We start from the raw sequence: 173,044 nt of genomic DNA, 5'->3' as shown, positions 1-173,044 counted from the left end.
ATTCGAACCCTCGATAGAGCTACAAACTCTATACTCCCTTAGCAGGGGAGCTCCTTCGGCCACTCGGACACCTCTCCGTCTTGTGGGGCGTATAATAAAGATTTCAGAAAATATGTCAAACACTTTTCTATCAAAAGTGTCTATATGGTTACAGAACACACATATGTTATGTTTTTATATTAAAGAAGCCTAATTTTTAAGCTAATTAACTCTCTTCGTTAGGCGTATGTGTGTCGTCGGTTGGTACGCATTTATCTTTTAAACTAGCTAGGTACTGCTCTTGATAACCTAGTTGTTGAAACTCTGCAATGCATGCTCGGTAAAAAGCTTCTCGCTCTCGCTCTGTTTGACTGAGTTCTTCCGACTCTTCGATAGTTTTATCTGTCATTTTATTATTTTGTAAATCCGTTTTTATTATTTACAGCACCTAAAGAAATTAGGCCGTTTAAAATTTGGCCATAGTGTAGCTAATAAAGTTACAAAAATACAACATAATGTTTAAAAGTTACCCATTAATTTGTTATATACACATAAAATTTTTCATATAGATAATGACTAACTATCAACAGCTTAAAATGTGCACCTTCGCCTCATTAATTCGCCAGAATACGGGTTAAAATACTTACGGTAATAACAAATAAAATCTACATGGCATAAACTTCCCTATCGCGGGAAAATCAGATCTGTTAACACTAATGTTAGCTGCTTAATATAAATTAATTACCTCAAGTTAAGAGCGAGCCAGCATACTAATTTTTTAAAACAAAAACGCCGCAATTAAGCGGCGTTTCAAGGTGTTATTTTCGTTAAGCTTAGTCAGCTTGCGGACGCATATGCGGGAATAAAATAACATCTTTAATTGTAGATGAGTCAGTAAATAACATTACTAATCGGTCAATACCAATACCCTCACCAGCAGTAGGCGGTAAACCGTACTCTAGTGCGCGTATGTAATCTTCATCGTAATGCATTGCTTCATCATCGCCTGCGTCTTTTTCTTCAACTTGGCGAGTAAAGCGTTCTGCTTGGTCTTGTGCATCGTTAAGCTCCGAGAAACCATTTGCAAGCTCACGTCCGCCAACAAAAAATTCAAAGCGGTCGGTAACAAATGCATTGTCGTCGTTACGACGTGCAAGTGGCGACACTTCCCATGGGTAACCTGTAATAAATGTAGGTTGGATAAGCATGTGCTCAGCCGTTTCTTCAAATATTTCACATAAAAACTTGCCTGGGCCCCACACACAATTTTCAGGAATTTTAACGTGCACTTGTTTAGCGTACGCTTTTAACTCTTCAAAGTGGTTTTCTGGATCATTAAATACCGCAGCATCAAACTCAGGGTTATATTTTAAGATAGCATCCGCCATGCTTAGGCGCTCAAACGGCTTACCAAAGTCGTACTCTACTGAGTCGATTACTTCGCCGTTTTCATCTTTTGTTGTATTAACAACAATTGGGCTGCCTAAAACGTTTGTTGCAACGGTACGTAGCATGTCTTCGGTGATGTTCATCAGATCGATGTAATCGGCGTATGCTTGGTAGAACTCAATCATAGTGAATTCTGGGTTGTGACGCGTTGATAACCCTTCGTTACGGAAGTTACGGTTAATTTCAAATACGCGGTCAAAACCACCTACCACTAAACGCTTTAAGTAAAGCTCTGGCGCAATACGTAAATACATGTCGATATCAAGCGCGTTATGATGAGTCACAAATGGACGCGCAGACGCACCGCCAGGAATAACCTGCAGCATTGGCGTTTCTACTTCCATAAAGTCACGATCTGCTAAAAAGCGACGAATACCTTCAACTACTTGTGAACGAATACGGAACGTTTCGCGCGTTGCTTCGTTAGTAATTAAATCAACATAACGTTGGCGGTATTTTGTTTCTTGGTCTGAAAGGCCATGAAATTTTTCTGGTAATGGGCGTAGTGACTTAGTAAGTAATTCGTACTCGGCCATATCTACGTATAAATCGCCTTTGCCTGATTTATTAAGTGGACCTTTAACACCAATAATATCGCCAATATCAAGCTGACCATATTTTGCTTTTAAGTCTTTTTGTACGTCTTTTGATGCGTAAACTTGTACACGGCCTTTCATGTCTTGAATAGACATAAATGGACCACGCTTAGCAAGAATACGACCAGCAATTGATACTACGTGCTGTAGCTCAATTAATTCTTCTTTTGTTTTATCACCAAACTCAGCTTGCAAATCAGCCGTGTAATGTTCACGACGGAATTGGTTTGGATGACCGTTGGCTGGGCAATTTTCGCGAATAGCATCTAACTTGCCGCGACGCTCAGCGATTAACTTGTTTTCGTCTTGGATTTTATCAGTCATTTTTTAGCTCTTTATTAGCTTGGTGGTTATAGGCCAGATTTAAGGCTGGCTTCAATAAATTTGTCTAGGTTACCGTCAAGTACCGATTGGGTATTGCGGTTTTCAACGCCGGTGCGTAAATCTTTAATACGCGAGTCATCAAGAACGTATGAACGAATTTGACTGCCCCAACCAATATCTGATTTTGCATCTTCTTGCGTTTGTTTTTCAGCATTTTGCTGCTGTAGCTCAAGCTCAAATAATTTAGCTTTTAATTGCTTCATTGCTTGGGCTTTATTTTTATGCTGCGAACGCTCGTTTTGACATTGCACTACCGTGTTTGTAGGCACGTGAGTAATACGTACTGCCGATTCGGTGGTGTTAACGTGCTGACCACCTGCGCCCGATGCACGGTACACGTCTATACGTAAGTCAGACGGATTAATATCAATTTCAATGTTGTCGTCTATCTCTGGGTATACAAACGCAGAGGCAAACGATGTATGACGACGGCCACTTGAGTCAAATGGGCTTTTACGAACTAAACGGTGTACGCCTGTTTCTGTACGTAACCAACCGTAAGCGTATTCACCAACAAAGCGAACTGTTGCGCCTTTTATTCCGGCCACATCGCCATCGGTTGCTTCTACTAGCTCAACTTTAAAGCCTTTTGCTTCGCCCCAGCGTAGGTACATGCGAAGTAACATGTTACACCAGTCTTGAGCTTCAGTGCCGCCTGAACCTGATTGTAAATCAAGGTATGCATCATTTGCGTCGTGCGTGCCCGAAAACATTCGACGAAACTCTAAACCTTCTAATTGCTCGTTTAGGCCTTCAAGCTCTGCATTTGCTTCGTCAAAGGTGTCTTCGTCTTCCGCTTCTATTGCAAGCTCAAGCAAGCCTTCAACGTCATCAGCGCCAGCAACTAAGTTGTCGATTGTTTCAACAACCGCCTCTAATGCTGACTTTTCACGGCCAAGTGCCTGTGCGCGTTCAGGTTCATTCCATACAGCTGAATCTTCAAGTTCGGCGTTAACTTCTTCTAGGCGCTCTTGTTTAAGAGCGTAGTCAAAGGTACCCCCGAAGCAGTTCAGTACGATCGCGAATTTCCTTGATTTGATTAATCACAGGATTCACTTCAAACATGTACATTACTCCAAAATGGCTAGATTATTACGGCCCGACTTGAGGAATATCCGCAATAAATTATCGTCAAATGATAAAAACGCCCGATTTTAACAAAAAATCGCGCGCTTTATTAGCCTTTTATGCATGTATTGTGCATATTTTTTAGTGCACTTTTTCAAGCTCTCGTACAATTAGCTGCAAGCTAAATTTACCTCTAAACTCGTTTATATCAAGTTGATAAGCCACTTTAACAAAGCGTGCTTCGGTATCTGGCCACTCTTTTACGTCTATACCAAAAGCAATAGCGTCAACTAATCGCCCTGATTGATGTTTAAGCACCAGTTTTAAATGCTTTTCACCAACAATACGTTGCTGAATTAATTCAAAGGTATGTTCAAACACAGGCTCTGGAAATTGCTGCCCCCATGGGCCTGATTGCTTTAATAATTGGGCAAACTCCATGGTAAAGCAGTCGTTTGGCAGCTCGCCGTCGGTAAATACAATACAACGCTTACTTTCTTCGCTTAATTGCGCACTGACTGCGGCATCAAACGCTTTTTTAAAGTCGTTAAAATTTTGCTCGTCTATGCTTAAACCCGCAGCCATTGCGTGGCCACCAAACTTATTTATTAAATGGGGCGTGGCGGTATTTAACCCTTCGAGTAGGTCACGCATATGCAGCCCTTCAATAGAGCGGCACGAGCCTTTAATTTCGCCATTTTCACCACCCGCAAAAATAACGGTTGGGCGGTGGTACTTTTCTTTTAAACGGCCAGCCAAAATACCAATTACGCCTTGGTGCCAGTCATCTTGAAACAAACAAATAGCATCAGGAATGTTATCGTCGGTAAAGGCGAGCCTATCAAGCACGGCTTGTGCTTCAGCTTGCATACCTTGCTCTATTTCACGCCTTGCATGGTTTAAGCTGTCGAGTTCGCTTGCGATACGCCTTGCTTGGTTTATATCGTTACTCAGTAAACACGCTATGCCCAAACTCATGTCGTCTAGTCGCCCTGCTGCGTTTAAACGTGGCGCAAGTGAAAAACCAAAATCGCTGGCGCTTAAACGCGCTGCATTTCTGTTGGCCACTTCAATAAGTGCTGTAATACCTGGGCGTGTTTTACCACTGCGAATACGCGCTAAGCCTTGGTGTACTAATGTTCGGTTATTTGCATCAAGTGCAACTACATCAGCGACTGTGCCCAGTGCAACTATGTCTAATAAGTTTGCTAAGTTAGGCGGTGTTTGTTGCGTAAAGTAACCTTGTTCGCGCATTAGGCTTCTTAGTGCAATTAATAAGTAAAACGCAACGCCTACACCAGCAATAGACTTTGACGGAAAGTTACATTCGTGTCTGTTTGGATTTACAATGGCATCGGCATTGGGAAGCTGCTCACCTTGTAAATGGTGATCTGTAACCAACACTTTTATACCTACCGATTTTAAAATATCAATACCGGCAATACAGGATATACCGTTATCTACGGTGATCACTAAATCGGGCTTTATTTGTACTATTTGTTCGGCCAGTGCGGGGCTTAAGCCATAACCTAAGCTAAAGCGGTCTGGAATGAGGTAATCTAAATTTTGAAAACCAAACATTTGCAACCCCTGCATTAAAGTTGCAGTACTGGTTGCGCCATCGGCATCAAAGTCGCCCACAATTAAAATGTGGCTTTGCGCCTTAAGCGCATCGACTAGTAACGCACTTGCTTTGTCGATGTCTTTAAACAATTTATAATCGTGAAGCGTAGCAACACCGTTATCGAGCTCTTGGGCATCAACCACACGACGAGTCGCGTAAATTTGTTTTATAACCGGATGCAAATGACTCGGTAAGTGCGAGTCGTTAACGTTTTCGCGCGCAATGATCAGTTTTTTCATGCAGTTTTTTTAACTTATTAAATCGTATTAAAAAGACAAAAAAAGGCCATTAAGGCCTTTTTGTAAACGTAAACACGTTATTAAGATGCTTTATTAGCATCTAACGCTGCTTTTAATGCAGCAGCAGGTTGGTAACCTGGGATCATTGTGCCATCGTCTAAAATAATGGCTGGCGTGCCACTAATACCAAAGCTTTGGCCTAGCTGGTAGTGTTCAGCAATGGGTGCACTACAACCTGCAACTGCCGTGGTACTCTCACCAGCTTTAGCTTCTGTTAACGCCTCTTGTTGATCTTTTGCACACCATACATTCATTAAATCTGCATAGCCTGAACCTTGTAGGCCACCACGCGGAAACGCTAAGTACTTAACGGTAATACCCGCATCAAGTAAATCGTTTAGCTCACGGTGTAATTTACGACAATAACCACAGCTAATATCGGTAAATACAGTGATGCTGTGTTTTTCGTTTGGTGCTTTGTACACAATCATCGACTCTTCGTATTCTGTAATACCTTCAGCACGTACGCTATTTAAAGCTTGTTCTGTTAGGTTATTACGGTTGTCTAAATCGATTAACGTGCCTTGCATTAAAAACTGGCCGTCTGGGCTTGCGTATAACACGCCTTTATTTGTAATTAGCTCTTTTAAACCAGCTACTGGGCTTGGATTTATTTGCTTAACCGTAACGCCAAGTGCCGCAAACTTAGTAACAATAGGATCATTAGCATTTGGCGTTACTGCAACGTCATTTGCCAATGCACTCATACTTGTGCACAACATGGCACCTGCTAACATTAATTTTTTCATAACTTCTCTCTATCCTAAAAATACTTAATATATTGACCGGCTTAATACTATTTAATTTCAAATTAAGCGCGCGGATGATGCTGCGCGTGTACCGATTTTAACCGTTCATTAGCAACATGAGTATAAATTTGCGTTGTTGATAGGTCGCTGTGTCCCAGCATCATTTGCACAACACGTAAATCGGCCCCATGATTCAATAAATGCGTAGCAAATGCATGGCGCAATGTGTGGGGTGATAATGGCGATTCAACCGATGCCAAAATAGCATAGTGTTTGATTCTATGCCAAAAGGTTTGTCGAGTCATGCCCACACCACGCTTTGACGGAAATACAAAGTCGGTGGCGTGTTTGATCATTTGTGCGCGGCCCACTTTTAAAAAAAGCTCAAGCCAATGCATGGCTTCTTCGCCCAGCGGCACTAAACGTTCTTTGTTGCCTTTACCTTTTACAAACACAACCGCTTGGCGTAAGTTAATTTGCTCCATGCGTAGCCCAACCAACTCACTGACACGCAGGCCTGTGGCATAAAGCAATTCAAGCATGGCTTTGTCTCGTAACCCCATGGGTTCTTCAGTATTGGGGGCGTTAAGAAGCGCTTCTACTTCGGTTTCAGAAAGTGTTTTAGGTAAAGATTGCCCCGCTTTGGGTTGGGCAATATTTAGCATTGGTGTGTCGGTAATCATTTTTTCACGCACAAAGTACTGATAAAACCGTTTTAGCGCACTGATACTTCTCGCTGTACTGCGCGGCTTTAGGCCTAAATCAACCCGATGCGCTAAGTAGCTTTCAATGTCATGCCCTGTTACCGTCATTAAGTTTTCGCCTTTTAAAAACTGGCAAAACTTATCTAAATCGCTACGGTAAGCACTTAATGTGTTTTCGCTTACACCTTGCTCCAAATAAAGGCTATCTAAAAAGGTTTCTAGGTAGTCGCTATTGGTGCTCATACTGCTTTTATTTTCTGAAAAATCGTCAGATAGCGTTGTCACATTATGCTCTCATGCTTTGCTAAGGTATCAATTAAAAATACCTTACGGTAAACTTGAGCCTATCATATCAGGCAATTACACAGTGATAAATACGATGCAAATTGGTTTATTTTTTGGCTCTACTACGTGCTACACCGAAATGGCAGCAGAAAAAATACGTGACCTTATTGGTGACGATATAGTTAGCCTTCACAATATTAAAGACGAACCACTAAAAAATGCAGAGCAGTACGACTTTATCATCTTTGGTATTTCAACATGGGACTTTGGCGAAATACAAGAAGACTGGGAGTCTAAATGGGACGACATAAAAGACGTAAACCTAAATGGTAAAACCATTGCTTTATTTGGCATGGGCGACCAACAAGGTTACGGACAGTGGTTTCAAGACGCTCTAGGTATGCTGCACGACGAAATAAACACACAAACATTTACACAACTTGGCTTTTGGCCGAACGACAGCAGCTACGAGTTTGAAGCCTCAAAGGCACTCACCCCAGATGGCAAACAGTTTGTAGGACTCGCCCTTGATGAAGACAGCCAGTACGAGCTGAGCGATGAGCGCATTGCGACTTGGGTTGAGCAAGTAATGACCGAGTACGGTGAAACGCTTTAACTGCTTGAGCGTAATGCTTGCCGCGCTATAAAACAGCGATTTAACACATTACCAATATTGTTTATGGTAAAAAGCCAAACACGCTTAGGTGTTTGGCTTTAGTAATAATGCACATCGCTAAATTTAACGAATAGGTTTAAAAGTTACGAATATCTACATTTGAGCTGTTAAATTCAAACATATTTATTTTTCCGCATTGTGCCACATGGTTAGTGCTGGCAAAGGGTGTATTGGCTTGGTTTATATCGTTTTCCCAGCCTTGGCCATTTTTAACAAATGCTTTTACCTCAAACCACCCATTTACTGCTTTGCTGCAATCCATGTCTACATCTAGCATCCAATAGTGTTCGCCCCAAATATTCAGCGGCGTAACGCCAAAGCCGTCATTAGTCACTGTTTTTTGGGCACCATATGTACTTGGCCACACGTTTGTAGTCCAGTCGGCTGCGGTACCTTCTGCCTGGGCGCTTTGCCCGCTTTCAATACCGTACCAATCTAGATAGTTATCGTTTAGTTTCCATGGGCTTGTAGTGGCATTTTTTAAATTGTTATGACGAATAGGCATCGCACATTCAACATTGGTTGTTTGACAGTTTCTACCTAAATTTGTATTTGCATAGGTATGATCTATTCCGCCGCGTACAAACATGTCTTGCCCACTTTGAGTTTGTGCGTTAATAAAAATGACGGTACGCTGCCAATCACCACTCGGATTTGAAGTCGAACCTTGTGATAACTTTGCGTTTTTATGAATTGCCATCGCATCCCAAGGTGCCACATTTAGATCAATAGTGCCGTTACTATTAACTGTAATAACCTCACCGCTACAACTTTTAGCATCGCCCGATAATTCACCTTTTAATACATTACAATATTGGCCAGGCGCCATGTCTGTTTGCACAGTGGCATTGAGCGCTGCGTCTTCTTTGTTAATGGCCATATGACCTGAGCTACCGCGGCCAAATGAAATCTGATTATTAGTGTTATCCCACCAATTTGTCACAGCCCAGTTGTCGGCGGTGTTATTTCTAAAATCGACGCCACCCGCTATGTATGACCAACGATGCTCACATTTCCAATTGCTTGCAAAACATTCTAAATTACCGCTGTTATGAACGGGAACACTCGGCCCGCCCGCATCGGTATCACCATGGAAATCATAACTCGACATTACTTTTGGATAGCCATACGGATACGCCAACATAAATACGTTAGCTAGGTCGTATAAGCGACCATCTTCAAAAGTAATTACGTTACCCGCACCACCATGCCCCCGCTGATTATCATGATTATCTACAAATACGACCGCTGACGAGCTTGGCATAAAGCCCCACCCTTCACCAAAATTACTTAACCATGCAAGCGAGCCGTTTCTAAATGTATTACCGAGTTGTGTACTGTATTTAAACTCGGTAACGAGCCCTGTACTTAAATACTCAGAGGCATCAACGGCTTCTGTTCCCTGATCAATCACTTCATGAAACACTAACGGCGAGCCATTTATTTTAGCCATAAGGCTTTGAATATCGCTAGCTGCTACGTGTTTAGCCGCATCAAATCTAAAACCTTTTACTCCAATAGCCTGAAGGTCGTTAATATAAGCAGCGAGAGTATTTTGCACGTAATTTGAAGACGTATTCAAATCAGCAAGCCCTACTAACTCGCAGTTTTGAACGCGGTAACGATTATTACCGTAATCTTCTGGATTTATACTACAGCTTTCATGAAAGTCTTGTGGGCTATAAATTGGGTATTGTTTATTACCAAACGTGCTACCCGCAACGCCATTACCACTGCCAGCCGCCATGTGATTAATTAAGGTATCTACATAAATATCGACCCCTGCACTTTTACAACGGTTAACCATATCTACAAACTGCGTTCGGTTACCGCCTCGGCTTTGCAGTTGGTAGCTCACAGGTTGATAGCGAGTCCACCATTGGTTGCCTGTAATATGCTCGTTAGGCGGAGACACTTGTACAGCAGCATACCCTTTTGGCCCTAAAAACTGCTCGCATTCTTGTGCAACATCGGGCCAACTCCATTCAAATAAATGAACAAACGTAGTGGGTGCAGCAGCTGCAAGATTAGGCAAAAGCAAACCTAGGCTTAAACCGGCGGTGGTGACCATTTTATTCAGCTTCATAGTGTGTGTTTCCAAATGTTGGCGGGCTAAACAACATGCCCTAGCTTATTTACAAGTGGTTAACACTAGTCTTGAGATTGATTAAATAACAACTGAATACGTATGCATTATGGGTAAACTATCCTTTATTATTAGATAATACCCCTCGCAATTACGTCATCTTTAAATAAAATGCCTTACACAAAGTAATGTAATCAGTAGTGTAATTATTGTTTAACTCTCTAATGCATAGCGTTGAATTGTCGGTTTGTGATTCTAGATAACTAAACGTCATTAAACTGCGGCTTATGGGTTTGCTAGGTGTCGCTTTTACTTGGCAATGTGCATTTAAATAAAGCCCTTTTTGAGTAGCAAGCTCAATAAATACTAAAGCCTCAGTGTTTGGCAGTATTAAACTAAACCGTGACTGTGAATGGCTAAGCCGCTTAAACGCGTTAATTAGCTCCTCAAAGCTCAAACCATCGGTGTGACGCGCAGTGTTTCGGGCGGCATTATTGCCTTTTAAACTGTGATTAAAGTAAGGCGGATTAGAAATGATGACATCAAAGGGAGCGTCACTATTAAAGCTTTGAATAGTTTGATGCTTAATAGCTATATTGGGCCACGGACTATTTGCTACGTTTTGTAATGCTTGATTGTATGCGTTTTCATCTATTTCAACCGCAGTAATACTCAATGCTGGCCTGCGCTGTTTACACATTAACGCCAATAACCCCGTGCCTGTACCAATGTCTAGTAACGAGTTTGCACCAGCTAAGTTTGCCCACGCACCAAGCAAAATGCCGTCGGTTGAAACCTTCATTGCGCAGAGGTCGTGTTCAACCTTAAATTGTTTAAATGCAAAACCAGACATTTTTTCACCTTTTCATTCACCAAGCGCAGCATAGCGCGTATAATCAAGGTAATTGTCCACTATTTTAGACACTCTATGCAATTTTCTGAATTTGATCTTGATACCAAATTACTCGATGCCATTGATAAAATGGGCTACGAGAAGCCAACCAGTATTCAACAACAAGCTATTCCTGAAGCTCTTCAGGGACGTGATATTTTAGCGTCTGCGCCAACTGGCACAGGTAAAACAGCGGCATTTTTAATTCCTGCGATTCAATACTTATTGGATTTTCCGCGCCGTGAACCTGGTTTTGCCCGCGTATTAATAATGACGCCAACACGTGAGCTGGCTTATCAAATTCATGAACAGTGTGAACTACTTGCTAAACGCACGCACCTAAAAATTGGCGTAGTAACGGGCGGTATTAACTACGGTACTCACAAAGAGATTTTTGAAAAAAATAATGATGTATTAATTGCCACTCCAGGGCGATTAATGGAATACCTAGAAACTGAAAACTTTCATGCTGAACATGTAGAAATGCTTATTATTGATGAAGCAGATCGCATGTTAGACATGGGTTTCAAAAAAGAAATGAGCCGTATTTGTGACGAAGCTAAAAACCGTCGTCAGTGCTTTTTATTCTCGGCAACCCTTGAGGGCGACAGCGTAGAACGATTTGCAGAAACCACATTAAACGATCCAGCTTTGTTAGAAGCTGAGTCGTCTCGTAAAGAAAAAGCAAAAATTCACCAGTGGGTTCACCTTGCGGATGATTACCACCATAAACTAGAGCTTTTAGTAAACACCCTAAATGGCCCAGACGTAACTAAAGCTATTGTGTTTGTTAAAACGCGTGAACGTTTAGAAACTCTCATTGGTGAATTAACTAATAACGGTGTTAAAGCCGCTTGGCTGCGAGGTGAAATGCCACAAGACAAGCGCATGAAAGCAATGGAAAACTTTCATAGTGGCCGCACTAAAATATTAATTGCAACAGATGTAGCTGCCCGCGGTATTGACGTATCTGACATTAGCCACGTTATTAACTTTGATATGCCACGTACCGCCGACGTATATGTTCACCGTATTGGCCGTACTGGTCGCGCAGGTAAAAAAGGCATCGCTATTTCATTAGTTGAAGCGCATGATATTGGTATTTTGTACAAAGTAGAACGCTACATTGAACAAAAGCTTAAACGCCGTGTAATTAAAGGAATAGAGCCTCAGCATAAAGAGGCTAAGCCACCGGTTAAAAAGCGCAAAGATCCGGTAAAAATGAAAGCAAAGAAAAAAGCGAAAGTTAAAAAGAAAAAGTAACTTAGCACATTTACCAAAGCCGGCGTATGCCGGCTTTTTAATGCGTGTAACATATGTAACCGGTGCATGTAACACCTACCCATTTAAATGTAATTATTGCCCACCTGAATTCCCACTTAATAAAATAACCTTATATTTCAATAAATTAAAATTGGCACTGAACTTGTAATATTAAACACAGAATAGCCAGAATATTTAATGGTTTGGCTAAATTTTTAATTGATATAAAAGGATTGAGTTATGAACCGCTTAAAGTTAACTATCGCGTTAGTTTCGTTTTGTTGTTTATTTTTGTTAGCCTGTGCTACCAAAGTGAGTGCAGCAACACACCTAGCCGTAGTCAGCAGCGTAGCAACTCAACCTAACCTTCAGCAAACCATTACAAGTACGCTTCGTACTAACCCCAACTTTGCATTAAGCAATATTCGCGTACAGGTTAAAGATGGCGAGGTAGTATTACATGGTCAAGCGCAAACCGGTTTTGAACGTGCGCTTGCTCAAAAGTTTTTAGAAAATATGGATGGTGTTAAAATCATCCGTAACAAAATTAGTGTTATTTAAATCGCACTTTTATTAACTCAATTGATCCTAGGCGCAGCATGTTACTCCAACACATGCTGCGCCTTTTTTGTGCCAGTATATACTTGCAACTCACATTAACTACAATAAAAAACTCGCTTTAATTACCTCTTACTTACCGCCTAATACCAATTGTAAATTGCATACATTACAACCTAATATTTGCCAAAATAATCCGCTCTTTAAATAATAAATTTATATTAAGCCTAGGCCTGTTTAACTGACATTATTAAAGCGTGTTCTATCAAGGAGCAACATAATTACGGTGCGCGATTTGTGACCCAGTAAGCTAAGTACCTACTCCTGCATTATTTTAATGACTTCGCCTATGTAGGTATAACTTAAAGTCGTATACAGCTTATACGCCCTACTTGCTCCTTATTACCTATTATTTAGGCAACAAGGAGAAGCAACCTATGAGAGGAACACAAAAGTTACTGCATGTTTTATATTTATGTTGCGTTATCGTCGGTTTCGGGAAGTAACTACACAATAGGCTTAGCCTTATCGATATATCACATAGCCCGCTTTCAATTTCACCCCAAAAGGTAAATAGGCCTTAATCAATAATCAATTAACGTTGCTCTCACCTTCTCAAACACTTAAATAGCCATAAAAAAATGCAGCTTTATAAAGCTGCATTTAGTCGTTGTGACTCATAAGTCATTTTTATTTAAGCCCACAACGGGTATTTAAATGTAAAATTGCGTTGCGAGTGAGTAAATAATTCCCACTGGTATTAATGGCTCATTTATTCGTTTTGGCCTGAATCAGCTCCACCAGCGTTGCCTTTATTTGATGATTGCTGGTTAATTTTATCGCTGATCATGGCATCGAGTTTTTCACCGCCTTTAATACCAAAATCGAGCGTGCGAATAGGGAATGGAATACTAATATCAGCTTCATCCAACGCTTGTTTAACAGCAACTACGCCTTTATGACGCACTGTCATAAAGTCTGGTTCACCTGGATATTTAATCCAAAACCACACCAATAAATTAATGCTACTGTCGCCAAAGCCTTCAGCATAAACATCGGTTTCGTTTTTACGAATGACAAAGTCCAAATCGTTAATCTTATCTACAATAACTTCTTTCGCTTTTTCAATGTCGTCACCATACGAAATGCCTACCGGTACTTCTATGCGTCTAACTCCAAGTGTGGTGTAATTTTTTAACACATTCCTAAATAATACCTTGTTTGGTACTAAAATTAACTGCCCGTAAAAGCTCTCTATTAGCGTGTTACGCAGGTTTATTGAGTGCACTGAACCAAACACGTCGTCGGTTTCTATTACGTCTCCTGTTTTAAAGGGCTTGCGTATACCCATTGCTATGCCCGCAATCAAGTTTTCGGTCATATCTTGAAACGCAAAACCTATGGCTAAACCAACAATACCCGCACCGGCTAATAAAGAGGTAACCGTACCTTTTAAACCCACAAAATCCAGCGCTATAAATACCCCAACACACAGCACAATAACCTTAAATATTGACGCCATTAAATCGGCTATTTGTTGAGAGTCGAGTGAACGGCGCAATATGTTTTTCATAAGGTTGCCAGCAAAGCGCGCTAGCATTGAAAATATAATGGCAATAATAACCGCCACTATAAAATTAGGAATGTGACTTATAACAACATCAAACCAACCGCCGAGTTTTTCTTCGATAAGTTTTTCGGCTTCTGTTATCGAGGGTATGCTGATCATTTTTTGCACCTATGAGTAAATAATAATGTGAATACTTAACTCATGTTTGCAAGTTTAGCGCCAGCATATAAAAAGCCATGCAATGCATGGCTTTTTGGGTATGTGTTTAGCTTTAATTAAACGCGTTAGTTTTGCTCTTCGCGCAAAAATACCGGCTCTAACTCTTTCGTTGTTGCCTCAGCGCTAAAGTAATACCCCGCAACGGTAAATTCTTTTAACTGACTTAACTGCGTTACTTGGTTTTCTATAATGTAACGCGCCATCATGCCGCGCGCTTTTTTAGCATAAAAGCTAATTACCTTGTATTGACCATTTTTGCAGTCTTTAAAGTGCGGCGTAATAATTTGCGCGTTGAGCGCTTTTTTATCTACCGCTTTGAAGTATTCGTTTGAAGCTAGGTTAACGAGGTATTGTGCATCTTGTGATTTTGTTACTTCATTTAGTTTATCAGCAATGATACTGCCCCAAAACTCATACAGGTTTTTACCACGAGAGTTTTCAAGCTTAGTGCCCATTTCTAGTCGGTACGCTTGCATTAAATCAAGCGGTTTTAATAGGCCATATAATCCAGATAATATACGCAAATGACTTTGCGCGTAATCAAGGTCGCTTGCAGTTAAAGTACTCGCCTCTAACCCACCATATACATCACCATTAAAAGCAAGCGCGGCTTGTTTGGCATTATTAATGGTAAAGGGTTGCGACCATTCGCTAAAGCGAGCAGCGTTAAGGCCAGAAAGCTTATCGCTAATTTTCATTAAACTGCCAATTTGCGCAGGTGTTAGTTCACGGCATACTTTCATAAGTTCCTCGCTGTGCTCGAGTAATTCAGGCTGAGTGAACTTATCGGTTGCCGGTGGCGTGTCGTAATCAAGATTTTTTGCAGGTGAAATAACAGTGATCATAGTTAGCTATTGACTTGTAAATTATTTAATGTCAATTTCAACATTAAATGAAACGAAAAGCACGTTTTGTTTATATAAATCCTCCCTTAAAAATTCATACATTGCCGTTTTTTAATTGATAAGGACATAAGACCTATCAAGCATTGTCACACTGTTGCAGTATGGATGGTATATATTAAGGGTCGATTTTTCTTTTAACTTGCTTGGAATGAGGAAAGCAAATGACTTCAGCTCTACAAAGGCTAAAACAACATTCATCTATCGTAGCCGACACTGGCGATATTGAAGCGATCAAAAAGCATCAACCAGAAGATGCAACCACAAACCCGTCGCTTTTATTAAAAGCGAGCGAGATTGAAGCTTATAAGCCTTACCTAGATAAAGCTTGGAGCTATGCAAAAGAAACCGAGCAAGATCCAGCTAAACAACTAGAACTTGCATGTGACTACTTTGCTGTTTTACTTGGTAAAGAAATTAGTGAGATTGTACCGGGTTATATTTCTACCGAAGTAGATGCACGTTTATCGTTTGATACTCAAGCAACTATTGATAAAGCACACACATTACTTAGCCTTTACGAAAAAGAAGGCGTAAGCAAAGACAAAATTTTAATTAAAGTTGCGTCTACGTGGGAAGGTATTAAAGCCGCTGAGCAGTTAGAAAAAGAAGGGACTAAATGTAACCTTACTTTATTATTTAGCGACGCCCAAGCCCGTGCATGTGCTGATGCAAATGTATTTCTAATCTCGCCATTTGTGGGCCGTATTTTAGATTGGCACGTTGCTAACGGCATGGAAAAACCAACGGATCCACTACAAGATCCAGGTGTTCAATCAGTACGCAGCATTTTTGAATTTTACAAACGTCATGACTACAAAACAGTAGTGATGGGCGCAAGTTTCCGTAATACAGGCGAAATTATTGCACTAACAGGTTGTGACAAGCTAACTATTAGCCCTAATCTTTTAGAAGACTTAGGTAACCTTGAAGGCGCACAAGAATATTTACTAGAAAGTGATATTCCTAAAGAGCCGAAACCTGAGCCGCTTACAGAAGCTCAGTTCCGTTGGTTACATAACCAAGATGCAATGGCAACTGAAAAGCTAGCTGAAGGTATTCGCTCTTTTGCTGATGCACAAGAACAGCTAGAAGCACGTTTTAAAGCAATGTAATTGATTTGAACGTACTTTAAAAAACGTCGCAATTGCGGCGTTTTTTTATGCCTGTAAAGTGCCGACTAATAACCCGACCTCCCTCATACATTTTAGCTGTAAACAAAATAACTCTCATCGACTTAAATTTCTTTGTAAATTTTATACAACGTGTTTTTGTATTTAAAAGCAATACTTTACTTGTATAAACCTTCATTTAAACACCACAACTTTGTAACATCTCTGTCACTTTTTTATTCTATTTTAGCTGGGCCTGTGGTATAGGTACTCTTGAGGTCAATAAAATCAATAGGAGAAGTTCATGGATAGCCTAAACGATATATTAGAGATACTAGAAGGTCCTGATGAAAAAAGAAAAACCTCTCAGAAGAACAAAAAAAGAAAATGGCGCGAAATAGAAGCAATAAAAGATAAACAACGTCTACGTAAAGAATTAGAGGAATTTGATTACTTTGCAGACACAATTGCAATTGATGAGCTAGATTTTTAATTTCTATACCCACCAATTACACAAAAGCCCTCATCTATGAGGGCTTTTTTAATGCTTAAACTTATTAAGCTAAACCTGCCAATTTATAGGTTTTTTACCTTGTGCTAACAGCAGTTCGTTAGTTTTCGAAAAGTGCTTACAACCAAAAAAGCCTCGGTGAGCCGACAGCGGCGACGGATGCGGCCCTTTTAAAATATGATTACGTGCACTGTTTATACTTTTACCTTTTTTTTGCGCATGTGCGCCCCATAAAATAAATACTACATCTTCGCAGTGCTCATTAATATGCGCAATTACGTTATCGGTAAATTGCTCCCAACCTAAATGTTTATGGGAATGGGCCTGCCCTTGCTCTACCGTTAAAACAGTATTTAGTAAAAACACGCCTTGTTCTGCCCAGCTTTGTAAGTAACCATGCTCAGGAATAACAAAGCCCTCAATATCTGTAGCTAGCTCTTTGTACATATTTTTAAGCGAGGGTGGGAGTTTTTTTACCTCAGGCATAACAGAAAAACACAGCCCATGAGCTTGCCCTTCGCCGTGGTAAGGGTCTTGCCCTAAAATTACCACCCTAATATTGTTTAGCGGCGTGGCATTAAATGCATTAAATACGTACGGCTCGGGAGGGTAAACAGCAATACCTTCCGCTCGGCGGTTTTCAACTGCATTTAAAGTTTGCTGCATATAAGGGTGCTGTAGCTCGTTTTGTAAAAATGTATCCCAGTCGCTCATTACATACTCTTTATTATTTTTCGTGACGTGTCTATTTTATCACACATATCAGCAAGCCCATCTAACATACGCGGTGTAAAACGGTGAAGTAAATCGGCATTAACGCGAATAAACTGGTTATTTGTAACCGCAGGCACTTCTGGCCATGCCTGCCAATTAACATTAGGCTGCGGGGTATTAGATTTTTCGTCAGGAATAATAATAATTTGAGGCTTAGTTACAATGACATTTTCAATGCTGATTTGTGGATACGGGGTCGTGCTATTAGCAAACACATTATTTACGTGACAGGTATTTACTAGTTGGCCAATCCATGTACTTTCACTGATTGTCATCATAGGCTCAGCCCATAACTGATAAAAACCAGATATAGGCTGCTTCCCTTGCTGGTTTTTAATAATAGCGGCTAACTTTTGCTTAAAAGCTTTAGCAACCTGTTGGCTTTGCTTTTCGTACCCTGTTAGTTTACCAAGTGTTAGTAGCTCAGTTTGCACGGCTTCTATGGTTGTAGGGTTACTTGAATGAACTTTAATACCCAAGCGCTCTATTTGTGCGATATCTTCCTGCTGATTTCCGCTTTTCCAAGCAATCACTAAATCAGGTTTTAAGGCTAATAATTTCTCAAGCGAAATACCATAGTAGCCGCCAATGCGAGCTATATTTTTTGCTTCATATGGGTAGTCGGCATAGTCAACGGTGCCCACAATATTGTCACCTGCACCAATGGCAAATAGGTTTTCAACTATGTGTGGGGCAAGCGCAACTATACGTAGTTTTTTAATCTCAGGCGCTGAGTTCGCCACAGCATTGCCGTGTAAACTAAGCAGCATGAAACCTATAAAAAGCAATTTAAACACTAGTAGTCAAACCCTTCTAACGCTTTTACACCTGAGTCGAATGCGTGTTTTACATTACGTACCTCGCTCACAGTATCGGCAAGGTCAGTCAATGCTCTGTGCGCTGCGCGTCCTGTGATAATAACCGACTGCATAGCCGGGCGATTATTAAGTGCACTTAGTACTTCGTCTAAGTCGATATAACCATAAGTCACCATGTAGGTTAGCTCATCAAGTAACACTAAGTTAATACTGCTGTCGGCAAGCATGCGCTTTGCCTCTTGCCATGTTGCTTGTGCTGCTAAGGTATCGGCCTCTTTATTTTGTGTATCCCATGTAAAGCCAGTATTCATTACAGCAAATTCAACCCCTGCGCCTAGTAATAAATTACGCTCACCACACTCCCATGTCCCTTTTATGAATTGACACACAGCGGCTTTTTGACCGTGGCCAACACAGCGTGCTACCACGCCAAAACCAGAAGTCGATTTACCTTTACCATTGCCAGTAATAACCTGAAAAATACCTTTAACCTCTTGCGCGGCTTCAACACGGGCATCTACGTGTTCTTTTACTTTTTGCTGGCGCTGTTTGTGTTTGTCGTTTGTTTGTTCAGTCATTATTATGCCCTTTATAAATCGAGGTAATTTGCGCTATATCTAAATGTGTTTCGCACATGGTTGCTAAACGCGCTAACTGCTGTTCGCGGTGTGTATCAATACTTATTGGATCAATATTTAAATCTGGCTTTACCCATTTTAAAATTTCCATCGTGGCGTTGGGCTCATCAAATAAACCGTGTAAATAAGTGCCCGCAATTGCATTATCGTCACTTATAAAACCATCTGTTTTAAACCCATTTGGATGCTGACTAAAGGTAATTAAAGGGGTCTTTAATGCATTGCCTTTACTTACTCCCGCATGAATTTCATAACCACTACATAAAGTTTGTCGATTATTTAGCTTTAAAGTGGCCGTCACTTTACTTAATACTTTTTGCGATGTGAGTGTGGTTTCAAACTCACATAATGCCAACCCACTCACACTTTTTAATGACGACTCAACACCCTCGGGGTCGTAAATTATATTACCCAGCATTTGCATTCCCCCACAAATTCCAAGTACTTTTCCACCATAGCGTAAGTGGCGTTTTATCTGATTATCCCACCCTTCGTTTATCAAAAAATTTAAATCGCCAAGTACGTTTTTACTACCAGGCAATATAATAAGATCAACATCAGGAATGACCTGCGTATGGCGTATATAGTTAACATTAATATTTGGGTGTAAACGCAGTGCGTCAAAATCAGTATGATTACTAATATGCGGCACTAATAATATTGCAATATTGATAGTTGCATGGGTAACGTTATTGTTTATTGCAACAGCATCTTCCGCGTCGAGAGTTAAATCGTGAAGGTATGGCAGTACTCCTAAAACAGGTTTACCCGTGTATTGCTCTAACCAGTCAAGCCCTCCTTGAAGCAAACTTATATCACCTCTAAAACGGTTAATTACAAAACCCTTTACACGTGCTTGCTCAGATCCGCTAAGTAATGCCAATGTCCCCACTAAATGAGCAAATACACCGCCTTTATCTATATCAGCAATAATAATCACTGGGCAGTCTACTTTTTCAGCGTAGCCCATGTTAGCTATGTCGTTTTCACGCAGGTTTATTTCAGCAGGGCTTCCCGCACCTTCAACCAATAAAAGCTCAAACCGTTCTGCTAAACGCTCGTGTGATGTAATGACAGCGTCCATGGCGACTTTTTTATAATCGTGGTACTTACCGGCTTCCATGTTGCTAATCGCTTTACCATGAATAATAACTTGAGCGCCTGTATCGCTATTGGGTTTAAGTAATATCGGGTTAAAGTCGGTTTCGGGCTCTACCTTAGCAGCAATAGCTTGCAAAGCTTGCGCACGGCCAATTTCGCCACCGTCGTTTGTCACTGCGCTATTAAGTGCCATATTTTGTGGCTTAAACGGTGCGACTTTTATGCCTTGATTTGCAAATACTCGGCAAAGTGCAGCCACTAAGGTGCTTTTTCCCGCATCCGAGGTAGTACCCTGTATCATGAGTGTTTTCATGGCTACACCTTAGACTTTCGAAAAAAGAGTAAACTTAAGAAAAACGCACTCCCCATAGCGGCCGTGATCACCCCTACTGGCAACTCTTGATTTTGAAGTAAAGAACGAGACAGTACATCGACCCACACCATAAATGTGCCTCCTGCTAAGCTTGTTATTAATAGCCCTGCTACGGTGCCTTGTGAAATAAAAAAGCGCACAATATGTGGCACCATTAATCCAACAAAACCAATACCGCCACACATTGCCACCAGCACAGCGGTTATTAGTGAGCTTAAAATTAGCATCAGCACCCTAAATCGATGCACTTTAACACCAAGGGTTATGGCACTTTCGTCACCTAATAACATGGCATTAAGCTGGCGCCTAAAACTAATCATTACGCAGGTGCACAGTGTAATCACTAAAAAGGGTATCCAAAGCGTTGCCCACTGCGCACGTGCAAAACTTCCTAAGGTCCAAAATAAAATTGCAGCAACGGCTTGCGGCTCGCTCCAATAAAGCAACAAACTCGTAAATGCACTAAATAAAAACGAGAGTGCAACACCAGCAAGTAACATAGACTCAACTTGCCCGCCCTGCTGCCTTGTGGCAATTAATATAAGTAAGCTCATTGCTAATAAGCTACCAAGCAAGGCTGCGGCCGAAAGCATAAAACCCGCGCTAATTCCCACAAATGCCATAAGTACAACTACACCAAACGAAGCACCTGACGATATACCGAATAAGTAAGGATCGGCTAATGGGTTACGTGTCACGGTTTGTAAAATTAGCCCAGCGATAGCTAACCCGGCACCTGCTAAAAACGCCAATAATGTACGGGGCATTCTTAATTCAAAAATAATACGGCTGGTGAATGAAGCATCATTTAAATAAATAAAACTGTTAAATACATCCTGTATTGAGGTATCTGCAGCACCAAAGCTCAATGCTAAAAATAAACTTACTAAGGCAATAGTAATGCAAATAATCAGTGCAACTGAATGGCGTACATGCATTGCTAACATATTATTTGTAACCATAAAAGTAGGTAATATGAGGCGTAACTTTGCCCAATTGAGATTCTTGAGGATGGTTACTAACCTGAGCGCATACACCAAATACATCGTCAAGCATGTGCTCAGTCAGTACCTCTGCAGGAGAGCCGGTATGCGTTATTTCTCCATTTTTAATGACGACAAGCTCATCACACATAGCACTAGCCAAATTAAGATCATGAAACGAAGCAAATACTGTAACACCAAGAGACTTTGCCAGCTCCATAACCTGTATTTGATATTTAACATCAAGGTGGCTAGTGGGCTCATCCATAATTAACAGCTGAGGTTGCTGAACAATAGCACGTGCAATGAGTGCGCGCTGCTTTTCGCCTCCAGAGAGCGATTCAAAATTTTGATTTGTGTGCAGCTCAAGCCCTACCGTTTTTATAGCTAGAGTGATTTGTTGTTTTTCGCTTTGCGATGTTGAACTAAATAACGATTTATGAGGTGTTAGGCCAAGAGCCACAACATCAAATAACGACAAATTAAAATGCGATGGCGCCTCTTGTAAAACAACAGCAACGCACTTTGCATATTCGTCACTTTTAAGCTGCCAAATATCATGGTTATTAAATTCTACAACCCCTTCATTAGGCTTATTAAAACGATATAAACAACGCAGTAAACTCGATTTACCTGCACCATTAGGGCCAATTAAGCCCACAAATTTACCTTCGGGTATTTGCACATTAATGTGTTTGAGAATAGGTTTATTTGCTATTCCCCACGAGAGATTTTGAACGTTTAATAATGGTGCTTTAGTTTGCAATACTCTGTCCTAGACACGAGTACCCACTTGTAATGCAACCACCAAAAAGGAGTACATTAAAATTAGCATGAGTAGGCCCGCTCATTAAAAATTGATTTGTATCTGACTTAAAGCATAGCGCTAATTACAGTTGCGGGAACAGTTGAGGAATTGCACCTCATTCCAAATGAAGCTCTATTATGGGCGGGTAAGTAAATAATTTAAAGCAAAAAAAACCGCGCTAATTACAGCGCGGTTAAAAAGGGAGTGTTTTAACTCGTCGTTAAAACTTATATTCCATACCTAAACCTAAGTAATCTTGGTCTACGTTGTTGTCCATATCAAAGCTTGAGTAAAAGCCAAATACTTTAATGTTTTTGTTAAGCTTGTGATCAACACCCACTGAAATAGCTGTTTTATCATCACTATCGTCAAAGTCCATTGCTTGGTACTGAACTTTAAACGTGTTTTTACCCATGTTGTATGCTGCATTTAATAAGTAACCGTCACCTTCAGCTGAACCGTCTACTTTTTCTTGAGTTTGGTACATAGCACCGAGTTTAAAGTCTTCAACTTTACCTTGGATTGACGCACGTACTACATCGTAACCATTTACTTCGCTGTCAGCTGCAATTGAGGCATATACCGCACTCTTTTTAAGTGCTGAATCACCGTAAGTTACTGCCATTGAGTAACCGTTATCAGCATCTACATCATCCTCAGCAATAAAAGTAGCAAGTACTTTAAAACCTTCGTATGAGTTAGAAGTATATGTAATTGAATCACCTAAACGGTTTTCACCCTTGAATACGTTTTTAATATCGCCTTCAAGGTCATTAAATAAATCGAGTTTACCTTGCGCTTGTTTAAACGCCGTGTCGTTACGACCCACTACTACCTGACCAAACGAGCCTTTAACACCAACATATTGGTTACGCGCAGAAATATTATCGTCGTCGCCTTTTGAGTCTGCATCTGTTACATCAACTTGAAACTCAAACTTATAAACTGCTTCTAAGCCATCGGTAATTTTTTCTGAACCTTTAAGGCCAAAACGAGATGCATTACTTTTAATTTCAGTGAACGACCCTTCGCCGTCATCTGTAGACTGAACAGTCACATTTGCTTTACCGTAAACATCAACGTCAGCAAGTACATTAAAAGATAAACCACTTAGCAAAGCGACACATAAGCTCGATTTTACAAATTTCATGTTATTTCCTCGATAATCACAAAAGACTAATTTTTAAAACGACTGCAGTTTGTCACCACTAAATGACAGAAATATTACAAATGAAATATTTTTGACTTTTAAAGTTAATAAAACTGCATTATTTATGAAATCAAAAGGACATGAACATCAATCATACAAATATGTACCCACTTAAAATCCAATTACTAAGCATGTGCCTTAATAGTAGGTAGTAAATTTATGAGTGTTTCTATCAGTTCCTTTTGTTCGTTATCTCTATGGTAGGCTACAAATATATCTCTTGACGTATTTTCTACGTTTTTTACATGAAATAATTCACCATTTTCTAAATGTTGCTCAACCAAAACATGTGGAATAAATGCGCTACCACCACATTGTAGTATTAAATCTAACGCAATTCGTCCGGTACTTGTTCTAAAGTAAGGAGGCGTTTTACCGGTAAACTGGCGTGCATGCCAAAGTGAAAATGTCGTTCCCCAGTCAACATACACGTACTGATTATCAAAAAAGTTTTCGTTTGTTGCAGTGTCATACCCACTTACAGGAATAATAGGCAGTTCACAAATACGCTCAACAACTAACTCATCTACTTTTGGTGGATCAAATAAAATGGCTAAATCAAGCGTGCGCTCAAGCAATAATCGCGTGCTTTCTTGCTGGGCTTTAACTTCAGCAACCAAAGAGACTCCCGGCATAGCCGACACAATATTAGTAATACCAAACTGCAAAAAGGCATCCCAAATATTAGGCGTCCCTGCCAAGCTAATTTGTTTATGCATATTATCAGCAAGGGCTACATCTACTTTGGCGCGCTGCATACCAGTTATGATCATTTGCGCATGAGGCAACAACCGCTCACCAGGCGCTGTTAATTGAATATTATTACGCTGGCGAATAAATAAATTAACACCAAGCCCTTGCTCTAATTGACGAATACGAAAACTGACCGCCGACTGCGTTATATAGAGGTTCTCTGCGGCTTTACCGAAATGACGCGTGCGCACTACTTCAACAAATGTTTTTAATAAATCGATATCCACTTTTTTATCCTCACGATAAAAATAACTTGTTTAAAAAATTGCCAAACTTGCATCATACTCCAACTAATTAATAGGGTATGAGGATATAGCTATGAGCATTAACATTTCACTACTACGCCAAGCATTTGTTAGCCAACGTCAATTTTATGATGATCAAAATTTTCCACGTGGTTTTAGCCGCAGCGGAAATTTCACCTTATTAGAAGCCAGTATACTAGAACAACATGGCATTGTTTTAAAAGGTTTATATAGTAAGACGATTGAACCACAAAATGAGCACCAAGAAAATTTTGTAGCCGTAGTAACTGGCTCACAAGAACCAACTAATCCGATTGAGCGAGCATGGCTAAAATACCTAAAGCTTACGACATGTAAAACGAAGTTTCATACCTTATTTGGCCGCTCAAAAATATCGAGCCCTGCGCCAATAAATAATGAAAGTTTTTCAGAATCAGATAGCCTATAACACACTCAGCTATTTGCTTTTTGGCGCTTTTACGGTTACAAAGTGTATTAAGCAATTTTTTTGCATAATATAAACTGGGTGTTCCGTGAAGCGAAAAATATTAATAGTTGAAGATACACCTGCTATAGCGCTTGTGCAGAAACATATAGCGCTAAAAGTAGGCTACGAAGTAGATGTAGCAGAAACGTTAGCACAAACAAAAATACTAATTAGTCAAAATAATTACTTTTGCGCTGTTGTAGATTTTATTTTGCCTGATGCGCCTAATGGTGAGGCAGTACCGTGCACAATTAACGCAGAAATCCCCACCATTGTCATGACGGGTAGCATTGATAAAAAAACACGTGATACTGTTGAAAAATTTCCAATAATTGATTACATAATAAAAGAAAATAAACAAGCTTATCAATATCTTGAAAAACAGCTTAAGCGTTTGCCTCGCAACGAAAGTGTAAAAGTATTAGTTGTTGATGATTCTATATCTACCCGCCACTATATTGTGAGCTTATTGTTACGTCATAAATATCAAGTATCTGAAGCTGAGGATGGCAAGCAAGCACTTGAAATGTTGGCAAAGTCACCCGACATTTCAGTGATCATCACTGATAACGAGATGCCCAACATGAATGGCGATGAGTTATGCAGTGAAATTCGCAGATTATACAATAACGACGAAAAAGCAATTATTGGTATTTCAGGCGCTGACTCGTCGGAGCTATCTACTTTATTTTTAAAAAATGGCGCAAATGACTACCTCCATAAACCCTTTAATAACGAAGAGTTTTATTGCAGGCTAAGCCAAAACGTCGACATGCTTCAACAAATAGCCACAATTAAGCGCCAAGCGAATACGGATTACCTTACTGACCTACCTAATCGTCGTTACTTTTTTGAGCAAGCAAATACGTCTTTAAAAGCGCTCAGCCTCAAAAAGGCAAACGGCTCACTGGCTATGATTGATATAGACCACTTTAAATCTATTAACGACACATATGGCCATGATACAGGCGATCAGGTTTTAAAAGGACTGGCTATTTGCTTTAAAAAATACTTTAAAAAATATTTAGTCGCGCGTTTAGGTGGCGAAGAATTTGCCGTTTACTTTGCTGATGAAAACACCCCAGAAGCACTGAAGAGACTGGAAGGGTTTAGGTATTTTGTAGAAAATAACAGCCAAGAGTTTAGTAAAGAAAAAATAAAACTGACCATTTCAATAGGCTTTTCTGGCGGGCCCGTTTATCAAATGGATACATTATTAAAACAGGCCGACCAAAAACTTTATGAGGCTAAAGAAGCTGGTCGCAACCAAGTAACTAGCTAAATAAATAGTTAAGCAACTTCGGCGGCTGTAATGGCCGCTTTTTTACGCTTACGTGATTGATGATAAGAATCCCAACTAAAGATAGCCAGAGCACTCCAAATACATGCAAAGGTAATAAGCCTTTCTGTATCAAATACCTCATCGTAAAACACCACAGCAAGTATAAACATTAAACTAGGCCCTATATATTGAAAAAAGCCTAGGGTTGTATATTGCAAGCGCTTAGCGGCACCTGTAAAGCAAAGCAGCGGCAATGTGGTAACAATACCAGCACTAATAAGAAGTAAATTAGTAAGCCAATCGTTATTTGGCAGGCTTGAAGTAGCAGAAGGTGCCATCATCCACCAATAAACCAACGCCACTGGTAGTAATATTAACGCCTCGAGCAAAATGCCCGGCAACGCCTCAACGGGAAGCTTTTTTCGTAATAGGCCATAAAGTGCAAACGATATAGCGAGTGAAAAAGCAACAACAGGGAACGAGCCAAAACTCACCAACTGTAATATCACACCCGAGAACGCAAGCCCAACAGCCACACCTTGAAATTTTCGGAGGCGTTCACCTAAAAAAAGCATGCCTAATAAAACATTTAACAGCGGATTTATGTAATAGCCTAAACTTGCATCGAGCATATGGTTATTGTTAATCGCCCATATAAATAATCCCCAGTTAAAACCAAGTAGCCCCGAGGTGACAACCAGCATTAACATCAGTTTGGGCTGTATTATAATGTGCTTAATTTTACGCCAGTACTTTAGAACACTCACCACTAAAATTAAAAATACGACTGACCACACAACACGATGCATTAATATTTCAAATGCAGTCACATGTTGTATTAACTTGAAGTAAATGGGAGCAAGACCCCACATAACAAAAGCAAGACAGGCAAATATTGCGCCTTTACGCTGCTCGGTAACAATTGGCATAGTAAACACTTAGTGATTTAAAAGGTCGCCAGTTTACTCGCCAAACAGGTTTTATCCAACTAAATACGTGCCCGTGCCAAAAGCGATTTGTACAGATTGCTCATTATGTAATTCCATTCGGCACACGCACACTTTATTACCTGAACGAATAAGCGTGGCACTGGCGGTAAACACATCCCCTTTTCCTGGGCGCAAATAATCGGTGCGTAAATCAATAGTGCCCAGTGTTGCTAATTTTTTTTGTACACTGTTCATATCTAAATCGGTCAGCTTATCTATCACACTCGCCGCTGCGAGCATACCACCGACGTTATCGAGCACCGCTGAAATAATCCCACCATGAAGAATTTTTTGGGCTGGGTTACCTATAAAAACATCCTGCCACGGGAATGTAATTTTAGCTTGTTCTGGGCTAAGTGATTCTACCGATATATTTAAAAATTGATTAAACGGCATACCATTTACGAATAGCGCCCCCACTTGTTCAATTAACATTTCTTTATTCATTATTATTCTCTGATATTAATAGGTACATCGAGTAAAACATACCTTGTTTAAAACTACGAGCGTAAAGCTAAAGACATCTTATAAAAAAAACACTAAAATACCCGCCAATGAATACATCTACACTATCTTCAAGCACCTTAGTGCGAAAACCCGAGACTGTCCTCAAACAAGTGTTTGGTTACAGCGAGTTTCGAGATGGCCAAAAAGCCGTTATTGATGCCGCTTTAAATGCTCAGGACACACTTGTTTTGCTACCCACTGGTGGCGGAAAATCTGTGTGTTATCAAATTCCGGCGTTAGTTCTTGAAGGGGTGACCATTGTTATCTCGCCACTTATTTCGCTTATGCAAGATCAAGTCGCGCAGCTTCAAGCTTTGGGTGTAAAAGCGGCATATGTTAATAACAGCCTAGCTCGCGAAGAACAGCAACGTGTTTATCAGCAACTTCACCAAGGGCTTATTAAACTATTGTATGTAGCCCCCGAAAAAGTATTACAACGTGATTTTTTAGAGCGATTATCGCATTTAAAAATAAGCTTATTTGCGATCGATGAAGCGCATTGTGTGTCGCATTGGGGTCATGATTTTAGACCGCATTATTTTCGCTTAAACGAACTTAAGCAACGCTTTGCCCATGTGCCCATGATGGCCCTTACAGCGACGGCCGATAAAGCCACACGCTTTGATATTGTTGAACAGTTAAAACTTCAGCAGCCTTACATTCATACTGGCAGCTTTGATAGACCTAACATTCGTTACACCATAGAAGAGAAATTTAAACCTATGGTGCAACTATTACGCTACTTAAAAGAACAAAAAAACCAAAGTGGCATTATTTATTGTACTAGCCGAAAGCGTGTTGACGACATAGCAGAAAAACTTGCCGACGCAGGCCTTAATGCAGCCGCTTACCATGCAGGTATGAGCAACGAACAACGCCAGTTTGTGCAAACAGGGTTTGCCCGTGACGATATTCAAATAGTGGTGGCAACCGTGGCTTTTGGTATGGGGATTAATAAGCCCAATGTACGTTTTGTTTTGCACTACGACATTCCCAAAAGTATAGAAGCGTACTATCAAGAAACAGGAAGAGCAGGACGCGATGGCTTAGCCGCCGAAGCAATTATGTACTTTGACCCTGCCGATATAGGCCGTGTAAGGCGCTTTTTTGAAGATATTGACGACGAGCAACGTCGCCGTGTAGAAGAGCAGCGCTTTAATGCCATGGCAAGCTTTGCTGAGGCACAAACGTGCCGCCGTCAGATACTACTTAACTACTTTAGTGAATACCAACGCGAGCAATGTGGTAACTGTGATATTTGCTTAAACCCACCAAAAAGCTTTGACGGTACGCTTGTTGCCCAACAAGCGCTTTCGTGTATATACAGAGCTGAACAGCGATTTGGTTTAGGATACATTGTAGAGCTATTACGTGGCGCCAATACGAGTCGTATTCGCGATAACAACCACCATCAGTTGAGCACTTACGGCATAGGTAAAGACAGAAGCAGTGAGTTTTGGCTGAGTATTTTACGCCAATTAATCCACCAAGGATTACTAAGCCAAGATATAACACAAGGCGCCTCTTTGCGCTTAACCGAAGCCGCCCGCGCTATATTAAAAAGCGAATACGCGCTGCAATTAGCTGAACCTCGCTTACAAGCAAAACACGTATATCAAGATAAGCTAGCGCAATTTAATTACGATAAAAAACTATTTGCTCGCTTGCGTTTATTACGTAAAGAACTTGCAGATGCCGACGATGTGCCACCGTATGTGGTATTTAATGATAAAACGTTAGCCGAAATGGCGCAGCTAATGCCCACGAACGACAGTGAGTTTTTAAAAGTATCTGGCGTTGGTTTTACCAAGTTAAACAAATACGGCGGAGCTTTTTTAACAGCAATTCGCAACTACTTAGCCACACAATAAGCCAATTATGAGCAAAATAGATTACGACCACACGCACCAATGCATCATCATTACCCCAACAGAGCCGCCACACGATGAAGACTTTGAGCTGTGGAGTACCTTATTTTTACATTCAGACGATATCGCTATTAGCGAGTATTCGGCGGGAGCGGATAGGCATCAGGTACGTTTTTCTTATAGCCAACAAGCGTTTAACCTAAATTACGAACACTACAGCCAAAGTATTTGGATTAACGGCGAAGGCCCAGAAGCTGAGCACTTATTAGCAGCGCTGGCCTATTACTTAAGCTAAATTAATTATTTTGTTAACACCCATGCTTTTTACTTACAATTAAATAACAATGATGTAAGCTGATATCACGGTAGTCGTTTGCTACGCAGTAGATAAGAGGCTTAATGGTTAGTAATACGTGGTTTTCGCCCTATTGTGGTGGGTTAATTTGTCTTTTTTTATTAATGCCTTGCGCCTTTGCTGAGCAATTTCCTTCAAACATTGGTAGCTGTCCTCTTGAGTCATCAATAAATTTGAGCGAAGAAAAACTACGCCGCCAACTTAACGATGAAACAGTGCTTGTTGCCGCAAAGCCTGATGCAAAAATTGCCACCATTACGCTTGAGCAACTCAACGTATTTAATACCCACCTTGAAGAAGAAAATAACGCATTGTTTAGGTTTGCTAACCGGGCACACATTCAAACTGAGCCTGAGGTAATTAAAAATTTACTACTTTTTAGCTCTGGCGACCTTTACGATGCCAAAAAACTTTCTGAATCGGAGCGCCTGCTGCGAAAAGAAAACTACCTATACGACGCACAAATTAGCGCAACAGAAAACTGTGATGGCGACATAGATGTAAAAGTAATTACCCGTGATTTATGGACACTCTTGCCAGAAATAAACTTTAGCCGCAGCGGAGGCGAAAATAAATCGAGCATTGGTTTTAGAGAATCAAACTTGCTTGGGTGGGGTAAAAGGTTGTCTTTTTCTCGTACAACCGATAGCGATCGTAGTGGCTATTTATTTGTATATGACGATCCTAATATTTTTTCTAGCCGTTACCGTGGTCGCGTAGAGTATGCCGATAACAGCGATGGTAAGCGTCATTTACTTGAGCTTACTTATCCATTTTATGCCATAGACACACCTTACAGCTACGGTATTTTAAGCTACTCAGAGCAGCGAGAAGAATCCTTATACCGGCGTGGTAAAGAAATTAGTGAATTTGATCAAACAACCGATCTCAATCGCATTTTTATTGGTCATTCTAAAGCATTAAGTAATAGCTGGACCCAGCGAATTAGCTTAGGTTATGTAGATGAGCAGCATACATTTACTGCTATTCAAACCACGTTTGAGCCTTTAGCTAAAGATAGAAGCTACAGTTATCCCTATATTAGCGGCCATTGGTTTGAGGATAATTTTATTAAGGTACGAAATTTTGACAGTATTTATCGCACTGAAGATTTAAACCTAGGCTGGAATGCACAAGCATTACTCGGTTACTCAGATGAGTCATTAAGTGATGACGATAGCCGCTTGGTGTATTCGCTTAATGTTAAAACAGCGCATTTTTCTGGCGATAATACGCTTTGGCGTTTTAGCACAAACCTAGAGGGGTTTTGGAACAAAGAACAAAAACAACTCGAAAATTTTAAAGCGACCTCGCAAGTACAATATTATCTAAATACGAGTGTTGATCAGTCTTGGTATGTCAAAGGTCGCGTACAATATGCAAAAAATCTAACTGCCGACCAACAGCTTACCTTAGGTGGCGAGACAGGCCTGCGTGGTTACCCTATGGATTATCAACATGGCGACCGTAGCTTTTTAGTGAGCCTAGAAAAACGCTATTACTGGGAGTACGATTTGCTACAACTATTTAAAGTAGGTGGCGCAGGCTTTATAGATATTGGTAGGGCATGGTTTAATGACCAAACAAATGGTGAAAGTAATCATGTACTCAAAAATGTAGGCGTTGGTTTGCGCCTAGCACCAAGTAGAGCAAATGCAGGAACTATGATCCACCTTGATATAGCCGCCCCCATAGATAGCGCCGACGATGTCGACTCTGTGCAGTGGCTTGTCAGTGTAAAAAAATCTTTTTAAATAGCTACTTAGCACCAAAATAACACGCTAAACTAAGGCCTTTAAGCTAGTTAAGACTCATCTAACACGTTGCTTTATTTACTACTTTTAATTGTCACATAACTGCAAAAGGCGCTCTTTTGGAATTTTTAGATGTTTTAGAATTACTCACCAATCAATATAAACTTATAGTTACCATTATTGCCTTGTTACTATTTCCAGTGCTTTTAAAGCTAACTAAAAAGCTACTTGAAAAAGCCATTAAAGGTAAAGTTGATTTGCACCGTAAATACCGCGCAGAGTTACTTCTTAAAATTATTCTTGCCTTTGTCATGTTATGTCTAGTGCTGGTATTTTGGGGTATTGAACTAAGAGGATTATTGGTTCTAGGCTCGTCACTATTTGCAATGTTAGGTGTAGCGCTATTTGCAGCATGGTCATTATTAAGTAACCTGACCGCGTTTTTATTAATGTTTATTCAAAACGACTGCCGTGTTGGCTTTTGGGTACGCATTATCGATGGCGCAAACCATATTGAAGGGCGAATTGTCGAAATGGGTTTAATGAATGTCGTACTTGAGCATATTGATGGGCACCGCGTCATTTACCCTAATAACTTATTTGTTACCCGCCCTGTTTTGGTTTTAAACGCAGAACCTAAACCATCAAAAGCACCTGCTGTTAAACGTATTATAGGCCCTAAAAAATCATAATTTTTATATAAAAAAAGCCGCTTTAATGATTAAAGCGGCTTTTTACTAATTGCTTAAGTATTAGTTATTTAGCTCTGCAGTTTTTAGCTCATCTTCTAAATCATTTATTCCATCAATAAATGTTTCTAGCTGCTGCTCAACCACGCTATTGTCGTTTGCAAAGTAAGCAATGTGGAATACAGCATCGCCTTCATTTACTAATGGCATAGTTTGCTGACCTATAATAATCCCACTTCGTGGCGCACGCAGTTCTAGCTCAGAATCACCAAGTGGACTACTTATAAACGCCAGTACTTGCCCTTTTGTCACACGCTCTCCTAACGAAACTTGAGCGCGCACAATACCATCTACTTCAGCACGCACCCAACTTGTTGAACGCGCAATGATAGGCTCAGGTATTCTTTTAGGGCGTTTACCACGCATCATTTTTAAATGACGCATTACATAATCAACACCTTGTACACCTGCGGCTATTGCAATCGGGTCAAAACGCAGCGCTTCACCCGCTTCGTAAGTAATAACCGGTATGCCTAAATTCGCCGCTTCACTTCTTAATGAACCATTACGCAATGACGCATCTATTACTGCTGGTGTGCCAAAGGCTTTGGCCATCTGCGCCGTAGCTTCATCCGCCAAATTTGCACGTATTTGTGGCAAGTTTGTTCGGTGTATAGCACCCGTATGTAAGTCAATAATATGTGTGCAATGCACTGCAACTTGATTGAAAAACATATACGCCATACGACCCGCTAGCGACCCTCTTTCAGAACCTGGAAAACTGCGGTTCATGTCACGACGGTCGGGTAAATAGCGCGACTTATGAATAAAACCAAACACGTTAACAATGGGTACCGCGATAAGCGTGCCACGTAGCTGGCTTGGATCTATTTTAGCCAGTAATTGACGTACAACTTCTACCCCATTTAATTCATCACCATGAATAGCGGCACATACCATTAGTACAGGGCCTTCCATTACGCCATTAACAACCTCTATAGGTATATTAAGGGGTGAGTGGGTATAAAGCTTTGCAGCTTCTAAAGCTAACGTTTTGCGTTCACCAACACCAATGCTTTCACCTAATAAAGTGAAAGGACGGTTAATTTTAACCTTTGCCACGAGTTGCGGTTCCTTTGATTGAGGCATTTTTTTCGATGAAATCAATCACCATGCCCGCAATGTCTTTACCAGTTGCTATTTCTATACCTTCAAGACCTGGTGATGAGTTAACCTCCATCACTAAAGGCCCACGAGATGAGCGAAGTAAATCTACACCCGCTACATTTAAGCCCATTGCTTTTGCTGCAGCAACGGCGGTTTTACGCTCTTCAGGCGTAATGCGAACTAGTGTAGCGCTACCGCCACGGTGAAGGTTTGAACGGAACTCACCTTCTTGCGCTTGGCGCTTCATTGCCGCAATGACTTTATCGCCTAACACAAAACAGCGAATATCCGCACCACCCGCTTCTTTAATGTATTCCTGAACCATAATATTGGCTTTTAAGCCCATGAAAGCTTCGATTACACTTTCAGCAGCTTTGCGCGTTTCAGCAAGTACAACACCAATACCTTGTGTGCCCTCTAGTAATTTAATCACAACCGGTGCACCACCAACCATTTCGAGTAAATCTTTCACGTCATCAGGTTTGCTCGCAAAACCCGTTACAGGCATGCCTACACCCTTGCGTGATAATAACTGTAACGAACGTAATTTATCGCGTGAACGAGAAATAGCCACAGATTCGTTTACTGGGTATACCCCCATCATTTCAAACTGGCGTAAAACGGCACAGCCATAAAATGTTACCGATGCGCCAATACGCGGCACAATGGCATCGAAATCTTTTAAGTTTTCACCGCGATAGTGAATTTCTGGCTGTTCAGAGTTTATATTCATGTACGAGCGAAGTGCGTCTATCACTTTCACTTCATGCCCACGAGCCTCTGCAGCCTCGATTAAACGACGTGTTGAATATAGCTTTCTGTTACGAGATAAAATACCGATTTTCATAGTTAAAACCTTAACTAAATTTTATAGCATTAGTGCTTAATAGCTGCTTTTTATGCAACTTAAGCCCAATACTTTTATAATAAATGAGATAATGCCGTGTCAACAATGACACGATTCTCCATGGCTGTTCGACCTAGCAACATTCTAAACTTCATGGTTGCACGGCTTGTGAGGGTGACTTCAATAGGCCAGCTATGTTCACCCGCATGTAATGTTGTTTCTATAAAATAACGCAGCTGTTTTTCACCACTGGAACTGGTTACGTATTTCATTTTTTTCACTTTAGCATTACAAGTAATTTGAGTTTCTTCGTCATCTTGTAACGGTTGAGCTGTAAATTTAACCCACTTTTCGCCATCAACTTCGTATTCTTCAATGTTAATTGCATGAATACATGAAGTGCGTGCACCAGTGTCAACTTTAGCCTTGATCCGCTCAATACCAAGCTCAGGTAAACTTAACCACTCACGCCAACCTATTGTTATTTTTGTCGTCATAAATGTGCCCTTAGTAAAAAAGAGGTTTATACGCTACGGGTGAAAAAACACCAACAAAATAAATTTATCTAATCGATGAGTAAATTAAATTGATCTTTTAAGGTAACTCATCACACAATGCGCGCCTTGCTGAGCATAAAATTAAATCAGCACTATGACTCTACTTAAATTGAATATGTTTTAACTTATTAAAAGTAAATATGTTTTGGGTATGTAGATACACTATAGTTTACTGTATTAAAAATACACTCTTTTGAGATCTTATTATGATTAATGGTTTGCTTCATGCCCTAGTGCTTGATGAAAAAGGCGGTACACGTGCTGTTAAAAGCAGCGAAGACCTTCACAACTGGCAACCTGAGCAAGGTAAATTATGGGTCCATATGGATTACAGCCAAACCGACGTAGTCAACTGGCTCAAACACTGTGAGCTTTTAACCGATTATGAGCTAGAGTCATTTACGGCGGATGAAACACGCCCACGTATCACGCAGTCTGCAAATGGACACATGCTGTTTTTGCGCGGTGTAAACTTAAACCCAGCGCAAAGCCCCGAGGACATGGTGTCGGTACGTTTATTTATTAACGAAAATATAGTCATCACTTCTCGTAAGCGTCGCCTTTTATCTATTGACGATGTACTTAACTCGTTAAAAGACAATAAAGGCCCGTGCTCTATATCAGAGCTTGTGTGTGCTATTACACAAAAGCTGACTTCACGTATGCAAAGTGTTATTAACTCTTTAGATGAAACACTTGATGGCTTTGAAGAAGAAATAGACGAGCCAAGTAAGCGTTTTGACAACCAAGCGCTATCGCAGTTACGCCGCCAAACTATTGCGCTTAAGCGTTATTTAAAGCCTCAAAAAGAGGCGCTCACTACAATGGTAAACGGTCATTATGAGTGGCTTTTAGATGACGATAAGGCAAAGCTAAACGAAACCACTAACTTACTTATTCGCTACCTTGAAGAATTAGACAGCTCAATAGAGCGTGCACAAATTATTCAACAAACAGTTACTAACCATGTTTCTGAGCAGTTAAACCAACGTATGTATGTGATGTCGGTAGTGGCTGCCTTGTTTTTACCGCTAGGCTTTTTAACAGGCTTGCTTGGGGTAAACGTTGGGGGAATTCCAGGCACAGACAACCCTTACGCATTTACGCTATTTATTGTGTTTTTAGTGATACTTACTGGTGGTATTGGTGTGTATTTTAAAAATAAAAAGTGGCTCTAATAGTATTAAGTGATCTATCTGGAGGCTGAAAAATCATGTCGATGACAGGGCAAATATTTTGTTATTCTAAATACCTAAGTTTAAACCAGTGCCTCCCTGGTTTAGCCCTTCAAGTTTATTAAGTATTGATATAAACCTGATATAGCCATCAATTAAAAACTAAAAAGGCGCGCATTGTTAAATGCTCGCCTTTTTTAATTTTTATACTTGAATCGCTAATTACTCTTGAAAGTAAGTGCCCCAACCGTCGTACTCAACGTCGCATTCAACAGCAAGTGCTGCTAGTTTATCAACGTCTTCCATAATGACGTCTACGTCTAGCTCAGCTTCTACTACTATGTCGAAGCTCCAAATTTTGCTGCCGTCTTCAAGCTCAAGCTCTGCTGGCTCTTCAACATCGTAGCCTAATTTAAAAGCAGCCAATGCGGCTTGCTCTAGTTTAGGGAAGTCTTCACACACAAAGTGGTGCTCTACTTCATAAAGTATTTCAGGATCTGATCCATCTTCAAGTAATGAACTTACGATGTCTTCACTTATTTCGCGCCAGTTTTCCATTATTTCTCTCTCACTTGAGCATCTAATTCGTTTATTTTAGCAGCCATAACAGTATGTACGTTTTGAGCGTGCTCTCGCGCACTTATACTTTTATCAAGTGATATAGGCGCTAACATTTCGATGTAAATTGTACCATTATCCCAACGATTTAGCTTAATGGTTTTATGCGTTGTATTCATACACACGGGAACCACTGGCACGTCCGCACTCATCGCGGTATGAAAAGCACCTGTTTTAAAAGGTAATAAACCGCGCCCATAGCTTCGTGTACCTTCTGCAAATACCCATATAGATAGCCCATTTTTCTTAATTTTTTCAGCTGCTTTTGAAATAGTACCAGCCGCTTTTGAACGATTCGCTCTATCTATTAAAATATTACCTGACAGCCAATAAAGTTGACCAAAAAACGGGATCCACTTTAGGCTCTTTTTACCAAGACTTACACAGTTTTTTGGTACCATTGCTGGTACTGTAAATAAATCATAACTATTTTGATGATTTGCAACGTACACTGCAGGGCCAATATTTTCAGCATCTTGATGGCGTGTCAGCACTAATTTAACACCGATCATTTTGGCCATAGAACCAAACCAACCTGCAATTATGTGAACATTATTTGGGTGAAAAGGCCTGACTAATGAAAGTAATAAACCAAAAATACAACTCAATAATATAAATATAAACATAATAAAAACACGTATTACAGCTAACAAACTCGTTCTCCAAATCAATTGTGTGCGGTGCGCATGTCATTACGCACTATGACACTATTATAGCGTTTTTTTGTGACACAGACGAGACAATAGCGAACAACTGTACGCTCAAATAGAGTCAATGCTAAAATTAATTGCTTAACACATAACAATAAAATGGTAAAAATTGGGCTCTAAAAACAAAAACGGCCTGCAATTGCAGGCCGTAATACGTGAGCTCAGAGCTTATGATTCATCGGCTGTACTTTCAACAGGCTCTTCATCTTGAGGCGTTAGCTCAATAACGGCTTCATCAACACGCTGCAAGCCTCGCGGTAACTTGTTACCTCGACGACCTCGTTCACCATGATAATGCTCTAAATCTGTTGGTTTAAGGGTTAGCTTGCGTTTACCTGCATGCAATGTAACGCTACTTCCTAGAGGGACAACAGCCAGTACTTTTACAAACTCTTCACGAGCCTGTACCTTTGCACCAGGGATAGAAATAATTTTATTACCCTTACCTTTACCTAGTTTAGGTAAATCGCGTAGTGGGAATAAAAGCATGCGTCCTTCGTTAGAAATAGCCATACAGTAATCGCTAGCTACATCGCTCACTCTAATTGGTTTGAGTAAAATACCGCCTTTAGGCACACTCACTAACGCTTTACCGTTTTTGTTTTTACTCACAAGATCTTTAAAATCAGTGATAAAACCGTAACCCGCGTCCGATGCCATAAGTAATACTTGGCTATCTTCAGCCATAACAACGTGCTCAAAATTTGCACCTGTTGTTAAGTTAAAACGCCCAGTCATTGGCTCGCCTTGGCTACGTGCCGACGGTAAACTATGTGCATCAGTTGCAAATGCACGCCCTGCTGAATCTAAAAATACGGCGGGCTGATTACTCTTACCGCGAGCTGAAGCTCTGTAGGCATCGCCTGAGCGGTAACTTAAACCTTGCGCATCCAAGTCATGACCTTTACCAACGCGTGCCCAACCTTTGTCTGAAAGAACAACAGTCACTGATTCTGATGGAATTAAATCTTTTTCGTTTAAAGCTTTCGCCTCCGAGCGCTCGATAACAGGAGAACGACGATCATCACCATACATTTCTGCCGCTTCTTGAATTTCTTTTTTAAGCAACGTTGACATACGGCGGTCTGAGCCAAGCGTGAGTTCTAATTTATCACGCTCTTTAGCAAGCTCGTCTTGCTCACCACGAATTTTAAACTCTTCAAGTTTAGCTAAATGGCGAAGTTTTAACTCTAAAATAGCTTCTGCTTGTATATCGGTTAAATCAAAGCGCTGCATTAAAATAGGCTTTGGCTTATCTTCACTGCGAATAATTTCAATCACTTCATCAATATTTAAGAATGCTGCTAATAAGCCTTCTAAAATATGTAAGCGCGCCAGTACTTTATCTAAACGATACTGCAAACGACGACGAACAGTCTCGCGCCTAAATATGAGCCACTCACTTAAAATACTACGCAAATCTTTAACCTGCGGACGACCATCTAACCCCAGCATATTTAAGTTTACGCGGTAGTTTTTTTCTAAATCGGTGGTCGCAAACAGGTGAGCCATTAATGGCTCAGCTTTAATACGATTAGAGCGCGGTATAATCACTATACGTGTTGGGTTTTCGTGATCTGACTCGTCACGTAAATCAGCAATCATAGGCAGTTTTTTTGCGTTCATTTGCGCTGCAATTTGCTCAAGTACCTTACCACCTGAACATTGATGCGGAAGCGCGGTGATCACAATATCGCCTTGCTCTTCACTATACACCGCACGCATTTTAATTGAGCCTCGGCCGGTTTTATATATTTTATGAATATCGGCTTTTGGGGTAATTATTTCGGCATCGGTTGGGTAGTCAGGTGCGTGTACTAGCTCTAATAATTCATCAAGCTCTGTCTTTGGTTTGTCGAGTAATAAACAACATGCACTGGCTACTTCTCTCACGTTATGAGGCGGAATATCAGTTGCCATACCAACAGCAATACCGGTAATGCCATTAAGTAAAATATGCGGTAAGCGTGAGGGCAATACAACCGGTTCATCTAGTGTACCATCAAAGTTTGGTGTCCAATCTACCGTGCCTTGGCCAAGCTCTTTAAGCAGTACTTCAGAAAACTTAGATAAACGCGCTTCAGTATAACGCATTGCAGCAAATGATTTAGGATCATCAGCAGCACCCCAGTTTCCTTGGCCGTCGACAAGTGGATAGCGATACGAAAACGGTTGCGCCATAAGTACCATCGCTTCATAACAAGCACTATCGCCATGAGGGTGATATTTACCGAGTACGTCACCCACGGTACGAGCTGACTTTTTATATTTAGCTGCGGCCGATAAACCTAATTCGCTCATCGCGTAAATAATACGACGCTGCACTGGTTTTAAGCCATCACCAACATGTGGCAAAGCACGATCCATGATCACGTACATGGAATAGTTTAAATAGGCGTCTTCAGTAAAGCGCCCCATTGTTTGTTGCTCTATTCCTTGCATTAGCAAGGTATCTGTATCACTCATTAAAGCTTACCTAGTTTTTCTTATAGCTTACGCGGTAGATTACATTGGCGTAATCGTCACTTACTAACAGACTGCCGTCACCTAACTCTGCAAATGCAACTGGGCGTCCAAATGTTGTTTCGTCTTTCATAAAGCCGGTAATAAACGGCGTGTATTTAGTCACACGGCCTTGCTCTATTGTGGCTATAGCTACTTTGTAGCCTGCTTTTTTACTACGATTCCATGAGCCATGTTCAGCAACAAATAACTGCTCTTTGTAGCTTGCTGGGAATTGTTTTGCGTTGTAAAAATGAATACCTAATGGTGCCACATGGGCAGGCAATGCGAGCGCAGGAGACGTGTAATCAGCAATATTTTTTCCTTTACCAAATTCAGGATCACTAATCGCACCGGCATGAATATAAGGGAACCCAAAGTGCTCCCCTTCTTTACTTACGCGGTTTATTTCATCTGGTGGAATATCATCGCCCATCATGTCGCGACCATTATCACTAAACCACAAAGCCTGAGTGCTTGGGTGAAAATCAAAACCAACGGTATTTCGAACGCCCTGCGCTATTGTTTTAATTTGCTTGGTTTCTACGTTTAGTGAAAAAATACGACCAAAGCGCTCGTCTTCGGCGCAAATATTACACGGTACACCTACAGGAATAAGCAATTCGCCTGTGGGTGTGAAGCGTAAAAACTTCCAGCCATGATGGCGCTCTGATGGCAATGCGTTGTAGATCACATCAAACTTCGGATCTTTTAATTGGGTGTCTATATTTTTAAAGCGAATAATACGATGCACTTCACCTACGTATAAATCACCCTCTTTAATAGCCAGCCCTGAGGGCATATTTAAACCCTCTGCAATCACAATTTTTTTATCGGCTACGCCATCGCTATTATGATCGATAAGCGCATACACATTACCTGCTTTGCGCGAGCCTGCGTAAACAATGCCTTTTTTTGATACTGCAATTTGGCGCGCATTTTCAACGTTGTCTGCAAATAAACTAAGTTCAAAACCAGGTGCAACACTAAGCTTGTCTAGTATGTTTTTAGCCATTGCAGGCGCACTTATTAAACTCAGTAACAATACACTTGCTAGTAGTTTATTCATATCTATCTCCTAGTGGCCAACACGCATCATTATACTTGTGCCTTGTTACCATGATCTTCTAACCATTGGCGCCTGTCTGGCGAGCGCTTTTTAGCAAGTAACATATCCATCATTTCCATGGTTTGAACTTCTTCATCAAGTGTTAGCTGAACTAAACGTCTTGTATTTGGATCCATGGTGGTTTCGCGAAGTTGCAGTGGGTTCATTTCACCCAATCCTTTAAATCGCTGTACGTTTACTTTACCGCGTTTTTTTTCTGCTTCAATACGGGCCAAAATACTGGTTTTTTCATCTTCATCTAGGGCGTAAAATACCTCTTTACCAATATCTATTCTAAATAGTGGTGGCATTGCTACGTATACATGACCTGTTTTTACTAACTGCGGAAAGTGTCGAACAAACAAAGCACATAAAAGTGTGGCAATGTGAAGACCATCAGAGTCAGCATCGGCCAATATACAAATTTTATTGTAGCGTAGCCCGCTCATGTCGGCTGAATCAGGATCGATCCCTAAAGCCACCGAAATATCATGTACCTCTTGCGATGCTAATATTTGCCCTGACTCAACTTCCCACGTATTTAAAATTTTACCACGCAGCGGCATTATTGCTTGAAACTCACGATCTCGCGCTTGCTTAGCCGAGCCACCAGCAGAGTCACCCTCTACTAAAAATAGTTCAGTACGGTCGTTATCTGCTGCACTACAGTCGGTAAGTTTGCCCGGTAATGCGGGGCCCGCTGTAACGCGTTTACGCACTACTTTTTTAGCGGCTTTTAAACGACTTTGTGCGTTTGATATACACAGCTCAGCTAACAACTCTGCTATATCTGTATGTTCATTTAACCAAAGGCTAAATGCATCTTTTACAACACCCGAAACAAGTGCCGCACACGTGCGTGAAGACAGTTTTTCTTTTGTTTGGCCGGCAAACTGAGGGTCTTGCATTTTAACCGAAAGCACATAACTACAGCGCTCCCATATATCGTCTGGGGTAAGTTTTACACCACGAGGTAATAAGTTTCTAAATTCACAAAACTCGCGCATGGCTTCAAGTAAGCCTTGGCGTAAACCATTAACATGTGTACCGCCTTGCGCAGTGGGGATTAGGTTTACATAGCTTTCAGCTATCGATTCACCGCCCTCTGGCAGCCATACCACAGCCCAATCAACACCTTCAATAGCGCTTTTAAACTCACCTACAAATGGGTCTTGTGGCAGCGTTTCGAAACCTTTAACCGCTTCAATTAAATAATCTTTTAACCCGGTTTCGTAAAACCATTCTTGCGTTTCTTTTGTTTGTTTATTAACAAATTTAATACGCAAACCAGGGCAAAGTACCGCTTTGGCTTTTAATAAATGATTAAGCTTGGTAATAGAGTAATTAGCAGAGTCAAAATAGCTGGCATCGGCCCAAAAGCGCACGGTAGTCCCGGTGTTACGTTTACCAACAGTGCCTATAACGTTTAAATCTTCAACTTTATCGCCGTTTTCAAAGGCCATTCTGTATTGCTGCGCATCACGGCGAACTGTTACTTCTACACGTGTAGATAATGCATTTACAACTGAAATACCTACCCCGTGTAAACCACCTGAAAACTGATAGTTTTTGTTTGAGAATTTACCACCGGCATGCAGCTTAGTAAAAATAAGCTCTATACCTGGAATACCTTCCTCTGGGTGAATATCTATGGGCATACCACGACCGTCATCACTGACTTCAAGCGAGTTATCTTCGTGTAGAATTACGTCAATCTTAGTTGCATGGCCCGCCATAGCTTCATCGACACTGTTATCGATTACTTCTTGGCCTAAATGATTTGGGCGCACAGTATCGGTGTACATCCCGGGGCGTCTTTTTACCGGATCTAATCCATTAAGTACTTCAATGGCTTCGGCGTTATAATTTTGATCACTCATAGTTTTTATCTTTATATGCGCTAAGGCTATGCTTAACTAGTTTTACGTGATTTTAAGAAAATCTACAATACTTGCAAAGGTTTGTTCAAAGCCAAGATAGCTATGATCGCCACCAAACTCGATCCTTTGCTTACATTGCGAATAATAGTTTACTGCGTGTTGAAAATTTAACACTTCATCGCCTGTTTGCTGTAATAAATACAGTAATTCAGGGTGCTTTAGGTCATCAACAGCCAACGCTTTTAAAGCCGCTATGTGGCTGCTATTCAATTCATAATGATAATCTTGATACGGATTATAATTTAAACCAAGCAACGGCTTTAATAAAGTGTATGGCGCAACCGCGGGATTTATAACCACAGCAGGAATTTGATAACGCTGCGATAAATACGTGGCAAAAAATCCGCCTAATGAGCTTCCTAATAAAACAGTATTAGGTGTAAGTAATTGCTCAAGCGCTATGATGGCTTGTATGGGCTCATGGTTTAGGCACGGTACACAATAGTCAACGTCATAGTGTGCCATAAGCTCGCCAAAGCGCACAGCTTTATATGATTTATCTGAGCTATTAAAACCATGAATATAGATTACCCGTTTAGCCATACTACTTCCATATCTGTGCTTATATTCTCTTTATTCGTGCTTACACATATTAGCCTGTATGCTGGCCCATGGTCTTGCTGTATCCATTGGGGGCTGTGTTTTTTAAACTGCACTGAACTGGCTGGGGTCGCGTAAATGGGAAGCGCTCTAAACGTTTGCATGTATTCGTTATGCACATGACCATGAAACAAGCCTAAAACGTTTTCGCTATTAACTAAAATATTAAGTAATTGCGGCCCGTTTTCGAGCATGTGTTTGTCTAGGTAGCCATCAATGGGGAGTGGGTTATGGTGACAAAACATAATTTTGGAACTCGCCGAAGCAAACAGCTGTTCGGTAATTTCATTCAAATGCGTGCCTGTTACCCACCCTGCAGGCGTTGGCCCTTTAGAATTAATAAGAAGTAACTCAACGCCATTTGCCACTATATGTTTAGCGCGATTTATTTGCCCGCCACTCATTCGATTAAGCTGAGCAATGTCATCATGGTTACCTGGAACCCAAAAAACAGGGCATGTTAAATCACTTTGGTTAATCAGCTCACTAAATAAAAAATAGGACTCTGGGCTATGATCTTGCGTAAGGTCGCCGCCAAATATTACAAAATCAAGGGATTGCTTAGCCATATGAGCCAGCGCCTGTTCAAAGTAATACGCCGTATTTACGCCAAAGTACTCACCTGCTTTATTTGAGAATAAATGACAATCGGTAATATGTGCTATGCGTAACGACGACTTATCAATGAGGTAAGGTTCATCAAACCAAGCCATTATTTACATCCCAATTCAGCGTTGCTTGTCCGTGTTCTACACAGGCTACAAGCCAGTCGTATAAAAATGCATTAAGTTGATATTTTTCATCTTTTTGATGCATTTTTGGATTAGGGTAACCATAAGAAGGCTTAATACGCTGATGATAATCGTGATGGATAATTTCAGCCACTTTAGCATCGTGATACAACCTCACAGTTAAATAAAGCGGTGCAATCCCCTTTACCATGCCGCTTAGCTGCTTAATAGAAATATCCATAGTGTATTTTGCACTGCCATCAATCTTAGTCGCAAACTCACTGTTCCCCAACTTCACTTCTCGGCTGCAGCCAATCGCTCGTTCAGCCGGTAACAATTTTAAAAGTCGTAAGTAATTGTGCTCACAAAGCGTTAAATACTTTGGGAGGCTTTGGATATATCTATTTGTTGCTAATTGTACTGTCAAAATACCACCATTATACTGTGAGCCAATTTGTAGCTATGAAGAAGAGTCTGTCCACTTGTGTTTCATTTTTTCATGGTTAAGTGCAAGCCACTGCATGCAAATAACAGTTGCAGCATTATCCATTTCACCATTGTTGAGGCGAGTTAGCGCATCATCAACGCTGAGTACATGAGTTTTTATATCTTCACCTTCGGTTTCAAGGCCATACACACTAGACTCAACGTCACTTAAATCGGCCCGTGCAAGATATAAATGTAACCGCTCTGTTGTACCACCAGGGCTTGAAAGGTACGAAAGCATAAATTCAAGCTCTGTTAAATTAAGCCCAGCTTCTTCGTACGCTTCTTTCTTTGCGACCGATTCATAATCGTCACTGCCGTCAGTCATTCCAGCAATACATTCTAGTAGCCAAGGTGAATGTTTGCTTTTAATAGCCCCTATACGTATTTGTTCTATTAAAAGCACAGTGTCTGATATGGGGTCGTAAGGCAACACAGCAATGGCGTCTCCACGCTCTAAAATCTCGCGACTAATAAGTTCTGATTTACCGCCCGCAAACAAGGCATGTTCAAACTGATACAAATCAACCTGAAAAAAGCCTTTATACAAATTTTTGACCGGCTTTACGCTGACATCTTTATGCGTAAACTGAACAAGTTTTTTATCTGGCACGTAAGCATCCTCTACTTATTAAAAACTTTGAAGTACGTTAATATATTCTGTTACATTTCGACGCACTGTTTTACTCTTTTTATTTTTAGTTATTACGTAAAACAGGTTACCATGGTTTTAGTATAAAAATTGTCTAAGGACCGAACAACACATGAAAAAGAACATTCTTGCGGCGCTAGTTAGTTTATCATGCGCATTAGGCACAACAGCAGCAAACGCTGAAGATTTACTACAAGTTTTTGAAATTGCAACGGCCAACGATCCTACCGTTTTAAAAGCAAAAGCCCAAGCAGACGCACAATCTTACCAAGCAGATACTGCAATGGCTGCATTATTGCCGCAAATTGGTTTAACAATGGGTTATACAAAAAGTGACTCAACCTCTTTTCAAAGTGTGACGGATTTATCAAACCAAGTTAAAGTCGAAAGCGACTCTGATCAGTTCACCCGTGGCCTTAGCTTAAGCCAAACTTTATTTGATTTGGGCGCATGGAACTCGTTAGACATTGCAGACAAACAAGCTTTGCAAGCAAATGCTCAATACGACTCGGCTAAACAAAACTTAATTGTTCGTGTTGCTGAAGGCTACTTTAACGTTTTAAGTGCGATTGATAACCTTGAATTTATTAAAACGGAAAAACGCGCCATCGAACGCCAGCTTGAACAAACTAAACAACGTTATGCTGTTGGTTTAACGGCAATTACCGATGTACACGAAGCACAAGCACAGTTCGACAACTCTGTTGCACAAGAAATTATTGCCAATAACTCAGTAGAAACAGCGCGTGAGCAACTACGAGAAATTACGGGTAAATACCACGCTAAGTTAGACTTTTTAAATACAGAGACATTTTCTACAACTAAGCCAGCTCGAGACTCTAGCGACTTTTTAAGTATTGCTAAAGATAAAAATATTAGCTTGCAAGTTGCTAAAGTAACCGTAGATATAGCGCAAGATCAAATTAAACTGGCAAGAGCGGGTCACTATCCAAAGCTAACCCTAAGCGCAAGTTATGGCGACTCTTTAACAGATACAGATATAAATGGTACAAGCCTAACTAGACAACCTCGTGCAGACTCAACCTCAGTAGGCCTTAACTTTAGCCTTCCTTTATACTCTGGGGGGGCAACAGTAGCAGCTACCGATCAAGCACGTGCATTTTACGTGGCAGCTAGCCAAGATTACGAAGCCAATTACCGCGCAATTACCCGCACGGTTATCACGTCTTACAATCAAGTAGTGTCTGACATTGCAACCTATAAAGCGCTAGAGCAAGCAGTTGTATCTGCCCAAAGTGCTTTAAAAGCAACAGAGGCAGGCTTTGAGGTCGGTACGCGTACAATTGTTGATGTACTTGTAAGCACACAAAACCTATACAATGCTAAACGTAACCTTGCTGATGTACGTTATCGTTATGTCCTGTCTACTCTGCGCTTAAAGCAAGCGGCGGGTACACTAACAAGCAAAGACCTGGAAGCTATAAACCAGGGTTTAAAAGCAGTCTAAGCAGTCAAAAAACACATACAAAGCCAGCTACATGCTGGCTTTTTGTATTTTACAGCGCTTAGCGTTAAACTAGCGTTTTTAATTTTAGAGCAATTTTTGTGGTCACCTCATCTCCTTTTAAAGCATCTTTTTTAGGCCCTCGATACTGGCTAACGTGGATTGGCGTTTTTTTCTTATACCTAATTTCTTGGCTTCCGCAAAAACTTCAATTAGCCCTGGGCAAACTACTTGGCCGTTTAGTTCATAAATACATGAAACGCCGCCGACACATTGCCGAAGTAAATATTAAACGCTGCTTTCCTGATATGAGCGACGAAGATCAAAAAGCATTGGTGCTAAAAAATATGGAAAACACTGGCATTGCGATGGTTGAAACCGGAATGGCATGGTGGTGGCCGCAGTGGCGAGCGAAAAAAGCTTTAGGGTCTTTAAAAGGGCTTGAACACTTTGAACGAGTGCAACAATCTGGAAAAGGCGTACTGTTACTAGTACCTCATGTTTTACACCTTGAAATGGCAGGCCGATTAATGGGATTGGGTTGTATGGGTATTGGTTTTTACCGCCCGCACAACAACCCATTAATGGAGTACTTTACAACTAATGGTCGCCTTCGCTCTAATGAATACTTGGTTGGTAAAAAGGACGTAAAAGGCTTACTAAAAGCCTTAAAAAATAAAAAAGTGTGCTACTACCTACCCGATCAAGACTATGGCCGTAACCGCTGCGAATTCGTCCCTTTTTATGCAGTGCAAGATACCGCAACTACAACAGGTACACTGATGTTCGCTGGCAGTAAAAATTGCGAAACTATGAGTTTGATTACCCGCCGAGATGAAAGTGGAAAGTACCATTTAGAAATTATTCCAGAGCTTGAAAACTTCCCAAGCGGTGATGACAAAGCCGATGTCACGCGTGTTAATCAACGCATGGAATTATCAATTAATGCCGCACCAGAACAATACATGTGGCTACATCGCCGTTTTAAAACGCGACCAGATAAAAATACTCCTTCATTTTACAATTAGTAATGGTATAACAATAACAGGAACAAATAAGGGTGGTTGTTGTAATGTGGTTTTGGATTAGGTACTTGTCATTTGCAGTCATATTAATAGCGCTTGCTGCGTACTTTTTAATGGGAAATGTTCCAACATTAGATTTAAAAGAATCTAAAAATGCCGCTGCCGAAGGATTATCTCGCTTTTATGCCTCGATTCGAAATCAAGTTAAAAGCAACAAAGAGCGCGACCAATACGTATTGAGTTTAAAAAAGCCAGATCAAACTGTCGATAGAGTTTTAGAACAGCGTACGCGCACTGTTACCCCCATGCCTGCAAGTTGGACAGGAAGTGTGGAGCCTAGGCGCTTCGAAAACGGTTCAACATTGAAAGATGTTTTAGTTGAGTATGCTAAAAGCGAAGGCATTGAGCTCTATTGGTACTTAAGTAAAGACTATGTCGTTAAAGATCATTTTAGGGTCGACAGTAATTTCACCTCAGCCCTGTACCAAGTAGGCAGAGCTATAAATGATGACTTTGAACACGAGGTTTACACCTACTTTTGTAATAAGCAAAGAGCGGCAGTAATTACTGAATTGCCCTCTGAGTTTGTGCGTGCTAACTGCTTAAAACTCAACATTTGAGTTAGATAAAAAATCACGCTTTTGCGTGATTTTTATATAAGTACATCACTTAGAGCGTGTTTGCTTATAAAGCAAACAAATATGATTGAACAAATCCTACAGCTCAAAAACCGCTTTCCAAATGGCAGTCACATTAGTGATGTCTTGTAAAAACTGCTCGCGTTCAACTAACTTTCCTTGCTGATCTAAGCTGAGTACGTGGTAACACGAACGGTAGTCAATATACGCTTTAATTAACTGCTGCTTTTGCTCTTTTGTAATACAGCCTATTTTAGCAGCATCAGTAAGTATTCTTACATTATCTGAAAATACACTTAGTTGCTCGCTATCGTGTGCATTTTTAAGAACAAGGTATTGCGTAATAAATTCAATGTCGGCCATGCCTCCAGCATCTTGTTTTAGGTCAAATAACTGCGTGTTACCTTTTGCAAGGTGGCCGCGCATTTTCTCTCGCATTTTAATGACATCATCTTTTAACACAGGCGTTTCACGCGCTTGGCAAAGTATATTTTTACGTATTTGCGAAAAGCGTTTTTCTAACTCATTTTGACCTAAAATAATACGAGCACGAACCAGCGCTTGATGCTCCCATGTCCACGCTTGTGTTTGTTGATAGTGATTAAAGCTCTCTAAATTGATAGCAAGTAAACCCGAAGCACCCTCTGGGCGAAGACGTGTATCTAACTCGTATAAAATACCCGACGCCGTTCGCGTATTAAATAAGTGCATTAAACGTTGGGCAAGTTTTAAATAAAACTGGCGAGAATCAATCGCTTTATCGCCATTGGTTTGACTCGAGCCATCGTGATTGTGAACAAACACAAGATCTAAATCTGAGTCGTAGCCCACTTCAAAACCACCCGTTTTACCATAGGCAATAACGGCAAAACCCTTGTGTTCATTGTCAGTGTTTGGCGGCATGCCAAAACGCTTTACCGTGTTATGCCATGCAATGTTTACGGCCTGCTCGACTATGGCTTCTGCCAATGCGGTTAAGTGATCGCTTACTTTCATAACATCCAGAACGCCAGTGGCGTCTGCGGCAGCTATCCGTAATTGATGAGTTTGTTTAAACTGCCTTAACGACTCCATTTGTAGCTCTAAATCGTCGTGCTCTATGCGTAAAAAATATTGACGTATTTCGTCTTTATAAGCGCTAAGTGGTGTTGGTTTATAAAGCACGGCAGGGTCAATTAATTCATCAAGTAAAATTGGGTAACGAGAAATATGCTCGCCAATCCACTTACTATGACAACACAAAGAAACTAACTGCTTTAACGTGCCTGGGTTTTCATATAGCAGTTCTAAGTAGGCAGTACGCGAAATAATTTTATTAAGAATTTGGCACACAGTACCAAATACTATGGCACTAGCATTAAAGTCGCTTAGCTGTTTAAGCATGGCTGGCATGAGTTTATCAAGAATCTCACGCCCTCGATTTCCAACTTTTACTTTAGACAAACGTAATTTAAAGTCTTGCAGTGGTTCTTGCCATTCGTCTTTAGGTTCATTTAAAAAACTGACATCACAATGATCCCACGCACTTATAAATGCACCTTCACACGTGTCTAGTGGCTCTGTTTCTTCCCCTATTACCTGAATAAACTCATTGTGTACCTGCGCCATTACATGCTCAATTTCATTTACTGACGCTGCAAAATCTGATTGTGCTAATAGATAATTTAATCGTTGTTGGTTTATTTCATCATCAGGCAAAGTTTGCGTTTGCTGGTCGTCGAATATTTGCAGGTATTGCTCTACTTTTCGTAAATAAAGATAATTACTTTTCAGCTCTTTTGCTTCGTCGTTATCAATAACTTGGTTTAGTGCTAACTGGTTTAACGCATTAAGTAATGATTGCGTCTGTAAATTAGCCTCTCGCCCGCCACGTACCATTTGCAGTGCTTGAACAATAAATTCAACTTCTCGTATTCCGCCAGCCCCCAGTTTTATATTATTGGTTAAACGTTTACGGCGAACTTCTTGCGCAATCATGAGTTTCATTTTACGAAGCGATTCAATAACTGAAAAATCAATATAGCGTCTGTATACGAAAGGTTTAAGCAATTGATTAAATTCATCCCAATAGTGATTGGGCTTACCAATTAAACGACTTTTAAGCATGGCGTAACGCTCCCAATCACGCCCTTGCTCTTGGTAATAATCTTCAATAGCGTTAAAACTCATGACCAATGGGCCACTTTCACCAAATGGCCTAAGGCGCATATCAACCCTAAATACCTGCCCATCCCCTGTTGTTTGGTTAAGTGCTGCTATTAGCTTTTGAGCCACTTTTGTGTAAAACACCTGCGCCTCAATACTTTTTCGCCCGCCTTGAGTTTTAACACTACGAGGGTATGCAAATATAAGGTCGATATCTGAAGAATAGTTAAGTTCTTTACCACCTAACTTGCCCATACCAAGTACCATTAAAGGCAAAGATTGCCCTTGCTCATCTATAGGCTCACCATTAAGTGTGGCCACTTGCGCATGGGCCCACTCGTTAGCGCTTTGAATTAACTTATCAGCAAGCTGGCTAATATACTCAATGCTATCTGCAATTGGGTTTTCACAACATAAATCTAAAAAAGCGACTTTAAGCCAGTATTTTTCACGATATTTGCGAAGTATTTGATGACACTGTGCTTCGTTTATATCTGCCAGTGTTAAGTTTTCGAAGGGGGAAGGTATGTCTCTACTTTTAATTTCGTCTTCACATAGTAACCCGCTTTTTAAATCAGGCTGAGACTGAATACAGCGCCAAGCAAAGTCGCTTAACGCTAATAACCTTACAACTTCGTTTTCTATAGGATGCTGCGGGTACAGCTGGTCATAGCGCTTTAACCCAAGTTTTTGTAATTGAATAGGAAGTTGTATTGCGTTACTCATCAATCCTCTCTTTTATATCATCAGTAACCGTACTAGAATGATTAAAACCTTAAAGGTTAACTCTAATTAGGACAACCATGTCATATTTATCTTTATCTAACACTAGTTTTGTTGCGATTACTATTAGTTTTGCTGTTATTTGCTTAACTATTTTTTCATTAAGAATAATAACTCAAATTAAATTAAAACAAGCGCTTAAAGATGAATTAGCCCAGCATGATAACTTTGCAATGGGGATCAATTTTGCTTCAGAGATTTCGGTTGTTATTGCAACCATTGCCTTTTTATTTGATGAAATAAGTGTAAGTACCGCACAATCTAATCCACTTAAAGTAGCAATATTAGTGTTGCTGTTGTTTTCATTTATAAAAGTGGGACATTTGATTCACCGAAAGTGGATTTTGCATCGTTTTAACGAAGAAGCTGCTATTTTAAAACAAAATGTATGCGCCGCCTTAGTAGACTCTGGCATGCTAATAGCTAATTTCATTATGACTTTAGGCCTTTACACATGGACCCACACTCAAGGCTTCAGTAACTTATTAATCGCGTTAGTCAGCTTTTTTTTACTGCAAGGTATGTTTGCACTTGATAGTAAAATACGCGAACATCGTTTTGCAAAAGCCAATCAAGGCGCTTCGCTACAAAGTAATTTTAATTTAGAAAATACCTCTATTGGTATTCGCTATGCTGGTAAATCAATTGGTTTAGCGCTTGCCTCGTATGCAGGCTTGTCGAGTGCTACGTTTCAAAACGGTAAAATGGTTGAAAACCTGTTTACACTGGTAATGCATTGCGGTGTAATGTGGATACTGTTATATGCGTTAACATTTATTGTAAAAAAAATATCACTACCCAATATTGATGCTGCACTTGAAGTTGATCATCAAGACAACATAGGTATTGCTTGTATTGAATTTGCTGTTTTTTGTGCAATAGGCTATTTACTAATTAGCATGTTTTCTATTTAACATTAAACATTTTTCGCTTGGGCTTACACAAAACTTGCTTACATAACACTTTGCTTAATTGCACTGGGACATTATGCCATTTGAAGTTACTAACTATCTATTAATCGATATAGATAACGAATTTAGCAGAGCGTTTGCTGGTCACTATTTTAATAGTGCAAAGCGAGATGCCCCAAGTACCTTAGTCATTGCAGGTGCCAATACTCGCCAGTTAGTTAAAATGATGTTTGATGAACTCATTAAAGATTATTGTTATTGCGATTTTGAAAACGAAATTAGCGTTTCTGAGCTTGCCAGTTATTTACATGAACATCACGACATTAAAGGTGTATTGTTTAATCAAACCGATTATTTACTGGCTGATGAAAAACAACGTTTTATTTATAACTCACTGCATGAAAAACGTTTTTTAGTCACTCAAGATGAAAGCGGTTTTGCTTTTAGCCCTGTAAAAGACGAAGGCTTTTCAAACCACCTATCTTGTCATACCGACATAGCCGATACATCAGTCGATATTATTGAGTTAACAGAGTTACTTAATAAACAATAAATAATTGCACCTAGCTCGCAGCTTACTTAACATAGCGGTATATAACTTTATCGCAAACTTATAAGTGAAATCACATGCGAGTTCCTCATATTTACCAAGCGTCTCCTATTACACTAAACACTCCCGTGTCACTCGATGACGATGCAGCTGGCCACATAGGCAGAGTACTTCGCATGAAAGTAGGCGAACATGTGTCTATTTTTAATGGCGAAGGTGGTGAATACCTAAGTGAAATTATAGAAGTGAGTAAAAAAAATGTAGTGGTTATGCCACAGCAGTTTAATCCTCACGACGTAGAATCACCATTAAAAATTCACTTAGGCCAATGCGTATCGCGTGGTGATAAAATGGATTTTACAATTCAAAAGTCCGTTGAGTTAGGTATTACCGAAATCACCCCTATTTTTAGTCAGCGCTGTGGCGTAAAGCTCATTGGCGACCGCCTTGATAAAAAGCATCAACAATGGCAAAAAATAGCGATTGCGGCAGCCGAGCAGTCAGGGCGTAATTATGTACCGGTTGTTCACCCCCCTATAGACATAAAACAGTGGCTTGAGCAATCAACTAACGCGATAAAGCTCACGCTTCATCCTCGCGCAGAACACAGCATTAAAACCATTACTGTACCTAAAGATGGCGTTCGGTTTTTAGTCGGCCCAGAAGGCGGCTTTACTGACGAAGAAATGGCACAAACTAAACAACAAGAATTTGTTGATATTCGTTTAGGGCCACGTGTTTTACGAACTGAAACCGCCGCTTTAACGGTCTTAAGTGCATTACAGCTACAATTTGGTGATTTAGCTAATTGAAATAGCTAAAAACACCCTCATATCAAAGCTATTAGTAAACTCTAGTAGTAATTACACATAGATTAAGGCACAGCGCATGGCAATTAAATTAGGTATTATTTCAGATCCTATTAGTGGGTTTAACATCAAAAAAGACACCGGCTTTGCAATGATGATGCAGGCGCAAGAGCGTGGCTACGAAATTTACTATATGGAGATGGATGATTTATCACTTCGTAAAGGTAAGTCTTATGCCACCGCTGCCAAAGCGCGTGTATTTAACAACGAAGAAAAATGGTACGAACTAGAAGAAAAAACCACCATTGCCCTTGCCGATCTTGATGTAATTTTAATGCGCAAAGATCCGCCGTTTGACACTGAATACATTTACGCAACGTATCTTTTAGAGCGCGCTGAAGATGAAGGCACGTTAATTATTAATAAACCACAAAGCTTGCGTGATGCTAACGAAAAGCTGTTTACTGCATGGTTTAGCGAACACACTCCAGATACCTTAGTTACGCGCAGCCAAAAACAAATTCGTGAATTTTTAGCTGAGCATAAAGACATTATTTTAAAGCCACTTGACGGTATGGGCGGCGCGTCTATTTTTCGTGTAAAAGAAGATGATGCAAACATAGGTGTTATTTGCGAAACTCTGACCGAACATGGCAGCCGTTATGCCATGGTACAAAATTATGTTCCTGCTATCACACAAGGCGATAAACGCGTTCTTGTGGTTGACGGCGAAGTCATTCCCTACTGCTTAGCACGTATTCCACAAAACGGAGAAACTCGCGGAAATCTTGCAGCAGGCGGTCGTGGTGAAGCTCGCCCATTGAGCGAGTCAGATATGAGAATTGCACAGGCCGTTGCGCCCACGCTTAAAGAAAAAGGCCTTGTATTTGTTGGCCTTGATATTATTGGCGACAAGCTAACCGAAATTAATGTAACAGCACCTACGTGTGTGCGTGAAATTGAAGCCGCGTATGATATATCAATCACAGGTATTCTTTTTGATGCTATTGAGAGAAAATTAGCTAAATAGTCTAGCCTCAGGTTAAATAAGTTAAAGTGACTGAACACAATGCGTTTAACGTTTAAATATTAATGCAGCACTTGCTGTATTAATATTTTAATAAAATCAGTTAACTTATTTAGTTATAAAATACAGGGTTGTGCCATACTCAAAATTCATTAACTGAAAGGGTGAAATCTATGCAGTCATTAGAAAATCATTTTTTAATCGCCATGCCGTCAATGCAAGACCCTTTTTTTAAACGTGCTGTTACGTATATTTGCGAGCACAATGAAGATGGGGCTATGGGATTGGTGATAAACCAACCCATCAACGTAACCGTTGGTGAGCTACTTGATAAAATAGAAATCGATAACGACAAAACCCAGCAAGCAGCTAAAGTAGCTGTGTTTGCAGGTGGTCCAGTTAAAACAGATAGAGGTTTTGTGCTTCACTCCCCTAAGCTCGGGTATACCTCAAGCCAAAAGCTCAGTAGTGATATTATGATCACCACCTCTAAAGACGTGCTAGCAAGTTTAACGACAGCACATGCCCCTGAGCAATTTATTATCACCTTAGGGTATGCAGGTTGGGAACAAGGCCAACTAGAACAAGAACTGCTTGATAACAGCTGGCTAATTATAGAAGCGGATCCGGCCATTATTTTTAACACGCCCGCTGAAAAACGATGGGAAAAAGCCGTTTCAATGCTTGGCTTTGATATAGGCCAACTCAGCCCTGAAGCCGGGCATGCTTAAATATCCCCTTTCTAAATTAAGTTCATAATATAAATTCACTTGGAAATAGATACGCTATTACAAGTGAATTTTTTTATGTAAACCTTTAACATAACGGCTTGAAAAGCAGCCTAAGTAAAACATTATCAATGACAAAAAGAACATTTAAGCCACAAGGCGAGCGCACCGTAATGGGATTTGATTTTGGCACTAAAAGTATTGGTATTGCCGTGGGGCAAGAACTCACTGGCAGCGCATCAAGCCTTAAAGCCGTAAAAGCGCAAGATGGTATTCCAAACTGGGATCATATCGCAGTGCAAGTAAACGAATGGCAGCCAGATTTAATGGTGGTCGGTTTACCGCTTAATATGGATGGCACTTCACAAGAGGTGACATTCAAAGCTAAAAAGTTTGCTAACAGATTACATAATCACTATGGCATTCCTGTGCAAACACAAGATGAGCGCCTAACAACTGCTGACGCAAAAGCCCGTTTATTTGAGCAAGGCGGTTATAAAAATTTAGGTAAAGGAAATGTAGATAATATGTCTGCGGTAATTATTTTAGAAAGTTTTTTTGAATCATTTTACGGTGAGTAACGCTGTAATTAGGTGTGTTAAATACTAAAAAAGCGCGGCTGGAAAGTCGCGCTTTTTTAATAACAATAACTAATTAGTTATCGTCATCCCCCATTCCATCAATAGTGACACCTTGTAAAAAGCCCGCACCTTGTTGTTCGTTATTGCGCAGTTTAATCATCAAGCGTAAGTCATTTGGTGAGTCAGCATGATGCAGTGCATCTGCATAATTAATACGTTGCTGCCTGTATAACTCAAAAAGGGCTTGGTCAAAGGTTTGCATGCCCATATCGTTAGATTTAGCCATGGCCTCTTTAATGCCGCCAATATCGCCGTTTTTAATCAGCTCTGCCACCATAGGTGAATTAAGTAATATTTCTATGGCGGCAACGCGGCCGTCACCATCTGAGGTAGGTATTAATTGTTGAGCTACAATGGCGCGTAAGTTAAGGGCTAGATCGTATTTTAGCTTGTCATGCTTTTCTTTTGGTACCAAATGCATAATACGGTCAATGGCTTGGTTGGCATTGTTGGCATGCAGTGTAGCCACACATAAATGCCCTGTTTCAGCAAAGCTTAATGCGTATTCCATGGTTTCTTGCGATCGTATTTCACCAATTAAAATAACATCAGGAGCTTGACGTAATGAGCTTTTAAGCGCCGACTCAAAACTATCTGTATCGAGCCCTACTTCGCGTTGGGTAATAATACTTTTGCGGTGCTCATGAACAAACTCAATAGGATCTTCAATTGTTAAAATATGACCCCGTTGATTTCGATTTCTGTAGCCAATTAAGGCTGCTAATGAGGTCGACTTACCGGTTCCTGTTCCACCAACAAACAAAACTAAACCGCGCTTAGCCATAATGACGTCGGTGAGTGTCGAGGGTAGGCCCAAATCACTGACATCGGGGATCTGTGTCACAATTCGGCGAATAACCATACCTGCTCTATCGCGCTGCCAAAACGCAGAAATACGAAAACGCCCTTCGTCGGTTGCAATAGCAAAGTTACATTCTTTAGTAGCATGAAACTCCGCTTTTTGCTTTTCGCTCATCGCAGACTCAACCAACTGCAGAGACTCTTCGTCAGTGAGTTTGTCATCGCCCAATTGAATTAGTTCACCGTTTATTTTTGCACTAACAGGTAAACGGCTAGATACAAATAAATCAGAGCCTTTTTTCTCAATCATAGTGATTAAGTAACGGTTTAAAGATAAAGTCATTCTAATTCCTTAACCACCAAATTGTGTTTTGTCTTGCGCTTTAGCTTGCGCTGCGGTGTTGGTCACAATGCCTCGGTTAACTAAGTTTGTTAAACATTGATCCATTGTTTGCATACCAATTGAGGCGCCAGTTTGAATAGACGAGTACATTTGTGCAATTTTGTCTTCACGAATTAAGTTACGTATGGCGGGTACACCAATCATAATTTCATGAGCTGCCACTCGCCCACCACCAATTTTTTTAAGGAGCGTTTGTGAAATAACCGCACGCAATGACTCAGACAACATAGAGCGTACCATTGCTTTTTCTTCACCAGGGAATACATCAATAATACGGTCAATGGTTTTGGGCGCTGAGGTTGTATGCAACGTACCAAACACTAAATGACCGGTTTCAGCAGCGGTCATCGCTAGGCGAATAGTTTCTAAATCACGCAGCTCACCCACTAATATAACATCGGGGTCTTCACGCAGCGCACTACGTAGTGCGTTTGAAAAACTGTGTGTATCACGATGTACTTCACGTTGGTTAACTAAGCTTAACTTGTTATCGTGAACAAATTCGATTGGATCTTCAATCGTTAAAATATGGTGATGCTTATTTTGATTTATGTAATCAACCATGGCCGCAAGTGTTGTTGATTTACCCGAACCTGTTGGCCCGGTAACAAGCACTAACCCACGCGGGTTATCTGATATTGTTTTAAAAATATCTGGCGCGCCTAAATCATCAAGTGTTAATACTTCACTCGGTATAGTACGAAATACTGCCGCGGGACCGCGGTTTGAATTAAAGGCATTAACACGAAAGCGAGCAAGATTAGGAACCTCAAACGAAAAATCCACCTCAAGGTTTTGTTCGTAATCTTTGCGCTGAGTATCGTTCATAATATCGTAAACTAAACTGTTTACGTCTTTATCTGCAAGGGCTGGTATATTAATGCGGCGAACATCACCATCTACGCGTATCATAGGTGAAACACCCGACGATAAATGTAAATCGGATGCATTGTGTTGCACACTAAACGCTAATAATTCGGTAATATCCATTTATGACTCCACAACTGGCTGATAATTATATGGTTACAATAGCAGAACGACTCACTTGCGCCTACGCAAGAATTTCAAACGCGGCAAAAAACACGCACAGAAGCAAAAATGAAATAACCTTACTGGCGGTGTCTAAAACCAAACCTAGCGACGATATCGTTGCTGCCTACAATTATGGCCAACGCCAGTTTGGTGAGTCTTATGTTCAAGAAGCTGTAGATAAAATAGCTCAACTGCACACATATAGCGATATCATTTGGCATTTCATTGGCCCTATCCAGTCAAATAAAAGTGCTTTAGTGGCAGAAAATTTTGATTGGGTACAAAGCGTTGATCGAATCAAAATAGCCAAGCGCCTCAGCGCTCAGCGCCCAACCAGTAAACCACCACTTAATGTACTTATTCAGGTAAATATTAGCGCCGAGGAGGCTAAATCAGGTTGTCATCCCAATGACATCGCAAATCTTGCTGAATTTATTAGCCAATGTGATCAGTTAAGATTACGTGGTTTGATGGCTATTCCTGCAAAAAGTGACGATCCAACGACACAAACTCAATATTTTGAGCAATTACAAACTTGCTTTGATAAACTAAAGGCCCAATATCCACAGTTAGACACTCTATCTATGGGTATGAGTAATGACGTTGAAGCCGCAATTAGTGCAGGCTCAACTATGGTGAGGATCGGAACAGACATTTTTGGAACACGAACTTAAAAGGTAAAAACAGATTTATGTCAGATAAAAAAATCGCATTTATAGGCACAGGTAACATGAGCTACGCTATTATTGGTGGCATGGTAAAAAACGGCTTTGACGCAAACAACATCATTGCGACTAACCGCAACCAAGAAAAGCTTGCAAAGGTAGCAGCCGATTTCAAGGTGCAAACCACCAGTGACAATAACGAAGCCCTACGCGATGCTGATGTAATTGTTTTGTCTGTAAAGCCACAAATGATGGGCGATTTATGTAAATCGTTTCAAGAGTCTGGCATCGATTTCAGTAATAAACTATTTATCTCAGTAGCTGCTGGTTTAACAGTAAGCCGCTTGCGCGAAATGCTAGGGCAAGATGTAAAAATTGTACGTTGCATGCCTAATACGCCGTCTTTATTAGGGCGTGGCGTCTCTGGCTTATTTGGCGCTGGCGAAACGCAGCAAGAACATGAATTTGTTCAACAAGTATTTGAGTGCACAGGTATTGTGGTGTGGGTCGAACAAGAAGCGCAAATTAACGATATCATTGCAGTAACAGGTTCATCACCAGCTTACTTTTTCTTATTTATGGAAGCCATTGAAGAAAAAGCAAAAGCGCTTGGCTTTAATGATGAAGATGCTCGTCGTTTAGTACAACAAACAGCACTAGGCGCAGCAGAAATGGCGTTAAGCCAACCAGAAATTAGCATTTCTCAGCTACGCGCAAACGTAACATCTAAAGGCGGTACTACACATGCCGCAGTTGAGTATTTAAAAGACGAAGGCTTAACTAAAACCGTTGGCGATGCGATGGATGCGTGTATTGCTCGAGCGATGCAAATGGAAAAAGAACTTTAAAACTACTTTATTATTAAAGGTTACACTATGAATGCCATGCAATTTTTGATCAGTACTCTGTTTGATTTGTTTTTAATGGTGGTACTACTGCGTTTTTGGCTACAGTGGGCAAAAGCCGATTTTTACAACCCAATGAGCCAATTTGTGGTTAAAGCAACGTCGTTTGCAGTCAACCCTTTACGTAAAATTATACCCGGGTTAGGTGGGCTTGATCTAGCCTCACTATTGCTGGCATTTATTGTAGCTATTGCCAAAATTAGTACTTTAATGTTGGTAATTTACGGCGCATGGGCTGCGCAACCCGTGTTTATTCAAGCTCTAATTACCGTAATAAAAGAAGGCTTAAACTTAGTATTTTGGGTATTAATTATCCGTGCTATTTTAAGCTGGGTAAGCCAAGGCTACAACCCTATTGAAGCTGTTTTCCACCAGCTTACTGAGCCAATGCTCAAGCCACTTCGTAAAATTATTCCACCAATGGGTGGGTTAGATTTATCAGTACTTGTATTAATTATTGGTATTCAGTTTTTGCAAATGCTGTTAATGGACTTTTTAGCTTAAGCTTTTGTTTTAAGTAAAAGAGGCCTTATGGCCTCTTTTTTATATTTTTGGAGTGAACAATGAATCGGTTAATTAAATTTTGTTTTATTGCTTGTTTAACATTCGCATTTAACGCACACAGCGAACAAACATTGGGCGGGCAATATAAAGAACTTGGCCCGTGGCAAGTACATTACATAGCTTTTCCATCAACCTTTATTCAGCCACAAATTGCCAAGGCTTATGGGCTTGAGCGCAGTGGCTATAAAGGGATTGTTAATATTTCTGTGTTAAAAAACAATACAGGCAACGCAGCTCAAAAGGCCAAGTTATCTGGCACAGCCAGAAACCTACTTGGCAACAAACAAACGCTTAACTTTAAAGAAGTAATTGAAGGCGAGTCGATTTATTACCTTGCCCAAGTCGATTTTACAAACGAAGAAATACTGCGCTTTGAAATTGAAATACAGCAAAGCAATCAATTTCAAACACTGCAATTTCAGCAAAAATTTTACGTAGATAAATAATATTATGAACAAAACTTTAGTCCTTGCCACGGGTAACCCTGGCAAAGTAAGTGAGCTGGCCAACATGTTAAGCCCACTTAATATTAATGTAGTTCCACAAAGTGATTTTAACGTTGGCGAAGTAGCCGAAACAGGTACTACCTTTGTTGAAAATGCTATTATTAAAGCCCGTCATGCAGCTAAAATTACGGGTATGCCAGCCATAGCTGATGATTCCGGCTTAGAGGTTGATGGTTTAAATGGTGCACCGGGGGTTTACTCTGCTCGCTTTGCTGGTGAGAGCGCAAGCGATCAAGACAACATAGATAAACTACTTAATGATTTAGGTAATAACCCAAATCGTAAAGCGCGTTTTTGGTGTGTATTAGTATTAATGCGCCACGCCGATGACCCTACCCCGCTTATTTGCAGCGCAAGCTGGGAAGGCGAAATTACACAAACCCAACATGGCGAAGGCGGGTTTGGTTACGACCCGGTATTTTTTGTTGAAGAGCAAAACTGTACCAGCGCCGAGTTAACCAAAGAGCATAAAAATGCTGTGAGCCACCGCGGTCAAGCACTACAGGCTTTGCTAAATGAGCTACAACTAAAAGGCGGCCTGTGACTCTTCCTCCTCTAAGTTTATATGTGCACGTACCTTGGTGTGTGCAAAAGTGCCCCTATTGCGATTTTAATAGCCATGGACAAAAAGGTGACATACCAGAAGCCGAATATGTTCAGCATTTAATAGACGATTTAAAAGCCGACTTACACTTAGTGCAAGGGCGCAAAATTCACAGTATATTTATTGGTGGCGGTACGCCAAGTTTATTAACTGGTGATGCTTACAAACGCCTACTAAGCGAAGTAGATAGCCTTATAGGCCTCACTGATAACTGTGAAATAACCCTCGAAGCAAACCCAGGTACAGTAGAAACAGGCCGCTTTAAAGAGTACGTAAAAGCGGGTATAAACCGCATTTCAATTGGCATACAAAGCCTGCAAAGCGACAAGTTAAAAGCGCTTGGCCGCATTCATGGTGCTAACGAAGCGACCTATGCAGCAGAGCAAGCCAAGGAGGCTGGTTTAAATAGCTTTAATCTTGATTTAATGCACGGCTTACCAGGGCAAACCCTAGACGATGCATTAAGTGATTTAAGGCAAATTATTGCCCTCGATCCGCCACATATTTCGTGGTACCAACTTACCATAGAGCCCAATACTCAGTTTGCATCTAAACCGCCAACACTTCCTCAAGATGAAACTCTGTGGGATATTCAAGAACAAGGCCAAACACTACTTGCAGAAGCAGGTTATATACAATACGAAATTTCAGGGTATGCAAAACCGGGCTATCAATGCCAACATAACTTAAATTATTGGCGGTTTGGCGATTATCTGGGGATTGGCTGTGGTGCCCATGGTAAGGTTACCAATGCAAAAACCGGCATAATTACCCGAACTGAAAAGGTCAAACATCCCCGTGGCTACATGGATATGGTAAAGACTTATTTGTATAAAAGCTGGCACGTTGAGCAAGACGATTTGGCCTTTGAGTTTTTTATGAATCGCTTTCGCCTTGTCGAACCATGCCCGATTGAAGACTACAGTGCGCTAACTAATCAGCCATTGCAAAGCCAACAAGCAGCTTTAAATAAAGCCATAAACACCGGTTTATTAATAGAAAAAGACGGTCACTGGCAAGTGAGCCTTAAAGGGCATCGCTTTTTAAATGACCTGCTAGAATTGTTCGTATAATGCATTGGGCGTTATACATCATGTAAAGCGAATACATGAAAAATTAAAATACCCTAATGGGTTTCTAACAACAAAAGGGAAAACAATGCGTAAACTTACCTTTATTGCGGCAGCTGTGAGTGTTGCACTCCTTGCTGGTTGCCAACAAGCACCACAACAATCTGTAACAACCCCAATTGTACAAGCGCAACCTGTACAAAGCGAAATTGACAAAGCCAATGCGTTTTTTGAAGATACCTTTAACCGTGATGTGATGAGCAGCCCGGTTTACCAAACTTACATGGGTATTAAAAAAGATTACGATAAGTGGGATGACGGCAGCGAAGAGCAAAAACTCAAAGACCTCGCTGAAACTAAAGCCGACTTAGTTGCCCTAAACGCGATTAACCGCGACCTGCTAGACGATGCAACTAAAGTAAGCTACGACTTAAAAAAACAAGACTTAGAAAGCTCAATTGCTGACTTTAAATGGCGTTACCACAACTACCCTGTAAACCAAATGTTTGGTACACACTCTATGGTGCCTGCATTTTTAATAAATCAGCATTCAATTAGTAATGTTAAAGAAGCAAAAGACTACATTTCGCGTTTAAATGGGGTGCCTACGGTATTTGACCAATTGGTAACTGATTTAGAAACACGAGCAGACAAAGGCATTATTGCGCCTAAGTTTGTGTTTCCACATGTTATTGATTCAAGCAAAAACATTATTCAAGGTGCACCATTTGAAAAAGGTGACGATTCAACACTTTTAGCAGACTTCAAACGCAAAGTAACGGCACTTGAAATCAGCCAAGACGAAAAAGATGCACTTATCAGTGAGGCAACTGACGCGTTAAAATCAGCAGTTAAACCAGCTTACTCAAAGCTTATTAACTACCTAGCACAACTTGAAAAACGTGCTGACGACCGTGATGGTGCTTGGAAATTACCTGAAGGTAATACCTTTTACAATAATGCACTTAAACGCACAACTACCACTGATTTAACTGCAAAAGAAATTCATGCTATTGGGCTATCAGAAGTAAGCCGTATACATGACGAAATGCGTGAGATTAAAGATAAAGTAGGCTTTAAGGGCGATTTAAAAGCGTTTATGCAGTTTATGAAAACTGATAAGCAATTTTACTACCCAAATACAGCAGAGGGTAAACAACGCTACCTTGACGAAGCAACAGCCATGATCGACACAATGAAAGTGCGTCTTGATGAGCTATTTATTGTGAAGCCAAAAGCCGACCTTAAAGTAAAAGCAGTTGAAGCTTTCCGTGAAAAAGCGGCGGGTAAAGCATTTTACCAACAGCCTGCGCCAGATGGTTCACGCCCAGGTATTTACTACGCAAATCTTTATGACATGGAAGCGATGCCAACGTACCAAATGGAAGCACTGGCTTACCATGAGGGTATTCCGGGTCACCACATGCAAATAGCTATTTCGCAAGAACTAGAAGGTGTGCCTAAGTTCCGTAAGTTTGGCGGCTACACAGCCTACATTGAAGGTTGGGGTTTATACTCTGAGCTTGTACCTAAAGAAATGGGTATGTACTCAGACCCATACTCAGACTTTGGTCGTCTTTCTATGGAATTATGGCGCGCGTGCCGTTTAGTGGTTGATACAGGTATTCACGCAATGAAGTGGACTCGCCAAGAAGGGATTGATTACTACGTGAATAACACCCCTAATGCCACTTCTGACGGCGTTAAAATGGTTGAACGTCACATTGTAATGCCTTCGCAAGCAACGGCTTACAAAGTAGGTATGTTGAAAATTTTAGAACTACGTGAAGACGCTAAAAAGCAACTTGGCGACAAGTTTGATATTCGTCAGTTCCACGATGTAGTGCTAAAAAATGGCCCTGTGCCACTAAACGTACTAGAAAACTTTGTAAATGAATGGGTAGCAAGCAAAAAAGCTTAATCCCAATTTATAAAGCTAACTAAAAGGTCGCTTATGCGGCCTTTTTTGTATTTTGTACCAATTGGCAATAATAGGTTAAGCTAAACAAAAGGTATTTAAGAGGCGCAAAAATTATGGAGTTATGCATACAGTTACTTAACGCACGTATTTCAAAGCATCAATTAAATGAACTTGATAATGACTTTAAGCAGTTAAACCAAGCACAACAAACATTACAGCTTAATCATCTATACGAAAGCGCTTTGCGTATGAGTATTAAGTACGATTTTATGCAAAATGTAGCAACACGTATTTTAACAAGCAATACCCCACCTGCACCTTTTATTAATCAGTTAACAACCACAGATGCCTTGACGTTTTTTACTCCGGCGCTTAGAGAAAGTAAGGGCTTCTTGGCACAAGATACCCAAGGCAATAATGTGTTACACACTGTATTTAAACACGCTAATGCCCAAAAGCTGGCATTTAACTATATACGCTCATTAATGTTATTTGAATCTAATGACGACTTAGTAAAAGCGCTTGCCCAACCCAATGCTCGTGGCTTAACACCTGTTGCTTGTTATATTGCGTATGCAAATAAACCAAGCACGCCGGTTAAGCATGAATTTTCAGCACTGTTAGCCCTGATGGAAATAGAACAAAAACAAAACCCAACAGCTAAACAGCACTTGGCAAATATATTAAAAGGAACAGATCTTAACGAAACCAGTATTTTACTTAGTGCTGCTTACCTGCAACGTTCAACCGCGCAAGTTGCACATTTAGTTAAAGCGGTTTAGGTCGTGAGAACCTTGATAGATTAAGCGTTGGCTAATCGAGTAACTATTTTACCAAGGTACGAGATATGTAACCTAATGAACTACATAAATACCATACACACCGATGTAAATTTAATCTCGAATAATAAATAGATCTTAGTCGTTTAAGTAGTATTCAATAGTGGTTACGACTCTTACGTTTTTTATTTGTGGTGTATTTGAATCGCGATTAGTAATACTAAACTGCCCTTGGCGAGCTGTTTTTATTTTGCCTAATTTTGAATTGGAATCCCTAGCAAACTTGTTAGCCACTTCGCGGGCTTTTTCAGTTGCTTGTTGCACCATGGCCGGTTTCACATCGTTTAGCCCTGTAAAAATATACTCAACACGTGTTTCGTAACTATCTTGTATTATGGCAATATTTTGTTTAGCTAATTGGCTTACTTTGCTCAGCGCATTTTGCACCTTGTCTACAGCGCTAGAATAAACGGTCATATTTGAACGAACAATGTACCTAAATTGCTGATTTTCATTGCCGTACTCGCGCGCTTGTTTATCAACAATAGATTGGCTACCAAGTGATATTTCGGCGTCATCAAAACCATGCAGTTTTAAAAATGCGATCACGGCAGCGTTTTTTTTCTCAACCCTATTTACCAACTTTTCAAGGTCGTTATCTGCATCGCTAAATTGCAAAGGCCATATAACAGTATCGGCAATCACCTCTTGCTCTGCTAATCCTTTAACTTGTACTGTACGCTCCATTTCTTTTACATTTAGTGCTGCACTTTTTAAAATAAACCCTAAGCTAATTAAGCCTAGGCTTAAAAAAATAGCCGCCAGCACAGTGTGAAAACCAGGTGTTTTAACCACAGTACACTCCTTGATTGATATCAATAATACGTATCTATAAACTCGAAATAACCTGCTAAACAGGGTACATTGAGACAATGTATAACGCAAAATTTTAAAGCTAAGGAAACGCAATGAGCCTAAAGCGAATTAGTCAGTTTTTTAATCCAAGCTCAGTGGCCGTGATAGGCGCGTCAAATAATGCCTCTCGTGCCGGTTTTGTCGTTATGCGTAATTTATTACAAGGCGGTTTTAAAGGACCAATCATGCCTGTAACGCCAAGCTATAGCGCTGTTCATGGCGTACTTGCATACCCGTGTATTAATGATCTGCCTAAGGTGCCTGATCTTGCCGTTATTTGTACCAATAAAAATACCCTGTTCGACATTATTAGCCAACTAGGCGAGCTGGGCTGTAAAAGCGCTATTATTATTGCCGATGGCTTAACGAACGATCAAAAAAGTGATCTAAAAGCATGCGCCCATAAACACAACGTTACTTTATTAGGCCCTAATAGCTTAGGGCTATTAATTCCTCACATTGGTTTAAATGCCAGCTTTTCTCATACAGTGGCAAGCCCAGGTAAAATTGCCTTTGTGTCGCAATCTGCAGCAGTTTGTTCCACTATTTTAGATTGGGCTAAAAATAAAGATATTGGCTTTTCATACTTTGTTTCTGTGGGGGGGTGTTTAGATATTGATTTTGATGAGCTGCTCGACTTTTTAGGGCGTGATTCAAAAACTAAAGCTATTTTACTTTATATTGATAATATTGAAGACATCCGTGGCTTTATTTCGGCCGCAAGAGCGGCTGCATTTAGTAAACCTGTTATTGCCATAAAAACTGGAAAGACAAATGCTGGCGCTCTTGCTGCAGAGATCCATTCCGGTGGAAAACAAAGCTCTGATGCCGTATACGATGCATTATTTCAACGTGCGGGTATGCTGCGCGTTAACGACCTACGAGAGCTATTTGCTGCAACACAAACGCTCGCCATGCACCCAAAATTATTGCAAGTTGAACAGCTCACTATTTTAACAAATGGTGGAGGCCCGGGTGTTATGGCGGTCGATGAGCTAATTCAACGATCTGGGAAATTAGCGGCGCTTAGTAGTGAAACACGCAGTGCGCTTAATCACGTTATTCCCCGCTCGGAAGCAACCTCCAACCCGATTGATATTTTTGGTGACTCGGCACCAGCGCGTTACAAACAAGCATTAGAAATATTATTGCATGCAAAAGAAGTAAAAAACTTATTGATAATACATACCCCATCGGCACTGGCTCCAAGTGAAGACTATGCCAGTGTTATTGTTCAAGCGCTGCAAACGTTGCCCAAAATGGCTCGCCCTTATGTGTTTACCAACTTTATGGGTGAAGATGCTTCATTTGCAGCCAGAAAAATATGCGCTAATAATGCAATTCCTACTTATCGAACACCTGAAGGCGCTGTCGGTGCGTTTATGCACTTGGTATCGTATCGTCGAAACCAAAAACATTTAACGCAAACGCCAGAGTCGAACACCGACGATGCAAAAATAAACAAAGCTGCTGCCACAACGTTAATAACTGAATATTTAGATGAAGAACAAACCTATCTACCCACTCACAATGCAAGCCAAGTACTAAGCCACTATGGTGTTGAATGTATTGAAACTAAAGTGGCGTACACACCCACTGAGGCAAAAGAGCAAGCAATAGAGCTTGGTTTTCCCGTTGCCCTCAAGCTTATAAGCCCAAGTATTGCTTCTAAGTCTGAAGTCGGCGGCGTGGTTTTAAATCTCAACGATGCCAATGAAGTTGAGCAAACCGCATTTGCGATGCTTATTCGTATTAAAAACACTTATCCGGATGCCACTATTGATGGGTTTTCACTCCAAAAAATGGCACCGCGTGCAGGTGCAAACGAGCTGCGGATTGCAATTAAAACAGAGCCTAATTTTGGCCCCGTTATTTTACTTGGTGAGGCAGGTACAGGGCTTGAGTACGCTCAAGCGGCAGTGGCTCTCCCTCCCCTTAATATGAACTTGGCTAAATATTTAATTGCTGCCGCACATGATAAAGGCGTATTAAAAGATCGCATTTTACCTGAAAAGGTAGACAAATATCGTTTATGTGCGTTGCTCACGCGTATTTCACAGCTCGTTGTGGATCAACCCGATATTAGCGCAATGGAACTTAACCCAATACTTGCAAGTAACGGGCAATTTTTAGTACTTGATGCCACCATAACGCTAAATCGATACCAGTCAAAAAGTAACCGTAAACGGTTATGTATTCGCCCCTACCCTATAGATCTTGTAGAAATAGTAACGCTAAAAAATAATACTCAAGCAACGCTTAGGCCAATAAAACCTGAAGATGAGCAAGCCCATAAGGCATTTGATCAATCACTCAATAAAGAGGATCGTTACAAACGCTTTTTTGGCGAGTTACCTCAATTTAACCACGATCAACTCGCTAAAATGACTCAAATTGATTACGACCGAGAAATGGCGTTTATTGTTTGCCAACGCTTAGAAGGAAAAACACGCACCTTAGGGGTGTCGCGTGTGATTATGGATCCCGACAACGTGCATGCCGAGTTTGCTATTGTGGTTAGTTCTGACTGCCAGGGCTTAGGGCTAGGTCGAATTTTAATGAATGCTGCAATTAACCATTGTAAACGCCAAGGCGTTGAATGGATTGAAGGTATAACACTACCAGAAAACACAGGTATGATTGAACTTGCCCGCAAGCTGGGCTTTAAAGTAAGCCGCGATTTTGAAGAAGGCAGTATTAACATGGTGCTCAACACAAAATAAACTCAGCAATATAACTTACGTTATGTTCAGAGCGCCTAAAATCAGTAAGGCGCTCTAATATTACTTTAACAACTTAACGTTCACTGTGCCCAAAAGGGCTAATAACACTATTTTTGATATTTATGGCCGCTTATCTATGATCTTCGTGTAGATTACTACCAAAAATATCTTGCCAGTCACGTATTATAAGCGCTGGCACATCTTCACTTGGAACCGGCTTACTAAACAAATAGCCCTGAAAATGCTTGCACCCTAACGTGGTTAAAAACAGAAGCTGCTGCTGGCTTTCAACGCCCTCAGCCACACACTCTTTGCCTAAACTATGTGCCAATGTGAGTGTTGATTCAATAATTGCCTCATCATCAGAGTCAATGCCGATGTCTTGAACAAAACTTCGATCAATCTTAAGCACATCTATAGGAAAACGCTTTAAGTAAGTCAGCGATGCATAGCCGGTACCAAAGTCGTCCATATAGAGTTTACAGCCTAACTCTTTTAGCTTTTTCATACTTTGCAGTGCAAGGTTTGAGTCACGCATTAAAATAGATTCTGTTATTTCAAATACAATAGCCTCTGATGGCACGTTAGCATTAATAAGCGCTTTTTTAATCTCTGGCACAAGCTCTATAAATTCAAAATCTAATGCCGATAAGTTAATCGATAAATACAAATCAGGAGATGCTTTTCGCCATTCGTTAAGCTCATTCAATGCTCTGCCAAAGGTTTGTAGCATTATTTTAGTTATTAAACCAACACCTTCAGCCGCTAACGAAAACTCCTGTGTTTGGATTCGTTTATTTTCAGGCCAGCGAAGTAATACTTCAAAGCCTTCAGTTTGATGTGTGTGAGCATTTATAATAGGTTGGTAGTAATTACAAAACTCATGCTCTTGATAAGCTTTTGTTAACTGTGATTCTAAATGAAGGGCTTTTTGAACATGCTGATTCATTTCTTGTTTGTAAAATTGATAATTACTTTCAAGCGCACCTTTGGCATGATAGAGCGCAATGTTTGCCGCCTTCAGTAAGGCACCACTTTGTGTTGCATCATCAGGAGAAATAGCAACACCAATGCTTAAATTAATATTCACTACTTGGTCGTTAATACTTATATTTTGATTCACGCAATCCATAAGTTTGGTACAAATAAGTAATACCTCTTCTATTTGGTGAATATCTTCAACCAGGACCACGAATTCATCACCACCAAATCGTGCAATACTGTCTGATGAACGTAGTGAGCATTTTAATCGCTCTGCAACTTTTTTAATAAGTTCATCGGCGACTTCGTGGCCTAATGAATCATTAAAATATTTAAAGCGCTTAATATTAATATGTAAAAGCGCAGCTTTGCATAAGTGCTTTTGGGCTTGCTCAAGGGCATGCTCAACCCTATCATTAAACAACGTACGATTTGGTAAGCCGGTTAACACATCAAAGTTAGCGAGTTGGTGCAGTTCACTTTCTGCCAGTTTTTGTGCATGTATATCCGTTAAAATAATCACGTAGCTGCTTAAGCGTTGTTCTGTATCAGCAACCGCACTTATTTTAACTAGCACATGGCGCGACTCTCCATTGTGAAGGCGTACCATATCTTCACAAGAAAAATGCTCCCCTTCTGAGAGCTTTTTCATAATACGTAAGTAATCAACACGGCTTTTAGGCGACATACCTAAGTTTAACGCCCTGCTTGAAATGGGCTCTGCAGCAAAGTTAAAAGCGGTTTGAAGTGATTTATTAGATGCACGAACATTAAAGTTTTTATCGAGAATAAAAACCCAATCACGAGTTTGTTCAAATGCAGCAGTAAATAAGCGTGCGTGCTCTTCAAATACCATTTCACGGGTCATGTTAGTGTATGTACCCGCTACTTTTTGAGGCGTTTTTTCATCCCACTCAACCACTTTGCCAAAGTCTTTATACCAACGCCAATAGCCTTTGGCATGGCGTACACGGTATGTGCAGTTAAAGTAGCCTTTATCAGTCGACAAAAACTCTAACCACTCTAAACGAAATAGTTGTTTCTCTTGCGGATGTATTTTAGCCAAGTATTCATCAAGGCTTACAGTATCGTGTTTATAACCCAGCTCATTACTTAAACGAGGCTGATAAATACTTGGATTACTTGACTGCCAATCCCATACGCCAGACTCACTGCCTTCAAGGGCAAGCTTTAAACGGGACTCACTGTCTTTACTTTCTTTATGCGCAGCCAATAAGATACGTTGAATTTTATTACGTCGCCTGACCCACATGGCAATAAAAAATAAAAATAAAGCGCCGTATAACACCATAAAGTAAGGCGCACGCCAAAGTGGGTATTTAACCTTTATTTTTAATGTAGCTGGCTTGGTAAAAATTCCCGTTAAGGGGTCTTTAGCCCAAACTTTTAATGTATAACTACCAGGGTTTAACTTAGGAAATAGTACTCGGTTGTTATTTCTTGCGTAGGTTTTTTGCCCGTTATCAAGCTGGTACTCATAGATAATACGTTCTTGATTACTAAAAGCCATTGCAGAAAAAGCCACTTCAAGACCAATGTCATCGTGGTTTAAAACGACTTCATTTAGAGGTTGCCTTAAATCGCGAGATAACTCTCGGGACATTAAATTTACCCGCGTTATATTTACATGCTCTATAAGCGGCTTATAACTTTGGTTTTCCATTGGATGAAAATACGTTATTCCTTTTAACCCTCCATATACAATGCGGCCATCGTTAAGCTGCGCCATTGCTGAGCTATTAAATTCAGCTGATAAAAGCCCCTCGGCTGTACTAAACTGCTGAAAGTGGAGCGTTTCTGGATTTAAACGCCATATTCCTTTATGGCTACTCATCCAAATCATACCGTCGTCGTCAAGCACCATACTGTAAAGTAATGTACCTAGTTTATTCTTATCCAGATCAATAGTATGAAGGTGTTCATACGTTGATGAATCAATACCAATTAAGCCAAAGTTAGAAAGAGAGATCCACAACACGTTGTTATTATCAATTACGTATGAAAGCACACTAATTGCAACGTTTTCATGTTGTTTGGGTACTTTATAAATCATTTCTAACGCTAAGTTGTTAGGGTTTAATTGATATAAAATACCGGCATTAAAAAAGAGTGGCCAGTCAGGTTTATTTGGTAAAGCGGGTAAAAAACCATGCGCTAAAAAAGGGTTAAATTGTGCCAATTCACCGCCCAATCGTGTCACAATTTTAGTGTCTATGTTATAAACAAACGCGCCATGGTCACGATGCATAAAATATAAATCGCCATTTGGCATTAAAGCAACACCGTGTACCCACCCTGAGATATGATCTTGATTTGCCGAATTTTTTGTTTTAGGTTCAGTGACTTGGTACGTATTTGGATCAAAAATATACAAGCCTCGATTTGTATTAAGCCAAAGCATATTTTTATAGGGCATAATTTGCCAAACACTAAACTCGCGTGTGTAAGCGTCAGCTTTATAATCTTTTAAATATACTTTGCTGGTATTGGTTTTTAAATCAACCTCAGTTAAGCCATTATTGGTTGCAAGCCAGAGCTTTTCGTTAAATTCGGTTATTCCCCATATTGAATGGTGAGATAAACCTGCGCCACCCAGCACACTGCCATCAACATTGTTAAAATGATACGTATCTTTTGATAGATAAAAGGCACCATCACTTTTTGTGGCCACCCATACGCCACCAGACTTATCTTTGGCCATATCAATAATGCTGGTGTCGGCTAAGGTATATTTACTTTGAGTGATTCGTGTATTTTTTATTAACTCACCACTGTTTAAATCAAATTTGAATAACCCTTTGTCTGTCGCAAGATCGATTTCACCTTGGTTGTACTCTATTTTCCACACATTTAGGTCGGCAAGTAGCACTTTATTTTTGAATGCGATATCGGGACGTTCAAACATGCTTGGTAAATCACTAATATCAACCTGATACATACCTTTGACCGCACCGACTAATAATTGGTTATTTTCACCCAGCTCAAACGACTTAACATTATTTTGGTAAACATGCGCCGCCTCGCCTTTTAAATGCTGTAATGGACGAGTTAAATCATTAGCAATATCATGAACGTAAGCACCGTGAGAGGTCGCTATAAAAATGTAACCGTTATAATGAAACAAGCTTCTTACTAATGTATTTTTGTATTCTTTAGGCAGCTCAAAAACAGATTCAATCACACCGCTTTGAATATCGAGCTTCGCAAAATCTCGACCTCGTCCAATCCATAGTGTTTTTGAATCAGCCGCTAGCATGGTAAATACTGATTGATTAAAAATTTGCTCTTCGTTGCTTGGAGGACTTAAAAATTGCTTGTAAGTATCTGTGGCTGGATCATATCTAAAAAGGCCCTCGAGTAATGAGGCAATCCAAATATAACCGTCTACGTCTTGGTATATTCTGTCAATAATTGCTTCTTCTAGCTCTCCATTTGGGCCATTAATCGGGGTTACTTGATACCCATCGTAACGGTTTAACCCCCCTTCGGTAGAAAGCCACAAATACCCGTTGTTATCAATGAGTATGGTATTAACGTAACTTTGTGATAGGCCTTCACTGGGTGATAAACGCTTAACTTGTGCACCAGCCTGGCAACTCACTATAGTTATTAAAACTAAGCAGCAACTTAAAATCCAATTAACGCCCTTACTCATGGTCATTCCATATGGTTTTTTATTTTTATGGGTACTCTAGTGCGACAATATTGCGGTGCTTATACATATCAAAAAGTACGTGTAGATCAGCAGTATATGTTAACACTTGGTTAAAACCAATACTGAGGTATAAATCGACTATGTTTTTAAATGCAAAGGTATAAACATGCATGTGTTGATGCTTCAAAAGATCAGTTATTAATTGCTTTGCTAGCCCTTTTGAGCGGTGTTCTTTAGCAACATAAACCGTGGATAAAAACAAAAAATTGGATTTATGTTGCACCCTACATGCAGCCACTATTTGCTCATCTAAGTATATAACCCATACTTGATCTTGCTTATTAGCGCGCCCGCTAGCCCCATGTAGTTTGTAAAATTTATTTACTAAGGGTGTTTTTACTTTATCTAATAATTGGGTGGTATACATTTTTAACTAAGCATTAGTGCCAAATATTGCTCAAACTTTTGTTTTAATACCGTTTGCTCTGCTACTGGACGGCTATGGATTGTATTATAAACTTGCTCGCGTGTTTTTTTATTACGCTTAATTTGGTATGCCCAAAATGAGGCTTCATAGTCGAGCTGGATCTGGTACTTATCTTCACGTGGTAATAAACATAGGTTAAAACTCACAGGATTTCCTCATTCTTTATATGGCTTAGGGTGTAATACATAGCTTGCAGTGCTGGGCAAAAAGCAAGCACCTTGTTATTATACGCGTCTTATTAATTTATCTCAGCAGTAATTGGAAATGATAATGCAAAGTCGCTTTAGTGTATTGTTTCTATTAACGTGTTTTATGTTGAGCACGGCATGTTTTAGCAATCAAAACACGCTCACATTTAACCGTCCTGATAACGTACCGCAAGCAAATTATGTTCTTGAGCTTCTTACACTCGCCTACAAGGACATAGGCTACGAAATACACCTTATCGATTTTAATCCCCAAAATGCTCTTCGCGCTGCTAATAATGGCACACTAGACGGACAGTTGGGTCGAGACAACAGTATAGAGGTAGATTTTCCTAATTTGCTGCCTGTTAACTACCCATTGTTCAAGTTTAAATTAATACTGTATAAAAACTGCCAGCAAAGCATATTAAACCGGCTCGATAACGTCGCTATTTTAGCTGATTGCCCCATACAAGCACAGTACATAAAAAATACGCAATTTGATGGTAATGTAATTGAAGTAAAAAATATAAGTACGCAACTAAACCTGCTTACTCAAGAAAAAGTAAAAGGTATATTGCTACTCGATTTTGCATCTGACAGTCTACCAATCCAGCATCCTGATGTTTGCTACCAAAAAGAGACACTACGTGTAACACCTGTTTATCATTACTTAAACAAACAAAATGCGCACCTAATTGAAGGCTTAGAAGCGGCACTCAATAAACTTCATAACAATGGCACGGCTTATGCGCTTAAAGCTAAATACAATATGTATGATTAAAAATCGAATCCGTGCTGCTTTGTCGTGTTAGTTGCACTTTCAGCTTGCTGTTTTTTGAGTAGATATCGCTTGTAGCGCTGCTGGCACAGGCTCAGCACTTTTTTCTTTTGTGCATTGGTTAAAGAGTTCCATAAAAATCGCTCGTCACGACTACGGTAACACCCTTTGCAATACCCTCTATTGTTAACTAAGCAAATACTTTTACAAGGACTTGGAATATCAAATATTTCAATTTGTTGCATAGCATACACCGCTTAGTTAAGGTCATACTTGCAGTATAGCGTTATTTTTAAACAAAAAAAAAGTAGCAATACTATTGCTACTTTTTACTTTGTTTACTTAATGCTAAAGCGATTCAGGGCTTTTAACATTTATTTGTGCTTTACGATGAAATGGTTTTGCATACATAGCTAATACAAGTGGCTTAAGCTCTTCAGGTACCTGCGCAATACGTTGTTCAAATGTTGCCGTATCTGGAGAGTTAATTACCGACTCTTTACAACCACCAGCAATATAATTGCCTGGATGTAAGTAAAATGAATCTATTATTTGCTGGTCAATAGTGTTAGCAAGTTCCTCAGCGCTATCGCATTGTGACTCAATAGGCTGCCCAAAAGCTAAATGAACATGGCCCTTTGCCGTACTAAAGCCCTCAACAATACTTAAAATATCTTCACCCACCGACTTAACATATTCACCATGTTGTTGCTTATGATAAAGCTCTTTAGCTTTTGCTATAGCGCATGGCTCATATTGATAAGAAATAGACACAGGCACAACTTTTAGCTCTTTAATGTATTCACCAAACTCTTTCTTTTGCTTACGGCCATTAAGTTGCAACATTTTTAGTAATGCAGGATCGGTTTGATCAAAGCCATCTTTAGCGCGCCCTTCTTTTTGTGCAATCCAAATGGAGTGCCCGCCCATTAGTGAGTCATAAATATACGACGACAATTGAGTAAGGGCTTTTAGCATTTCTTTAGGGGCTTTAGCTGAGCGCTTAACAATAAAGCTTTTATTTAAACGCATCAGCTCTGTTATGTAGGGTATTTGCAGTAAATTATCGCCAATAGCTATTCGTACCGTTTTCATTTTATGTTGGTATAACCCCCAGTTAACAAGCGCAGGATCAAGCACTATATCGCGGTGGTTAGAAACAAATAAATAAGCTTGATTAGGATCTAATTTATCTAAACCTGAAAAGGTGACTTTTGACGTGGTGCGTTTTATAAGTTTATCTAAATACGTAGCAACTTCATTTTGAACATCTTCAACGCTCGTTACTTTTCCCCACTTTTTGCGTAGTTGGCTTCTTACCAATGGGCGGGCAATAAATGGCACTGCTGATAGAAAGCGCGGTAGATTATACTTAGCAATAACATCTATAAATGCATCATCACTCATTAAACGCGCTAATGATGCGTTAACCTCATTGTCGTTGTAAGGTCTTATGTCTGCGTACTTGTCTTCTAATTCACTCATTACTGCATCTATAAAGTTAAAAAACGGCACGTAAAATACGTACCGTTTGTTTTATTGGTTTGAGTATAACTCAGGCAAACTCAAATGCGAACTAAGTCAGGCTATTGCATTTTTATAAAAACTAACAAGCACTCTAAAAAGTACATATATAACAAATAATTAAGTAATGCTCTTACCAGTTACCTTTCGCTTTGCTTGTAATGCTATGACAACTAAACGCAGAATAAGTGCGATTAAAATTACACCACAAATAAAGCTTAGCCAATATGGCAGCACCTGATGCTCTTCACCTAGTTGCGGGGAAACAACAAACCCAAACTCAGTTACTAAATAATCCGTTAAAAACCCAAAAATCAATGCAACCCCAATAACCCCTGTCAAATAAGCGAATACAGCACGCTTGCCAAGCTCATTAGCTACAACACCTAACGTAGCAATATTTGTTGCCGGCCCTGCGAGCATAAACACTAACACCGCTCCAGGCGATACTCCACTCAATAACAAGCCTGCAGCAATAGGCGTAGAAGCAGTGGCACAAATATACATGGGTATACTGATCAAAATCACCACAAGCATGGCAACAATGCCACTGCCCCACTGTGTTAAAAATGACTCTGGAACATAGGTCTGTACCAACGCGGCAAAGAATAAACCAATCATTAACCAGACCATGGTATCCGACAGAAGTTTATTGCAGCTAAAACTTATCGCTTGTTGTACTTTCTGCCATTGACTTTGTAATGCCTTGTTTGGTTTATCACAACAACTGGTTTGAACTTTAGGCTCCGCCGTTTTAGACGCACAACAACTGGTTTGAACTTCAGGCTCTGCCGTTTTAGACGCACAGCAACTGGTTTTTGTTTGAGCACTTGCCGCTGGCTTAGTCTGCAGCCTATCGGTATCTCGCCCAACTAACACACCTGCAACAATAGCACTGCAGATAGCAGCTATGGGACGAATAATAGACATAAACGGACCTAATAACACATACGATACTGAAACAGAATCAACCCCTGTTTCAGGCGTCGACACTAAAAACGCAGTAGTGGCACCTTTTGAAGCACCGGCGCGTCTCAATCCTATTGCAGCAGGAATAACACCACATGAACACAAAGGCATTGGCGCACCAATTAAAGCCGCTTTCACTGTGGTCAAAAAGCCTTCTTTACCTAAATGTTTATTTAAAAAATTTGCCGGTAAATATACATTTAATAACCCAGCAATCAGCAAACCAAGCATTAACCAAGGGGCAGATAATAAAAATAACTGCCAAAAATTATTAAGTAAGTCCATCGATGTCCTCCAAGGTTGTTAATATTGAACAGTTATAAGCGGGTTCTTGTCCACCACAGCACTTATCTGCCAGTATCGATAGCGATTGATGAAAACGTGTTAGCTCAGCAATACGCTCTGCAACTAGATCGCGTTTTTGTATCGTTAAATCTTTCACTTCACGGCACGAATGCTGGTGTTTTTTAAATTTAATTTGCAGTAACTCTCTGATCTCTAACAAGCTAAAACCAACATTTTTAGCACGCAAAATAAACTTCATTTGTTTGAGAGCTGCCTTATCATAATCGCGATAACCTGCCTCGGTTCGACTTGATGGCGTTAACAAATTGTGTTTTTCATAGTATCTTAGGGTATCTGTTGAGACACCTAACTGATTTGCAAACTCACCTATTTTCATTTGTTTCTCCAATGAGTATATTCTCAACTGATGCCAACTATAAACCTTAGAGCACGCACCAAGGTCAAGTATTAAAATTATTTTATTTAATTAGGACACAACATGAAAATTACTGTTCTCGATAACGCCACATTAGCAAATACATCACTTGCCTGTTTAGAGCAACTAGGGAGCCTTAAAACCTACGAACTTACTAGCCCTGAGCAAGTTGTTGAGCATAGCCAAGGGGCTGATATTTTAATTACCAATAAGGTCGTGTTAAACCGCGAAACAATTAGCCAACTAAAAAATCTAAAACTAATATGCGTGAGTGCTACGGGAACTAATAATGTTGATCTAGAGGCTGCAAAAGATCACGGCATTGCAGTTACAAACGTTGCAGGTTATTCAACACCTTCGGTTGTTCAACATACCTTCTCTTTAATCACAAACCTGCTTGGTAATACACACCGATATCAAGCTGATTGTCAGCAAGGTGCTTGGCAGAAAAGTGAAATGTTTTGCCGTCTTGACTACAGTTTTAATGATTTACAAGGCAAAACACTAACAATCATAGGCGGTGGTACACTAGGACACGCTGTTGCAAATGTAGCCGAGGCTTTTGGTGCAAATGTAGTTATGTCTGAGCGCAAAGGCGCACCATGTCGTGATGGCAGAACGCCCTTTGACGAAGCCATAAAAACCGCAGACATAATTAGTGTGCACTGTCCGTTAACAGAAGAAACGCGCAATCTAATTACCCTAAACGAATTTAAAGTAATGAAACCAAGCTGCATCATAATTAACACAGCACGAGGCGGTATTATTAATGAGGCGGATTTAACCAGTGCACTAGAGCAAAATATAATTGCTGGCGCAGGCGTTGATGTATTAACAAAAGAGCCTGCTGAGCTTTCAAATCCACTGGCAAATTATAAAGGGAGTAACCTATTGCTAACGCCGCATATTGCGTGGGCAAGCACCGAATCAATTGTGCGATTAGTCAAAGAGGTAAGTTTAAATATTAAAGCATTCAAACAAGGGGAGCCTCGTAGCCGCTTAGTTTAATACTCGCCTTAGCCAATTAACCTGAGCTCTGAATAGTAAATACCTTAATCATTGCTTGGGTTAAATAAACTAAAAAGTGGCTGTTTTTACCAATTTTTTTATTTTTTAAAATTAACGAAATACCCCACACAAGGTAAGCAATTGATTATAAATAAAATTTAAACTTGGCGTATACTTTGCGTTACTATCATTAATAATTAAGTAAAAATGATTAAGGTACATACAAAAATGAATAAATCTCTACTAGCAGCGGCACTTATTACTCCATTTTTAACGGGTTGTGTTATCGCCGTATCTGATGGTGAAGCAGAAACGCACTGGGCAGGTAATGACTCAACTAGCTGGCAAACTAAGCACAAAAATAATCGCGAAGCGATTTCTGAATTAAAAATGGATAGCAGCTACCAGTCGGTATTAACAACACTTAAAACCCCTAATTTTACCGAGTTACTAAAAAAAGGGGATGATGTGTATCAAGTTTTATTTTATGCAACTCATAGCATTCATTCTGATGGTAAAATGACTAAAGATGAGTGTACGCCACTTGTATTCAAAAACGATAAACTTGTCGGTATTGGTGACAGCGCATTAAATATGGTTAGCCACTAAAATACAAAAAGGCCAGTAACGTTACTGGCCTATTTTATTAGTGAGCGACCACTCTATTACGGCCAGCCTCTTTTGCTTCATACAACCCTAAGTCAGCTTCTTCTAATAATGAATGCTCTGAGGTTGAGCGGCCATCTTCCATGGTTGCAACGCCAATACTGATAGTTATGCATTGTGCATTTAACGATGTTTTGTGCTCTATATTTAATTTGTTTACTGCATCTCTGAGCTTATTTGCAAACGTAATTGCTTCCTCTTTAGATACATCAGGTAAAATAGCCGCAAACTCTTCCCCACCGTAGCGGGCAATAAAGTCACTTCCACGTTTACATTGTGCCAATAAAGATTGTGCTACTTTTTTTAAACATTCATCACCGGCTCTGTGACCGTATGTGTCGTTGTATCGTTTAAAGTAATCTATATCCATTAGCAGTACAGATAGCACCGAGCCCCCTCGTTTACTTCTTCGCCACTCTCGAGACAAATTTTCATCAAGGTAGCGTCTGTTGGGTATTTCGGTTAATCCATCTATGGACGCTAACATTTCAAGTAAATCGTTTTTTTGTTTTATCAGTAATTGATTTCGTACTCGCACTCTAACAATAGAAGCACTGAATGGCTTAGTAATATAGTCCATCGCGCCTAGCTCTAATCCTTTTGATTCATCAGCATGCTCTTGATTAGCAGAAATAAAAATAACTGGAATAGCCTGGGTAATAGGATTTTCTTTTAACTTAACAATAAGTTCAAAGCCGTTCATAACGGGCATTACAATATCAAGCAAAATCAAATCAAACTGCGTAGTTCTTACAAAAGCGAGTGCCTCTTCTGCACTTTTAGCTAAAAACACGTCATGCTCTTCACACAACGTTTTTTCAAGCACTAATCTGTTAAGTGGATCATCGTCAACTACAAGCACTTTAGCTTTTTTTGACATCCACCGCCTCCAAACCTCTAATAAATACAATAACCTGCTTCAACTGCATAATAAGCTCTTTTATGATTTGATCTTCAGGGTCATTGGTTGCTTTAAGACTTTGTTCGCACTGAAGCGCACAAGACGATAACCGCTTAAAACCCAAGTTACCCGATACTCCTTTGATACTATGCACTAAACGTACCAATTCACCTTTAACGGTACATTCGTCAATTTGTTGTAATTGGGTCTCACATAGGCTAGCAAATTTATCAATCATAGTATTAAGTAACGCCTCATCAGCGCTAAATTGAGCTAAGGCAAATGCCCTATCAAAAAATACCGTTTTAGTGATCTGCATATCTGCAATAGCATCAAGTAGTACTTTTGCTACAACGGGCTTTGTTAAATGTTTATTCATACCGCATTTTAACGAACGCTCTATATCCGCAGGTTCACAATGCGCTGTCAATGCAAATATAGGCAATTGCTTATCGTCAAACTGTTGACGAATCAAAGTAGTAGCTTGACAACCATCTATATGCGGCATTTGCACATCCATTAAAATCAGATCTGGTTTTAAAACTTGTAGCAGCTCCATACCATCAGATGCATTGGTTGAGGTTACAACATTTACATCAGCTTTTTCTAAAACACTACTTATAATTTCTAAGTTTAGTTTATTATCATCAATTGCCAAGATCAGTAAACCTGACACCTCTCTACTCGGTTGCTGTGCCTGTATATTAGCGTCACTTGCAATTTGCTTTAATGCAAAACCACTACTTAAATCAAATAATCGCTGTCCAAGTGCAGATGCTTTAACATGCTGAGCTAATAAGCCTTTACTCATAGATGAACTAAAGGTTAGCTGATGATTAACGATAATGACCGATACAGTGTGTGAAGTAAGCGAGTCATTTATTGCTTTTACACTTAATAGTTCAGGTAAATCAGCTTCATCAACAATAAGCTGATTACGTCCCGAAAGTTTGATTGGGTAATTCAATGCTTCATCTAAATCAATACTGGTTAACTCTGAATAGGCTGCTACAGCGCGTTTTAAAGCTCGGCTTCGCTGGGATATAATAGCCAGAGCATCAACAGGCAACAGCTGATTTTTTGTATCGTCTACCTGTAAACTAATACTGAAATAAAACTCACAACCAAGGCCTTTTTCACTGTTTACGGCTATCTCGCCGCCCATGAGCGATACAGCATGTTTTACAATAGCCAACCCTAACCCTACACCTTGATGGGCGCGTGTTGATGATTCATCGCCTTGTGTAAAGGCATCAAATAAACGTAATTGGTCAGCCTCATTAATCCCGCTGCCAGTATCTTTTACACTAAAACAGATCGCTTGCTCGGTACTATCTCCCTCAATTAGCTCCATTTTTAAGGTAATACTGCCATTGTGAGTAAACTTAACAGCATTAGTTAATAAATTACCCAACACCTGCTGTAGTCTTATGCTATCGCAAATCAAACTAGGTGCAATTAAAGGGTCAACATCAATAATAAATTCAACCCCTTTTTGCTCACACAAGGGCCCTGTTAAGCTATCGCAAATATCAACAAGCTCCACAACCGTAAATGGGGCTAGTTTTAACTCAGCCTGTGCGCTTTCAACTCTGGCAAAATCGAGCATGCGGTTGAGCATTAAGAGTAAACTTTGCGCAGCTTGCTTAGCTTGATCTGTTTGCTGAATTTGTCTTTGCGTAAGCCCTTGCTCTATAAGCATGTCAAGCAAACCTAACACCGCATTCAAAGGGGTACGTATTTCATGACTTAAGTTAGCAATAAAGCGACTTTTAGCAAGGGTTGCGCGCTCAGCATTGTGCTTAGCTTTAGTTAATGCACTCACATCTTGTAAGTGGATAACATAATACGAAGGATCTCGCTTTTCATCCCACACGAGCGATACACTGAGTTGAAGCCAGCTAGTCAAATTTCCTCGTGCTAATGTTAAATGATAAACCTCTTTCTTATCATCAAGCAGCTGAGCTAATCTTGTTTTAATTTCTTGCCACTGACTATCATCAAATAGTAGTTTAAGTTGCTCACCTACCAACACATCTTGCTCAGTAAATAGTTTTCTTGCTGCTTTGTTTACCTGCAATATAGTCTGATCAAGCGAAAGAAGCACAACACCGTTTGCAGCAAATTCAATAGCACTTCTAAATTTAGACTCAGACGCTTTTAGTGCATGTAAAGTTTGCTGCTGTTCTGTTATATCTCTACCGATCCCCATTGTGCCTAACAAGTGCTGCTGCTCATTGTAAAAAGGCGCAATCGTCAGTTGGTAAGACTTATCATCTGTATCAACGCGTTGCTGAACATTACTGCGATTTTGTAAAACCTGTTTTTCAAGAATACTTATTTGTTCGTATTCGTCAGTTATATCTTGTATACGCCTACCCACTAGCGCGCTTTGATCGCACCCAATGTACGCTTCAAATGCCTTGTTGCACCCTAAAAAAGACCCATCAATATTCTTAAAATATATAAAATCAGGAACACTGTTTAACATTGTGTTTAGTAAAGCTAAATGTCGCTCTTTAGCTTGATAACTGCGTGTTAGTTTTTCTGATTGCAATTGCAGCTTTTCGTCAAGCTCTCGGTTTACATCTTGCAGCGAATCGACTAGTTGTCTGTTTTTAGCAAATACTAGTTTTATTTTAGTGAACCATGGCTGCCAATTAATAGGGATTTGATAATTAGACTCTTTGCTGTTGTCGTTATTGCTTTGCTCTAAGTAATGCATGAGATGTGTCATAGGTTTTAAAAATATGCGCTGACTTAACCAAAAGAACACACAAAACATTAAACTTAGAAACAGCGTTAAAAATGTAAACTCGAGTAAAATTTCATACCGAATAACATTTACAAAACCGGATTTAGACTCATAAAATGCAGCATGTATTGGGAGGTTGCTTTTTGGCTGCATAAAAAAGTTTGTGCCACTGGTTAACACCGTTAATTTTTGTTGTGATGCCGCCATTTCAGGCCAGTATTCTTTAAGTGTGATCCCCTCAGCTATTGCATTTTTTGTGCTTGCAACAACCTGATCAAACCGATTAACAAATATATATTCTCCCTGATTTGGCGTAACTTTTTTTAGCCAGGCAGAAATAACCTCCACATCGTAAATAACGATAATATAATCACGCGAGCCAAGTTCTCGCTGGCGTCCGATTGAGTAGTAAGCCTTCCCGTCTATATTTACAATCGGGCTTGAAGATAAAAGGCTGCCTGAAAAGTCTGGTTTAAATCGCCCTTCAAGAATCTCTGTTAGTAATAAACTCTTGCTCTTATTACGCCTCGCTACAAATGCAGCGCCATTTTCATCAACATACGCAACGGCGCTAAGCGACTGCATAAGTGCCAGAGTTGTATTAAACGAAGGACCTAATTTAACTAACTGTTGCCACTTTGAAAGTTCATTTGGTGAAAGATTAAAATCCCCTTTACCTACAATCTCGGTGCCTTGTTGAGTAAAATGGCGATAGTAATAACCTTCATACTGATTAATACCTTCAAATAAATTACGATTAGCAAGACTCAGTGCAGGCTGCTCGTATAAGTTAAGCATATTAGCCATTAAATCACTGATTGATTGCATGCCATGATTTATTTGGGCGGATATATTAAGAAAATCAGCGTCACGTTTTTCTACTGTGCGCTCAAGCTTGATATTGTAAAGATGTAAACACAGTAAAAAAGCAACGATTAAAGGCACCAACAGGGCAACAATTAAAGAGCGATAATAATGTTTGAGAGGTAAAAAATTCAACGTGCAGTCTGCCATTTGGCCCGAAAATCAATCATTAGACTATCGAGCCAAATAGTTAAGCGCAAGTTATAAATTCTCTTCTGCAAATGAAGCCAACCGACTCCTTACAACACCATTAAGATTTATAGTTGCACTGCCTTCAAAGTTTTTAAAACGCTCCACTATGTAGGTTAACCCTGATGTTACTGGCGTTAAATAATTACTGTCTATTTGCGCTAAATTACCGGTGCAAATGAGCTTGGTGCCTTCTCCGCAACGAGTAATAATGGTTTTAAGTTGAGACGCTGTTAAATTTTGACTTTCATCTAAAATTACCACCGCATTTTGAATACTGCGCCCACGCATAAAATTAACCGACTTAAACTGTACATTGGCCTTTTCCATGATGTAATTTCGGCTCGATATTGGGTTCTCGTCACCTTTATGGAGTACTTCTAGCGTATCGGTAATAGCAGCGAGCCACGGCGCCATTTTTTCCTCTTCCGTACCGGGTAAAAAACCAATAGACTCTGCAATTTCAGGGGTATTTCGGGTCACAAGCACTTTATCGTAAATACCTTTTTCTATAACCAACTCAAGTGCACAGGCAAGCGCTAATAACGTTTTCCCACATCCAGCGGGGCCCGTTAAAATCACCAGTTCAATGCTAGTATCAAGTAATGCATCAAGCGCCATACCCTGATAAATATTTTTGGGCTTAACGCCCCATGCATGATGATGCATTAACCGCTCAACACTAATATCTTTTATAGTAATGTGCTTATCATCAAACGACTTTACCCTAGCTGCAAAGTGATTACTCTCGTCAAGTAAATACTCATTACAAAATACATCGGGTATTAAATTTTTAGGCACATGATGAAACGTATCTCGCCCGTGCTGCTCTGTATTACATTGCCCTACATGTCCCCAAAAATCACCCTCTACTTTTTTATAACCGCTAGTGAGCAAATTAATATCATCAATAAGCTGATCTGTTCGGTAATCCTCTACATATTTAAGCCCTGCGCCTTTAGCTTTTAAGCGCATGTTTATATCTTTGGTAACCAATATTACTTTTGAATCGCTATGCTGCTTTTGTAAATATACAGCACAGTTAATAATTCGATGATCGTTTTCATTACCTGGCAAACCCGAAATTGAATCTGCGAATAAATGATCGTTAACAATAATGAGCGTACCGGCAGAGCTCGACTTTGCTTTTTTATTACTGGGTAAGGCTACACCTTGTAGCATTTGTTCAGGGGTTGCGTTTTTGAGTACCTCATCTAAACCACGAATTGCAACGCGGGCATCGCGGCTTACATCGTGTTTTCTATCTTTAATATGATCAAGCTCTTCAAGTACGGTCATCGGAATAACCACGTTATGTTCTTGAAAAGACAAATAAGCGAGGGGCTCGTGGAGGAGTACGTTGGTGTCTAGCACATACATTTTACTTTCAAGGTTCGAAGCTTTTTCCATAGCACTTTCCTTACGTTTTATGATTTTTATGCTATACCAAAATAACTAAGTAAAACGGGCAAAAATCAAAACCTGCAATACTTAATTGCCAAGGCATATTGAAAGTTTAGTCTATTTGTCATAAAAGTCCGTTTTATTACAACCTGAATTTAGTTTTTATTTACCTTTTTAATAGGTTAAAAAATGGCGGTTTTATTCTTTATAATTAACACTTATAAAATTAATTAAAAGTGAGCTAAATAGCGCCTTGCAGTGGTGTTAGCTTACAGGTAACATAGCCGCCCTTTTCATCATAGACGAGACATACATGAATTTTTCCTTAGGTCAGCGTTGGATCAGTGATACAGAGTCAGATTTAGGATTAGGCACCGTTGTTGCCATTGAAGGCCGCCAGGTCAGCATATTATTTCCAGCCAGTGGTGAAAACCGTGTTTACTCTACAGCAGAAGCACCTGTTACCCGTGTGGCATTTAATCCAGGCGATGTGATCAAAAGCGTTGAAGAATGGGAATTAGAAGTCGAATCTATTGAAGTACAAGGTGAGTTACTTTGCTATGTGGGCACCCGTGTTGATAACGGCGAAGAAGCAAAGTTAAAAGAAACCTTTTTAGATCATTTTATAAAATTTAATAAGCCACAAGACCGTTTATTTGCCGGCCAGGTAGAGCGTTTTGATCGTTACACGCTTCGTTACCAAACATGGCAACATAAATTTGAACGCGAACAATCACCTATAAAAGGATTGATTGGTCAACGCGCTAACCTTATTCCGCATCAGCTTTACATTGCCCAAGAAGTGGGTAAACGTTTTGCACCACGCGTATTATTATCTGACGAAGTAGGCTTAGGTAAAACCATTGAAGCAGGCATGATACTGCATCAGCAAATTATTAGTGGTCGCGCCAGCCGTGTACTTATTGTTGTACCTGAAAACCTTCAGCACCAGTGGTTAGTCGAAATGCTACGCCGCTTTAACTTACGTTTTTCTATTTTTGATGAAGAGCGTTGCGACGAAGCCTTTGCCGACTCGCCAAATGTATTTGATACAGAGCAGCTAGTCCTTACTAGCCTTGAGTTTTTAACCAAGAAAAAGCGCTGGTTTGAACAAGCCACATTGGCTGATTGGGATCTATTAGTTGTTGATGAAGCGCACCACTTAAGCATTAATAACGGTAAACCAAGTACTGAATATCAACGCATGGCTGAGCTAAGCCAAGATATTCCGGGCCTTATTTTACTTACAGCAACGCCTGATCAACTAGGCCATAGCAGTCACTTTGCGCGTTTACAATTGCTCGACCCAGACCGTTTTTACGACTACGACGTATTCAAAGAAGAAGAAGCCAATTACAAAGATGTAGCGCAAGCGGCAAACCAGTTATTGCAAGAGCAAGCTCTTGACGACAATGCAAAAACAACGCTAATTGAGCTATTAAAAGAAACCGACATTACCGTCATTCTTGAAAAAGCGCAGCAAGGTGATTTACCAGCGCGTAAAGAAATACTTAACATGCTACTCGACAGACACGGTACTGGCCGTATATTGTTCAGAAATAGCCGCAGTGGCATTGATGGCTACCCAAGTCGTAAATTGCATGCCTATCCAATGGCATTACCAAAGCAATACAAAACGGCCATGTCGGTATTAGGTAACATGAGTGGTATTCAAAACGCTGAGCTGAGCGCGCATCGTGCTCTTTTTCCTGAAAAAATATTCCAAGAGTTTGAAGGTGAAAGCGCAAGCTGGGGCGCCTTTGACCCTCGCGTAGATTGGTTAATCGAAACACTTAAAACACTTAAACACGAAAAAGTACTTCTTATTTGTGCCAAAGCCGAAACGGCTATTAGCCTTGAACAAATACTGCGTGAACGTGAAGCGATTAAAGCCTCGGTATTCCACGAAGGTATGTCGATTATAGAGCGTGACCGCGCGGCCGCCTTTTTTGCAGACGAATACGATAACGCACAAATATTATTGTGTTCAGAAATTGGCTCAGAAGGTCGTAACTTTCAGTTCTCACATCACCTAGTGTTATTTGATTTACCATTAAACCCAGATTTACTAGAACAACGTATCGGCCGATTAGACCGTATTGGGCAAACACAAGATGTAAACATTCACGTGCCATACTTTGAAACCACGGCGCAAGAAGTGTTACTGCGTTGGTACAACGAAGGCCTTGATGCGTTTGAAACCACATCAACGACTGGCCAGCTATTGTATAAAGAATTTCGTGATGACTTACTCGAGTTTATTTCAGCCCATAACTGTGATGAAGACGAACTTGACCCACTCCTTGAGCAAGTAGCTCAGCAAAATACTGTGCTACGTAAAAAAATGGAAAGTGGACGAGATCGTTTATTAGAACTGCACTCATCGGGACAAGGCGCCGCCGACTCATTAGTTGCTGATATTGAAAAGCTCGACAACCAGTTTGAGCTGCCCAGCTACATGATTAACGTGTTCGACACCTTTGGTGTAAGCCAAGAAGACAAAGGCGAAAATACAATTATATTAAAGCCTACAGAGCATATGTTAAGCGCGTCATTTCCATCGCTTAAAGATGACGGCATGACAGTGACATTTGACCGTGATACTGCACTTTCACAAGAAGATGTACATTTTATCAGTTGGGATCATCCAATGGTGCAAGGCACGATGGATATGATTTGTGATGATGACTTTGGTAGCGCATCGGTTGCTTTACTCAAAAACAAAAAACTCCCTGCGGGCACCTTTTTTGTTGAGCTTATTTTTGTAGCCGAAGCAATGGCGCCTAAAGCATTACAAGTGGGCCGCTTTTTACCGCCAACGCCTATTCGTATATTGCTTGATAAAGCCAGTAATAACTTAGGCGAAAACGTCGCATTTGACGGGTTTAACCAACAGCTTTCAGCCGTTGGTCGTCAAACAGCAAGTAAACTTGCGGGTGCGCTACAAAGCGCAATTCACCCTATGATCACAACTGCAAAAGACATGGCACAAGAAAAACTCGACGTTATTCGTGCACAGTCGCTAGCTAAAATGCAAACGTCTCTTAGCGAAGAACAAGAACGATTAAGCGCTCTTAAGCAAATTAACCCTAATATTCGCCAAGAAGAAATTACCTTTTACGATAAGCAACGCACCGAGCTAACTGCACACATTGAAAAGGCGCAGTTACAACTAGATGCAATTCGCTTAATCGTGGTTTCTCACTAGGATTTTGGGCTTTTAGTTGTTAGTAAAAATTGCAAACAACAGCAGCTAAGTAAAGCGTGGTATTTATACCGCGCTTTTTTATATTCAAAAAAGTATATAAATTAGAAGCCTTCGTACAGGCTATCAATGTTTTCCTTGAGCCTTTGCCCTTGCTACCCTAAAATAGCGTCCTTCAAAATCATTAAGGTCGGCCGTGTTAGTTAATTACAATCCCCCAATGAACCCGTATTTAACCATACTTTTTCAAGACGACGACTTACTCATTGTTAATAAACCCAGCGAATTATTGACAGTACCGGGTAAAGATCCTAAGCATGCCGACAGCTTAATTAACCGCGTTAATCGCGTGTTTCCAACCGCACGAATTGTTCATCGTCTTGATATGGCAACGTCTGGCATACTCTGCCTTGCTATGAATAAAGCTGCACACCGACATTTAAGCATGCAATTTCAAGATCGCGAAACCGCTAAGCGTTATATAGCTCGCGTTTTTGGTAAGCTTGAACAAGACAATGGCTCGGTTGATTTACCCCTTATTTGCGACTGGCCTAATCGCCCAAAGCAAATGGTAGATCATGAAAATGGCAAGCCATCACTCACTCATTTCAAAGTACTTGAACGAGAGGAAAACGCCACACGCGTAGAGCTCACTCCAATTACGGGGCGTTCACATCAATTGCGCGTACACATGCTAAGCCTTGGCCACCCTATTTTAGGTGACCGACTCTATGCTCATAAAGAGGCACTTGCAGCCGCACCGCGTTTACAACTTCACGCACAAATGTTGCAACTAAAACACCCAGTCACCGAACAAGTAATGACCTTTGAAGCAGAACCCGAGTTTTAATGGGCTCAATTACTTAGGAAAAATTAAACTTTTAAACAAGCATGCCGATACCTAACTAATGACGACTGGTTGAGCGTGTTATGGTGTTTTTGCGATTATTTAAAAAGGTTCTGTGTTACATGGCGTTTAGCTGTGTAGCCCTTTTAGCACTCTGTACAACGGCTGCAGAACATATTGCCCCACCTTCTTTATCAAGTATTGAAAATAGCGATATTAAACGCCTTTTACCTACCGACGAAGTAAAAACAATGCTAGCAGGTGAAACTGAATTTTTAAGTTTACGTAGTGAATACATGAGCGCTGATTTTAGAGGGATTGTATTACTTATTCCCGATTGGCAATCAACCCCTACCAACAATGCTGGAATGAGTTACTTACGCAAAGAGCTTAACAATTTAGGCTACACCACCTATGCGATAACCACCCCTGATATTGATTGGCAAGCGAGTAAAATAGCTGAGCCTGCTGCAGAAACAGCACCAAGTGCCGCCACTGAAACAGAGAGTCAAGCCAACAGTGAGTCAGAGCAGCCTAATGCTTCAAGTAAAAATGAAGCGCCTCATCATGTGGATGCCATTGAAGCCATCAGCGACGAAATACTCGATAACTACAAACTAAATTTACTTGCTCGCTACAAAGCGCTTTACCAAACCGCGATGCAAGAACCCACAAATATCGTTGTGATTGCGCAAGGCACCAGCGCAGGGGTGTTAACTGAGTACTATGCAGACTTTCCACAAGAGCGTATTGATGCGTTTATTAGTGTAAGTAGCTATCTGCCCAATGCAAAACGCAATAAAAGCTTAAGCCAAACAACGTCTCTTGTTACGCCTGCACTTTTAGATATTTATTACGCCAGCGACAACCGTGATATTTTAATTAGCTTAAAAAATCGCCAGCGCTGGGTTAACCGAAACGCTAAGTTTGACTACCGCCAGCGCCAGTTATTTGGGCTTCGTGATCAACCTCAACAACATGCTCGGCTAACAAAAGAAATAGACGGCTTTTTACGCCGCCTTTTTTAAATACTCATAGGCTGCTTGAATGTCTTGGCTTTTTTTAACCGCCAATTCCATCATATGTTTTGGTAAACCTTGCGATACTAATTTATCAGGGTGATGTTGCGCCATTAACTTACGGTACGCTACTTTTACTTCCCGCTCTGTTGCCCCATCGTTAAGTCCTAAAAGCCCAAGCGCTTGCGCACGATTCATATTATTGTTGGGGGGTACATGGTGCCCTGAGCCTTCTTTATAACTGCTACTTTGCCCTTGCTGCTGTTGGTAACGCTGTTGCTGTTTTCTAAAGTTAAATTCAGCTTGATAGCGTTTAAGTACAAACGCAAAATGAGTTTTAGAAATACCTAACTGCTTGCTTACTTCGCTTAATAACTGCTTTTCTTGCTCAGCTAAAACGCCATCAGAAAACGCCATTTGAATTTGTATTTCTAAAAATAATTGCAGTAAGTCATGACGCTTAGCAAAGCGTTCTTTAAAATCATAGACGGTTTCTTTCAATGAAAAGTCGCTTTGTTTACCCGCTTGAAAAGCATGCTGTGCTTCGCGGCGTTCTTCGCCTTTCAACCCCATTTCGTCCATAAATAAGCTAGCGGCTTTAATGTGTACCTCGCTTACTCGGCCATTAGACTTTGCAATATGCCCCATCACTGCAAAGCAGCTTGAAAAGAATAGCGCTTGGCGCTCGTGAACATCATCACCATTAAATAAACTTGAAAAACCACCCGCCTTATCAAAATTATTTTTTAAGCTTTTATCAAATAAATGACCAAGGTATAACCCTAAAATAGCACCAAAAATTTTGCCAAACATAAAGCCAAAACAAAATCCGAGTATTTTTCCCCACATGTAAACGACTACTCCTATTAATTATGTGTCGGCTTAAGCCAAGCGCTCATTTAATGCCGTTAAACGCGCTGGTGTGCCTATGTCATCCCAATTACCAATATGAAGCTCGGTAGACACTAAATGCTTACTTAGTTTTTCTCGTAATAACGGCCCAAGCGGACGAATGCCCGGCTCTAAACCATTAAAAAAGTCAGCCTGATAACGGCTAATACCCGAAAACGTATATTTTTGACTATCTGGCGATAAGTGGCTCAATGTAAAATCCCCATCAAGATTATGTGGGGGATTTTCAATAAGCACCAAATGTGCCTCACCTGGTTGTAAATGTAATTGCACAAGCGAGCTTACATCGTAATCGGTAAATACATCGCCATTTATTACAATAAACGACTCTCCCAATAAAGGAAGTGCTTGAATAATACCACCCGCGGTTTCAAGGCCGCCTTCAACTTCTTGGCTATAAACAATATTTACACCAAATTCACTGCCATCTTTAAAGTACGCTTTAATTTTATCACCATGCCATGCAAGGTTTATCACTATGTCGGTAATGCCAGCGGCCTTTAAGTTATTAACATGGTGCTCTATGAGTGGTTTATTTTGCACTTTAAGCATAGGTTTAGGCATAGCTTGAGTGAGCGGCATCATGCGCTGCCCACGCCCTGCGGCTAAAATCATGGCTTTCATAAATTTACCTGCTCTAATCTTTTAGTCACTTTTGGCACTATCGTATTTTTAACCCAGTCACTGAGTGCATTGAGTTCAGGATAGCGTTCAGCAACATCTACAATATATTCAAGGGTAGGTAAAATATTAGCTAAATAACCTGTCTTACCGTCACGCAAATACAGGCGACAAAATATACCGGCGGCTTTTAAATGACGCTGTAAACCCGTTAAGTCAAACCAAACTTTAAACTCTTCAAACGAAGTATTACTGACTAAGCCTTCGCGTTTAAACTCGTTATATCCAAATGCTAATAGCTGAGCGAGTTCATTGTTAGGGAGCTTAAAATAGCAATCGCGTAACAACGAAACTAAATCGTAACAAAGTGGCCCGCGTACGGTGTCTTGGTAATCAATTATTGCCCACTGAGAATCGCTGTGCATAATATTACGGCTGTGGTAGTCGCGATGAACTGTTACTGTGGGTTGTTCTAGCATGGTTTGAGTGAGTAGATCGCAGCTCGACTCCCACATTTTAAGTTGGTTTGTATCAACGCGTTCAGCAATAAACTCTTTTACTAACCATTGGCTGAATATCGACAATTCAAGCGCTATAAAGTCTTTACCATAGGCCTGCATATCTGAAGCCTCAGGCGTTTGTGCCCACTTGGCTGATAAACTTATTAACTGTGTGTAGTAGTCGGTTCTACTTGCATCATTAAGCATGTCGGCTAAGTGTGTGCTGCCTAAATCAGTTAAAATAAAAAAGCCTTGTTGTTCATCACTTTTAATAATATGCGGTAACAAAAAACCCTGGTCAGTAAAAACTTGATTCAAAGATAAGTACGGTGCGTTATTGACCTTTTGTGGATCGGAGTCCATTACAATAAAGTGCTGATTATTAATTGTTAAGCGAAAATACCGCCTAAAACTCGCATCTCCGGTTATCGCCTCAAGTGTATCTGACTGTTTGCCAAAGTGGGTCGTTATGAAGTGTTGTAAATTATCAAAGCGTGTCATTTTATAAGATATCTATTTTTAACTAAGTTAATTAGGTCAATTACTGTATTTGCCATTATTTTCCTTTATTATGTATAAATTATATTTATACACACAGTATTAGGGTCAATAAATGAGCAAAACCTGGGGCATTTTGATGCTAAGCGTAGTTAGCGCACCATCGCTTGCCGAAACTGAACTGACACACAAACTTTGTGGCACTTCAATGCAAACCAGAGCTTGGCAACCGCTACCTGGCGTAAAACTCGGTAATGTTGACATTAAAGCTGATGATGTAGAACTCCTTGGTACTCAAAGCGCCGAATTTACCGGCAATGTTGATATTAACACCGTTAATATGAGTTTGTCCGCACAAACTGCATTGATAGACAAGCAACGTGGTTTACTTAATGCCACAGGTCCTATTGTATATCGCGATGCTGTTAGTAACGTAAATAGCTCAGGGTTAAATGCCGATTTAAATAATTCAGAAATTAGCCTGTTAGGTGCTGATTACAAGCTAACAGAACAACAAGGTAAAGGCGGTGCTGAAAAGCTCACTATAAATGATTCTGGCTTAGTACTGATGAATGCAAGCTTTACTGCTTGTCCGGGCGAAACCCCAGCTTGGGAAATTGAAGCCGACGAGATTAATTTATCTCGCGAAGAAGGTTGGGGCGAAACTCACAACGCCATACTTCGAATTTTAAATACCCCTGTTTTATATTTACCTTATTTTACTTTTCCATTAGACGAGCGCCGTAAATCGGGATTACTCACCCCGAGTATTTCAAGTTCAGACAAGTATGGCTTAGAAACCATTACTCCTTATTATTGGAATATTGCGCCTAACTTAGATGCCACCATCACGCCGCGTTATATGGCTAACAAGGGTTTGCAACTAAAAACAGAGCTTAGATATTTAACCAAGCAACATGAAGGCCTAGTGGGTATAGAATACCTAAACAAAGACGACTCAGAGCCAGCGCTTGGTGAGCGCTACATGTTTCATTGGCAGCAAAAAAGTTACTTAAACGAAAATTGGCGAGCAAGTGTTGACGTTACCAATGTAAGCGACGATAACTACATTACTGATTTAGAATCAAGTTATGCGAGTAAAACCGACACTCAACTTTATCGTACCGGCGTACTGACTCATTTAGGAGACACATGGCGGACCGATATAAAAGTGCAAAACTTTGAGGTACTGGGTGATCACTTAGAGTCGTACACTGCTATCCCACAAATTAATTTCACACAAACAGCACCATGGAAATTTGATCATTTTGATTTTAGCGTGTCTGGTGAGTTGAGCCATTTTACCAACAGCTCTGCAATTATAGATCAAGCAACTCGAGTTCATATTGAGCCAAAAGCACGGTTTGATTACGACCAATACGCATGGTCATTTTTATCTGAAGTAAGCTTATTACAAACAAATTACGATCAACAAGGTGACCTATCTGGCACACAGTTTAAGCAGAGCGTATCGCGTACTTTGCCAAAAGTACGTTTATATTCACAGCTTAATTTTGAGCGCGATACGTCCTACCTTGTCCAAGACGGTATTCAAACACTAGAGCCGCAAATACAGTATTTATATACGCCTAATAAGGATCAGTCTGATATTGGTTTATACGATACAACCAAATTACAAGACGATTATTACGGCTTATTCAGAGACACACGCTTTTCTGGTGTTGATAGAATAGCCGCTGCAAACCAGTTTACGCTCGGTGCAACAACGCGCTTATTTGATAAAAAACAAGAAGAGATTTTTAACTTTAGTGCCGGACAAATATTTTATTTATCTGATGATGCCAAGCCAACCGAGCAAAGCTTAAACTCAGATACCAATTACAATGCATTATTTGCAGCGCAAACCATGGTACATTGGCATCGTCGTTGGTATTTTTCTGCGGGTATACAGTACAACACTGATAGCAAACAAATGATTCAATCAAATGCCACTTTAGATTACAAAGGTGATAATAATCAGCTAGTGCAATTGAACCATCGCTATGCAAATGATGTCTCAGGAAATACAATCGAGCAAACAGGTGTGTTTACAAGTATTCCAATAAGTGACGAATGGCAGTTTATTGCAAGCTATCATCGCGACCTTGAAAACAACCGAAGTGTCGAAATATTAAGTGGATTGCAGTATGAATCGTGCTGTTGGGCGTTTCAAATTACTGGTCACCGCCAAATCGAAACTAATTTAAATCAGTCAATAGGTACAGAGCAAGCCACCTTTGATTCAGGTATTAGTTTTAATTTTGTACTAAAAGGACTGGGAAGTAAAAGCCGCTATGATGCACAAAAACTATTACAACAAGGTATTTTTGGCTATCGTAGACCGTATTTTCTTAATAACTAGTATCACAAACGTACTATTAGCAAGAGTAGTAAATAGAACATGACTTTAAAAAAATTATTAGTATCAACCGTTTTAAGTATCAGCCTGTGCCAAAATGCATTTGCTGAACCAGTAGAAATTGACAAAGTTGTTGGCATTGTAAACCAAGGTGTTATTTTACAAAGCGAAGTAAACTCCATTGTTGATCGCGTAAAAAAGCAAGCCCAAGAACAAGGTCAACAATTACCTAAAGACGAAACTTTACGTGTGCAAGCCATGGAACGTTTAGTTAGCCAAGCACTGATGATGCAAATGGCTGAGCGCATGGGTTTACAAATTTCTGACAGCCAGTTAGATCAAACGCTTGCTAACATTGCAAAAGAGCAAGGCGGTACAATTAGCGATTTACGACGTACGGTTGAAGCATCTGGCGATAGCTTTCAAGCATACCGTGAAGAAATACGTAAAGAGATCACAACACAACAAGTTACCCGCGCAAACGTTGACCGCCGCATTTATATTAGTGAGCAAGAAGTCGATAATTTATTAAAAATAATGGCTAGCCAAGGTCAAAGTGCGGAAGAGTATGATATTGGCCACATCCTGATCGATATTCCTAACGAAGCAACAGCAGATGAAATATCAGCGGCTAAAACACGTGCTGATAAAGTTATTGAATTACTTAACGACGGCCAAGAATTTAAACGCATTGCAATTTCATCATCAAGCGGCTCAAAAGCACTTGAAGGCGGTCAATTAGGTTGGATGGGTATAAATGAGATGCCTTCTCTTTTCGCTGAAGCTGTAAAGAGTAAGAAGAAAGATGCTATCGTAGGGCCACTTCGCTCAGGTGCTGGCTTTCATATTATTAAAGTTCAAGATGTGCGTGGCCTACAAGTAGTTGAAACAACAGAAGTGCGCTCACGCCACATACTTATTGAACCTTCAATTATTTTAAGCGAAGAAAAAGCACGTAATATGCTTGCTGGTTTTGCTAAAGACCTACGTGCTGGCAACGCTGATTTTGGCGAGCTCGCCAAAGAACACTCTGAAGATCCAGGCTCTGCACTCAAAGGCGGTGAATACGATTGGACTGATCCAACTACCTATGTTCCTGCGTTTAGAGATACATTACTTTCGCTCAAACAAAACGAGATTAGCGAGCCTTTTAGAACCCAGTTTGGTTGGCATATAGTACAGCTACTCGACAAACGTGTTGCTGATAAAACTGAGTTAGCAAAACGTAACCGCGCACATGGCATGCTATTTAACCGTAAATTTAAAGAAGAAAGCTTCAACTGGCAGCAAGAAATGCGCGAACAAGCCCATGTTGAAATTTTCCCTACAGACGAATAAATATGACCTTAAGAATAGCAATTACACCAGGTGAACCTGCCGGTATTGGTCCAGATTTGCTTATTACGCTTGCTCAGCAAGCGTGGGACGCACAACTTGTTGTGCTTGCTGATGCCAAACTATTAAAAGAACGAGCAAAACTTTTAGGTTTACCTATAAACCTCATTGAGTTTGATGAAAGCGCCCCCGCTAAAGCAACACCCGCAGGCAGCGTGTATATTTATCAAGTCAATTTAGGTGATGATGTAGAGCTAGGTGTACTTAACGATGCTAATGGCCAATATGTGTTAGACACCTTGCGTATCGCAAGCGAAAAAAACATGGATGGCACGTTTGACGCTGTAGTTACAGGTCCTGTTCACAAAGGCATTATTAATAAAGCCGGTATTTCGTTCAGTGGCCACACAGAGTATTTTGCACAACAATCAAACACCGCAGATGTTGTCATGTTATTAGCCACTGAAGGACTTCGTGTTGCACTTGTGACAACACATATCCCGCTGGCTTATGTATCGCGTGCAATCACCGAAGACCGCCTTACCAAGGTTGCCACTATTTTAGATCACGACTTACGGACTAAGTTTGGTATTGAAAAGCCGCGTATATTAGTCTGTGGGTTAAATCCGCACGCTGGTGAAGATGGTCACTTAGGCCGTGAAGAAATAGACACAATTACCCCTACCCTTGATATTTTAAGAAGCCAGGGTATGAATTTAATTGGCCCACTACCTGCCGATACATTATTTCAAGATAAATACCTTTCAGAAGCCGATGCCGTACTTGCTATGTATCACGATCAGGGTTTACCTGTGCTAAAATACAAAGGATTTGGTAAATCGGTAAATATCACGCTGGGTTTACCTTTTATTCGCACTTCAGTTGACCACGGTACAGCGCTAGATTTAGCTGGTACAGGCACCGCTGATGTTGGAAGTTTTGAATTAGCGATCCGCGAAGCAATCAAGCTCGCCCATGAAAAAGCACAGAATCAATGACCGATAAAGTACACTTAGGACACCGCGCCCGAAAACGTTTTGGACAAAACTTTTTATTTGATGAAATGATCATCGATAAAATAGTTTCAGCAATCGATCCTAAACCAGAAGATAATTTAGTAGAAATAGGCCCAGGCCTAGGTGCAATCACCGAACCTGTGGCTGAACTTAGCGGACACCTAACAGTTGTAGAGCTAGATAAAGACCTTGCAAAACGCTTAATTGAACACCCATTTTTAGGGCCAAAATTAACGGTAAACCAAGGCGATGCAATGAAATACGACTTTGCAAGCTTAGTTAAAGACGACAAAAAGTTAAAAGTGTTTGGTAATTTACCTTACAACATCTCCACGCCATTGTTATTTCATCTTTTTGAGTTTGCCGATAACATTGAGCACATGCACTTTATGCTTCAAAAAGAAGTTGTAAAGCGCATGGTTGCAGGTCCTGGCAGTAAAACATTTGGTCGTTTAAGCGTGATGACGCAGTACTACTGTAATGCAATGCCTGTAATTGAAGTGCCGCCAGAATGTTTTAAGCCCGCTCCTAAAGTTGACTCTGCAGTTATTCGCTTAATTCCTAAAAAGCCTGAACAACGAACAGCTAAAAGCGTAAAAATACTTAACACGGTATGTTTAGAAGCGTTTAATCAACGCCGTAAAACATTACGAAACAGCCTTGGCAACTTACTTACAGCCGAAGAAATGGCAAGCATAGGTGTTGACGCTACATTACGTGCTGAAAGTTTATCTTTACAACAATTTATTGATATAGCTAACTGGATTTATGACAAAGAGCAGTAATATTGGATCACCTGTAAAGGTGTCTGTAGAGACATTTTATGTTGAAGGTCAATCACAGCCGGAAATAGAAAAATACGTATTTGCCTACTCTGTAACAATAAAAAATCATAGTTTATGTAGTGCTAAGTTATTGCATCGTTATTGGTTAATTACAGACGCAAACGGCAAAGAAGTTGAAGTTGAAGGCGAAGGCGTTGTTGGCGAAACCCCAACAATTGGCCCAGGTGAGAGTTACAAATACACCAGTGGTGCTATCCTAGATACACCTGTTGGTACAATGCAAGGCCACTACACGCTACGCAACGAGTTTGGTGCAGAGTTTGAAGCGCCTATCAATGTGTTTCGTTTAGCTTGCCCTAATATTTTGCATTAGTAAAAACGCTACATGGCCGATTATGCAATAGGTGATTTACAAGGGTGCTTCAAAGAATTCAGCACCTTGTTACAACGGGTTGATTTTAATCCAAGTAAAGATCACCTATATTTAGTGGGTGACATTGTTGCCCGTGGTCCAGATTCACTTGCTTGTCTTGATTTCATCTATCAACATCAAGATAGCATGACCATCACACTGGGTAATCATGACTTACACATGATTGCTTGCTACTTTTTAAATAAGACGACTAACCCAAAAGATAAATTAGCCCCTATTTTTAAAAGCAGCTTACTTAAGCGTTATATCTCTTTTTTACAAACCCAACCACTCTCTTTATATTTAAAAACACATAATTGCTTTATCTCCCATGCAGGCTTAAACCCTGATTGGTCAATTGAAGAGGCATTGCAACACGCACAATTTGCTCAAGATTGCTATCAATCAAAGAATGCAAAAAACTTTTTTGAGCATATGTACTCTCCTCATCCTAAAACGTGGTCAACAACACTTAATGACTATGAAAAATTTAGATACATAGTCAATTACTTTACCCGCATGCGTTTTTTAACCCGCAATAATATGCTTGACCTTAATGCAAAAGGCGCAATAGCAGATAGTAATTCGTTAACACCTTGGTTTATGCACCCTAACATTGCCATACTTAAGAATGAGATTGTTTTTGGTCACTGGGCATCACTTGAGGGTAAAACAGGGGTTAACCATGTTCATGCTTTAGACACAGGCTGTGTATGGGGTAACGGGATGACGTTAATGGAACTTAAAACAAAAAATCTATTTATAGAAAAATGACTCTTTTTACCTAAATAACCTGAAAAATTCCAATACATCTGTTAGATTTATAAACTAATAGTTAAAATTAATTAAAGTAATTGATTTTAATTACTTAACTTATCCGAATAAAAGCCGATAAGTTTTAATTAAAGTATCTTTGAGTGGAAATCCATATGAATCTAACAGTGAGCCAACGTATTTGGGGTGGTTTTATATTTATCACGCTATTACTTTTAATTATTGGCGGCAATTCGTTAATTAAAATAGCGAATATAGACCGTTCTACTCAACAGGTGAACCAGCTATCATTACCGGCATTAAACAAAAGTTCAGAGCTACAAGCTGAATTCATATTAATGAGTAAGGCAGCACAAGCAAGTTTTTATACTTCATCTGCAAGTGAGCTTGAACCCATTAAAAAAAGAGTATTCGAACAAAAAAAATCATTCAACGAACTCCATGCACAGCTTCAGAGCGTTGTTAAAAACGACCCTGAACTAAGCAAAAGTAGTCAAAGTGTTGAGCAAACCTATGAAAACTTTTTAAGTATTGTTGAAAACTTACTCGAAGATAAAAATAAACAACTGGCATTAAATAAAACACTCACTGCACAAATTGAAGCCATTGAGCTTAGCGCAGAAGATGCTAACTCAGTAGTTTTAGACATAATTGATATAGATGGTTTTGAACAAGACCACCCTCGTGCTTTCCAAGCTGCGAATAACTTGGAAAATAACTTTATGTCGGTGGTTACCAACAGTACCGACATGTTAACAGTAAAAACGTTAACCACATTAGATATCGTTAAAAGCGAGCAAAGCTACTATCTTGAAGAAGTAACACGCACTGTTGCTCTAATTAAACCGGCTATTGAGCAAAGCCATAGCGACTTGTTTAATGACCTCAAAGAGCATGTTGAAGCACTTGAGAGTAACGTAAAAGGTAACAACAGTTTAGCCGCGAATAAAAAACGTTTAATTGATTCAATTGCGCTCACTGAAAAAGAGCTAGCCGACTCAGAAGCCGCAACAAAAATAGCACTTAATCAAATTGACGAGTTAGTTTCGCAAGCAAGTAATGTTGCCTTTGAGCTTCAAAAAGGCGTTCGTAATGACGTAGACTCAGCAAATTTATGGACATGGGTTGGTATGGTTATCGCAACTTTACTTGCCATCGCCATTGCATATATAACCGTAAGCCGTATTACAAAACCACTTGCCGAAGTAAACCGAATTTTAGACATTGTAGCCAGTGGCGATATGACTCAACGCTTAGATGACAGCGCTAAAGACGAATTTGGCGAGCTATCAAAAAGCTGTAATACTCTAATAGACAGCTTACGCAGCTTAATTAAAGGGATTATTTCTCGCTCGACCCAACTAGCGGCTGCATCAGAAGAAACTTCGGCAATTACTGCAGAATCAAGCCAAGCTATTAGTAACCAGCAAGCACAAGTGCAGCAGGCAGCAACAGCAACGACTGAAATGAGCAGCACATCGCAAACAGTAAGCAATAGTGCACAGCAAGCATTAAGCGAAATTAAAAACGCAGATAAAGAAGCTGAACGTGTTAAAGGTATTTCCAACAATAACAAATCAACTATTGAGCAATTAGCTCGCGAGGTTGATGATGCCTCTCAAGTTATTAATAAGCTTCACCAAGATAGCGCATCGATTGGCAGCATACTTGATGTTATTCGTGGCATTGCAGATCAAACTAACTTACTCGCGCTTAACGCCGCAATCGAAGCCGCCCGTGCAGGTGAATACGGCCGTGGCTTTGCCGTTGTAGCAGACGAAGTACGCTCACTGGCAAGTAAAACTCAAGAGTCGACACAAGAGATCCAATCAATGATTGAATCGCTACAAACGGGCGCAGAAGCGGCTGTAACAGCAATGACCAAAGGTAAGCAACGTGCGGTATCGTGTGTAGAGCAAACTGACTTAGCAAGTACAGCGCTTGACTCAATCACCTTTGCGGTATCGCAAGCCCATGACGTGAGTGAAGAAATATCTACAGCAGCACTTGAGCAACAACAAGTGGCTGAAGAAATTAGTGAACGTTTGGAGTCAATTGTTGCTATTGCAGAACAAACAGCTGAAGGCGCAAGCCAAACTAATATCTCAAGCTCAGAAGTAGCAAAACTAGCCGAAGAGCTGCGTTTATCGGTAGACGAGTTTAAAGTTTAAAACGCTTTGTATATACTAAAAACCCCGTTAGCACCATGTGTTAACGGGGTTTTCTTTATAGCATTAGAAAGTAAAGGTAGTTACTTTTGGCAATGTGAACAAAAAACGGTACTACGCTGCCCCAGCCTTATTTCTTCCAGCTCATTATCACACGTTAAACAGGGCTTTCCTTTTCGCCCATATACCAATAGCTCTTGAGCAAAATAACCCGGCTTACCATCACTTTGTGCAAAGTCTTTAAGCGTGGTACCACCTTGAGTGATAGCGGCAGCAAGCGTGTCTTTTATTATAGGGATAAGTGCTTGATAGCGCTTAAGTGACACCTTCCCCGCTTCGCGCTTTGGATGAATCCCAGCTTTAAACAGTGACTCGTTAGCGTAAATATTCCCAACCCCTACTACCACAGCGTTATCCATAATAAACTGTTTTACAGGTACTTTTTTATTGCGTGACTGCTCGTATACGCGCTTTGCGAAAAAGTTATCCGTTAAGGGCTCTGGGCCAAGCTTTGAGAGTAACTTATGCACCTCACCTGGCTCTTGCCATAAGCAACACCCAAAGCGGCGAGGATCGTTTAAGCGCAGCGCTTTATCATTAGCAAATACAAATTCAACATGGTCGTGCTTTTTTAAAGGCTCACTCTTATCTACAACCCTTAGGTTACCTGACATACCTAAATGTAAAATAGTGCTACCAAGCTCACAATGCAGCAATAAATATTTTGCACGGCGCTCAATATTGGTAACAGTTAACCCCTCTAGCTGGTAAACATCGTCAGGTACTGGCCAGCGCATACTCGCATTATAAATATTAACCTTGGTTACAACTTGGTTTTTTATATGAGGAGTAATGCCCATTCGGCTCACTTCTACCTCTGGTAATTCAGGCATTAATTAGACCCACTTTGTGAAAAATCAAAACTAGGAAACAACTGTGTAGCTATAGTTAGATCAAGTGCAAATACGCGCTGAGTACTTTTTTCGAGTAAATAATACTGATTATTTCCTTTGTAAAGTAAATATACCCAAGGCAAACTTTCTCCAGCTAATTCAAATGTGGCAACAAACAAAGGCGCATTTGGGTTAAAAACCACAGACTCATTAACTACAGGCAACTGTATTCCTTGCCAAATATTAACAAGTTCTTGTAGTTGTTGCTCTGATGGTTGCCAAAAAACAGGCACATCTTTCTTTATTGCAGTTGTACGCCAACTAGTACCAATACGCTCAATTTTTTGATCAACAAAACTAAGGGTTAAAACAAAGCTTTGTGTAGGTAACACCGCTTGCAATGTGGGCTCTTGTTCACCACTTAAAAACTGCTTATGCCAACCATTTAAAAAGAAAATCATAATCAGCATCGAGAAGATTATAACGTTATTCCACCCCTTACGGCCCAGTCGCATATTTATACACCTAGTAAATTCAATATTTTAAAGTGTAACTAAAACTTAATTGCACTGTCTATATGTTAAAGGGCGCAGACTTTGTTAGAATATCGGCAAATTTAAAGGAGTTCCGTCAATGTCTATGTATGTAGTGGGCCATAAAATCCCAGATTCAGATTCTATTTGTGGTGCAATTGCACTGGCTTATTTAAAAAACCAAATCGATGAGCCTGCAATACCAACTCGTCTTGGTGAAGTTTCACCAGAAACTCAATTTATCCTTGATAAATTTGGCTTCGAAGCACCTGAGCTTAAACTAAGCTACGCGGGTGAAGATGTGTATATTGTCGATCACACAGAAAAAACACAAGCACCTGATGATATCGACCAAGCCCGCGTTGTTGGCGTGGTAGATCACCATAAATTAGGTGACTTAACATCATCTACTCCGCTTGAATGTTGGATCCGTCCTGTTGGCTGCTCAAATACCATTATTAAAATGATGTACGATTTTTACAGCGTAGAAATCCCTAAAGACATCGCAGGTATTATGATGTGTGCAATTTTAAGCGACACCGTAATATTTAAATCACCTACATGTACCACTGCCGATATTAAATGTGTTGAAGCACTTGCTGAAATTGCGGGTGTTGAAGACTTTAAAGAACTAGGCATGGATATGTTCCGCGTTAAGTCTGCAGTAGAAGATACACCTGCACGTGACTTAGTTATGCGTGACTTTAAAGATTTCAACATGAACGGTCACCTAGTAGGTATTGGCCAACTAGAAGTAATCGACCTTGCAGTGTTTGACGATATTAAAGCTGACCTTGAAGCTGATATTGCAAAGCTTAAAGCCGAAGGTAATCGTCACTCAGTATTTTTGCTGCTTACCGATATTATGAAAGAAGGCTCACAAATGCTAATTGTATCTGACGATGCAAACTTAGTTGAGCAGGCTTACGGCGTAAAACCAGAAAATGATAAAGTATGGTTAGATGGTGTATTAAGCCGTAAAAAGCAAGTAGTACCTCCACTACAAGATGCCTTTGCTAAAGCCTAATAGCTTTAATAAATAACACTAAAAAGCCGATATTGCATATGCATTATCGGCTTTTTTGTTTTAAATTTACGGTTACAGTACCAAATCGCTAAATTACGCGATTTATTTTAAGATAAAAAAACGCTACAAACACAGCTCTCTAAATGGCAATGTTGCTGCGCCTATCGACACCGGGAAATTATCAATATTAGACACCACCAGCTTAGGCATTGGGCGTTTAGCACCTCGTCTAAATTGCGCGTAAACCTCAGTACGTGCTATCACTTTTTCAGCCAGCTCTTTAGGTATATGGCCGCCAATAATAATCGCTTCTGCATCTAATAAAGCCGAGCAACAGGTTGCTACTAGATCAAATGAATCTTGAACTTTAAATAGCCACTCTTCTACGCCTGGCCATTCTGGGTCAAAGTTATCGTGCAGGTCATAAATTGAATCAACCGCTACGCCATTTTTTTTCAAAATACGTTTCAGTAACTCTAAATTTGGATGAGCATATAGTTTAGGCGGTAGCATATCGCCAAGCTCGCCAGCGTTACCGTATGTACCACGCAGTACGTCGCCGTTATTAACTATACCGCCACCAAATGCCGCCGATACAAACATATATACAAAGTTTTTATATTCACGGCCAATACCTGCAACGCCCTCGCCTGCGGCTGCGCCTGTGGCGTCGTTAACCACCCAAGTAGGTAGCTGAAAACACTGCGATACAATATCGATAATATCAACTTGCGACCACTCTTCTAGCATATGGTGGGTATTCATTTTGCCATCCATAGAACTAAAAAAACCTGAAATACCCACGCCCATACCCAGTATTTTATCGCTTGGAATATCGCGTTCTGCGCTTATGTCATCCACCAGCTTTTTCGCGCATTTAAGCACGTTATTGATGCTCATATCCGACATTAGCTGCATGTGGGTGTACACAACCTTTCCCGTAAAATCCATAACCGCAAGTGAAATGGCATCAAGCAAAATAGCTAAACCAAAGGTAAACCCGTAATCAGGGTTTAGCGCAATGCCAAACCCAGGTTTGCCTTTTTTATTAGGAATAAGCGTATCGGTTTGCACTATTACGCCGTGCTGAGTTAACGACTTAAGTAAACGCGAGACAGTTTGCTGCGGAATTCGGGTTGCGCTCACAATATGGCTTTGTGTTACGCATTGCTCCCAAAACACCACTTTAATAATATCACGCTCAATGTCTTGAAAAAGCTTATCGCCTTTTCCAAGCTCAAAACCTGAGCGTAATAACTTACTGTTATTTAGCGAAAACATAGCTATTAACCCTAATAAAATTGGAGCTCAAGATTACGTTAAACCACTATAAAGAACAAGTATGGCGCAGCGCCTACTCAATCACAATCACTCTAAAATCGTTAACGTTAGTGTTTGTTGGCCCAGTAATAATTAAATCATCAATAGCTTTAAAAAATTGATAGCTGTTGTGACCTTGTAACTGCGCTTGTAAGTTCTCCCCGGCGGCTTGTGCGCGAGCAATCGTACTGCAATCTATGTACGCACCAGCAACGTCTTTACTACCGTCAACGCCGTCGGTATCGCACGCTATTGCATAAATACCGGCTTCGCCGTTTAGCGCATCAGCCAGTGCCATTAAATACTCTTGATTGGGGCCGCCATCGCCATATACATCGGCAACAGTTACTGTAAGCTCGCCACCTGAGAACAACATAACCCGCTTGCCTTGTTCTTTTTGCTCAAGGGCAATTTTAGCGTGGGCAAGGGCAACGTCTTTCGCCTCTCCTTGAATATCGTATCCAAGTACTTGCGTATCCCAACCTTGATGCTCTGCTACATTTATTGCGCTATCTATGGCGTGCTGCGCATTAGCTACAATAAAGTGCTCCCCAACTGTATCGGCTGCACCCGCTTGCTCAGGTTTTAGTAAATGGGCTTCAATCTCACTTATGACTGGCCAATTGTACTTTTGTAAAATAGCCAGTGCATCAGCTTTAGTGCTGCCATCGCTAACAGTAGGGCCTGAGGCAATATCGCTTGGCTTATCGCCTACTACATCAGAAATAATCAGCGTTACATAATCCGATTTAGCCGCTTGCGCTAACTTACCGCCTTTAACAAGCGAGAGTTGTTTACGCACAACATTAATTTCATCAACACTTGCACCACTTTTAAGTAAAAACTGATTAAGCGCCTGCTTTTTCGCAAACGGTACATCATCAACAGGCAGACACATCAATGACGAACCGCCACCCGAAATAATAAACAAAATAGGAATATCGGCAGGGTTATTTTTTACCAGCTCTAACAGCGCTTTACCTGCTGCTAAACTGTTATCGTCAGGTGTTGGGTGGTTAGCGCTAAGTACTTTTATGCGCCCAGTATCGCTATAACTTTCATAGCCATAACGCGTCACTACAGCGCCAAAGCATTTATCACCATAAAAGCGATTAACCTCAGCGGCCATTTCTGCGGCCGCTTTACCTGCACCTACTACACATAAGCCATTGCTGGCATCTATATTTTTTAAGTACTTGCTCATGCAATCACTTGGTTTACAGGCATTTACCGCAGTGGTAAATAAATCGATTAAAAACGACTTGTTAGCATCCATTAGTCAAAGCTCACGAAAAAATTGAAGGAATAGCAAAGCAAATTAATATCATCACTACAAACATGCTCAGCAGCATAACGATATCTTTACCGGTTAAAATAGAGTTTGAGATTGTCGCAGCGTTTTGCGCTTTAGCGACTTCGTTTACTTCACGAGGAATAACGCGACTGGTTACATAAATAATAATTGCAGTGCTTACAAAGCCAATGAAGTTCCACCAAAACCAAAATACATCAGGCGCAAATATCGACACCAACAAGTTAATTAGTACACCACTAATTAAGCCTATATTTGCATGCAGGGCAGCACTTCGCTTACTTAGCACTGCTATTAAAAATACTGCGAGTATTGGGCCATAAAATAGTGAGCCCACTTTGTTAATTGCTTCAATAATAGTGGGCGCTATGTCACCTGCAAAAAGTGATAAAACAAGCGTAATTGCGCCCCATGCTAAGCCTAAGTACTTAGCCAGTTTTAAATACGTTGGTTGGTCTAGCTCTTTATTAGAAATACGGCTGTAATCTTCAATACTGACCGCCGAAAGCGAGTTAATAGCTGAGCTGAGTGACGACATAGCCGCCGATAAAATAGCTACAACTAATAAACCAATTAGGCCATGCGGCAAGTAATCTAAAATAAATATTGGCATCATCCAATCTGGGTTATCGGCTGGAATTTTTGCTAAAAAGTCAGGATTAGTCATAGCCAGTGTGCCTACAATTAAACCCGACACACAATATAAAATAGTAATAGGAAAACGCACTACCCCGTTGGCTAAAATCATGTAGCGCAAGTTTTTAGGATCTTTTGCACTAAGGGCACGCTGTGCTTGCGTTTGGTCACACCCGTAGTAAGAAGCGTAAAGTACTACACCACCAAAAATCATAGGTAAAAAGCCAAAGCCGTCACCACTAAAGCCAAACGAATCAAGCTTTATAGCTTCTAATCGGCTCGAATCAACATTAGCAATAAAGGTATCAACGCCACCTAAGTGATAAAGCCCAAAACCAATACAGGCAATGGTGCCCAGTACAATGATGATCATTTGAATGGCATCACCATACACAACCGCTTTCATACCGCCTTGTAGTGAATATAACACCGTGATCACACCAGTTAATGCAATAGCTTGCCACGCTTCTATGCCCATGGTGCCTTGTAAAATAAGCGATACGGCATAAATCATAATACCGGTGGCAAATGCGCGGCTAAACTGAAACACCACACTAATAAGCACACGGGTTGAGCGGCCAAAACGCATTTCTAAGTAATCGTAAATACTGACAATACCGCTTTTATAAAGCTTAGGTAAAATAGTCGCTAAAATTAAAATCATCGCCAGCGGTACACCTAACTCATACGAGAGCCATTGCATACCACCGCCTTCACGCAAACCAACAAATGCAGGAGCCGAAATAAAGCTAATAGCCGAAAGCTGAGTGGCCATTACCGACAAAGCCAGCGGTTTCCATCCTAAGCTTTTGCCTCCTAAAAAGTAATCACTTTTATTGGTTTGTTCGCGTAGCATAAACCCCATTACCAATAAGGCACCAAGGTAGAGAGCAACTATTGAAAAATCTAATATATTCATAATTATTTCGCGTATTCACATTAAGAAAACACAGCGCCTTCTCAAAAATAAAAAACCAAATTTGCTATTTGCTTACTTCTAAAAAGTACCTAAAAACAAGCCTATCACTAACTTAGCTGAAAATTGCATCACAATGCAAAAAGCCTATTAACCCCAAAGTAGGTTAATAGGCATAAAGCATTTATTTAAAAGTCGTATTTAACTCTTAAAGTAACGCGTCGTGGGAGAATTGGGCGACCTACAAAATATGGGTTGTCTGACGTTTGGCTATTACCTAAACGCGGCGAGCCTTCGGTTACACCATCAGAGTCAAACAAGTTAAATACCCCTACGCTTAAGCGTACTGTTTGCTCTGGTGCAATTTGCCAGTTATAACCTGCATCAAACCTAAATAAGTGAAATGAATCAAGCTCTACCGAGTTCGAGTCGTTAGCATAGTTTTTACCGGTAAAGTTATGGTAAATCGATGCATCCCAGTTATCTGCGGTATAACTGATAGATGAGTTAAATAATATTTTCGGTTTACGGCGTAACTCGTTGCCAATAATAGAAGAGTCTGAATCAAACTCAGTAAATTCGTGGTCGGTGTAGGTCATGTTGGCATCAACAGCCCACTCGTCGGTAATATCGTAACGACCAGTAAGCTCCACACCCGTTGCTTTGGTCGATTGCATAACTGGCAGCTCTAATACGCCCCCGTTACCATCGTTTACAAAGTCTACGCTGCGCCTGTCTTTTAAGTCGGTTCTAAATAAAGCAACGCTACCGCTAAAGTCGTTATCAAAAAACTTAACACCTAGCTCGCCTTGCTCAACAATTTCGGCTTCGTAGCTGGCAGGCTCGCCTAAATCGTTAAACTGAATACCTCTAATTTCTGGGAAGAAAAACCCGCGAGACGCATTGGCATATACATTTAAATTATCAGTTAAGCGATATAACGCCGCACCCGATACCGCAAATTCAGAGGTGTCTACTTCGCCGTAGGTCATTACACCACTGCCCGTAGTGTTAACTTGTAAGTTAGGGGCAAGCATTGGGTCATCAGAAATCTGAAGTACTTGTCTACCTTCACGGCTAATTTTGCCGTCTATTTCTTCATAGCGTACACCAAAGTCGATAACCCAATCATCGCTTTCCATTTGATCCGCTACGTAAAGTGCACGGCGCGTAGCGCTAATAGTTTGGTTAGTGTATGAAATACCAGGCCCACTAATGCCATTTTGTGTGTACTGAACAACATCGCCATCGGCATTGGTGTACGTTAAATCCACCAGCTCTGGGTTATTGTTAAACTCACCTAAGTAGGTCGTAATAACGTTATCGTCATCGGCTTCACTGTGTGAGAAAAACGTACCTACCGTGATATCGTGGCTAAAATCGCCAACAAAAATACTTTTAATAATATTAAATTCGGCAGAAAAATCTTCTGCTGGGCGGTCGCGGTCTAAAATGCGGTTAGCAAATAGTAAGTCATCGCTTGCAAGTGCCTGACCCGATGCGGTGTAAGTAAACGCTGCACCACTTGCATCACCTAAACCACGGTTAGCTAAAAAGTCTTCTTGGCTCTCAGGGACGTTAATAATACCGTCGCCATCTAAAAATAGGTTAAATTCGTGCTGGTACTTTGCGTATTTGCTGCGCATGTTAATAGCAAAGTCGTTGGCTAGCTCTTTTTCAAATACAACTGAAATAGAACCACCTTTAGTAACCACACCATCGCTAATTGGCGATTCATAACGACCATTTGCAGTGTCATAGGTAAGGTTAGATACATTAGCAGTTTGTAATGACTCCACTTCGCTGCCATCGTTACCAATTAAACGCTCGCGGCTGTCGCCATCAAGCGGAATAGGAAGGTAAAACTGCGCTTGATCGTCAATGTATTGGCCATAAACTGTAAATGAGCCTGAGCCGTCATCAAATTCTTTACGAATATTACCGCGAAGCTGAGTACCTTTAGTCTCAAGTCCTGTATCTAACGGGCCCTCGTCGTAACGGTAAAACCCCGATAGCGCATAGTAAAGGCCATCTTCGTTAAGCGGCCCGCTTGTAGCAAAATCTACACGAGTACGACCCTGATCAGATAGCTCCATTTGCACGGTACTTTGCGGATCATCACTGCCTGTTTTAGAAATGTAGTTAATAATACCCGCTACAGAACCTTGGCCAAATAAGTTAGATACACCACCACGTACAAACTCTACACGCTCAATACCTAAGTCATTACGGTAGTAGACATCAAATGCCGACGAGTTTAAGCCAAAAACACTCAAACTAGGTGAACCGTCGTACGACAGTGGCGTAAACTGAAACTGACCCGACGAAGGTAAGCCCCTTACTTGTAGGTTTGTTGCAACCTCACCACCGCCCCCTTCTACTTTAATACCTGGGATGTAACGAAGTACATCTGCTTGGCTGCTTGATGAAAGCTTTACTAATTCGTCTTCGCTAATTGAGGTTACAGATTGTGGAGTATCTGAAATTACACGCCCTTTACTGGTACCAGAGACGATAATACGCTCAACGTTATTAGCTTTTTTTGCTGTATCTGGCGCAGACTCTTCTGCGGCAAACGCGCCCTGTGCGAGGCATAAAGATACAATAGAGGCGATCGTTGTTTTATTCACGGGTATTCTCCAATTGTGCTAGTTGTCAGTGTGTATTTACTTAGAGTGTGGCTAAGTAAAATAAAAATAATCAAGATATACATGTTAGTTTTTTGTTACTTCGAACAGGATTTAAGCACAGAAAAAAAACATTTACAACCCATAATGAGTGCTCTAATATTGTCTAAATCGAAAATAACACACAAAGAGCACCCAATATGACTACTATAAACAGCAGTAAAATTGATGCAGTCACAGCTTCATCACTTGCAGACCTTGCTACTAAAACACTTATAGCAAACGATTTAGGTGGCTACACAGTACCAACACATGGCCTTTACCCGTTTCAATGGAACTGGGATTCGGCAATAACTGCGCTAGGTTGGATGAAGTCTGATGAGGGGCGTGCGTGGCAAGAAATTGATGTGTTATTTTCAGGTCAGTGGGATAACGGTATGGTGCCACATATCTTATTTCATAAAGATGCCGACACGTATTTCCCAGGTCCTGATGTTTGGGGCTCAGACAAAAAAATTAAAAGTACGTCTATTTCACAGCCACCCGTTGTGGCCACAGTAATGAAGGAAATGCTTGCAAGCGCACAAGATAAAACCCTTGCAGAGCAAAAAGTTAAGGCATTATTCTCAAAAGTTGTTGATTACCATTTATGGTGGTACAACGACCGAGACCCTGAAAAAACAGGTTTAGTAGTGACTTACCATCCGTGGGAGTCGGGCATGGATAACAGCCCATCATGGGATGACGCACTCCAAGCCGTGCCATGTGTTGATTGGGAGTACACTCGTCGTGATACAAGCCATGTAGATTCGTCGCAGCGCCCTCATAAAAGTGAGTACGACCGCTTTTTATACCTAGTAGACTTTTTTAAACGTAACAACTTTGACAGCAAAGTGATTTACGAGACCAGCCCTTACAAAATGAACGACCTAGGTATTATTGCTATTTTACATCGCGCCACAAAAGATTTACTCGAAATGGGTGAAAAACTAGATTTAAGCGATGCACGCACTGATTATTTAGCCCAACGTGCTGAGCTTACAACACAATCTATTAACACCCTGTGGTGTGAGCAAAGCCAGTATTTTTACTGTAAAGACATTCTAACTAATAGCCTAGCTAAAGTTAAAACCTCAGCAGCACTATTAACTGTTTATGCTGGTTTAACAACTGACGAGCAAACTCAGATTATTAATACCGCAACTGAAGACTTTATTGAGTCGAGCCAATTTAGTGTGGCTTCTACTCACCCTAAAGAAGAAAAGTACGAACCACAGCGTTACTGGCGCGGCCCTATTTGGTTACACATTAACTGGATGATAGCCACAGGCCTTAAAGAAGCAGGTTTTGTGACAACCGCTGAAAAAATTCAGGATGACACCCGCGACTTAGTGCTTAAATCGGGTTACTACGAATACTTTAACCCAGAAACTGGCGCAGGCTGTGGTGGTAAAGACTTCTCATGGACAGCCGCTATTGCGCTGCATTGGCTACTTGATTAATAACTAAGGCAGCATTATGAAACACACAATATGTTTTGGTGAAGTATTGGTTGATTTACTCTCTGATAAATTAAGCCAAAACAACAGCGAGCACGAAGCGTTTACTAAATTTGCAGGCGGTGCGCCTGCAAACGTAAGCGTAGCCATTGCAAAGCTAGGTGGTAACGCCTACTTTGCTGGCATGCTAAGCACCGACAGCTTTGGTGATTTTTTACATAACGCCTTAAAAGAGCAAGGCGTAAAAACCGACTTTATGCGCTTTACCGACCAAGCAAAAACCGCCCTTGCGTTTGTATCACTTGATAAGGACGGCGACCGTACGTTTGAGTTTTACCGTGATAACACGGCCGATCTGCACTTTACTAATAGTGACTTTAGCAGTGAATGGTTTGAGCAATGCGATATTTTTCATATTTGCTCAAACACCTTAACCGACGAGCGCATACGCAAAACCACCGCGTATGGGGTTGAATTTGCCAAGCAAAATAACTCAATTGTCAGTTTTGATATTAACTTACGCCTCAACTTATGGCCTAGTAATGCTAACCCGCGTGAACACATTTTACCTCTGCTAAAACACTGCTCTATTATTAAAGCCTCTAAAGAAGAGCTTGAGTACTTAGCGGGTGAGCAAACGGGTGAAGAATTTATAGCCGACACTCTCAATAATGGCTGTGAGTTGTTTGTGGTTACCGATGCAGGCAACCCGATGCATTGGTATACCAAAAATGCCAAGCAAACGCTTCACCCTAAAAAGGTTACTATGGTTGATGCTACTGCCGCAGGAGATGCGTTTGTAGGTGGACTGTTGTATCAACTAGGCTTACAAAACCTGACACCTAGCTCTTTTAGCGAGCTTTGCAATAACCCCGAAACACTAACAACTATTTTTGAATTTGCTTCGTTATGTGGTGCTCATGCAGCATCTTACAAAGGGGCATTTACGTCTCTTCCTAACGAAAAATCGCTTAACGATTTTAGGAGCGCACTATGAGCCACACACCTGATAACTTTAAAAGCCGCGAATTTTTAGCACAACATATTGCCGATACTCTGGCGTTTTATGAGCCAAACATAGACGACGAACACGGCGGTTTTTACCAAAACTTTTCGGATAATGGTGAGGTATTTGATAAGCAAACTCGCCATTTAGTAAGCTCCACTCGCTTTGTATTTAATTATGCACGCGCGTACCAAACCTTTAATGACGAAAAGTACCTAAACCGTGTTAAATCGGGTATTGATTTTATTCGTAAGCACCATTTTGTTGAGCAAACAGGCGGTTACAATTGGTTATTGAGTGTTGAGCAAAGTAACGCCACTGTACTTGATGATACCAACCACTGCTATGGCTTTGCGTTTGTGATTTTAGCCTACAGCTGGGCATACCGCGTAGGTGTTACAGAGGCGCGCGAATACCTAAACGATACATTTCAAACAATGGAAAACCATTTTTGGGATGCAAAAGCGGGTTTATATAAAGATCAGCACAACAGTGACTTTACTAAGTGCGATCCGTATCGCGGGCAAAACGCCAATATGCATACGTGCGAAGCACTTATTGCCGCTTATGAAGCAACTCAAGATGAGCTATTTTTAAATCGCGCGCTCACACTGGCCGATAACATGGTGAATCGCCAAGCTAATTTAATGGGTGGGCTTATTTGGGAGCACTATGATATAAATTGGCAGGTTGATTTAGAGTACAACAAAAACGACCCTAAAAATTTGTTTCGTCCGTGGGGTTTTCAGCCAGGTCACCAAACTGAGTGGTCAAAACTACTAATGTTTTTAAATAAGCATAAGCCACAAACTTGGCTTGTAGAGCGCGCTCAAGCGTTATTTGATAATTCAATAGACGTTGCGTGGGATAAACAACACGGCGGTATTTGTTACGGATTTGCGCCAGATAAAAGCATATGCGATGACGACAAGTACTTTTGGGTGCAAGCCGAAACACTGTGTTGTGCAGCCTACCTTTATGAAACCACAGGGGATGAAAAATACCAGCAGTGGTATGACAAAATTTGGCAGTACTCGTGGCAGCACTTAGTTGATCATCAATACGGTGCGTGGTTTAGAATTTTAACCGTAGATAACAAAAAAATAGATACCATGAAAAGCCCAATTGGTAAAACGGACTACCATACTATGGGTGCCTGCTTTGATGTGTTGGCGTTATTAAAATAACCCAATAAGGTAAAACATTTAATTGTGTTGTGTAGACCTTTAAACCGCCTTTTTGGCGGTTTTTTTTGCCTAAATAGTTACGCCTTTAACACCCTAAAAATAATCACCACAAAATATAATTTTGTGCGCGCCCTACTTTTTAAACCTCATATTTTGAATAAACACCTAATAATAAAAAATTTTGCACGCCAGCGGCGTATAGTAATATGAAAGATAATAAAAAAGAGAAACAGGCAATGCCTAACGGGAATGACCCTCACACAATTAACCCCAAAGAACTTGTTGCTTGGCCGCGTATTGCAGCCATAGCCGCAATGCTCAGCTTTTCGCTGCCCACTTTTATCACCGGCCTAGAAATACATCAAAGTTCAAAGTGATCAGTAAATTATGGTATTTATTAATAACGGTTAAAAACGAGAACATGGCCGCATTTTTAAATGAGGAAGTTCACGTAACCATACCCGATTTAATATGCTGTATTAATACCCGAACAGGCACACCTGTTACCAATTCAAATTACGAGTTAGGCATGCAAGTAGTGGTTGTTATTTTACCTGCACCAAAGGAATTTACAGGCCCTAAAGGTTTAGAAATATTTGGACCTCGCTATGCTGGCGTTGATGCACCTTATCGTGCGGCAATACCTAACTGTTAAAACTCAATTTTTAAGTTCATGCAACAAGTTCTCATAAACTTTTGCATGGCTTTTTGAAAGTTCGACATTATCTATATCTATTTTATTTAACCACAAAGCCGCTTGTGTTTTATTACCCAACTCCCAATACGATTGCGCTAAACGTAAACTATAGGTTGCTTGGTAAATGCTATCCGGTTCGATGTAGTCGAACGCAGTTTTATAATATTTTACTGCGTTATTAAAATCATTATGCTTAAAATATGAAAAAGCTAAGTTACCTAGCGCAATTACAGTTTTAGCATGGTGTTTTGTTCTTTTTATAGCGTTGTAGGCTTTTAAATTACTTTCTATCGCTTGAGGGTACTGTTGCCAATTGTAATAAATGTGCCCTTTATTGATGTGCAGCTCAAAGTGAAAAATAGCATCACTACTTTTTGCATAACGCTTTTCGGCATCAAGCAATACCCTTAGTGCCTTTTTTTTATCGCCAAATATGTGCTGTAAATTAGCCAGCTCTACAAGCCTTAAAGGATCACCAAATACATTATAAATTTCATCAAGTTGAGCAAATGCTTTTGCCGCATAGGCTTTCGCTTGTTGCTTATCACCCAAGTAATTAAGCGATTTAGCATAATAAAAATAAACTTGTATTTTAAATGCGCCGGGTAATTCTTCTTGGTCAACAAAGGGGCTTAATGCGCTATGAAGATTATCGAATTTTTGATAATCAAAATAATAGTCAAACTCGTAAGTTTTCAATTTATACCAATTAGAGGAGTTCTTTTGTGTATTTAAAAGGCGAGATTGAATGTAGGTTAAGCAATCTTGGTCTGTTTTCATACAAAACACTTCATGATCACTTAAGTTTTCAGAGGCTTTTGCACCCATGCTTACATATAAAAGCAAAAAAACAATTAAAACATGCTTCAGCATTAGAACACTCATATTAGCCACATAAGCTTTAAGTGTAATATGAGTGTGCTCTATTTAACAATGGATAAAATAACTACGCGTATTGCCCGGCTGCAAATCCACAGCTCCAAGCGTACTGAAAGTTATACCCTCCAAGCCAACCGGTTACATCGGTTACTTCCCCTATAAAGTACAAGCCTTGTGATTTTTTGGCTTCAAACGTTTTAGAGCTTAGTTCGTCTGTATTTACACCACCCAGGGTTACTTCTGCAGTTCTATAGCCTTCGGTTCCGTTGGGTTTTATTTGCCACGCATGAATGTAGTTAGCAAGGTCTTCAATTTGACTATGGGTAAGCTGATTAATATTGCAATCAGGTATTGCATTGCTTTCATGTAATATTTCAATGAACCGTTTTGGCAATATTGTCGTTAGGCTATTTTTTAGTGATTTTTGAGGTTGCGTTTCTCTCCAGTCTGCAAGCTGCTGCTTTAAATCTAGCTCTGGAAGTAGATTAATAGTAACAGCCTGCCCTGCACGCCAAAATGAACTTATTTGTAATATAGCGGGGCCAGATAAACCACGGTGCGTAAATAATATATTTTCTTTAAATGTGGTACCGTCTTCACTTGTTACTTCGCACGGTATGCTAACGCCTGATAATCCTTCAAAGCGTTCTTTGTCGTGTTGGTGAAGGGTAAATGGTACAAGCGCGGCCATAGTAGGTAGTACGTTTAAACCAAACTGCTCAGCAATTTTATAACCAATAGGTGTAGCACCAAGCTTGGGCATAGTAAGCCCACCCGACGCAACCACTAACGACTCGCAATGTAAGGTCTCTTGCTCTGTGGTAACGCTATAACCCGACTCTGTTTTTTGTACATTAATCACTTCACTGCGCAAGGCTATATTTACACCTGCCCACTCGCATTCAGTAAGAAGTATATTAACAATATCTTGCGCACTATTATCACAAAACAGCTGGCCTAACGTTTTATGATGGTATGCCAAACCGTGGCGGTCCACCAGCTCAATAAAGTCATGTTGCGTATAACGGCTCAAACATGATTTAACAAAATGTGGATTGCTGCATAAGTAATTTTCCGGTGCTGCATTCTCATTTGTAAAATTACAGCGCCCGCCACCACTAATTAAAATTTTACGACCCGGCTTTTTACCCATATCAAGTACTGTAACACGTCGGCCTCGGTATCCAGCTTGTGCTGCACACATTAATCCAGCCGCTCCCGCGCCAATTACAATTACATCTACCTGGGTCATCTATTTATCTCACTTAACAATTTGCTCGATTATAGCAAAATTTAATCGCCAGCAATGTACAGAATTCATTATTACAAATAACACAATAAATATACTTTCTACTTTTTAGAAGTATTAAAAACACAAACCAAAAAGCAATACCTTTATATCATTTTTATTTTATATGATAAATACAAAACAATGAAAAAACCCTTTAAAACGCTCGTTATAACTAAATGAAATAGAGACATAATGATTTAGTATTTTAAATTTATTAACACATAATTTACCTTTGTACCTGCATTGTGACAATCCATCACGATATAACTAATAAAAAAATCTAGGGAAAATTATGACAACAAGTAAAACATTTAATAAGTGTGCAATAGCACTTACCATTAGTACGCTTTTCGCTACTGCATCAAGCATGGCCAATCCGGCACAAGCAATCGGCCCTTCAGTGGCAGATACAACAGCTAAACTTCAAAATCAAAGTGGCTTTGAAACGCAGTTCATCATTAAATATAAAAATAACAATTTTGACGCACTGAGTTACTCTACTGCAGATGAAAGCCCTGTAAACATGAAAGCGCGTGCAAAAAACTTTGTTAAAAACTTTGCTTCTAAAAAAGGGAAGATAAAAGCAAAGTACATTCGCGCAATGGCACTAAATAACCACCACGTTATGCGAGCTGATAAAAAGCTTAGCGCAGCAGAAGCACAAGAGTTTATGCAAGAAATGGTTGATTCAGGCAACGTTGAGTACATTGAAGTTGACCAAATGTTAAAACCTTTTGCGACACCTAACGATCCGCGTTATGGCGACCAGTGGCACTACTATGAGCAAGCTGGCGGTCTGAACTTACCAACAGCTTGGGACACAGCAACAGGTAGTGGTGTAGTAGTGGCTGTTCTTGATACAGGTTACCGCCCTCACGCCGACTTAAATGCTAATATTTTGCCTGGTTACGATATGATTTCTAACCTATCAGTTGCTAATGATGGCGGCGGCCGTGATAGCGATGCACGTGACCCGGGCGATGCAGTAGCAGCCGGCGAATGTGGTAATAATGGTGCGCAAGGGTCTAGCTGGCATGGTACGCACGTTGCTGGTACTGTTGCAGCCGTTACAAATAATGGTGAAGGTGTAGCCGGTGTTGCTTATGACGCAAAAGTAGTTCCAGTGCGTGTACTTGGTAAATGTGGTGGTTTAACGTCTGATATCGCCGATGGCATTATTTGGGCATCTGGCGGTAACGTGTCAGGTATTCCTGGAAACCCTAACCCAGCAGATGTAATTAACATGAGCTTAGGTGGCAGCGGCTCTTGTAGTTCTACAACACAAAATGCGATCAATACAGCTCGCAACAATGGCGCTGTTGTTGTTATTGCTGCTGGTAACGATAACGATAACTCAGCAAACTACAACCCAGGTAACTGTAACGGTGTTGTTAATGTAGCATCAGTTGGTCGAAATGGTGGCCGAGCTTATTACTCAAACTACGGAAGTAACATTGATGTCGCTGCACCCGGTGGCGCGCAAAGCTTTGCTAACGATTCTGAAGGTGTTCTGTCTACATATAACTCGGGATCTTCTTCTCCATCAACCGATAGCTATTCATTCTCTCAAGGTACATCTATGGCCGCTCCGCACGTAGCGGGTGTAGCTGCACTTATCAAGCAAGCAAAACCAAATGCTACGCCTGATGAAATTGAGAGTATTTTAAAATCGTCTACTCGCTCATTCCCTGCAACATGTAACAACTGTGGTACAGGTATTGTTGATGCTGCAGCTGCTGTTGCCGCAGCAAGTGGCGGTACAACACCACCTACAACAGGTGATAATGAACTTGTTGATGGCGAAGCTAAAACAGGCTTAAGCGGTGGTGCTAACGCACAAGATTTTTACACCATGACCGTACCAAGCGGAGCAACCAATATGACGTTTACAATGAGCGGTGGTACAGGTGATGCCGATTTATACGTTCGTGCTGGCAGCCAACCAACTACATCAAGCTACGACTGTCGTCCGTACAAAGGCGGCAACAGCGAAGAATGTTCTATCGATAATCCAACGGCAGGTACATACCATGTAATGCTTCGTGGTTACTCTGCCTATTCTGGTGTGAGCTTGGTAGGTAATATCACAGGTGCATCTTCTGGTGGCGGTTCAGGCACACCTGAAGCAGGTGGTGGTACTGTTAGTGACGTAAGTGCCAGTGCTGGTCAGTGGAAACACTACACACTAGATGTGCCTGCAGGTATGTCTTCATTTACTGTGACTACTTCTGGTGGCACAGGTGATGCTGATTTATTTGTGAAGTTTGGTAGTCAACCAACATCGTCTAGCTATGACTGTCGTCCATATAAAAATGGTAATGCTGAAACATGTACCTTTAATAACCCACAAGCCGGTACATGGCATTTAAGTGTAAATGCTTACAGAAACTTCTCTGGTTTAACTATTAGCGGACAATACCAACCATAATAGTAATTTCATAATCTTTAGGATAGCAAAGGCCAAACTGACTGTTTGGCCTTTTTTGTGAATAAGATAATTTTTTAGTTTAATGAGGCTTAATACTAACGAGCTATTTTTAGACAACTAAGCCTCGTCAATTACTAGAGGAAGCTTTGTTATATACCTGTTTTATATAAAGATTAAACGTACAATATCGGTTTTATTCCCTAAAACTGGTTAGGTATCGTTGCTTATGAATATACGTATTAGTTCAAATATATTACTAACTTATCACCAGAAAACAAAAAACCCAGCCTAAGCTGGGTTTTTAAATTCTAAAAAACTAAAATTACTTGATTTTAGCTTCTTTGAAAATCACGTGTTTACGAGCCTTAGGATCGAACTTTTTGATTTCCATCTTTTCAGGCATGTTACGTTTGTTTTTGTCAGTAGTGTAGAAAAAACCAGTACCGGCAGTTGAAACTAAACGGATTTTATCGCGCATGATTCAGTTCCTTAAACTTTTTCGCCGCGAGCACGGATTTCTGTAAGAACCGCGTCGATGCCTTTTTTATCGATAATACGCATACCTTTAGTAGTAGTGCGTAATGTTACAAAACGTTTTTCACTTTCAACCCAAAAACGGTGTGTTTGTAGGTTAGGTAGGAAACGACGTCTAGTCGCGTTTCTCGCGTGTGAACGGTGGTTACCAACCGCTGGACGCTTACCTGTAACTTGACATACTTTAGACATGTCTATATATCTCCAATAACTTCGCTCGAGCTTAATTTAATCTAAGGCCGTGTATTTCTGCCCTAGATAAATCGAAGGGCGCTCTTTATACAGCTTTTACAGGCAAAGATCAAATACTGATCTATCCAACCAGCTCATATGTAAATTTGATAGCGGCCAATTATAAAGATCGAATGCCCTTAGGGAAAGTAAAAACTGCATTTAAATTAAACTAATTTGCTAAAATGTATTAAACCGCTCATTTTTAGCACATTTCTATATTAAAGAGAGTTAAATAAGGCCTCGCTCGGCAAACGAAACACACGTTTCACCTCCCACAATGATATGGTCAAGCACATTTATGTCTACTAATTGCAGTGCTTGCTGCAATTTATTGGTAATAAGCTTATCTGCTTGGCTTGGTTCAGCAATCCCACTTGGATGGTTATGAGCAAAGATAACAGCCGCTGCATTATTTTTAAGTGCCGCTTTAACAACCTCCCGCGGATACACACTTGCGGCATTTATTGTGCCGTAAAAAAGAATCTCATCTTTTACTAAGCGGTTTTGACTATCAAGATAAAGCACCATAAATACCTCTTGCTGTAGACCCCGCATTTGAATGGTTAGGTAATCGTATACTGAATTAGGGGAGTTAAACACGGCACCTCGTTGGCAGCGCTCCTGCATATAACGCTGACTTAATTCAAGTACCGCTTGTAATTGAACATACTTCGCCGTTCCCAATCCTTTTTGCGAACAAAATTCGTCCATGCTGGCATTAAACAAGTTATGTAATGTTTTATTTTCGTTCAGTAAGTGCTGAGCCAATTCTATTACGTTCATCCCCGGCAACCCGGTACGTAAAAATATGGCGAGGAGCTCTGCATCACTTAGCGCTTTAGCGCCTTTTTCGATAAGCTTTTCACGTGGGCGTTGAGCATTGGGCAGTGAAGTTAGTTGCATTTTTTCATCCTTGAATAACTCATGTGTCTTATAAATGTAATGCAAAATAAAAATTTAGCTTGTAATTTTAAATTAAAAACTTAGCTGAACGAGTAAAGATTTGTTATTTTAGGCGCCATATTTAATAAGATTGACAGACAACCATGATGACGTTAACAAACAAAAAAATTGTACTGGGTATTAGCGGTGGAATTGCAGCCTATAAATGCGCTGAGCTCGTAAGACGATTAAAAGAGCATGGTTGTGAAGTAAAAGTTGTCATGACTGAGTCAGCTAAGCATTTTATTACGCCACTCACAATGCAAGCCGTTAGCGGCGAGATAGTATCGGATTCATTGCTCGACCCTGCCGCTGAAGCCGCGATGGGACACATTGAGTTTGCCAAGTGGGCTGATCTTATTTTAGTCGCTCCTGCAACATGTAATATCATTGCAAAAATGGCGACCGGCATTGCAGACGACTTACTGACGACTTTACTGCTTGCGACCCCAGCAAAAGTTGCAGTAGCCCCAGCTATGAACCAGCAAATGTATGCACATGCTGCAACGCAAGCAAACCTAGCCACCTTGAAAGCGCGTAACGTACTTATTTGGGGCCCGGGTAAAGGAGAGCAAGCGTGTGGTGATGTTGGCTCAGGACGTATGCTTGAACCACATGAGCTTGTAGCGTTATGTGTTGAAAACCAACCTCCTCAAATTTTAGCTGGTAAAACAATTACGATCACCGCAGGCCCAACCCGTGAGCCGCTTGACCCTGTTAGGTTTATATCAAACCATAGCTCTGGAAAAATGGGTTACGCACTTGCAGAAGCCGCGTTGTTACTCGGTGCTAACGTTAATTTAATTTCTGGCCCTGTAACTATTAAAGCACCTATTGGTGCAAACCTAATAAATATAGAAAGCGCAGAGCAACTATTAAATGAAGCACTAGTATATGCACCGCAGTCGGATGCGTTTATTGGCTGCGCAGCTGTTGCCGATTACAGAGCTGGCGAAGTAGCGACTCAAAAAATAAAAAAACAAGGTGACGAGCTAACACTGACGTTAGTTAAAAACCCAGATGTAATTGCAGCGGTTGCTAATATAGAAAAAAACCGCCCTTACACTGTAGGTTTTGCCGCTGAAACGCAAAACGTTGAGAGTTATGCTAAAGATAAATTAGTTAATAAAAACCTAGATATGATATGCGCAAACGATGTATCGCAAAGTGGTTTAGGGTTTAATTCTGATCAAAACGCGTTGACTCTGTATTGGCAAAATAAACAGTTAGAATTGCCCGTTAGCAGTAAAAGTACAATTGCTTTAAAAGTGATCGAACAGCTGGCTAAACATCTATAAAAGGCTGGAAACAAACTGAATAAAACATTAACATATGCTTTTCATTTGAACAAAAAATGATTAACCCCAGCCAAGAATAACTAATAAAAAAGGAATGTTCATGCCTGCGACAAAAAGAAGTAATCGCAAAGAGCAAATACTGCAAGCACTCGCACAAATGTTAGAAACAAGCCCTGGTCAACGTATCACCACAGCTAAACTAGCTGCTGAGGTTGGTGTATCTGAAGCGGCTCTGTATCGTCATTTTCCTAGCAAAGCGCGCATGTTTGAAGGCTTAATCGAGTTTATTGAAGACACTCTTTTATCGCGCATTAACCTTATTTTAGAAAACGAAAAAGAAAGCCAAACCCGTGTTTATAATATTTTACTTTTACTTTTAACATTTGCCGAGAAAAACCCTGGTATTACCCGTATTTTAACCGGTGATGCGCTGCAAGGTGAACAAGAGCGCTTACGTGAACGCGTTCAAAGCTTTTTTGAAAAATTAGAGACCCAACTTAAACAAGTACTCAGAGAACGTAAGCTTCGTGAAGGTAAAAACTTCCAAAGTGATGAGCTTACACTGGCTAACTTTTTACTTGCCTATGTTGAAGGAAAAATGAATCAATTTGTGCGCAGTGACTTTAAAACTAAGCCAAGCGTGCAATTTGAAAAACAATGGCCTGAATTGCAAAAAATTTGGCTCTAACATAATTATACCCACTGAATTAATTTTTAAATAAAACGACCAAATGGTCGTTTTATTGTTTATACCTGTTACTTATCGCCACTACCTGCCTTCTATCCTATCTGGTCGAAATATTGGTCAAACTCGTTACAATAAAATAATGTTAAAAAACGAGATTCAATAATGAAAACAAAGCTCACCCTCCTAAGTTGCGCACTTATTACTGGCTTAGTCAGCACCGCGCCTAATGCAAAAGAGGCATTAGAATTCACAGATGTATTTAACTTTAAATCAGCCAAAGGCACACAATTATCTGAAGATGGACGTATTTTATCTTTAAGTGCCACGCCATACCGCGGCAATGCCGCAGGTCAGGTTTACTCTTTAACCTCAAATAGTTTAATCAGCGAAGTGGACCGCGGCACCAAGCCGTTTATAAACAAAGCAGCCAACTGGACTGCATTTATACAAGTACCCACATTACTCGAAAAAGAAACCACCAAGAAAAAAAACACGCTTAAAAATAACTTAGTACTAGTAAATACAGAAACAGGTGAGCAAAAACGTTTTGAGAATGTAAAAGACTACGCATTATCAAACGACGGGGTATGGCTTGCGTATCGTTTAGATAAAAAAGCAGATAAAACTGATAATGTAGAAAAAAATACCAAGGATGAGAGTGAAGATGAAGACAATAGCGCCATTTCACCTGACAAAAAAGACAAGGTTTACTCGCTCGTTATTGTTAATTTAAAAAACCAACAAAGTGAAACTATTGATAATGTTTTTAGTTACAGTATAAGTGCTACCAATGATCAGCTTTTACTAAGTCAAAGTTATCCTGATGGTAACGACAACCAAATAAAGCTAATCACACTAACATCTTTTAAAAGTGAAGTGCTAATTGATGAACCCGGTGTTATTGCTAATAAAATAGCATGGCACCCAATCGAAGCAACCGCAGCATTTACATTGGGTAATTATGTAAACGAAGATACTCGCCGTCGAAACCACTCACTACAATTATGGAAAAACGAAACACTTTTAACTATTGAATCTACAAACAAAGAGTGGACTATAGGCAAAACCGCAAAACTAAGCTGGTCAGAAAACGGTGAACGCCTATACTTTGAAAACCGACCAAAACTTGCAGCGAAAGTTAAAGCAAAAGAATTCGTAGATGAACCCTCACTCTATGACATTGCCACTATTCGCGATCAAAAAGGCTTGGATGTTTGGCATAATAAAGACCCAGAGATAAAACCACGAGAAAAACAGCAATGGAACGCGGTTAATAAGCACCTTCATTACGAAGCCGTATACCATGTAAATTCACAAAAAGTGGTTCAACTGAGTACCCCTGCAATGCCTAGTGTTGCTCTTAATACAGAACGCGATACTTCCTTGCTGGGCTCGTCAAATTCTCCCTATTTAGAAAAAATAATGTATGGCGGCTTTTTTGCAGATTACTACGCTGTAAACATCAATACAGGCAAGCAAACTCCTATTGTGGCTAACAGTCCTTTTAGACCTTCTCTTTCTCCTAATGGCTTATTTGCGGCTTACTTTGCTGACAACCAAATACAACTAAAAGAATTAGCTAACAATAAAGTTACTCCGGTTACACAAGCCATAAAAGCAACTTTTGCCGACGACAAACACGATTACCCTTCTACACAACCAGGCTATGGTTTTGCAGGCTGGATGAGCGATAGCAGCCAAGTACTTGCTTATAGCAAATATGATATTTGGGCGTTTAATGTAAACACCAATCAAGCTAAACGCTTAACAAATGGAAAGCAGACTAATACACAGTATCGCGTCATTAAGCTTGATAGAAACCAGGTAGCCTTTAAACAAGATGAAACACTGCTAGTTACTGCTGTTGACCTTCAAACAAAGCAAAGAGGGATTGCAAAGCTTGATTTAGAAAACACGACCATTACTGAAGTACTCAGTGGTGATAAACGTTTTGATATTGTTAAAAAAGCCAAGAAAGCAGATAAATACCTATTTACTGAACAGACTTATCATCAGTTCCCAGATTTCTATCAAACCGACTTAAGCTTTTTAACCACACAAAAAGTAACTGATTTGAACCCTCAAACCGCAAATTTTGCTTGGGGTGAAAAACCTGAACTGATTAGCTACAAAGGTTTTGATGGTGAAGACTTACAAGGTGTTTTAATAAAACCTGACGGTTACAAGAAAGGCGATAAAGTGCCTGTTGTTGTTTATTTTTATCGTTACATGAGCCAGCGTATGTTTGATTTTCCTAAAATGGAGTTAAATCATCGCCCTAATTTCCCAATGTTTACATCAAATGGCTACGCCATCTTTTTACCTGATATTCGTTTTGAAATAGGTCACCCGGGCAAATCGTCAACGCAAACCATGATCAACGCTACCCAAAAGTTAATAGATCTTGGTATTGCCGATCCAAACAAAATTGGCTTGCAAGGTCACTCATGGGCCGGGTACCAAAGTGCATTTATGATCACCCAAACAGATATGTTTAAAGCGGTTGTATCAGGCGCGCCGGTATCTAACATGACCAGCGCATACAGTGGCATACGCTTAAAGTCAGGCCTTGCTCGCCAGTTTCAATACGAAACAGGACAAAGCCGCATAGGTAAAAACTTATTTGAGGCACCAGAGTTATATATTGAAAACTCACCCGTATTTTTTGCTGACAAGGTCAATACGCCAATTTTAATCATGTTTGGAGACAAAGATGATGCGGTACCATGGCACGAAGGCGTACAGTATTATTTAGCACTTCGTCGTGCAGGCAAAGATGCCACTTTTTTACAGTATGAAGGTGAACCGCATCACCTTAAAAAATTCCCAAATCAGGTCGATTTTTCAGTCCGTATGATGCAGTACTTCGATCATTACCTAAAAGGTCAGCCTGCAGCTAAATGGATGATTGAAGGTGAAGCATTTATAAGTGAGTGAACTGAGACATTCATAAATAAACATGATAAAAGCTGATCAGAGTACTCAGACAGATAGAGGCCGATATTACTCAGTAATATCGACCTCTAAATAGTCAATTATTTTTCCAGCAACAAAAAAGCCGCGATAATCGCGGCTTTTTTTAAATTACTAATAATTACAAACCAGCACGGTCTTTAATTACAGGAATAAGCGCAGAACCTGCGTGATTGCCTTCAGCCCAGGCTATGTCGGCACCGTCTGACAATGAACTTTTAGATAAGTTTTTAACAATATACTCACCCGCATTTACTGCATTGTTGGCAACAGCATGACGCAATAAGTTATTACCGTTACATTGAATAGAATCATATATGTTACGAATTTTTACACGAGAGCTTTTTAACTTGCTACGTAAACGGTTTTTATCATCTGCTGCGATATACTCGCAAATAGATAGCGCTAGTTGATCATTAGCCTTTGCTGGAGCTGTGTACGAAAGTGAACCTGCAGCAATAGCAGAAATAACAACTAACTTTGATAATTTAAACATTATAGACCCTTGTTGGTACTTTATTCCTATGTTAACTGGTTAATATTGTACCAACCTAGTTAACCTTTCGCAATAATGTTAGCAGTATTTATACAAAGTTACGAATTTATAACTATGTTTATTTTTTTCGTCAGGCTGTTTTACTTGCTCTTCTTTCACTTCCCAATTTGCAATAGCTTGATAATCAGGGAACTGTGTATCACCTTCTACATCAAGATCAATAAAGGTTAAATATAAGCGCTCAGCTTGTGTTAAAAATTGCTGGTAAACATTTCCACCGCCTATAATCATGACCTCTTCAACACCGAAAACCAATCTCAGCGCGGCCTCTGGGCTTGTTGCAGTTTCAATACCCTCGGCCTTATAGTCAGTGTTGCGCGTAATAATAATATTGCGTCTACCAGGTAAAGGACGACCAATAGACTCAAAAGTTTTACGACCCATGATCACAGGCTTACCTGTAGTAACGGCTTTAAAATGTTGAAGATCTGCAGGTAAATGCCACGGCATTTTATTATCAAGACCAATAACACGGTTATTTGCCATAGCGGCAATCATTGAAATAATCACACTAAATACCTAGTACTTTATTATTAATAAACAAAAAAGGAGCCTATGCTCCTTTTTATATTTAATGAAAATTAACGTTCGTAGACTACTTCTACATCGTAATCATCTTCATCCCAGTCATCCCAATCATCATCATCGCCCTTAGTGGCTTTCTGATGGTAGGTATCCCACTTAAATTCTATTTCTTCATCTTCAACTTGCTCAAACTTCTCTTTAGGCATGCTATCAAGCAATGTCATAATGTCATGTATAAGCGGTTGAGTATGCAGCTTGTTAATAGCTGAGATTTGATAAATATTTTCAGACTCACCTAGCTCTTGTGCAATAGCATCGCATAGCGCTTGTGCTTCATCTTCAGGTAACAAATCTATTTTATTAAACACTAACCAACGAGGCTTTTCTGCAAGCTTAGGACTGTATTGATGCAGCTCATTTATAATTGCAAACGCATTATCGACTGGGTTTGATCCATCTACAGGCATTACGTCAATAATGTGCAATAACACACGACAACGTTCTAAATGCTTTAAGAAGCGGATACCTAAACCGGCACCATCAGACGCACCTTCAATCAACCCAGGTATATCAGCTATTACAAATGACTTGTTAGCTTCCGGACGCACTACACCTAAATTAGGAATAAGCGTTGTAAATGGGTAGTCAGCCACTTTAGGTCTTGCAGCAGACACGCTGCGAATAAAGGTCGATTTACCAGCATTTGGCAAACCTAGTAAACCTACGTCAGCTAGCAATAGTAACTCTAATTTTAAGTTACGTACTTCACCGGGTGTACCTAGTGTTTTTTGACGAGGCGCTCGGTTAGTACTTGATTTAAAACGTGCATTCCCCAAGCCGTGGAAACCACCTTTTGCAACCAAAATTCGTTGACCATGTTGGGTCAAATCACCAAGCCCTTCTTGCGTATCAACATCGGTTATACGTGTACCCACAGGGACCATTACAAACAAGTCGTCTGCTTTTTTACCTGTACAGTTTCGGCTACGTCCGTTTGTACCGCGCTCAGCTCTGTGAAAGCGCTCAAACTGATAGTCAATCAGGGTATTTAAGTTTTCATCAGCTTGTAGATAAACACTACCACCGTCTCCACCGTCACCGCCGTCAGGCCCACCATCTGGGACATATTTTTCACGTCGGAAAGACACGATACCGCTTCCGCCGTCTCCGGCCTCTGCGCGAATTTCTACTTCATCTACAAACTTCATGATTACTCACTTTAGGGATTGGCTTGCTAATTTATACATTATATACCGAAGCCAAACCGATTGCAGGCTTGGCTTTGGTATATATTTTTGTCTCAAAACAAAAAACCCCGCAAAGGCGGGGTTTTTTAACTACCTTACTGATTACTCAGTTACGATAGTTACGTATTTACGGTTTAAAGGACCTTTTTGTTCAAATTGAACTTTACCATCTGCTTTTGCAAAGATAGTGTGGTCTTTACCGATACCTACGTTTGTACCAGGGTGGAAACGTGTTCCACGCTGACGAACAATGATGCTACCCGCTAGAACTGATTCGCCACCAAAACGCTTAACACCTAGGCGTTTGCTTTCTGAATCGCGACCGTTACGAGTACTACCAGCTGCTTTTTTATGTGCCATTTCTAAGTACCTCTAATTAAGCGCTAATGCCAGTGATTTTAACTTCAGTGAACCATTGACGGTGGCCCATTTGCTTACGAGAATGCTTACGGCGTCTAAATTTAACAACCTTAATTTTCTCACCGCGACCATGTGAAACAACCTCAGCTGTTATCTTACCACCGTTTACGAACGGTACACCGATCTCGATCTTCTCACCATCAGCAACTAAAAGCACTGAATCAAATTCAACTGCCGCACCAGTTTCAACGTCTAATTTTTCAAGACGAATCGTTTGACCTTCAGTCACACGATGCTGTTTACCACCACTTTGGAAAACCGCGTACATAATTAACTCCGTCTGTGCACCCTCAAATCGGCGCAACTAAAATATTCTTCGATAGGGCGCGAAGTTTACGCTAACGCGAAATAACTAGCAAGCCTATTTTGTAATTAAAATGAATAAAAAGTAGCTGCTTTGAGAGCAATTCAATATTTTCTCTATTTTATATTAATTAAGCCTTTTGCCAAGCGCTTTTTAACTCTTTGCAAAAATAACCCTACTAATAAAATTGCAACCTGCGTCGACCATTATTCAAACTCAAAAACCACCTTTCACCGTCTAATAATTAAACACATTTGTGATTGAATTAAGCACTTATTAAGCACTTTAGGTAGGTTTTTTAAATCAATCGTCACAAAATATCGAGCTAGTGCGTTTTTTGTTGTACAATCTGCGCCGTTCACACATAAAAATTGGCTCGGAGATCAATGGATATAAAAGCTATCCAGGCGTTAATAGAAAGCGATATGAATGACGTCAATCAACTTATACATGCGCAAATGCGCTCAGATGTGGCGTTAGTAAACCAACTTGGTTTATACATAGTTAATAGCGGCGGTAAACGCGTTCGTCCTATGTTAGCTATTTTAGCTGCCAAAGCGCTAGGATATACTGGTAAAGACCACATTACACTTGCGACCATTGTTGAGTTTATTCACACCGCGACCTTATTACACGACGACGTTGTTGATGAGTCAAACTTACGCCGAGGCACCCCGACGGCTAACGCTGAATTTGGTAATGCTGCTAGCGTATTAGTTGGCGACTTTATATACACGCGCTCATTCCAGTTAATGGTTGGTTTAGGCAAAATGCAAATTATGCAAATACTCGCCGATGCAACCAATATAATTGCTGAAGGTGAAGTACTGCAACTTATGAATTGCAACGATCCAGACACAACCGAAGCCAGCTACATGCAAGTTATTTACTCTAAAACGGCTAAGCTGTTTGAGGCTGCTACCGGGCTTGCTGCTATTATTACCAATAATGATGAAGCCACACTCAATGCATTAAACTTATACGGTATGCACTTAGGTACGGCATTTCAGCTTGTTGACGACGTGCTTGATTATAACGCCGATGCAGACCAGCTAGGTAAAAATATAGGCGATGATCTAGCCGAAGGTAAGCCTACCCTACCACTTATATATGCAATGCAACACGGTAATGCGCATCAAACACAGTTAATTCGTGATGCAATTGAGCACAGTAATGGTATGGAACATTTAGAAGAGATTTTATCTACGTTAAAACAAACCAATGCGCTTGAGTTTACAATGCAAAAAGCAGAGCTTGAAGCCGATAAAGCAATTGCTTGCTTAGATTTTTTACCTGAATCTGAATACAAGCACGCATTGGTAAGCTTAGCCCGTATAGCCGTTGACCGTGATCACTAGCCTTAACGAGCCTGTTATTTAACACTAATAGTAAATAACATTCGAGCAACAAAAAAGCCTGCAAATGCAGGCTTTTTTAATGCTCATTCTGGCTATTACGCCATGAAATCAACACCTTCTTTGATGTCTTTTTTCAGTGTCTCAAGCATATCGTTCTTCGCTTTTTCTTCAAATGCGCTTAGCTCGCCGTAAGAAAGAATTTCTTCAACGCCGTTTTTACCTAAACGTACTGGGTGTGCAAAATACTCTGCATCACCATCTTCAACAGCAACGTATGCGTAATCTACAACATCTTCACCTTGTAGGCCTTTAACTAAAGACATACAAAAACGTGCTGCAGCAGCACCCATTGATAATGTAGCTGAACCACCACCTGCTTTAGCATTTACTACTTCAGTACCTGCATTTTGGATACGTGGAGTAAGTGCAGCAACTTCGTCTTCAGTGAAAGTTACGCCTTCAACTTGAGAAAGTAGAGGAAGAATAGTTGTGCCAGAGTGACCACCAATTACTGGTACTTTAACTGTAGCAACGTTTACGCCTTTAAGTTCAGCAACAAATGCTTCTGAACGAATCACGTCAAGCGTAGTAATACCAAATACACGGCTTGCATCGTATGTACCTGCTTTCTTGAACACTTCAGCAACAATCGGTACTGTGCCGTTTACTGGGTTAGTAATGATACCCACAAGTGCTTTAGGACAACTAGCTACAATGCCTTCAGCTAGTGTTTTAATGATACCGGCATTTACGTTAAATAAATCTGCACGATCCATACCTGGTTTACGTGGCATACCCGCTGGGATTAAAACAATATCAGCACCGTCAAGCGCTTTGTTTAAATCGTCTGCGCCAAAACCTGCTACTTTAACATCAGTTGGGATGTGTGATAGGTCAACAGCAACACCTGGTACAACTGGTGCAACATCGTAAAGTGATAATTCAGAACCAGCTGGTAAGCCTGTTTTTAATAGTAAAGACAATGCTTGACCGATACCGCCTGCAGCACCTAATACAGCAACTTTCATTGGAATTCTCCGTCATTTGAGGTAGGAAATACTTGTGGCCCTTAAGATAATGAAATTAGCGCCTAAAAACAAATTTATCGGGCCTATTTTGCGATATTTTCGACCATAGTTGTAAACTTTGGTGGTTTATCGCATCAAACTGTCAAGTTGACTAAACAACTGCTGCATAATTATTCATTTTTGTGTAGTATTTACAGCATAAATAACAATAATGAATAAAGACTATGCAACCTCAAGATAAACAAGAAGCATTGGTAAAAGCGTTTAAATCACTTTTAAAAGAAGAAAACTTTGGCTCTCAAGGCGAAATAGTTGATGCGCTTAAAGAGCAAGGCTTTGACAATATAAGCCAGAGTAAAGTGTCACGCATGTTAAGTAAGTTTGGTGCTGTGCGTACCCGCAACGCTAAACAAGAAATGGTTTACTGCCTACCCGCTGAAATGGGAGTGCCGACAGCTAAAAGCCCATTACGCCAGTTAGTCATTGATATTATGCATAATGAAATGATGATCATTATTCGCACCAGTCCAGGCGCTGCGCAGCTTATTGCCCGCTTACTTGACTCGTTAGGAAAGGCCGATGGTGTATTAGGTACTATTGCCGGAGACGATACTATATTTATTGCCCCAGCTAAAATTTCTGAAATAGACGTTACGCTTGAACGAGTACGTATTTTATTTGATACGGTTTAAATTTGCTTTAAAAACCCAGCTGAGGGGGCAAAAAAAGCAGACCCCATATCGGCTTGAGTAAAATCAAGCCAATGGTCGTAACACTCCCCCTCCCCTAAACGGCTATTTAATACAGCCTCAAATGCAGTACCAGTACTTGCGCAGCTTATGCATAACATACCTTGCTCATAAACATCGCCATAAGGCATGCTTTGATTCAACAAAAGGGGTTGCCCCTCTTCATCTTTTAACTCACTACGCGTGGCATGACTGGTATTTAGTGCTGGGGTTATAAGCGTATTATCAAGTCGTGTACGGCCCATAATTTGCTCTTGCTCACTGAGCGATAAGTGCTGCCAAACAGTTAAGTCGTGTTTATAGCGCTGAACATGAATATAACTTCCCTGATCTTCAAAACAACCAGGTTTATTAATTAAAGCAGTTGAACGCTTTTTTCTTCCGTGTGGCGTATCACCACCATAAATAAAACCATTAAAATCTCGGCCATCTAAAAAACGAAAGTTACGTATTTGCTCCACAAGCTCGACATCAGGTGCAAAAAGCTTTAAAACTTGCAATGCAAATAAGTGGTTTACGTCTTCTCTGTCTGAACGCACCTGCACAAACAAGTCACACGGCTGAACACTCATTTGGTGATCTGGATGATTTATATTTGGAAAGCTTTGCAGCTCACTAGGAATATACTCAGGAAGAATATGAGGCCAATATTGGGCGCCAATGGCAACAACGCACGACAACATCGACTCTGAAAACTGATCATTAAACTCTTCTTCAATTGCGCTTACTTGTTTTAATTTAGCGCGCAATGATTCGTCTTGACCATCAAACACATTAAAAAATAAATGCAAACCATGCAGGTTTGCTTCAGCACAAATCCCAGATTGCGCTTGCGCCATTGTTATTCCTCAGTTTTACAGATATGTACACAGTGAATCACATTAACTATGATTCAAAAAAATTCACTGTGTGGGGTTTTATTTTTATTATAACCTGCTCATTGATTTCAAATGATTGGCCATATTGCGCTTCAACTTCAAGCGTTTGTTCGGCTATAACAACTTTATAAACATACGCAGAGCCAATAAAGCGACGACTTAATATTGTAGCCCGTTTACTGAGTTTGTCACTTTGACACTCTTGCACAAGTTCAATTTGGTGAGGTCGCACATATAACTCACCACTACATGGATAGCAGCTCGTTTGCATATCTGACTCAACGGTGCCAAAAGGTGTTTTATATTCAGTAGCCGTTAATGCTTCTGCGGATAAGTATATGCCTTGACCTAGAAACTCTGCAACCACCTTTGACCTAGGAGCAGCAAAAAGCTGCTCTGGCGTGCCTTGTTGGGCAATACTACCGCGATCCATAATGGCAAGCGTATCAGAAAAAGCAAAAGCCTCTTCTTTTGAATGGGTAACAAATACCGCTGATACTTGTTGCGCCTTAATAATACGGCGAATATCTGCAATTAATTCAAAACGAACTTGGGTATCTATATTTGAAAACGGCTCATCAAGAAGTAGTAAACTTGGTTTATAAGCCAACGCACGGGCAATCGCAACGCGTTGCTGCTGCCCACCAGAAAGCTGGTGAGGAAATCTATCTGCGCAACCAGACAAATGCACTAACTGAAGCATTTCATCCACACGCTGTTGTTTTTCGGATTGGCTCATTTTACCTAACCCAAACGCAATGTTATTTGCTACGCTTAGATGAGGAAACAACGCGTAATCTTGAAACATCATACCTATATTTCGGTGCTCTGGTGCAATAAATGTTGACTCATCACTTACCAGCTTGCCATCTATAAATACACTTCCATGCTTGGCCTCAACTAAACCTGCAATGGCTTTTAATGTGGTGGTTTTACCGCAGCCACTGGCACCAAGCAAGCATACAATCTCATCTTTACCCACGGTTAAGTCTAATTTTTCGATCACCTTTGTACCGTTATAGTGATAGCTGACACCTTGCAAAATTAAACTACTCATTTAAGTGTGTTGCTCCATAGAACGATTAATAAAATACAAGGGGATAAATCCAACAATAACAATAGATAAAGCAGATATAGAAGCCAGCTCTAACTGCTCATCACTCACGTACTGAAAAACATGCGTTGCTAGACTTTCAAAGTTAAATGGTCTGAGTAATAACGCAGCAGGAAGTTCTTTCATGCATTCAATAAAAACGAGTAAGGCAGCTGTCAGTAAGCCTCTTCTTAATAAAGGTAGGTGCACTAAACGCAATGTTTGGCCTTGGCTTTTACCCATAGACTGGCTTGCCATATCAAGTGATGGACTAATACGCACAAAGCTCGACTCTATCGCTCCGTGAGCAATGGCATAAAACCGAACGACATAAGCAATCACAATAGTAAACACACTGCCTGTTAGTAACAAACCTATGTCTAAATTATAAGGCTCTAATACATTATTAATACTACTTTCTAACAGTGTTAGAGGTAATAAAACGGCAATTGCTAATACGGTGCCAGGCAATGCATAACCCGTACTCGCTAGTCGCCCAGGAACGAGAGGGTAAGACTGTGTTGCTATACGCTGATAAAAAACAACAAAAACACCTAATGTAATTGTTATTACGCTCACAACGCCTGCCACTTTTAGGCTTTGCCACGCATAATTAAAAAACTCAGCACTCCATGCTTTTTCAAAGTAGGTAATGGCGTAATTAAGTAATACTGCAATCGGGATCACAAAAGATACAAGCAAAACCGTGCCACAAAATGCCGTTGCTAACCAAGCCGACTTTCCCTTTAAAATATAAAGTGCTTCGCTATTTACGCCCGATTGGCGTTCAAATACAGCTTGATTACGACGACTAAAGCGCTCTGCCATAAGCGCTAAAAATAGTAGTAACAGCATGACACCTGATATTTTTGCAGCAGCAGTCAAGGAGTAATAACCAAACCATGTATCGTATACCGCGGTTGTGAGCGTGCTAACAGCAAAATAACTTACTGTTGCAAAATCGGCCATTGTTTCCATACTAATAAGCGCAAGGGCGGCAACAATAGAACCACGAGATAATACAAGACTCACTTTAAAAAAACTTTTAGTTGGGGAAAGTCCCATTAGTTGACTTGCCTGTACCAATTTAAAAGACTGCTCTCTCAAAGCCGTTTTAAAAATTAAAAATAAGTATGGGTAAAGCACCAAGGCAATCATGACTATTGCGCCAGGCAGGGTACGTATATCAAAAAACCAATAGTCACTGGGAGATTGCCAGCCAAACCACTCCCTTAGAGTAATTTGCACTGGCCCTGCGTAATCAAGTAAATCAGTATACACGTAGGCAATAATGTAAGTAGGCATAGCAAGGGGCAGCATGAGCGCCCATTCAAAATGTTTTTTACCAGGAAAGTTACAATAAGCAGTTAGCCAACCAAGTGGCAACGCTATAACACTACTGAGTGCACACACACCTAATATAAGTAGTACAGTATTAGAAATGTAATCCCAAAGCACAGTGTCCCAAAGGTGAGTAAAAACCTCTGAGTTGCCTTGTAGCGATTCAAAAAGAAGGAAGAACAACGGGGCCGACAAAACTAAACCTGTCGACCACGCGAATAGCTGCCATTTAGACAGCTTAAATTTATAAGTCATTAAAGATCGAACTTCACCTCATCAATTAACTTAAGCGCTAACGGACGATATTTACTGATCTCATCAAGTGGCAAGCTATCTTCTTTAAAGCTGCCCCATGATGCAACCAAACTGGATAATTGCACACCAGGCTTAACTGGGTATTCCATATTAAGCGATGCATACATGTTTTGCGCTTTATTGTCGGTCATATACTCTATGAGTTTCAAGGCATTTTCAGGGTTTTTAGCATATTTAGTAATAACGGCCCCCGAAACATTGATATGTGAACCACGATCAGTTTGATTAGGGAAATTAATGTGTACCGCCTCAGCCCATGTTTTTTGTTCTTCGTCTTGTAACATTTTACCTAAGTAGTAACTATTGCCTAACGCAAGATTACATAGCCCCTCTTTAACGGCTTTAACTTGAGCACGGTCATTGCCTTGTGGTTTACGTGCTAAATTAGCCTTGACGCCTTCAAGCCATGTTTTAGTTTGCGCTTCACCGTGATGAGCAATCATTGAAGCAACTAACCCTAGGTTATATGGATGTTTACCTGAACGAGTACAAATTTGCCCTTTATACTTTGTATCGGCTAGTTCTTCGTAAGTGAGCTTTGGTAATGCGCCCAAACGATCTTTCGACGAATATACATTTCGCACGCGTTTTGTTAGCGCAACCCATTGACCATCTCCATCTCGAAAAGCAGAAGGTACGTTAGCATTTACATTATTGCTATTAATTGTTTGAGTTAAGTTTAAATCTTCTAATTGAATGAGTGCACTAAAATTAGAAGTAAGAACTAAATCAGCTTTACTATGTTTACCTTCGCGTTTTACACGCTCGATTAAGCCTTTTTTAGCAAACACAACATTTGTTTTAATACCGGTTTGTTTAGTAAAGTCGTCTAAAATAGGTTGTATTAAAAAAGGTTGGCGAAAAGAGTAAATATTAACAACATCATTTGCAAAGGCTGGCGCCGATACGATAAACCCTAAAGCGATAGCGAGTGTTTTCTTCATTATTCCACCTAAATAGTAATTATTATCAATAATTCTACCGTGAACAGTTAAAAAGTGCACACCCTAAATACCCATAAATACTAAAAAAGCGTCCAAAACAGAAATACCCTGTAAGAGATATCTCACGGAAGTGGCAGCTTATAAGTAAAACACCGATTAAAAACCTACCAAAAACAATATAAGTCATTGATATTAAATAACAATATAATATTTAACAATAATAATACATAAACTATTTAGCGTTTTTGTCCTACTTTAGTTGGACCATCCACCTATAATTAACACATCAACTAAGCAATGACGCTTAACGAGTAAAAGGACAGGGATCAATTACTCGCAAACCAGTGACTGGTTATGAAGGATAACACGGAGTTAGGACAGGCTCAGGATGAGCATCGCAACGGAGTGTTAATAAACGGACAGCATCAGGAAGATGCACAAAGGAGTGCAACATTGGAGTGTTGCTTAACAGGAAGTTGAAGGAATATAAAGGACAGGCCTTAACAGGCAACACAATGGACTGATAACAACACGGAAGCACTAGGACGTGCAAATGAAGGATTTGGTAATAGGTTTTACCACAACAGGGCGTTTAGGAATAAAGGAGATAAGCCCGGATTGGCTTATATTGCATAGAACTAAAAAGTAATATAGCAATAAACATGGAACAGTAAAAATTGGAGTTGATTAAGTTCAATTGCAGGATGCAGAAAATTAGAAGATTCCGCAAGCGCGCCTAGAGATAGAGCGCGCTTTTCTTTGCCCTAAATTTAATACTACCACTCAATACAATCGGTATTAGAGAGACTCTGGTCTGCCTTTATTTCGTTTTCCCATAAGATACGCATCTCTAAACTTTATAAAGTGGTCCTCAAGCTTTTTAGCTGCATCCATTTCACCCGCGAGTGCCAGCACTAAAATACCCACTTCAGCTGTGCCTAATTGATGCGCATGAGGCGCAACTCGTAAGCGATAATCTGATAACTTATCAGCTGTTATAGACAATACGGGCAAGTTATCTAAATATGGGCTTTTACGAATCATTTTTTTCGCTTCACGCCATGTACCATCTAAAAATATGAATAGCGGCTTTTTATTAGGCTCAATATTCACTTGCGTAATAGCTCGCCCCTCTTCTACATCCTCAGCAGGAAAAATAACCATTGGCTGATATTGCTCATCTTTAATAAGCGCTATTAGCGCATCATCTGGATTAGTCCTATCCCATTTAAAAGCATGGTTATCGGGTATAATTTCGGCAATTAAACGCCCCGTATTCGAAGGTTTAAAACTTTCGTTATGGTACATCAATAAACACACTGCAGCATCGCACTGCGCTTTCTCTACGCCTTCGCAAATACAGTAGTGCTTTGCAATTAAGCATTGCTCACAACGTGCTAACTTAGCGCCACGGGCATTAAATTCGCGACGAGATTCACTAATTTGCTGAGCGCGTAATACCAGTACTGAATTATGGGAAGAGTGAGTCACAGTGATTAATTACCTTAAATTTGATCGGCGCATATTGTAGCTAAAAACGTGATGAATAGATATCAGCTATCAGCTCAAAATAAAATGGCATTTTATTAAAGCAAGTTTTGTTTATGTTTGGATTAACAGCTATAAAACAAAAAACCCAAGCCGAAGCTTGGGTTTTAAAAAAGCGTTGCTAGTTAAAAGAACTTACTTCTTCTTTTTAACTGCTTTTTTGTTTGGTAAATCAGTGATTGAACCTTCAAAAATTTCAGCTGCAAGGCCAATTGATTCGTTCAATGTTGGGTGAGCATGAATAGTAAGTGCTAAGTCTTCACCATCTGCACCCATTTCAATACCTAAACCGATTTCGCCAAGCATTTCGCCCGCGTTAATACCAATCATAGCACCACCAATTATACGGCCGCTTTCTTTATCAAAGATAAGCTTAGTAGAACCCTCAGTACGAGAAGATGCAATTGCACGACCTGAAGCAGCCCACGGGAATACCGCAGTTTCAATGCTTAAACCTTGCTCTTTAGCTTCTTTCTCAGTAACACCTACCCATGCAATTTCTGGGTCAGTGTAGGCAATTGAAGGAATACATTTAGGATCGAAGAAGTGCTTCTGACCAGAGATAACTTCTGCAGCAACATGACCTTCATGAACCGCTTTATGCGCAAGCATAGGCTGGCCAACTAAGTCACCAATTGCAAAAATATTGCTTACATTAGTACGTAACTGTTTATCAACGTTAATAAAACCACGCTCATCTACATTTACGCCTGCTTTTTCAGCATCAAGTAAATTACCGTTAGGCGTACGACCTACTGCAACAAGTACTTTGTCGTAACGTACTGGCTCAGCTGGTGCATTTTTACCTTCAAATGTAACGTATAAGCCATCGTCTTTCGCTTCAACAGCAACAACTTTAGTTGAAAGCATAACGTTAAACTTATCGCTTACGTATTTTTGGTAAATTTTGATAATATCTTTATCAGCTGCAGGAACTAATTGATCAGCAAATTCTACTACATCAATGGCAGAACCTAATGCGCGGTAAACAGTACCCATTTCAAGACCGATGATACCACCGCCTAAAACAAGTAGTTTTTCAGGAATATCTTTAAGCTCTAATGCGCCAGTTGAGTCAATTACACGGTCATCTTCTGGGATGAAAGGTAAGTTAACTGGTTTTGAACCTGCGGCAATAATAGCATTGTCGAATGTGATAGTAGTTGTACCGTCAGCACCTTCAACAGCTAACGTGTTGCTGCCAGTAAATTTACCATAGCCTGGTACAACTTTAACTTTACGCATTTTAGCCATGCCGTCTAAGCCGCCCGTAAGCTGACCAACAACAGACTCTTTCCAAGAACGGATTTTGTCTAAGTCAATTTGCGGTGCACCAAAAGTAACACCATGAGATGACATTTCTGCAGCGTCATCAATTACTTTAGCTACGTGTAAAAGTGCTTTTGAAGGAATACAACCAACATTAAGACATACGCCGCCTAATGTTTCACGCGATTCTACTAATGTAACTTCTAAGCCCAAGTCAGCAGCACGGAAAGCCGCAGAGTAACCACCAGGACCACCGCCTAGTACAACAACTTGAGTTTTTAATTCGTTGCTCATGCTATTACCTTAATTGTTTGAACGGGACACTGCCCTAAAATTTAACTGCCATGTTTCTGCATGGGCAGAAAATCAGAGCAATTCACAAATAGTGCAAAGATTGTATCATTGCATATAGTAAAAATCCCAGCTAAAAACAACTGGCTGGGATTTGATTTTGTTCATATTGTAGCGATTACATCACTAATTGACGTATGTCGCTCATGTAGCTAGCAAGCGTTGCGGTAAAGCGTGCAGCTAGAGCACCGTCGATCACACGGTGATCGTACGACATAGACAACGGAACCATTAATTTAGGCTCAAAGTCTTTACCGTTCCACTTAGGTTTCATTTCAGATTTAGATACACCTAAAATTGCAACCTCTGGTGCATTAACAATCGGCGTAAATGCCGTACCACCAATACCGCCTAAACTTGAAATAGTAAAACAACCGCCTTGCATATCTGATGCAGTTAGCTTGCCTTCACGCGCTTTTTTAGACACTTCCATTAGCTCACGAGATAGCTCAATAATGCCTTTTTTGTCCACGTCTTTAAACACTGGAACAACTAAGCCATTAGGCGTATCTACTGCCACACCAATATTAATGTACTTTTTAAGAATCAAGCTTTCGCCATCTTCAGACAGCGACGAGTTAAACGTTGGGAACTCAGCAAGTACTTTAGCCGCGGCTTTCATCACAAACACTAGTGGTGTGATTTTAACGCCAAGCTTTTTCTTCTCGCTTAAAACGTTTTGTTCTTTACGGAATACTTCAAGGCTTGTGATATCTGCTTCGTCGAACTGTGTAACATGCGGGATTTGTACCCAGTTACGGTGTAAGTTTTTACCCGATAGCTTTTGAATGCGAGACAGTTTTTTCTCTTCAATTTCACCAAATTTAGCAAAATCTACTTTTGGCCAAGGAATTAAGCCAAGCTCACTGCCACCAGTATTACCTGCTGATGCTGAAACTTGACCAGACTCAACTTGCTTCACTAAGCTTTTAACATAGTTTTGCACGTCTTCTTTAACCACACGGTTTTTACGACCCGTGCCTTTTACGTTCGCTAAGTTAATACCAAACTCACGTGCTAAACGTCGAACAACGGGCGATGCATGAGCATACGCGCTATTGTTTTCAAAACTTTCGTTGCTAGCTTTAGCTACAGGCGCAGCCTGTGCTGGCGCTGACTCTGTTTTAGCAGGTGCCGCCACTGGCTTTTGTTCAGCAGGTGCTGAAGCTTTTGCTGGCGCACTGCCTGCAACTTCAAATACAAAAATAAGTGAACCAGTTTTTACTTTATCGCCCGCTGCTACTTTAATTTCTTTAACTGTACCTGCAAATGGCGCTGGTACTTCCATAGCCGCTTTGTCGCCTTCAACGTTTAAGATAGATTGCTCTTCTTCAACGGTATCACCAACAGCAACCATGATTTCAGTTACTTCAACTTCGTCGTCGCCAATATCAGGGACGTTTACTTCTTTTATGCTTGGCTCGGCGCTTTGAGCAGGCTCTGCTGGTGCAGACTCTTGCTTGGGCGCATCTGATGCTGGTGCGCTCGAACCGGCAACCTCAAAAACAAATACTAATGAGCCTGTTTTTACTGTATCGCCAGTGGCTACTTTTATTTCTTTTACAGTACCAGCAAACGGTGCAGGTACTTCCATGGCTGCTTTGTCGCCTTCAACGTTTAAGATAGATTGCTCTTCCTCAACGGTATCGCCAACAGCAACCATGATTTCAGTTACTTCAACTTCGTCATCACCAATGTCTGGTACGGTTACTTCTTTAGTTGAAGAGCCTGAAACTTGTGCTGGTGCCGCCGATTCAGCAGGTGCTTCAGGTGCTGAATCAGCACCTGCGCTTTCGCCTTCAAATATAAATACTAAAGAGCCCGTTGTTACTGTATCGCCAACATTTACTTTAATTTCTTTTACGGTACCCGCTTGCGCAGCAGGTACTTCCATTGAGGCTTTGTCGCCTTCAACTGTCAGTAAAGATTGGTCAACATCTACTTTGTCACCAACGCTTACTAAGATTTCGGTTACTTCTACGTCATCGCCGCCGATATCTGGAACATTAATTTCAATACTCATTGCAAACCTCTTATGCGTACAGTGGGTTTAGTTTATTTGTGTCGATGTCGAATTTCTTAAGCGCTTCAACAACAACAGACTTTTCAACTTCACCGCGTTTAGCAAGTTCAGATAACGTAGCAACAACAACGTAGCTTGCGTTAACTTCAAAATGACGACGTAAGTTTTCACGGCTATCAGAACGACCGTAACCATCTGTACCTAACACTTTATAGTTGTTGCTAGGAATAAATGAACGCGCTTGTTCTGCGTAGTTTTTCATGTAATCGGTAGCGGCAACAGTTACTGAGTCGTTTAATACGCTCGTTATGTAAGCTGTTTTTTGCTCGCTTTCAGGGTTAAGCATGTTGAAACGCTCAACATCTTGACCATCACGCGTAAGTTCATTGAATGACGTTACAGAGTAAACATCTGATGCAATACCGTAATCATCGCTTAAAATTGCAGCCGCTTTACGCACTTCAGTCATGATAGTACCTGAGCTCAATAACTGTACGTTGGCTTTTTTGCCTTCGTAGCTTTCAAGCTTGTAAATACCTTTACGAATACCTTCTTCAGCGCCTTCTGGCATAGCTGGCTGATGGTAGTTTTCGTTCATTAGCGTTAGGTAGTAGTAAATGTTTTCTTGGTCTTCACCATACATACGACGAATACCATCTTGTACAATTACGGCAACTTCAAATGCGTAAGTCGGGTCGTAAGAAATACAGTTAGGAACCGTGTTTGCAAGAATATGGCTGTGGCCATCTTCGTGCTGTAGACCTTCACCATTTAGCGTAGTACGACCAGCCGTAGCACCTAACAAGAAACCACGTGCTTGTTGGTCACCCGCCATCCATGCCATGTCACCAACACGTTGGAAACCAAACATAGAGTAGTAAATGTAGAATGGGATCATTGGTAAATCATTCGTGCTGTATGATGTTGCAGCAGCAACCCATGACGACATTGCACCTAACTCATTAATACCTTCTTGAAGTACTTGCCCTGATGTAGCTTCTTTATAGTAAGAAACAATATCACGGTCTTGAGGGGTGTAGTTTTGGCCATGTGGGTTGTAAATACCAATTTGACGGAATAAACCTTCCATACCAAACGTACGCGCTTCATCGGCAATAATTGGTACAATGTTTTTACCAATGCCTTTGTCTTTCAATAAAATATTAAGTGCACGAACAAAGCCCATTGTGGTTGAAATATCACGTTTTTGCTCTTCAAGTAGTGGCTTAAATGCTGCTACTTCTGGCAACTGTAATTTTTCAGAAAACTTAGCTATACGTGTTGGAGTATAACCTTCTAAGTCTTTACGACGAGCGTGTAAGTACTTGTACTCTTCAGAGCTTTCATCAAGCTCTAAGTAAGGTAAGTCTTTAATTGCTTCTTCAGAGACTAAGTCTTGTAGGCCTAAACGGTCACGTAAGTGTTCAACATGGCTCATGTCCATTTTTTTCACTTGGTGCGCAATGTTTTTACCTTCAGCTGCTTCACCCATGCCGTAACCTTTTACAGTTTTAGCAAGTATCACAGTAGGACGGTCGTTAGTTTGCTCGGCCTTTTTAAATGCAGCATAAAGTTTTGATGGCTCATGACCACCACGCTTAAGCGCAAAAATTTCGTCATCCGTCATATCTGCAACAAGGGCAGCTGTTTCTGGGTAACGACCAAAGAAATGCTCACGAACGTACGCGCCATCTTTTGCTTTATATGTTTGGTAATCACCGTCAATTGTTTCGTTCATCAATTGTAGTAATTTACCTGTTGTATCTTTAGCTAGCAGAATATCCCAACCGCTTCCCCATACAACTTTAATTACGTTCCAACCAGCGCCTTTAAATAGGCCTTCTAGTTCTTGAATAATTTTGCCATTACCCATTACTGGGCCATCTAGACGCTGTAAGTTACAGTTAATTAAGTAACATAGGTTGTCTAACTTTTCACGTGCAGCAAAAGAGATTGCGCCGCGTGATTCTGGCTCATCCATTTCACCATCACCTAAAAACGCGTATACACGTTGGTTTTTAGTGTCTTTTAAGCCACGGCCGTCTAGGTATTTTAAGAAACGCGCTTGGTAAATAGATGCAATTGGACCTAAGCCCATTGATACTGTAGGGAACTGCCAAAATTCAGGCATTAATTTAGGGTGTGGGTACGACGGTAAACCTTTACCATCTACTTCTTGGCGGAAGTTGTCTAGTTGAGCTGCGCTTAAACGCCCTTCAACAAATGCACGCGCGTAAATACCCGGAGAAATATGCCCTTGGTAATAAACTAAGTCACCGCCGTCTACCTCGTTTGGCGCTTTAAAAAAGTGGTTAAAACACACTTCATAAAATGCTGCTGACGATTGGTAAGACGCCATATGGCCGCCTAAGTCGAGATCTTTTTTAGATGCACGCAGAACGATCATAATCGCGTTCCAACGAATAATTGAACGAATACGGCGTTCAAGGTTCACATCACCTGGGTAAGCAGGCTCTTGATCTACAGGAATAGTATTAACGTAGTTCGTGGTAATACCCGTTGGCATATCAACGCCGTCTAAACGGGCTTGCTCTAATACTTGCTCAAGTAAGTACTGAGCTCGTTCAACACCTTCTTCACGCACAACTGATTCAAGAGCTTGTAACCACTCTTGTGTTTCTAGCGCGTCTACGTCAATTTTATTGACTTCAGACATATGGAGGTTTCCTTATGTTTAAAATACGAATGTTGTTAATTTAATACAACTGATACTTAAGTTAGTGTGTTCAAGTAATAGAGTATTAGCTTAATTTTGTTTTGTGCGTCTTAAACTACGTTCAATTCGCGAATATTCTTTGCCCGCTTCAAGTAATGCTTCCTCAATAAACGCTAAATGCGCATTACTTGCTAAACGAGCTTGTTCTGGATTGCCGTCAATAACCGCATCCATTAACAAACGCCTGTGCTCGGCTAACTGACTGCTAATATCAGGTTTTTCTAATAAAACCGTTAAATTTTGCAATACGTTTTGCTCAAGCAACGCCTGCATACCTCTCACCAAGTGCAATAACACAACATTATGTGAGGCCTCAGCCACACTAAAATGAAAGGCATTAATTGCTTTTGCTTTTTGCTGTAGATCATCATGCGAAAGCGCAATTTTATCAAAGCTTTGTTTTACTTTAGTAAAATCGTTAGTTGTACCTCGCAGTGCTGCATAGTAAGCAGCAATACCTTCTAAAGCATGACGAAATTCGAGCAAATCAAATTGTGACTCAGGGTGTTTACTTATCAGTTCAAACAACGGATCAGTTAACCCTTCTTCCAGCTGATTTTTTACAAACGTACCACCGCCTTGACGACGCGTAACTAGCCCTTTTGCTTCTAACTTTTGAATGGCCTCGCGCAGCGAAGGACGAGACACTTCAAACTGTTTTGCTAGTTCACGCTCTGGAGGCAGCTTTTCTCCTGGTGCTAACGATCCCTCAAGAATCATATTCTCAAGTTGCTGTAAAATAACATCAGATAGTTTTGCTGCTTTAATCTTTAAAGACATGAATCAACGTCCGCGTTGTATAAATACCAAGCCCTAAAACTGGAGCTTAAAGTTATAAGATTTACCCAAAAGGTAAATTGGTCATACCAAGAATTTGCAATACGTTATCAAAAACCCATATAGCTGTCAATTTACAGGTTACTCGTACGGGGATATTAGCGTAACGCATTTTTAACGAAGATCAAACAATACACAATATAGCTTAGTTTTGAGAAGCTAGTAAGATGGCCATTCAAATGGTCTGACCAGATAGGTTTAGAGTTTTAACTCTATTTTAGGGGGAGGTTTAATCGCTATGTTTAAAACGTTTTAAATAGGCAAGGAAGCCAAAACCAAAGCACTTTAGCGTAAATAAGTGCTTTGCCTTTAAATTGGCTTCAAAAAATAAGGTGTTAAGACAAACCGCCAAACAAAGTAAGTAATGCAATTAAAACTAAATAAAATAGTACATTACGCTTAACTAACTTAATCATACACGTTGCCTCGTAAGTGCAACCATAATAACGCTTTTCTACTTGCTCTGCTGCAAGCGCAGTATAAGTGACGACCTTTCGGTTAGGGCTTGAAAAATCAAGCGCGTAATGTAACCAGCAGCTCGTTCCTTTATTAAAGTTACCAATTACTAAGTAACCAAAACTCGCTATACGTGCGGGTAACCAATCTAACCAAAACAGTAATTTATGTATTAACTTAAAATGTTTAGCAAATATCACTTTATGGTTGTCTCGTACTAAATCGGCAAAAGTACGTACAAGAGCATATAAAACAGCACCCGGCGCACCTAGAACAACAAACCAAAAAATAACTGCACAGTAAAACCTAAAATTTACCCAAGCAAGTGTTTGCCCAAAGGTTTCACCGCCTTTTTGATCTTCAGTACGTTTTTGCCCCATTTGCAATGCATATAAAGACGCCGCGGTACCATCATCGCGTGTAAGTGCGTTTAAATACGCTTTATACAAAGCACGTTGCTTTGCACAACCAAAGCAAACAAGTAAAACAGCAATATTAATGGCCAACTCCCACAAAACAAATTCCGACAAGTTGTAAATACACGCCATAGCTACTACAGGTAAAAATAGCCAAATTAAAAAACCCATTGCCGAACTAAATAAACCGTTACTGGCAAGCAAGCTGTGGGAGCGTTTTAAATAGCCATTGGCGTAATAACTTATTTGCCAATAGTTAGCTCGCGCCCCTAAACGCTCTAAAATTAACGCTAAAATAATAGAAACTAAAATCATGATAATGACTCTCTCAACTTGGTTGCTCAAGCATATTTAAAAATAATGGCCAGTTAAAACTACTGCCGGGGTCTGTTTTTCGACCGGGTGCAATATCGCAGTGCCCCACAATACGCGAAGAGGTAATTTTGGGGTAGCGCTGCATTATAGATTTACTTAAATTACATAACGAGGCGTACTGAGCGCGAGTATAAGCAGCTGTATCGGTGCCTTCAAGCTCAATACCAATACTGTAATTATTGCACGCAGTTTGTCCTTCATATTCAGATACGCCCGCATGCCAAGCACGCTTGTTAAATGGCACGTATTGAATAACCTCACCAGTGCGTTTTATAAAGCAATGAGCTGAGACGCGCAGCCCTTTTAAATCATCAAAGCTTGTATGGGCATTGCAGTCAATACACCCCATAAATAAATCATCCACAAAGGGGGTACCAAACTGCCCTGCTGGTAATGAAATATTATGAATGACCAGCAAGGTAATATCTGTGTGTTCAGTGCGCTCATCATAGTGCGTACATGCTCGCTGTGTTGCAGCTTTTAGAACCCCATTTAAATCTATTGCCATTGCATTATTACCAAACTATTCATAACCTTGATGCTAAAGGATTTGTAAAAATAATGATAGTAACCAAGCCCCACCTTAAAAGGTAGGCAATTAAAGGCGACTTACATTTTACTATTAAAGCTCTAAGCTATGCTCTAATAATTAAAAGCGCTTCTAATCATTATTTAAACATAGTAAAATTTTCTTTAATTTATTAATACTTATGAGCTTTTAGCCATGTCTATTTCGCACACTTTACTTAGTCAACTTGTTACCCTTGCGCTCGACGAAGACTTAAACTACCAAACCGCAGCCGATGGTGACATAACCGCTCAGCTTATCCCACAAAACGAGCAAGCAAGTGCCAAAGTTATAACCCGTGAAGACTGTACATTTTGTGGAAAAGACATCATTATTGAAGTGTTCAAACAAGTAGACCCAACAGTGCAGGTATCAGTACTGGTAAACGATGGCGACGTTGTCACTGCCAACAGTACTTTATTTACAGCAAAAGGCTCCGCCCGCGCAATTTTAACCGCTGAGCGCACTGCACTTAACTTTGTACAAACGCTTTCTGGCACAGCAACAACCACAGCGCATTATGTAAAAGAGCTTAGTGGTACAACTACACAATTACTCGATACCCGCAAAACGATTCCAGGACTCAGAGCCTTACAAAAATATGCAGTAAAATGCGGCGGTGGCGCAAACCACCGTATTGGGTTGTTTGATGCGTTTTTAATAAAAGAAAACCACATCGCAGCCTGCGGCGGTATAAATAAAGCCGTTGCTCAGGCAAAACTAAACCACCCAAGCAAACCGGTTGAAGTTGAAGTTGAATCGCTGCAAGAGCTAAAGCAAGCCATAGACGCAGGCGCCGATATAATCATGCTTGATAACTTTAGCGTTGAACAAATTAAGCAAGCGGTTGTTTTAACTAACAAACGCGCTAAATTAGAAGTGTCTGGCAATATGACGCTAGAAACACTTAAAACGTATTCACAAGCGGGTGTAGACTTTATATCTAGCGGTGCATTAACAAAAAACTTACAATCAATCGATTTATCGATGCGTTTTGAATGATGCATAGCCAAAGTAATAATTTAGTTCTACATTTAATAAATGCTAAAGCGTTGACAAGTTAAAACAAAAGTAATTTAATAGTTAAAAATAACTAATTGTAACAATTTGTTAAATTAATTAGCTGTTTTAGGAAAAGTAACGTGCTATTAACTAAAATAAAATGATACACTTGTATTGTTTTATTATAAAAGTTCGTCATAAATAATGAGTTATGGACTTTTAAATTAAAGTTAATAAGCAACTTAAGCTATTTATTCCTACACTTTTATTGGCTGCTGGTAGACTTTATTTGCATTCAATTTATAAATAGCAAGTTACATATAAAATATAATGAATTCACACCTAGCTTTTGTGTTTCATACCCTAAAGCTAAAGTGCAGTTATAGCGCAGATAATCTTATTCAAACCGAGAGATAGCGCAAAAAGTTTATTTTAAGCAAAACTGTAAAGTAAATCAGTTAAATTAAGTTCGGCATAATGCCAATTAAGTGATTTAATTTACACAATCTATCCTTTAGGAGAGGAAACATGAAAACAATGACTCAAAAACAACAGGGTTTCACCCTAATTGAATTAATGATTGTAGTAGCAATCATCGGTATTCTTGCTGCAGTAGCATTGCCTGCATATTCTGATTATCAAGCATCTTCGAAGTTAACTGCTGGTTTAGCTGAAATAACAGGTGCTAAAACGGAGTTTGAAATAAAGAAAAATAACGGAGAAACAATATCTTCAGTTGCCGACCTTAAAAGTATAAAGGCTGCTTCAACTAAAAACTGTACTATTACAGCTACAAACACTACTATTTCTTGTGATATTGTAAACGCACCAACTCAAGTTCAAGGCGCTGATATTACTTGGACACGAGACAACTCTACAGGCGCGTGGACTTGTGCTACAACAAACATAACAGGCGACAAGACTCTTGCTCCTAAGAGCTGCCCACAATCTTAGTCAAATACTGCTCAATAAGAAGCGCCTAATCTGGCGCTTTTTTATTTTATAAAATAAAAATATTTATGGAAAAATTAATTACTGTAAAACTTTTAATAGTTAGTTTGTTTTTGGTAAATACATTAACACCATTAATGCCAACTATCTCTTACGATTACCACAACCACCAACGTATCATACAAATAGCTTTCTTACTCAGCCTTTGCACTTTATTGCTTACAGTTTTATTGAAGCACAAAAAACCTACATACACAGTTTTATTTGATAAAAAAAGCGCAATGTTTTTCCTAGCTTTTATTCTCAGCGGTTTCTTGTCATCTATAGCTAGTCAGGAAAAAAACTTCAGTTTACTTTACACATTTCACATCAGCCTGCTTTTTGGGGCAATGTTTTATATAAGTACTATAAATGATAAAAAATCTGTGTTGCTCATTATTTATACCTTATTAATAGCACACACAAGTTTAGTTTTGGTTTGCATACTCAATATAATTTTTACACTAGCAGAACAGCAACATTTAAATCCCTATATAATCTACTCTGGCTTTATTAACATTCGCTTCTTTAATCAGGTACAGGTTTTTATTCTTCCCTTTTTAATATTACTGCTAAAACTAAAAAACATTCAACGCATTGTATTTATTGCATTATTTTTAAACCTGTTACTAATTTTTATTGGTCAAGCCCGAGGGGCGCTGCTCTCATTTTTTATTTTTTCAGTATTTGCTCTCACATTAAAAACAACCCTAAAAAAGCAAATTTTAACCGGGCTAGTTTGCCTTGCACTTAGCTGTATCACTTTTTATATTCTAGATTCACTGAATAAAGGTGGTGCGGATATACTTCGCACATCTTCCTCAGGCCGTGTTGATTTATGGTTAAATACACTTTCAAACTTATCATTGAAACATTTTTTGATTGGTAGTGGCCCTGGCGTATTTGAAATGTCTCTCGGGAGTTCAGCACCGTTTAGTCACCCCCACAACTCATTGATAGAAGTTTTAAATGAGTGGGGAGGAGTAGCCCTTATTTGTATTTTAATCGTAATTTTTAATACATTTAGGAAATCTATAATACATCTAAAAAATCATAAAAAAGATATAATTACGGAAAGTATTTTTTACTCTTTTGCTATAGGTATTACGTATTCACTATTCTCTGGTGTACATGTGATGCCAGTTTCTCAAACCTTGTTGTTTATAATGTGGGGCTTACTTATTGGCAGGCTTAATAAAAACAAGTACAAACATATTCCTATAAATGTATACGCTAAGTTATTTTTGGCGTGTGTATTCATCCTCGCTTGGTTTTTATACTTACAAAAAGCAATAGAAATTTATAATAATATCGATCCTGATAATGGCTATATTTACGGGCCAAGGTTTTGGTCCATTGGTCAACGTGCCTGATAAACAGTATATTTCTACCAAGAATCATTCGATTAAGTTATGCTAGACAAAGAATTCTTTAATAATATTAATTCAGCTGGATCATCTCATGGCAAAAAAACAACAAGATAAAGGCCTCGATACATTTCAGTGGGTCGGCGTAAGTGCCCGAGGGAAAAAACTTGAAGGAGAGCTTACAGGGAATAGCATTGCACTTGTTAAAGCTCAGCTAAGAAAGCAAGGCATTACACCTTCAAAAGTAAAGCGTAAGCCAAAACCTTTATTTGGCATTCAAAGTGTTCAAAAAATCACCCCTAAAGATATAGCGCTTGTTACACGCCAAATCGCCACCATGCTTATGGCGGGTGTACCTCTTATACAAGCCATTGAAATGATAGGCACGGGCTCAACTAATAAAAGCGTGGGTAAACTAATGGAAACCATTGGTGATGAAGTAAAGGCAGGTCAGCCTTTATCGCAAGCGCTAAGAAAACACCCTCGTTATTTTGATGACTTATATTGCGATTTAGTCGCATCGGGCGAGCAATCAGGTGCACTTGATAAAATTTTTGATCGTGTTGCATTGTACAAAGAAAAATCTGAAGCGCTTAAATCAAAAATAAAAAAAGCAATGTTTTACCCAATATCTGTATTAGTGATAGCAGGTATTGTAACTTCTATTTTGCTAATCTTCGTAGTGCCACAATTTCAGGATATATTCTCAGGCTTTGGCGCTGAACTCCCAGCATTTACTTTATTTGTAATCGGGATATCTGAGTTTATGCAAGCGTATTGGTGGATGATTTTAATTGCAATTGTTGGCTTTGGTTATGCGTTTAAAGAAGCTAAACTCAGAAGCTTAAAACTCAGAGATGCAACCGATAGAGCCATTTTAAAGCTCCCTGTCATTGGCATGATTTTAAATAAAGCAGCTGTTGCACGCTATGCCCGAACACTTTCCACCACTTTTGCAGCCGGTGTACCACTTGTTGATGCGCTTGACTCTGCTGCAGGTGCCTCGGGTAACGCAGTGTACCGTTATGCTATTTTAGATATAAAAGCTGAGGTAAGCTCAGGTAACCAAATGAACTGGGCCATGCGTAACTCTAAAATATTCCCTGATATGGTAATTCAAATGGTTGCCATTGGTGAAGAGTCTGGCTCGTTAGATGGCATGCTCGCAAAAGTAGCGACTATTTACGAGCAAGAGGTTGATGATGCCGTCGATGGCCTTTCAAGCCTGTTAGAACCACTTATTATGGCGGTACTTGGCGTGCTCGTAGGCGGCTTAATTGTTGCCATGTACTTACCTATTTTCCAATTAGGTTCTGTCATTTAATTAATAAAAAATTTTACAGAAATTAAAGAGCGTCTTATTTTTATAGTTGGCGGTTTAGTCTTCTCATTTGCTCTCTTTAGTTTCTCTTTGTGATTATTATTTCACTTAATTTTTAGACTTTTTTTAGACTAGTTTTCGGGTATATATGCAAAGTATTATTGAAGTAATGCAAAGCCAACTGTGGTTTTATTTAACTACCGTTGGCTTAGTTAGTTTATGTGTGGGTAGTTTTTTAAATGTAGTTATCTACCGTTTGCCGCTTATGATGCAGCGAGAGTGGCAAAGCGAGTGTAGGCTATTATTAGATGACGAGCTCAATACCAATCAAGCTAAACCAAAAAACACCAGTGAGCCTTTTAATCTTGTAAAACCAAACTCAACCTGCCCTAAATGCAAAACGGCCATTAAGCCTTGGCAAAATATTCCTATCATTAGCTGGTTAATACTTAAAGGTAAATGCGTAAGTTGTAGTAACCCTATCTCTATTCGATACCCTGCTATTGAGGCCATTACCGCTCTATTAAGTTTAGTGGTTGCTTATACCTTTGGCGCAACAGAACAAGCATTATTATATATAGTGATCACATGGGCACTTGTGGCACTGACCTTTATTGATATAGACCACATGCTACTGCCTGATCAGCTCACTTTACCGCTTGTTTGGCTAGCACTTATTGCTGCCGTTGCCGGAATTACAATTACGCCAAGTGATGCCATTATGGGCGCAGCCTTTGGTTATTTAAGTTTATGGAGTGTTTTTTGGTTATTTAAATTGCTAACAGGCAAAGAAGGCATGGGCTATGGCGACTTTAAACTGTTAGCGTTATTTGGTGCTCTGCTAGGCTGGCAATCGTTACTTACTATAATACTGCTTTCAAGTGTTGTTGGCGCCATTATTGGTATCGCTTTATTAAGTATTCAAGGTAAAGATAAGGCTACGCCCATTCCATTTGGTCCTTACTTAGCAATAGCCGGGTGGATCACGTTACTGTGGGGTAACCACTTACAAAGCGCGTATTTTAATTTAATTGGGTACTAACTTGAGTGCTGACTAAAATGAGTGACACCATAAATAAAACATCACCTTGGGTTCTTGGCTTAACAGGCGGTATAGGCTGTGGCAAAACGGCTGTAAGTAATATGCTTGAGCAGCTTGGCATTACAATAGTTGACGCCGACATTATTGCGCGCCAAGTCGTAAAGCCTAAAAGCGATGGTTTAAATGCTATTGTAAGCAAATTTGGGCAAAGTATTTTATTACGCGATGGCACACTAAACAGAAGCGCTTTACGTGAGCGTATTTTTACTAATACTGCCGACAAAGAGTGGCTAAATAATTTATTGCATCCACTCATTAGAAACAAAATACATAACGACCTTACTGCCGCAAAAAGCCCATATGTAGTACTTGTAGCACCACTTTTGTTTGAAAACGCCCTAGATAAATTGTGTAATCGAACGCTACTGATTGATATACCTAAAAATGTACAAATAGAGCGCACGGCTTCGCGTGATAACGTAAGTGTTGAGCAAGTAAAAGCGATTATTACAGCGCAAATGTCACGCGAAGACAAACAAAAAAAAGCAGATGATATTTTAAATAACGACCGTGCACTTAACGACGTTAAGCACGACTTATTAACGCTGCATAAACGTTATCTGCACATGGCACAAATGCAAGCAACTTAAATTGTAAAAACGAGTCAAAACAAACTAATCTCCTATATTAATTAATAAATTTAGCCTAGATTGTGAAGAGTAATGTAATCCCCTTCTTTTTTCTGATAAATTACTCTCTCTGAAGGATTAAAAAGGTGCGCAATGAATATTAACTCACCGTTATTAAGAAAGTTTCTTACGCTTGGGCGTATTGATGCCGATACGGTAAAAGCAAAGCAGCAAGAGTTTGCCTCAACCGCTGAACTGATTTCTAAATGCGGAAAAATAGACAGTAAAGAGTTAGCAGAGCAATGTATTGATTTGTTTCGTGTTCCCTATTTTGATTTAAAAGACTTTGACCCTGCGTCTATTCCTGCCGATCTTGTAAAAGAAAAACTGATCCGCAAACACCATATTTTACCGTTGGTACAAAAAGGCCGAAAAGTGTATGTGGCAGCCTCTGATCCAACCGATTACGGCGCCTTCGAAAACTTTGAATTTAGTACCGGTCTTTCATGCGAAATAGTCGTCGTTGATTACATTCAGCTCGATAATAAAATTGAGCAATTGCTAGATGCAACCGGCAGCCTAGATTTGAGCGATGATGAGTTTAAAGAATTTGCCGACCTAGACACAGAAAGCCAAAAAGAATCAGCACCGCAAGATGACGACAAAGACGATGCACCAATTATTGTGTACATTAATAAAATTTTAATGGACGCGATAAAGAAAGGCGCATCGGATCTACATTTTGAACCTTACGAGCATAAGTACCGAATTCGTTTTCGTATTGATGGTATCTTGCACGAAGTGGCAAGCCCGCCTAATACATTAGCAACCAAGCTTTCTGCTCGTATTAAAGTAATGTCGCGACTTGATATTGCCGAAAAGCGTAAACCACAAGATGGCCGAATTAAATTAAAAATTACTGAACGAAAAAGTATCGACTTTCGTGTCAGTACTATGCCTACGCTTTGGGGCGAAAAAATAGTAATGCGTATTCTTGATTCATCAAGCGCTATGCTAGGTATTGATGTACTTGGTTACGAAGAAGAACAGAAAAAATTATACATGGATGCACTTGGTCAACCACAAGGCATGATACTCGTTACAGGTCCTACTGGGTCAGGTAAAACGGTATCGCTTTATACGGGTTTAAACATATTAAACCAACCTGAGCGAAACATTAGTACCGCAGAAGATCCGGTTGAGATAAACCTTGAAGGGATAAACCAAGTACAAATTAACCCTAAAGCCGATATGACCTTTGCTAATGCATTGCGTGCGTTTTTACGTCAAGATCCCGATGTGGTTATGGTAGGTGAAATACGTGACCTTGAAACCGCAGAAATTTCAATAAAAGCGGCGCAAACGGGTCACTTGGTTTTATCTACATTACATACCAATTCAGCGCCAGAAACCATTACCCGACTATTAAATATGGGCGTACCCGCCTATAACGTAGCCAGCTCAATTAGTTTAATTATTGCACAGCGACTAGCACGCCGTTTATGCCCTAAATGTAAAACGCCAGAGCAATTGCCAAGCGAAGAGCTCTCTCGCCAAGGGTTTAGTACAGCGCAAATTGAAGATATGACTCTATATGCACCTAAAGGGTGTGATGGCTGTACAGATGGTTACAAAGGCCGTGTAGGTATTTACGAAGTTATGCAAATCACACCAGAAATTGCACAAATAATCATGCGCGGCGGTAACTCACTAGAAATCGCTGAGGTATCATTAAAAGCCGGTTTTAATAATTTACGCCTATCGGGTTTACGTAAAGCCGCTGATGGTTTAACGTCACTTGCTGAAATAAACCGCGTAACTAATATGTAAAACTATTTAGCGCTTTGCTTACTTTAAATCCAGCAAGCGCTAATGAGTAATCTGTTGAGAGTAAAACATGCCTACTGTTGTAAATTGTCCAACCTGTAAAACAAATGTTGAGTGGTCTGAGCAAAGTCCTCACCGCCCATTTTGTTCTAAGCGTTGCCAACTCATTGATCTGGGTGAGTGGTCGTTTGAAAATAATAAAATTTCAGCGCCAATCACATCGGCTGATCAAATAAACCAAGACATGATTGAAGACATAGAAGCCATGATGGCTAAAAATGAAGATGACTTTTTTAAGTAATGTCATCTAGTTTTTATATAAACAAAAGCCAGCTAAATGCTGGCTTTTTAGTACTCACTTAAAAGTTAACCCCAGGGTCAGTTAGCTTTTTTGCTTACGCTGCTTTTTACTTTTACGCTTTTGAATTTTAGCAAACTTTTCTTTTTGCTCTGCGTTAAGCAACTGCATTACTTGATGCTGCGTTTTTAGCTTAATTAAGGCAAACTCTTCACCTTTACTTTGGCGCTCACTTAAAAGCTCTTTTGCTGCATTTTCGTCAAATGTTGCTGCTGATAGTAGTACGTCCATTTTTGCTTTGTGCGCTTCACGCATTGCTTTACGTGCTTCTTTATCGTCGCCTCGTAAGGCTTTCATTTGTGTTTTTTGTGCTTCAAAAATAGCTTTTAGCTTAGTTTGCTGATCTTGCGTTAAATCAAGTTTTTCGGCGCCGCGTTCAGAAAGTAAAAAACGCGCTGAAGAATGCCCTTGTCGATCATGCATACCGCCTTTAGCTAGTACGCTACCTGCACCAAGTGTGGCTGTTGCTAAGCCACAAATAAGTACTAATTTTGAAAGTGTATTTACTTTAGTCATAATCATCACCTTAACTGTTGGGTTGGTTGTGGTTGGCTGTCGTGTAATTGCCTAGCCAGTGAGTTAACTATAACTAACTCAACGCAAAGTAACGCAAAGCAGTGTAAAGGTTGTGTAAAGATTCACTTTTAAGCAATTAAGGGCGTAAAATAAAGAAATGAAATATTGCCTAAGGGTTTGTAAATGAAACTATTAATGATTGACGACGATACGGGTCTTTGTGAGTTACTCAGCGAATACCTTTCAAGCCAAGGGTTTGAAATACAAAGCGTACACGACGGCGAACAAGGCCTAAAGTTAGCACAGGCCAACGACTACGCATTAATATTGCTTGATGTCATGCTACCTACGCTAGATGGCTTTGAAGTTCTAAAACAACTTAGGCAAACCAAACTCACCCCAGTTATTATGCTTACAGCTAAAGGTGAAGACTTTGATCGTATTTTTGGATTAGAGCTCGGTGCGGATGATTACATACCAAAACCATTTAATCACAGAGAGTTACTTGCCCGCGTAAAAGCGATTACACGTCGTATAGAGCATATAAACAGCTTAAATATCAACACAACTAATAAGCTGCTTGTAAATGGTGTAACTATTAACCTTGCATCACGAGAAGCCTCTATTGATGAAAATACTCTCACGCTTACTGGCACAGAGTACGAAATACTGGCACTTTTGTGTAAAAACGCCAGCCAAGTTGTTAGTAAAGAGCAAATTAGTGAAGAAGTGCTAGGCAGGCGTTTAGCATCGTTCGACCGCTCTATTGATATGCATGTAAGTAATATCCGAAAAAAAATAGCAGAGCACATTAAAACAGAACGAATTAAAACAATGCGAGGCAGCGGTTATGTTTTTATCCAAGGCGAGTAAATCAGGCGCTTTATCTTGGCTTAAGCACCCTAGGCATTATTTATTTTTTAAAATATTTGTTTGGTTTTGGCTAACCATTATTGGCACCGTTACTGCGCTTGTTTTTTTAAGCAATATCAGTGTACTGAACTTAGTAAGTAATGAACCCTTACATGGCCCGATGGAAAAAAACCTAGCTTATACCGCAAGAAGTATTGAGCGCTCTGCATATAAGCATAAGCGTTCGCTTGAGAGTATTCTTTCGCATCCACGCTTATCTAAACGTAAGCTTTTATATTTAAGCGCTGAGCAATCTGATATTTCTTTTACTAATAAAGAAACACCTATAAACATAGACCTAAGCCTTCTTAATTTTACCAAAAACATGTCACCGCAAATTGTTTTCACTGAGCAATATCAAGCATTTGGGCCAGTTCAATTAACCGTCCCCGAAGGAGTATTTTATTTATATGAAATAGACATAAACAATCAGCCACCTCTTTTTATTCGCTTAAAGCTAATGCCCGGCTGGATTAAGGTATCTATTGCAATTATTGCCTCTTTAATTTTGAGCTTTTTGTTTAGTCGTAACTTAATTGCACCAATTAACAGCCTTAAAAAAGCAGCTATAAAACTATCTTCTGGCGATTTAAGCGCACGTGCTGCTATTTCAACTAACAGAAAAGATGAGCTAGGGGTACTTGGTCGAGACTTTAACAGTATGGCTAACCAGCTAGAACTATTAATAAGCTCACAAAAACGCTTGCTTGCTGACATATCCCATGAGTTACGTTCGCCACTTACTCGCTTAAAAATGGCAACAGGCCTTGCACAAATGCAAGCAAATGAAGCAAGTCAGTCTTATTTATTACGAATAGAAAAAGAGGCTAATCAACTCGATCAAATGATTGCTGATGTACTTCAAGTGTCTCGTTTAGAAGCAAAAAGCCAAACCCTTGCAATGCAAAAGCAATCACTAAACGTTATTGTTGAACATGTTTTAAACGATGCAAAATTTGAAGCAAAACAATATGATAAGCAGTTAACAATAACAGGCGATGCAAGCGTAACCATTAGCTGCGATGAAGCCCTGATTGCCAGCGCACTTGAAAACCTACTTCGTAATGCCATTAAATATGCAAATAACACAATAAGTATAAAACTATCGCATGGTGATGCCGTGCATATCGAAATATGTGATGATGGCCCAGGCGTGCCAAATAACCAGCTTGATAAGCTATGTGAGCCGTTTTTTAGGCAGTCTGATGCAAGAGATAGAGTCAGTGGTGGAACCGGTTTAGGCTTAGCTATCGCAAAAAATGCAATTACAGCTCATAATGGCACCTTAGTTTTATCGAACAAAGATCAGGGCGGCTTGTGTGCTAATATCACACTGCCAATAATCAAAGAGTAAACCATGTTTTATAGTAGTGAGCGCGAGCTTAAAGGTAACCAATCAGCCATTAATGATTTTTATCAAAACACATTAGTTAAAGCGTATTTAAATACGCCTAATGGGCAGTTATTTTACGCGCATGCCCTGCCAGATAAAGCTCATGTTGCCATAGTTATTAGCTCAGGCAGAATCGAAGGGCTCGATAAATACAAAGAGTTGTTATGGGAGCTTTATACTAATAATTTTGCTGTTTTTATTGTTGACCACCAAGGACAGGGCCGCTCTTACCGCTATTTAAAAAATAAACATAAAGGTTACGTAAATAATTTTGGTGACTACAGTGCCGATCTTAATTTATTTAACACCCAAATAGTCGACACCGTTTGGCAAGGTGAAAAGCTATTAGTGAGCCACTCAATGGGAGGTGCTATTGCATTTGATTATTTGGCAAACTATCAGCATAGTTTTAGCGGTGCGTTTTTATCAGCCCCAATGTTCGATATACACACCAAAGGTATTCCAAAGCCTTTAGCCCGAATAATTGCAAGTAATGCCGTACGTCTTGGTTTTCAATTTAGCTATGCCCTTGGACAAACCGACTACACCCCAGAAGAGTTCCCTTTAAACGTATTAACAAGTTGCGAATTACGCTACAACCTATTTAGGCAAACATATAATGAGGAGCCTTTATTACAACTTGGCGGGGTTACTTATGGGTGGCTAAATTCAACCTTTACTTTTTTATCATCAATAGATGAGCTTACTGTTGATATTCCACTTTACATTGCAAGTGCAAAAAACGATGTAGTTGTCGATAATGAAGCGCACTATAGACTAGCTAATAAGTACGCGAATATTACCCTAGAAAGCTTTACTGACGCCAAGCACGAACTATTCTTTGAATGTGATGAAGTACGCCAGCCAGTGCTTAAGAGTCTGTATAAGTTTTGTGAGTCGGTGACGGCTTAGTTAAAACAGAAAGCGGGTCGAGGTGGATTAGTATATCAACCTCAGATTCAAAACGAGCACCAATCATCGCTTCAACCTCATCAGCCACAGTATGGGCTCGTATTAGACTTAAATGGTCATCAAGCTCTAAATGCATTTGAATAAACTTAATTTTCCCCCCCTGGCGAGTACGGATCCCGTGTACGCCATGCACATCGCTGTGCTCTTTAGCAATATCAAAAATGCTTTGCTTTTCATCGTCTGGGAGTTCTCTATCCATTAAATGATCGGCACTATCTCTTGCAATATCCCAACTGTTATAAAGTAAGTAACCTGCTACCCCTATTGCAAAAATAGGATCGGCATACATCATTCCGTAATAAGATAGAGCAATCGCAATTAAAACAGCAGCGTTTAAAATCAAATCACCTTTGTAATGCACCGAATCTGCTTTTATAGCAATCGACTCGGTATGCTTAATAACCTTAGTTTGTACAAAAACAATGACCAGAGTACATGCAATTGCAAAAGCACTTACCCATACACCTAATAATGAATGTGTAAGCTCTATAGGGTTAAATAAGCGCTCTATACCATGAAAGGCCAGTAAACAGCCCGAGCCTGCAATAAACGCAGCTTGCCCAAGCCCTGCTAATGCCTCGGCTTTACCGTGGCCAAACCGATGATCATCATCGGCTGGACGCAGTGCGTAGCCTAAAACTAAAAAACTCATAAATGTAGCGGTAATGTCCATTAATGAGTCTGTTAAGGAGCCAAGCATTGAAGCAGAGCCTGAAGCAAGCCAGGCCCATGCCTTTGCCGCAATCATTAAACTCACCATTACCATAGTAATAATGCTAGAGGCTTTAACCCAAAATTCGTAACTGCGGTTATGCACAATTTCATCCGCTAATAAGAGTATTCAATACTTTGAGTATATCATTTTTTTTAAGGGTTTCGTGTATACTGCTCTCGTCAAATACCATTTATTAAAAGGCTAATTATGCTGGATATTGTTTTATACCAACCTGAAATTCCACCAAACACAGGGAATATTATCCGCCTTTGTGCAAATACCGGCTTTTCGCTGCACTTAATTGAGCCTTTAGGGTTTGAGTGGGACGACAAACGTGTAAAGCGTGCAGGCCTTGATTACCATGAATTCAGCCATGTTCAGCGTCATGCGTCATTTGAAGCGTATCTTGAAAAATGTAAACCGAAAAAAGTGTATGCATGTACAACCAAAGGCAGCCAATTTCATCATGAAGCATGTTACGAACCCGGCGACTGTCTAGTATTTGGTCCAGAAACACGCGGGCTACCCGATGAGATGATTCAAGCTCTACCAAACGAGCAGCGTGTGCGTATCCCAATGCAACCAAATAGCCGAAGCATGAACCTATCAAACGCAGTCGCTGTATTTGTTTACGAATCATGGCGACAGCTGGGCTTTCCTAACGCGCAGTAATACGCGTATTATTAAAGCTGACAAAAAAACCGACATGATGTCGGTTTTTTTAGTTTTTATCACAGTAGTGAATGCTATTCTGATCGTTGCTCTCTGCCTAACAATGCCATGGCAGCAGCTTTCATATCTTTATTTTCATAAAGTACTTTGTAAATCTGTTCAGTGATAGGCATTTCAACGCCTGCACGCTGGGCAAGTAAATACACCTCTTTGGTGTTTCTAAAGCCCTCGACTACTTGGCCTATCGACTCAATTGCAGCTTCAACACTTTCACCTTTACCCAGTGCTAAACCAAAACGACGATTGCGTGATTGGTTATCGGTACAGGTTAAAATTAAATCGCCAAGGCCTGCCATTCCCATAAAGGTTTCTGGCTTTGCGCCTAGAGCGCAACCTAACCGAGTCAGTTCAGCAAGACCTCGTGTGATCAAGGCTGTGCGAGCATTGGCTCCAAAACCTACACCATCAGAAATACCCGCGCCAATAGCAATTACGTTTTTAACCGCACCACCAAGCTGTATGCCAATAAAATCGTCATTGTTATACACTCGAAATGAACGACCACAATGCAGTAAATCAGCCAATTGTTGTGCAAACTCAGGTGAGGTAGACGAAACAGAAATAGCTGTTGGTGAACCCATTGCCATTTCTTTCGCAAATGTAGGACCCGAAAGTACCGCAAGTGCGATTTCATCACCCAGCTCTTGCTGTGCAACTTCTTGTAATAAACGCCCTGTATTTGGCTCAAGGCCTTTAGTCGCCCACGCGACTTTAGCATCGATTTGCAATGCAGGTTTTATTTGCGCAAGTGTGTCGCCAAATGCATGGCTTGGCACAACAACAAGCACAATAGCGCTACATGCAACGGCACGTTGTAAATCGGCTTCTAGTACTAGAGTGTCTGGGAAGGGTGCATCTGGTAAGTAACGTTGATTTTTCCGCTCAGCTGCAAGCGTAGCAACGTCGTCGCTATTGCGTCCCCAAAGCGTCACTTTATGACCATTTCGGGCTAAACAAATAGCAAGGGCGGTGCCATAAGACCCCGCCCCCAATACAGTAACAGCTGAAGTTGCTGTACTCATAAGTTATGCGTCTGCTGTAACCTGGTCAGCTTGCGCAGTACGTTGTTGCATATACTGTGCAAACAATGCGTCAAAGTTTACTGGCGCAAGGTTTAACTGTGGGAAAGTGCCACGGTTAACTAGGTTAGATACCGCTTCACGTGCATATGGGAACAATACGTTTGGACAAAATGCACCTAGCATATGAGCAAGTTGTACTTCTTCAACCTCAGCAATAGTAAAAATACCCGCTTGTTGAATTTCACATAAAAACGCAGTTTCTTCGCCAATTGATGCTGTCACAGTTAATGCTAAAACAACTTCAAATACACCTTCGTCTAACTTGTTAGAGCGAGTATCTAGGTCTAGCTTAACTTCTGGCGTCCATTCTTTTTGAAAAATTGCCGGAGAGTTTGGCGTTTCAAACGACACGTCTTTAGTGTAAATGCGTTGAATAGTAAATTGTGCGCCTGCGTCTTGTGCCGCTGCTGCGTTTTGAGTTTCTTCGTTCATTGTTATTCCTAACTTGTTCGTTATTATAATTAAATTAAGCGTTAAGCTTAGCGTCAAGTTTACCTTGAGCCTCAATAGCCATCATGTCGTCACAGCCACCGATATGTTCATCATTAATAAAAATTTGCGGTACAGTGCTTGCGCCACCGGCTTTAGTAATCATTTCATCGCGAAGTTCAGGTTGTACACCAATATCAAAATTAGTGAATTCAACGCCTTTGCTTTTTAAAAGCGCCATAGCGCGCTGACAAAATGGACAATATGCCTTGGTGTATAAAACAACGTTACTCATAATAAATCCTCTATCGGTTTAGCTAAACGAGATTAGCGACCTGTTATCGTTGGTAAGCTGGCAGATTGCCATGCACCCATTCCGCCCGCTAATACATAAACCTGTTCAAAACCAGCTTTATGCATTGCTGTGGCCGTGCCTTGGGCTGTCATACCTGTAGTACATACCAATATAATGGGTTTAGTCTTGTACTTTTCAAGGCCTGAAAAGTCAGATTTTTTGGCATTTTCAGGGCTTAAGTGTTCAGCACCCGAAATACGGCCAGACGTAAACTCTTTTTGTGCGCGCATATCCACTACTTGACCATCTTCACGGTTAATAAGTAGCGTTAGTTGCTGAGGGTTTATTTGACGAATAGCTGAAAATTTACTTTTTATCCAACCACTGACAATAAGAAAAACAATACCAACCCAAGCAAGGCTTAAAATAGGGTGATTGCTTATAAATTCAATATATTGATCCATTCGACTTCCACTATAAATTACATCCTAAAACGCAATGTTTTAGACATTTTAGACTTTAGCCACGCAAGTATACCCAAACCAACTTAAAATGCGAGTTTACACAGAGTTTAAAAGGAGGAAAAACACCCCATATAAAGGTTATTAACCGCACATCAGCATCAATACGATATTCAATTAAGTGAAAAAAATTAATATGCTGTTTTGTATGCTGATTCAAGTAACAAAACACGGTATGCTAAAGCAAAACAGGTGCTAACTTTTAGGAGTGACTATGACTGAACATAAAAAACCACTGGTATTAATGATTTTAGACGGTTGGGGATATCGTGAAGACGAGCAAAGCAATGCAATACTAGCAGCGAATACCCCCGTGTTAGATAACTTATGGGCATCTCGCCCTCGCACATTAATTTCAGCATCTGGTTTTGATGTAGGTCTTCCTGATGGACAAATGGGTAATTCTGAAGTTGGGCATGTTAATTTAGGTGCAGGACGTGTTGTATACCAAGACTTTACTCGAATCACAAAAGCAATAAATGACGGTGAATTTGACTCAACCCCTGCACTTGTTGAAAACATTGATAAAGCAGTTAATGCCGGCAAAGCCGTTCATGTTATGGGGTTATTGAGCCCGGGTGGCGTTCATAGTCATGAAGATCACATTGTTGCAAGCATAGAGCTGGCTGCAAAACGCGGTGCTAAGGAAGTCTATTTTCATGCATTTTTGGATGGTCGTGATACACCACCGCGTAGTGCCAAAGAATCGATTGAACGTATAGAAGCGTTGTTTGCAAAACTTGAATGTGGTCGGCTAGCAACACTGGTTGGTCGTTATTATGCAATGGATAGAGATAACCGCTGGAATCGTGTAGAAAAAGCCTATGACGTAATGACTTCTGGTATTGGAGAGTTTAACTACAGCGATGGCGTAACCGCATTAAATGCAGCTTATGAGCGCGACGAAAACGACGAGTTTGTTGCTCCTACAACCATTACACCAGCAGGTAGAGAAGCTGCGCAAATTAATGACGGCGACACCGTTATTTTTGCAAACTTTAGGGCAGACCGAGCACGAGAAATTACACGCGCCTTTGTAGAGCCTGAGTTTGATGGCTTTACCAAGAAAAAATCCCCCGCTCTCAGCGCATTTGTTATGATGACAGAATATGCAGCCGATATAGACGCACCCGTTGCATTTGGCCCAACTCCTCTTACTAATGTATTAGGGGAGTGGCTTGAAAAACAAGGGAAAACACAACTGCGTATTTCTGAAACAGAAAAATACGCACACGTTACCTTCTTTTTTAGCGGCGGACGTGAGGACGAATTTGAAGGTGAAACGCGTGAACTAATCCCTTCACCGCAAGTGGCTACCTACGACTTGCAACCTGAAATGAACTCAGAAATGCTAACCGATAAGCTCGTAGAAGCAATTAAAAGCGGGAAATACGACGCTATTATATGTAATTACCCTAATGGCGATATGGTTGGCCACTCAGGTGTTTTTGATGCCGCTGTAAAAGCTTGTGAAGCCGTTGACACCTGTATTGGCCGTGTAGTTGATGCATTGAACGAATTTGGCGGTGAAGCGTTGATCACAGCCGATCATGGCAATGCAGAACAAATGGCTAACCTTAAAACGGGCCAAGCACATACCGCGCATACAAGTGAACCGGTGCCCTTTATTTATGTTGGTCGCGATGCGACACCATCAGAAGGTAAAGCATTAAGTGATGTTGCCCCTACTATGCTGCACTTAATGGGCATGGAGCAGCCAAGTGAAATGACTGGCACACCCATCATGACGTTGAAATAGCCCATGATTAAACGTGTTAACCGATACTTTAAGTGCGGCTTAATACTCGCCTCATTGGTGACTGCATCAGCAGTTGCCAATGAAGATCGCACTAAAAAAGATCTCTCACAGGTGAAACAAGCACTTGAACAAAGCCAATCTGAGTATAATCAACAACGAAAAAAAATATCTCAACTTCAAAAAAATCTTAAAAGCCATGAGCTTGAAATAGCTAAAAACGCTAAAGCACTTAATATGGCTGAGCAATCTGTTAAAGAAACCCAACAACAGCAAAATCAACAACAAAAAAAAGCTGATGAACTCGATAAAAAACACATCGAATTTCAACGTATTTTAGGAGCGCAACTTAAAAGCGCTTACATGGCAGGTGGTGATGACTACTCTAAAATGTTGCTGAATCAAGAAAACACAGCGCAATTTGAGCGAACACTGAGCTATTATAATTACCTAAACAAAGCACGAATTGAACAGATAGAAGAATTAAAAGCACTTAAACAACAAATCGCGTTAAACCAAGTTGCACTAAATAAAACAAAAGAAAAACTTTTAGGTTTATACAACGAGCAAAAAAGGCGTCAAACAGCCTTAGTAAATGCACAAAGTGAACGCCAAGCAAACCTTAGGAATCTTCAAGCTCAGCTTACGAGTACTAAAAGCTCTATCGATTACTTAAAAGAAAACCAACAAACCCTTGTTAATACAATTGAAGAGTTAGAAAAAGAAAAAACAAAAAAAATAGAATTACTTGGCCTCAATAAAAATAAAGGCAAATTAAACTGGCCTAGTAAAGGTAAATTAAAGCACAAGTTTGGCCAGCGCAAACATGGCGGCATTGATTGGAAAGGCGTGCTAATTGGCGCTAAAGAAGGCGAAAATGTTAATAGCGTGCACAATGGCCAAGTTGTATTTGCAGATTGGTTAAAAGGTTATGGCTGGGTAATTGTAGTCGATCATGGTGAAGGATTTATGAGCCTATACGGCCATGCACAAACACTACTGAGAGACGTAGGTGACATGGTACGCCAAGGCGACACTTTAGCGTTGGTTGGCCAAAGCGGCGGACAGGCAAGTTCTGGTCTATACTTTGAAATACGACACAAAGGACGCGCAGTAAATCCCGTAAAATGGTGCAGACGTATTTAATTGAATAAACCGCTGCTCCGCTGAGGAGTAGCTGATGAAAAACAACAATGTAATACCCGCATTTAAAAAAGCAGGCTATGTTTTCAGCCTGCTTTTATTCACCTTTACTTTAGTACTTAACAATGCATTTGCCAGCTCAGTAAAAAACCTTAAAAGCCAACAAATAGATGAAATTTTATTTAACATACACGCCTATTATGTTGACGATTTAGATCTTCAAAACAGCCATTATGTGCAATACAACAACAAACAGTTTGAGCGCTTATACTCAAAGCTAGACCCCTACTCTAAATACCTTAACGAACACGAGCTCGATGCCTTATTTGATAATACCAATGGCCAATATACGGGCTTAGGTATTGAAGTAAAAAAGGTCGATACTGACATAAAAATAGTTAACGTGGTAAATAACTCACCAGCGAAAGAAGCAGGTATTTTAGCTGGCGATATTATTGTTAGTGTTAATCAAAAAACGGTCAATTTGCTCAGCGTTAGCGAAGTCGCAACTTTAATAAAAGAAAATAAATTTACAACAATTAATCTCACGGTTAAGCGAAATGAAAGCCCAGAAGTTTTGTCATTTAACGTAGCTCGTACGCAAATACAATTAGAGAGTGTAACCAGTAAAGTTTTAGAGTCCGGCATTGGCTATTTAGCTATTAATAGTTTTTCTAATCACACACTACACGAAGTTGCACTGCAAATTGCAGCGATGCAAAATAATTATGATTACCCATTATTAGGGCTTGTAATTGATTTACGTGACAACCCCGGAGGCACCCTAAAAAGTGCGATTGCGATCTCTGATTTATTCTTAGAAAGCGGAACTATAGTAACAACGAAAGGCAGATACTTTGACGCTAACCAAGCCTTTTATGCTAAACGGGGCGACATACTCAAAGGCGCTCCGATTGTTGTTCTTATTAATGAAAATTCAGCCTCTGCGGCTGAAATTTTAGCCGGTGCCTTAAAAGACAACAACAGGGCAAAAGTGGTTGGAAGCCAATCTTTTGGAAAAGGGTCTGTGCAATCACTTATACCATTAGGTGATGGCAATACCGCTTTAAAACTCACTACCGCAAAGTATTTTACACCTTCTGGTGAATCAATAGATGGCGTTGGAATAAAGCCCGATGTGACGATTAATCAAACAACACTTCCACAAAACAATAAAGCCGTTATAATAAAAAATGAGCAAGTAAAAAATAATCAACACCAGCTTATTAACACCTTAGCTGATTTACAGTTAGTTAAAGCAAAACAATTACTCAGTATGCAGTAATCTATTTTGTTTGAGCGTTACTGGGCATAAAAAAGATAATAAAAATTATAAACGTGAATACTATTAACAGAAAAATACGGATGTGGCTTTTTTTCAGTGTATGTATCGCTTGCTTTAGCGCTAATGCTAAACAAATAGCGATAGTTATTGATGATATAGGCTATCACCAAAGAGACTTAGATTTTTTAACCTTACCTGGGCAATTGACCTATTCAATTTTGCCCCACACACCCTATTCACAAGTTTTTGCAACACGTGCTAGCAAAGCAAATAAAGAACTGCTTTTACATGTGCCTATGCAGGCACTTAACGGCAAAGCACTAGGGCCTGGTGCGCTTACTCTTGATATGGACAAAGCTCAACTTCAACAAACGCTAGGAACAGCACTAGCAAGTTTACCGCAAGTTAGAGGTGTTAATAACCATATGGGCTCTGCATTAACTCAGCAAAGCCAAGCTATGAAATGGACAATGGAAGTCCTTAAAAAGCGCGAGTTGTACTTTTTAGATAGCCGAACAACTGGCTTAAGCCAGGCACAAAATGCTGCAAACTTTTTTGGGGTTGAAAATATTGGTCGCCATGTTTTTTTGGACAACATAACAACAGCAGATCAGCTTCAGTTTAGGCTCGATGAACTTAAACAAAAAGCAACAGATCACAATTTTGCCATTGCCATTGCCCACCCTTATCCTGAGACCATTGCTTTTTTACGTAAAGCCCTGCCTGAGCTTACTCAACAAGGCTATGAGTTAGTTCCTGTTTCTCAGTTAGTACAACGTAAATATATTCAGTTAGCGCAAGCTCAAGGGAAAACGATTAGCGCGCGATAATTAAATTAAATAGGGTACTTATTCTTTCTTGCTTGTGCCTGATAGTATTTCAAAATACTCTGTTGGCCGTCTTCACTAAGTGGTTTCAGTGTTATTTTTCGTGTTCTTAGCTTTTCATCTTCTATCAATGTAAGAACTATGTGCTCATCTAACTTTTTTGCACTTACAACCGCGCTATTAGCTATTAACCAACGTGAACGGATTAAACCTTGTTTAACCTCTGAATATTTAGAATAAAACCTAACCACTTCAATATTGCTATTAACAAAATACATAGTAATGAGTAATACACCATAAAATGCAGCCATTGGTATAAAGAAGGCTAAAGGTAAAATTAATATACCTACATATAATTGTATTTGCAGTTTACCTTTATCAACTTTAATAATACCTGTAGGTTTATCGATGGTTTCTGTTGTCATTTTTCAGTGTCCTTTTGAATAGTAATTTAGCATGATCATCCATCATGTTTCTGATTGCGTAGATACCTATCAGACCAATAGGCACAAAAAAAATAAAGCCGAGCATTGCTACAAAGCCAAATATCTTCTTACCAGTTAATCTATAAATAAAACCAAATATAGTGAGCAAAAAAGCGGGGATTAAGATGTAGTTTACTTCGTAATAGTGTGGGTCATGCCCAATACTAATAATCACGCCTAGGGCGATAATTAACGACATTAAGTAGTAATTCAAAGCCAAATATCCTTTTAAAGCTTTTTTATAATCACTAGAACCTACATGAATACGTATAAATTTTCAACAAAAAAGCCCTGCATTTTAATGCAGGGCTTTTAAAAATATTACGCTTTTAGAACATATCAGCTCATAGCGCTTTGTAACTTTTTCATTGCTGTTTTTTCAAGCTGGCGAACACGCTCAGCAGATACACTGTATTTTTCAGCAAGCTCTTGCAGTGTTGCTTTGTCATCAGACAACCAGCGCGCACTTACAATGTCTTGTGAACGTTCATCTAGTGTTTTAAGTGCACTAAACAAACGAGTATGAGACTGTTCTTGCCATTGTTGCTGTTCAATGTCATCAGCTAAATCAGCAGAACCATCCGTTAAATATTGTACCGGTGAATAAGTGCTTGTTGGTGCGTCATCGTTATCATCACCCGTTAAGTCAAAGCCCATATCTTGACCGCTCATACGAGATTCCATTTCACGCACTTCTTTTTCGCTTACACCCAGCTCACTAGCAACAGTGCTAACCTCTGCTTGGTTAAACCAGCCTAAACGCTTTTTATTTTTACGAAGATTAAAAAACAATTTACGCTGTGCTTTTGTAGTAGCTACTTTAACTATACGCCAGTTCTTAAGAACAAATTCGTGTATTTCGGCTTTAATCCAATGCACTGCAAACGATACTAAACGAACACCCACGCTTGGGTCGAAACGTTTAACCGCTTTCATCAGGCCTATATTGCCTTCTTGAATAAGGTCAGCTTGTGGCAAGCCGTATCCCGAGTAGCTTTTAGCTATATGCGCTACAAAGCGCAAATGCGACATAATGAGTTGCTTTGCAGCACTAAGATCGCCTTCTTCCTGAAGTTTTTTAGCAAGTTCTTGCTCTTCTTCAACTTTAAGCATAGGGATTGTGCTGACCGCTTGAAGGTAGCCATCCATGCTTGCGCTTTGTTGTCCAACTGTAAGTGCCATTGCGTATAAATCTTTACTCATTTTTCACCTCGGTGATAAACATTTGAAACCATCTTAGCACTCTTTATCGAAGAGTGCTAACCCCAATTTAAAACTTTTTTAAAGTATAAATCAAGCGGTTTTTTAGCGTTATTGAAGTCTACTATAAGCGACTGAATAAGCGATGAATTAAGGGATTGCGGGTGATTAACGTCAGTTTTTCACTCTATTTACAATTCATGCTTGATATGGAGGGTAGTAGATAAATGTGACAGTTTTTATAGGACCTGAACAACCCAACCCAATAATATACGCGCTAAGCATTGAGTTAGTTCACTTGTATTAGCTTGCGCGAATGAGGAAGAGATAAACACGCTTATAAAGTTAAGTGTATATTCACAAAGTTTACTTTGAAGCGAATAAAGCGCCAATAGCATAACCTATATAGCTCGCTTGATTAACAGCGAGCTATATAGGTGCGTATTACACTTTGTCTGGCTCTATTTCTTTGATGTATCGATTTACAGATAAGTAAGAGCCAACAAACCCCAAACTTGTAGCAAGTAAAACTAAAAAGCCAAATTCGCTAAGCGTTAAACCAATGAGTAAAAAGTTAGTTTGATACACACCAGCCACACTGTTTACGGCTGAAGAAAGCCACCACATCATCAATGCAACTGATATAAAAGCAAATAATCCACCAATAACGCCATACCAAATACCAGTCCATAAAAATGGTGCGTGTATAAACGTATTTGTAGCACCTACAAGTTTCATTACTTGTATTTCTTCTTTTTTATCCATAATCGATAGGCGAATAGTATTACCTATTATGAGAGTTACAGACGTTAATAATAATAAGGTAATGGTTATTACACTTTCTTTTAGCAAGCTAAGCAATGCATTTAAGCGCTCTAACCAGGCTATATCAAGTTTGCCAAAATCAACCTCACGTTCCGCTTCTAACTTGGTCATAAGTACCTTGGCGGCATTAGGTTGGCGATGCCGCTTAGTAGGTGTAACGAGCACAACATCGGGTAATGGGTTGCTATCTAAATATTCTAGCGCTTGCCCAAAACCTGACACTTCCTGAAATTCTTTTAGCGCTTGCTGTTTTGAAATAAACGTTACACTCTCTACTTCAGGATATAAGGCTAGGCGCTTAACTAGCGTCGCTGTTTCTTGTTTCGTCATTGTTTGT

At 40.2% G+C, this 173,044-nt stretch carries 157 protein-coding genes and 1 riboswitch (1 of these 158 only partly in view); of the genes, 71 read left to right on the top strand and 86 right to left on the bottom strand.

The features are described from left to right. Positions 1-205: 205 nt before the first annotated feature. The 6 genes from MTF67_RS12055 to xerD all read right to left on the bottom strand — a co-directional run bounded on the left by MTF67_RS12055 (position 206) and on the right by xerD (position 7,137). Positions 206-388 carry a hypothetical protein gene (locus MTF67_RS12055; RefSeq protein WP_010556551.1) on the bottom strand — a complete coding sequence of 61 codons (183 nt, stop codon included), beginning with the start codon at positions 386-388 and terminating at the stop codon, positions 206-208. A gap of 424 nt (positions 389-812) precedes the next feature. Next, positions 813-2,348, bottom strand: a complete 1,536-nt coding sequence (gene lysS, locus MTF67_RS12050) for a lysine--tRNA ligase (RefSeq protein ID WP_006793137.1) — start codon at positions 2,346-2,348, stop codon at positions 813-815. Positions 2,349-2,374: 26 nt separating this feature from the next. Beyond that, positions 2,375-3,473 (bottom strand): peptide chain release factor 2 gene (gene prfB, locus MTF67_RS12045; protein WP_096801177.1). Its coding sequence is split into 2 segments (ribosomal slippage): positions 2,375-3,397 and positions 3,399-3,473, totalling 1,098 coding nucleotides; the frame shifts between segments, so codons are not numbered across the junction. A 144-nt stretch (positions 3,474-3,617) separates the two neighbouring features. Then, positions 3,618-5,339: a single-stranded-DNA-specific exonuclease RecJ gene (gene recJ / locus MTF67_RS12040; protein WP_248519642.1), complete on the bottom strand. Its 1,722-nt coding sequence runs from the start codon at positions 5,337-5,339 to the stop codon at positions 3,618-3,620. Between the two features lie 80 nt (positions 5,340-5,419). Beyond that, on the bottom strand, positions 5,420-6,148 hold the full coding sequence (dsbC, locus tag MTF67_RS12035; RefSeq protein ID WP_006793140.1) for a bifunctional protein-disulfide isomerase/oxidoreductase DsbC: 729 nt from the start codon (positions 6,146-6,148) through the stop codon (positions 5,420-5,422). A gap of 62 nt (positions 6,149-6,210) precedes the next feature. Then, positions 6,211-7,137 (bottom strand): site-specific tyrosine recombinase XerD, encoded by a 927-nt coding sequence (gene xerD / locus MTF67_RS12030; RefSeq protein ID WP_006793141.1) that lies wholly within the window; start codon positions 7,135-7,137, stop codon positions 6,211-6,213. A 94-nt stretch (positions 7,138-7,231) separates the two neighbouring features. Here xerD and fldB point away from each other — a divergent pair, with 94 nt between their 5' ends. After that, on the top strand, positions 7,232-7,753 hold the full coding sequence (gene fldB / locus MTF67_RS12025) for a flavodoxin FldB (protein ID WP_248519646.1): 522 nt from the start codon (positions 7,232-7,234) through the stop codon (positions 7,751-7,753). Positions 7,754-7,889: 136 nt separating this feature from the next. Here fldB and MTF67_RS12020 read toward each other — a convergent pair whose 3' ends face one another. Both MTF67_RS12020 and MTF67_RS12015 read right to left on the bottom strand, forming a co-directional pair. After that, positions 7,890-9,899, bottom strand: coding sequence for an alpha-amylase family protein (locus MTF67_RS12020; protein ID WP_248519641.1), 2,010 nt, complete (start codon positions 9,897-9,899; stop codon positions 7,890-7,892). Positions 9,900-10,050: 151 nt separating this feature from the next. Then, positions 10,051-10,752 carry a methyltransferase gene (locus MTF67_RS12015; RefSeq protein WP_248519640.1) on the bottom strand — a complete coding sequence of 234 codons (702 nt, stop codon included), beginning with the start codon at positions 10,750-10,752 and terminating at the stop codon, positions 10,051-10,053. A 75-nt stretch (positions 10,753-10,827) separates the two neighbouring features. On the opposite strand from MTF67_RS12015, the gene srmB reads away from it, so the two are divergent. Together srmB and MTF67_RS12005 are read left to right on the top strand one after the other, a co-directional pair. Beyond that, entirely contained in the window at positions 10,828-12,054 is a 1,227-nt protein-coding gene (gene srmB, locus MTF67_RS12010) for an ATP-dependent RNA helicase SrmB (protein ID WP_248519639.1), read from the top strand. A 240-nt stretch (positions 12,055-12,294) separates the two neighbouring features. After that, the gene (locus MTF67_RS12005; protein ID WP_006793146.1) at positions 12,295-12,615 is read left to right on the top strand and encodes a BON domain-containing protein; all 321 of its coding nucleotides are present in this window, start codon (positions 12,295-12,297) and stop codon (positions 12,613-12,615) included. 769 nt (positions 12,616-13,384) lie between these two features. On the opposite strand, the gene MTF67_RS12000 is transcribed toward MTF67_RS12005, so the two are convergent. Next, on the bottom strand, positions 13,385-14,341 hold the full coding sequence (locus MTF67_RS12000; protein WP_010556557.1) for a mechanosensitive ion channel family protein: 957 nt from the start codon (positions 14,339-14,341) through the stop codon (positions 13,385-13,387). A 125-nt stretch (positions 14,342-14,466) separates the two neighbouring features. Further along, positions 14,467-15,246, bottom strand: a complete 780-nt coding sequence (gene yaaA / locus MTF67_RS11995; protein WP_248519638.1) for a peroxide stress protein YaaA — start codon at positions 15,244-15,246, stop codon at positions 14,467-14,469. Positions 15,247-15,467: 221 nt separating this feature from the next. On the opposite strand from yaaA, the gene tal reads away from it, so the two are divergent. Together tal and MTF67_RS11985 are read left to right on the top strand one after the other, a co-directional pair. Then, a complete protein-coding gene (gene tal, locus MTF67_RS11990) occupies positions 15,468-16,418 on the top strand; it encodes a transaldolase (protein WP_006793149.1) in 951 nt (316 codons plus the stop codon). Between the two features lie 301 nt (positions 16,419-16,719). Then, complete coding sequence (locus MTF67_RS11985) at positions 16,720-16,908, top strand: DUF3545 family protein (RefSeq protein WP_006793150.1); 189 nt, start codon at positions 16,720-16,722, stop codon at positions 16,906-16,908. A gap of 69 nt (positions 16,909-16,977) precedes the next feature. On the opposite strand, the gene ung is transcribed toward MTF67_RS11985, so the two are convergent. The 8 genes from ung to MTF67_RS11945 form a co-directional block, all read right to left on the bottom strand. Further along, positions 16,978-17,640, bottom strand: coding sequence for a uracil-DNA glycosylase (ung, locus tag MTF67_RS11980; RefSeq protein ID WP_248519637.1), 663 nt, complete (start codon positions 17,638-17,640; stop codon positions 16,978-16,980). Next, on the bottom strand, positions 17,640-18,497 hold the full coding sequence (locus tag MTF67_RS11975; RefSeq protein WP_248519636.1) for a cobalamin-binding protein: 858 nt from the start codon (positions 18,495-18,497) through the stop codon (positions 17,640-17,642). The genes ung and MTF67_RS11975 overlap by 1 nt, the downstream gene beginning before the upstream one ends. Further along, positions 18,497-19,096, bottom strand: coding sequence for a cob(I)yrinic acid a,c-diamide adenosyltransferase (cobO, locus tag MTF67_RS11970; protein ID WP_138739877.1), 600 nt, complete (start codon positions 19,094-19,096; stop codon positions 18,497-18,499). The genes MTF67_RS11975 and cobO overlap by 1 nt, the downstream gene beginning before the upstream one ends. Then, positions 19,089-20,570 carry a cobyric acid synthase gene (locus MTF67_RS11965; RefSeq protein ID WP_248519635.1) on the bottom strand — a complete coding sequence of 494 codons (1,482 nt, stop codon included), beginning with the start codon at positions 20,568-20,570 and terminating at the stop codon, positions 19,089-19,091. Before MTF67_RS11965 ends, cobO begins: the two co-directional genes overlap by 8 nt. Positions 20,571-20,572: 2 nt before the next feature. Then, a complete protein-coding gene (locus MTF67_RS11960; protein ID WP_058429751.1) occupies positions 20,573-21,577 on the bottom strand; it encodes an iron ABC transporter permease in 1,005 nt (334 codons plus the stop codon). A gap of 1 nt (position 21,578) precedes the next feature. After that, positions 21,579-22,379, bottom strand: a complete 801-nt coding sequence (locus MTF67_RS11955; RefSeq protein ID WP_248519634.1) for an ABC transporter ATP-binding protein — start codon at positions 22,377-22,379, stop codon at positions 21,579-21,581. A 75-nt stretch (positions 22,380-22,454) separates the two neighbouring features. Then, positions 22,455-22,594: riboswitch (cobalamin riboswitch) on the bottom strand. A 47-nt stretch (positions 22,595-22,641) separates the two neighbouring features. After that, positions 22,642-23,571 (bottom strand): porin, encoded by a 930-nt coding sequence (locus tag MTF67_RS11950; RefSeq protein WP_243531631.1) that lies wholly within the window; start codon positions 23,569-23,571, stop codon positions 22,642-22,644. Between the two features lie 185 nt (positions 23,572-23,756). Beyond that, a complete protein-coding gene (locus tag MTF67_RS11945; RefSeq protein WP_008128976.1) occupies positions 23,757-24,611 on the bottom strand; it encodes a LysR family transcriptional regulator in 855 nt (284 codons plus the stop codon). A 91-nt stretch (positions 24,612-24,702) separates the two neighbouring features. Here MTF67_RS11945 and MTF67_RS11940 point away from each other — a divergent pair, with 91 nt between their 5' ends. Both MTF67_RS11940 and MTF67_RS11935 read left to right on the top strand, forming a co-directional pair. After that, positions 24,703-25,077, top strand: a complete 375-nt coding sequence (locus MTF67_RS11940) for a DUF413 domain-containing protein (protein WP_248519633.1) — start codon at positions 24,703-24,705, stop codon at positions 25,075-25,077. 85 nt (positions 25,078-25,162) lie between these two features. Next, positions 25,163-26,398 (top strand): diguanylate cyclase, encoded by a 1,236-nt coding sequence (locus tag MTF67_RS11935; RefSeq protein ID WP_248519632.1) that lies wholly within the window; start codon positions 25,163-25,165, stop codon positions 26,396-26,398. 8 nt (positions 26,399-26,406) lie between these two features. Here MTF67_RS11935 and rarD read toward each other — a convergent pair whose 3' ends face one another. Further along, positions 26,407-27,327 carry an EamA family transporter RarD gene (gene rarD, locus MTF67_RS11930; protein WP_010556565.1) on the bottom strand — a complete coding sequence of 307 codons (921 nt, stop codon included), beginning with the start codon at positions 27,325-27,327 and terminating at the stop codon, positions 26,407-26,409. Between the two features lie 51 nt (positions 27,328-27,378). Beyond that, positions 27,379-27,834 carry a thioesterase family protein gene (locus MTF67_RS11925; protein ID WP_006793162.1) on the bottom strand — a complete coding sequence of 152 codons (456 nt, stop codon included), beginning with the start codon at positions 27,832-27,834 and terminating at the stop codon, positions 27,379-27,381. Positions 27,835-27,941: 107 nt separating this feature from the next. On the opposite strand from MTF67_RS11925, the gene recQ reads away from it, so the two are divergent. From recQ to MTF67_RS11905, 4 genes are all read left to right on the top strand, one after another. Beyond that, on the top strand, positions 27,942-29,765 hold the full coding sequence (gene recQ / locus MTF67_RS11920; RefSeq protein WP_248519631.1) for a DNA helicase RecQ: 1,824 nt from the start codon (positions 27,942-27,944) through the stop codon (positions 29,763-29,765). Between the two features lie 7 nt (positions 29,766-29,772). After that, on the top strand, positions 29,773-30,057 hold the full coding sequence (locus tag MTF67_RS11915; RefSeq protein WP_039038263.1) for a DUF3630 family protein: 285 nt from the start codon (positions 29,773-29,775) through the stop codon (positions 30,055-30,057). Between the two features lie 104 nt (positions 30,058-30,161). Then, positions 30,162-31,871 (top strand): POTRA domain-containing protein, encoded by a 1,710-nt coding sequence (locus MTF67_RS11910; RefSeq protein ID WP_248519630.1) that lies wholly within the window; start codon positions 30,162-30,164, stop codon positions 31,869-31,871. A gap of 119 nt (positions 31,872-31,990) precedes the next feature. After that, a complete protein-coding gene (locus tag MTF67_RS11905; protein ID WP_006793166.1) occupies positions 31,991-32,563 on the top strand; it encodes a mechanosensitive ion channel domain-containing protein in 573 nt (190 codons plus the stop codon). 60 nt (positions 32,564-32,623) lie between these two features. Here MTF67_RS11905 and MTF67_RS11900 read toward each other — a convergent pair whose 3' ends face one another. The 3 genes from MTF67_RS11900 to MTF67_RS11890 form a co-directional block, all read right to left on the bottom strand. Then, a complete protein-coding gene (locus MTF67_RS11900) occupies positions 32,624-33,682 on the bottom strand; it encodes a succinylglutamate desuccinylase/aspartoacylase family protein (RefSeq protein WP_248519629.1) in 1,059 nt (352 codons plus the stop codon). Further along, a complete protein-coding gene (gene rimK / locus MTF67_RS11895; protein WP_006793168.1) occupies positions 33,669-34,574 on the bottom strand; it encodes a 30S ribosomal protein S6--L-glutamate ligase in 906 nt (301 codons plus the stop codon). Before rimK ends, MTF67_RS11900 begins: the two co-directional genes overlap by 14 nt. A gap of 74 nt (positions 34,575-34,648) precedes the next feature. After that, positions 34,649-35,071 (bottom strand): ATP-dependent zinc protease, encoded by a 423-nt coding sequence (locus MTF67_RS11890; RefSeq protein ID WP_006793169.1) that lies wholly within the window; start codon positions 35,069-35,071, stop codon positions 34,649-34,651. 266 nt (positions 35,072-35,337) lie between these two features. Here MTF67_RS11890 and MTF67_RS11885 point away from each other — a divergent pair, with 266 nt between their 5' ends. Next, positions 35,338-36,309, top strand: coding sequence for a zinc transporter ZntB (locus tag MTF67_RS11885; protein WP_010556568.1), 972 nt, complete (start codon positions 35,338-35,340; stop codon positions 36,307-36,309). A gap of 219 nt (positions 36,310-36,528) precedes the next feature. Here the strand turns inward: MTF67_RS11885 and rraB are convergent, their stop codons facing one another. From rraB to MTF67_RS11840, 9 genes are all read right to left on the bottom strand, one after another. Then, complete coding sequence (rraB, locus tag MTF67_RS11880) at positions 36,529-36,864, bottom strand: ribonuclease E inhibitor RraB (protein ID WP_006793171.1); 336 nt, start codon at positions 36,862-36,864, stop codon at positions 36,529-36,531. Further along, a complete protein-coding gene (locus MTF67_RS11875) occupies positions 36,864-37,577 on the bottom strand; it encodes a 1-acylglycerol-3-phosphate O-acyltransferase (protein ID WP_248519628.1) in 714 nt (237 codons plus the stop codon). Before MTF67_RS11875 ends, rraB begins: the two co-directional genes overlap by 1 nt. A 225-nt stretch (positions 37,578-37,802) precedes the next feature. Further along, positions 37,803-40,100 carry a DNA topoisomerase IV subunit A gene (gene parC / locus MTF67_RS11870; RefSeq protein WP_248519627.1) on the bottom strand — a complete coding sequence of 766 codons (2,298 nt, stop codon included), beginning with the start codon at positions 40,098-40,100 and terminating at the stop codon, positions 37,803-37,805. 10 nt (positions 40,101-40,110) lie between these two features. Next, positions 40,111-41,205 carry a PQQ-dependent sugar dehydrogenase gene (locus MTF67_RS11865; RefSeq protein ID WP_248519626.1) on the bottom strand — a complete coding sequence of 365 codons (1,095 nt, stop codon included), beginning with the start codon at positions 41,203-41,205 and terminating at the stop codon, positions 40,111-40,113. A gap of 29 nt (positions 41,206-41,234) precedes the next feature. Then, positions 41,235-43,124, bottom strand: coding sequence for a DNA topoisomerase IV subunit B (gene parE, locus MTF67_RS11860; RefSeq protein WP_248519625.1), 1,890 nt, complete (start codon positions 43,122-43,124; stop codon positions 41,235-41,237). 42 nt (positions 43,125-43,166) lie between these two features. After that, on the bottom strand, positions 43,167-43,727 hold the full coding sequence (locus MTF67_RS11855; RefSeq protein ID WP_008128958.1) for a YqiA/YcfP family alpha/beta fold hydrolase: 561 nt from the start codon (positions 43,725-43,727) through the stop codon (positions 43,167-43,169). After that, a complete protein-coding gene (locus MTF67_RS11850) occupies positions 43,712-44,497 on the bottom strand; it encodes a metallophosphoesterase (protein WP_248519624.1) in 786 nt (261 codons plus the stop codon). The genes MTF67_RS11855 and MTF67_RS11850 overlap by 16 nt, the downstream gene beginning before the upstream one ends. Then, the gene (locus MTF67_RS11845; RefSeq protein WP_006793178.1) at positions 44,484-44,942 is read right to left on the bottom strand and encodes a DUF1249 domain-containing protein; all 459 of its coding nucleotides are present in this window, start codon (positions 44,940-44,942) and stop codon (positions 44,484-44,486) included. Before MTF67_RS11845 ends, MTF67_RS11850 begins: the two co-directional genes overlap by 14 nt. A 33-nt stretch (positions 44,943-44,975) precedes the next feature. Further along, positions 44,976-45,614, bottom strand: coding sequence for an NUDIX domain-containing protein (locus tag MTF67_RS11840; protein WP_248519623.1), 639 nt, complete (start codon positions 45,612-45,614; stop codon positions 44,976-44,978). A 151-nt stretch (positions 45,615-45,765) separates the two neighbouring features. Between MTF67_RS11840 and tolC the strand changes: the two genes are divergently transcribed. From tolC to MTF67_RS11825, 3 genes are all read left to right on the top strand, one after another. Beyond that, complete coding sequence (gene tolC, locus MTF67_RS11835; RefSeq protein ID WP_248519622.1) at positions 45,766-47,121, top strand: outer membrane channel protein TolC; 1,356 nt, start codon at positions 45,766-45,768, stop codon at positions 47,119-47,121. Positions 47,122-47,219: 98 nt separating this feature from the next. Continuing rightward, positions 47,220-48,146, top strand: coding sequence for an LpxL/LpxP family Kdo(2)-lipid IV(A) lauroyl/palmitoleoyl acyltransferase (lpxL, locus tag MTF67_RS11830; RefSeq protein WP_248519621.1), 927 nt, complete (start codon positions 47,220-47,222; stop codon positions 48,144-48,146). A gap of 44 nt (positions 48,147-48,190) precedes the next feature. After that, positions 48,191-48,763: a toxin co-regulated pilus biosynthesis Q family protein gene (locus tag MTF67_RS11825; protein WP_033025327.1), complete on the top strand. Its 573-nt coding sequence runs from the start codon at positions 48,191-48,193 to the stop codon at positions 48,761-48,763. A gap of 96 nt (positions 48,764-48,859) precedes the next feature. Here the strand turns inward: MTF67_RS11825 and glnE are convergent, their stop codons facing one another. After that, positions 48,860-51,652, bottom strand: a complete 2,793-nt coding sequence (gene glnE, locus MTF67_RS11820; RefSeq protein WP_248519620.1) for a bifunctional [glutamate--ammonia ligase]-adenylyl-L-tyrosine phosphorylase/[glutamate--ammonia-ligase] adenylyltransferase — start codon at positions 51,650-51,652, stop codon at positions 48,860-48,862. A 77-nt stretch (positions 51,653-51,729) separates the two neighbouring features. On the opposite strand from glnE, the gene MTF67_RS11815 reads away from it, so the two are divergent. From MTF67_RS11815 to ruvX, 6 genes are all read left to right on the top strand, one after another. Beyond that, the gene (locus tag MTF67_RS11815) at positions 51,730-52,623 is read left to right on the top strand and encodes a hypothetical protein (RefSeq protein ID WP_006793184.1); all 894 of its coding nucleotides are present in this window, start codon (positions 51,730-51,732) and stop codon (positions 52,621-52,623) included. A gap of 73 nt (positions 52,624-52,696) precedes the next feature. Beyond that, positions 52,697-53,173, top strand: a complete 477-nt coding sequence (locus tag MTF67_RS11810) for a hypothetical protein (RefSeq protein ID WP_006793185.1) — start codon at positions 52,697-52,699, stop codon at positions 53,171-53,173. Between the two features lie 74 nt (positions 53,174-53,247). Continuing rightward, the gene (gene rsmE, locus MTF67_RS11805; RefSeq protein WP_248519619.1) at positions 53,248-53,982 is read left to right on the top strand and encodes a 16S rRNA (uracil(1498)-N(3))-methyltransferase; all 735 of its coding nucleotides are present in this window, start codon (positions 53,248-53,250) and stop codon (positions 53,980-53,982) included. Between the two features lie 76 nt (positions 53,983-54,058). Then, a complete protein-coding gene (gene gshB / locus MTF67_RS11800) occupies positions 54,059-55,009 on the top strand; it encodes a glutathione synthase (RefSeq protein ID WP_008132396.1) in 951 nt (316 codons plus the stop codon). A 170-nt stretch (positions 55,010-55,179) separates the two neighbouring features. Continuing rightward, complete coding sequence (locus MTF67_RS11795) at positions 55,180-55,737, top strand: YqgE/AlgH family protein (RefSeq protein ID WP_008132397.1); 558 nt, start codon at positions 55,180-55,182, stop codon at positions 55,735-55,737. 128 nt (positions 55,738-55,865) lie between these two features. Then, positions 55,866-56,315: a Holliday junction resolvase RuvX gene (gene ruvX / locus MTF67_RS11790; protein ID WP_006793189.1), complete on the top strand. Its 450-nt coding sequence runs from the start codon at positions 55,866-55,868 to the stop codon at positions 56,313-56,315. Positions 56,316-56,388: 73 nt separating this feature from the next. Here the strand turns inward: ruvX and MTF67_RS11785 are convergent, their stop codons facing one another. Both MTF67_RS11785 and MTF67_RS11780 read right to left on the bottom strand, forming a co-directional pair. After that, positions 56,389-57,519 carry a PilT/PilU family type 4a pilus ATPase gene (locus MTF67_RS11785; protein WP_006793190.1) on the bottom strand — a complete coding sequence of 377 codons (1,131 nt, stop codon included), beginning with the start codon at positions 57,517-57,519 and terminating at the stop codon, positions 56,389-56,391. A gap of 9 nt (positions 57,520-57,528) precedes the next feature. Then, positions 57,529-58,569 (bottom strand): type IV pilus twitching motility protein PilT, encoded by a 1,041-nt coding sequence (locus MTF67_RS11780; RefSeq protein WP_006793191.1) that lies wholly within the window; start codon positions 58,567-58,569, stop codon positions 57,529-57,531. A 2-nt stretch (positions 58,570-58,571) separates the two neighbouring features. On the opposite strand from MTF67_RS11780, the gene MTF67_RS11775 reads away from it, so the two are divergent. The 8 genes from MTF67_RS11775 (at position 58,572) to MTF67_RS11740 (ending at position 65,628) form a co-directional block, all read left to right on the top strand. Further along, positions 58,572-59,285 (top strand): YggS family pyridoxal phosphate-dependent enzyme, encoded by a 714-nt coding sequence (locus MTF67_RS11775; protein ID WP_282447179.1) that lies wholly within the window; start codon positions 58,572-58,574, stop codon positions 59,283-59,285. A 17-nt stretch (positions 59,286-59,302) separates the two neighbouring features. Next, on the top strand, positions 59,303-60,124 hold the full coding sequence (gene proC / locus MTF67_RS11770) for a pyrroline-5-carboxylate reductase (RefSeq protein ID WP_248519618.1): 822 nt from the start codon (positions 59,303-59,305) through the stop codon (positions 60,122-60,124). Positions 60,125-60,151: 27 nt separating this feature from the next. Next, positions 60,152-60,685: a YggT family protein gene (locus MTF67_RS11765; protein ID WP_006793194.1), complete on the top strand. Its 534-nt coding sequence runs from the start codon at positions 60,152-60,154 to the stop codon at positions 60,683-60,685. Between the two features lie 59 nt (positions 60,686-60,744). After that, complete coding sequence (locus MTF67_RS11760) at positions 60,745-61,191, top strand: DUF4426 domain-containing protein (protein WP_248519617.1); 447 nt, start codon at positions 60,745-60,747, stop codon at positions 61,189-61,191. 4 nt (positions 61,192-61,195) lie between these two features. Next, complete coding sequence (locus MTF67_RS11755) at positions 61,196-61,795, top strand: XTP/dITP diphosphatase (protein ID WP_248519616.1); 600 nt, start codon at positions 61,196-61,198, stop codon at positions 61,793-61,795. Beyond that, positions 61,792-62,928 carry a radical SAM family heme chaperone HemW gene (hemW, locus tag MTF67_RS11750; RefSeq protein WP_248519615.1) on the top strand — a complete coding sequence of 379 codons (1,137 nt, stop codon included), beginning with the start codon at positions 61,792-61,794 and terminating at the stop codon, positions 62,926-62,928. The genes MTF67_RS11755 and hemW overlap by 4 nt, the downstream gene beginning before the upstream one ends. 85 nt (positions 62,929-63,013) lie before the next feature. After that, positions 63,014-64,846, top strand: coding sequence for a DUF885 domain-containing protein (locus MTF67_RS11745; RefSeq protein ID WP_248519614.1), 1,833 nt, complete (start codon positions 63,014-63,016; stop codon positions 64,844-64,846). A gap of 113 nt (positions 64,847-64,959) precedes the next feature. Next, positions 64,960-65,628, top strand: coding sequence for a hypothetical protein (locus tag MTF67_RS11740; protein ID WP_248519613.1), 669 nt, complete (start codon positions 64,960-64,962; stop codon positions 65,626-65,628). A 135-nt stretch (positions 65,629-65,763) separates the two neighbouring features. Here the strand turns inward: MTF67_RS11740 and MTF67_RS11735 are convergent, their stop codons facing one another. Beyond that, positions 65,764-66,480, bottom strand: coding sequence for an SIMPL domain-containing protein (locus MTF67_RS11735; protein ID WP_248519612.1), 717 nt, complete (start codon positions 66,478-66,480; stop codon positions 65,764-65,766). A gap of 113 nt (positions 66,481-66,593) precedes the next feature. Here MTF67_RS11735 and MTF67_RS11730 point away from each other — a divergent pair, with 113 nt between their 5' ends. Next, on the top strand, positions 66,594-69,263 hold the full coding sequence (locus tag MTF67_RS11730; protein WP_248519611.1) for a bifunctional acetate--CoA ligase family protein/GNAT family N-acetyltransferase: 2,670 nt from the start codon (positions 66,594-66,596) through the stop codon (positions 69,261-69,263). A 130-nt stretch (positions 69,264-69,393) separates the two neighbouring features. On the opposite strand, the gene MTF67_RS11725 is transcribed toward MTF67_RS11730, so the two are convergent. The 3 genes from MTF67_RS11725 to MTF67_RS11715 are packed head-to-tail and all read right to left on the bottom strand — an operon-like array spanning position 69,394 to position 74,553. Beyond that, a complete protein-coding gene (locus tag MTF67_RS11725) occupies positions 69,394-73,920 on the bottom strand; it encodes an EAL domain-containing protein (RefSeq protein WP_248519610.1) in 4,527 nt (1,508 codons plus the stop codon). A gap of 25 nt (positions 73,921-73,945) precedes the next feature. Then, positions 73,946-74,347 carry a GNAT family N-acetyltransferase gene (locus MTF67_RS11720; protein ID WP_008132419.1) on the bottom strand — a complete coding sequence of 134 codons (402 nt, stop codon included), beginning with the start codon at positions 74,345-74,347 and terminating at the stop codon, positions 73,946-73,948. Between the two features lie 2 nt (positions 74,348-74,349). Continuing rightward, the gene (locus tag MTF67_RS11715; protein WP_006793205.1) at positions 74,350-74,553 is read right to left on the bottom strand and encodes a DUF3283 family protein; all 204 of its coding nucleotides are present in this window, start codon (positions 74,551-74,553) and stop codon (positions 74,350-74,352) included. Positions 74,554-74,677: 124 nt separating this feature from the next. Between MTF67_RS11715 and MTF67_RS11710 the strand changes: the two genes are divergently transcribed. After that, a complete protein-coding gene (locus MTF67_RS11710) occupies positions 74,678-75,376 on the top strand; it encodes a transporter substrate-binding domain-containing protein (protein WP_010556588.1) in 699 nt (232 codons plus the stop codon). On the opposite strand, the gene MTF67_RS11705 is transcribed toward MTF67_RS11710, so the two are convergent. From MTF67_RS11705 to zntR, 4 genes are all read right to left on the bottom strand, one after another. Then, entirely contained in the window at positions 75,373-75,618 is a 246-nt protein-coding gene (locus MTF67_RS11705; protein ID WP_006793207.1) for a DUF1289 domain-containing protein, read from the bottom strand. The genes MTF67_RS11710 and MTF67_RS11705 overlap by 4 nt on opposite strands. A 103-nt stretch (positions 75,619-75,721) precedes the next feature. After that, the gene (locus tag MTF67_RS11700; RefSeq protein WP_033019396.1) at positions 75,722-76,858 is read right to left on the bottom strand and encodes a 1-acyl-sn-glycerol-3-phosphate acyltransferase; all 1,137 of its coding nucleotides are present in this window, start codon (positions 76,856-76,858) and stop codon (positions 75,722-75,724) included. A gap of 159 nt (positions 76,859-77,017) precedes the next feature. Further along, positions 77,018-78,151 carry an SO_0444 family Cu/Zn efflux transporter gene (locus MTF67_RS11695; protein ID WP_248519609.1) on the bottom strand — a complete coding sequence of 378 codons (1,134 nt, stop codon included), beginning with the start codon at positions 78,149-78,151 and terminating at the stop codon, positions 77,018-77,020. Continuing rightward, a complete protein-coding gene (gene zntR / locus MTF67_RS11690; RefSeq protein WP_006793210.1) occupies positions 78,138-78,548 on the bottom strand; it encodes a Zn(2+)-responsive transcriptional regulator in 411 nt (136 codons plus the stop codon). Before zntR ends, MTF67_RS11695 begins: the two co-directional genes overlap by 14 nt. 102 nt (positions 78,549-78,650) lie before the next feature. Between zntR and MTF67_RS11685 the strand changes: the two genes are divergently transcribed. Then, positions 78,651-79,595, top strand: coding sequence for a D-2-hydroxyacid dehydrogenase (locus tag MTF67_RS11685; protein ID WP_248519608.1), 945 nt, complete (start codon positions 78,651-78,653; stop codon positions 79,593-79,595). Between the two features lie 228 nt (positions 79,596-79,823). Then, complete coding sequence (locus MTF67_RS11680; protein ID WP_006793212.1) at positions 79,824-80,204, top strand: DUF3192 domain-containing protein; 381 nt, start codon at positions 79,824-79,826, stop codon at positions 80,202-80,204. A 37-nt stretch (positions 80,205-80,241) separates the two neighbouring features. On the opposite strand, the gene MTF67_RS11675 is transcribed toward MTF67_RS11680, so the two are convergent. From MTF67_RS11675 to MTF67_RS11665, 3 genes are all read right to left on the bottom strand, one after another. Next, positions 80,242-81,141 (bottom strand): diguanylate cyclase, encoded by a 900-nt coding sequence (locus MTF67_RS11675; RefSeq protein ID WP_039038281.1) that lies wholly within the window; start codon positions 81,139-81,141, stop codon positions 80,242-80,244. Then, positions 81,125-84,916, bottom strand: a complete 3,792-nt coding sequence (locus MTF67_RS11670) for a PAS domain-containing hybrid sensor histidine kinase/response regulator (RefSeq protein WP_248519607.1) — start codon at positions 84,914-84,916, stop codon at positions 81,125-81,127. Before MTF67_RS11670 ends, MTF67_RS11675 begins: the two co-directional genes overlap by 17 nt. Positions 84,917-84,982: 66 nt before the next feature. Next, a complete protein-coding gene (locus MTF67_RS11665; protein WP_010556594.1) occupies positions 84,983-86,380 on the bottom strand; it encodes a PhoH family protein in 1,398 nt (465 codons plus the stop codon). Positions 86,381-86,687: 307 nt separating this feature from the next. On the opposite strand from MTF67_RS11665, the gene rapA reads away from it, so the two are divergent. From rapA to MTF67_RS11650, 3 genes are all read left to right on the top strand, one after another. Then, entirely contained in the window at positions 86,688-89,582 is a 2,895-nt protein-coding gene (gene rapA, locus MTF67_RS11660; protein WP_248519606.1) for an RNA polymerase-associated protein RapA, read from the top strand. A 193-nt stretch (positions 89,583-89,775) separates the two neighbouring features. Beyond that, positions 89,776-90,429, top strand: a complete 654-nt coding sequence (gene rluA / locus MTF67_RS11655; RefSeq protein ID WP_138739840.1) for a bifunctional tRNA pseudouridine(32) synthase/23S rRNA pseudouridine(746) synthase RluA — start codon at positions 89,776-89,778, stop codon at positions 90,427-90,429. Between the two features lie 119 nt (positions 90,430-90,548). Continuing rightward, entirely contained in the window at positions 90,549-91,454 is a 906-nt protein-coding gene (locus MTF67_RS11650) for a DUF3530 family protein (protein ID WP_248519605.1), read from the top strand. Here MTF67_RS11650 and djlA read toward each other — a convergent pair. From djlA to MTF67_RS11635, 3 genes are read right to left on the bottom strand one after another with little or no spacing between them, the layout of a single operon-like run. Then, a complete protein-coding gene (gene djlA / locus MTF67_RS11645; RefSeq protein ID WP_008131833.1) occupies positions 91,437-92,294 on the bottom strand; it encodes a co-chaperone DjlA in 858 nt (285 codons plus the stop codon). The genes MTF67_RS11650 and djlA overlap by 18 nt on opposite strands. A 33-nt stretch (positions 92,295-92,327) precedes the next feature. Continuing rightward, positions 92,328-92,981 (bottom strand): N-acetylmuramate alpha-1-phosphate uridylyltransferase MurU, encoded by a 654-nt coding sequence (gene murU / locus MTF67_RS11640; RefSeq protein ID WP_248519604.1) that lies wholly within the window; start codon positions 92,979-92,981, stop codon positions 92,328-92,330. Beyond that, positions 92,978-93,979 (bottom strand): phosphotransferase, encoded by a 1,002-nt coding sequence (locus MTF67_RS11635; RefSeq protein ID WP_248519603.1) that lies wholly within the window; start codon positions 93,977-93,979, stop codon positions 92,978-92,980. Before MTF67_RS11635 ends, murU begins: the two co-directional genes overlap by 4 nt. A gap of 112 nt (positions 93,980-94,091) precedes the next feature. Between MTF67_RS11635 and lptD the strand changes: the two genes are divergently transcribed. The 7 genes from lptD (at position 94,092) to MTF67_RS11600 (ending at position 102,828) form a co-directional block, all read left to right on the top strand. Then, positions 94,092-96,338, top strand: a complete 2,247-nt coding sequence (lptD, locus tag MTF67_RS11630; protein ID WP_039038029.1) for an LPS assembly protein LptD — start codon at positions 94,092-94,094, stop codon at positions 96,336-96,338. Between the two features lie 39 nt (positions 96,339-96,377). After that, a complete protein-coding gene (surA, locus tag MTF67_RS11625; RefSeq protein ID WP_248519602.1) occupies positions 96,378-97,673 on the top strand; it encodes a peptidylprolyl isomerase SurA in 1,296 nt (431 codons plus the stop codon). A gap of 2 nt (positions 97,674-97,675) precedes the next feature. Next, positions 97,676-98,668 carry a 4-hydroxythreonine-4-phosphate dehydrogenase PdxA gene (pdxA, locus tag MTF67_RS11620; RefSeq protein WP_008131824.1) on the top strand — a complete coding sequence of 331 codons (993 nt, stop codon included), beginning with the start codon at positions 97,676-97,678 and terminating at the stop codon, positions 98,666-98,668. Further along, positions 98,665-99,471 carry a 16S rRNA (adenine(1518)-N(6)/adenine(1519)-N(6))-dimethyltransferase RsmA gene (rsmA, locus tag MTF67_RS11615; RefSeq protein ID WP_006793226.1) on the top strand — a complete coding sequence of 269 codons (807 nt, stop codon included), beginning with the start codon at positions 98,665-98,667 and terminating at the stop codon, positions 99,469-99,471. Before pdxA ends, rsmA begins: the two co-directional genes overlap by 4 nt. Continuing rightward, positions 99,455-99,844, top strand: a complete 390-nt coding sequence (gene apaG, locus MTF67_RS11610; protein WP_006793227.1) for a Co2+/Mg2+ efflux protein ApaG — start codon at positions 99,455-99,457, stop codon at positions 99,842-99,844. Before rsmA ends, apaG begins: the two co-directional genes overlap by 17 nt. Positions 99,845-99,856: 12 nt before the next feature. Further along, positions 99,857-100,657, top strand: coding sequence for a symmetrical bis(5'-nucleosyl)-tetraphosphatase (locus MTF67_RS11605; RefSeq protein WP_248519601.1), 801 nt, complete (start codon positions 99,857-99,859; stop codon positions 100,655-100,657). 155 nt (positions 100,658-100,812) lie between these two features. After that, positions 100,813-102,828: a methyl-accepting chemotaxis protein gene (locus MTF67_RS11600; protein WP_248519600.1), complete on the top strand. Its 2,016-nt coding sequence runs from the start codon at positions 100,813-100,815 to the stop codon at positions 102,826-102,828. A gap of 80 nt (positions 102,829-102,908) precedes the next feature. On the opposite strand, the gene mutM is transcribed toward MTF67_RS11600, so the two are convergent. Further along, positions 102,909-103,718 (bottom strand): bifunctional DNA-formamidopyrimidine glycosylase/DNA-(apurinic or apyrimidinic site) lyase, encoded by an 810-nt coding sequence (mutM, locus tag MTF67_RS11595; RefSeq protein ID WP_006793230.1) that lies wholly within the window; start codon positions 103,716-103,718, stop codon positions 102,909-102,911. After that, entirely contained in the window at positions 103,718-104,233 is a 516-nt protein-coding gene (locus tag MTF67_RS11590; protein ID WP_033019392.1) for a hypothetical protein, read from the bottom strand. Before MTF67_RS11590 ends, mutM begins: the two co-directional genes overlap by 1 nt. 118 nt (positions 104,234-104,351) lie before the next feature. On the opposite strand from MTF67_RS11590, the gene MTF67_RS11585 reads away from it, so the two are divergent. After that, a complete protein-coding gene (locus tag MTF67_RS11585; protein ID WP_058429685.1) occupies positions 104,352-105,278 on the top strand; it encodes a manganese-dependent inorganic pyrophosphatase in 927 nt (308 codons plus the stop codon). Positions 105,279-105,401: 123 nt separating this feature from the next. Here MTF67_RS11585 and MTF67_RS11580 read toward each other — a convergent pair whose 3' ends face one another. The 4 genes from MTF67_RS11580 to MTF67_RS18535 form a co-directional block, all read right to left on the bottom strand. Further along, entirely contained in the window at positions 105,402-106,559 is a 1,158-nt protein-coding gene (locus tag MTF67_RS11580) for an ROK family transcriptional regulator (RefSeq protein WP_248519599.1), read from the bottom strand. 73 nt (positions 106,560-106,632) lie between these two features. Beyond that, a complete protein-coding gene (locus MTF67_RS11575; RefSeq protein ID WP_248519598.1) occupies positions 106,633-107,874 on the bottom strand; it encodes a DUF4147 domain-containing protein in 1,242 nt (413 codons plus the stop codon). A 10-nt stretch (positions 107,875-107,884) separates the two neighbouring features. After that, the gene (locus MTF67_RS11570) at positions 107,885-109,465 is read right to left on the bottom strand and encodes a sodium:solute symporter (RefSeq protein WP_248519597.1); all 1,581 of its coding nucleotides are present in this window, start codon (positions 109,463-109,465) and stop codon (positions 107,885-107,887) included. A gap of 185 nt (positions 109,466-109,650) precedes the next feature. Then, complete coding sequence (locus MTF67_RS18535; RefSeq protein ID WP_248519596.1) at positions 109,651-112,092, bottom strand: TonB-dependent receptor; 2,442 nt, start codon at positions 112,090-112,092, stop codon at positions 109,651-109,653. A 197-nt stretch (positions 112,093-112,289) separates the two neighbouring features. On the opposite strand from MTF67_RS18535, the gene MTF67_RS11560 reads away from it, so the two are divergent. From MTF67_RS11560 to MTF67_RS11540, 5 genes are all read left to right on the top strand, one after another. Next, positions 112,290-113,591, top strand: a complete 1,302-nt coding sequence (locus tag MTF67_RS11560) for a trehalase family glycosidase (RefSeq protein WP_248519595.1) — start codon at positions 112,290-112,292, stop codon at positions 113,589-113,591. A 16-nt stretch (positions 113,592-113,607) separates the two neighbouring features. Then, positions 113,608-114,585, top strand: coding sequence for a carbohydrate kinase (locus MTF67_RS11555; protein ID WP_248519594.1), 978 nt, complete (start codon positions 113,608-113,610; stop codon positions 114,583-114,585). Continuing rightward, positions 114,582-115,781, top strand: a complete 1,200-nt coding sequence (locus MTF67_RS11550) for an AGE family epimerase/isomerase (RefSeq protein ID WP_248519593.1) — start codon at positions 114,582-114,584, stop codon at positions 115,779-115,781. The genes MTF67_RS11555 and MTF67_RS11550 overlap by 4 nt, the downstream gene beginning before the upstream one ends. Before the next feature lie 206 nt (positions 115,782-115,987). Next, positions 115,988-116,158, top strand: coding sequence for a hypothetical protein (locus MTF67_RS11545; RefSeq protein ID WP_248519592.1), 171 nt, complete (start codon positions 115,988-115,990; stop codon positions 116,156-116,158). Further along, positions 116,155-116,436, top strand: coding sequence for a DUF917 family protein (locus MTF67_RS11540; protein WP_248519591.1), 282 nt, complete (start codon positions 116,155-116,157; stop codon positions 116,434-116,436). Before MTF67_RS11545 ends, MTF67_RS11540 begins: the two co-directional genes overlap by 4 nt. Positions 116,437-116,439: 3 nt before the next feature. Here MTF67_RS11540 and MTF67_RS11535 read toward each other — a convergent pair whose 3' ends face one another. Continuing rightward, a complete protein-coding gene (locus tag MTF67_RS11535) occupies positions 116,440-117,351 on the bottom strand; it encodes a tetratricopeptide repeat protein (RefSeq protein WP_248519590.1) in 912 nt (303 codons plus the stop codon). A gap of 73 nt (positions 117,352-117,424) precedes the next feature. Further along, on the bottom strand, positions 117,425-118,609 hold the full coding sequence (locus MTF67_RS11530) for an NAD(P)/FAD-dependent oxidoreductase (protein WP_248519589.1): 1,185 nt from the start codon (positions 118,607-118,609) through the stop codon (positions 117,425-117,427). Between the two features lie 331 nt (positions 118,610-118,940). Between MTF67_RS11530 and MTF67_RS11525 the strand changes: the two genes are divergently transcribed. Continuing rightward, positions 118,941-121,076, top strand: a complete 2,136-nt coding sequence (locus MTF67_RS11525; RefSeq protein ID WP_248519588.1) for a S8 family peptidase — start codon at positions 118,941-118,943, stop codon at positions 121,074-121,076. Positions 121,077-121,398: 322 nt separating this feature from the next. Here MTF67_RS11525 and rpmG read toward each other — a convergent pair whose 3' ends face one another. The 3 genes from rpmG to radC form a co-directional block, all read right to left on the bottom strand. Next, positions 121,399-121,554, bottom strand: coding sequence for a 50S ribosomal protein L33 (gene rpmG / locus MTF67_RS11520; protein ID WP_004587947.1), 156 nt, complete (start codon positions 121,552-121,554; stop codon positions 121,399-121,401). Positions 121,555-121,565: 11 nt separating this feature from the next. Then, positions 121,566-121,802, bottom strand: coding sequence for a 50S ribosomal protein L28 (gene rpmB, locus MTF67_RS11515; RefSeq protein ID WP_006793236.1), 237 nt, complete (start codon positions 121,800-121,802; stop codon positions 121,566-121,568). A 270-nt stretch (positions 121,803-122,072) separates the two neighbouring features. Continuing rightward, on the bottom strand, positions 122,073-122,747 hold the full coding sequence (gene radC / locus MTF67_RS11510) for a DNA repair protein RadC (RefSeq protein WP_248519587.1): 675 nt from the start codon (positions 122,745-122,747) through the stop codon (positions 122,073-122,075). Between the two features lie 143 nt (positions 122,748-122,890). Between radC and coaBC the strand changes: the two genes are divergently transcribed. From coaBC to MTF67_RS11495, 3 genes are all read left to right on the top strand, one after another. Next, positions 122,891-124,084 (top strand): bifunctional phosphopantothenoylcysteine decarboxylase/phosphopantothenate--cysteine ligase CoaBC, encoded by a 1,194-nt coding sequence (gene coaBC, locus MTF67_RS11505; protein WP_248519586.1) that lies wholly within the window; start codon positions 122,891-122,893, stop codon positions 124,082-124,084. A gap of 100 nt (positions 124,085-124,184) precedes the next feature. Further along, positions 124,185-124,772, top strand: a complete 588-nt coding sequence (gene slmA / locus MTF67_RS11500) for a nucleoid occlusion factor SlmA (protein ID WP_006794533.1) — start codon at positions 124,185-124,187, stop codon at positions 124,770-124,772. A gap of 162 nt (positions 124,773-124,934) precedes the next feature. After that, positions 124,935-127,709, top strand: coding sequence for a prolyl oligopeptidase family serine peptidase (locus MTF67_RS11495; protein ID WP_248519585.1), 2,775 nt, complete (start codon positions 124,935-124,937; stop codon positions 127,707-127,709). Between the two features lie 157 nt (positions 127,710-127,866). Here the strand turns inward: MTF67_RS11495 and MTF67_RS11490 are convergent, their stop codons facing one another. The 5 genes from MTF67_RS11490 to rplU all read right to left on the bottom strand — a co-directional run bounded on the left by MTF67_RS11490 (position 127,867) and on the right by rplU (position 130,761). Beyond that, positions 127,867-128,241, bottom strand: a complete 375-nt coding sequence (locus tag MTF67_RS11490; protein ID WP_248519584.1) for a DUF3718 domain-containing protein — start codon at positions 128,239-128,241, stop codon at positions 127,867-127,869. Positions 128,242-128,319: 78 nt separating this feature from the next. Further along, on the bottom strand, positions 128,320-128,811 hold the full coding sequence (gene folA / locus MTF67_RS11485; RefSeq protein ID WP_248519583.1) for a type 3 dihydrofolate reductase: 492 nt from the start codon (positions 128,809-128,811) through the stop codon (positions 128,320-128,322). Between the two features lie 71 nt (positions 128,812-128,882). Beyond that, a complete protein-coding gene (cgtA, locus tag MTF67_RS11480) occupies positions 128,883-130,034 on the bottom strand; it encodes an Obg family GTPase CgtA (protein ID WP_006794537.1) in 1,152 nt (383 codons plus the stop codon). A gap of 141 nt (positions 130,035-130,175) precedes the next feature. Then, positions 130,176-130,433 (bottom strand): 50S ribosomal protein L27, encoded by a 258-nt coding sequence (gene rpmA / locus MTF67_RS11475; protein WP_002957747.1) that lies wholly within the window; start codon positions 130,431-130,433, stop codon positions 130,176-130,178. Between the two features lie 16 nt (positions 130,434-130,449). Further along, complete coding sequence (rplU, locus tag MTF67_RS11470) at positions 130,450-130,761, bottom strand: 50S ribosomal protein L21 (RefSeq protein WP_006794538.1); 312 nt, start codon at positions 130,759-130,761, stop codon at positions 130,450-130,452. 422 nt (positions 130,762-131,183) lie between these two features. Here rplU and ispB point away from each other — a divergent pair, with 422 nt between their 5' ends. Beyond that, positions 131,184-132,155, top strand: coding sequence for an octaprenyl diphosphate synthase (ispB, locus tag MTF67_RS11465; RefSeq protein WP_248519582.1), 972 nt, complete (start codon positions 131,184-131,186; stop codon positions 132,153-132,155). A gap of 95 nt (positions 132,156-132,250) precedes the next feature. Here the strand turns inward: ispB and mdh are convergent, their stop codons facing one another. After that, complete coding sequence (gene mdh, locus MTF67_RS11460) at positions 132,251-133,183, bottom strand: malate dehydrogenase (protein WP_248519581.1); 933 nt, start codon at positions 133,181-133,183, stop codon at positions 132,251-132,253. Positions 133,184-133,407: 224 nt separating this feature from the next. On the opposite strand from mdh, the gene argR reads away from it, so the two are divergent. Continuing rightward, positions 133,408-133,875, top strand: coding sequence for a transcriptional regulator ArgR (gene argR, locus MTF67_RS11455; RefSeq protein WP_006794541.1), 468 nt, complete (start codon positions 133,408-133,410; stop codon positions 133,873-133,875). On the opposite strand, the gene MTF67_RS11450 is transcribed toward argR, so the two are convergent. The 11 genes from MTF67_RS11450 to ampD form a co-directional block, all read right to left on the bottom strand. Further along, the gene (locus tag MTF67_RS11450) at positions 133,872-134,771 is read right to left on the bottom strand and encodes a Dyp-type peroxidase (RefSeq protein WP_248519580.1); all 900 of its coding nucleotides are present in this window, start codon (positions 134,769-134,771) and stop codon (positions 133,872-133,874) included. The genes argR and MTF67_RS11450 overlap by 4 nt on opposite strands. A 46-nt stretch (positions 134,772-134,817) precedes the next feature. After that, on the bottom strand, positions 134,818-135,867 hold the full coding sequence (locus MTF67_RS11445) for an ABC transporter ATP-binding protein (RefSeq protein WP_248519579.1): 1,050 nt from the start codon (positions 135,865-135,867) through the stop codon (positions 134,818-134,820). Continuing rightward, a complete protein-coding gene (locus MTF67_RS11440) occupies positions 135,868-137,499 on the bottom strand; it encodes an iron ABC transporter permease (RefSeq protein WP_248519578.1) in 1,632 nt (543 codons plus the stop codon). It abuts the gene before it with no gap. Further along, positions 137,499-138,503 (bottom strand): extracellular solute-binding protein, encoded by a 1,005-nt coding sequence (locus MTF67_RS11435; RefSeq protein ID WP_248519577.1) that lies wholly within the window; start codon positions 138,501-138,503, stop codon positions 137,499-137,501. Before MTF67_RS11435 ends, MTF67_RS11440 begins: the two co-directional genes overlap by 1 nt. Before the next feature lie 798 nt (positions 138,504-139,301). Then, the gene (locus tag MTF67_RS11430) at positions 139,302-139,994 is read right to left on the bottom strand and encodes a DTW domain-containing protein (RefSeq protein WP_248519576.1); all 693 of its coding nucleotides are present in this window, start codon (positions 139,992-139,994) and stop codon (positions 139,302-139,304) included. A gap of 192 nt (positions 139,995-140,186) precedes the next feature. Then, positions 140,187-141,614 (bottom strand): dihydrolipoyl dehydrogenase, encoded by a 1,428-nt coding sequence (lpdA, locus tag MTF67_RS11425; protein WP_006794548.1) that lies wholly within the window; start codon positions 141,612-141,614, stop codon positions 140,187-140,189. A 175-nt stretch (positions 141,615-141,789) separates the two neighbouring features. Then, positions 141,790-143,694, bottom strand: a complete 1,905-nt coding sequence (gene aceF / locus MTF67_RS11420) for a pyruvate dehydrogenase complex dihydrolipoyllysine-residue acetyltransferase (RefSeq protein WP_248519575.1) — start codon at positions 143,692-143,694, stop codon at positions 141,790-141,792. A gap of 10 nt (positions 143,695-143,704) precedes the next feature. Next, the gene (gene aceE, locus MTF67_RS11415; protein WP_248519574.1) at positions 143,705-146,371 is read right to left on the bottom strand and encodes a pyruvate dehydrogenase (acetyl-transferring), homodimeric type; all 2,667 of its coding nucleotides are present in this window, start codon (positions 146,369-146,371) and stop codon (positions 143,705-143,707) included. Between the two features lie 90 nt (positions 146,372-146,461). Beyond that, complete coding sequence (gene pdhR / locus MTF67_RS11410; RefSeq protein ID WP_248519573.1) at positions 146,462-147,211, bottom strand: pyruvate dehydrogenase complex transcriptional repressor PdhR; 750 nt, start codon at positions 147,209-147,211, stop codon at positions 146,462-146,464. Between the two features lie 392 nt (positions 147,212-147,603). Continuing rightward, on the bottom strand, positions 147,604-148,455 hold the full coding sequence (ampE, locus tag MTF67_RS11405) for a beta-lactamase regulator AmpE (protein ID WP_248519572.1): 852 nt from the start codon (positions 148,453-148,455) through the stop codon (positions 147,604-147,606). Between the two features lie 13 nt (positions 148,456-148,468). Further along, positions 148,469-149,023, bottom strand: a complete 555-nt coding sequence (gene ampD, locus MTF67_RS11400; protein ID WP_248519571.1) for a 1,6-anhydro-N-acetylmuramyl-L-alanine amidase AmpD — start codon at positions 149,021-149,023, stop codon at positions 148,469-148,471. A 216-nt stretch (positions 149,024-149,239) separates the two neighbouring features. On the opposite strand from ampD, the gene nadC reads away from it, so the two are divergent. The 8 genes from nadC to yacG all read left to right on the top strand — a co-directional run bounded on the left by nadC (position 149,240) and on the right by yacG (position 157,562). Then, positions 149,240-150,085: a carboxylating nicotinate-nucleotide diphosphorylase gene (gene nadC, locus MTF67_RS11395; protein ID WP_248519570.1), complete on the top strand. Its 846-nt coding sequence runs from the start codon at positions 149,240-149,242 to the stop codon at positions 150,083-150,085. A 528-nt stretch (positions 150,086-150,613) separates the two neighbouring features. Next, complete coding sequence (locus MTF67_RS11390; RefSeq protein ID WP_282447175.1) at positions 150,614-151,039, top strand: pilin; 426 nt, start codon at positions 150,614-150,616, stop codon at positions 151,037-151,039. A 65-nt stretch (positions 151,040-151,104) separates the two neighbouring features. Beyond that, entirely contained in the window at positions 151,105-152,448 is a 1,344-nt protein-coding gene (locus MTF67_RS11385; protein WP_248519569.1) for an O-antigen ligase family protein, read from the top strand. An 88-nt stretch (positions 152,449-152,536) separates the two neighbouring features. Continuing rightward, on the top strand, positions 152,537-153,766 hold the full coding sequence (locus MTF67_RS11380) for a type II secretion system F family protein (protein WP_039038010.1): 1,230 nt from the start codon (positions 152,537-152,539) through the stop codon (positions 153,764-153,766). 145 nt (positions 153,767-153,911) lie between these two features. Beyond that, a complete protein-coding gene (locus tag MTF67_RS11375; RefSeq protein WP_248519568.1) occupies positions 153,912-154,805 on the top strand; it encodes an A24 family peptidase in 894 nt (297 codons plus the stop codon). Between the two features lie 17 nt (positions 154,806-154,822). Further along, positions 154,823-155,455, top strand: coding sequence for a dephospho-CoA kinase (gene coaE / locus MTF67_RS11370; RefSeq protein ID WP_248519567.1), 633 nt, complete (start codon positions 154,823-154,825; stop codon positions 155,453-155,455). Positions 155,456-155,587: 132 nt separating this feature from the next. Continuing rightward, positions 155,588-157,264, top strand: a complete 1,677-nt coding sequence (gene pilB / locus MTF67_RS11365) for a type IV-A pilus assembly ATPase PilB (protein ID WP_008131082.1) — start codon at positions 155,588-155,590, stop codon at positions 157,262-157,264. Positions 157,265-157,331: 67 nt separating this feature from the next. After that, positions 157,332-157,562, top strand: a complete 231-nt coding sequence (gene yacG, locus MTF67_RS11360; protein WP_006794561.1) for a DNA gyrase inhibitor YacG — start codon at positions 157,332-157,334, stop codon at positions 157,560-157,562. A gap of 81 nt (positions 157,563-157,643) precedes the next feature. Here yacG and MTF67_RS11355 read toward each other — a convergent pair whose 3' ends face one another. After that, a complete protein-coding gene (locus MTF67_RS11355) occupies positions 157,644-158,135 on the bottom strand; it encodes a Spy/CpxP family protein refolding chaperone (RefSeq protein WP_039038007.1) in 492 nt (163 codons plus the stop codon). A gap of 183 nt (positions 158,136-158,318) precedes the next feature. On the opposite strand from MTF67_RS11355, the gene MTF67_RS11350 reads away from it, so the two are divergent. The 3 genes from MTF67_RS11350 to MTF67_RS11340 are packed head-to-tail and all read left to right on the top strand — an operon-like array spanning position 158,319 to position 161,352. Next, complete coding sequence (locus tag MTF67_RS11350) at positions 158,319-159,008, top strand: response regulator (protein WP_039038006.1); 690 nt, start codon at positions 158,319-158,321, stop codon at positions 159,006-159,008. Next, the gene (locus MTF67_RS11345) at positions 158,986-160,401 is read left to right on the top strand and encodes an ATP-binding protein (RefSeq protein WP_039038005.1); all 1,416 of its coding nucleotides are present in this window, start codon (positions 158,986-158,988) and stop codon (positions 160,399-160,401) included. The genes MTF67_RS11350 and MTF67_RS11345 overlap by 23 nt, the downstream gene beginning before the upstream one ends. A gap of 3 nt (positions 160,402-160,404) precedes the next feature. Further along, positions 160,405-161,352: an alpha/beta hydrolase gene (locus tag MTF67_RS11340; protein WP_248519566.1), complete on the top strand. Its 948-nt coding sequence runs from the start codon at positions 160,405-160,407 to the stop codon at positions 161,350-161,352. Here MTF67_RS11340 and MTF67_RS11335 read toward each other — a convergent pair. After that, positions 161,312-162,178: a cation diffusion facilitator family transporter gene (locus MTF67_RS11335; RefSeq protein ID WP_082014446.1), complete on the bottom strand. Its 867-nt coding sequence runs from the start codon at positions 162,176-162,178 to the stop codon at positions 161,312-161,314. The two genes, MTF67_RS11340 and MTF67_RS11335, sit on opposite strands and share 41 nt — an antisense overlap. Before the next feature lie 156 nt (positions 162,179-162,334). On the opposite strand from MTF67_RS11335, the gene trmL reads away from it, so the two are divergent. Continuing rightward, on the top strand, positions 162,335-162,799 hold the full coding sequence (gene trmL, locus MTF67_RS11330; RefSeq protein ID WP_008128796.1) for a tRNA (uridine(34)/cytosine(34)/5-carboxymethylaminomethyluridine(34)-2'-O)-methyltransferase TrmL: 465 nt from the start codon (positions 162,335-162,337) through the stop codon (positions 162,797-162,799). A gap of 74 nt (positions 162,800-162,873) precedes the next feature. Here trmL and gpsA read toward each other — a convergent pair whose 3' ends face one another. The 4 genes from gpsA to MTF67_RS11310 are packed head-to-tail and all read right to left on the bottom strand — an operon-like array spanning position 162,874 to position 165,129. Beyond that, positions 162,874-163,881 carry an NAD(P)H-dependent glycerol-3-phosphate dehydrogenase gene (gene gpsA, locus MTF67_RS11325; RefSeq protein ID WP_039038003.1) on the bottom strand — a complete coding sequence of 336 codons (1,008 nt, stop codon included), beginning with the start codon at positions 163,879-163,881 and terminating at the stop codon, positions 162,874-162,876. A gap of 3 nt (positions 163,882-163,884) precedes the next feature. Beyond that, positions 163,885-164,373, bottom strand: a complete 489-nt coding sequence (gene secB / locus MTF67_RS11320) for a protein-export chaperone SecB (RefSeq protein WP_006794821.1) — start codon at positions 164,371-164,373, stop codon at positions 163,885-163,887. A gap of 34 nt (positions 164,374-164,407) precedes the next feature. Beyond that, positions 164,408-164,665, bottom strand: a complete 258-nt coding sequence (gene grxC, locus MTF67_RS11315) for a glutaredoxin 3 (RefSeq protein WP_006794822.1) — start codon at positions 164,663-164,665, stop codon at positions 164,408-164,410. A 32-nt stretch (positions 164,666-164,697) separates the two neighbouring features. Beyond that, positions 164,698-165,129 carry a rhodanese-like domain-containing protein gene (locus tag MTF67_RS11310; protein WP_006794823.1) on the bottom strand — a complete coding sequence of 144 codons (432 nt, stop codon included), beginning with the start codon at positions 165,127-165,129 and terminating at the stop codon, positions 164,698-164,700. A 271-nt stretch (positions 165,130-165,400) separates the two neighbouring features. On the opposite strand from MTF67_RS11310, the gene gpmM reads away from it, so the two are divergent. The 4 genes from gpmM (at position 165,401) to MTF67_RS11290 (ending at position 170,200) form a co-directional block, all read left to right on the top strand. Next, a complete protein-coding gene (gene gpmM / locus MTF67_RS11305) occupies positions 165,401-166,945 on the top strand; it encodes a 2,3-bisphosphoglycerate-independent phosphoglycerate mutase (protein WP_006794824.1) in 1,545 nt (514 codons plus the stop codon). Positions 166,946-166,948: 3 nt separating this feature from the next. Further along, positions 166,949-168,088 carry a peptidoglycan DD-metalloendopeptidase family protein gene (locus tag MTF67_RS11300; RefSeq protein ID WP_039038002.1) on the top strand — a complete coding sequence of 380 codons (1,140 nt, stop codon included), beginning with the start codon at positions 166,949-166,951 and terminating at the stop codon, positions 168,086-168,088. Between the two features lie 34 nt (positions 168,089-168,122). After that, a complete protein-coding gene (locus tag MTF67_RS11295) occupies positions 168,123-169,370 on the top strand; it encodes a S41 family peptidase (protein WP_039038001.1) in 1,248 nt (415 codons plus the stop codon). An 80-nt stretch (positions 169,371-169,450) separates the two neighbouring features. Next, positions 169,451-170,200: a divergent polysaccharide deacetylase family protein gene (locus MTF67_RS11290; protein ID WP_052242901.1), complete on the top strand. Its 750-nt coding sequence runs from the start codon at positions 169,451-169,453 to the stop codon at positions 170,198-170,200. A gap of 5 nt (positions 170,201-170,205) precedes the next feature. Here the strand turns inward: MTF67_RS11290 and MTF67_RS11285 are convergent, their stop codons facing one another. From MTF67_RS11285 to ftsX, 3 genes are all read right to left on the bottom strand, one after another. Further along, the gene (locus tag MTF67_RS11285) at positions 170,206-170,622 is read right to left on the bottom strand and encodes a hypothetical protein (protein WP_039038000.1); all 417 of its coding nucleotides are present in this window, start codon (positions 170,620-170,622) and stop codon (positions 170,206-170,208) included. Positions 170,623-171,021: 399 nt separating this feature from the next. Then, a complete protein-coding gene (gene rpoH, locus MTF67_RS11280) occupies positions 171,022-171,885 on the bottom strand; it encodes an RNA polymerase sigma factor RpoH (protein ID WP_008128777.1) in 864 nt (287 codons plus the stop codon). 441 nt (positions 171,886-172,326) lie between these two features. Further along, positions 172,327-173,044, bottom strand: partial view of a permease-like cell division protein FtsX gene (ftsX, locus tag MTF67_RS11275; RefSeq protein WP_039037998.1) — the 3' portion only. It continues 269 nt past the right edge of the window; the window shows 718 of its 987 coding nt (coding positions 270-987); its start codon lies beyond the right edge, outside the window — the gene reads right to left on this strand; its stop codon occupies positions 172,327-172,329.

It is taken from the genome of Pseudoalteromonas sp. 2CM32C (assembly GCF_023161925.1).
Lineage (GTDB): Bacteria > Pseudomonadota > Gammaproteobacteria > Enterobacterales > Alteromonadaceae > Pseudoalteromonas > Pseudoalteromonas marina.
Note: the sequence above shows the minus strand (reverse complement) of the source record. Positions and strands in the feature narration are given on the sequence as shown.

Excerpts from the sequence above, each read along its gene's own strand:
- MTF67_RS12055 (WP_010556551.1), bottom strand. The coding sequence starts at position 388 with ATGACAGATAAAACTATCGAAGAGTCGGAAGAACTCAGTCAAACAGAG.
- lysS (WP_006793137.1), bottom strand. The coding sequence starts at position 2,348 with ATGACTGATAAAATCCAAGACGAAAACAAGTTAATCGCTGAGCGTCGC.
- recJ (WP_248519642.1), bottom strand. The coding sequence starts at position 5,339 with ATGAAAAAACTGATCATTGCGCGCGAAAACGTTAACGACTCGCACTTA.
- dsbC (WP_006793140.1), bottom strand. The coding sequence starts at position 6,148 with ATGAAAAAATTAATGTTAGCAGGTGCCATGTTGTGCACAAGTATGAGT.
- fldB (WP_248519646.1), top strand. The coding sequence starts at position 7,232 with ATGCAAATTGGTTTATTTTTTGGCTCTACTACGTGCTACACCGAAATG.
- MTF67_RS12020 (WP_248519641.1), bottom strand. The coding sequence starts at position 9,899 with ATGAAGCTGAATAAAATGGTCACCACCGCCGGTTTAAGCCTAGGTTTG.
- MTF67_RS12015 (WP_248519640.1), bottom strand. The coding sequence starts at position 10,752 with ATGTCTGGTTTTGCATTTAAACAATTTAAGGTTGAACACGACCTCTGC.
- srmB (WP_248519639.1), top strand. The coding sequence starts at position 10,828 with ATGCAATTTTCTGAATTTGATCTTGATACCAAATTACTCGATGCCATT.
- MTF67_RS12005 (WP_006793146.1), top strand. The coding sequence starts at position 12,295 with ATGAACCGCTTAAAGTTAACTATCGCGTTAGTTTCGTTTTGTTGTTTA.
- MTF67_RS12000 (WP_010556557.1), bottom strand. The coding sequence starts at position 14,341 with ATGATCAGCATACCCTCGATAACAGAAGCCGAAAAACTTATCGAAGAA.
- yaaA (WP_248519638.1), bottom strand. The coding sequence starts at position 15,246 with ATGATCACTGTTATTTCACCTGCAAAAAATCTTGATTACGACACGCCA.
- tal (WP_006793149.1), top strand. The coding sequence starts at position 15,468 with ATGACTTCAGCTCTACAAAGGCTAAAACAACATTCATCTATCGTAGCC.
- MTF67_RS11985 (WP_006793150.1), top strand. The coding sequence starts at position 16,720 with ATGGATAGCCTAAACGATATATTAGAGATACTAGAAGGTCCTGATGAA.
- ung (WP_248519637.1), bottom strand. The coding sequence starts at position 17,640 with ATGAGCGACTGGGATACATTTTTACAAAACGAGCTACAGCACCCTTAT.
- cobO (WP_138739877.1), bottom strand. The coding sequence starts at position 19,096 with ATGACTGAACAAACAAACGACAAACACAAACAGCGCCAGCAAAAAGTA.
- MTF67_RS11965 (WP_248519635.1), bottom strand. The coding sequence starts at position 20,570 with ATGAAAACACTCATGATACAGGGTACTACCTCGGATGCGGGAAAAAGC.
- MTF67_RS11960 (WP_058429751.1), bottom strand. The coding sequence starts at position 21,577 with ATGTTAGCAATGCATGTACGCCATTCAGTTGCACTGATTATTTGCATT.
- MTF67_RS11950 (WP_243531631.1), bottom strand. The coding sequence starts at position 23,571 with ATGAAATTTGTAAAATCGAGCTTATGTGTCGCTTTGCTAAGTGGTTTA.
- MTF67_RS11940 (WP_248519633.1), top strand. The coding sequence starts at position 24,703 with ATGAGCATTAACATTTCACTACTACGCCAAGCATTTGTTAGCCAACGT.
- rarD (WP_010556565.1), bottom strand. The coding sequence starts at position 27,327 with ATGCCAATTGTTACCGAGCAGCGTAAAGGCGCAATATTTGCCTGTCTT.
- MTF67_RS11925 (WP_006793162.1), bottom strand. The coding sequence starts at position 27,834 with ATGAATAAAGAAATGTTAATTGAACAAGTGGGGGCGCTATTCGTAAAT.
- recQ (WP_248519631.1), top strand. The coding sequence starts at position 27,942 with ATGAATACATCTACACTATCTTCAAGCACCTTAGTGCGAAAACCCGAG.
- MTF67_RS11915 (WP_039038263.1), top strand. The coding sequence starts at position 29,773 with ATGAGCAAAATAGATTACGACCACACGCACCAATGCATCATCATTACC.
- MTF67_RS11910 (WP_248519630.1), top strand. The coding sequence starts at position 30,162 with ATGGTTAGTAATACGTGGTTTTCGCCCTATTGTGGTGGGTTAATTTGT.
- rimK (WP_006793168.1), bottom strand. The coding sequence starts at position 34,574 with ATGAAAATCGGTATTTTATCTCGTAACAGAAAGCTATATTCAACACGT.
- MTF67_RS11890 (WP_006793169.1), bottom strand. The coding sequence starts at position 35,071 with ATGACGACAAAAATAACAATAGGTTGGCGTGAGTGGTTAAGTTTACCT.
- MTF67_RS11885 (WP_010556568.1), top strand. The coding sequence starts at position 35,338 with ATGATTAATGGTTTGCTTCATGCCCTAGTGCTTGATGAAAAAGGCGGT.
- rraB (WP_006793171.1), bottom strand. The coding sequence starts at position 36,864 with ATGGAAAACTGGCGCGAAATAAGTGAAGACATCGTAAGTTCATTACTT.
- parC (WP_248519627.1), bottom strand. The coding sequence starts at position 40,100 with ATGAGTGATACAGATACCTTGCTAATGCAAGGAATAGAGCAACAAACA.
- MTF67_RS11865 (WP_248519626.1), bottom strand. The coding sequence starts at position 41,205 with ATGAATAAACTACTAGCAAGTGTATTGTTACTGAGTTTAATAAGTGCG.
- parE (WP_248519625.1), bottom strand. The coding sequence starts at position 43,124 with ATGAGTGATCAAAATTATAACGCCGAAGCCATTGAAGTACTTAATGGA.
- MTF67_RS11855 (WP_008128958.1), bottom strand. The coding sequence starts at position 43,727 with ATGGCTAAACGGGTAATCTATATTCATGGTTTTAATAGCTCAGATAAA.
- MTF67_RS11850 (WP_248519624.1), bottom strand. The coding sequence starts at position 44,497 with ATGGCTTGGTTTGATGAACCTTACCTCATTGATAAGTCGTCGTTACGC.
- tolC (WP_248519622.1), top strand. The coding sequence starts at position 45,766 with ATGAAAAAGAACATTCTTGCGGCGCTAGTTAGTTTATCATGCGCATTA.
- MTF67_RS11825 (WP_033025327.1), top strand. The coding sequence starts at position 48,191 with ATGTGGTTTTGGATTAGGTACTTGTCATTTGCAGTCATATTAATAGCG.
- glnE (WP_248519620.1), bottom strand. The coding sequence starts at position 51,652 with ATGAGTAACGCAATACAACTTCCTATTCAATTACAAAAACTTGGGTTA.
- MTF67_RS11815 (WP_006793184.1), top strand. The coding sequence starts at position 51,730 with ATGTCATATTTATCTTTATCTAACACTAGTTTTGTTGCGATTACTATT.
- MTF67_RS11810 (WP_006793185.1), top strand. The coding sequence starts at position 52,697 with ATGCCATTTGAAGTTACTAACTATCTATTAATCGATATAGATAACGAA.
- rsmE (WP_248519619.1), top strand. The coding sequence starts at position 53,248 with ATGCGAGTTCCTCATATTTACCAAGCGTCTCCTATTACACTAAACACT.
- gshB (WP_008132396.1), top strand. The coding sequence starts at position 54,059 with ATGGCAATTAAATTAGGTATTATTTCAGATCCTATTAGTGGGTTTAAC.
- MTF67_RS11795 (WP_008132397.1), top strand. The coding sequence starts at position 55,180 with ATGCAGTCATTAGAAAATCATTTTTTAATCGCCATGCCGTCAATGCAA.
- ruvX (WP_006793189.1), top strand. The coding sequence starts at position 55,866 with ATGACAAAAAGAACATTTAAGCCACAAGGCGAGCGCACCGTAATGGGA.
- MTF67_RS11785 (WP_006793190.1), bottom strand. The coding sequence starts at position 57,519 with ATGACTTTATCTTTAAACCGTTACTTAATCACTATGATTGAGAAAAAA.
- MTF67_RS11780 (WP_006793191.1), bottom strand. The coding sequence starts at position 58,569 with ATGGATATTACCGAATTATTAGCGTTTAGTGTGCAACACAATGCATCC.
- MTF67_RS11775 (WP_282447179.1), top strand. The coding sequence starts at position 58,572 with ATGACTCCACAACTGGCTGATAATTATATGGTTACAATAGCAGAACGA.
- proC (WP_248519618.1), top strand. The coding sequence starts at position 59,303 with ATGTCAGATAAAAAAATCGCATTTATAGGCACAGGTAACATGAGCTAC.
- MTF67_RS11765 (WP_006793194.1), top strand. The coding sequence starts at position 60,152 with ATGAATGCCATGCAATTTTTGATCAGTACTCTGTTTGATTTGTTTTTA.
- MTF67_RS11760 (WP_248519617.1), top strand. The coding sequence starts at position 60,745 with ATGAATCGGTTAATTAAATTTTGTTTTATTGCTTGTTTAACATTCGCA.
- MTF67_RS11755 (WP_248519616.1), top strand. The coding sequence starts at position 61,196 with ATGAACAAAACTTTAGTCCTTGCCACGGGTAACCCTGGCAAAGTAAGT.
- MTF67_RS11745 (WP_248519614.1), top strand. The coding sequence starts at position 63,014 with ATGCGTAAACTTACCTTTATTGCGGCAGCTGTGAGTGTTGCACTCCTT.
- MTF67_RS11740 (WP_248519613.1), top strand. The coding sequence starts at position 64,960 with ATGGAGTTATGCATACAGTTACTTAACGCACGTATTTCAAAGCATCAA.
- MTF67_RS11730 (WP_248519611.1), top strand. The coding sequence starts at position 66,594 with ATGAGCCTAAAGCGAATTAGTCAGTTTTTTAATCCAAGCTCAGTGGCC.
- MTF67_RS11725 (WP_248519610.1), bottom strand. The coding sequence starts at position 73,920 with ATGAGTAAGGGCGTTAATTGGATTTTAAGTTGCTGCTTAGTTTTAATA.
- MTF67_RS11720 (WP_008132419.1), bottom strand. The coding sequence starts at position 74,347 with ATGTATACCACCCAATTATTAGATAAAGTAAAAACACCCTTAGTAAAT.
- MTF67_RS11710 (WP_010556588.1), top strand. The coding sequence starts at position 74,678 with ATGCAAAGTCGCTTTAGTGTATTGTTTCTATTAACGTGTTTTATGTTG.
- MTF67_RS11705 (WP_006793207.1), bottom strand. The coding sequence starts at position 75,618 with ATGCAACAAATTGAAATATTTGATATTCCAAGTCCTTGTAAAAGTATT.
- MTF67_RS11700 (WP_033019396.1), bottom strand. The coding sequence starts at position 76,858 with ATGAGTGAATTAGAAGACAAGTACGCAGACATAAGACCTTACAACGAC.
- MTF67_RS11695 (WP_248519609.1), bottom strand. The coding sequence starts at position 78,151 with ATGGACTTACTTAATAATTTTTGGCAGTTATTTTTATTATCTGCCCCT.
- zntR (WP_006793210.1), bottom strand. The coding sequence starts at position 78,548 with ATGAAAATAGGTGAGTTTGCAAATCAGTTAGGTGTCTCAACAGATACC.
- MTF67_RS11685 (WP_248519608.1), top strand. The coding sequence starts at position 78,651 with ATGAAAATTACTGTTCTCGATAACGCCACATTAGCAAATACATCACTT.
- MTF67_RS11680 (WP_006793212.1), top strand. The coding sequence starts at position 79,824 with ATGAATAAATCTCTACTAGCAGCGGCACTTATTACTCCATTTTTAACG.
- MTF67_RS11675 (WP_039038281.1), bottom strand. The coding sequence starts at position 81,141 with ATGTCAAAAAAAGCTAAAGTGCTTGTAGTTGACGATGATCCACTTAAC.
- MTF67_RS11665 (WP_010556594.1), bottom strand. The coding sequence starts at position 86,380 with ATGGAAAAAGCTTCGAACCTTGAAAGTAAAATGTATGTGCTAGACACC.
- rapA (WP_248519606.1), top strand. The coding sequence starts at position 86,688 with ATGAATTTTTCCTTAGGTCAGCGTTGGATCAGTGATACAGAGTCAGAT.
- MTF67_RS11650 (WP_248519605.1), top strand. The coding sequence starts at position 90,549 with ATGGCGTTTAGCTGTGTAGCCCTTTTAGCACTCTGTACAACGGCTGCA.
- djlA (WP_008131833.1), bottom strand. The coding sequence starts at position 92,294 with ATGTGGGGAAAAATACTCGGATTTTGTTTTGGCTTTATGTTTGGCAAA.
- murU (WP_248519604.1), bottom strand. The coding sequence starts at position 92,981 with ATGAAAGCCATGATTTTAGCCGCAGGGCGTGGGCAGCGCATGATGCCG.
- MTF67_RS11635 (WP_248519603.1), bottom strand. The coding sequence starts at position 93,979 with ATGACACGCTTTGATAATTTACAACACTTCATAACGACCCACTTTGGC.
- lptD (WP_039038029.1), top strand. The coding sequence starts at position 94,092 with ATGAGCAAAACCTGGGGCATTTTGATGCTAAGCGTAGTTAGCGCACCA.
- surA (WP_248519602.1), top strand. The coding sequence starts at position 96,378 with ATGACTTTAAAAAAATTATTAGTATCAACCGTTTTAAGTATCAGCCTG.
- pdxA (WP_008131824.1), top strand. The coding sequence starts at position 97,676 with ATGACCTTAAGAATAGCAATTACACCAGGTGAACCTGCCGGTATTGGT.
- rsmA (WP_006793226.1), top strand. The coding sequence starts at position 98,665 with ATGACCGATAAAGTACACTTAGGACACCGCGCCCGAAAACGTTTTGGA.
- apaG (WP_006793227.1), top strand. The coding sequence starts at position 99,455 with ATGACAAAGAGCAGTAATATTGGATCACCTGTAAAGGTGTCTGTAGAG.
- MTF67_RS11605 (WP_248519601.1), top strand. The coding sequence starts at position 99,857 with ATGGCCGATTATGCAATAGGTGATTTACAAGGGTGCTTCAAAGAATTC.
- MTF67_RS11600 (WP_248519600.1), top strand. The coding sequence starts at position 100,813 with ATGAATCTAACAGTGAGCCAACGTATTTGGGGTGGTTTTATATTTATC.
- mutM (WP_006793230.1), bottom strand. The coding sequence starts at position 103,718 with ATGCCTGAATTACCAGAGGTAGAAGTGAGCCGAATGGGCATTACTCCT.
- MTF67_RS11590 (WP_033019392.1), bottom strand. The coding sequence starts at position 104,233 with ATGCGACTGGGCCGTAAGGGGTGGAATAACGTTATAATCTTCTCGATG.
- MTF67_RS11585 (WP_058429685.1), top strand. The coding sequence starts at position 104,352 with ATGTCTATGTATGTAGTGGGCCATAAAATCCCAGATTCAGATTCTATT.
- MTF67_RS11580 (WP_248519599.1), bottom strand. The coding sequence starts at position 106,559 with ATGTTTTCGCTAAATAACAGTAAGTTATTACGCTCAGGTTTTGAGCTT.
- MTF67_RS11575 (WP_248519598.1), bottom strand. The coding sequence starts at position 107,874 with ATGGATGCTAACAAGTCGTTTTTAATCGATTTATTTACCACTGCGGTA.
- MTF67_RS11570 (WP_248519597.1), bottom strand. The coding sequence starts at position 109,465 with ATGAATATATTAGATTTTTCAATAGTTGCTCTCTACCTTGGTGCCTTA.
- MTF67_RS11560 (WP_248519595.1), top strand. The coding sequence starts at position 112,290 with ATGACTACTATAAACAGCAGTAAAATTGATGCAGTCACAGCTTCATCA.
- MTF67_RS11555 (WP_248519594.1), top strand. The coding sequence starts at position 113,608 with ATGAAACACACAATATGTTTTGGTGAAGTATTGGTTGATTTACTCTCT.
- MTF67_RS11550 (WP_248519593.1), top strand. The coding sequence starts at position 114,582 with ATGAGCCACACACCTGATAACTTTAAAAGCCGCGAATTTTTAGCACAA.
- MTF67_RS11545 (WP_248519592.1), top strand. The coding sequence starts at position 115,988 with ATGAAAGATAATAAAAAAGAGAAACAGGCAATGCCTAACGGGAATGAC.
- MTF67_RS11535 (WP_248519590.1), bottom strand. The coding sequence starts at position 117,351 with ATGCTGAAGCATGTTTTAATTGTTTTTTTGCTTTTATATGTAAGCATG.
- MTF67_RS11530 (WP_248519589.1), bottom strand. The coding sequence starts at position 118,609 with ATGACCCAGGTAGATGTAATTGTAATTGGCGCGGGAGCGGCTGGATTA.
- MTF67_RS11525 (WP_248519588.1), top strand. The coding sequence starts at position 118,941 with ATGACAACAAGTAAAACATTTAATAAGTGTGCAATAGCACTTACCATT.
- rpmG (WP_004587947.1), bottom strand. The coding sequence starts at position 121,554 with ATGCGCGATAAAATCCGTTTAGTTTCAACTGCCGGTACTGGTTTTTTC.
- rpmB (WP_006793236.1), bottom strand. The coding sequence starts at position 121,802 with ATGTCTAAAGTATGTCAAGTTACAGGTAAGCGTCCAGCGGTTGGTAAC.
- radC (WP_248519587.1), bottom strand. The coding sequence starts at position 122,747 with ATGCAACTAACTTCACTGCCCAATGCTCAACGCCCACGTGAAAAGCTT.
- coaBC (WP_248519586.1), top strand. The coding sequence starts at position 122,891 with ATGATGACGTTAACAAACAAAAAAATTGTACTGGGTATTAGCGGTGGA.
- slmA (WP_006794533.1), top strand. The coding sequence starts at position 124,185 with ATGCCTGCGACAAAAAGAAGTAATCGCAAAGAGCAAATACTGCAAGCA.
- MTF67_RS11495 (WP_248519585.1), top strand. The coding sequence starts at position 124,935 with ATGAAAACAAAGCTCACCCTCCTAAGTTGCGCACTTATTACTGGCTTA.
- MTF67_RS11490 (WP_248519584.1), bottom strand. The coding sequence starts at position 128,241 with ATGTTTAAATTATCAAAGTTAGTTGTTATTTCTGCTATTGCTGCAGGT.
- cgtA (WP_006794537.1), bottom strand. The coding sequence starts at position 130,034 with ATGAAGTTTGTAGATGAAGTAGAAATTCGCGCAGAGGCCGGAGACGGC.
- rpmA (WP_002957747.1), bottom strand. The coding sequence starts at position 130,433 with ATGGCACATAAAAAAGCAGCTGGTAGTACTCGTAACGGTCGCGATTCA.
- rplU (WP_006794538.1), bottom strand. The coding sequence starts at position 130,761 with ATGTACGCGGTTTTCCAAAGTGGTGGTAAACAGCATCGTGTGACTGAA.
- ispB (WP_248519582.1), top strand. The coding sequence starts at position 131,184 with ATGGATATAAAAGCTATCCAGGCGTTAATAGAAAGCGATATGAATGAC.
- mdh (WP_248519581.1), bottom strand. The coding sequence starts at position 133,183 with ATGAAAGTTGCTGTATTAGGTGCTGCAGGCGGTATCGGTCAAGCATTG.
- argR (WP_006794541.1), top strand. The coding sequence starts at position 133,408 with ATGCAACCTCAAGATAAACAAGAAGCATTGGTAAAAGCGTTTAAATCA.
- MTF67_RS11450 (WP_248519580.1), bottom strand. The coding sequence starts at position 134,771 with ATGGCGCAAGCGCAATCTGGGATTTGTGCTGAAGCAAACCTGCATGGT.
- MTF67_RS11445 (WP_248519579.1), bottom strand. The coding sequence starts at position 135,867 with ATGAGTAGTTTAATTTTGCAAGGTGTCAGCTATCACTATAACGGTACA.
- MTF67_RS11440 (WP_248519578.1), bottom strand. The coding sequence starts at position 137,499 with ATGACTTATAAATTTAAGCTGTCTAAATGGCAGCTATTCGCGTGGTCG.
- MTF67_RS11435 (WP_248519577.1), bottom strand. The coding sequence starts at position 138,503 with ATGAAGAAAACACTCGCTATCGCTTTAGGGTTTATCGTATCGGCGCCA.
- lpdA (WP_006794548.1), bottom strand. The coding sequence starts at position 141,614 with ATGAGCAACGAATTAAAAACTCAAGTTGTTGTACTAGGCGGTGGTCCT.
- aceF (WP_248519575.1), bottom strand. The coding sequence starts at position 143,694 with ATGAGTATTGAAATTAATGTTCCAGATATCGGCGGCGATGACGTAGAA.
- aceE (WP_248519574.1), bottom strand. The coding sequence starts at position 146,371 with ATGTCTGAAGTCAATAAAATTGACGTAGACGCGCTAGAAACACAAGAG.
- pdhR (WP_248519573.1), bottom strand. The coding sequence starts at position 147,211 with ATGTCTTTAAAGATTAAAGCAGCAAAACTATCTGATGTTATTTTACAG.
- ampE (WP_248519572.1), bottom strand. The coding sequence starts at position 148,455 with ATGATTTTAGTTTCTATTATTTTAGCGTTAATTTTAGAGCGTTTAGGG.
- ampD (WP_248519571.1), bottom strand. The coding sequence starts at position 149,023 with ATGGCAATAGATTTAAATGGGGTTCTAAAAGCTGCAACACAGCGAGCA.
- nadC (WP_248519570.1), top strand. The coding sequence starts at position 149,240 with ATGTCTATTTCGCACACTTTACTTAGTCAACTTGTTACCCTTGCGCTC.
- MTF67_RS11390 (WP_282447175.1), top strand. The coding sequence starts at position 150,614 with ATGAAAACAATGACTCAAAAACAACAGGGTTTCACCCTAATTGAATTA.
- MTF67_RS11385 (WP_248519569.1), top strand. The coding sequence starts at position 151,105 with ATGGAAAAATTAATTACTGTAAAACTTTTAATAGTTAGTTTGTTTTTG.
- MTF67_RS11380 (WP_039038010.1), top strand. The coding sequence starts at position 152,537 with ATGGCAAAAAAACAACAAGATAAAGGCCTCGATACATTTCAGTGGGTC.
- MTF67_RS11375 (WP_248519568.1), top strand. The coding sequence starts at position 153,912 with ATGCAAAGTATTATTGAAGTAATGCAAAGCCAACTGTGGTTTTATTTA.
- coaE (WP_248519567.1), top strand. The coding sequence starts at position 154,823 with ATGAGTGACACCATAAATAAAACATCACCTTGGGTTCTTGGCTTAACA.
- pilB (WP_008131082.1), top strand. The coding sequence starts at position 155,588 with ATGAATATTAACTCACCGTTATTAAGAAAGTTTCTTACGCTTGGGCGT.
- yacG (WP_006794561.1), top strand. The coding sequence starts at position 157,332 with ATGCCTACTGTTGTAAATTGTCCAACCTGTAAAACAAATGTTGAGTGG.
- MTF67_RS11355 (WP_039038007.1), bottom strand. The coding sequence starts at position 158,135 with ATGACTAAAGTAAATACACTTTCAAAATTAGTACTTATTTGTGGCTTA.
- MTF67_RS11350 (WP_039038006.1), top strand. The coding sequence starts at position 158,319 with ATGAAACTATTAATGATTGACGACGATACGGGTCTTTGTGAGTTACTC.
- MTF67_RS11345 (WP_039038005.1), top strand. The coding sequence starts at position 158,986 with ATGTTTTTATCCAAGGCGAGTAAATCAGGCGCTTTATCTTGGCTTAAG.
- MTF67_RS11340 (WP_248519566.1), top strand. The coding sequence starts at position 160,405 with ATGTTTTATAGTAGTGAGCGCGAGCTTAAAGGTAACCAATCAGCCATT.
- MTF67_RS11335 (WP_082014446.1), bottom strand. The coding sequence starts at position 162,178 with ATGGTAATGGTGAGTTTAATGATTGCGGCAAAGGCATGGGCCTGGCTT.
- trmL (WP_008128796.1), top strand. The coding sequence starts at position 162,335 with ATGCTGGATATTGTTTTATACCAACCTGAAATTCCACCAAACACAGGG.
- gpsA (WP_039038003.1), bottom strand. The coding sequence starts at position 163,881 with ATGAGTACAGCAACTTCAGCTGTTACTGTATTGGGGGCGGGGTCTTAT.
- secB (WP_006794821.1), bottom strand. The coding sequence starts at position 164,373 with ATGAACGAAGAAACTCAAAACGCAGCAGCGGCACAAGACGCAGGCGCA.
- grxC (WP_006794822.1), bottom strand. The coding sequence starts at position 164,665 with ATGAGTAACGTTGTTTTATACACCAAGGCATATTGTCCATTTTGTCAG.
- MTF67_RS11310 (WP_006794823.1), bottom strand. The coding sequence starts at position 165,129 with ATGGATCAATATATTGAATTTATAAGCAATCACCCTATTTTAAGCCTT.
- gpmM (WP_006794824.1), top strand. The coding sequence starts at position 165,401 with ATGACTGAACATAAAAAACCACTGGTATTAATGATTTTAGACGGTTGG.
- MTF67_RS11300 (WP_039038002.1), top strand. The coding sequence starts at position 166,949 with ATGATTAAACGTGTTAACCGATACTTTAAGTGCGGCTTAATACTCGCC.
- MTF67_RS11295 (WP_039038001.1), top strand. The coding sequence starts at position 168,123 with ATGAAAAACAACAATGTAATACCCGCATTTAAAAAAGCAGGCTATGTT.
- MTF67_RS11290 (WP_052242901.1), top strand. The coding sequence starts at position 169,451 with ATGTGGCTTTTTTTCAGTGTATGTATCGCTTGCTTTAGCGCTAATGCT.
- MTF67_RS11285 (WP_039038000.1), bottom strand. The coding sequence starts at position 170,622 with ATGACAACAGAAACCATCGATAAACCTACAGGTATTATTAAAGTTGAT.
- rpoH (WP_008128777.1), bottom strand. The coding sequence starts at position 171,885 with ATGAGTAAAGATTTATACGCAATGGCACTTACAGTTGGACAACAAAGC.